Annotated in this window: 200 protein-coding genes, 4 tRNA genes, 6 pseudogenes and 1 riboswitch (2 of these 211 only partly in view); of the genes and pseudogenes, 124 read left to right on the top strand and 86 right to left on the bottom strand. The window is 60.4% G+C overall.

Annotated features, from left to right (window positions below; translation table 11 throughout):
- Positions 1–389 carry the 3' portion of a hypothetical protein gene (locus V8N38_RS16325; RefSeq protein WP_147840134.1) on the top strand. It extends 184 nt beyond the left edge of the window, so the window shows 389 of its 573 coding nt (coding positions 185–573); its start codon lies off the left edge, out of view; it ends in the stop codon at positions 387–389.
- A gap of 50 nt (positions 390–439) precedes the next feature.
- Here V8N38_RS16325 and V8N38_RS16320 read toward each other — a convergent pair whose 3' ends face one another.
- Positions 440–2,146, bottom strand: a complete 1,707-nt coding sequence (locus V8N38_RS16320; RefSeq protein WP_147840135.1) for a hemolysin — start codon at positions 2,144–2,146, stop codon at positions 440–442.
- A 690-nt stretch (positions 2,147–2,836) separates the two neighbouring features.
- Here V8N38_RS16320 and V8N38_RS16315 point away from each other — a divergent pair.
- Positions 2,837–3,211 (top strand): cell envelope integrity TolA C-terminal domain-containing protein, encoded by a 375-nt coding sequence (locus tag V8N38_RS16315; protein WP_071883825.1) that lies wholly within the window; start codon positions 2,837–2,839, stop codon positions 3,209–3,211.
- Between the two features lie 181 nt (positions 3,212–3,392).
- Here V8N38_RS16315 and V8N38_RS16310 read toward each other — a convergent pair whose 3' ends face one another.
- Positions 3,393–3,881, bottom strand: coding sequence for a GNAT family N-acetyltransferase (locus tag V8N38_RS16310; protein ID WP_060419081.1), 489 nt, complete (start codon positions 3,879–3,881; stop codon positions 3,393–3,395).
- Between the two features lie 237 nt (positions 3,882–4,118).
- The gene (locus V8N38_RS16305) at positions 4,119–5,018 is read right to left on the bottom strand and encodes a LysR family transcriptional regulator (RefSeq protein ID WP_004928662.1); all 900 of its coding nucleotides are present in this window, start codon (positions 5,016–5,018) and stop codon (positions 4,119–4,121) included.
- 227 nt (positions 5,019–5,245) lie between these two features.
- Between V8N38_RS16305 and V8N38_RS16300 the strand changes: the two genes are divergently transcribed.
- The 5 genes and pseudogenes from V8N38_RS16300 (at position 5,246) to V8N38_RS16280 (ending at position 9,151) form a co-directional block, all read left to right on the top strand.
- Positions 5,246–5,596, top strand: a complete 351-nt coding sequence (locus V8N38_RS16300) for a cyclophilin-like fold protein (protein WP_040171876.1) — start codon at positions 5,246–5,248, stop codon at positions 5,594–5,596.
- 117 nt (positions 5,597–5,713) lie between these two features.
- On the top strand, positions 5,714–6,931 hold the full coding sequence (locus tag V8N38_RS16295) for an MFS transporter (protein ID WP_074442806.1): 1,218 nt from the start codon (positions 5,714–5,716) through the stop codon (positions 6,929–6,931).
- Between the two features lie 16 nt (positions 6,932–6,947).
- Positions 6,948–7,076, top strand: a pseudogene (locus V8N38_RS16290) (NAD(P)-dependent alcohol dehydrogenase); the annotation flags it as partial.
- A gap of 34 nt (positions 7,077–7,110) precedes the next feature.
- Positions 7,111–8,139 (top strand): alpha/beta hydrolase, encoded by a 1,029-nt coding sequence (locus V8N38_RS16285; protein ID WP_004928673.1) that lies wholly within the window; start codon positions 7,111–7,113, stop codon positions 8,137–8,139.
- Between the two features lie 25 nt (positions 8,140–8,164).
- Positions 8,165–9,151 carry an aldo/keto reductase gene (locus V8N38_RS16280; protein ID WP_147840136.1) on the top strand — a complete coding sequence of 329 codons (987 nt, stop codon included), beginning with the start codon at positions 8,165–8,167 and terminating at the stop codon, positions 9,149–9,151.
- A gap of 195 nt (positions 9,152–9,346) precedes the next feature.
- Here V8N38_RS16280 and V8N38_RS16275 read toward each other — a convergent pair whose 3' ends face one another.
- Positions 9,347–10,267, bottom strand: coding sequence for an AraC family transcriptional regulator (locus V8N38_RS16275; RefSeq protein ID WP_147840137.1), 921 nt, complete (start codon positions 10,265–10,267; stop codon positions 9,347–9,349).
- A gap of 105 nt (positions 10,268–10,372) precedes the next feature.
- Here V8N38_RS16275 and V8N38_RS16270 point away from each other — a divergent pair, with 105 nt between their 5' ends.
- Positions 10,373–11,206 (top strand): oxidoreductase, encoded by an 834-nt coding sequence (locus tag V8N38_RS16270; protein WP_147840161.1) that lies wholly within the window; start codon positions 10,373–10,375, stop codon positions 11,204–11,206.
- A gap of 96 nt (positions 11,207–11,302) precedes the next feature.
- On the opposite strand, the gene V8N38_RS16265 is transcribed toward V8N38_RS16270, so the two are convergent.
- The 3 genes from V8N38_RS16265 to dpiA all read right to left on the bottom strand — a co-directional run bounded on the left by V8N38_RS16265 (position 11,303) and on the right by dpiA (position 15,371).
- Positions 11,303–11,378: transfer RNA gene (locus tag V8N38_RS16265), tRNA-Asn, on the bottom strand.
- Between the two features lie 114 nt (positions 11,379–11,492).
- Positions 11,493–14,582, bottom strand: coding sequence for a beta-galactosidase (locus tag V8N38_RS16260; RefSeq protein WP_147840138.1), 3,090 nt, complete (start codon positions 14,580–14,582; stop codon positions 11,493–11,495).
- Between the two features lie 102 nt (positions 14,583–14,684).
- Positions 14,685–15,371, bottom strand: coding sequence for a two-component response regulator DpiA (gene dpiA / locus V8N38_RS16255; RefSeq protein WP_021505854.1), 687 nt, complete (start codon positions 15,369–15,371; stop codon positions 14,685–14,687).
- Between the two features lie 313 nt (positions 15,372–15,684).
- On the opposite strand from dpiA, the gene citC reads away from it, so the two are divergent.
- From citC to dhbA, 11 genes are all read left to right on the top strand, one after another.
- Positions 15,685–16,755: a [citrate (pro-3S)-lyase] ligase gene (citC, locus tag V8N38_RS16250; RefSeq protein ID WP_004940809.1), complete on the top strand. Its 1,071-nt coding sequence runs from the start codon at positions 15,685–15,687 to the stop codon at positions 16,753–16,755.
- On the top strand, positions 16,755–17,063 hold the full coding sequence (citD, locus tag V8N38_RS16245) for a citrate lyase acyl carrier protein (RefSeq protein ID WP_019452464.1): 309 nt from the start codon (positions 16,755–16,757) through the stop codon (positions 17,061–17,063). Before citC ends, citD begins: the two co-directional genes overlap by 1 nt.
- Positions 17,047–17,967: a citrate (pro-3S)-lyase subunit beta gene (gene citE / locus V8N38_RS16240; protein WP_087763159.1), complete on the top strand. Its 921-nt coding sequence runs from the start codon at positions 17,047–17,049 to the stop codon at positions 17,965–17,967. The genes citD and citE overlap by 17 nt, the downstream gene beginning before the upstream one ends.
- On the top strand, positions 17,967–19,472 hold the full coding sequence (gene citF / locus V8N38_RS16235) for a citrate lyase subunit alpha (protein ID WP_033643714.1): 1,506 nt from the start codon (positions 17,967–17,969) through the stop codon (positions 19,470–19,472). Before citE ends, citF begins: the two co-directional genes overlap by 1 nt.
- A gap of 3 nt (positions 19,473–19,475) precedes the next feature.
- Positions 19,476–20,024 carry a citrate lyase holo-[acyl-carrier protein] synthase gene (gene citX / locus V8N38_RS16230; protein WP_033635185.1) on the top strand — a complete coding sequence of 183 codons (549 nt, stop codon included), beginning with the start codon at positions 19,476–19,478 and terminating at the stop codon, positions 20,022–20,024.
- Positions 20,005–20,889: a triphosphoribosyl-dephospho-CoA synthase CitG gene (gene citG / locus V8N38_RS16225; RefSeq protein ID WP_087763158.1), complete on the top strand. Its 885-nt coding sequence runs from the start codon at positions 20,005–20,007 to the stop codon at positions 20,887–20,889. The genes citX and citG overlap by 20 nt, the downstream gene beginning before the upstream one ends.
- Positions 20,890–20,914: 25 nt before the next feature.
- Positions 20,915–22,378 (top strand): anion permease, encoded by a 1,464-nt coding sequence (locus V8N38_RS16220; protein ID WP_004940821.1) that lies wholly within the window; start codon positions 20,915–20,917, stop codon positions 22,376–22,378.
- Positions 22,379–22,524: 146 nt separating this feature from the next.
- The gene (agp, locus tag V8N38_RS16215) at positions 22,525–23,754 is read left to right on the top strand and encodes a bifunctional glucose-1-phosphatase/inositol phosphatase (RefSeq protein ID WP_043147658.1); all 1,230 of its coding nucleotides are present in this window, start codon (positions 22,525–22,527) and stop codon (positions 23,752–23,754) included.
- A gap of 161 nt (positions 23,755–23,915) precedes the next feature.
- Positions 23,916–24,608 carry a 4'-phosphopantetheinyl transferase family protein gene (locus V8N38_RS16210; protein WP_147840139.1) on the top strand — a complete coding sequence of 231 codons (693 nt, stop codon included), beginning with the start codon at positions 23,916–23,918 and terminating at the stop codon, positions 24,606–24,608.
- Positions 24,609–24,797: 189 nt separating this feature from the next.
- Positions 24,798–25,988, top strand: coding sequence for an isochorismate synthase MenF (locus V8N38_RS16205; RefSeq protein ID WP_147840140.1), 1,191 nt, complete (start codon positions 24,798–24,800; stop codon positions 25,986–25,988).
- Positions 25,989–26,088: 100 nt separating this feature from the next.
- Positions 26,089–26,847 (top strand): 2,3-dihydro-2,3-dihydroxybenzoate dehydrogenase, encoded by a 759-nt coding sequence (dhbA, locus tag V8N38_RS16200; RefSeq protein ID WP_147840141.1) that lies wholly within the window; start codon positions 26,089–26,091, stop codon positions 26,845–26,847.
- 1 nt (position 26,848) lies between these two features.
- Here the strand turns inward: dhbA and rarD are convergent, their stop codons facing one another.
- The gene (gene rarD, locus V8N38_RS16195) at positions 26,849–27,727 is read right to left on the bottom strand and encodes an EamA family transporter RarD (RefSeq protein WP_087763156.1); all 879 of its coding nucleotides are present in this window, start codon (positions 27,725–27,727) and stop codon (positions 26,849–26,851) included.
- A 139-nt stretch (positions 27,728–27,866) separates the two neighbouring features.
- Here rarD and alkB point away from each other — a divergent pair, with 139 nt between their 5' ends.
- A complete protein-coding gene (gene alkB, locus V8N38_RS16190) occupies positions 27,867–28,514 on the top strand; it encodes a DNA oxidative demethylase AlkB (protein WP_019452474.1) in 648 nt (215 codons plus the stop codon).
- On the opposite strand, the gene V8N38_RS16185 is transcribed toward alkB, so the two are convergent.
- Positions 28,497–29,432, bottom strand: coding sequence for a LysR family transcriptional regulator (locus V8N38_RS16185; RefSeq protein ID WP_033647920.1), 936 nt, complete (start codon positions 29,430–29,432; stop codon positions 28,497–28,499). The genes alkB and V8N38_RS16185 overlap by 18 nt on opposite strands.
- A gap of 85 nt (positions 29,433–29,517) precedes the next feature.
- Between V8N38_RS16185 and V8N38_RS16180 the strand changes: the two genes are divergently transcribed.
- On the top strand, positions 29,518–30,147 hold the full coding sequence (locus V8N38_RS16180) for an alanyl-tRNA editing protein (protein WP_147840162.1): 630 nt from the start codon (positions 29,518–29,520) through the stop codon (positions 30,145–30,147).
- Between the two features lie 10 nt (positions 30,148–30,157).
- Here the strand turns inward: V8N38_RS16180 and V8N38_RS16175 are convergent, their stop codons facing one another.
- The gene (locus V8N38_RS16175; RefSeq protein ID WP_025303447.1) at positions 30,158–30,400 is read right to left on the bottom strand and encodes a hypothetical protein; all 243 of its coding nucleotides are present in this window, start codon (positions 30,398–30,400) and stop codon (positions 30,158–30,160) included.
- A gap of 303 nt (positions 30,401–30,703) precedes the next feature.
- Here V8N38_RS16175 and V8N38_RS16170 point away from each other — a divergent pair, with 303 nt between their 5' ends.
- Positions 30,704–31,612: a sugar glycosyltransferase gene (locus V8N38_RS16170; RefSeq protein ID WP_102984415.1), complete on the top strand. Its 909-nt coding sequence runs from the start codon at positions 30,704–30,706 to the stop codon at positions 31,610–31,612.
- On the top strand, positions 31,590–32,813 hold the full coding sequence (locus V8N38_RS16165) for an O-antigen ligase family protein (protein WP_060439553.1): 1,224 nt from the start codon (positions 31,590–31,592) through the stop codon (positions 32,811–32,813). Before V8N38_RS16170 ends, V8N38_RS16165 begins: the two co-directional genes overlap by 23 nt.
- On the opposite strand, the gene V8N38_RS16160 is transcribed toward V8N38_RS16165, so the two are convergent.
- A complete protein-coding gene (locus V8N38_RS16160) occupies positions 32,737–33,852 on the bottom strand; it encodes a glycosyltransferase family 9 protein (protein ID WP_087763152.1) in 1,116 nt (371 codons plus the stop codon). The genes V8N38_RS16165 and V8N38_RS16160 overlap by 77 nt on opposite strands.
- Before the next feature lie 143 nt (positions 33,853–33,995).
- Positions 33,996–34,630, bottom strand: a pseudogene (locus tag V8N38_RS16155) (flavodoxin family protein).
- Between the two features lie 115 nt (positions 34,631–34,745).
- On the opposite strand from V8N38_RS16155, the gene V8N38_RS16150 reads away from it, so the two are divergent.
- From V8N38_RS16150 to V8N38_RS16140, 3 genes are all read left to right on the top strand, one after another.
- Positions 34,746–35,642 carry a LysR substrate-binding domain-containing protein gene (locus V8N38_RS16150; RefSeq protein WP_147840142.1) on the top strand — a complete coding sequence of 299 codons (897 nt, stop codon included), beginning with the start codon at positions 34,746–34,748 and terminating at the stop codon, positions 35,640–35,642.
- A 69-nt stretch (positions 35,643–35,711) separates the two neighbouring features.
- Complete coding sequence (locus V8N38_RS16145; protein WP_033635168.1) at positions 35,712–36,299, top strand: nitroreductase family protein; 588 nt, start codon at positions 35,712–35,714, stop codon at positions 36,297–36,299.
- 130 nt (positions 36,300–36,429) lie between these two features.
- On the top strand, positions 36,430–36,723 hold the full coding sequence (locus V8N38_RS16140; RefSeq protein WP_038878018.1) for a DUF2623 family protein: 294 nt from the start codon (positions 36,430–36,432) through the stop codon (positions 36,721–36,723).
- A 13-nt stretch (positions 36,724–36,736) separates the two neighbouring features.
- Here V8N38_RS16140 and V8N38_RS16135 read toward each other — a convergent pair whose 3' ends face one another.
- Positions 36,737–37,306, bottom strand: coding sequence for a helix-turn-helix domain-containing protein (locus V8N38_RS16135; protein WP_060420404.1), 570 nt, complete (start codon positions 37,304–37,306; stop codon positions 36,737–36,739).
- A gap of 38 nt (positions 37,307–37,344) precedes the next feature.
- On the opposite strand from V8N38_RS16135, the gene V8N38_RS16130 reads away from it, so the two are divergent.
- Together V8N38_RS16130 and V8N38_RS16125 are read left to right on the top strand one after the other, a co-directional pair.
- On the top strand, positions 37,345–37,863 hold the full coding sequence (locus tag V8N38_RS16130) for a GNAT family N-acetyltransferase (RefSeq protein WP_147840143.1): 519 nt from the start codon (positions 37,345–37,347) through the stop codon (positions 37,861–37,863).
- Between the two features lie 17 nt (positions 37,864–37,880).
- Positions 37,881–38,321, top strand: a complete 441-nt coding sequence (locus V8N38_RS16125) for a DMT family transporter (protein ID WP_102985020.1) — start codon at positions 37,881–37,883, stop codon at positions 38,319–38,321.
- Positions 38,322–38,378: 57 nt separating this feature from the next.
- On the opposite strand, the gene V8N38_RS16120 is transcribed toward V8N38_RS16125, so the two are convergent.
- Positions 38,379–38,454: transfer RNA gene (locus tag V8N38_RS16120), tRNA-Asn, on the bottom strand.
- Positions 38,455–38,790: 336 nt separating this feature from the next.
- Between V8N38_RS16120 and nac the strand changes: the two genes are divergently transcribed.
- On the top strand, positions 38,791–39,714 hold the full coding sequence (nac, locus tag V8N38_RS16115) for a nitrogen assimilation transcriptional regulator NAC (protein ID WP_147840144.1): 924 nt from the start codon (positions 38,791–38,793) through the stop codon (positions 39,712–39,714).
- A 36-nt stretch (positions 39,715–39,750) separates the two neighbouring features.
- Here the strand turns inward: nac and V8N38_RS16110 are convergent, their stop codons facing one another.
- Together V8N38_RS16110 and opgB are read right to left on the bottom strand one after the other, a co-directional pair.
- Positions 39,751–41,214, bottom strand: a complete 1,464-nt coding sequence (locus tag V8N38_RS16110; protein ID WP_049198706.1) for an AMP nucleosidase — start codon at positions 41,212–41,214, stop codon at positions 39,751–39,753.
- 138 nt (positions 41,215–41,352) lie between these two features.
- The gene (opgB, locus tag V8N38_RS16105; RefSeq protein ID WP_147840145.1) at positions 41,353–43,656 is read right to left on the bottom strand and encodes a phosphatidylglycerol--membrane-oligosaccharide glycerophosphotransferase; all 2,304 of its coding nucleotides are present in this window, start codon (positions 43,654–43,656) and stop codon (positions 41,353–41,355) included.
- Between the two features lie 286 nt (positions 43,657–43,942).
- Between opgB and V8N38_RS16100 the strand changes: the two genes are divergently transcribed.
- The gene (locus V8N38_RS16100; protein WP_100396960.1) at positions 43,943–44,683 is read left to right on the top strand and encodes a transporter substrate-binding domain-containing protein; all 741 of its coding nucleotides are present in this window, start codon (positions 43,943–43,945) and stop codon (positions 44,681–44,683) included.
- On the opposite strand, the gene V8N38_RS16095 is transcribed toward V8N38_RS16100, so the two are convergent.
- Genes V8N38_RS16095 through tenA form a run of 4 tightly spaced genes read right to left on the bottom strand, consistent with a single transcriptional unit; the run spans position 44,684 to position 47,839 of the window.
- The gene (locus tag V8N38_RS16095; RefSeq protein WP_147840146.1) at positions 44,684–45,619 is read right to left on the bottom strand and encodes an ABC transporter substrate-binding protein; all 936 of its coding nucleotides are present in this window, start codon (positions 45,617–45,619) and stop codon (positions 44,684–44,686) included.
- Between the two features lie 35 nt (positions 45,620–45,654).
- Positions 45,655–46,422, bottom strand: a complete 768-nt coding sequence (locus V8N38_RS16090) for an ABC transporter permease (RefSeq protein WP_060439565.1) — start codon at positions 46,420–46,422, stop codon at positions 45,655–45,657.
- A complete protein-coding gene (locus tag V8N38_RS16085; protein ID WP_147840147.1) occupies positions 46,419–47,159 on the bottom strand; it encodes an ABC transporter ATP-binding protein in 741 nt (246 codons plus the stop codon). The genes V8N38_RS16090 and V8N38_RS16085 overlap by 4 nt, the downstream gene beginning before the upstream one ends.
- On the bottom strand, positions 47,156–47,839 hold the full coding sequence (tenA, locus tag V8N38_RS16080) for a thiaminase II (protein ID WP_060439568.1): 684 nt from the start codon (positions 47,837–47,839) through the stop codon (positions 47,156–47,158). Before tenA ends, V8N38_RS16085 begins: the two co-directional genes overlap by 4 nt.
- 62 nt (positions 47,840–47,901) lie before the next feature.
- A riboswitch (TPP riboswitch) is annotated at positions 47,902–48,004 on the bottom strand.
- A gap of 150 nt (positions 48,005–48,154) precedes the next feature.
- Here tenA and V8N38_RS16075 point away from each other — a divergent pair.
- From V8N38_RS16075 to gap, 4 genes are all read left to right on the top strand, one after another.
- Entirely contained in the window at positions 48,155–49,177 is a 1,023-nt protein-coding gene (locus V8N38_RS16075; protein WP_055313476.1) for an LLM class flavin-dependent oxidoreductase, read from the top strand.
- A gap of 13 nt (positions 49,178–49,190) precedes the next feature.
- Positions 49,191–49,925 carry an SDR family NAD(P)-dependent oxidoreductase gene (locus tag V8N38_RS16070; RefSeq protein WP_142110161.1) on the top strand — a complete coding sequence of 245 codons (735 nt, stop codon included), beginning with the start codon at positions 49,191–49,193 and terminating at the stop codon, positions 49,923–49,925.
- 126 nt (positions 49,926–50,051) lie between these two features.
- Positions 50,052–51,026, top strand: coding sequence for a GlxA family transcriptional regulator (locus V8N38_RS16065; RefSeq protein WP_147840148.1), 975 nt, complete (start codon positions 50,052–50,054; stop codon positions 51,024–51,026).
- A gap of 77 nt (positions 51,027–51,103) precedes the next feature.
- Positions 51,104–52,114, top strand: coding sequence for a type I glyceraldehyde-3-phosphate dehydrogenase (gap, locus tag V8N38_RS16060; protein ID WP_049234371.1), 1,011 nt, complete (start codon positions 51,104–51,106; stop codon positions 52,112–52,114).
- Between the two features lie 54 nt (positions 52,115–52,168).
- Here gap and V8N38_RS16055 read toward each other — a convergent pair.
- Both V8N38_RS16055 and mtfA read right to left on the bottom strand, forming a co-directional pair.
- Positions 52,169–52,244: transfer RNA gene (locus V8N38_RS16055), tRNA-Asn, on the bottom strand.
- Between the two features lie 99 nt (positions 52,245–52,343).
- Positions 52,344–53,144, bottom strand: coding sequence for a DgsA anti-repressor MtfA (mtfA, locus tag V8N38_RS16050; protein ID WP_038872331.1), 801 nt, complete (start codon positions 53,142–53,144; stop codon positions 52,344–52,346).
- A gap of 92 nt (positions 53,145–53,236) precedes the next feature.
- Between mtfA and V8N38_RS16045 the strand changes: the two genes are divergently transcribed.
- A tRNA-Ser gene (locus tag V8N38_RS16045) sits at positions 53,237–53,326 on the top strand.
- 159 nt (positions 53,327–53,485) lie between these two features.
- Here V8N38_RS16045 and V8N38_RS16040 read toward each other — a convergent pair.
- A complete protein-coding gene (locus V8N38_RS16040; protein WP_049240784.1) occupies positions 53,486–54,235 on the bottom strand; it encodes an AraC family transcriptional regulator in 750 nt (249 codons plus the stop codon).
- Between the two features lie 219 nt (positions 54,236–54,454).
- Here V8N38_RS16040 and V8N38_RS16035 point away from each other — a divergent pair, with 219 nt between their 5' ends.
- The 5 genes from V8N38_RS16035 (at position 54,455) to V8N38_RS16015 (ending at position 61,824) form a co-directional block, all read left to right on the top strand.
- Positions 54,455–56,545, top strand: coding sequence for a TonB-dependent siderophore receptor (locus V8N38_RS16035; RefSeq protein WP_244951327.1), 2,091 nt, complete (start codon positions 54,455–54,457; stop codon positions 56,543–56,545).
- 21 nt (positions 56,546–56,566) lie between these two features.
- Positions 56,567–57,406, top strand: coding sequence for an iron-siderophore ABC transporter substrate-binding protein (locus tag V8N38_RS16030; protein ID WP_244951325.1), 840 nt, complete (start codon positions 56,567–56,569; stop codon positions 57,404–57,406).
- On the top strand, positions 57,399–59,384 hold the full coding sequence (fhuB, locus tag V8N38_RS16025) for a Fe(3+)-hydroxamate ABC transporter permease FhuB (protein WP_147840151.1): 1,986 nt from the start codon (positions 57,399–57,401) through the stop codon (positions 59,382–59,384). The genes V8N38_RS16030 and fhuB overlap by 8 nt, the downstream gene beginning before the upstream one ends.
- A gap of 28 nt (positions 59,385–59,412) precedes the next feature.
- Positions 59,413–61,029, top strand: a complete 1,617-nt coding sequence (locus tag V8N38_RS16020; RefSeq protein ID WP_060420432.1) for a cyclic peptide export ABC transporter — start codon at positions 59,413–59,415, stop codon at positions 61,027–61,029.
- 162 nt (positions 61,030–61,191) lie between these two features.
- A complete protein-coding gene (locus V8N38_RS16015) occupies positions 61,192–61,824 on the top strand; it encodes a helix-turn-helix domain-containing protein (RefSeq protein ID WP_038872328.1) in 633 nt (210 codons plus the stop codon).
- A gap of 57 nt (positions 61,825–61,881) precedes the next feature.
- On the opposite strand, the gene V8N38_RS16010 is transcribed toward V8N38_RS16015, so the two are convergent.
- Complete coding sequence (locus V8N38_RS16010; protein ID WP_060439584.1) at positions 61,882–62,316, bottom strand: DoxX family protein; 435 nt, start codon at positions 62,314–62,316, stop codon at positions 61,882–61,884.
- Between the two features lie 1,675 nt (positions 62,317–63,991).
- Between V8N38_RS16010 and V8N38_RS16005 the strand changes: the two genes are divergently transcribed.
- The 18 genes from V8N38_RS16005 to V8N38_RS15920 all read left to right on the top strand — a co-directional run bounded on the left by V8N38_RS16005 (position 63,992) and on the right by V8N38_RS15920 (position 87,787).
- Entirely contained in the window at positions 63,992–64,957 is a 966-nt protein-coding gene (locus tag V8N38_RS16005; RefSeq protein WP_147840152.1) for an ImpA family type VI secretion system protein, read from the top strand.
- A 24-nt stretch (positions 64,958–64,981) separates the two neighbouring features.
- A complete protein-coding gene (gene tssB, locus V8N38_RS16000) occupies positions 64,982–65,539 on the top strand; it encodes a type VI secretion system contractile sheath small subunit (RefSeq protein WP_038872309.1) in 558 nt (185 codons plus the stop codon).
- The gene (gene tssC, locus V8N38_RS15995) at positions 65,536–67,062 is read left to right on the top strand and encodes a type VI secretion system contractile sheath large subunit (RefSeq protein WP_019456177.1); all 1,527 of its coding nucleotides are present in this window, start codon (positions 65,536–65,538) and stop codon (positions 67,060–67,062) included. Before tssB ends, tssC begins: the two co-directional genes overlap by 4 nt.
- 231 nt (positions 67,063–67,293) lie before the next feature.
- Complete coding sequence (locus V8N38_RS15990) at positions 67,294–67,818, top strand: Hcp family type VI secretion system effector (protein WP_004935369.1); 525 nt, start codon at positions 67,294–67,296, stop codon at positions 67,816–67,818.
- A gap of 81 nt (positions 67,819–67,899) precedes the next feature.
- Complete coding sequence (locus tag V8N38_RS15985; protein WP_038872306.1) at positions 67,900–68,346, top strand: type VI secretion system baseplate subunit TssE; 447 nt, start codon at positions 67,900–67,902, stop codon at positions 68,344–68,346.
- 11 nt (positions 68,347–68,357) lie between these two features.
- Positions 68,358–70,199 carry a type VI secretion system baseplate subunit TssF gene (gene tssF, locus V8N38_RS15980; protein WP_055317104.1) on the top strand — a complete coding sequence of 614 codons (1,842 nt, stop codon included), beginning with the start codon at positions 68,358–68,360 and terminating at the stop codon, positions 70,197–70,199.
- A complete protein-coding gene (gene tssG, locus V8N38_RS15975; protein WP_102984435.1) occupies positions 70,192–71,220 on the top strand; it encodes a type VI secretion system baseplate subunit TssG in 1,029 nt (342 codons plus the stop codon). The genes tssF (V8N38_RS15980) and tssG (V8N38_RS15975) overlap by 8 nt, the downstream gene beginning before the upstream one ends.
- 16 nt (positions 71,221–71,236) lie before the next feature.
- The gene (tssH, locus tag V8N38_RS15970) at positions 71,237–73,822 is read left to right on the top strand and encodes a type VI secretion system ATPase TssH (RefSeq protein ID WP_149506518.1); all 2,586 of its coding nucleotides are present in this window, start codon (positions 71,237–71,239) and stop codon (positions 73,820–73,822) included.
- A gap of 64 nt (positions 73,823–73,886) precedes the next feature.
- Positions 73,887–76,148 (top strand): type VI secretion system tip protein VgrG, encoded by a 2,262-nt coding sequence (gene vgrG, locus V8N38_RS15965; RefSeq protein ID WP_087763132.1) that lies wholly within the window; start codon positions 73,887–73,889, stop codon positions 76,146–76,148.
- A gap of 12 nt (positions 76,149–76,160) precedes the next feature.
- Positions 76,161–78,386 (top strand): DUF2169 domain-containing protein, encoded by a 2,226-nt coding sequence (locus tag V8N38_RS15960; protein ID WP_187181578.1) that lies wholly within the window; start codon positions 76,161–76,163, stop codon positions 78,384–78,386.
- A complete protein-coding gene (locus V8N38_RS15955) occupies positions 78,376–79,530 on the top strand; it encodes a pentapeptide repeat-containing protein (protein WP_244951337.1) in 1,155 nt (384 codons plus the stop codon). The genes V8N38_RS15960 and V8N38_RS15955 overlap by 11 nt, the downstream gene beginning before the upstream one ends.
- Positions 79,523–80,137, top strand: a complete 615-nt coding sequence (locus V8N38_RS15950; RefSeq protein ID WP_019456420.1) for a DUF3540 domain-containing protein — start codon at positions 79,523–79,525, stop codon at positions 80,135–80,137. The genes V8N38_RS15955 and V8N38_RS15950 overlap by 8 nt, the downstream gene beginning before the upstream one ends.
- A gap of 6 nt (positions 80,138–80,143) precedes the next feature.
- A complete protein-coding gene (locus tag V8N38_RS15945; RefSeq protein WP_038872288.1) occupies positions 80,144–80,509 on the top strand; it encodes a PAAR-like domain-containing protein in 366 nt (121 codons plus the stop codon).
- Between the two features lie 9 nt (positions 80,510–80,518).
- Positions 80,519–81,025 (top strand): type VI secretion lipoprotein TssJ, encoded by a 507-nt coding sequence (locus V8N38_RS15940; protein ID WP_060439596.1) that lies wholly within the window; start codon positions 80,519–80,521, stop codon positions 81,023–81,025.
- A 1-nt stretch (position 81,026) separates the two neighbouring features.
- Entirely contained in the window at positions 81,027–82,385 is a 1,359-nt protein-coding gene (gene tssK, locus V8N38_RS15935) for a type VI secretion system baseplate subunit TssK (protein WP_038872282.1), read from the top strand.
- Entirely contained in the window at positions 82,382–83,893 is a 1,512-nt protein-coding gene (gene icmH, locus V8N38_RS15930; protein ID WP_060439598.1) for a type IVB secretion system protein IcmH/DotU, read from the top strand. Before tssK ends, icmH begins: the two co-directional genes overlap by 4 nt.
- Positions 83,894–83,928: 35 nt before the next feature.
- Positions 83,929–87,408 carry a type VI secretion system membrane subunit TssM gene (gene tssM / locus V8N38_RS15925; RefSeq protein WP_060420450.1) on the top strand — a complete coding sequence of 1,160 codons (3,480 nt, stop codon included), beginning with the start codon at positions 83,929–83,931 and terminating at the stop codon, positions 87,406–87,408.
- Positions 87,409–87,433: 25 nt separating this feature from the next.
- A complete protein-coding gene (locus tag V8N38_RS15920) occupies positions 87,434–87,787 on the top strand; it encodes a DUF6277 family protein (protein WP_147839769.1) in 354 nt (117 codons plus the stop codon).
- Between the two features lie 263 nt (positions 87,788–88,050).
- On the opposite strand, the gene V8N38_RS15915 is transcribed toward V8N38_RS15920, so the two are convergent.
- Positions 88,051–88,278, bottom strand: coding sequence for a hypothetical protein (locus V8N38_RS15915; RefSeq protein WP_019453435.1), 228 nt, complete (start codon positions 88,276–88,278; stop codon positions 88,051–88,053).
- 238 nt (positions 88,279–88,516) lie between these two features.
- Here V8N38_RS15915 and V8N38_RS15910 point away from each other — a divergent pair, with 238 nt between their 5' ends.
- The 18 genes from V8N38_RS15910 to V8N38_RS15825 all read left to right on the top strand — a co-directional run bounded on the left by V8N38_RS15910 (position 88,517) and on the right by V8N38_RS15825 (position 111,931).
- Entirely contained in the window at positions 88,517–88,807 is a 291-nt protein-coding gene (locus tag V8N38_RS15910) for a hypothetical protein (protein WP_038872271.1), read from the top strand.
- Positions 88,808–89,517: 710 nt separating this feature from the next.
- Complete coding sequence (locus V8N38_RS15905) at positions 89,518–90,093, top strand: helix-turn-helix transcriptional regulator (protein ID WP_070914592.1); 576 nt, start codon at positions 89,518–89,520, stop codon at positions 90,091–90,093.
- Positions 90,094–90,199: 106 nt separating this feature from the next.
- Positions 90,200–91,069 (top strand): hypothetical protein, encoded by an 870-nt coding sequence (locus V8N38_RS15900; RefSeq protein WP_070914593.1) that lies wholly within the window; start codon positions 90,200–90,202, stop codon positions 91,067–91,069.
- A gap of 34 nt (positions 91,070–91,103) precedes the next feature.
- On the top strand, positions 91,104–96,890 hold the full coding sequence (locus V8N38_RS15895; RefSeq protein WP_147839770.1) for a non-ribosomal peptide synthetase: 5,787 nt from the start codon (positions 91,104–91,106) through the stop codon (positions 96,888–96,890).
- 1 nt (position 96,891) lies between these two features.
- Positions 96,892–97,719, top strand: coding sequence for a Cof-type HAD-IIB family hydrolase (locus tag V8N38_RS15890; protein ID WP_060420458.1), 828 nt, complete (start codon positions 96,892–96,894; stop codon positions 97,717–97,719).
- 105 nt (positions 97,720–97,824) lie between these two features.
- Positions 97,825–98,058 (top strand): hypothetical protein, encoded by a 234-nt coding sequence (locus tag V8N38_RS15885; RefSeq protein WP_038872255.1) that lies wholly within the window; start codon positions 97,825–97,827, stop codon positions 98,056–98,058.
- Positions 98,059–98,136: 78 nt separating this feature from the next.
- Positions 98,137–98,535 (top strand): hypothetical protein, encoded by a 399-nt coding sequence (locus V8N38_RS15880; RefSeq protein ID WP_060439610.1) that lies wholly within the window; start codon positions 98,137–98,139, stop codon positions 98,533–98,535.
- Between the two features lie 71 nt (positions 98,536–98,606).
- Entirely contained in the window at positions 98,607–100,085 is a 1,479-nt protein-coding gene (locus V8N38_RS15875) for a PhoPQ-activated protein PqaA family protein (protein WP_060420462.1), read from the top strand.
- 645 nt (positions 100,086–100,730) lie between these two features.
- Positions 100,731–101,270 carry a fimbrial protein gene (locus tag V8N38_RS15870; protein WP_038872246.1) on the top strand — a complete coding sequence of 180 codons (540 nt, stop codon included), beginning with the start codon at positions 100,731–100,733 and terminating at the stop codon, positions 101,268–101,270.
- 56 nt (positions 101,271–101,326) lie between these two features.
- On the top strand, positions 101,327–102,010 hold the full coding sequence (locus tag V8N38_RS15865; RefSeq protein ID WP_084827581.1) for a molecular chaperone: 684 nt from the start codon (positions 101,327–101,329) through the stop codon (positions 102,008–102,010).
- 55 nt (positions 102,011–102,065) lie between these two features.
- Complete coding sequence (locus tag V8N38_RS15860) at positions 102,066–104,648, top strand: fimbria/pilus outer membrane usher protein (protein WP_147839771.1); 2,583 nt, start codon at positions 102,066–102,068, stop codon at positions 104,646–104,648.
- A 43-nt stretch (positions 104,649–104,691) separates the two neighbouring features.
- Positions 104,692–105,633 carry a fimbrial protein gene (locus V8N38_RS15855; protein WP_060420468.1) on the top strand — a complete coding sequence of 314 codons (942 nt, stop codon included), beginning with the start codon at positions 104,692–104,694 and terminating at the stop codon, positions 105,631–105,633.
- 136 nt (positions 105,634–105,769) lie between these two features.
- Entirely contained in the window at positions 105,770–106,129 is a 360-nt protein-coding gene (locus tag V8N38_RS15850; protein WP_060420470.1) for a hypothetical protein, read from the top strand.
- A gap of 73 nt (positions 106,130–106,202) precedes the next feature.
- On the top strand, positions 106,203–107,498 hold the full coding sequence (locus V8N38_RS15845) for an HlyD family secretion protein (RefSeq protein ID WP_060439614.1): 1,296 nt from the start codon (positions 106,203–106,205) through the stop codon (positions 107,496–107,498).
- Positions 107,485–109,602: a peptidase domain-containing ABC transporter gene (locus tag V8N38_RS15840; RefSeq protein ID WP_102984441.1), complete on the top strand. Its 2,118-nt coding sequence runs from the start codon at positions 107,485–107,487 to the stop codon at positions 109,600–109,602. Before V8N38_RS15845 ends, V8N38_RS15840 begins: the two co-directional genes overlap by 14 nt.
- Positions 109,603–109,697: 95 nt before the next feature.
- Positions 109,698–109,898, top strand: a complete 201-nt coding sequence (locus V8N38_RS15835; RefSeq protein WP_016927170.1) for a hypothetical protein — start codon at positions 109,698–109,700, stop codon at positions 109,896–109,898.
- Between the two features lie 86 nt (positions 109,899–109,984).
- Positions 109,985–110,383 carry a type II secretion system pilot lipoprotein GspS gene (gspS, locus tag V8N38_RS15830; protein WP_060420474.1) on the top strand — a complete coding sequence of 133 codons (399 nt, stop codon included), beginning with the start codon at positions 109,985–109,987 and terminating at the stop codon, positions 110,381–110,383.
- Positions 110,384–110,497: 114 nt separating this feature from the next.
- Entirely contained in the window at positions 110,498–111,931 is a 1,434-nt protein-coding gene (locus tag V8N38_RS15825; protein ID WP_060439618.1) for an EmmdR/YeeO family multidrug/toxin efflux MATE transporter, read from the top strand.
- 56 nt (positions 111,932–111,987) lie between these two features.
- Here the strand turns inward: V8N38_RS15825 and V8N38_RS15820 are convergent, their stop codons facing one another.
- A complete protein-coding gene (locus V8N38_RS15820) occupies positions 111,988–112,251 on the bottom strand; it encodes a FaeA/PapI family transcriptional regulator (RefSeq protein ID WP_060420478.1) in 264 nt (87 codons plus the stop codon).
- 774 nt (positions 112,252–113,025) lie between these two features.
- Here V8N38_RS15820 and V8N38_RS15815 point away from each other — a divergent pair.
- The 10 genes from V8N38_RS15815 (at position 113,026) to V8N38_RS15770 (ending at position 121,396) form a co-directional block, all read left to right on the top strand.
- Positions 113,026–113,550 carry a fimbrial protein gene (locus V8N38_RS15815; RefSeq protein ID WP_060420481.1) on the top strand — a complete coding sequence of 175 codons (525 nt, stop codon included), beginning with the start codon at positions 113,026–113,028 and terminating at the stop codon, positions 113,548–113,550.
- Positions 113,551–113,678: 128 nt separating this feature from the next.
- Positions 113,679–114,182, top strand: a complete 504-nt coding sequence (locus V8N38_RS15810) for a fimbrial protein (protein ID WP_100396941.1) — start codon at positions 113,679–113,681, stop codon at positions 114,180–114,182.
- 56 nt (positions 114,183–114,238) lie between these two features.
- Positions 114,239–116,779, top strand: a complete 2,541-nt coding sequence (locus tag V8N38_RS15805) for an outer membrane usher protein (protein ID WP_060420486.1) — start codon at positions 114,239–114,241, stop codon at positions 116,777–116,779.
- A gap of 33 nt (positions 116,780–116,812) precedes the next feature.
- Positions 116,813–117,571, top strand: coding sequence for a fimbria/pilus periplasmic chaperone (locus V8N38_RS15800; protein ID WP_141959637.1), 759 nt, complete (start codon positions 116,813–116,815; stop codon positions 117,569–117,571).
- A 30-nt stretch (positions 117,572–117,601) separates the two neighbouring features.
- Positions 117,602–118,210: a fimbrial protein gene (locus tag V8N38_RS15795; RefSeq protein WP_147839772.1), complete on the top strand. Its 609-nt coding sequence runs from the start codon at positions 117,602–117,604 to the stop codon at positions 118,208–118,210.
- A gap of 9 nt (positions 118,211–118,219) precedes the next feature.
- Positions 118,220–118,711 carry a fimbrial protein gene (locus V8N38_RS15790; RefSeq protein WP_060439622.1) on the top strand — a complete coding sequence of 164 codons (492 nt, stop codon included), beginning with the start codon at positions 118,220–118,222 and terminating at the stop codon, positions 118,709–118,711.
- A 15-nt stretch (positions 118,712–118,726) separates the two neighbouring features.
- A complete protein-coding gene (locus V8N38_RS15785; RefSeq protein WP_147839773.1) occupies positions 118,727–119,218 on the top strand; it encodes a fimbrial protein in 492 nt (163 codons plus the stop codon).
- Between the two features lie 14 nt (positions 119,219–119,232).
- A complete protein-coding gene (locus tag V8N38_RS15780; protein ID WP_370592990.1) occupies positions 119,233–119,787 on the top strand; it encodes a fimbrial protein in 555 nt (184 codons plus the stop codon).
- Positions 119,788–119,826: 39 nt separating this feature from the next.
- A complete protein-coding gene (locus tag V8N38_RS15775; protein WP_087763122.1) occupies positions 119,827–120,669 on the top strand; it encodes an adhesin in 843 nt (280 codons plus the stop codon).
- Positions 120,670–120,790: 121 nt separating this feature from the next.
- Positions 120,791–121,396, top strand: coding sequence for a helix-turn-helix transcriptional regulator (locus V8N38_RS15770; RefSeq protein WP_100396938.1), 606 nt, complete (start codon positions 120,791–120,793; stop codon positions 121,394–121,396).
- Between the two features lie 44 nt (positions 121,397–121,440).
- Here V8N38_RS15770 and V8N38_RS15765 read toward each other — a convergent pair whose 3' ends face one another.
- The 4 genes from V8N38_RS15765 to pqqU all read right to left on the bottom strand — a co-directional run bounded on the left by V8N38_RS15765 (position 121,441) and on the right by pqqU (position 126,696).
- The gene (locus V8N38_RS15765) at positions 121,441–121,620 is read right to left on the bottom strand and encodes a hypothetical protein (RefSeq protein WP_038872213.1); all 180 of its coding nucleotides are present in this window, start codon (positions 121,618–121,620) and stop codon (positions 121,441–121,443) included.
- A complete protein-coding gene (locus tag V8N38_RS15760) occupies positions 121,617–121,802 on the bottom strand; it encodes a hypothetical protein (RefSeq protein ID WP_060420507.1) in 186 nt (61 codons plus the stop codon). The genes V8N38_RS15765 and V8N38_RS15760 overlap by 4 nt, the downstream gene beginning before the upstream one ends.
- Before the next feature lie 229 nt (positions 121,803–122,031).
- Complete coding sequence (locus tag V8N38_RS15755) at positions 122,032–124,404, bottom strand: glucose/quinate/shikimate family membrane-bound PQQ-dependent dehydrogenase (RefSeq protein WP_060420510.1); 2,373 nt, start codon at positions 124,402–124,404, stop codon at positions 122,032–122,034.
- Positions 124,405–124,551: 147 nt separating this feature from the next.
- Positions 124,552–126,696, bottom strand: a complete 2,145-nt coding sequence (pqqU, locus tag V8N38_RS15750) for a TonB-dependent receptor PqqU (RefSeq protein WP_060420512.1) — start codon at positions 126,694–126,696, stop codon at positions 124,552–124,554.
- Between the two features lie 527 nt (positions 126,697–127,223).
- On the opposite strand from pqqU, the gene V8N38_RS15745 reads away from it, so the two are divergent.
- Positions 127,224–137,240 carry a non-ribosomal peptide synthetase gene (locus tag V8N38_RS15745; protein ID WP_147839774.1) on the top strand — a complete coding sequence of 3,339 codons (10,017 nt, stop codon included), beginning with the start codon at positions 127,224–127,226 and terminating at the stop codon, positions 137,238–137,240.
- A gap of 130 nt (positions 137,241–137,370) precedes the next feature.
- A complete protein-coding gene (locus tag V8N38_RS15740; protein WP_147839775.1) occupies positions 137,371–138,360 on the top strand; it encodes an aldo/keto reductase in 990 nt (329 codons plus the stop codon).
- Here V8N38_RS15740 and V8N38_RS15735 read toward each other — a convergent pair.
- Positions 138,357–139,250 carry a LysR family transcriptional regulator gene (locus V8N38_RS15735; protein WP_070914715.1) on the bottom strand — a complete coding sequence of 298 codons (894 nt, stop codon included), beginning with the start codon at positions 139,248–139,250 and terminating at the stop codon, positions 138,357–138,359. The genes V8N38_RS15740 and V8N38_RS15735 overlap by 4 nt on opposite strands.
- 173 nt (positions 139,251–139,423) lie before the next feature.
- Between V8N38_RS15735 and V8N38_RS15730 the strand changes: the two genes are divergently transcribed.
- Positions 139,424–139,819: a cupin domain-containing protein gene (locus V8N38_RS15730; protein ID WP_147839776.1), complete on the top strand. Its 396-nt coding sequence runs from the start codon at positions 139,424–139,426 to the stop codon at positions 139,817–139,819.
- A gap of 37 nt (positions 139,820–139,856) precedes the next feature.
- On the opposite strand, the gene V8N38_RS15725 is transcribed toward V8N38_RS15730, so the two are convergent.
- The 5 genes from V8N38_RS15725 to V8N38_RS15705 all read right to left on the bottom strand — a co-directional run bounded on the left by V8N38_RS15725 (position 139,857) and on the right by V8N38_RS15705 (position 143,277).
- Positions 139,857–140,594, bottom strand: a complete 738-nt coding sequence (locus tag V8N38_RS15725; RefSeq protein ID WP_060420527.1) for a helix-turn-helix domain-containing protein — start codon at positions 140,592–140,594, stop codon at positions 139,857–139,859.
- A 160-nt stretch (positions 140,595–140,754) separates the two neighbouring features.
- Positions 140,755–141,330 (bottom strand): O-methyltransferase, encoded by a 576-nt coding sequence (locus tag V8N38_RS15720; RefSeq protein WP_147839777.1) that lies wholly within the window; start codon positions 141,328–141,330, stop codon positions 140,755–140,757.
- A 57-nt stretch (positions 141,331–141,387) separates the two neighbouring features.
- On the bottom strand, positions 141,388–142,422 hold the full coding sequence (locus V8N38_RS15715) for an alpha/beta hydrolase (RefSeq protein WP_100395598.1): 1,035 nt from the start codon (positions 142,420–142,422) through the stop codon (positions 141,388–141,390).
- 8 nt (positions 142,423–142,430) lie between these two features.
- Positions 142,431–142,985: a DJ-1/PfpI/YhbO family deglycase/protease gene (locus V8N38_RS15710; RefSeq protein WP_063990414.1), complete on the bottom strand. Its 555-nt coding sequence runs from the start codon at positions 142,983–142,985 to the stop codon at positions 142,431–142,433.
- Between the two features lie 121 nt (positions 142,986–143,106).
- Positions 143,107–143,277 carry a hypothetical protein gene (locus V8N38_RS15705; RefSeq protein WP_171523659.1) on the bottom strand — a complete coding sequence of 57 codons (171 nt, stop codon included), beginning with the start codon at positions 143,275–143,277 and terminating at the stop codon, positions 143,107–143,109.
- Between the two features lie 257 nt (positions 143,278–143,534).
- On the opposite strand from V8N38_RS15705, the gene V8N38_RS15700 reads away from it, so the two are divergent.
- The gene (locus tag V8N38_RS15700; RefSeq protein ID WP_100395599.1) at positions 143,535–144,350 is read left to right on the top strand and encodes a helix-turn-helix domain-containing protein; all 816 of its coding nucleotides are present in this window, start codon (positions 143,535–143,537) and stop codon (positions 144,348–144,350) included.
- 109 nt (positions 144,351–144,459) lie between these two features.
- Positions 144,460–145,320: a LysR family transcriptional regulator gene (locus V8N38_RS15695; protein WP_060420542.1), complete on the top strand. Its 861-nt coding sequence runs from the start codon at positions 144,460–144,462 to the stop codon at positions 145,318–145,320.
- A 165-nt stretch (positions 145,321–145,485) separates the two neighbouring features.
- Here the strand turns inward: V8N38_RS15695 and V8N38_RS15690 are convergent, their stop codons facing one another.
- The 4 genes from V8N38_RS15690 to gabD all read right to left on the bottom strand — a co-directional run bounded on the left by V8N38_RS15690 (position 145,486) and on the right by gabD (position 148,543).
- Complete coding sequence (locus tag V8N38_RS15690) at positions 145,486–145,929, bottom strand: cupin domain-containing protein (RefSeq protein WP_072265419.1); 444 nt, start codon at positions 145,927–145,929, stop codon at positions 145,486–145,488.
- A gap of 232 nt (positions 145,930–146,161) precedes the next feature.
- A complete protein-coding gene (locus tag V8N38_RS15685; RefSeq protein ID WP_187181550.1) occupies positions 146,162–146,530 on the bottom strand; it encodes a glyoxalase superfamily protein in 369 nt (122 codons plus the stop codon).
- Positions 146,531–146,552: 22 nt separating this feature from the next.
- Positions 146,553–146,966, bottom strand: a complete 414-nt coding sequence (locus V8N38_RS15680; protein WP_060439639.1) for a GyrI-like domain-containing protein — start codon at positions 146,964–146,966, stop codon at positions 146,553–146,555.
- 101 nt (positions 146,967–147,067) lie between these two features.
- Entirely contained in the window at positions 147,068–148,543 is a 1,476-nt protein-coding gene (gene gabD, locus V8N38_RS15675; RefSeq protein WP_147839778.1) for an NADP-dependent succinate-semialdehyde dehydrogenase, read from the bottom strand.
- Between the two features lie 211 nt (positions 148,544–148,754).
- Between gabD and V8N38_RS15670 the strand changes: the two genes are divergently transcribed.
- Positions 148,755–148,970, top strand: coding sequence for a glycogen synthesis protein (locus tag V8N38_RS15670; RefSeq protein ID WP_049201387.1), 216 nt, complete (start codon positions 148,755–148,757; stop codon positions 148,968–148,970).
- 38 nt (positions 148,971–149,008) lie between these two features.
- Here V8N38_RS15670 and V8N38_RS15665 read toward each other — a convergent pair.
- Both V8N38_RS15665 and V8N38_RS15660 read right to left on the bottom strand, forming a co-directional pair.
- Positions 149,009–149,928 (bottom strand): annotated as a pseudogene (locus tag V8N38_RS15665) (pyridoxamine 5'-phosphate oxidase family protein).
- A gap of 4 nt (positions 149,929–149,932) precedes the next feature.
- Positions 149,933–150,550, bottom strand: coding sequence for a glutathione S-transferase family protein (locus V8N38_RS15660; protein ID WP_060439647.1), 618 nt, complete (start codon positions 150,548–150,550; stop codon positions 149,933–149,935).
- Positions 150,551–150,648: 98 nt separating this feature from the next.
- Here V8N38_RS15660 and V8N38_RS15655 point away from each other — a divergent pair, with 98 nt between their 5' ends.
- From V8N38_RS15655 to V8N38_RS15635, 5 genes are all read left to right on the top strand, one after another.
- Entirely contained in the window at positions 150,649–151,560 is a 912-nt protein-coding gene (locus V8N38_RS15655; protein ID WP_047730355.1) for a LysR family transcriptional regulator, read from the top strand.
- A 147-nt stretch (positions 151,561–151,707) separates the two neighbouring features.
- Positions 151,708–152,505, top strand: coding sequence for an alpha/beta hydrolase (locus V8N38_RS15650; protein WP_147839779.1), 798 nt, complete (start codon positions 151,708–151,710; stop codon positions 152,503–152,505).
- A 1-nt stretch (position 152,506) separates the two neighbouring features.
- Positions 152,507–152,878 (top strand): RidA family protein, encoded by a 372-nt coding sequence (locus V8N38_RS15645; RefSeq protein WP_060420560.1) that lies wholly within the window; start codon positions 152,507–152,509, stop codon positions 152,876–152,878.
- Positions 152,879–152,935: 57 nt separating this feature from the next.
- A complete protein-coding gene (locus V8N38_RS15640; RefSeq protein ID WP_147839780.1) occupies positions 152,936–154,123 on the top strand; it encodes an aromatic amino acid transaminase in 1,188 nt (395 codons plus the stop codon).
- 20 nt (positions 154,124–154,143) lie between these two features.
- The gene (locus tag V8N38_RS15635; RefSeq protein ID WP_147839781.1) at positions 154,144–155,541 is read left to right on the top strand and encodes an amino acid permease; all 1,398 of its coding nucleotides are present in this window, start codon (positions 154,144–154,146) and stop codon (positions 155,539–155,541) included.
- A 37-nt stretch (positions 155,542–155,578) separates the two neighbouring features.
- Here the strand turns inward: V8N38_RS15635 and paaY are convergent, their stop codons facing one another.
- The 13 genes from paaY to paaA form a co-directional block, all read right to left on the bottom strand.
- Entirely contained in the window at positions 155,579–156,175 is a 597-nt protein-coding gene (paaY, locus tag V8N38_RS15630) for a phenylacetic acid degradation protein PaaY (protein ID WP_021505794.1), read from the bottom strand.
- Positions 156,176–156,187: 12 nt separating this feature from the next.
- Complete coding sequence (gene paaX, locus V8N38_RS15625; protein ID WP_060420571.1) at positions 156,188–157,126, bottom strand: phenylacetic acid degradation operon negative regulatory protein PaaX; 939 nt, start codon at positions 157,124–157,126, stop codon at positions 156,188–156,190.
- A 78-nt stretch (positions 157,127–157,204) separates the two neighbouring features.
- The gene (gene paaK / locus V8N38_RS15620; protein WP_049201370.1) at positions 157,205–158,512 is read right to left on the bottom strand and encodes a phenylacetate--CoA ligase PaaK; all 1,308 of its coding nucleotides are present in this window, start codon (positions 158,510–158,512) and stop codon (positions 157,205–157,207) included.
- Positions 158,513–158,527: 15 nt separating this feature from the next.
- Positions 158,528–159,733 carry a 3-oxoadipyl-CoA thiolase gene (gene pcaF, locus V8N38_RS15615; protein ID WP_087763113.1) on the bottom strand — a complete coding sequence of 402 codons (1,206 nt, stop codon included), beginning with the start codon at positions 159,731–159,733 and terminating at the stop codon, positions 158,528–158,530.
- Complete coding sequence (paaI, locus tag V8N38_RS15610) at positions 159,730–160,170, bottom strand: hydroxyphenylacetyl-CoA thioesterase PaaI (RefSeq protein WP_016927190.1); 441 nt, start codon at positions 160,168–160,170, stop codon at positions 159,730–159,732. Before paaI ends, pcaF begins: the two co-directional genes overlap by 4 nt.
- A complete protein-coding gene (locus V8N38_RS15605) occupies positions 160,167–161,696 on the bottom strand; it encodes a 3-hydroxyacyl-CoA dehydrogenase (RefSeq protein WP_147839782.1) in 1,530 nt (509 codons plus the stop codon). Before V8N38_RS15605 ends, paaI begins: the two co-directional genes overlap by 4 nt.
- Before the next feature lie 2 nt (positions 161,697–161,698).
- Positions 161,699–162,490: a 2-(1,2-epoxy-1,2-dihydrophenyl)acetyl-CoA isomerase PaaG gene (gene paaG / locus V8N38_RS15600; protein WP_060439665.1), complete on the bottom strand. Its 792-nt coding sequence runs from the start codon at positions 162,488–162,490 to the stop codon at positions 161,699–161,701.
- A gap of 3 nt (positions 162,491–162,493) precedes the next feature.
- Complete coding sequence (paaF, locus tag V8N38_RS15595; RefSeq protein WP_060439667.1) at positions 162,494–163,267, bottom strand: 2,3-dehydroadipyl-CoA hydratase PaaF; 774 nt, start codon at positions 163,265–163,267, stop codon at positions 162,494–162,496.
- Positions 163,268–163,275: 8 nt separating this feature from the next.
- A complete protein-coding gene (paaE, locus tag V8N38_RS15590) occupies positions 163,276–164,334 on the bottom strand; it encodes a 1,2-phenylacetyl-CoA epoxidase subunit PaaE (RefSeq protein ID WP_060420583.1) in 1,059 nt (352 codons plus the stop codon).
- A 13-nt stretch (positions 164,335–164,347) separates the two neighbouring features.
- Positions 164,348–164,845 carry a 1,2-phenylacetyl-CoA epoxidase subunit PaaD gene (paaD, locus tag V8N38_RS15585; RefSeq protein WP_033653577.1) on the bottom strand — a complete coding sequence of 166 codons (498 nt, stop codon included), beginning with the start codon at positions 164,843–164,845 and terminating at the stop codon, positions 164,348–164,350.
- Positions 164,846–164,854: 9 nt separating this feature from the next.
- Complete coding sequence (gene paaC, locus V8N38_RS15580; RefSeq protein ID WP_147839783.1) at positions 164,855–165,613, bottom strand: 1,2-phenylacetyl-CoA epoxidase subunit PaaC; 759 nt, start codon at positions 165,611–165,613, stop codon at positions 164,855–164,857.
- 8 nt (positions 165,614–165,621) lie between these two features.
- The gene (paaB, locus tag V8N38_RS15575) at positions 165,622–165,909 is read right to left on the bottom strand and encodes a 1,2-phenylacetyl-CoA epoxidase subunit PaaB (RefSeq protein WP_004935173.1); all 288 of its coding nucleotides are present in this window, start codon (positions 165,907–165,909) and stop codon (positions 165,622–165,624) included.
- 21 nt (positions 165,910–165,930) lie between these two features.
- On the bottom strand, positions 165,931–166,869 hold the full coding sequence (paaA, locus tag V8N38_RS15570) for a 1,2-phenylacetyl-CoA epoxidase subunit PaaA (RefSeq protein ID WP_033647856.1): 939 nt from the start codon (positions 166,867–166,869) through the stop codon (positions 165,931–165,933).
- A 317-nt stretch (positions 166,870–167,186) separates the two neighbouring features.
- On the opposite strand from paaA, the gene paaZ reads away from it, so the two are divergent.
- Complete coding sequence (gene paaZ, locus V8N38_RS15565) at positions 167,187–169,253, top strand: phenylacetic acid degradation bifunctional protein PaaZ (protein ID WP_147839784.1); 2,067 nt, start codon at positions 167,187–167,189, stop codon at positions 169,251–169,253.
- Positions 169,254–169,296: 43 nt separating this feature from the next.
- On the opposite strand, the gene V8N38_RS15560 is transcribed toward paaZ, so the two are convergent.
- Positions 169,297–170,190, bottom strand: a complete 894-nt coding sequence (locus tag V8N38_RS15560; protein ID WP_060420598.1) for a Kdo hydroxylase family protein — start codon at positions 170,188–170,190, stop codon at positions 169,297–169,299.
- A gap of 494 nt (positions 170,191–170,684) precedes the next feature.
- Positions 170,685–172,238: a sensor domain-containing diguanylate cyclase gene (locus V8N38_RS15555; RefSeq protein ID WP_147839785.1), complete on the bottom strand. Its 1,554-nt coding sequence runs from the start codon at positions 172,236–172,238 to the stop codon at positions 170,685–170,687.
- Between the two features lie 161 nt (positions 172,239–172,399).
- Between V8N38_RS15555 and V8N38_RS15550 the strand changes: the two genes are divergently transcribed.
- Complete coding sequence (locus V8N38_RS15550; RefSeq protein ID WP_060420604.1) at positions 172,400–172,594, top strand: hypothetical protein; 195 nt, start codon at positions 172,400–172,402, stop codon at positions 172,592–172,594.
- A gap of 15 nt (positions 172,595–172,609) precedes the next feature.
- On the opposite strand, the gene V8N38_RS15545 is transcribed toward V8N38_RS15550, so the two are convergent.
- Positions 172,610–173,029 (bottom strand): VOC family protein, encoded by a 420-nt coding sequence (locus tag V8N38_RS15545; RefSeq protein ID WP_047730371.1) that lies wholly within the window; start codon positions 173,027–173,029, stop codon positions 172,610–172,612.
- A gap of 177 nt (positions 173,030–173,206) precedes the next feature.
- Positions 173,207–174,127, bottom strand: coding sequence for a Kdo(2)-lipid IV(A) acyltransferase (locus V8N38_RS15540; protein ID WP_100395612.1), 921 nt, complete (start codon positions 174,125–174,127; stop codon positions 173,207–173,209).
- A gap of 627 nt (positions 174,128–174,754) precedes the next feature.
- On the opposite strand from V8N38_RS15540, the gene V8N38_RS15535 reads away from it, so the two are divergent.
- From V8N38_RS15535 to V8N38_RS15525, 3 genes are all read left to right on the top strand, one after another.
- Positions 174,755–174,952 carry a DUF883 family protein gene (locus tag V8N38_RS15535; RefSeq protein WP_147839786.1) on the top strand — a complete coding sequence of 66 codons (198 nt, stop codon included), beginning with the start codon at positions 174,755–174,757 and terminating at the stop codon, positions 174,950–174,952.
- Positions 174,953–174,966: 14 nt separating this feature from the next.
- Complete coding sequence (locus tag V8N38_RS15530) at positions 174,967–175,215, top strand: GlsB/YeaQ/YmgE family stress response membrane protein (protein WP_019453501.1); 249 nt, start codon at positions 174,967–174,969, stop codon at positions 175,213–175,215.
- Positions 175,216–175,310: 95 nt separating this feature from the next.
- Positions 175,311–175,703, top strand: coding sequence for a YidB family protein (locus V8N38_RS15525; RefSeq protein ID WP_049201337.1), 393 nt, complete (start codon positions 175,311–175,313; stop codon positions 175,701–175,703).
- Positions 175,704–175,706: 3 nt separating this feature from the next.
- Here V8N38_RS15525 and V8N38_RS15520 read toward each other — a convergent pair whose 3' ends face one another.
- Complete coding sequence (locus V8N38_RS15520; protein WP_060439675.1) at positions 175,707–176,639, bottom strand: LysR family transcriptional regulator; 933 nt, start codon at positions 176,637–176,639, stop codon at positions 175,707–175,709.
- 110 nt (positions 176,640–176,749) lie between these two features.
- Here V8N38_RS15520 and V8N38_RS15515 point away from each other — a divergent pair, with 110 nt between their 5' ends.
- The gene (locus V8N38_RS15515) at positions 176,750–177,802 is read left to right on the top strand and encodes an SDR family oxidoreductase (RefSeq protein ID WP_070914608.1); all 1,053 of its coding nucleotides are present in this window, start codon (positions 176,750–176,752) and stop codon (positions 177,800–177,802) included.
- A gap of 44 nt (positions 177,803–177,846) precedes the next feature.
- On the opposite strand, the gene V8N38_RS15510 is transcribed toward V8N38_RS15515, so the two are convergent.
- The 3 genes from V8N38_RS15510 to V8N38_RS15500 all read right to left on the bottom strand — a co-directional run bounded on the left by V8N38_RS15510 (position 177,847) and on the right by V8N38_RS15500 (position 180,105).
- A complete protein-coding gene (locus V8N38_RS15510) occupies positions 177,847–178,854 on the bottom strand; it encodes an NAD(P)H-quinone oxidoreductase (protein ID WP_087763106.1) in 1,008 nt (335 codons plus the stop codon).
- Between the two features lie 154 nt (positions 178,855–179,008).
- The gene (locus tag V8N38_RS15505; protein WP_004935132.1) at positions 179,009–179,218 is read right to left on the bottom strand and encodes a hypothetical protein; all 210 of its coding nucleotides are present in this window, start codon (positions 179,216–179,218) and stop codon (positions 179,009–179,011) included.
- A gap of 509 nt (positions 179,219–179,727) precedes the next feature.
- Positions 179,728–180,105 carry a hypothetical protein gene (locus V8N38_RS15500; RefSeq protein WP_060420619.1) on the bottom strand — a complete coding sequence of 126 codons (378 nt, stop codon included), beginning with the start codon at positions 180,103–180,105 and terminating at the stop codon, positions 179,728–179,730.
- A gap of 378 nt (positions 180,106–180,483) precedes the next feature.
- Here V8N38_RS15500 and cspE point away from each other — a divergent pair, with 378 nt between their 5' ends.
- Together cspE and dsrB are read left to right on the top strand one after the other, a co-directional pair.
- Complete coding sequence (cspE, locus tag V8N38_RS15495; protein WP_049201327.1) at positions 180,484–180,696, top strand: transcription antiterminator/RNA stability regulator CspE; 213 nt, start codon at positions 180,484–180,486, stop codon at positions 180,694–180,696.
- Positions 180,697–181,016: 320 nt separating this feature from the next.
- Entirely contained in the window at positions 181,017–181,217 is a 201-nt protein-coding gene (dsrB, locus tag V8N38_RS15490; RefSeq protein ID WP_038877309.1) for a protein DsrB, read from the top strand.
- A gap of 219 nt (positions 181,218–181,436) precedes the next feature.
- On the opposite strand, the gene rcsA is transcribed toward dsrB, so the two are convergent.
- Positions 181,437–182,066: a transcriptional regulator RcsA gene (rcsA, locus tag V8N38_RS15485; RefSeq protein WP_033635078.1), complete on the bottom strand. Its 630-nt coding sequence runs from the start codon at positions 182,064–182,066 to the stop codon at positions 181,437–181,439.
- Between the two features lie 794 nt (positions 182,067–182,860).
- Here rcsA and V8N38_RS15480 point away from each other — a divergent pair.
- Positions 182,861–183,502: a GNAT family N-acetyltransferase gene (locus V8N38_RS15480; RefSeq protein WP_147840038.1), complete on the top strand. Its 642-nt coding sequence runs from the start codon at positions 182,861–182,863 to the stop codon at positions 183,500–183,502.
- Between the two features lie 11 nt (positions 183,503–183,513).
- Here V8N38_RS15480 and V8N38_RS15475 read toward each other — a convergent pair whose 3' ends face one another.
- A complete protein-coding gene (locus V8N38_RS15475; protein WP_147839787.1) occupies positions 183,514–184,929 on the bottom strand; it encodes a pyridoxal phosphate-dependent decarboxylase family protein in 1,416 nt (471 codons plus the stop codon).
- 101 nt (positions 184,930–185,030) lie between these two features.
- Here V8N38_RS15475 and V8N38_RS15470 point away from each other — a divergent pair, with 101 nt between their 5' ends.
- Positions 185,031–185,906: a LysR substrate-binding domain-containing protein gene (locus V8N38_RS15470; protein WP_089186122.1), complete on the top strand. Its 876-nt coding sequence runs from the start codon at positions 185,031–185,033 to the stop codon at positions 185,904–185,906.
- On the opposite strand, the gene V8N38_RS15465 is transcribed toward V8N38_RS15470, so the two are convergent.
- Both V8N38_RS15465 and V8N38_RS15460 read right to left on the bottom strand, forming a co-directional pair.
- Positions 185,903–187,294, bottom strand: coding sequence for a CoA transferase (locus tag V8N38_RS15465; RefSeq protein WP_147839788.1), 1,392 nt, complete (start codon positions 187,292–187,294; stop codon positions 185,903–185,905). The genes V8N38_RS15470 and V8N38_RS15465 overlap by 4 nt on opposite strands.
- A gap of 61 nt (positions 187,295–187,355) precedes the next feature.
- A complete protein-coding gene (locus V8N38_RS15460) occupies positions 187,356–189,539 on the bottom strand; it encodes a glycoside hydrolase (RefSeq protein ID WP_100395618.1) in 2,184 nt (727 codons plus the stop codon).
- Between the two features lie 501 nt (positions 189,540–190,040).
- Between V8N38_RS15460 and V8N38_RS15455 the strand changes: the two genes are divergently transcribed.
- Both V8N38_RS15455 and mgtA read left to right on the top strand, forming a co-directional pair.
- The gene (locus tag V8N38_RS15455) at positions 190,041–190,739 is read left to right on the top strand and encodes an MgtC family protein (protein WP_025303346.1); all 699 of its coding nucleotides are present in this window, start codon (positions 190,041–190,043) and stop codon (positions 190,737–190,739) included.
- A gap of 243 nt (positions 190,740–190,982) precedes the next feature.
- The gene (mgtA, locus tag V8N38_RS15450) at positions 190,983–193,682 is read left to right on the top strand and encodes a magnesium-translocating P-type ATPase (RefSeq protein ID WP_038876668.1); all 2,700 of its coding nucleotides are present in this window, start codon (positions 190,983–190,985) and stop codon (positions 193,680–193,682) included.
- A gap of 48 nt (positions 193,683–193,730) precedes the next feature.
- Here mgtA and V8N38_RS15445 read toward each other — a convergent pair whose 3' ends face one another.
- The 8 genes from V8N38_RS15445 to V8N38_RS15410 form a co-directional block, all read right to left on the bottom strand.
- Complete coding sequence (locus V8N38_RS15445; RefSeq protein WP_060420642.1) at positions 193,731–194,504, bottom strand: DUF3307 domain-containing protein; 774 nt, start codon at positions 194,502–194,504, stop codon at positions 193,731–193,733.
- 2 nt (positions 194,505–194,506) lie between these two features.
- The gene (locus V8N38_RS15440) at positions 194,507–195,103 is read right to left on the bottom strand and encodes a hypothetical protein (RefSeq protein WP_087763101.1); all 597 of its coding nucleotides are present in this window, start codon (positions 195,101–195,103) and stop codon (positions 194,507–194,509) included.
- A 213-nt stretch (positions 195,104–195,316) separates the two neighbouring features.
- Complete coding sequence (locus tag V8N38_RS15435) at positions 195,317–195,496, bottom strand: hypothetical protein (protein WP_019453520.1); 180 nt, start codon at positions 195,494–195,496, stop codon at positions 195,317–195,319.
- A 95-nt stretch (positions 195,497–195,591) separates the two neighbouring features.
- A complete protein-coding gene (locus V8N38_RS15430; RefSeq protein WP_070914617.1) occupies positions 195,592–196,701 on the bottom strand; it encodes a YbdK family carboxylate-amine ligase in 1,110 nt (369 codons plus the stop codon).
- Positions 196,702–196,773: 72 nt separating this feature from the next.
- Positions 196,774–197,736 carry a Dyp-type peroxidase gene (locus V8N38_RS15425; RefSeq protein ID WP_047730421.1) on the bottom strand — a complete coding sequence of 321 codons (963 nt, stop codon included), beginning with the start codon at positions 197,734–197,736 and terminating at the stop codon, positions 196,774–196,776.
- Positions 197,737–197,770: 34 nt separating this feature from the next.
- Positions 197,771–198,688, bottom strand: a complete 918-nt coding sequence (locus V8N38_RS15420) for a bestrophin family protein (RefSeq protein ID WP_060420654.1) — start codon at positions 198,686–198,688, stop codon at positions 197,771–197,773.
- A gap of 57 nt (positions 198,689–198,745) precedes the next feature.
- Positions 198,746–199,588, bottom strand: coding sequence for a formate dehydrogenase accessory sulfurtransferase FdhD (fdhD, locus tag V8N38_RS15415; protein ID WP_060420657.1), 843 nt, complete (start codon positions 199,586–199,588; stop codon positions 198,746–198,748).
- Positions 199,589–199,710: 122 nt separating this feature from the next.
- Complete coding sequence (locus tag V8N38_RS15410) at positions 199,711–200,343, bottom strand: TetR/AcrR family transcriptional regulator (protein WP_060420660.1); 633 nt, start codon at positions 200,341–200,343, stop codon at positions 199,711–199,713.
- Positions 200,344–200,423: 80 nt separating this feature from the next.
- On the opposite strand from V8N38_RS15410, the gene V8N38_RS15405 reads away from it, so the two are divergent.
- From V8N38_RS15405 to V8N38_RS15395, 3 genes and pseudogenes are all read left to right on the top strand, one after another.
- Positions 200,424–201,374 (top strand): alpha/beta hydrolase, encoded by a 951-nt coding sequence (locus V8N38_RS15405; protein ID WP_147839789.1) that lies wholly within the window; start codon positions 200,424–200,426, stop codon positions 201,372–201,374.
- Positions 201,375–201,587: 213 nt separating this feature from the next.
- Positions 201,588–201,779 (top strand): annotated as a pseudogene (locus tag V8N38_RS15400) (DNA polymerase V); the annotation flags it as partial.
- A 213-nt stretch (positions 201,780–201,992) separates the two neighbouring features.
- The gene (locus V8N38_RS15395) at positions 201,993–202,364 is read left to right on the top strand and encodes a hypothetical protein (RefSeq protein ID WP_139159326.1); all 372 of its coding nucleotides are present in this window, start codon (positions 201,993–201,995) and stop codon (positions 202,362–202,364) included.
- 58 nt (positions 202,365–202,422) lie between these two features.
- Here the strand turns inward: V8N38_RS15395 and V8N38_RS15390 are convergent.
- Positions 202,423–202,629 (bottom strand): annotated as a pseudogene (locus V8N38_RS15390) (resolvase); the annotation flags it as partial.
- A gap of 37 nt (positions 202,630–202,666) precedes the next feature.
- On the opposite strand from V8N38_RS15390, the pseudogene V8N38_RS26080 reads away from it, so the two are divergent.
- The 7 genes and pseudogenes from V8N38_RS26080 to umuC form a co-directional block, all read left to right on the top strand.
- Positions 202,667–202,846: pseudogene (locus V8N38_RS26080) on the top strand (hypothetical protein); the annotation flags it as partial.
- Between the two features lie 188 nt (positions 202,847–203,034).
- Complete coding sequence (umuD, locus tag V8N38_RS15385) at positions 203,035–203,469, top strand: translesion error-prone DNA polymerase V autoproteolytic subunit (RefSeq protein WP_060451656.1); 435 nt, start codon at positions 203,035–203,037, stop codon at positions 203,467–203,469.
- Between the two features lie 95 nt (positions 203,470–203,564).
- Positions 203,565–206,102, top strand: a complete 2,538-nt coding sequence (locus V8N38_RS15380; RefSeq protein WP_370592993.1) for a TonB-dependent receptor — start codon at positions 203,565–203,567, stop codon at positions 206,100–206,102.
- Positions 206,103–206,269: 167 nt separating this feature from the next.
- Positions 206,270–206,782: a sigma-70 family RNA polymerase sigma factor gene (locus V8N38_RS15375; RefSeq protein WP_147839790.1), complete on the top strand. Its 513-nt coding sequence runs from the start codon at positions 206,270–206,272 to the stop codon at positions 206,780–206,782.
- Positions 206,783–206,799: 17 nt separating this feature from the next.
- The gene (locus V8N38_RS15370) at positions 206,800–207,717 is read left to right on the top strand and encodes a FecR domain-containing protein (protein WP_147839791.1); all 918 of its coding nucleotides are present in this window, start codon (positions 206,800–206,802) and stop codon (positions 207,715–207,717) included.
- Positions 207,718–207,966: 249 nt separating this feature from the next.
- A complete protein-coding gene (locus V8N38_RS15365) occupies positions 207,967–208,698 on the top strand; it encodes an energy transducer TonB (protein WP_188017222.1) in 732 nt (243 codons plus the stop codon).
- 180 nt (positions 208,699–208,878) lie between these two features.
- Positions 208,879–210,165 carry a translesion error-prone DNA polymerase V subunit UmuC gene (umuC, locus tag V8N38_RS15360; RefSeq protein ID WP_147839793.1) on the top strand — a complete coding sequence of 429 codons (1,287 nt, stop codon included), beginning with the start codon at positions 208,879–208,881 and terminating at the stop codon, positions 210,163–210,165.
- Between the two features lie 8 nt (positions 210,166–210,173).
- Here umuC and V8N38_RS15355 read toward each other — a convergent pair whose 3' ends face one another.
- The 5 genes from V8N38_RS15355 to V8N38_RS15335 all read right to left on the bottom strand — a co-directional run bounded on the left by V8N38_RS15355 (position 210,174) and on the right by V8N38_RS15335 (position 215,000).
- The gene (locus tag V8N38_RS15355) at positions 210,174–210,590 is read right to left on the bottom strand and encodes an RbsD/FucU domain-containing protein (protein ID WP_147839794.1); all 417 of its coding nucleotides are present in this window, start codon (positions 210,588–210,590) and stop codon (positions 210,174–210,176) included.
- A gap of 49 nt (positions 210,591–210,639) precedes the next feature.
- Entirely contained in the window at positions 210,640–211,401 is a 762-nt protein-coding gene (locus tag V8N38_RS15350; protein WP_070914621.1) for an SDR family NAD(P)-dependent oxidoreductase, read from the bottom strand.
- Between the two features lie 20 nt (positions 211,402–211,421).
- Positions 211,422–212,657 carry an MFS transporter gene (locus V8N38_RS15345; RefSeq protein WP_170310536.1) on the bottom strand — a complete coding sequence of 412 codons (1,236 nt, stop codon included), beginning with the start codon at positions 212,655–212,657 and terminating at the stop codon, positions 211,422–211,424.
- Between the two features lie 270 nt (positions 212,658–212,927).
- On the bottom strand, positions 212,928–213,965 hold the full coding sequence (locus tag V8N38_RS15340; RefSeq protein ID WP_060420687.1) for a LacI family DNA-binding transcriptional regulator: 1,038 nt from the start codon (positions 213,963–213,965) through the stop codon (positions 212,928–212,930).
- A gap of 159 nt (positions 213,966–214,124) precedes the next feature.
- The gene (locus tag V8N38_RS15335) at positions 214,125–215,000 is read right to left on the bottom strand and encodes a cupin domain-containing protein (RefSeq protein WP_060439696.1); all 876 of its coding nucleotides are present in this window, start codon (positions 214,998–215,000) and stop codon (positions 214,125–214,127) included.
- A gap of 137 nt (positions 215,001–215,137) precedes the next feature.
- On the opposite strand from V8N38_RS15335, the gene rclC reads away from it, so the two are divergent.
- From rclC to sbmC, 5 genes are all read left to right on the top strand, one after another.
- Positions 215,138–215,710 carry a reactive chlorine resistance membrane protein RclC gene (gene rclC / locus V8N38_RS15330; RefSeq protein ID WP_089186115.1) on the top strand — a complete coding sequence of 191 codons (573 nt, stop codon included), beginning with the start codon at positions 215,138–215,140 and terminating at the stop codon, positions 215,708–215,710.
- 68 nt (positions 215,711–215,778) lie between these two features.
- The gene (locus V8N38_RS15325; RefSeq protein ID WP_060420898.1) at positions 215,779–216,162 is read left to right on the top strand and encodes a DUF302 domain-containing protein; all 384 of its coding nucleotides are present in this window, start codon (positions 215,779–215,781) and stop codon (positions 216,160–216,162) included.
- 37 nt (positions 216,163–216,199) lie between these two features.
- The gene (gene rclA / locus V8N38_RS15320) at positions 216,200–217,537 is read left to right on the top strand and encodes a reactive chlorine resistance oxidoreductase RclA (protein ID WP_060439697.1); all 1,338 of its coding nucleotides are present in this window, start codon (positions 216,200–216,202) and stop codon (positions 217,535–217,537) included.
- Between the two features lie 147 nt (positions 217,538–217,684).
- Positions 217,685–218,527, top strand: a complete 843-nt coding sequence (kynA, locus tag V8N38_RS15315) for a tryptophan 2,3-dioxygenase (protein ID WP_025303311.1) — start codon at positions 217,685–217,687, stop codon at positions 218,525–218,527.
- Between the two features lie 23 nt (positions 218,528–218,550).
- The gene (sbmC, locus tag V8N38_RS15310) at positions 218,551–219,018 is read left to right on the top strand and encodes a DNA gyrase inhibitor SbmC (RefSeq protein WP_060420699.1); all 468 of its coding nucleotides are present in this window, start codon (positions 218,551–218,553) and stop codon (positions 219,016–219,018) included.
- Between the two features lie 197 nt (positions 219,019–219,215).
- Here the strand turns inward: sbmC and V8N38_RS15305 are convergent, their stop codons facing one another.
- The 5 genes from V8N38_RS15305 to tssF (V8N38_RS15285) all read right to left on the bottom strand — a co-directional run.
- A complete protein-coding gene (locus V8N38_RS15305; protein ID WP_141959563.1) occupies positions 219,216–221,144 on the bottom strand; it encodes a type VI secretion system Vgr family protein in 1,929 nt (642 codons plus the stop codon).
- A 143-nt stretch (positions 221,145–221,287) separates the two neighbouring features.
- On the bottom strand, positions 221,288–222,733 hold the full coding sequence (locus tag V8N38_RS15300) for a serine/threonine protein kinase (protein WP_147839795.1): 1,446 nt from the start codon (positions 222,731–222,733) through the stop codon (positions 221,288–221,290).
- Positions 222,734–222,782: 49 nt separating this feature from the next.
- Positions 222,783–225,437 (bottom strand): type VI secretion system ATPase TssH, encoded by a 2,655-nt coding sequence (tssH, locus tag V8N38_RS15295; RefSeq protein ID WP_070914627.1) that lies wholly within the window; start codon positions 225,435–225,437, stop codon positions 222,783–222,785.
- 56 nt (positions 225,438–225,493) lie between these two features.
- Positions 225,494–226,564 carry a type VI secretion system baseplate subunit TssG gene (gene tssG / locus V8N38_RS15290; protein WP_048234377.1) on the bottom strand — a complete coding sequence of 357 codons (1,071 nt, stop codon included), beginning with the start codon at positions 226,562–226,564 and terminating at the stop codon, positions 225,494–225,496.
- Positions 226,561–227,507: the 3' portion of a type VI secretion system baseplate subunit TssF gene (tssF, locus tag V8N38_RS15285; protein WP_060420717.1), read on the bottom strand. 940 nt of this gene lie beyond the right edge of the window; 947 of the gene's 1,887 nt are visible here — the last part of the coding sequence; the start codon falls outside the window, past its right edge — the gene reads right to left on this strand; it ends in the stop codon at positions 226,561–226,563. The genes tssG (V8N38_RS15290) and tssF (V8N38_RS15285) overlap by 4 nt, the downstream gene beginning before the upstream one ends.

Here is a 227,507-nt window from a genome sequence, read left to right as displayed (position 1 = left end):
CCGCGCTGGCCCGCTGGCAGCCGCTGCGGAAGCGGCCTGCGCTGGCTGTGCTCCGCTACGGTTTTTTGCTGGCGGCGGCGGGGTGGCTATTGACGCTGCTGATGCTGTTCGGCGGCCATGATTGGCCGGCCCTGCTGGCGGGCATCGCCCTCGGCGGCCTGGGGCAGGGCGTAGCCTACCGCACGGCGGTGGGGGAGAAAGCGGCGTTCGCCGTGGCGTGCAGGCTGGCGACGGTGGTGAGCATCGTGGCCGTGGTGGTTGCCGCGTTGCTGATTCAAACCTACGCCGCGCCGGGCGCGAGAGGAAGCTGTTTCGCGCTGGCGTTGCTGGTCGATCTGGCGCTGTTGGGGGCGTTGATGGCGCGGGTTGCGGAGCGGGATGGGGCCTGAGCCGTCGTGCTGAAGGAAAACAGCCCGCCGGTAAACCCGGCGGGCTTCGCTTAGGCGGCCGCGAGCTCTTGCGGCGTAACGGTTTGCAAGCCGACGAGCTGAATGGTCGGCTGCTCGAGCGTGATGCCGAAGTCGCCTTGTGCCCAATTGTAGATATTGACGACGTGCTGATTGAGCGCGCTTTCACCCTGCATGAATATCGACAGATCCTGCGTATGGGTTTGCGCGTTGTAGTTCAGCGAGAAGCTGCTGTTTGAGCCTTCGGTGCCGAAGGCCAGCAGGTGGTTATCGATAGACAGGGAAGAGGCCTGTAAAAAGCCCAGCTCGAAGCTGTCGTCGATGTAGATATTGTGGGTCTGCTTTACGGGAATATTCAGCAGGCTGTTGGGGAAGGGCACATCGTTGGACAGCATGCTCAGGTTCACGCCGAGATAATCCTGCGGCGCGCTCCCACCCGGCGCAGTGGTATAGCCGTGCTCGAAGCGAATCTCGCTGGAGCCTTTGCCCAGGTTGACCTCCAGACCGTTGGCCGGCGTCAGCACCCGATCGTTAAAGGTGACGTTATCCTTAAAGTCCGTCAGCTTTACCGCCTCGATGTTGTACAGCCCGTCCTTAAAGCCATACAGCCCGATGCCGTTTTTCTCGATCACCCCGCGCCCGCCATAGCTGCCCTGGGCGTCAAACTTCAGGTTTACCCCGTGCGACAGGCTGGAATAATCGACCGTATCATGGCCGCTGCCGCCGTCGATGACCGTCCAGCCGTAGTTGCCGGCGTTGTTTTGCCAGCCGCGCGGCACGCTGATGGTGTCGTCGCCGCTGCCGGTGTTAACGGCGATATTGCCGAACGCCAGCGTGAAATCGTCGTCATACAGCGTACCGACGCGGTACAGATTCGGCGTGGACAGCACGTCGGCAATGTCGTTGAAAATCGCCGAGCCGATATCCAGCTTGCCGGGAATGAGGCTGCCGCCGCCGGTCACGCTGCTGCCGTAGGATTCGGTGTAGAAATCACGCGCCGCTTCGGCGGCGAGGCGGATGGTCTCGTGGCCAATGCCGAGGGTGGTTAAATAGGTGGGCACTTCGCCCGCCAGCAGCGTTTCAACCACGTAGCTGAGGTTTTTCATCTGCATGGAGACCTGCGCCGCCGCAATCAAATCATAGGTGCCGCTTTCGACCTTAAAAGGCGAGGTGTCGTTGGTGGCCACCCATTCGGTAAAGAACGAGGTGTCGCCTAAATAAGAGAACAGCGTGGTGCCGGCCCAGGGTGAATAGTTGGGGGCGCCGGTCGAGGAAGCATCGGTGAACACCTCGGACGCCGCCGCTCCCGCGTCGATCAGGCCGACCTCGTGAATGTCCGGCACTTTGGCGCTGGTGGGCGGGGCATCCGGCAGCGGCGCGTTGGGATCGCTGCTCAGATCGACGCCAAACAGCGTCTTGGCGAAGTTCTTGGCGATGTTGTCGGAGGCATTTTGAATGCGCGTTTCCCAGTCATCGGGAACATGCCCGGTGCGCAGCTCATACTGCAGCTTGGTTTGGTCGCGAATGTAATGGGCAAACGCCCCCTGATTCGAGTTCACGCCATAGGCGCCTTTGATCCAGGTATACACCGCGATATCCACGCCCTGAATAGGTTGGTTGGCATGGTTGGGATCGGTGAGCGCATCGACGGAGGCGGCATACACGGCCGGCCAATCGCCGGCTTTGGCGGCCTCCCAAATCGCTTGCAGTTTTTCTCGGTCGGTAATGACGTAAGCCATATAAACACTCCTTGTTGCTGAGAGATTGCTGTGAAATTCAACATGATGAATGGAGGCGCGCGATGGAATAAACCGAAACCCGTACAGCCAGAAACGCGCATGCCGCGAGCCGCAGCGAACGATGGGCGGCAGGCGCCCATAGCGAAAGGATAGACGCTACTTGCCGAGTGCGAACAATTCGCTTATCGATTGTTTTTACAGGATTATTGCTGTAAATCGGCGGGTTAACCCGCGTATTGGCGTCAGGAAGGGATTTCCGTCAGCTGGGTTAGGAATCTTCTTAGATAAAAGAGTGGGTTTCGCTGGTGGGGGTTGGCCAAGCGTTGGCGTTATGGTGGTGGTTGTGGCTGCCGCTTTGCGGATTCACACCGACGGCAACGCAGGGGGGGGGTTCGCTCCAACGCTGCTGGGGCGTGGAATAGGGTGGGGAGATGCTGGCGTGGGGACTCTGGCGGTCGGCTTTGTGCCAGAAGCGGACGTATAAACTGCTTGTACTAATTATTAGGTAATAAATTGCAGTCTCTTCCCCGCTTCTACATATTCAGAAAGATCATTCGAAACATCTAGTTGATGTAGATAATTAGTGGTTGAAAGGTGCCAGGAATGACGGAAGAATAGGCCTATATTGCTGAGTTTAAATGGGTTGAGGGGCAAAAAGTGGGCTCGCCTGAAACAGTAAAGAAAATCGTTATGCTGGCCATTTTGGCTAGTCTTACTGCGGGTTGCGCACCGTTACATCCTTCCGGCTGTCATAAGACCACGGCAACGGGTAGTTGCAGTTCAGGACGTTGGGATGATCAGGATGAATGGGGCGTGCAAGCGAGGGCAATCAGGGCGGCAATAAATGCTGAACTTGATGAGCCGCAAAACTGGAAGGGGAAAAAATGCAGGTTGCATATTGAATTTGCTCAGGATGGCACGGCTTTAAACGTATCAACCAGCAATGGCAATACAGCCTATTGCGAAGCGATAAAGTCAGCAGCCCATAAAGCCAAATTTCCAGCCTTCAACAATCCAGAAGTCTATAGAGATTTTCAAAAATCGGGCTTCGATATGCGCGGTTAGCCCGATAATAGCCCTTTCAGTACCCGCTACTCGCTCAAAGCAGGCCCAATGACCACGTAGCCTGTCCGTTGCGTGCCAGAAACGGACATTGATGATGTGAAGATATATAGTGGTAGATTGCCTATCGATAGTTGATATTACCCGAGATTGTCTCCGAAAATTATGATTAACGGATTGCTGATCAGTCGGATCCTAGCAAAAGACTCATATCAAAACCAGTTATCCGAAAACCAAACTCTTTATATAATTTTAAAGCCCTTTGATTGTCCGGTGATACTCTGAGTTCCACCTCATATGCGCCCTGTTGAGTCAGCTCATTCAGGAATGCACGGATAAAATCCCGACCCATTCCCTTACCCTGAAATTCTGGGAGAAGCATTATATCTGACAAAAAGGCTGAGTTATCTTCCAGGCTGAACCACAGATATCCCGCAGCCTGACTGTCATGTTCATAAGTTCTAAAATGGTTATTTTGAGTATTGATACCCGCTGGCAAGGCTGCTTTAAATGATTTCGACGCCTCTATCTGGGCTTTTTTACGACTGTACCGATGATTTGCCATCAGGTCTTCAACATAGTCATTTAAAGAGAGGCCCCCCCAGAAGTGAAACTCGTCGTCATGCATGGGCCTATAAATTGATTTGGGGATTTTTGACTGTTTTGTTTTCAATTTACTGTCTCATTCTTAATAGCAACGTAACGCATACTTAGTACTACTCTACCGAATTATCCGCCGATTCAGCATGATAAAATTATATCATATAGCTTTGTCCACGGAACGTAATTTTGCTGACGCCTAAGTCTGCACTTCGCTCAAAGCAGACCCAATGACCACGTAGCCTGTCCGTTGCGTGCCTGAAGCGGACGTTCACGTCCTTTCTTGAAATATTGGCCCGATAATTCAGCGTTAAATTTTCCGGTTAATACGCAACGCATCCACAACGAGTGAAAACGCTGGGGAAGGCTGTTTACGGCTGGGATAATAAAGATAGTAGCCGGGAAAAGGACGGCACCATTCTTCAAGCACGCGGATCAGTTTTCCTTCCTGCAGATGTGTGCCGAACTCCTCTTCAGGTAAAAAGGCAATGCCTAGTCCGGCAAGAGCTGCGTCAACGACGTGTTCCGATGTATTAAACGTCATTTGCCCTTCAACCCGAACGTGAAATTTACCGTTTTCCTGCTCAAACTCCCAGGCGTAAATTTTCCCCGATTGAACCATGCGCTCATTAATACAGCAGTGTTGCATCAGATCGCGTGGCGTCTGAGGGGCGGCGCACCGGGCAAAATACTCAGGGGAAGCTACAGCCGCCATGCGCAGTTTCGGGCCAATGGGTACGGCTATCATATCTTTGTCGATAGTGTCTCCGAGCCGCACGCCGGCATCAAAACGATCCGCAACGATATCCCGGAACCCGTGGTTGGCATCAAACTCAATATGAATATCAGGATATTCGCGTAACAGTGGTGTCAGCTTTGGCAGCAGCGTGGTCTTCAGAACATTAGGTCCACATGTAATACGGACGGTCCCCGCAGGTTTATCACGCAGTGCCGTCAGCATGTCCAGCTCGGCTTCAATCTCATCAATACGATGGCCCACAGACTGCAGCAGTCGCTCCCCGGCAGCCGTCACTGACACACTGCGCGTGGTCCTTGTCAGCAGGCGGATTTGCATCCGTTCTTCCAGCCCGGAAATCGCCTGGCTCAGTGCGGGCTGGGTCACGCCGAGCTGGGCGGCAGCGCGCGTAAAGCTGCCTTCACGCGCCACGGTGACGAAAGAGAGTAAGTCGTTGAGATTGCGTCTGGCCATGCTCGTTTCCGGTCCATTTATAAATTTTACTTATAAGGGTATTAAGTATTCATTAGCTAGTTAACCCGCTGCATATTGGTAACAATAATGCGATGAAAAAGTCAACGCTAACCCTTATGCAAAACGCTTACTGCAGAACATCACTGCTGCTCCTTGCCGGCCTGCTTTTCGTCACGCAGTCCGCTATGGCGGGTGAGAACGACCGGGGAGTGGCGCAGGAGACGCTTATGAAAATTGAGATCATTGTGGAGGGAGAAACCGCCACCGCCACCCTCTTTGATACGCCGACAGGCCGGGACTTTGCGTCTTTGCTTCCCCTCAGCCTGACGCTGGAAGACTATGACGATATTGAGCGTATAAGCGACCTGCCGCGCAGGCTTTCCACGGTGCAGGCACCGGACGGCATGACGCCGGAAGCCGGAGATATCACTTACTACGCGCCCTGGGGCAACCTGGCGATTTTTGCCCGGGGCAGGGCTTACGCCCGTTCACTGATCCCGTTAGGGAAAGTGGATTCCGGACTGCCGGTCCTGCAGCGCCACGGACCTCTTGCGGTGCAGATCAGGGTCGCCAACTGACCCGCAGCACCTTCCGTACCGCGATTATCCCTCTTAACCCGTCCCCGTATGCCGTTTCAGCTCTTCCTGCAGCGCGGGGCACAGACTTCATGTTATCTACTGAAAAGAAATCCCTGAATGAGTAATAAGACAGACGAAAACAGAAAAAAAAACACCGGAAGCGGGAAACAGCCTGCGCACTGGAGTGGTGTCTTTGCCATGACGCTGTGCGTCTTCGCCCTGATCGCCTCCGAATTCATGCCGGTCAGCCTGCTGACACCGATGGCGCAGACCCTTCGTGTCACCGAAGGCATGGCCGGACAGGGCATCGCCATTTCCGGGGCATTTGCAGTGGTAACCAGCCTGTTTATTTCCGTGCTGGCAGGCACGCTTAACCGGAAAACGCTGCTGCTCGGCCTGACCTGCATTATGGCAATTTCCGGTGCTGTTATTGCGATGGCACCCAATTACCTGACCTATATGGCGGGCAGGGCCCTGATTGGCATTGTGGTCGGCGGGTTCTGGTCGATGTCGGCCGCGACGGCAATGCGTCTGGTCCCGGTGCATCGTGTTCCGCTGGCGCTGGCTATTTTCAACAGCGGCAATGCTTTGGCTACCGTCGTGGCTGCCCCTCTGGGCAGCTGGCTCGGATCGGTTGTTGGCTGGCGGGGCGCCTTCTTCTGCCTAGTGCCGGTCGCCATCATCGCGTTTGTTTGGCAATTACTCAGTCTGCCTTCCATGTCGGTCACCCGTCAGGCGGCGGCTTCCCGCAACGTTTTCACGCTGTTTCGTCGCCGGGTGGTCACGCTGGGCATGCTGGGTGTGGGGATCTTCTTTATGGGGCAATTCACGCTCTTTACCTACATTCGGCCTTTCCTTGAGACGGTGACGCGGGTGGATGCCGCAACGGTGACCCTGGTCCTGCTGGTTATTGGTGTCGCGGGTTTCATCGGCACTACGCTGATTGGCCGGGTGTTAAAACGCGGGTTCTACCCGACCCTGATGGCCATCCCGGTACTGATGGCCATCACCGCGCTGGCACTGATTGCCTTCGGCAGTCAGGTAGCCATCGTGACGGCGCTGCTTGGGCTGTGGGGGCTGATTTCCACTGCCGCACCGGTGGGATGGTGGGCATGGGTTCCACGTACCTTCCCTCAGAATGCCGAAGCGGGCGGCGGACTGATGGTGGCGATGGTGCAGCTGTCCATTGCTCTCGGTTCGACGGTGGGCGGCCTGCTTTTCGACCATCACGGCTACCAGAGCACCTTCCTGGCCAGCGCCGCGATGCTGATTATCGCAACCGTACTGATCTTTCTGACCTCGCGGGCAGACACTTCTGCCGCAGACCATTCATAAACCCAGGAGTAATGCCATGACAGTTAAAGCTTACGGTGCCCATGCGGGCACACTGCCGCTGGAGCCGATGGATATCACCCGTCGCGCCCCCGGTGCCCATGATGTGCAGATTAATATCGCGTACTGCGGCGTCTGTCATTCGGATAACGCCACCCTGGCTTAATGATAAGGAGACCATCATGAAAAAATTTACGTTAGCGCTGGGGCTGTTGATCAGTGCATTTGCTTCCTCTGCGGCGGATATGTCCCGTGGGGCCGATAATTTTTATAAAAGCGATAAGGTGACGCAGCAAAAAGTCACCTTTAAAAACCAGTATCAGATGGCCGTGGTCGGCAACCTGTTTATCCCGAAAAAGATGAACCAGAATACCCGACACCCGGCGATCGTCGTGGGTCACCCGATGGGAGCCGTTAAGGAACAGAGTTCGAATCTTTATGCGCAGAAGCTGGCGGAGCAGGGGTTTGTCACGCTGGCTATCGATCTCTCTTTCTGGGGCGAAAGCGAGGGCAAACCGGGGCACCTGATTTCACCGGAAATCTACACAGATGATTTCAGCGCGGCGGTTGATTATCTAAGCACACAGCCGTTTGTCGATCCGGATAGTATCGGTGTATTAGGTATCTGCGGCAGCGGAAGTTTTGTTATCAGTGCTGCCAAGATTGACCCGCGTATGAAAGCCATTGCCACCGTCAGCATGTATGACATGGGGGCTGCATTTCGCAACGGCCTCAACCATTCCCAGACGCCGGAACAACGAAAGGCCTTTATCCGGTCAGCCACAGAGCAGCGTTTAGCAGAGTTTCAGGGAGGCGAGACGGCCTACATTCCCGGTACCGTGAATACACTGGACGCTTCAACGCCGGATATTCAGCGTGAGTTTTTTGATTTCTACCGCACCGAACGCGGTGGTTACACCCCGAAGGGTGAGAAAGAAGCACTGACGACGAAACCGATGTTGAGCAGTATCGGCAAGTTTATGAACTTCTATCCGTTCAACGATATTGAAACCATTTCACCGCGTCCGATGCTGTTTATCACCGGCGATCGGGCTCACTCAAAAGAGTTCAGCGAGGATGCATTCAAACGCGCCGGTCAGCCTAAAGAGCTTTATGTCGTACCGGGCGCAGGGCATGTCGATCTCTATGATCGTACCGACGTGATCCCTTTTGACAAACTGACAGACTTTTTCCGTAAGAACCTGCAATAACACGTTCAGTTAAGGAGCATCTGACATGAACTATAAACATCTGGGTCGTACCGGTCTGCGGGTGAGCCGCATCGGTCTCGGTACCATGAATTTCGGTGAGCTGACGGATGAGCCGGCCAGCTTCAGGATCATGGATGAAGCCGTGGATGCGGGTATCAACTTTTTCGATACCGCCGACGTCTATGGCGGACCGCAGTCGCCGGATATGGCAAAGGGGTACGGGACATCCGAAGAGATCATCGGTAACTGGTTGGCGCGCAGTGGCCAGCGTGATCGAATCGTGCTGGCCACGAAAGTTTACCAGCCGATGGACACGGGCCCGAATGACAAATACCTGTCCGCTTACCATATTCGCCGGGCCTGTGAGGCCAGTCTGAAAAGACTGAAAACGGACCATATCGATCTCTACCAGATGCACCATATCGACCGGAACACCCCCTGGGAGGAGATCTGGCAGGCCATGGAACAGCTGATCCGTGAGGGTAAAATCAGCTACGTGGGCAGCAGTAACTTTGCCGGCTGGGATATTGCCACCGCACAGTGCACGGCTGATGCGCGCAACCTGCTGGGGCTGGCATCGGAACAGAGCCTTTACAACCTGACCCAGCGCACGGTTGAGCTTGAAGTCATTCCGGCACTGCGCCATTACGGCATTGGCCTGATCCCCTGGAGCCCGGTCGGGATGGGGATGCTGGGTGGCGTGCTGAAAAAAATTGCCGATGGCCGCCGGGCAACACCGCAGCTGCAGGCACAAATCAATCGCTTGCGGCCGCAACTGGAGGCCTGGGAAACGCTGTGTGATGAGCTGGGGGAGGTGCCCTCAGACGTCGCGTTGGCCTGGCTGTTGCAGAATCCCGTGGTTACCGCTGTGCTCAGTGGTCCGCGCACAGCTGAACAGCTTCGTCAGAATCTCAATGCCCTGACGTTGTCCCTTTCAGGCGATACGCTCAAAAGACTGGATACCATCTGGCCGGGACCGGGTGGGGAAGCCCCTGAAGCCTACGCATGGTAACCGTTATCCGTGTTAACAATTACCGGCCTTCGGGTCGGTAAGTACGTTATTTCAGTCAAATTTATTTATCACCTGAAGATGTTGTTCTTTGCTTTAATACTTTGATGTCCGCTCTCGCTCATAGTGGATTTTCTCCCCAAGTGCCGATCCGCCTGGCGCCAGAAGCGAACTATCGTTCGCCTGACCAAATAAGCCTCAGTGCGATGAAACAAATACCGAGGCAGGCTGCGCGGGCGGAATGGCGAAGTGATGCTGCATACGCTTTATCTCCTCTGCCGGTGGCAGGCCAAACAGACGCTTGAATTCGCGGTTAAATTGCGATGGGCTTTCATAGCCAACGGCGTAACTCGCGGCGGCGGCGGTGATTTGTTGGCGCACCATCAGCATCCGTGCCTGGTGCAGGCGTACCGATTTCACATACTGCATCGGCGGCATCTGCGTTATCGCCTTGAAATGGCTATGAAAGGTCGGCACGCTCATGCCGGCCCTCATCGCCAGCTGCGTCAGCGTTAACGGCTCCGCGTAAGCGGCATGGATGTGCTGCAACGCTTTACCGATTTTGCCAAACTGGCCCTGCAAGGCCAGCGCGGCACGCATTGCGTTGCCCTGTGCGCCTGTCAGCACGCGAAAATAAAGCTCACGCACCCGCGCCGGGCCGAGGATTGCCGCCTCAAGCGGGTTAGCCAGGACTTCAAGTAAGCGAAGTACGGCCATTTTTACCGCGCCGTCCATGGGGCTCGACATCATGCTTTGCGGCGCGACGGGAGGATGCGGGGCGCCATGCTGTTCAATCTGCAGCATCAGTTCCGCGGCAAGCTGAAAATCCAGATGCATATAAATCGCCAGCAGCGGATGTGCTGCCGACGCGTCGGTTTCCATCACAAATGGCACCGGCACCGAAACCGCCAGGTAGTGCTGCTCATCATATAAATAGGTCTGTTGACCGAAATAGCCGCGTTTGCTGCCCTGGCAGACGATCACGATCCCCGGATCGTAAAGCACCGGCGTTCTGGCAAGCGGGCGATCGGAGCGCAAAATTCGCACATCAGGCAGGGCAGTGAGGTTGTATCCCTCTTGCATCGCAAGTCTATTCATCAGGGCAATCATGTCGGACATCCCACCACCTCATAAAATCAGGCAAGAAAAAGAGAAGATACGGCCTAAAAATGCGGCAGAACAGAGAATACCATGCAACCTTCTTGGTTCATGGGAGTTCTTTTTATGGCATCTGCAAAAACGATTTTAATCACCGGCGTCAGCAGTGGCTTTGGCCAGGCGCTGGCGCGGGAAGCCCTCGCCGTAGGGCATCGGGTTGTAGGGACGGTGCGCAACAGCGGAGCACTGCAGGCTTTCGGCGCGCTCGATACGCAGCGCGCTTTTGGCTATCTGCTTGATGTCACGGACGTTGAGCGTATTGATGAGGTGGTTGGAAAGATTGAGTCCGCCGTCGGTCCGATAGATGTGCTGGTGAACAATGCCGGTTACGGCCACGAAGGCATTCTGGAAGAGTCCCCGCTTGCAGAGCTGCGCCGCCAGTTTGACGTCAATGTGTTTGGCGCGGTGGCGATGATCAAAGCCGTGCTGCCGGGCATGCGCCAGCGCCGTCGCGGCCACATTATCAATATCACCTCAATGGGCAGCTTCATTACCTTGCCCGGTATCAGCTATTACTGCGGCAGCAAATTTGCACTGGAAGGGATATCAGAAACCTTAAGTAAAGAGCTTGCCCCGTTCAACCTACATGTGACCGCCGTGGCGCCGGGCTCGTTTCGGACGGACTGGGCCGGGCGTTCAATGGTACGCAGCCCTCGCTGTCTCCCTGACTATGACGCGTTATTTGAACCTGTTCGTCAGGCGCGTCAGGAAAAAAGCGGCAAGCAACTGGGCGATCCCGTGAAGGCGGCTCACGCCATGCTGGCATTGATCGAGAGCCGGAATCCACCCACGCATCTGTTGTTAGGCAGTGACGCATTAAGTTTGGTGCGGCAAAAGCTCGAGGCGTTAGGCAAGGAAATTGAACAATGGGAGAAACTTACCCGTTCAACGGATGGCTGAACGGTTTCGGGTAGGGAGAGTGCAGGGGATCATCGATGATGATCTTCCAACAGCAAAAAGCCCGCTCAGGTTTCCCTGAGCGGGCTTCTCTAAATATGGCTCCTCTGACTGGACTCGAACCAGTGACATACGGATTAACAGTCCGCCGTTCTACCGACTGAACTACAGAGGAATCGTTTGAACGGGGCGAATAATAGCGAGGCGCCGTCGGCATGTCAAAGGCGGATTACACATTCTGTGACTGTTTGCTTACAGAATGCGCAACCCGTTGAGTTTTTTGGCAGATTTAGCTCTCGGGCGCCCGAAGCAGGCGCAGCTGATAGCGGTAAACGCCGGCGGTGAGCAGGTAATCCCGGTGCACGCTCGGGCTCCAGGAATCGTCGCCGCCCACCCCCATGTGGAAGCCGTCCAGATGCAGCCAGGTGCCCGCTTCCGGCTGCAGCAGGTGCTGGTGGCTGCAGGCCATCAGCTGTTGCAGGCCGTAGCGGCTGAGCGAGAAGTGGAAGCGGCCGTCGATGCGCCAGCCGCCGTAGCGCAGGCTGCGGGTGTCGCAGCGCAGGCCGTTCTCGCCGGGGAAAATATACGGCGTGTGCAGATCCTCCAGTGGCAGGCGCCAGCGCCCGTGCTGCGCGGCCAGGCGGCGATCCGGGTAGTTCTCGTGCGGGCCCAGGCCCAGCCATTCCGCCTGCGGTTGCACCGTCGCCAGTTGGCAGTGCAGGCCGATGCGCGCCGGCGGCGGCAGAGTATCGGCCACCTCGACCTCCACGCTCACGTTCACCGCGCCCAGCGCATCGAACAGCCACTGTTTGCGGCTAAGCAGCAAAATCTGTCCGTCCACGCCGAACTGGTGTTCGCTCACCACCCGCACGCCGTTTTGCAGCGCATCGGCCTGCAGCCGCGTGCAGCGTTCCTCCAGCCGGTACAGGCCCGCCAGCTTCCAGCGTTCGACCCAGGCGTTGGGATCGATATGGTCCGCCTCGCTGACGCCGATGTCGTTATCGATCGGCGCGCGCGCAAAGCCGTCGCGCAGCGGCGTCAGCAGCTGCGGCTGCTCATTCTGCCACCACTGCGTCAGGTGGCCGCTGCTGCGCTCGAAGCACCAGCGCTGGTCGCTGTGGGTGAGGGTCAGCCCCTGATCGTCTTCAATCAGCGTGGGCGGCACGCCCTGCGGCGGCGGCGGCGCGGGATGCAGCGCGCGCGGCACCCGCCACTGATCCCAGGCGCAGCGGTGGTGCGCTTCGGACCAGTCGGTGGCCTGCGGCTGCACCACCTCCACGTTCAGCCACAGCTCGCCGGGCTGGTGCAGCATCGGCAGGCGATCGAGCAGCGTGAAGCGAGCACTGCCCCGCGGCGGCAGCGCCAGATCGAAGCTGCCGCTGGCGCGCTCCACGCCGTCCAGCTCCAGCCGCCAGTTGAGCTGCTCGTTGTCGGTGTGGCGGAACAGGTAATCGCTGGTGACGGTCAGCGTCAGCGAGGCGGCGTCGAAGGCGAAGCGGAACAGCTGCTGCGCCCGCTGCGCTTCGAACAGCGCCGGGTGCGGGGTGCGATCCGCGAACACCAGCCCGTTCAGGCAGAACTGGCGATCGTTGGGGGTATCGCCGAAGTCGCCGCCGTAGGCCCAGTACTCTTCGCCCTGGGCGTCGCGCCTGATCAGCGCCTGATCGACCCAGTCCCAGACAAAGCCGCCCTGCAGGCGCGGATAGTGGTGGAACGCGCGCCAGTAACGCTCAAAGCCGCCGAAGCTGTTGCCCATCGCATGGGCGTATTCGCACAGGATCAGCGGCCGCTGTTCCTCCGGCAGGCCAATCCACTTGCCGAGCGCCCATTTGGGCACCGCCGGGAACGGCTGATCCTGATCCACCCGCGCATACATCGGGCAGATGATGTCGGTAGCGGCGGTGTCGGCGCCGCCGCCTTCATATTGCACCGGGCGGGTCGGATCCTGGCTTTTCACCCAGCGGTACAGCGCGTCGTGGTTCACGCCGTGGCCGGACTCGTTGCCCAGCGACCAGATAATGATGCAGGGGTGGTTGCGATCGCGCTGCACCATGCGGGTGACGCGCTCGCTCATCGCCGGCAGCCACAGCGGATCGTCAGCCAGGCGGTTCATCGGCTGCATGCCGTGGGTCTCGATATTGGCTTCGTCCACCACGTACAGCCCGTAACGGTCGCACAGCCGGTACCACAGCGGGTGGTTGGGATAGTGCGAGCAGCGCACCGCGTTGAAGTTGTGCTGCTTCATCAGCAGGATGTCGTGGCGCATCGTCGCCTCGTCCATCACCTGGCCGTGGCGCGGATGATGCTCGTGGCGGTTAACGCCGCGGATCAGCAGCGGCTGCCCGTTGAGCTTCAGCAACCCGCCGCTGATGTCCACCTGGCGGAAGCCGACGTCATAGGCCTCCACCTCGATAATCTCCCCCTCAGGTGAGAGCAGGGCGACGGTGGCGCGATACAGCGCGGGCGTTTCGGCGCTCCACAGCGCCGGGCGTTCTACCGGCAGGCGCAGCGTGACGCGATCGTTATAGGCGCCGCGCTCGTCCACGATCTCGCTGCCGAGCGGCTGGGTGCGTTCGGCCACCCGTGCGCCATCGCGCCACAGCTGAACCTGCACCTGCAGCGGGCCGGGCCGGCTGGCGCGCGCCGTCACCACCAGTTCGCCGCGGGTAAAGCGGTCATGCAGCGGCGTGGTGATGCGCACATCGCTCAGGTGCGCGGCGGGTTTGTGCAGTAGGCTGACGTCGCGGAAGATGCCGCTCATGCGCCACATGTCCTGATCTTCGAGATAGCTGCCGTCGCACCAGCGCAGCACCATCACCGCCAGCCGGTTTTCTCCCGGCTGCAGCCACGGGCTGAGATCGAACTCCGCCGGCAGGCGGCTGTCCTGCGAATAGCCCACCCAGTGGCCGTTGCACCACAAATAGAACGCCGAGTTGACGCCGTCGAAGATGACGCGCGTCTGGCCGGCGGCCAGCCAGGCCGGATCGACGTTGAAGGTGCGCGAGTAGCAGCCGGTTGGGTTGTCTTCCGGCACGCGCGGCGGATCGACCGGGAACGGGTAGCGCACGTTGGTATAGATCGGCGCATCGTAGCCGGCGAGCTGCCAGTTGCCCGGCACCGCCAGCGGGGCTGCGTCCGGTAAATCCTGCTGCAGCCAGACTTCCGGCGCCGCCTCTGGGCGCGGGAAATAGCTGAAGCGCCACTCGCCGTTCAGCGACTTGCGGCTGGCGCTGGGGGCATCGTCGCGCGCGTCTTCCACCGTGCGCCAGCTGGCGAACGGCGGGTGGGCGTCCAGCCGGCGGGAGTGGGTGCAGGCCGGGTTTTGCCAGTCACGGCGGGCGAGGATCTCGGTCAGGGAAGCAAGGGGCGCAGCGGGCATCGGCGATCGTCCAGTCGGCTAGGTGATGTTCACCAAGATGCTGACCGGCGCATAAAAAGTAAAGCGGTTACACGCAACCTTGCAAGGGCGATCAAATAACCGTTAATGCGGTTCGCCGGCGCGGTAGATCCGCTGCGGGCGGCCGACCTTGCCGTAAATGATCTCGGCGCGCAGCTGCTGCGCGGCGGTGCAAAACTCCAGATAACGGCGCGCGGTGGTGCGGCTGAGCCCCATTTTTTGCGCAACGCTTTCAGCGGTGTGGCGCGCGGCGGGTTCGGCAAACAGCGCGCGGACCTTGCCCAGCGTCAGCTCGTCGATGCCGGCGGGCAGCGCCGCCTGCTGTTCGCCGCGGGCGTAGGTGTTGAACATCTCGTCGATGCGGCGCTGGTTGAGGCGCGCTTTGTCCTTCAGCGCTTCGCGGCGCTGGCTGAAGCGCTGCAGGGTCTGGCTCAGCCGGTCATAGGCCAGCGGTTTGATCAGGTAGTCGAACACGCCGTAACGCAACGCCTCGGCCACGGTGGCCATGTCGCTGGCGGCGGTGATGAACACGATGCCGCCGCGATACCCGCTCAGCGTCAGTTCGCGCAGCAGGGTGATGCCCTGGCCGTCGGGCAGAAAGTTGTCCAGCAGGATCAGGTCCGGCTTGAAGCGCTCGGTCATGGCGCGCGCCTGCGCCAGGGTGCCGGCCAGCCAAATCTGGCGGCAGCCGCCGTTCTGGCGGATAAACTCCGCGTGCATTTCCGCCAGCGGCGTTTCGTCTTCAACGATCAGGATGTTCAGCCATTCCATAATGAAACCTACTATTGCAATCAAGATGCTAAATGAATGTAAGTAAATTGCGGCGCTAAATAAAGATTATCTCAATAATAAACACCATAAGATTAATTAAGCAAATAAAGAACATTAAATAACTTATTAACCGGAATCGGTTTGTGAAATAGGTCAATAATCGGCGTTTTTTTTCTGTTTACCATTGATTTATCGAACGCGAGACGGCGTTTATCTTCATGGTTTTTAAGGTTTTAATTATCCTTGTTGATGTTAATTAAAATGTCTTTTTGTATTTAACTTGTTGTTTGTCAGTTAACCCAGAGAGCGTGTTATGTTAGGCGATGCCGTATTTAATCGGGTAAAGCGATCGGATCATAAAGCGATTTCGGAAATAAGCGCCTTCTTGCGCAGTAACGATCTGAATATCGACACCACGGTTGAAATATTTATTACCGTTACCCAGCACGACAAATTGGTCGCCTGCGGCGGCATCGCCGACAATATTATCAAATGCGTCGCCATCAGCCCGCTGATGCGCGGCGAAGGGTTGGCGCTGGCGCTGGCGACCGAGCTGGTGAACCTGGCCTACGAGCGCCACCACACTCAGTTGTTTATCTACACCAAGGTGCAGAACGAGCCGCTGTTCCGCCAGTGCGGTTTCTACCCGATCGCCACCGTGCCGGGCATCGTGGTGCTGATGGAAAACAGCCCGTGCCGCCTGAAGCGCTACGCCGCCCAGCTGGCGAGCCAGCGCCGGCCGGGCGACACCATCGGCAGCATCGTGATGAACGCCAACCCCTTCACCCGCGGGCATCAGTATCTGGTGCGTCAGGCGGCCAAACGCTGCGACTGGCTGCACCTGTTTTTAGTGAAGGAAAACACCTCGCGCTTCAGCTATGAAGACCGCCGCCGGCTGGTGCTGGCCGGCACCGCCGATATCCCCAACCTCACGGTACACGAAGGCTCGCAGTACGTGATCTCGCGCGCCACCTTCCCCTGTTACTTCATCAAGGATCAGGGCGTGGCCGATGACTGTTACACCGAAATCGATCTGAAGATCTTCCGCCAGTATCTGGCGCCCGCGCTGGGCATTACCCACCGCTTCGTCGGCAACGAGCCGTTCTGCGCGGTGACCGCGAAATATAACCGCGACATGCGCTACTGGCTGGAAACGCCGGCGCTGCCCAGCCCGCCGATCGCGCTGGTGGAAATCGAGCGTTTGCAATATCAGGGCACGGCGATCTCCGCTTCCTGGGTGCGCAAGCTGCTGGCGGCGGGGGACTTCCACGCCGCCGCGCCGCTGGTGCCGCCGGACACCCTGTACTACCTGCAGGATCTGCAAACGCAGCGCCGGGCCAAGGCGGCCCCGCATCCTTTTGAGTCCGCACAATCAGGTGAATGATGAAAATTATCCGAGAAGCAATGGCCGGCACGCTGGAATCCAGCGATGTCATGGTGCGCATCGCGCCCGCCGAGGGGCCGCAGCACGATCTGTTGATCGCCAGCAGCGTGGAAAAACAGTTCGGCGCGGCGATCCGCCACACCCTGCTGGAGGTGCTGCAGCGCTATGAGGTGGAGCCGGTGCAGGTGATCGTCGACGACAAGGGGGCGCTGGACTGCGTGCTGCGCGCCCGGCTGGAAACCGCGCTGATGCGCGCCTGCGAGGGCGGCCAGCTGCCGTGGGAGGCGAAAGATGAAAACGCTGAATAAAACCCGGCTGCGCCGCAGCATGTTGTTCGTCCCCGGCGCCAACGCGGCGATGGTCAGCAACGCCTTTATCTACCAGGCCGATGCGCTGATGTTCGATCTGGAAGACTCGGTGATCCTGCGTGAAAAAGACGCGGCGCGCCGGCTGGTGTACCACGCGCTGCAGCACCCGCTGTACCAGGAGGTGGAAACCATCGTGCGCGTCAATGCGCTCGACTCCGCCTACGGCCTGGCAGACCTGCAGGCGGTGGTGCGCGGCGGCGCGGACATCGTGCGCCTGCCGAAGACCGACAGCGCGCAGGACGTTGTCGACATGGAGCGCGAGATTGCCGCCATCGAAGCGGCCTGCGGCCGGCCGGTCGGCAGCACCGGGCTGCTGGCGGCGATCGAATCGGCGCAGGGCATCACCAATGCGGTGGCGATCGCGCATGCTTCGCCGCGGCTTATCGGCATCGCGCTGGGGGCGGAAGACTACGTGCGCAACCTGCGCACCGAACGCTCGCCGGAGGGCATCGAGCTGCTGTTCGCTCGTTGTTCGCTGCTGCAGGCGGCGCGCGCCGCCGGCATTCAGGCGTTCGACACCGTCTATTCCGACGCCAATAACGAAGCCGGCTTCCTGCAGGAAGCGGCGCTGATCAAACAGCTCGGCTTCGACGGCAAATCGCTGATCAACCCGCGCCAGATTGAGCTGCTGCACAACCTGTACGCGCCGACCGCCAAAGAGGTGGCGCACGCGCAGCGGGTGGTGGACGCCGCCGAAGCGGCGGAGCGGGAAGGGCGCGGCGTGGTGTCGCTCAACGGAAAAATGGTCGACAGCCCGGTGATTGAACGCGCCCGGCTGGTGCTGGAGCGCGCCACGCTGTCCGGCTTACGGGAAGAACCGGCGCAGCACGGGGAGGAAGCATGATGAACCGCCAACAACGATTGATGACCTTCGCCAACCCGACGGATCTGCCGGGCTATCAGGACGTGTCCAAAGCCAATCTGCAGGCGCGCAAACCGCGCGATCTCAAGCTGTGCGACTCCTTGCAGGAAGCGGTGCGCCGCAGCGGGCTGCAGGACGGCATGACCATCTCCTTCCACCATGCGTTTCGCGGCGGCGATTTGACCCTCAATCAGGTGATGGAGACGCTGGCAGCGATGGGGTTCCGCAACCTGACGCTGGCGTCCAGCTCGCTGACCGACTGCCATGCGCCGCTGGTTGAGCATATCCGCCACGGTGTGGTGAGCCGCATTTACACCTCCGGGCTGCGCGGCCCGCTGGCGGACGCGGTTTCGCGCGGCCTGCTGGCGGAGCCGGTGCAAATTCACTCGCACGGCGGCCGGGTCAACCTGATCGAATCCGGCGAGCTGAAGATAGACGTGGCCTTCCTCGGCGTGCCGGCCTGCGATGAGTTCGGCAACGCCAACGGCTACAGCGGTGAAGCCTGCTGCGGCTCGCTCGGCTATGCGCGGGTGGACGCCGAGGCGGCGGGCACCGTGGTGCTGCTGACCGAGCAGCTGGTGCCGTATCCGCATCATCCCGCCAGCCTGGCGCAGGATCGGGTGGATCTGATCGTGCAGCTGGAACGGGTGGGCGACGCCGACAAGATCGGCGCTGACGCCACGCGCATGACCTCGAACCCGCGCGAGCTGCTGATCGCCCGCCGCGCCGCCGAGGTGATCGCCGGTTCCGGCTACTTCACCGAAGGCTTCTCGCTGCAAACCGGCACCGGCGGCGCCTCGCTGGCGGTGACCCGGTTCCTGGAGGACAAGATGCGCGCCCGCGGCATTCGCGCCGCGTTCGCCCTCGGCGGCATCACCTCGACCATGGTGGATCTGCACGAGAAAGGGCTGATCGGCAAGCTGCTGGACGTGCAGAGCTTCGATCGGGCGGCGGCGACTTCGCTGGCGCGCAACCCGCGCCATATCGAAATCAGCGCCAACCAGTACGCCAACTTCAGCTCCAAGGGCGCCTCTGTTGATCGGCTCGACGTGGTGGTGCTGAGCGCGCTGGAAATCGACACCGGCTTCAACGTTAACGTGCTGACCGGCTCCGACGGCGTGCTGCGCGGCGCGTCCGGCGGCCACTGCGACACCGCCGCCGCCGCGCGGCTGGCGATCATCGTTGCGCCGTTGGTGCGCGGGCGCATCCCGACGCTGGTGGAGCAGGTGACCACCTGCGTCACGCCGGGCTCCAGCATCGACATTCTGGTGACCGACCACGGCATCGCCGTCAACCCGGCGCGGCCGGAGCTGGCGCAGCGTCTGCGGGAGGCCGGCCTCGAGGTGGTGAGCATCGACTGGCTGCGCGCCCGCGCGCTGCAGCTGACCGGCGAACCGCAGCCGATCGCCTTTACCGACAAGGTGGTGGCGGTGGTGCGCTACCGCGACGGCTCGGTGATCGACGTGGTGCATCAGGTGGCGGAGTAAGCGATGGCCGCCGTCGATCCCCAACTGGCCGCCGAACGCGCGGTCAGCCTGCCGGAGTTGCTCACCAGCCGCGAATGCCGCCAGGCGCGGCAGCAGGCGTGGCTGGCGCAGCACGAGTGCACGCTGCTGGTGCTGACGCTGGTGGTGCCCGGCCCGGTGAAGGACAGCGCGCTGACGCGCGGCATCTTCAACCTGGGGTGGGCGGCGCTGCTGCGACTGTGCGCCGAACAGGGTTGGCCCAGCCCGCAGGCCGAGGCGCTGGCGCTCGCCACCGGTTGCGAAGGGTTTGTCGCGCTGCGCGCCGATGCCCAGCGGGTGAAGGACTGCGCCATGCAGCTGGAGGTGAGCCGCCCGATCGGCCGGCTGTGGGATATCGACGTGCTGGATACGCAGGGGCGCATTTTGTCGCGCCGCGACATCGGCCTACCGGAACGGCGCTGCCTGCTGTGCGGCCAACCGGCCAAGATCTGCGCCCGCCAGCGGCGGCACAGCAGCGAGCAGCTGCTGCATGAAATGGAAAGGATGTTCAACGATGCGATCTCTGCCGATTAACCTGCCCGCCCACCGTGCCGAACCGGCCTGCGATTTCGCCCGCGCCGCTTTCCGCGCGCTGCTGGTAGAAGTCAACCTCACGCCCAAGCCGGGGCTGGTGGATCGCCATAACACCGGCGCCCACCGCGACATGGATCTCGGGCACTTCTATCGCAGCGCCCGCGCCATCGGCGTGTGGCTGCCGCGCTTTATCCAACGCGGGCGCGAGGACGCCGCTTTGCCGGCAGAGCAGCAGCTGGCGCGGCTGCGGCCGCTCGGCCTGGCCTGCGAAAACCAGATGTTTCGCGCCACCGGCGGCATTAACACTCACAAGGGCAGCGTGTTCTCGCTCGGATTGCTGTGCACCGCCTTCGGCCGCCTGCAGCAGCATGGCCGCGCCATCGGCGCCGAAGCGCTGTGCGCCGAGGTGGCGGCGATGTGCCGGGGGCTGGTGGATCGCGAGCTGCGGCGCAACAACGCAGGGCAGACCGCCGGCCAGCGGCTGTTCGCCGCGCACGGGTTGAGCGGCGCACGCGGCGAGGCGGAGGCCGGTTTCCGGCTGGTCATTGACGGCGCGCTGCCGCTGTATCGGCAACGGCTGGCCGCCGATGGCGACGAACAGCGGGCGCTGCTGGACAGCCTGCTGTGGCTGATGGCCCACAACGACGACACCAACGTCGCCTCGCGCGGCGGCCTGCACGGGCTGCGCTGGCTGCGGCGCCGGGCGGCATTGCTGCTGGCGCAGGGCGGCTCGGCGGGGGAGGCGGGTCTGGCGCGCCTGCGGCGCTTCGATGCCGACTGCATCGCTCGCAACCTCAGCCCCGGCGGCAGCGCCGACCTGTTGATAGTGACCTGGCTGCTGGCGCAGCTGGGTGCCCAAGAATAATAACCAAGCCTTCAGGAGAGTCCCTATGTCCCAAACCCAGGAAAAGATCTGGAAAGCGATAGCGCCGCTGGCGGTGCTCGCGATCCTGTTATTGATACCGGTGCCCGACGGCATGCCGCCGCAGGCCTGGCACTACTTCGCCATCTTCGTGGCGATGATCGTCGGCATGATTCTGGAGCCGATCCCGGCCACCGCCATCAGCTTTATCGCAGTGACCGTCAGCGTGCTGAGCGCCAACTGGGTGCTGTTCGGCGCGCAGGAGCTGGCGGAGCCGGGCTTCAAGGCCGGTAAAGAGGCGCTGAAATGGGGGCTGGCGGGCTTCTCCAGCACCACCGTCTGGCTGGTGTTCGGCGCCTTTATCTTCGCGCTAGGCTACGAGGCCACCGGGCTGGGGCGGCGCATCGCGCTGTTCCTGGTGAAGTTCATGGGCAAGCGCACGCTGACGCTGGGCTATGCGGTGGTGATCATCGATATCCTGCTGGCGCCGTTTACGCCGTCCAACACCGCGCGCACCGGCGGCACGGTGTTCCCGGTGGTGAAAAACCTGCCGCCGCTGTTCGATTCCTTCCCCAACGATCCCTCCTCGCGCCGTATCGGCGGTTACCTGATGTGGATGATGGTGGTCGGCACCAGCATCAGCTCCTCGATGTTCGTCACCGGCGCCGCGCCGAACGTGCTGGGCATTGAGTTCGTCGGCAAGATCGCCGGGGTGCACATCAGCTGGATGCAGTGGTTCCTGGCGTTCCTGCCGGTCGGCCTGCTGCTGCTGATCATCGCGCCGCTGATCTCCTACTACCTGTACAAACCGGGCGTGACCCACAGCAGCGAAGTGGCCGCCTGGGCGGATACCGCGCTGGGGGAAATGGGCAAGCTGACGCGCAAGGAATACACCCTGATCGGCCTGGTGCTGCTCAGCCTGTGCCTGTGGGTGTTCGGCGGCAAAATGCTGGACGCTACTGCGGTGTGTCTGCTGGCGGTGTCGCTGATGCTGGCGCTGCACGTGGTGTCGTGGAAAGAGATCACCAAATATTCCAGCGCCTGGAACACGCTGGTTAACCTGGCGACGCTGGTGGTGATGGCCAACGGCCTGACGCGTTCCGGCTTTATCGACTGGTTCGCCCAGACCATGAGCACCCACCTGGACGGCTTCTCGCCGAACATGACGGTGGTGGCGCTGGTGCTGGTGTTCTACTTCGCCCACTACCTGTTCGCCAGCCTGTCGGCGCACACCGCCACCATGCTGCCGGTGATCCTGGCGGTCGGCAAAGGGTTGCCGGGCGTGCCGATGGAGCAGCTGTCGATGCTGCTGGTGCTGTCGATCGGTATCATGGGCGTGCTGACGCCGTACGCCACCGGCCCGGGGGTGATCATCTACGGCTGTGGCTACGTGAAGTCGAAAGACTACTGGCGCCTGGGCGGTATTCTCGGCGTGGTGTACATCGCCGCGCTGCTGCTGATCGGCTGGCCGATCATGAGCCTGTGGTACTGAGTTGAAGCCACGCGGCCACCGTCCGGTGGCCGCGGTTACGATCCTTTCCCGTGAACCCTGTCACACATTTGTCACACTAACCCCGCCATCATACTCAGGCAAACGCTAACACCTTAAAAATAATCATTTTCCGGGAGCCTCTGCGGATGAGAAAAAAAACCTTATTGCTGTGCCTGCCTTTGTTATTCACCGGGAACGCGCTGGCGGAAGCCGGCGGTTATCAGCTGGAACAGGTGCTGGTCATGAGCCGCCATAACCTGCGCGCGCCGCTGGCCAACAACGGCAGCGTGCTGGCGCAGTCTACGCCGAAGGCCTGGCCGGCCTGGGAAACGCCGGGCGGCCAGCTGACCACCAAGGGCGGGGTGCTGGAAGTGTATATGGGGCACTACTTCAACGCCTGGCTGAAGCAGACCGGCCTGTTGCCGAAAGAGGGTTGCCCGACCGCCGGCAGCGTGTACGTCTACGCCAACAGCCTGCAGCGCACGGTGGCCACCGCGCAGTTCTTCAGCAACGGCGCGTTCCCCGGCTGCGACGTCAGCGTGCACCATCAGGACAAGATGGGCGAGATGGATCCGACCTTCAACCCGATCATCACCGACACCAGCGAGGCCTTCAACCAGCAGGCGCTGGCGGCGATGAACGCCGCGCTGGGCTCGCTGAAGCTGGACGCCTCTTACCAACAGCTGGCGAAGATCATCGACTACAAGGATTCCGCCGCCTGCAAGACCGACAAACACTGTGACCTGACCAAAGAAGCCAGCGTGATGAGCGCGGTGCCGGGCAAAGAGCCGGGCGTCTCCGGCCCGCTGCGGGTGGGCAACTCGCTGGTGGACGCCTTTATGCTGCAGTATTACGAAGGTTTCCCGATGAAAGAGGTGGCCTGGGGCAAAATCGCCACCCCTCACCAGTGGCAGCAGCTGGCGCAGCTGAAAGACGGCTATCAGGACTCGCTGTTCACCTCGCCGGTGGTGGCGCAGAACGTCGCCAAGCCGCTGCTGACCTACATCAACAACGCGCTGCTCGGCGAGCGCAAACCGGACGCGCCGAAGCTGACGGTGCTGGTCGGCCACGATTCCAATATTGCCTCGCTGCTGTCGGCCATGCAGTTCCAGCCGTATCAGTTGCCGCAGCAATACGAGAAAACGCCGATCGGCGGCAAACTGGTGTTCCAGCGCTGGCGCGACGCGCAGAACGACCGTGAATTGCTGAAGATCGAGTACGTCTATCAGTCCACCGAACAGCTGCGCAAGGCGACGCCGCTGACGCTGCAAACCCCGCCGCAGCGGGTAACGCTGGCGCTGAAAGGCTGCCCGATCGACAAAGACGGCTTCTGCGCCTGGAGCGATTTCGAAAAGACCATGAAAGGCATCTTGTAATGCCCAGCCTCTCTCCCGCGCGCGGGGGAGAGGCCTCTCCCCATCCCGGCTAACGCGCCGCCACGCAGGCCTTAACGCCATTTATTTTGCCCAGGGTCATTGTTGCAGGCCGTTTCGGGGGCTAACATCATCAGCCTGCCTGCTTATCATGGATACCGCCGTTGCCCACTTTTATCCGCAGTATCGAATTTTTCACGCCGGACGGCTATCCAGGCCATGTGGCGCGCTGCCATTTTGCGCTGGCGGAGTATCGTGACGAGAGTTTTCCCGAGGCGGGCTTTGCGCTGCCGGATCATCTGGCGCGCGCGGTGCCGAAGCGCCGCGCGGAGTATCTGGCCGGGCGTGTTCTGGCGCGGCAGCTGTTGGCGCCGCTCGGTTTTGCCTATTTCACCCTGGCGCGCGGCGAAGATCGCGCGCCCCAGTGGCCGCCGGGCATCGCCGGGGCGCTGAGCCATAATTCGGATACCGCGCTGTGCGCCGTGCACCGCGAGAGCGGGCTGGGCGGCGTTGGGCTGGATGTGGAAACGCTGCTCTCCGACGTGCGGGCGGAGGAGCTGTGGGGGGCGATCGTTTCCCCGGCGGAGCGCGAGACGTTGTTGCGCGAGGCGCTGCCGTTCAACGAACTGCTGACGCTGACGTTTTCCGCCAAAGAGAGCCTGTTCAAGGCGCTTTATCCGCAGGTGCGCTGTTACTTCGATTTTCTCGATGCGCGCATGGTCGCCGTGGATACGCAGCGGCAGACGTTTGTATTAGCGCTGCTTAAGACGTTGACGCCAAATTGCTCCGCCGGCCGCCGGTTTAACGGGCGTTTTTGGCGTGAAGGTGACGACGTCACGACTTTTATTTTCTGTTAAAACACAATAATAACAGTGTGTTATTTCTTACTTTGCCGTAACGCGGATTTGCCGCAGCGGGCGGAAAGATTCATTCATCGGAGATTGACCCACGGTGGGGATCCGGTGTAATTTATCCTCCTTTTATGGCTAATGATAATTATTCGCATAAACATTATCATTGGTAAGGCGCAACAAAGGAGTGGTCTAGTGGCGACACTGACGACAGAAAACCAAACCTTCCCCGGGTTTGTGTACGCCGAACAATCGACCTTTTTGTACCGGTCCGAATTCCGTTCCCTCTCCGCCAGCGGCGTGTTCGAGCGTATCGAGACGCCGGCGTTCGGCGGCGAGCAGGAAGACAGCGCGCTGGCGCAGCATATCCGCCAGGCGCTGGCGCGCGCCAAAGCCGCCGGTCAGGAGACGCCGGTGGTGGTGGGCGCCATTCCGTTCGATACGCGCCGGCCTTCCAGCCTGTACGTGCCTGAAAACTGCCAGTTTGTCGCCAACGACAGCTTTACCCGCGCCGCGCGCCCTATGCTGCAACAGCCGCATCGCCTGGCCGCCTGTACCAGCATTCCGGACGAGCCGCGCTTCAAGCATGCGGTGGCGGAAGCGGTCAGCCGCTTTAAACAGGGCAAGCTGGACAAGGCGGTGCTGTCGCGCATCCTCGACATCGAGCTGGAGCAGCCGGTGGCGGGCCACCAGATCCTCAATAACCTGATGGTGCAGAACCCGACCGGTTATCACTTTTCCCTGCCGCTGGCCGATGGCGGCGTGCTGATCGGCGCCAGCCCGGAACTGCTGATCCGCAAGCAGGGCGGCGAGATCCACACCAATCCGCTGGCGGGCTCCGCGCGCCGTCAGGACGATCCGCAGCAGGATCGCCTCGGCAGCGAGCGCCTGATGCGCTCGACCAAAGACAAATACGAACACAAGCTGGTGATCGACGACATTCGCCGCCACCTGGCGCCATTGTGCGCCAGCCTGAGCGTGCCCAGCGGCCCGTCGCTGCTCAGCACCGGCACCATGTGGCACCTGTCCACCCGCATTCGCGGCGAGCTGCTGAACCCGAATCTCAACGTGATGCAGCTGGCCTGTCTGCTGCATCCGACGCCGGCGCTGTGCGGCTTCCCGACCGAGAGCGCCCGCCAACTGATCGCCGATCTGGAACCGCACGATCGCGGCCTGTTCAGCGGCATTGTCGGCTGGTGCGACGCCAACGGCGATGGCGAGTGGGCGATTGTCATCCGCAGCGGCCTGCTGCGCGGCAACCGGGTGCGGCTGTTCGCCGGCGCGGGCATCGTCGCCGCTTCGACACCGCAGTCCGAGTGGATGGAAACCGCCGCCAAACTGGGCACCATGCTCAACGCTTTCGGCCTGAACAGCGGCGCGCTGTAGGCCTCTTTGCGGCGCAGTGCGCGCCGCGTCATACGCTTTCGCAGGAGACAACGATGAACAACAACATGACCCGGCAGCTTGCCCGGATGGCGGTGTGCGCATGAGCATTCAGATGGATTTCACCGGCAAACGCGTGTGGGTGACCGGCGCGGCGCGCGGCATCGGCGAGCAGATCGCCCGGCATTTTTTGACGCAGGGCGCCGAGGTGGTGGGATTTGACCGCGAGTTCGCCAACCCGGATCTGCCTTACCCTTGCGTGACGCTGGACATCAGCCGGCCGGAGCAGGTGGAGGCGGTGTGCCGCCAACAGCTGGCGGAGAACCCGCGACTGGACGTGTTGATCAACGCCGCCGGCATTCTGCGCATGGGCAATACCGAAGATCTGAGCGTGGATGACTGGCATCAGTGCATCAACGTCAACGCCTCGGGGGCGTTTTACCTGTTCCGCGCCGTGCTGCCGCACTTCAAGGCGCAGCGCAGCGGGGCGATCGTCAGCATCGGCTCCAACGCCGCGCACGTGCCGCGCGCGCAGATGGCGGCCTACTGCGCCTCCAAGGCGGCGCTGACCAGCCTGAACCACTGTGTGGGGTTGGAGATGGCGCCGTTCGGCGTGCGCTGCAATCTGGTGTCGCCGGGCTCGACCGACACGCCGATGCAGCGCGGCATGTGGCAGACCGACGACGCGCAGCAACGCACCATCGCCGGCTTCCCCGAGATGTTCAAGCTGGGGATCCCGCTGGGCAAAATCGCCCGCCCGGATGAGATCGCCAACGCGGTGTTGTTCCTGGCCTCCGATTTGGCCAGCCACATCACCATGCAGGACATCGTGATCGACGGCGGCGCCACGCTGGCCGCCTGAGTCAGACCCGCTGGCGGCGCAGCAGGTGCTGCGCGCCTTCCGCCGCCAGCAGCAGCACCGCCAGCCAGATCGCCAGATAGGTCGGCCATTCGCTTTGGCCGATGCTTTCGCCGAGCAGCAGCGCGACGATCACCAGCAGCACCGGTTCCACATAGCTCAGCAGGCCGAACAGGCTGAACGGCAGCAGGCGGCTGGCGAGGATGTAGCACACCAGCGCCACGGCGCTGATGACGCCGAGCAGCGGAATGCGCCAATACAGCTCGGCATTGATCTGCAGCGCCGCTGCGCCGCCGTCGCCGAAGGCGAACCAGGCCGCCGCCGGCAGCATCAGCGCCAGCTCGCACCACAGCCCGCCGAGATTGTCGGTGCCGAAACGCCGCCGCAAAATAAAGTAGAGCGGATAGCCCAGTGCCACCACCAGCGTCGGCCACGAGACGCCGCCCGCCTGATACAGCTCATTGCCCACCCCTACCATGGCGCACGCCACCGCCAGCTTTTGCAGCAGCGACAGCCGATCGCGGTAGATCAAACGGCCCGCCAGCACCATGGTCAGCGGCAGCAAAAAATAGCCGAGCGACACGTCGAGCGCCTTGCCGTGCAGCGGCGCCCACAGGAACAGCCACAGCTGCACCCCCAGCAGCGCCGAGGTGAGCAGCAGGCCCAGCAGGCGCTGCGGCCGTTGGCCGAGCCAGGCCAGCGTGTCGCCCACTTTGCGCCAATCGCCGGACAGCGCCATAAACAGCGTCAGGAACGGCAGCGTCAGCAGCGTGCGCCAGCCGTAGACCTGCTCGCCGTTCAGCGGGGTGAGGGTAGAGGTGAAGTAATACATCGCGCCGAACAAGATGGAGGCGACGACCGAAAGAGTGATGCCCTTAATCACACGCATTCCTGGTGAGTGATTGATTTTATGGCGGCTACTGTAGAGAAATTTGCCGCCAACGACAATGGCGTTGCCGGGCGCTGGACAATCGGCGGCGGCGGGTTACAATGATTACTGTGTATTCATACAGGCTTTGGCGATGACAATCGATCTTTTTGAAGACGCGCTGCCGCCGCCGTGGCGCGAAGAGATCGCCCCCGGCGCGGTGGTGATGCACGGCTTCGTGCGCGATCACGGGCCGGAACTGCTGGCGGCGGTGCAGGGCGTCGTCGCCCAGGTGCCGTGGCGGCATTTGACCACCCCCGGCGGGCACGTGATGTCGGTGGCGATGAGCTGGTGCGGCAACGGCTGGACCAGCGACAGCCGCGGTTACCGCTATTCGGAACGCGACGCGCGCAGCGGTAAACGCTGGCCGGCCATTCCCCCCATCCTGATGGCGCTGGCGGACGAAGCCGCGCAGCAGGCGGGCTTCGGCCCCTTCGTGCCGGATTCTTGCCTGATGAACCGTTACGATCCGGGCAGCAAGCTGTCGCTGCATCAGGATAAAGACGAGCACGACTTCGGTGCGCCGATCGTCTCGGTGTCGCTCGGGCTGCCGGCGGTGTTTCAGTTCGGCGGGCTGCAACGCAGCGACCGGGCGCGGCGCATCCCCTTGGCGCACGGCGACGTGGTGGTATGGGGCGGCCCGGCGCGGCTCTGTTTTCACGGCATCCTGCCGGTCAAGGAAGGCTACCACTCGCTGGTGGGGCCGCACCGCATCAACATCACGCTACGCAAGGCGCTTTAGCTGTGGCTCCTGCGCCAGGCAGGCGACGAGATAGTCGATAAACACCCGCAGTTTGGGCGGCAGATACTGGTTAGGCGCGTAGAGTAACCACAGGCCGCCGTGATAGCTGCTGAGGAAATCCCATTCCGGCAACACCTGCACGATCTCGCCGTCGTCGAGCGCCTGGCGGGCGGTAAAATACGGCAGGCTGCCGATGCCGATATGCTGTTTCACCGCGTCCAGCCGCACGCCAGTGTGGTTGGCGGCGTAGCGGCCGCGCACGTTGACCGTCACCGTTTTGCCGCTGCGGCGGAACTTCCATTGCGCGTCGCTCGGCGTTTCGCCCAGATAGATGCAGCTGTGCGCCGCCAGATCGTGCGGGTGCTGCGGCGTGCCGTGCTGCGCCAGGTAGTGCGGCGTGGCGCACAGCAGATGGTCTATTCTCATCAACTGGCGGCCGATCAACCCGGGCGACGGGCGATCGGTGATGCGCAGCGCCAGATCGACCCGATCGTCGATCAAATCCATGTAGCGATCTTCCAGCCGCAGCCTCACGTCCACCTTCGGGTAGCGGCGCAGGAACTCCGGCATGTGCGGATGCAGCACGAAGCGGCCCACCGCCTTGGGCACGCTGACACTGACCAGCCCTTCGGGCTCCACGGCGCCGCGCCCGCCGATCGCCATGACCGCGTCGGCCGCCGCCAGCAGGGTGCGGCAGTGCGCAAACGCCTCTTCGCCGCTTTCGCTCAGCCGCAGTTTACGGGTGGTGCGGTGCAGCAGCTGCAGCGCCAGCGCCTGCTCGAGCTTCGCCACGCTGCGGCTGACGGCGGAAGGCGAGGTGCCCAGTTTACGGGCGGCGGCGGAAAAGCTGCCGCTCTCTACCACCTGAACGAAAACGGCCATTTCGGGCAACAGGGCGTAAGAAAGATTTGTGCTCATGACGCAAAGGTCCATTGTGATGGCGGCGGATTATCCCTCGATTATGACATGAATATAATGGCTCTTCGAACCGAGGAGAAAAATGATGACCGAACGACGTTATTACTACAGCGACGATGTACAGGGCCAGGCGCAGGTGTTGAGCTGCGCGCCGGCCGAGGCGGGCGCTTACGCCGTGGTGCTCGACGCCACGCTGTTCCACCCGCAGGGCGGCGGCCAGCCGTCCGACGTGGGGACGTTAGGCGGCGTCGCCGTGCTGCGGGTGCAGCAGCAAGGGGATACCGTGCTGCACTTTACCGCCGCGCCGCTGCCGCTCGGGCCGGTTACGATGCAAATCGATGAAGCGCAGCGCCGCCTGCACGCCCGCTGGCACTCCGGCGGACATCTGATCGGCTGGCTGGGAGAAACCCGAGGCTGGCGGCCGGTCAAGGCACATCATTGGCCGGGGGAAGGGCGCATCACGTTTACGCCAGGGCCGGATGCGCAGACGGTAGAAGCGGACTTTTTGCAGGCGGAGCTGGTGCGTTTGATCGCCGCCGATTTACCCCGCCGCCAACAGGCGGTGGAGGGGATGCGCCAGGTCGGCTTCGGCGAACTGCCCGCCTACGGCTGCGGCGGCACCCATGTCGCCACGCTGGCGGAGGTGGGGGCAATTGCGATCACCGGCGTAAAGATGAAGAAAGGGCAGCTGATCGTGCAGTATGAGCTGAGTTGAATAAGGGGCTTCAGCGCCCGGCCTGCCGCAGCTGGGTGCAGAACGCGCATTGGCATCCCGCTACCGGCACCGCCGCGCAGCTGCCGATGTTCACCGGCTGGGCGTCCATGGCGTGAAAGCCGTAAAACAGATTTTCGATGTTTTGTTCCGCCGCGCGCGCCTGTTCCGGGCGCGGTTCGGGCACTTTTGACTGAAACGCCGCGGCCTTGCCGGCCAGCAGGCTGAGAAACAGCAGCGACAGCTGGATTTTCATCGTCGTCTTCCTTTGGCTGAAGTTGTGATACGTTATAACAAAACCCCATCAATGCCAAGCGGCGGTGCCGCTGTCACTCACGTTATTTTTACGCGCTGCAACAGTTTCTCATTCAATTAACACTTCGACATAGCTCTTGTCGATACGCTGACTAATAATTCAAATTACAAAAATTGCCTCATTAAACGAATATTTAGATACTCGCTGTGCGGCCTGGCCAGTGCTGACACGTTTTAAATTCTGAGCATACAGAAAGATGCCTCTGTAGGTATCGTCACGCACTCTGGATAGGACATCGCCACCATGGGCTCTTTTTTTAAGCAGGTCTACCGCTATTCCCACGCGCGCCCTTATCGGCATAACGAAAACCTCTGGCCCTACGTGAAGATCGCGCGCGGCGAAGGCGGTGAAATCGCCGCCTTATGGTACAAGCACCGGCCGGTGCCGATCGTCCCGTTGAGCGAACTGCGCAGCAGCTGCCGGGGGGAGGTGCTGCTGACGGCTACCGGCCCGTCGGTGAAGGCGCTGCGCTTCGAAAATATTCCCGCGATGCCCGCCATCGGGGTCAACGGCGCCTATTTTCTGCATCGGCAGGTGGATTTTCGCTTCTACGTCATCGTGGACATGGGGTTTATCGACAGCCGCCCAGAGATCGTGCACGACGTCATTCAACGGCCTGAGCTGACGCTGTTCACCACCGTGCACGGCGTGGCGCGCATTCTCGATCGCTTTGGCCCGGCGGCGATCGGTTGCCGATTGGCGATCGTCGAAGACGCGGCCTGCAAGATTTACCGCCCCCGGATCGACAGCGGCGCGCTGTGGGAGCACTACTGCCGGGAAAACGGCGTGGTTTTTGCCGCCGAGAGCCGCATGCTCGGCTTTAGCCAGGATATCCGCTGCGGCATTTTCGATGCCGGCACCGTGGCCTATTGGGCGCTGCAAATTATCGCCTATCTCGGCTTCAAGCAGCTGTTTATCGCCGGGCTGGACATGAACAACTTCCACCAGCCGCGCTTTTACGAAACGGAGCAGGATCGGTTGCCCACGTTCCTGGCGGACAAGGTGGAGTCGCTGGTGATCCCCGCTTTTCGACACGCCGGCGCGATCATGAAAAAGCAGCAGATCGCGATAAAAAACCTCTCCCTGCACAGCGCTATCGGCAGCGATATCTTCGAGAAGGTGGACGGCAATGTTTACTTTCAGCAAGCCTGAGCGGTGTTATCGCTTCGGCAGCGCGCTGTTTTTAGCCTTCGCGTTTTTCAGCGCGATCTTTTGCGGGCAGACCCGCGTCAACAACCTGTTTCATTTGGCGGCGCTGCTATGGCTGGCCGCCGTATTCACCTGGCCGCCGCTGCGGCGGCAGCTGTGGGCCAATCGTCAGGCGCGCTGGGGCGGCGGGCTGGCGCTGATGTTTTTGCTTTATTATTCCCTCAGCGCGCTGTGGGGCGAGACGCCAGGCGACATGCCGTCGGCCCTGACCCACAGCGCCTATATCCTGCTCTACCTCGCCTGGCTGGTGACGCTGCTCGACGGTGAGCGGCGTCACCAACTGCAGTGGGCGATGCTGGCCGGCATGACGGCGCTGTGTCTGTATCTGACGCTGGTCGACGCCCCGTCGATTTATCATCTGCGAGAAACCACCGCCCGCAATCCGGGGCCGAGCAACGTGATCGATCTGGCCGGTTACGCCGCCATCGCCATTTTGTTGAGCCTGATGATTTTCCGCGATACCGGGCAAAAAGCGGCGCTGTGCTTTATCCCGCCGCTGCTGGCATTCATGGTGCTGACGCAAAGCCGCGGCCCGCTGATCGCACTGGCGCTCGCGGTGGTAGTGGCGATGCCTTATCGACACCGGCCGGGACGGTGGCTGTGGTTCCTGTTGCCCGGCGCGCTGGCTGTGGTTCTCGCCGTCGTTTACAGCGCGATCGGCGAAATGTTGCTGACGCGTTTTGGCGAGCTGTATCAACAGAGCTTTGTTCGCATCAGCATTTGGCGCCACAGCCTGGCGCTGATCGAACAGGCGCCGTTCTTCGGCTACGGCTTTGATAAGCAGCTTAACTTTCTCAATTACACCGGCGAGCTGAACCACACCACGCACAGCCTGTACCTCGGCGCGTTGCTGAAGGGCGGCTGCGTGGGTTTCCTGTTGCTGCTGGCGCTGCTGGGATATGGCGCGCGGCTCGCCATCGCACACTGGCGCGCAGGGCGGCGCTGGGAGGCGGGCCTGTTTCTGTTTATGCTGGTGTTCTACAGTTCGCAGGGCATGTTTGTGATCGCCAATCCGGCGGAGTTTTGGTACCTGTTTTGGCTGCCGCTGGCGCTGCTGCTGTCGCAGCCTAAACGGCGGCCGATCGGGACTGTGCAGACGACAGCGCCGCCAGCGTCTTCTCCCACACCTGTTCCGCCGCGATAATACTAAGCGGCTGGCGGCGCTCAGCGGCACTCAGCGCGGCGCTGTCAACCGGCACGTGCATCACCTGATGCCGTTCGCTGTCCTGATAGGGGCCGGTATGCCGCGGGTTAGCGGTGACGAACAGGCTGACGGTGGCGGTTTTCAACGCCACGGCGAGGTGAAGCGGCCCGGTATCGCCGGTTACCAGCACCTGCAGATTGGCGATCGTCGCCAGCAGTTGCGGCAACGTGGTCGCGCCGATATGGCTTACCACCCGCTGTTGCTGTTCCTCGCTCAAACCCGCCATAAATTCCCGCTCGAGGCTGCGCTCCGCCTTGCTGCCAATCAACGCGATCTGACAGTCGGGGGAGTGCGCCAGCAGCCGTTGCGCCAGCTCAACAAAGCGATCGACCGGCCAGCGGCGCAGCGTTTCGGAGGCGCCCATCTGAAAGCCGATCAGGATCTTGCCCGCCGGTTTCGCCAGCGCGGGAAAAGCGACCGGGATGAACATGTCAGGATTGTCGGTACGGCACCCCAATTGCCCCACCATATCCAGCTTGCGCTGAATCAAATGGCCGTCGCTGCTGTGGCTGACGCCGGTCAGCCAGCGCTCCATGCCGCTCGGTTTGTTGCCGTAAACGTCTTTGAACAGGTATTGGCAACCGGCGGCGATGGCGACCAGCACGTCGTAAGGCGCCTTCGAGTGCAGGATGACCGCCAGCTGTGGCCGGTTTTTTCGCAGGCGCCGGATAACGGCCAACATGTCTTTGGCCTTGTGGTCCCAGTAAATCACGTCATGAAAGCAGGGGCTGCCTTCGACCAGCTGCCGGTTTTTATGGCTGGAGACCAGCGTGATTTGCGCGCTGGGATAGCGTTCGCGCAGTGCGCGGATGGCGGGCGTATTGAACATCAGATCGCCGAGGGCGCTGGTGGAGAAAATCACGATGCGTTCAAAGGATTGCTGCGGATCGAAGCTCGCTGCGGGCCGGAAATTGCCCGCGATGCGGGTATAGAGACGTAAACCGGCGTTGGCCGCCGCTATTTTCCACTGTTTAGACATTGCAGTTCGCTTCCGCTTGAGATCGGCGGCCACCGTCTGGCGCCGCGTCGTATCATACAAGCGCGGCAACGGTGGGCCAATGGCCCGCAACAGATTGCGACAGATGCTAACGTTATGTTTGCAATTGCCGCCGCGCGCCGCGCTTACTCCTCCCAGACCTGCGTACTGCGCGGGCTGTCCATCTGATAATCCGAATAGGGGCGAGTGAAGAACTCGCGCCCCAGTTCGCGGGCGGCCTGCAGCGGATTGCGCGGATCGCGGGCGATCTCGCCGCGCTGGTTGCCGGCGCCGTGCACCACGCCGACGAACGCGGAATGGGTGTAGCGGCTGAACTCCTGGATCTGATGCACGATGCCCAGCGCCGCGCCGGGTAGGTCTCTTCCGACGCTACCGCCAGCCCGATACGCTTGCCGCTCATGCGCTGGTGCACCTGTTCCGCCTGAGGGTAGGCGTTGGAATAGAAGCTGAACGAGCGATCGAAAAAGGCTTTGGTTTGCGCCGACATGCCGTACCAGTAAATCGGCGTGCAGAATACCGCGCCATCGGCCGGCAGGAAGTGCTCCAGGAACAGCTCGGCGTAGCGATCGGCCGGCGGCGGCGTGTGGCGTTCATCGCTCAGAAAACCGCTCAGGTAATCATCGAGAAAATGCAGGCTGGCGGACGTGCCGGCTTCGGCGGCGCCCGCCAGGATCGCCTGCGCCAACGTGGCGCTGTTGCCGTCGCGGCGCGGGCTGCCGACCAACACCACCAGACGTTTAGATTGATGAGTTGTATTCATGTCATGTTCCTCGGTATGAAGTGGATTCAGCCCTACTCTAGAAACAAGTGCCGACGGGCGACAAATGACCGCTTTTCTGCCAGGATGATTTCAACTCATCTCAAGAGGCTTCGCCATGTTTGCCACGCTGCCCGTCAACGCATTACGCACCTTTGAATCCGCCGCTCGCCTGCGCAGCTTCAAGCTGGCGGCGGCCGAGCTGGCGGTGACGCCGACGGCGATTTCGCACCAGATCAAAGCGCTGGAACAGCAGTTGGGGTTTGCGCTGTTCGAGCGGGTGCCGCGCGGCGTGCGGCTGACGCCGAAAGGCGAAACGCTGTTTGCCGGGGTGCACGGCGCGCTGCTGGACATCGCCGCCACGCTCGAGGGCCTGCGGCCGCAGCCCAGCACCGGGTCGCTGTGCGTCTCGGTCACGCACTCTTTCGCGGCGCTGTGGCTGGTGCCGCGCCTGGGGCGTTTCTATCAGGCGTACCCGCACTATCTGGTGCGCCTGGAGGCCTGCGCCGAGGTGATCGATCTGCAGCAGGACGCCAGCGTGGACGTGGCGGTGCGTTACAGCCGCGCGCAGTATCCTGCGCTGCATCAGACGGCGCGGCTGGAGGAAAGCTTTGGCGTCTACGCCGCACCGGGGCTGGCCGCCGCCGAGCCGGAAAATCCGGTGCTGATCACCGTCAAGTGGGGGGATTCGGCGCTGTACGACAGCGGCTGGCGCGACTGGTGCCGGGCTGCCGGCGTAGACTGGTGGCAGCGCCATGCGGCAATGCGCAGCTACCATGAGGAGCATTACGCCCTGCAGGCGGCGGTGGCCGGGCAGGGGCTGGTGCTTGCCAGTTCGGTGATGGTGTCCGATATGGTGGACAACAGCCTGCTGGTGGCGTACCGGCCGGAGGTGCGCGTACCGGGCGCCGCCTACAGCGTGCTGTGCGCGCCGGGGCGCGAGCGGCATCCGCCGGTCAGGGCGTTTCTCGCCTGGCTGCAGCAGGAGCTGCCGCAGGGCAATGGCACGAAATAAAAGTTTTATCGTTCTAAGCTGTGGGAATATCAGCGAACTTTTGTTTTTACTTCACTGCGAGAACCTATCATGAGCCAGCCAAGAACCTCCGATTACCCGATTGATGCGCAATTTATCGAGCGCTGGTCGCCGCGCGCGATGGCCAACGACGCCATCGACGATCAAACGCTGCTGAGCTTTTTTGAAGCGGCGCGCTGGTCGCCATCGGCCTACAACATTCAGCCGTGGCGCTTTGCCTACAGTAAGCACGGTTCCGACAGCTGGGAGAACTACCTGGAATTCCTGATCGACTTCAACCGCGGCTGGGCGCAGCACGCTTCGGCGCTGGTGGTGATCGTCTCCAAAACCACCAGCCTGAACGGCGAACGGCTGGTGGACAACCCGACCCACGCGTTCGACACCGGCGCCGCCTGGGCCAGCCTGGCGCATCAGGCGCACCTGAAAGGCTGGTTGACCCACTGCATGAGCGGCATTCACCACGACAAGATTAAGGCGGCGCTGCAGCTGCCGGACGACTATGCGGTGCACGCCATGGTGGCGATCGGTAAACCGGGCGACAAGGCCCGCCTGCCGGATTTCCTGCAGGAAAAAGAGGCGCCGTCGGGCCGCCTGCCGCTGGGCAAGACCGTCAGCGAAGGGCTGAATTTCACGCTGTGATTTCCCGCTTTCCCTCAGGCCCGCTTGGCGGGCCTTTTTTATGCGGCGAGTAAAACTTAGGGAGTATGTTCTCGTTCGCTTGTTCGCTGTATATTTTGTTATATAGCGATTGCGTAATGAGGAGGAAACCGTGGGTGACCATTTTGGCAAAGGGCTGTTGGCGGGGCTAAAGGCGGAGAACCTGAAGCCGGAGACGGAGCTGTCGCGCTTTTGCTCCGACTACAAGCGCGGCTTTGTGCTCGGCTATGCGCATCATTTGGCGCAGCGCTGCGGCGACGAAAACCGGGCGGCGTTCGAAGCCGGGCAGCTGAGCCGCGCCTATGGCCTCGGCAGTGAGCCGATGAGCGAGTTCTTTTCCGGCGGCGACAGCCGGCTGGCGGAGAAGTTTTTCCGCGCCGGCTATAACCGGCCGACGCAGGGCTAGCGCGGGCGGGGCGTCAGGCGGCGCTCAGCACCGCCACCATATACACGCACGGTTGGTCGCTCTGGTTTTCAAAGCGGCAGTCCGCCGGCGGGCCGAGCTCCAGGCAGTCTCCCTCGGCCATGTCATGGCGCGCGTCACCTTCCACAAAGACCAACTCGCCGGATAAGACCCAGATCAGCTGGCGCTTGAAGGCATACACCGAAGCCGGCATCGGGATCGTCGCGCCGGCCGGCAGTTCGATACGCACCAGATCGAGCGGCAGATCGGTGCGCGGCGAAACGTGGCGCCGCACGTAGCCGCTCTCCGGATCGACCCAGATCGGTTGATCTTCCCGGCGCAGCAGCCGGCCTTCCTGCGTTTCCGCCCGGGCGATCAGCTTGGACATGCTGAGGCCGAACGCCCCCGCCAGCCTGCCCAGCAGCATCGCCGTCGGGCTGCTCTCGCCGCGCTCGATCTTATGAACCATCGCCCGTGAAACGCCCGCCTGCTCAGCCAGATCGGACAGCGACCAGTGGCGCGCCTCGCGTTCAATGCGAATGCGTGCGCCGATCAGCTGATTTAGATTGTCTAATTTAATATTCATATCGTAGTATTATAGTGGACAATTGGCCGGGGTAAACCATGATTATACGAAATGCGACGCTCAACGATAGCGCGGCGATTGCCGCCATCTATAACGACGCGGTGTTGAACAGCACCGCCATCTGGAATGAACAAACGGTGGATGCGGGCAATCGCGCGGCGTGGATCGGCGAACGGCAGGCGGCGGGCTACCCGGTGCTGGTGGCGGTGAACGGCGCGGACGAGGCGATCGGCTACGCGTCGTTCGGCGACTGGCGCGCCTGGGACGGCTATCGCCATACCGTAGAACACTCGGTGTATGTCCATCAGGCGCATCGTGGTGAAGGGATTGGCAAAGCGCTGTTGATCGCCCTGATCGCACGGGCGCGGGAGATCGGCAAGCACGTGATGGTGGCCGGCATCGAATCCGGCAATCAGGCCTCCATTCAGCTGCATCTGGCGCTCGGGTTCCGCGAGGTGGGGCGCATGGAGCAGGTGGGCGCCAAATTTGGCCAATGGCTGGATCTGACTTTCCTGCAGCTGACGCTGGACGAGCGGGCGGCGCCGCCGGCGCGCTGATCCCGGGAGGCAGGGCGATGAATATGCTATTGCTGCTGATCGCGGCGGGAATGGGGCTGGTGGTGCAGAATCTGCTGATGGTGCGCATTACCGAAAGCGTCTCGACCATCCTTATCACGCTGGTGATCAACTCCAGCGTCGGTTTGCTGCTGCTGGTGGGGCTGCTGCTGGCCAAAAACGGCCTCGACGCGGTGGCGGAAGTGACCGGCGCCGCCAGGTGGTGGATGCTGCTGCCGGGGCTGCTGGGATCGCTGTTCGTGTTTGCCGGTATCCTGGGCTACCAAAAACTGGGCGCGGCGGCCACCATCTCGATCCTGGTCGCCAGCCAGCTGTGCATGGGGCTGCTGGTGGACGTCTACCGCGCCGGCCCGGCGGCGCTGCGCGAGAATCTGCCGGCGCTGTTCGGCGCCCTGCTGCTGGTGGCGGGCGCCTATCTGGTGGCGAAACGCAGCTTTTGACGGCGGCTGAAATGCAAAAAGCCCGCTCGGGTTTCCCTGAGCGGGCTTCTCTAAATATGGCTCCTCTGACTGGACTCGAACCAGTGACATACGGATTAACAGTCCGCCGTTCTACCGACTGAACTACAGAGGAATCGTGTGAACGGGGCGAATAATAGCGGGGCGGTTGCGGCTTGTAAAGCGTGAAAACGCCCGATGCGTTCGTTTGCTGCAAGATTGCCCAACCTGCTGCTTTTTCTCGCTTTTGTCGCTTATCCCGCGCGCAGTGCCCCCGGATGGCCCGTTGTTCGGGCCGTTGCTTGCCTGTGGTGCAACGCCTGCCCTGCGTTGTGGCGCGCGCCGCCCGACGAACGGCCGTCGGCCGCCGTGTATCCCGCTTCCATGGCCGTTTACCGACTCTGGCCCGGATCTTGCTGCGGTGCCTGACCGGATTTCGGCATTCTCAATTTAGCGGCTCGCTGGAGGCACTATGAATTTCAGACGTCTGAAGTACTTCGTGAAAATCGTTGATATCGGCAGCCTGACCCAGGCGGCGGAGGTGTTGCACATCGCCCAGCCGGCGCTCAGCCAGCAGCTGGCGACGCTGGAGGGGGAGCTGAAACAACAGCTGCTGATCCGCACCAAGCGCGGCGTACAGCCGACCGAGGCCGGCAATATTCTCTATGCCCACGCGCAGACCATTCTGCGCCAGTGCGAGCAGGCGCAGAGCGCGGTCAACAGCGCCGGGCAGGCGATGAGCGGCCAGGTGTCTCTCGGGTTGGCGTCGGGCAGCACCGCGGCGCAGCTGGCGCTGCCGCTGTTGCAGAGCCTGCGCGATCAGCAGCCGGGCATCCTGCTTAGCCTGCATGAGAACAGCGGCGCGGCGCTGGCCGGGCAGGTGGCCAACCAGACGTTGGACATGGCGATGGTCTACGGCGCCAAGATGCCCGCCGGGCTGCACGCCATCGCACTGATGCGGGAAGATCTCTATCTGGTGGCGACGCGTGCGGTGCCGCATCCCGGCAACAGCGTCGAGCTGCTGGACGTGGCGCGGCTGAACCTGTTCTTGCCGCGCGAGGGCGATGCGGTGCGCAATCAGCTGGAAGAGGCGATGGCGCTGCGCAAGCTGGCTGTCAACGTGGTGGGGGAGATCGAATCCTCGGGCGCGCTGAGCGCCGCGATCGCCGGCGGGCTGGGGGCGACCGTGCTGCCGGAATCGGTGGCACGCGCGATGATCGGCCCGGCCAAGGCCTGGATGGCGCGCATCAATGCGCCGACGATGTCGGTGCCGCTGGCGCTGTGCATGTCGGGCCAACAGGCGCTGTCCGCCCCGGCGCTGCTGGTCAAAGACATTCTGCTGTCGATCGCCGGCGGCCGCAGCCAGGAGAAACGCGCGCTGGCGCTGGTGCGTTGAGGAAAAAACGGCCCGCCGCAGCGGGCCTGATAACCGTTATCGGAACGGCGGTTCGTTGAAGGTGCGCAGCTTGCGCGAGTGCAGGCGGTCGCCCTCGGCGCGCAGCAGATCGATGGCGCAGATGCCGATCTGCAGGTGCTCGGAGATCGCCCCTTCATAGAAGCGGTTGGCCTGGCCCGGCAGTTTTATTTCGCCGTGCAGCGGTTTGTCGGAGACGCACAGCAGCGTGCCGTACGGCACCCGGAAGCGGTAACCCTGAGCGGCGATGGTGGCGCTCTCCATGTCGACCGCCACCGCGCGGCTGAGGTTGAAGCGCCGCGCCGAAGCGGAATAGCGCAGCTCCCAGTTGCGGTCGTCGGTGGTGACCACGGTGCCGGTGCGCAGGCGCTGTTTGACCTCTTCGCCGGGCATGCCGCTGACCATCTTGGTGGCGTCGTACAGGGCGCGCTGCACCTCGGCGATGCTCGGGATCGGAATATCCGGCGGCAGCACCGCATCCAGCACGTGATCGTCGCGCAGATAGGCGTGGGCCAGCACATAGTCGCCGATCGACTGGCTTTCGCGCAGGCCGCCGCAGTGGCCGATCATCAGCCAGGCGCTCGGGCGCAGCACCGCCAGGTGATCGCAGATGGTTTTGGCGTTGGAGGGGCCGACGCCGATGTTGATCAGCGTGATGCCCTGGCCGGTGCGCGAAATCAGGTGATAGGCCGGCATCTGGTGGTTTTTCCACGCCAGATCGGACACCGCCTGTTCGGGCGCGCTGGTTTCCGGCGTGATGTAGGTGCCGCCGGCGCTGGAGAGCGCGATGTACGGGCTGGCCGGATCGGCGATTTGCGCGCAGGCCCAGCGCACGAACTCATCCACATAGCGGGTGTAGTTGGTGAACAGCACGAACGGCTGGAAGTGCTCCACCGGCGTGCCGGTGTAGTGCCGCAGCCGCGCCAGCGAGAAATCCGCGCGCAGCGCATCGAAATGCGACAGCGGGAAATGGTTGTCGGTGGTGTGGTACAGGCCGTCGGCGGTTTCGTCACCGATCTGCGCCAGCTCGGTGGTGGGGAAATGCTGCGCGATGCCGGCGCTCATCGAGCGATCGAGCGCCAGGCTGGAGCCGTCGATCACGTAAGGGAACGGGATCTCCTGCTGCGACGGCGCCACTTCGATATGGGCGGCGTAATCGTGCTCCAGCATCGCCAGCTGTTCGGCCAGATAGTGGCGGAACAGCTGCGGCCGGGTCACGGTGGTGCTGTAGCTGCCGGGATGGGTGAAGCGGCCGAAGGCGCGGGTTTTGCTCGGGCCGGATTGCTGCCCGTCCCAGCTGACGCGCAGTTCGGGATACACGAACAGCCCGGCGGCGCGCGCCTGCGCATCCGGCAGCGTGCCGTGGCTGATAAAGTCGCCGACCGCCTGACGCAGCGCGTCTACCGCGGCGTCATACAGGGCTTCCAGTTGATCGAGTGCCTGATCGGCGCTGAGGCCGCTGCGAGGTGGGGCATAGCTCATACTTTCTCCTTGGATGTCCCGGCTCTGTGGCGGGGTTGCGGCGTTTTACCGTCACAGGTTAGCCGAAGAAGGGCGTAAAAGCTTGGTCGAAATGACGGGCGCGGCAAAGAAAATACCGCGCCCGTGAAGGCGCGGGGATCAGGAGGCGGGGTCGGCCGCCTCGACCTTCAACGACACCAGGCCGATGCCCAGCTTCTTCGGCGTAAAGCCGCCGCTGGCGCTCTCTTTCGGCTCGGTGGGGGCCGGCGGGGTAATGCTGATCTTCTGCGCGCCGCGCGGGTTGTCGAAGCGCAGGGTGACGGTGCTGTCCTGTTCGCCGAGCGACACGAAGCGCTCTTCGTCGCCGACGCGCACCGAAATCGGTTCGCCGACGTTATTGCCGTAGGCGCGGGCGCGCAGCACCAGATCGAAGCGCTTCGGCAGCGGATCGACGTAATCGATGTCGACCGCCGGCGCCAGGTTGGCGTCGGACCAGCGGCCCCACTCCTCGACGCCGGAAACGCCGGTGATGGCCTTCACCTGCTCCGGCAGGCCGGGCAGCATGAACTCGATGCTGTCCGCCCGGTACTTCATCGCCGCGTCGTCCACCTGCAGGCGAGCAACGGCGTTTTGATAATCGGCGACGCTGTCCGCCGCCGGGGCGGTAAAGCTCACCTTGCCGCGGAAGCGTTCGCCGCTGGCCTGCACGATCTGCGGCGGTGAGGCCAGGGTGCCGGAGGCCACGCAGATGTCGGTGCTTAGCGCCAGCTGCGGCGCCCAGACCCGGCCGATCTCATAGCATTTATCGACCCAGACGAATTTTTCCCCCGCGCCCAGCCCGGCCAGCTGTTTGCGCAGCGGGGTGGAAAGGTAGACGTTGAACATCGGTTCGATGCGGTTATCGCCCACCCGCAGGATAAACGGCACTTTGTAGGTGACGCCGGAGAAGCTGAAGCTGCGCTGGCGCGTATCCACGCTGTAGTCGCTGATGCGGTTCGGCAGGCCCCACTGGTTGATCACCGCCGGTTTCCAGCCGTTGATCTTCTCTTCGATGTTCAGGAACACCGTAGACAGCGACGGCGCCGACAGGCTGCTGCGGCCGAGGCCGATGTAGTTGTCGCCGCCCATCACGTCCAGCACCGTGGCGCCGTTGTCCAGCGTGCTGCGCTTCTCGTTGCGCTGCTCCGCCAGCGGCCGGGTGCCGTCGATGATAAAGAACAGGTTGCGGCGCTTCTGTTTGGTCAGGATATCGTAGGCGGTGTTGTTCATCGCCAGATGATCGGAGGACACCACGATCACGGTATTGCTGAAATAGGGCGAGCGTTTGATCTTGCCGATCAGCGCGGCGATGTGTTGCTGGCTGCAGGCCACCGCGCTCAGCGAGCGGTTTTCCTTGTTCTGCCAGGCGTAACTCTTTTTGCTGCAGCCGGCGGAGATAAAGCCGTCTGGGTGATGGGTGTCGACGGTCAGGGTAAACAGCGAGAACGGTTGGCGCTGCCTGGACAGCTCGACGAACTTGCCGTACACCACGTCCAGCACGCTGTCGTCGTACCAGCCCCAGTCGTTTTTGTAGCTCGGATCGGCGACCTGTTCGCGCAGCTCTTTGAAGCCGTAAACGTGGTCGAAGCCGTGGGATTTCAGGAAGGTGTCTTTACCGGCGAACGCCAGCTCGGCGCCCTGATAGAAATAGTTGCTGTAGCCGGCGGCCTTCAGCACGTCGCCCAGGCAGACGTTCTCCGGGTAGAAGGTGGAGACCGCGCTGGAGGCGTTGCCGTCGAAGGGCGCGAACAGCGGAATGCCGCACTGCGAGGCGACCATGCCGGCGATGGTGTAACCAGTGCCCGGCAGCTGCTGGGTGTTGCTGAAATCGATGCTGTCCGTGCGCAGGGCGTTCAGCTCGTCGGCCAGGCCGGGAAACAGCTCGGTATCGAAGTAGGTGCGCTCCAGACTCTCGGCATAGATGTACACCAGGTTCGGCCGCTTGCCCTGTACGGTCTTTTTCGGCGCCTTGTAGTAGGTGGTGAAATCGGCGGTATCGCCGACGATCTGGCTCTTGACCAGCAGCGAGATGTCCTGAAACGCCGGGGTGGTGCCGACCGAGAACAGCGCCAGCAGCACGGCGACGACGCTGTAGGCCACGCTGCTGCCTTTGGCCTTGCGGCGCAGCAGGCTGCGGGCCAGCACCGCGAAGATAAGTCCCAACGCCGCCAGCAGGCCGATAAACGGCAGCACGTATTTGCTGATGCCCGCGCCTTTGAGGCTGCTGGTGACGGTGTAAATCACCGCGTCGGTGATGCCGTCGCCGGTGAAGTAGTTGCTGGCGATCAGGATGACGTTCAGCACCAGATAGCTGCCGAGCAGCGTCAGCAGAATGGCGAACCACCAGCGGTTGGCGGCGGCCCGGGTGCGATAAATCAAAATCGACGCCAAAAAGAGAACAAACGAAACGACTGCTAAAACCATCCGCCAAACCTTGTCTGATTGAAATAAAACCGTTGCTGCCCTGGTTTGCGCCGCCGAGCGTGCCGCGGCGCGAAAAGTGAAGGGTATAGCCTATTGCCGGCGGCGGAACAACGCGCGATCTCCCGCTACGGCCGACGAGCGGCGGCTATTGTACATTTTTATGACAATAGTGTGACGTTAATCACGCCGACGGCGGCCTCGGCGGCGAAAGCTTGCTGGTCGGAGGTTTCGCTCTACGCTTAATGAGCGCCACGACGGTGCGCCCATCAGCCATTCAGGAGGAAGTATGCAGACGATTCCCGCCGCGGTACTCGACGATCTGGCCCCGCAAGGCGTGTTGCGCGCGGCGATCAACTACGGCAATCCGGTGCTGGCACAGGCCGGGGCCGGTGGCAAACCGCAAGGCGCTTCGGTGGAGCTGGCCGCCGCGCTGGCCCAGGAACTGGGCGTGGCGCTCGAACTGGTCACCTATGACGCGGCGGGCAAGGTGTTCGCCGACCTGGACAGCGGCGCCTGGAACCTGGCGTTTATGGCCATCGAGCCGGTGCGCGCGGCGCAGATCGCCTTCAGCGAGCCCTACGTGATCATCGAGGGAACCTATCTGGTGGCGAACGACGCGCCTTACTTTGAGGTGGCGCAGCTCGACAGGCCGGAGGTGCGCATCGCGGTCGGCCAGGGGGCGGCGTACGATCTGTTTTTATCGCGCACGCTGCAGCAGGCGCAGCTGGTGCGGGCGGCAACCTCCGCCGAGGCGATCGCGCTGTTTTTCGAACGGGGGCTGGAGGCGGCGGCCGGCGTGCGCCAGCCGCTGTTGGCCGCTGCGGCCGCCCATCCCGGCTACCGGGTGCTGGAGGGGCACTTCACCGCCATCCGGCAGGCGATGGCGGTGCCGCGGCAAAAAACTCAGGGCGCCACCTACGTGAACGATTTTATCGAGCGCTGCAAGGCCAACGGGTTGGTGAAGGCGGCCTTGCAGCGCAGCGGCCAGGGCGAGGTGACGGTGGCGCCACCGGCCGCCTCGGCGTGATCAGTCCAGCTCCACCGCGTACTGTTCCACCGGCGTGATTTTCTTGATCAGCTTGTTGTCGAACAGGAACTGTTCGTAAGCCTGGTAGCGTGCCCGATCCAGCTTGGCCGGATCGCGGGCGAACAGCGGCAGGCTGGCTTGCCACGCCTGTTTGTTCAGCTCGGTATTCAGCTCCGGGTGCGCTTTGGCGAATGCCAGCCAGGTGTCCTGCGGGTGCGCATGCAGGTAGTCGCTGCCTTGCTTCAGCGCGGCGAGGAACTTGCGGATTTTCGGCTCGTTCACCGCATCGCGGTGGGCGACGATGATCAGCTCGTCGTAGGCCGGCACGCCGTAATCTTCGACGTTGAACACCACCGGCGTCTTGCCCTGCAGCTTCAGCTCCAGCGCTTCGATGTTGCGGTAGCCGCCGATCACCGCATCGACCTGGCCCGCCAGCAGGGCGCTGGTCAGCTGGAAGTTGACGTTGATAAGCTTGATGTCCTGCGGCCTGAGGTGCTCGTGTTCGACCATGGTGGCCAGCGTCGCCTGTTCGATGCCGCTGACCGAGTAACCCACTGTTTTGCCCTTGAGATCCGCCGGCGACGTGATGTTTTTATCCAGCGCGATCACCGTATTCAGCGGCGTGTTGATCAGCGTGCCGACGCGCATCAGCGGCAGGCCCTGATCGGCGAAGAAATGCAGCTGCGGCTGATAGGTGATGGCGAGGTCGGCCTGTTTGGCGGCCACCAGCCGCGGCGGCAGCGCCGGATCGGACGGCGGCACGATCTTGACGTCCAGCCCTTCGGCCTTGAAGGCGCCGATCTGCTCGGCCACCATAATCGGCGCGTGATCGGGGTTGATGTACCAGTCGAGCACCAGCGTCAGCTTTTCGGCCGCGCCGGCCTGGCCGGTGATGGCTGCGCCGAGCAGCAGCCCGCAAACGGTTTGTTTGATCATGGTCGTTCCTTTATCCCTGGTTATGGTTGCAATCATCAGTCGTTTTCCGGCGCCCAGGCGATCAGGCGCCGCAGCAGCGCATCCACCGCAGCCCACAGCAGCACGGTCATCAGCACCAAAATAAACAGCGCGGCGAAGCAGACGTCGGTCTGCATGCGCGCGTTGGCGTTCAGCATCACGTAGCCCAGCCCTTCGGCCGAGCCGACCCATTCGCCGATGATGGCGCCGATCGGCGCGACGGCGGCGGCCATGCGCAGGCCGGAGCCGAAGGCCGGCAGCGCCGCCATCAGCCGCACGTGCCGCAGCTGCGCCCAGCGCGAAGCGCGCATCGTGCGCGCCAGATCGAGATAGTCGTTGTTGACCCGGCGCAGCCCGTCGAAAAAGGCCGATACCACCGGGAAGAAAATCACCAGCACCGCCATCGCCACCTTGGCGCTCATGCCGAAGCCGAACCACAGCACCAGCAGCGGCGCCAGGGCGAACACCGGTATCGCCTGGCTGGTGAGCACCAGCGGCATCAGCCAGCGTTGCAGGCGCGGCGAGAAGATCATGCACAGCGCCAGCGCCGCGCCGAGCAGCACACCCAGCGCCAGCCCGCTGACGATCTCCGAAGCGGTGACCAGCGTGTGCCAGGCGAGGTAGCCGCGCCCGTCCCACAGCGCCTGCGCCACCGCGCTCGGCGTGGGCAGCAGAAAGGCCGGAATGCCGCTTTGCGCCGCCAGCCACCACAGCAGCAGCAGGCCGGCAAACACCGTCAGCCCACGCCGCAGGCGGGTAAGCCCACGCTCTTTGGCAATCTTCATTGCGCGGCCCTCACCAGCTGTTGCAGCAGCTCGGCCTGGCTTTTCAGCAGGTCGGCGTCATCCGGCGCGCGCGGCGGTTGCCCGCTGATGCGGTGGGTATCGTCGAGGCCCAGCGGCCAGGGCGACAGCACCAGCAGCCGGTGGCTCAGGCGGCAGGCCTCCATCGGATCGTGGGTGATCAGCAGCACGGTGTTTTGCGCCAGCAGTTCGGCGGCCAGGCTCTGGATCTCGGCGCGGGTAATGGCGTCCAGCGCGGAAAAGGGTTCGTCCATCAGCACGATCGGCTGGCGTTCGTAGAGAGTGCGGGCGATGGCGGCGCGCTGGCGCATGCCGCCGGACAGCGCGGCGGGCAGGCTGCGGCCATGCGCGGCCAGGCCCACGCGCTCCAGCAGATGCGCCACCCACGCTCGATCCGTCACTTCGCCGCGCAGCCGCGAGCCGAGGGCGACGTTCTCCTCGACGGTCAGCCACGGGTAGAGCAGGTCTTTTTGCCCCATGTAGGCGATGCGCCCGGCGATCGGCAAACCGTCGCTGCCGGTCACCGTGCCCGAGGTCGCCCGTTCCAGGCCGGCGATGATCTTCAGCAGGCTGGTTTTGCCGGCGCCGCTGGCGCCGAGCAGGGCGACGAAGCTGCCGCCGACGATGTCGAAGCTCAGCCGGTCGAAGACGATTTGCTGACCGAAACGCAGGCTGAGATCCCGCACCTGGATGCCGGGCGGGAGAAGCGGGGAGGTCATGAGGCGTTCAGCCCCATCTGCCAAAATGCCGATTCCAACTGGGTGGCGGTGGTAAAAATCTGCGCCAGCTCGGTGAGGCGACCTGGTGCGCCGCGCTGGTGGCCGACGGTCTCGAGCAGCTCGATGGCAGCGCGCACGCCGGCCAGATAGCCCTCGTCACCGTAGTTGCGGATCCAGGAGGCGTAAGGATTGCCCTCCATTTTGGTGGCGGGGTCGTGCAGCAGCCGCAGGCCGATTTCGGCATAGCCGGCCACGCAGGGCAGCAGGCCGGCCAGCAGATCGAGGGCGTCGCCGGCATGGCCGATATCCAGCACGTAACGGGTGTAGTTCATGGTCTCCGCCGCTTCCGGCTGGGCGGCGATTTGCGCTTCGCTCAGCCCCCATTCGGCGCAGTAGGCGACGTGCAGCGGCAGTTCGGCGACGATGCCGTTGAGCGACGCCGTGGCGGCGCGCATCTCCGGCAGGGTGCGCAGCTTGCTGACCAGCAGCGCGTAGGCGCGGGCGAAGTGCAGCAGGAACAGGTAGTCCTGGGTCAGGTAGCGGCGAAAAGCGCGTTCGGGCAAGGTGCCGGCGGCCAGCTGCTGCAGAAACGGGTGATCGACGTAGTCCTGCCAGTGGCTGCCGGCTTGTTGGCGCAGCCGGCCGTAAAGACCGCTTTCGAACAGGGTGGTGATGGACATGGGACCTCCTTGAGTCAGTGGAGATCCGGGCACGCTGGGGTATGAACAGGCAACGGGTGAGAGCGTTGTTGCCTAACCGTCCCTTCGCTGGCATGACCCAGATCAGGTTCAAAGGGTTCGGCTTGCGCCATCTCAGCCCGTAACAGGACACCCCTCGGAGCTGCTTGTTATACGACATTTGTTTTTTGATTACAATCGCCGGGCGGCGCAGCGGCAATCGGTTCGTTTAGTGCGATCGGGGGCGATTTTGCTGGCGCAGAGCGCGCGATTTTTGTCACTGTAGGCCGATGATTTTGCCTTTGAGGACGATTCCCGATGAAAAAGATTGGTTTTCTCTCGTTTGGCCACTGGTCGCCTTCCGCCCAGTCCGGCACCCGTTCCGCAGCGGATGCGCTGCTGCAGTCCATCGATCTGGCGGTTGCCGCCGAAGATCTGGGGGCGGACGGCGCCTATTTTCGCGTACACCACTTTGCACGCCAGCTGGGGTCGCCGTTCCCGCTGCTGGCCGCCATCGGCGCCAAAACCCAACGCATCGAGATCGGCACCGGCGTGATCGACATGCGTTATGAAAATCCGCTGTACATGGTGGAAGACGCCGGCGCGGCGGATCTGATCGCCGGCGGGCGGCTGCAGCTCGGCATCAGCCGCGGCTCGCCGGAGCAGGTGATCGACGGCTGGCGCTATTTCGGCTATGCCCCGGCCGATGGCGAGAGCGACGCGGACATGGCCCGCCGCCATACCGAAGTGTTCCTGGAAGCGCTGCGCGGCGAAGGGTTCGCCGAGCCCAATCCACAGCCGATGTTCCCGAATCCGCCCGGGCTGCTGCGGCCGGAGCCGTTTTCCGCCGGGCTGCGCGATCGCATCTGGTGGGGCGCCGGTTCGAACGCCACCGCCGTCTGGGCGGCGAAGCTGGGTATGCACCTGCAAAGCTCGACGCTCAAGAACGACGAGACCGGCGAACCCTTCCACATCCAGCAGGCCAAGCAGATCCGCGCCTACCGCGCCGCCTGGCAAGAGGCCGGCCACGCGCATGAGCCGCGGGTTTCCGTGAGCCGCAGCATCTTCGCGCTGGTGGATCAGCGGGATCGCAACTACTTCGGCGGCGGTGGCAAGGAGGGCGATCAGCTCGGATATATCGACGCGCAGACCCGGGCGATCTTCGGCCGCAGCTATGCCGCCGAGCCGGACGTGTTGATCGAGCAGCTGGCGCAGGACGAGGCCATCGCCGAAGCGGATACGCTGCTGCTGACCGTGCCTAACCAGCTGGGCGTGGATTACAACGCCCACGTGATCGAATCGATTTTAACCCATGTCGCGCCGGCGCTCGGCTGGCGCTAAACGGAGGAGTGACATGTCACGCATTTTCATTACCGGTTCGGTAGACGGGCTGGGCCGCGCCGCCGCGCAAACGCTGTTGGACGAAGGGCATCAGGTGATTTTGCATGCGCGTGAGCCCGGCCGTTTGGACGCGGTGCGCGATCTGCTGGATCGCGGTGCGCAGGCGGCGATCGGCGATCTGTCCGATGTGCAGCAGATCCGGCAGCTTGCCGAGCAGGTCAATCGCCTCGGCCGCCCGGACGCGGTGATCCACAACGCCGGTATGTTTACCGGGCCGCAGGTGATGCCGGTGAACGTGATTGCGCCTTACCTGCTGACGGCCCTGATCGAACGCCCCAAGCGTATCGTCTACCTGAGCAGCAGCATGCACTTTGACGGCGTGCCGGAACTGAACGGCGTAGACTGGCTCGGCGGCGCTGCGGGCTCCTATTCGGACAGCAAGCTGTTCGTCACCGCGCTGGCCGCCGCCGTGGCGCGCCTGTGGCCTGACGTGATCAGCAGCGCGGTCGATCCCGGCTGGGTGCCGACCAAAATGGGCGGCGCGGATGCGCCCGACGATCTGGCGCTGGGGCATGTGACGCAGGCGTGGTTGGTGACCAGCGATGAGCCGCAGGTCCTGGCGTCCGGCGGCTATTGGCACCATCAGCAACGGTTCGATCCCCACGCGGCGGTGCACGACGAGGCGTTTCAAACGGCGCTGCTGGCGCAGTTGGCGCGCGCCGGCGGGGTGAACCTGCCGCAGGCTTGAGGGCAGTGCTTTGTTGGCCCGTCGGCGCTTGCCTGCGGGCTTTTTTATGCCCGCAGGGTGAACCGGCGAGGCTTTTCTTATACAGTGGCTGTCTGACCTGTTTTGCTCGTTCTTCTTATTATCGCCATGCATACATTCCTGATTATCGTCCCTGAAGGGGGCATGCTGTTCGAAGCGGCGGGCATCGCCGATATCCTGATGCAGGCTAACCGTTTGAGCCCTGCCGAGGCGCCGCTGTATCAGATCGCGGTCGCCACCACGCAATCCCATCGGGTGGTCCACGGCCTGTCCGGGCTGAGCCTGTTGGCCGACCATCGCCTGGCGGATCTCGATCCGGCCCTGCCGCGCGATACCGTCATTGTTGCCGGCAAGGGGGCGACCGAAGAAGAGGGCACCCTGGTGGCGGATTGGCTGCGCCGCGCGGCCCCGCAGGCGCGCCGTATTGCTTCCGTTTGCGGCGGGGCTCTGCTGCTGGCCGAGGCCGGATTGCTGGACGGGCGGCGGGCGACCACTCACTGGCGGCTGGCGGAAACGCTGCAGGCGCGCTTCCCGCGGGTGCAGGTCGAGAACGGCCCGATCTACGTGCAGGACGGTCCGATTTGGACCTCCGGCGGCGTCAGCTCCGGCTTCGACCTGACGTTGGCGCTGGTGGAGGACGACTACGGCTTCGTGCAGGCGCGCGAAGTGGCGCAGGATCTGGTGATGTTTCTGCGCCGCCCCGGCGGGCAGGCGCAGTTCAGCCGCTACCCGCTCAACCAGGCCAAATCGCCGGGCCCGATCCGCGACCTGCAATCCTGGATCCTGGAAAACCTCGCCGACGATCTCAGCGTCGATCGGTTGGCCGAACGCGTGGCGATGAGCCCGCGCAACTTTACCCGGGTGTTCACCCGCGAGACGGGCATTTCTCCCGCCAAATTCGTCGAAGAAGGGCGGTTGCATACCGCCAGGCAGCGCCTCGAGCAGAGTGCGGAGGGCATCGAACAGATCGCGCTGGCCACCGGTTTCGGCAACGGCCTTAACCTGCGGCGGGTGTTTGAGCGCAAACTGCAGCTGACCCCGAGCGAATACCGCGAACGCTTCCACGCGCGCAATTTGGCGTAAATTGATCGGTAAACGTCATTTACGCCGCCTCGTGGCAGGGCTAGATTTGAGGCAAAGCCCAAAACGAGGAGAGCATCATGGTGAAAGTAGGCATTAACGGCTTCGGCAGGATCGGGCGCAACGTGCTGCGCGCGGCGCTGGGGCGCAGCGATTTTGAAGTGGTGGCGATCAACGATCTGACGGACAGCAAGACGCTGGCGCATCTGCTGAAATACGACACGCTTTCCGGCACGCTGGCGGCCAGGGTGGAAGCCGGCGACAACCAGCTGCTGCTGGACGGCCGGCCGATTCAGGTGTTTTCGCAGCGCGATCCCGCCGAGATCCCGTGGAGCAGCGTGGGCGTGGACGTGGTGATCGAAGCGACGGGCTTCTTTACCGAGAAAGCCAAGGCGGAAGTGCACATCACGCACGGCGGCGCCAAGCGGGTGATTATCTCGGCGCCGGCCAAGAACGACGACATCACCATCGTCATGGGGGTTAACGACCAGCTCTACGATCCGGCGCTGCATAAAGTGGTCAGCAACGGCAGCTGCACCACCAACGGGCTGGCACCCGCCGCGCAGGTGCTGCATCAGGCCTTCGGCATCGAATACGGGCTGATGAACACCACCCACGCCTATACCAACAGCCAGGCGCTGCACGATCAGCCGGAAAAAGATCTGCGCGGCGCGCGGGCGGCGGCAGAGTCTATCGTGCCTTACTCCAGCGGCGCGGCCAAGGCGCTCGGCAAGGTGATCCCGGATCTCGACGGCCGCCTGACCGGTTACTCGCTGCGGGTGCCGGTGCCGGTCGTCTCGATCGTCGATCTGACGGTGACGCTGAAACGCCCGGCGACGGTGGAGGAAATCAACGCCGCTTTCCGCGCGGCGGCGGCGTCCGGCCCGCTGAAAGGAATTTTGGGGTACAGCGATGAACCGCTGGTGTCGAGCGACTATCGGGGCGACGCGCGTTCATCGATTATCGATGGTTTGTCTACGCTGGTCATCGGCGGCAACCTGGTGAAAGTGCTCGCCTGGTATGACAACGAATGGGGGTTCTCCAATCGGTTGGTCGATCTGGCGCTGCTGATGGAAAAGCGCGGGCTGTAAATGCCCCATAGCAAAAAGCCCGCTTAAGTTTCCTTAAGCGGGCTTCTCTAAATATGGCTCCTCTGACTGGACTCGAACCAGTGACATACGGATTAACAGTCCGCCGTTCTACCGACTGAACTACAGAGGAATCGTGTGAACGGGGCGCATGATATCCAGCGGCCCCGGGTGTGTCAACGCTAAATTGCCTTGAGTGGTGCGACTGCTCGGTATCTGAGCAATGCGTCCATCAATCAGCCCATTGCGCGTCGTTCTCCGCCTGGCTGCGCAGCAGGCGCGCCAGCGGATCCTGGCGGTAGAAGCGGCAAAAGTGCTGATACAGCGCCGGGAAGCGTTCGGCCAGCAGCTCGGGGGCGCTGAAGAAATACTCCGACAGCACGGCGAAGCACTCGGCCGCATCGGTGGCGGCGTAGGCATCCATGCTGGCGGCCTCTTCACCGACCATGTCTATCTCGTCCTGCAGGCTTTCCATCGCGGCGTGCAGATCGTGCTCCCAGGCGGCCACCTCGCGCAGCGGGATCGGCGGCACGCCGGTAGCGACGCCGCCGTTGCGCATATCCAGTTTGTGCACCGCTTCGTGGATCACCAGATTGAAACCGGAAAGATCGAAAGAGTCCTGCACGTCTTGCCAGTTGAGCACGATCGGCCCCTGTTCCCAGCTTTGGCCGGACTGCACTACCGGCCCCGAGTGCACCAGGCCAATTTCGTCCTGCCATTCGTCTTCCACCACGAACGGAGTGGGATAGAGCAGAATTTCGTTGAAGCCGTCGAGGCACTCCGCGCCGAGTTCCAGCACCGGCAGGGCGAACAGCAGGGCGATGCGCGCCTGCATTTGCGAGGTGAGCTGCAGCCCCTGCAGCGGCACGATGCGCTTTTGCTGCAAGATCTGCCCGGCAACGGCCACCAGCCGCTGCTGCTCCTGCTCATTCAGCGGCGAGAGCAGCGGGATCGCCAACGCGTCCTGCCACTGGGCCTGAGTGTCTGCCTGGGGTTGAGAGGGTTGAGTCGCTTTCCACGGCCATTTAATCATCAGGTTGCTCGTAAACTCATCACTTGAACGTTCAGCGGTATGCTAATGCTGTAAAAATGCCGTAAAAGCGGGCATGATAGCAAGCGTTGTTAGGAGAGATGCCGGAGCGGCTGAACGGACCAGTCTCGAAAACTGGAGTAGGGGCAACTCTACCGGGGGTTCAAATCCCCCTCTCTCCGCCACTATTCAATCACTTACGAATAAACCTTTCAACGATCCCCATCACAGATAGCGCTGGCCTGGCGCCAAATCACTGAACGACAATCCACTGCCTGCCGTTGATTTTCAGCGTGTATTCGCGCGCCATATTGGCATTCCGTCATCTGAAGCTTGCCCGACTTTCACGCTTCCAGCGCGCTGTGAATATAGCGTTGCGGCGATACGCCCAGTTTTTTGCGAAACATGGCGATGAACGCGCTAGGGCTGGCGTAACCCAGTTCGTGGGCCAGTTGACCCACGGCTACGCCGCGCGCCAGATTGCATACCGCCTCCAGCAGGCGAATTTGCTGGCGCCATTCGGAAAAGCTCAGCGCGGTCTCTTCGCGAAACAGCCTCGCCAGGGTGCGTTCGCTGGCGCCGACCTTTTTCCCCCACCAGGCGAGCGTTTCGCCATGGCCCAATTCGCGGCACAAAGCATCGCATACCTGGCGCAGGCGCCGGTCGCTCGGCAGGGTCACGTGACACAGTTGGCCTGTCTGCATGCGTTGAAACTCATCGCTCAGCAGATTTTGAATGAGCGTAAGCCGTTCGGCGGAAATGGCGTTTTCAAGCCCGGCGGCAATCAGGGGATGTAGCAGGGGAGTGGCGCTCAACCCCTGGGGGCGTGCGCCATAGCGACGAGAAAAGGGCGGCGTAAAATAGATGTTGTGCGTCACGACGTCATTGATGGCTTCCAAACCGTGCGGTGTGCCGCTGGGGAGCCAAATGGCGCGGCCCGGCGAGAGCAGCCAGATATGCTGCGCGGTGGCGATTTTCGCCACGCCGCGCAGCGGCAAAATCAGCTGCCCCTGCTCATGCTGATGGACGGGCTCTTGGCTGCCGGGGCTGTAGCGCAGTTGACGCAGGCCTTCAATACCGTGATGGGATGTCATGTTTACCTGCCTCTGTCCGGTTCTCACCATTTGTGCCTATTGCTGCGATAACGGACAACGTTTGTCCGTCTGGCGACATCCTGACTGTCGGTAGCGCCATTCTGCCATGAACGGGCTTCTCTTTTAAAGTTGAATAATTATCATTTCCATCAAATTCTACTAACAGTCGGAAAGGCGAAGAGACAGATGGGCAAATTTTTCAGGGAAAAACCGTTGAAAGTGCTGGTATATACGATAATCGCAGGCTATAGCGGGCAAGCCTTTACCGCGGATGGCGGGCAGAATACCACAAAAGAAGAGACGCTGGTGGTGAGCGCGGCGGCGTCTCAGGATCAGGATGACGAGAGCACGCTGGTGGCGCACGGCGCCGCCTCCGCGACGAAGTCAAACCAGCCGATTAGCCGCACTTCACAGAGCATCTCTGTGGTGACGCAAGCAGAGATTGAAGCGCAAGCGGCGAAAAACGTCCCGCAGGCGCTGCGCTATGTTTCCGGCGTCAACTCGGAGAGCGCCGGACCGGATACCCGTTTCGACACCATCATCGTGCGCGGTTTTGAAGCCGACGAATACCTTGATGGCCTGCGGCTGCCGCGCGAAGCGTGGTGGAGCCGTCCGGCGTGGGATCCGTTCCTGCTGTCGCGCATCGAAGTGGTCAAAGGCCCTTCCTCGGTACTGTATGGCCAGGCGAATCCCGGCGGGATCGTCAACCTGGTCAGCAAAACGCCGCAGGCGACCCCGTCCGGTGAGGTGTATGTCAGCGCGGGCAACGAAAACCAGTTTGGCGCCGGCGTAGACGCCACCGGGCCGCTGAACGATAACGGCACGCTGTTGGGGCGTGTGGCGGGGACCTTTTTTGATACCGAAACCCAGGTCGATCATACCCGCTATCAGCATTATGACATCGCGCCGTCGCTGACGTGGCAGCCGGATGCGCACACCAGCCTGACGATTATTTCGCAGCTGCGCAAAGATCCGGACAGCGGATTCTACAACCAGATGCCGCTTTCCGGCACCTTGACGCCCAACCCGTACGGCCACATCTCGACCCGTTTTTACGGCGGCCAACCGGGCTTCGACAAGTACGAACGCCAGCAGGGCAGCATCGGTTACCAGTTACGGCACGATTTCAACGATACGGTGACTTTCCGCCAGAATCTGCGTTACCTCAGCAGCACCGGCGACTATCTGATGGTCTATCCATGGGGTGTGCATGCGGATGCGCCGCTCATCGATCGCTATTCGATGAACCTGAAGGAGAGCATGACCAACTTCGCGGTGGATAACCAAGCTGAATTCCACTTTGATACCGGTCGGGTGAAACATACGCTGCTGACCGGGATCGACCGGATGCATACCTCGGTGCGCAGCCAGTCGGGCTACGGCGACGCCAGCCCGATTAACTTCCTCAACCCGGACTATAGCGTGCCGGTGGCCATACCGCCGCTCGATAGCAGTACGCACAATACGCTCGATCAAACCGGGCTCTATCTCCAGGACCAACTCGAACTGGGGAGCTGGATCCTGAACCTGGCCGGCCGTTACGACGCGGCGAAAACCAAAAGTATCGATCTGCTGAACGACGCTCGTACCGAGCGCAATGACTATGCAACGACCGGGCGCGCCGGACTGCTGTACCACTTCGATAACGGATTGGCGCCTTACATCAGCTATTCCACTTCGTTTGTGCCGAGCAGCAGCAATGACTTTTACGGCCACGCCTTTAAACCGACCGAAGGCAAGCAGACGGAAGTGGGGTTGAAATACGATCCGGTCGGGCTGGATGCCTTGTTTACCCTGGCGTTGTACGACCTGCGGGAAACCAACGTGGCGACCGCCGATCCCGATCACCCGAACTTCAGCGTGCAGACCGGCGAAGTGCGCTCGCGCGGAGTTGAGTTTGATGGCCGCATCAATATCACGCCGGCGTGGTCGGTGCTGGCATCGTACAACCTGACCGATCCGAAAGTGCTGAGTGCCAACGACGATACGCAGGGCAAGCGTCCGGTGGGCATTGCGCGCAATACCGCCAAGCTCTGGAGCCAGTATGCCTTTGACGGCGCGCTTGACGGTGTGACGCTGGGCGGCGGCGTGCGCTATGTCGGCACCAGCTACGCCACCACGGACAACAGCCTGAAGGTGCCGGCGGCCACGGTCTACGATGCGCGCGTCGGCTATCAGTGGCGCCAATGGCAGCTGGCGCTGAATGCCGCCAATCTCGGCAACAAAACCTATCTGGCTTCCTGCTCCAACAATGGCTGCGAGTATGCGCTGAAACGCCAGTACATCGCGACCCTCAGCTATAAGTGGTGACCGATGCTGTCGCGACGCAGGTTGTTGACCGCTCTCCTGTTGGCCCCGCTTTACGCGCGGGCTGACGCCGGCCGGCCGCCGCAAAAGCTGGCCGTGTTGGATTGGGGACTGACGGAAATTCTGTTGGCGCTGGGGGTGACTCCGGCGGGCGTCTCGGCGCCGGATTGGTATCGCAAGCTGATCCCGACGCCTGCGCTGCCTGCGTCGGCGTTGGATCTCGGCCTGCTGTTTCAGCCCAATCTGGAAACGCTGTACGCACTGCGGCCGGACGCGATTGTCATCACGCCGCAGCATGCGTTGTTGAAGCCGGCGCTTGAACGTATCGCGCCGACGATCGCGCTGCCGGCTCATGGGCTGGCGGAACTCATCATCGCCGCCCGGCAATTGGGCGAACGGCTTCAGCGGCAGCCTCAGGCCGCGCAGATATTGGCCAGCCTGAACGGCAAGCTGAGCCGCGCCTCGCTGCTGGCGCGGCAGGTTGAACGTCCGGCGCTACTCGCCGCCCCGGTAGATGCGCTGCACCTGCGGGTCTACACCGCAGGCAGTCTTCCCGGCGACGTATTGGCCGCCTGCGGGCTGCGCAACGGATGGCATGGCGGCGCGGGAGCGGAAGGCAGCGTGTTGGTGGAGCTGACCCGCATTGCCGATCTGAATGCGCGGCTGATGCTGTTGACGCCTGACGATCAGCGGGAGTCGGTGTCTCAATGGCGCCAAAGCCCGCTGTGGCAACGTCTGCCGCTGACCGCAGCGCACAACCTGAACCTGATAGAAGAAAACATCAGCGATGCCGGCGCCCTGATAACCGCCGGGCGCTTTGCCGATATTTTTACCGCGATGATGATGAGGTGGCGTGATGCATGAATCTTTTTCCCGCCGCCTTTCCTGGGGGGTAATCGCCGCGTTGTGGCTGACGTCGTTGCCGTTGGCGCTGACCGATATTCATCGGCAGGGCGGCATTGTCGCGTTGTTCTCCGAGCATAATCTCGATCCGGCGGCCATTATCCTGCATAGCATGTGGTTGCCGCGTCAGGGTATGGCGATGGTGGGGGGCGCTACGCTGGGGCTGTGCGGCTGGTTAATGCAGCGTGCGCTGCGCAATCCCTTGGCGGAGCCGATGACGCTCGGCATGACCGCCGGAGCGACGTTGGCGATGGGGCTGGCATCGTTGTGGCTGCCGTCGCTGCTGGTCGGCGCGCGCACCGCCGTGGTGATTGTCGGTGAGATTGCGGCGCTCGCGTGCGTGCTGGCGCTCAGCTGGCGTCAGCGCATGTCGCCGCTGGCGATGGTGCAGGCGGGCATCATGATCAATTTGTGGTGCGGGGCACTGACTTTGCTGATCGCCATTATCAACGATCGCTTTTTACTTCAGGTACTGATGTGGGGAGGCGGTTCGCTGGCGGTGGAAAACGGGCAAATTCTGCTGCGGATGTTGCCGTGGCTCGCCGTCTGCGTAGTGGGCCTGTTGTTCTTGCTGCGCCCGCTTGAACTGCTGCAACTGCCGGAAACCGTGGTCAGCAGCCTCGGTGCATCGCCGGTGCGCATCCGCGCCGCCGCGGTGCTGCTGGCGCTGACCATGAGCGCACTCATCATTAACGCCGTCGGCGTCATCGGGTTTTTGGGGCTCGCAGCGCCCCACCTGGCGCGCTTTGGCGGCGCGCGAACATCCCGGCAAATGGTGCTGCATACGGCGCTCATCGGTGCGGGCCTGCTGTGGCTGACCGATCTTTGCGTCTCTCGCGTGTCGTTGGAGAGCGGTCAGCTGCTGCCCGTCGGCATGCTGACCGCCCTTACCGGCGGCCCGTTGCTGATGCTGCTGGCGCGTTTTGCACGGCAGCAAAGCATCGATCTTGCACCGCCGTTGCCGGTGTCGCAGACCTCGCATCAACGACGGTTCATCTGGTTGTCGGCCGGCATTCTGGCTGCGGGGGTCGTGGTCTCCTTATGTTTCGGCCATGGATTGCAGCATTGGCACTGGGCGGAAAGAGGGGAGCTGGCGAACCTGCTGCCATTGCGATTGCCACGACTGCTGGCGGCGGTGAGCGCCGGTGCGCTGCTGGCGGGGGCCGGCGTGTTGATGCAGCGGGTGAGCGGGAACCCGCTCGCCAGCCCGGAAGTGCTGGGTATCGGCGGTGGCGCGGCCATGGGGGTTACGGCCTTCGTGTTTTTGCTTCCCGCTGGCGGCAGTGGCTGGCTGTTGGCGAGTAGCCTGGGGGGCGCGCTGATAAGCCTGTTGCTGACGTTGTGGAACAGCCGTCGAAGCGACTTTAATCCGCAGCGGGTATTGCTCAATGGTTTGGCGCTGAATGCACTATGCCAGGCCGCGGTCAGCATCGTGATGCTCAACAATCTTGCCGCAAGTGCGGTGTTGTTGCCGCTGATGACGGGCAGTACCTATTACGTCGGCGCGTCGTTGGCCCAAGGTGTGTTTGTCATCACGCTGGTTCTCCTGGCGCTGATGCCGCTGTTCCGCCGCTGGTTGGTGCTGTTGCCGATGGGCAACGTCGCCGGCGCGCTCGGGGTGCCACTGCCGCGCGCACGTTTCAGCGTGTTGGCGATGGCGGCAGTCATGACCGGGCTGGCGACGTTGCTGGTCGGCCCTGTGTCTTTCATCGGCCTGCTGGGGCCGCATCTGGCGCGCAAGATGGGCGCGAAAGGGCCGCTGATGCAGCTCTATACTGCCGCGCTGTTGTCATCCGCCATCATGACCGTTGCCGACTGGCTGGGGCGCAATGCGCTCTACCCGCGCCAGCTGCCGGTCGGGTTGGTGGCGTCGCTGATCGGCGTCCCCCTGCTGGTATGGCCGTTAATTCGCAATAAGACATTCCAGTCAAAACCATAAAAAGTGTGAGTATGAGCAAGGAATTTGCATGTCGGTATTAATGATGTTGTTTCGTATGGTGCGCGGTTGGCTACTGCTCGCCGTGGTCGCCGGTGTCGTCAGCGGGCTGTGCAATGCCTCTTTGCTGGCGATGATCAATCACGGTCTGACGCAATCCAATGAGGCTTCATGGCTGAGTCCGGGAGGCGATTTTGCGTTACTGACGCTGTTGATGCTGGCGGCGCGCGTGGTTTCTCAAACCACGTTTATGGCGCTGGGACAAAAGGTGAAGGCGCGCTTGCGCAGCGAACTGGTGCAAGACGTCAGCGAAACGCGCTGGCTGCTGTTGGAGAAAGCGGGAATGGCAAGAACGCTGTCCGTGCTGACACAGGATCTCGATACGCTGGTGGTGTTTTTCGTCAACCTGCCCAATCTGCTGATTTTCGGCGCCGTTATCGTTGGCTGCCTGATTTACCTTGGCAGCCTGTCATTGAGCGTACTGGCGCTGGCATTGGCGGTGATTGTCTGCGGCAGCTTGGGCTACCGCGCCGCGCACGGCCCCGCGATGCGTTTGTTGCGCCGATCGCGTCAGCGGGAAGATACGCTGATTCAGCAATGCAAAAAATTGTTTGACGGCGCGAGGGAGTTTCGGCTTAACGCGGTGCGTCGCCGTCAATTCGTCAGCGGTGAACTGGCGCAAAATATTGACGCGGTTCGCCGGGAGAGAACCCGCGGTTATGTGTTGTACGGTTTGGCGAGCAGTTGGGGAAGCGCGTTGTTTTTCGCTTTCATCGGCCTGGTGTTGTTCAGCTTGCGCGACGGGCTGGCTTTGGACGAGCGGGCGCTTACCGGCTATATCATGGTGTTTCTGTATATGATTGTGCCGGTCGAAGGGCTGTTATCCGCGCTGCCCACCCTGGCCGGTGCGCGGGTGGCCATGCAGCGGGTACAGTCGCTGCGCGCGCAACTCAGGCCCGAAGTTCCACAGCGCCATTTTACGCCCCCTCCTTTTGCTTCGTTGGCGTTGGATAATGTCCGTTACCAATATCAGAACGAAGAAGGGGAGCATTTCACCCTTGGCCCGCTGAATATGCACATTGCGCCCGGTGAACTCATTTTTATCGTCGGTGGCAATGGCAGCGGCAAGACGACGTTGGCGAATCTGCTGGTGGGAATTTATCCTCCCGATAACGGCGCGATTTTGCTTAACGGTGAGCCGGTCAGCGACGATCTTCTGGAAATATACCGTCGGCATTTTTCGGTGGTGTTCAACGACTTCTTTCTTTTTGACGATGTGGCGTTCGTCACTGAGCGCACGCCAAAGCAGGTCGAACATCTGCTGCGCCTGCTGAAGTTAAGCCATAAAGTCAGTTTTGCCCACGGCCGTTTTTCAACAATCGCGCTCTCTCAAGGGCAGAGAAAACGGCTGGCTTTACTGCAGGCGTGGTTGGAAGAGCGCCCGGTTTATCTGTTTGATGAGTGGGCCGCCGATCAGGATCCGGAGTTTAAGGCGGTGTTTTATCTTGAACTCTTGCCGATGCTGAAGGCCGAAGGCAAAACGGTCATCGCGATTACTCACGACGATCGCTATTTCTACCTGGCGGATCGCATCATCAAGCTGGAATCGGGGCTGGTGGTCCCATCGACGCATGGCGTGCCGTCATGATGCACATTGCTTTCACCCAGCACGATATTGGGCTTTTTTCCCTCATGCTTGATGATTCGCCCCGGCTGTCCTCTGCACAGTGAACGCGGTGATAGTGTACTGTTGCCCGCGGGTAAGGTAATTTGCTGATGGCAATGATGACTGACGCGGGGGCTAACGGGCATGAACGAGAAAATCGACTATCACATCGAGAAATACCATTTCGCGCCGCTGGATGAGGCCCCCAGACTCGCGCACCAGTGGAGCGAGGTGCTGAACGAGTGCCGCGAGACGCAGGCCGGAGCGGAGGAGCGTCTGCGCATTGCGCTGCTCAACGTGGATTATGTGACCAGTTTCGAACTGCCTTTCCGGTTATTGCTGGTGCGGGCGCCGCAGCTGATCGCCGGAATACGTGAGGAGCTGCCGCTCAGCCAGAAGAATGTGGTGTTCAACGGCAAGCGTTTCGGCTGCGTCTACAGCCTGAAAAGCGATTTGAGCGGCGTGCCGGAGGCCTTTCAGTACAGCCTGTCGACCCGCATTCACCGCCGGGCGGCATCGGGCGTGGACGCGCTGCCATACCGGGAAATCGCCAAGGCGCTCAAGGCGCCGCGTGAGCGGCTCAGGTTGGCGCTCGAGCAAGGGCTGCCGGTAACGGCGCTGGACGGATTGTTCTGGTTCGGCATCCAGCGCATTGCCGCCGAGGTGCGCAGGCTAAGAAAAACCGGCATGGCGATCGTGACGGCGGAAACGGAGATCTTCGACACCCTGACCGGCACCACGCGTAAGGTCCCGGTGTACCGCCTGGCCGAGAGTTAATTGTCGTTTCCGCACAGAGGAGGTTCGAATCAGGAACCTCCTTAATCATGGTACCGCTTACCGATAGGCTTCATTGCGCGCAATCGTGTATTTGCCGCTGCCCAGCAGCAGGATGGCAAGCCCGCCCATAAAGAACACCAGTTCGTTTTCAATGCCCCAGGCGCCGACGTCGGTAACGGTGAACACCTTGCCAGTGCCCACCATCAAAAACGCCACTACCAGCGTAAAGGCGTAAACCAGCGCGGCGGGGCGGGTGAACAGCCCCAAAATGATCAGTATCGGCGCCAGGATCTCGCCCACGTACACGCCATAGGCGATGAAGGCGGGCAGCCCCTGTTCCTGCAGCGCGCCGGCGATCCAGCCGACGCCATGCTGAATTTTCGCTACGCCGTGAAACAGCATCAGCCCGCCGAAGGTCAATCTGAGCGCCAACTTGCCGGCGTCCGGGCGATCAAAAAGACGAGTGAATGCCGCATTCAGTGATTTAACCATGGCCTTTTCTCCTGAATAGGAATGATTTTCAATCAATGTACCAGTCAGGTGAATGCGAAAGATGTCCTGGATCAGTAAAACGGTGGGCTTCGCGCCGACTTTTCGCGTGAGGTGGAGGGATAGTTGAAAGGCGCGGCTCTCTCAGGGAGTGCACGTTCAAGGGGGCAGGGGAGGTTACGTTCCACTTTTTCACCCGCAATAACATTCTCACACCGGCTGAACGTAGGGTAAAAAAAGTCTCTGGGCCGTTTTCATGCGTTACCTGGTTATGCCGCCGCACATTCTCTTTATGTCTGTTTTTACCCCCGGAGTCGCGACGGCGTCACTGTGTGAGGATGGCGGCAACATAAAGATCAATAAGGTTTTTTTCCTTAATAATAATCGACGACTCGCGTGTGATATAACCCTATAGGGTTAATCTTGTTTTTATTTTGTACTGCTAACTAATTAGCGGTTCTTTTTCGCCATCTTATTGGGAATTATCTTGCTTATTTTGTTTTGCGAAAGTTGATCCTGTGGGAAGGAATGTTGCCCGTTGCATTTATTTCCGATTTTTTCCTTGTTTTTTGATGTGAATTCAACGGTGAAGAGATTCCGACTGATTTTATGAGTGGCATTATGATCGGCTGTAAACTTTGGTGAACTATTTTTATCAGACTAAAAATAATAGAAATACTGATTTTTCAAGCTATTGAATTGTTTAATAATTGTATATTATTTTGTTAATTTTTTATTAAAAAAATAATATTTTTCCTTGATATTGGTTTTGGCTTTGCTAGTATCAAATTAGTGGTCTTATCAGTTAGGAAAACATCCCTTGAGCATGGAGTGGATCGCTGGCCATAACGAGGTTATCGCCGTCACAAGATTGAAGTGGTTATTTTGCCGGCAGGTGAAATGATATTATTCATACCACTTTATCGAACCCAGCGATTTTTTAGATGCTGACTCAGTGCTGGCCTGGCGTAAAAGAATAGGTCGGTGAATGGGGGATGAATCTTAAGTTAATCTGATCATTACCCTGGGTTAACTATAAAAAATGTGCTTTATCAACCCAGCTGTTTGCGCGCCAATACCGTGTTAGGTGCGCCACGGCGGAATGTTAACTCAGAACCTAAGCTTTAAAATTAATAATCAAAACTCTCGCCAAATTGTTTATTTTCACACCAGGTTTCGCATTTGTAAGTACTGAGTGCTGGAAATGAAAGTCACACTGTCATCGTGTTCTCATGATCATTGCGTGCTACCCGATCGCAAGAAACGAATGACTGTCATGCTTGTATGAAAAAATTTCACTATTTACCATAGTTACCATTTGATTGTTAAATTATTTGTATTCTGAGGTTTTATTGGAATTATCCTACCAACGGAGAAACGTTGTTTTTAGGGCATTTTTTGATTTTTTTCCTATTATTAGCTTGCATAATTATTGCTTGTAACTTATTGATTTTAAAATCAAAAAATAAATATGTAAATGTAAAATAGTTTAAACCGATCACTGCGTTTTTATTGATAGGTTTAATCTATTATTGTTGTTAATATTAATACATCTAAACAATTTGCGGGCTTGGTGACGACTAATTACGCTAAAAGGACTCTGGGAAAGACTGGCGAATGTAAAAGCCCATTTTTATAGGCTTTATGTTTGTAGTGCTGATGAAAAGGATATCAGGCCATGAATGAAGTCATCTCAACAGCAGTTAACGGCGTCGAATTTGACCCTCGATACAGTGAAATTGAATTCACGTTATCGGAATTTGACAGCCAAACCGATCCGCTGAATGCCGTGGATAATGCACGCGACATCAATTGGCATGCTATTCGCGAGCAATCTGCCGCCTTACTTGAACAGTGCTTCGATTTACATGTCGTGCTGTGGTTTATGCGCGCTAACCTTCATATCGATGGTTTTTCGGCTGTCTATCAAGGCATCACGGCTATCGACGGCAAATATGCCGAAGAGGGAAGCACCATTTTCCCTCAGGCCGATATGGAGCCGGCGACGGACAGCTTCCATGCGGCCGCGTTAGGCTGGCTCGCCACCTCGTCCTGCCTGCACGAAATCAAAAACAGCAAGATCTTCCCCGATACGCCGTTAACCACCGATGAACTGCTCAATATGCGAATGGACGAGCAGGAAGGCAAAAGCCTGCATTTTTCGGAAGTGGTGAAGGTGTTGGGGCAGGCTGACAGCTATTTTGCCGGCAGAAATATGCCGTCATTAAAAGAACAGCTGTCGCAGGGAATCGACGCCTTGGAGCGCGTGGAAAACTACGCCAACCTGCAGGCTGAAGATTACCGTCTGGACTGCCGCCAGGTACGCGACTATTTAGCGCTCTTCAGCCGCCAACTGCTCTCTCTCGAACAGCAGGAATTGCCGGAGGAGATCGGCGCTGCGCCGGCCGACGCGGAAGCGGCGGAGGCGCCGGCCACCCTGCCTGGCAAATATATCCGTTCCCGGCAGGATGTCATCTTGCTGTTGGACCAGGTTTTGGACTATTTCCAAAACTATGAGCCCAGCCATCCGGCCCCCATTCTTATTCGACGTTCACAAAAAATGATCGGTATGGACTTCGCGACGATTGTTGAGGAGCTTTTGCCGGAATCTCTGGCCTCGTTAAATCAATTGTCCGGGAAGTAATTTTTCTCACAAAGGAGTTTTCCAATGGCTAAGGACTCAAGCTCTCAGAAATTTATCGGTAAAAATAACGCGCCCCGCGTGCAAATTGAATATGACGTAGAGCTCTACGGTTCACAAAAGAAAGTAGAGTTACCTTTTGTCACGGGGGTCATGTCCGATCTCTCTGGGCATCGGAAAAAACCTTTGCTGCCGATCGAAGAGCGAAAATTCCTGACGTTCGATCAGGACAATTTCAACGATCGCATGCGGGCCATTAAACCTCGTCTTCAATTTTACGTGGAGAATACCTTGAGTGAGGATGATGCGCTGCTGGACGTGGAATTAGAGTTTGAATCGATGGAGGATTTTTCGCCCGGCGCCATCGCCAAACGGGTTCCGCAGATGCAACGCCTGCTGGAGGCCCGCGAACATCTCACGGAACTGATCACGTATATGGATGGCAAATCCAGCGCGGAAGAGGTGGTGAAGAATCTGCTGGAGAAGCCCGATTTTCTGCATCGTTTGGTGACGGATGCACGTAAAACGGTCGCGGATGCGGAACAGGATGTGCAGGATTCCGGGAATAAAGGAGATGAGGAATGAGAGCGAGGCAACGACGCTATTCAGCTAAGCAGCAGGCAACGGCAGTCGCTGAAGTTGAAACGCAGGAAACGGAAAACGAGCTTGACGGTCTGCTCAAGCGTTCGTTCCGGCCCAGAACGAACGAGGCCTCAGAAGCGGTTCGTCGGGCCATCGGCACGCTGTCCGAATATGCCAACCAGGGCAAGGTCAAGGTCAGCCAGGATGTCGTATTGACCATTGAATCGCTGATCGCCCAGATCGACGAGCAGCTTTCGCAGCAGATGAACAATATCTTGCACCATAAGGAGTTCCAGAAGCTGGAGTCCGCCTGGCAAGGTCTGAGTTATCTGGTCGACAATACCAACGTCAGCGAAACGCTGAAGATTCGGGTATTGAACATCAGTCAGGATGAGCTGACGCGCAATCTGCGGCGCTACCGAGGATCGGCCTGGGATCAAAGCCCGGTGTTCAAACAAATTTATGAACAAGAGTATGGCCAGTTTGGTGGCGAGCCGTTCGGCTGCATCATCGGCGATTTTGAGTTCGATCACAGCCCGATGAGCGTGACGCTGCTGACGGAGCTGGCGAAAATTTCCGCCGCCTCGCACTGTCCGTTTATTTCCGCCGCTTCGCCGTCGCTGCTGCAGATGAGCAAGTGGAACGAATTGGGCAACCCGCGGGATATCGGCAAGATTTTCACCACGCCGGAATACGCTTCCTGGCGCCGCCTGCGCGAAAGCAACGATTCGCGTTATCTGGTGCTGACCATGCCGCGTTTCCTGTCGCGTTTGCCTTACGGTGCGAAGACCAACCCGATCGAAGAGTTCGCTTTCGAGGAGGCCGTCAGGCCGGATATGGATGATGATTTCTCCTGGGCCAACTCGGCGTATGCGATGGGCGTCAACATCAACCGCGCCTTCCATGAGTACGGCTGGTGTTCGAAAATCCGCGGCATCGAATCCGGCGGCTCGGTGGAGGAACTGCCCGCCTACGCGTTCCCTTCCGATGAGGGCGGTTATGAGCTGACGTGCCCGACGGAGGTCGCCATTTCCGATCGGCGCGAGCAAGAGCTGTCAGACGCCGGGTTCTTGCCTTTGGTGTATCGCAAACATTCTGATTTCGCCGCCTTTATCGGTTCTTGCACCATGCATGCCCCGGCGAAATATGAAGATCCGGATGCGACGGCCAACGCCAAGCTTTCCTCCCGGCTGCCGTACATTTTTGCCACGTGCCGCTTTGCACACTATTTGAAATGCATCGTACGCGACAAAATCGGTTCTTTCCGTTCCAGAGACGATATGCAGCTGTGGCTGAATGACTGGCTGATGAATTACGTGGATGGCGATCCTTCCGTGTCGACGGAAGCGACGAAAGCGCGTCGTCCCTTGGCCGCCGCCGAAGTTCGCGTTGAGGATGTTGAAGACGATCCGGGTTATTACCGCGCACATTTCTATTTGCGCCCGCATTACCAGTTGGAAGGCATGACCGTGTCCTTGCGATTGGTATCAAAACTTCCGTCAGCCAAAAAAGATGGGAGCAGATAAGTCACGGCTGGTCATTGGTTTGGATATTGCCGACGTTAATTATTAAATGGCGTGGGTGAGAATTGATATTTCATTGAAATTTAGCGGCGTTATTCTCTGCGCCATGGCTATTTATTAATGGCTAATGGGTTCCCATTGTCGCTATTTCAATGATTGCGTAGGCAATATAACGACTTATCTGAGTAGACATTTCAATTAACGTAGTAGGACCTATCAGTCAAGGAGACAAAAATGAGCACTAAAGCTTTAGTAGACTATTTTTTGAAGATTGAAGGTGTTGACGGTGAATCCCCTGACCAAACTTATCCGGGATGGATTCAGCTGCAAGCCTGGCAATGGGCGGAGGAAAATGCCGGGCGCTGGGGATTCGGCAGCGGCGGTGGTTCCGGCAAAGTCGAAATGAAAGACTTTGAATTCCGTATGGTAAGCAATAAGGCTTCGCCGAAGCTGTTTCTGATGTGCGCCACCGGCGAGCATATTCCTCAGGCAAAACTTGTTTGCCGTAAATCAGGCCAGGGTCAGCAAGACTTTATTGCCGTGACCTTCAGTAACTGCCTGGTTTCCTCATTCAAGACCGTGGGTAATATGCCGCTGAACTCCACCATCGGTACTGAAATCGATACCGTGCTGCCCACCGATGTTATCAAGCTGAATTTCGCACGTATCGAAGTTGAGTACAAAGAGCAAAACAACGATGGCTCCATGGGTGCGGTGATTAAGACGGGGTATGACCTCAAGCTTAACGCCCGCATCTGATCATTGATGTCGTAACACTTATTGCAGGCCGTCTGCCCGCAGATCTTGCGGGCAGACACACTCATTACCGCGAGGTGTTAAATGAAAGCGTCATTACCCATGCTATTCGATAAGCTCAGCGTGAGAAGTCAAAGCGGCAGCGCCGATAATTGGCGGCGCGTCCTGGTGCGCGATATCGAATTCTTATTGAATGACGCATCGCGCAGCGCAGATTTAAAACTTCACGATTATGCGCACAGCGAAAGCTCGGTATTGAATTATGGCCTGCCGTCGCTGAGCCAACGAATACCGATTAATACCGATCCGCTAACGCTGGCGAGACATATACAAAGAATCATTACGTCTTTTGAGCCACGGCTGGATCCGAAAACGATTCGCGTGGTGCCGGTAGTGAATGAGCGTCAATCGTATGTATTGGCGATCTTATTCGATATCTATGGCACCTGCTCATTACCGGGTGACGAAATGCTGGTGAATTTGCGCATAGCTCTTGATTATTCCTGTGGCGCCGTACACGTATTTGATTAATAGAGGTGACTATGTTCAGTGAGCGTTTTCTCCAATTATATAATGATGAGCTGCGTTATTTTCGCGAGGCCGGCCGTCAGTTCGCCTCTTCGCATCCCCAGGTCGCTCAGCATTTAGGCATGCATATCGACGGCGTGCTGGATCCTTTCGTCGAGCGCCTGTTGGAGGGCTCTGCTTTTCTTTGCACCCGCATCCAGGAAAAGCTGAACAACGAGCAGCCAGAATTCGCCTTGCAAATGCTTTCGCGCCTGGCGCCCTTGTGGTACACGCCGGTTCCCGCGATCGCCACCGTCGCGATTAAGCCCGATCTCTCTTTTCCCCAGTGGCATAGCCAGGTCGACCTGCCGCGCGGGAGCCGAATGACCCTGAACGATATCTCGCTGAACAACAAACCCGCCACGTTCACCACGGCGCGGCATATTAAAGTGCAGCCCGTTGAGATTGCGCTGGCGGAATGCGAAATCCTGCCGCCTCACCATTTGCCCGACGGCGCCGCCAGGCATATGCAAGACTGTTCGGCCTACGTCAGAATCGGCCTGACCACGCACGGCGTGTTGCCCGTCTCGGAACTGGATCTCGAGCCGTTGCACCTGACGTTGGCGGAAGATACGGTGCGGGCCAACCAGCTGATGGCCGCGCTGCTTAATCGCACCTTGCGCATCGTGCTATGGGCGAAAAACGACGATCGGCCGGTCATCAAAGTCTTGCAACCGGAAAGCCTGCGTCTGGGCGGCGTCGGCGACGAAGAGGCGCTGTTGCCCACCGCGGTGGGGGAATTGCCCGGCAACCGCCTGATGCGCGAGTACTTTGCGGCGCCGAGCCGCTTCTTCAGCCTGGAGCTGCATGGCGTGCGGGACTTTCTGCGCCAATGTGAACGCGTCCATGAATTCGAGATTTTGTTCGCGCTTGAGCAACGCCCGCTAACGCTGATCGGTCGCGTCAACGCCAGGGATTTTCATCTTTTCGCGACCCCGGTCATCAACCTGTATCGTCGCCATTGCTCGCCGGTGCTGCTGACGGGAGAGCGCACGGAGCATCAGCTGGTGGTCGATCGTTTGAACACCTCGCTGTATGAGATTCATAGCGTCAAACAGGTGAAGGGCATGCTGCCCGACGGCAACCCGGTGATTTTCTCTTCGCTGCAGGCCGACGTGCACTACGACTGCGAGCGGGAGCCGGCCGGCTATACGTTGCACCGCCGCCGGGAACCGTCGCCATCCAAATACAACAACCCGCACCTGCCCAACGAAGATACCTTTATCGCCATTTCGCCGGGCAAAAGCGGCATCGACATCGATGACATCACGTCGCTCAGCGTCGAGGCGCTGGTCTGCGAACGGCATCTGGTGCCTGCGCACCTGCAGCAACCGCATTTTCAGCTGGAAACGGCGATGCCGATCCACCAGGTGGAGATCGTCCGCTATCCGAGCAACCCTGTCGCGGTGCCTAACATCAGCCAGGCGTGGCAAGCGATCCAGATGCTGGCCTCCAATCCTTTGCGCCATGCGCGCCCTGACGTGCAGGATTGCTCGGCGCTGTTGCGCGACTGGCTGTCGTTGTTCTGCCATCAGGATGACTCCAGCCAGCGCAAACGCATCGCCAGCATCAAAAACGCCTGGGTGGAGCACCACTTCGAACGCAATCAGGGGCCGGGGCCGCTGGCCTGGATCCGCGGGGCCGAGATCGCCGTCAACCTAAGCGCCAACCATCATGCCGATCACGGTGCCTATCTGTTCGGCAAAATATTGCACCACGCGCTGAGCCAATACGGCGACCTGAACCAAACGTTGAGCATGAAGCTGTTGCTGGATGGGGAAACCCACGCCGACTGGGGGGCGCTCTACTATGGCTGATATGTCGCTGATGCGCGAAACGGCGCTGTCGTTGGAACAGGCGCCGGCGCCGGGGGCCCAAGGCGAAAGCGTGGGCCAGGCCGAAATCCGCGGGCTGTCCAATCGGCAGGATTTCTTCGAGCTGTTGCGGCGCATCGAGCGTGCGCAGCCGGATGCGCCGCGGCTCGGCGTCTCCAACGATCGCAGCCGCGAAAGGCTCTGCATCACCCAGCCGGCGGATATGGGTTTCGCCTCGCGTGAAATCGCCTCCATCGTACAACGCCCTACGCAGGTGCTGATTCAGGCGCGGCATTTCGGCATGTTCGCCCCTTACGGCCCGCTGCCGATCCATGTGACCGAGCACGCGCGCACCGAAGTCATCGCCAGGCGCAATCAGGCGTTCCAGCAGTTCGTCGGCATCGTCAGCCAGCGCTTCGCCGTACTGCATTACCGGGCCTGGGCGCAGCTGAAGGCGATGATCGGGCATGACCATGACGATGACAAAAACCCGTTTTTGCATCATCTGCGGCAGACGGTGGGCGTCGACACCACGTTGGCCGTGAACCCGCATATCCAGCGCCTGCGCGAAGCCTACCCCGGCATTTATCTGCCGGGCCGCCGCTCGCTGCGCCAGCTTAACAAGATGCTGGCGGCCTACTTCGCGGTTCCCATCGAAATTACGCCGCGCTACGCCAAATGGATCGACGACGGCAAAAAAAACGGCAGCCAAAAGCTGGGCAAGCTGGGGAGCACGCGCATCGGTAGCCGCTTTTTCGATGCCCAGTACGGCGCGCATATTCAAATCGGGCCGCTGGGGGCCCCGCATTATCAGCAGTATCAGCGCGGCAGCCGGCGGTTGCAGGCGCTGGTGAGCATCTGCCATGACTTCACGAGCCATCAGCTGATGTTGGACGTCAGCCTGCTGATCGCCACGGAGCCGAGCATGGCGGCGCAGCTGGGCGGCAAGTCGCTGAGTAAAGACAGCTGGCTGAAACCTAAGACAGGGACGTTTAGGCAGCTGGTTTATCAATCAACAACTTAATATAAGGAAATTTAAGGTGTATCAACGAGAACGTCTTTTTTCGCGATTGGGCCACTTTGCTTATCAGTCCTTCGTTGAAGCCACCAAGCTGTGCCGGACCTTCAGGCACGAATACGTGGAGCTTGAACACTGGCTGAAAGTCCTGGTGGACAAAGAACGCGGCGACTTGCCGCTGATCCTGGCGCACTACGCGATCAATATTCAGCGCGTAAGCGATGCGTTGGATCGCATTCTCCATACCTTGCCAAACCGGACGAATGCGGTGGTGGATCTGTCGACGCAGTTGGAAACGGTGGTGGAAAGAGGGCTGCTGATGAGCCAGCTCGCCGAAACGCCGTCCGGCGGCGTGCGCACCATCCATATCCTGGTCGGCATTCTGCAGGATCCCACGCTGCAGCGCAGCCTGTACCGGCTGAGCGAAGAGTTTAAAAAACTGCCGATCCCACAGCTGTTCGACGACTACCCGGCGATTCTGGCCGAGTCTGTCGAACAGGAGGAGGAGGAAGAAGAAAGCTACGGCGCGCTCGGCGAGGCGCCGGATGCGCCCGAGACGGTCGAGATACTCGATAAATGGTGTGCGGACCTGACTCGTCAGGCGCGCGACGGTGAAATCGACCCGGTGATTGGCCGCGAAGCGGAGCTGCGCCAGGTGATCGACATTTTGCTGCGTCGTCGGCAGAACAACCCGATTTTGGTGGGCGAAGCCGGGGTCGGCAAAACGGCGGTGGCGGAAGCGCTGGCCTGCAAGATAGCCCAAGGGCAGGTGCCGCCGCTGCTGCAGGGCGCCCGGCTGCTGTCTTTGGATCTGGGGCGCATGCAGGCCGGGGCGAGCATGCGCGGCGAATTCGAATCGCGCCTGAAAGCGCTGATCGACGCCATCGCGCATTCGGCCGTGCCGGTGATTTTGTTCTGCGACGAGGCGCATACGCTGGTGGGCGCCGGCGGGCAGGCCGGCACCGGCGACGCCGTCAACCTGTTGAAACCGATGCTGGCCAGGGGCGCGCTGCGCATGGTGGCGGCGACCACCTGGTCGGAATACAAACAGTTCATCGAGCCGGATGCCGCGCTGACGCGCCGTTTCCAGTACGTGCTGGTTTCAGAGCCGGACGAAGAGAATGCGGTGAACATGATGCGCGCCATCGCCCCGCATTTTGCGCAGCACCACAGCGTCAAGATCCGCGAGTCGGCGCTGCAGGCGGCGGTGCATTTATCGCTGCGCCATCTGCCGTCGCGGCAGCTGCCGGACAAGGCCATCAGCCTGCTGGACACCGCCTGCGCGCGGGTGGCGCTGAGCCAGCATGCGCAGCCTGAAAAAATCGAGTCGCTCGAGGCCGGGCTGGCGGTGAAGCGTACCGAAATGCACGGCCTGCAGGAAGAAAGCAAATTCGACGATCTGGCGCTCACCCGCATCAGCGAATTGCAGCAGACGCTCAGCGAGCTGGAAGGAGAGCTGGATGCGCTGCGTCAGCGGCAGGCGCAGGAGCAGCAGGCGGTCACCACCTTGCTCGATGCAGAGCAGCAGTCGCCGGATCGTTTGCCGCAGCTGGCCACCGAGTTGGGCGAGCTGCAGGACGGCGGTCTGCCGCTGGTGTATCCGTGGGTGGACGATCGCGTCGTGGCGGAGGTGTTGTCGGATTGGACCGGCATCCCCACCGGCCGCATGCTGCAAAGCGATCTGGACAATGCGCTCAACCTCAACCAACTGCTGAGTCGCCAGATTTTCGGCCAGCAGACGGCGATCGACGAAATCGCGCAGGCGGTGAGGATCTCCCGCGCCGGCATCCAGGCGCACGATCGGCCGTTGGGCGTTTTCATGCTGTCCGGCCCGAGCGGCGTCGGCAAAACGGAGACCGCGTTCGCCCTGGCGGAGGCGATGTACGGCGGCGCGCATAACCTGATCGTCTTCAATATGAGCGAGTTTCAAGAGTCGCACACCGTCTCCACGCTGAAGGGGGCGCCGCCGGGCTATGTCGGCTATGGCAAGGGCGGCAAATTGACGGAGGCGGTGCGGCGCAAACCCTATTCCATCGTGCTGCTCGACGAATTCGACAAGGCGCATCCCGATATCCATGAAGCGTTCTATCAAGTCTTCGACAAGGGCGTGATGGAGGACGGCGAGGGCCGCATGATCAGCTTCCGCCAGTGCTTTATTTTGATGACCAGCAACATCGGCGCCGGCGAAATAGAAGCGACGCTGGCGGAAACGCCGGAGCTGAAAACTGAGGCGTTGCGCCCGATGCTGCACGACGTCCTGGCGCGCTTTTTCCCGGCGGCGCTGTTGGCGCGCATGAACGTCATTCCTTACGTGCCGCTTTCCACCGAAGCGATAACCCATATCGCCACCAAACAGATTTCACGTTTACAGCAGCGTTTGCACAAAGAAGTGGGCGTGTCGCTGGTGCTGGAGGGCGACATCCCAGGCTGGATCGCCAAACGCATCAGCGCCCATCCATCGCGCGGAAGAGCGGTCGAGTCGCTGCTGCAGCAGGCGATCTTGCCGCCGATCAGCAATGAAGTGCTGCAGCGCAAACGGACGGGACAGGAACTGCAGAATATCCAACTCATGGTCGAGAACGATAGCTTAAGTGTTTATTTCGACTGATTTTTAATTTACCGCCGGCCCGCAAACGCGGGGCGGGGTTCGATATCGGATCAGAGAGGTTGTTATGCCTTTAATCGAAATTGATAACCCGGTGTTAGCCGAATTAAATGCGTTTCCACTCAGCTTCACCACCCAAGAAGGGTTGTCGAGCAACTCGCAATATTCGCTCGAATTCGAATGCGAACAGGCGGACGTGGATTATGAATCCTTGCTGGGTGAAGGGATCCGCATCCAGATTGAAAGGCCGGATTTCGGCTCGCGGCCTTTCTATGCTTACGTGATCGGCGCGTCCGATGCGGGGCAGCATCAGGATAAGTTCGTGTACAAACTGGAGCTGAGCACCTGGCTGTGGTTTTTGATGCAGAACCGCAACAGCCGTATTTTCCAGGATCTGAACGTGCTCGACATCATCGAGCAAATCTTCTCTCGCTATGGCTTTGCCGACTACCGTCTGGATATTCAAGGCACCTATCCGACGCGTGAGTATTGCGTGCAATTTTCCGAAACGGATTTTGCGTTTATCAGCCGCCTGCTGGAAGACGAAGGCATCTGGTATTACTTCGATCACGCCGAGGATAAGCACACGCTGGTGATCACCGACCGGCAGGATTTCGACGATCTGGATTTCGGTTACGCCGTGTTGCCGTTCATGCCGGACAGCGAAGAAAACCGCGCCATCCGCGAAGGGATCCAGCGCATCCAGCGTTCCCGCAAAGTGCGTCCGAATGAAATCGTGCTGCGTGACTTCGACTTCCAGAACCCGCGCAAGAACCTGCAAACCAAGGTGGAAGAGAGCCGCCTCGGCCTGCAGAACACGCCGCTGGAGTGGTACGACTACGCGGCGGGCTATGTGGATACTGAACGCGGCGAGAATCTGGCGCGTTTGCGCCTGGAAGAAATGCAAAGCGACGGCCACCTGCTGTTTGGCGAGAGCAACGCCGTCGGGTTGATGGCCGGCAAGGACTTCTCCTTGATTTTGCACCCGGACGCCAACCGCAACCGCCGCTTCAAACTGACCCGCTGCGACTATGTGTTCGTGCAAGATGGCCCCGACAGCAGCAGCGACGGCCGCAACGTGACCTGCCGTTTCAACGCGTTGAACGACGACGTGGCGTTCCGCCCGCTGCGCGAGACGCCCAAGCCGCAGATGCCGGGCATCCAGAGCGCCACCGTGGTCGGCGCGCCCAATTCCGAAGTGCATACCGACAAGTTTGCGCGCATTCGCGTGCACTTCCACTGGGATCGCTACAAAACCACCGAGGAAGACAGCTCGTGCTGGATCCGCGTGGTGCAGGCCTGGGCGGGGAAAGGCTGGGGCGTGATCGCCATGCCGCGCGTCGGCCAGGAAGTGTTGGTGACCTATGTCGACGGCGATCTCGATCGCCCGATGGTGACAGGTATCGTTTATAACGGCGATAACCCGCCGCCTTATCAACTGCCTGAATACATCAACTACTCGGGGATGGTGTCGCGCTCGCTGCGCTTCGGCAAACCGCAGCATGCCAGCCAGCTGACCTTCGACGACAACCGCAACAACGAACGCGTCATGCTGCACGCCGAACGCGATCTGCAAACCACGGTCGAGCGCAACCAGGCCACCGAGGTGGGGATGGACAAGTTCGACATCATCCGCCGCACCTTTACGGACTGGTTCACCAACCACGTTTCTTACAAGGATTACGTCTTCAGCATCACCGGGTTTGACGCGTCGATTAAGGGCGTCAGCGCCTCGATGACCGGCGTCAGCCTCACCGCCACCGGCGTCAGCACCTCGTTCACCGGCGTCAGTACCTCGTTCACCGGCGTCAGCACCTCGTTTACCGGCGTCAGCACGTCGTTCACCGGGTTGAGCACGTCATTTACCGGGCAGAGCACCAGCTGCACCGGCGTCTCCAACTCGATGACCGGCGAAAGCAACTCCTTTACCAGCATCAGCAACAGCATGACCGGCGAAAGCAACAGCTACACCACGGTCAGTACCAGCCAGACCGGCAGCAGCACCAGCTTTACCGGCGTGAGCGTGAGCACCACCGGCTCATCGACCAGCACCACCGGCTGCAGTATCAGCACCACCGGTTCCTCGACCAGCACCACCGGCTGCAGCATCAGCACCACCGGCAGCAGCGTGAGCACCACCGGCAGCAGCGTCGGCACCACCGGCAGCAGCGTCAGCAGCACCGGCAGCAGCGTCAGCAATACCGGCAGCAGCGTCAGCAATACCGGCAGCAGCACCAGCACGACGGGGGTGTCCATCAGCTACACCGGCGCGTCACTGTCCGAGACCGGCGTCGATTTGAAAAAAGTCGGGATGCAAAGCAAAAACTAACGAGGCGCGGCAATGAGAATCATACGGCCACAGCAATTGGTAGTGATTAAAGGGGGTTACCAGATCGGCGCAGACAGCCGGCTCGGCATCAGCGTCGTGGCCGGATGCTACCTGTCCCGACCGGAACACTTCGTGAACGAGGCCGAAATCTGGGAGGCGTGGAAGCGTGCGCCGCTCAGTCTGCCGGTGTTGGACGTTGCTGAGCCGAAGCCGTTCGCCGAATACCTGATCGCCGGCCATGCCGGCGTCGGGCAGCCGGTAAAAACGTTGGACGTCAGCGCCGACATCGGTGGGCTTAAGCGCCGTTGGCGGGTGGAGGGCGAAGGGCGACGCGGCGCGATGGGGGCGGAACCTTTCCTCAGCGTGCCGCTGGACCACACCTCGGCCTGGGGCGGTAAAGACAGCAAGGAGAACCCGGTGGGGCGCGGTTGCAATGATGGGCTGCGGCCGCTGCTGATGACCTTGTCCGCCGAAGGTTCCGCACAGGAGCGTTCCCCGCTGGCGGCGCCGGCGCCGGTGCCACACGAGTTTTCGCTGCGCAAGGCGCATATCGATAAGGTGGCGGGCCAGATCGCGAGCAAAGCCTATCTGGAGAAGGCGTTTCCCGGGTTGCCGGCCGATATCGATCGGCGCTATTACCAGATGGCGCCGCCGGCGCAGTGGCTGCCGGAAGCGGCGTGGCCGGATAGGGTGCCCTTCGAACTGCAGGGCGTCGGCGCGCAGAGCCAGGCGATTCGCGGCGAGCTGCCGGCGGTGCGCGGGCGGGCATTCATACGCCGCCACGATAGCGAAGGCCTCGAGGAAATCGAACTGCAGCGAAAAACGCTGTGGTTCCTGCCCGACAGCGACATGGCGCTGATTATTTTCACCGGCAATGCGCCGCTGACGCATCTTCTGGACGAGTCCATCGAGTCCCTGATGCTGGCGTTGGATCGTTGCGACGCGCCGCGCCCGTTCGATTATTTCCGGCAGGTGCACCATAAACGCAGCGACGACGACGCTTCGCCCTTCGAGTTCCTGTTCGATCCGGATCTGATGCCGGCGGAGATGGGGTTGAACGTCATCCAGGCGGCGTCGGATCACCCCAGCGATCTGCGTTACGATCCGTCGCCCACGTCTTTGGGCGACTCCGCCGTTTTCTATCAACGCATTCGCGAGGCGATTGCCTTGCACCAGCAACAGACGGCGGCGGAGCCCGCCCCCGTGACGTTGCCCGATTTGCCGGATCTGCCTGCCGAAGAGGGTAACGACGCGTTTTTCCCCGCTAGCGCGACCGTGGAAGGGAAAACCTTCACCGGATTGCGCAGCCCTGCGCTGTCGGACAAGCATTTTCTGCAATGCCGTTTTGAGCGCTGCGATTTTTCACAGGCCGTTCTGGAGAACTGCACCTTCGAAAACTGCGTTTTTGATGCGGTCAACCTGACGCAGGCGGCGCTGCGCCGGATCCGCATGGTGTCGTGCACCCTGCAAAAGCCGCTGATGGCGGAAAGCGTATGGCAGGAGGCGGTCCTCGAAAAAGTGACGCTGGAAGAGCCGCAGGGGCAAGGCATGCGGGCCGAGGGCGTGAAGCTCGATTACTGCGTCTTCGAGCGGGGGGATTTCACCGCGAGCCGCTTTGAGCGCGGGGCGATTGGCAACGGCATGTTTAACGGCTCGACGCTGATCCGCGCGCAATTCCTGCAAGGGGAGCTGGACGCCTGCGTCTTCAACCGCTGCCTGGCCGAGGGGGCGGTGGCGCTGGATATGGCGTTAACCAAGAACTCGTTCCTCGGCGGCAATTGGCGCGGCGTGCGCTTCGAACGTTGCCGAATCGAGAGCATGACGGCGGGGATGCAGGTGAATTTCTCCCACGGCGTGTTCAGCGACTGCGGCTTCACCAAAGTGGGGCTGAAAGCGGCGCGTATGGAGAGGTGTCAGCTGCAGTACAGCGTTTTCACCGAATGCAATTTCGACGAGGCCGACCTGACGGCTTGCGCGATCGTCGGCTGCGACCTGGCCGGCGTGCGGTTTAAAGACAGCGTGCTGGCGCACGCCCGCTGGCAAAACAGCAGCGCCCAGCAAGCCATGTTTTATAACGCCGATTTGCGCGATGCGGGATTTGAGCAGTGCAACCTGGCGGCGGCGAATCTGGCGATGACCTGGCAGGACGCCGGCACCCGTTTCAGCGGGTGTTTGCTGGAGCGGGCGTGCTGGGTGCCGCGCAGAATTATTCAGGGGGACTATGCGCATGAAAACTGAAAGCCGCGTGATTCAGCAGGCCCTGCCTGACACCGAGGTGATTGAGCTGGAGATCGCTCAGGCGGTGTCGCAGACGCCGCCCCTGCCGCGAACCTTCAAAAAGCGGCGCTTCCACGATCGCGAGCTGAAAGGGCTGACGCTGAGCGACTGTTCTTTCATCGACTGCCATTTCGAGCGCGTCACGTTTGAAGGATGCGATTTGCGGGCGGTGCGCTTTGAGGGCTGCACCCTGAACCAGGTCAACGTGGTCGGCGGCAGCTTGCTGCGCCTGTCGTTCAACGAATGCCGGTTTGACAACCTGACGCTGCAACGGGGGCTGCTGTGCAATCTGGCGTGCAACGACACCACGCTGCGTGGGTGCTACATCGGCGACTGTCTGCTGGACGACTGCAGTTTGATCCAGTGCGAGGTCAACGGGGCGGAAGTCGAGCGCAGCAGCCTGGGGCACCTGGCCGTGCAGTCCAGCATCCTGACCAACATGATGTTCCAACAGGACATCATTCAGGACGCCAACTGGTATGCCTGTCAACTCACGCAGTGCCTGTGGCAGGCATCGACCCTCGAACGCCACATCATGGGGAGCTGCCGGCTGGAGAAATGCAGCTGGCAGACGATCGAGGGGCAGGCGCGCATCTGGTTCACCTGCCGCCTGTCGGGCTGCAACCTGGCCCAGCTGCGGCTGCAGGGCGCCAGCTTTCACCGCAGCGAGCTGGAAGGGTGCTCGTTCGCCGACAGCGATCTGACGTCGGCGATCTTTGCCGAAGTGCAGGCGCTGCGCTGCGATTTCGAGCGCGCGACGCTGACCCTGGCGCAGGCGCAGAAGGCCCGGTTCAGCGAATGCGCGATGAACGGCGCCCACTGGGGGCGCGCCAGGCTGACGCAGGCGGAGTTCAGGGCGTGCGATCTGGCGCTGGCCAACATGGAACAGGCCGAGATGCGGGAGGCGAACCTGATGGAACAGCCGTTGACCGCCGCCCAGCAACAGAGCGCCCGCCTGCATGGGGCGAAGCGTCATCGCGCCGAAAATGTGCCGCTTACCGCCGATCCGTTCTTGAGTGCGATCGACGCCTGGTATGCGCATCAACAACCGGGACCGCGGCAACCGTCGTATCAACGGCCAACAGGAGTAAGCAGATATGTATAAGTCCAGAAGAGAGCATCAGAAGGTCTATGCCAACGCCAGGGTGACGCCTTTGCAGTTGGTGCGCAGCGCTCCGCTTGCCGAACAAGGGGGGCGCAAGGTGGTGACGCTGGCGGCCGACGCCAATGGCGGCCTGTATGTCGATGGCATGCGCGCCCACTGCCTGGCGGTCGCCACCAGCTGCCTGGTTCAGCCGCTGGCGGGCGATCGCGTTTGCGTCATCGTCGACGGCGACAAATTGGTCATTACCGAGATCCTGTCGCGCCAACAGGCGCACGCCGTCATGACGCTGGACAGCCGCAGCGCCAACTTGCGCATCGTGGCGCCGGAGATCGAACTGCAGGGCGGCAAGCGGCTGACGTTGCGCAGCCCGCACTTTACGCTGCTGACGCGCAGTAGCCGCTGGGTCGCCGAAACGCTGCACCAAATCTCTCAACGCCTGTTTGTGCGCAGCAAGCACGCAAGCCGGCGGGTGGAGGAAACCGACGAGGTGCTGGCGAAGCACATCATTCAGGATGCCCGGCAATCCCTCGTCATCAACAGTGAAATTGGTTCCCTGAAGTCTTCGGCGGTGCTGAAGATCGACGGCGGCCAGATACATATGGGGTAAGTCATCATGACCGCAGCCAACAACAACACGGCCGGGATCAGCTTCGCCGGCTGTGACCCGATGATCCCGGCGCCGGGCCCGAATACCGCGCCCAACAATACCGGCATACCGAACGTGCCTAACTATTTCCTTTGCGGCGGCAATGAACAGAACATCGGCAGCATTCGCGTGGCCACCGTCGATTCGGGCGGGGTGATCGGCGCCGCCTCGGGGACGCATTCGGCGCAGATGCAGCCGATGCAGGGGTCGGGGAAGTATTTCACCGGCGGCATGCCGGTCACGCGGTTAGGTGATTCCAGCACGACGAACAACAACAACATGGTCGCCACTCAGGTCGCGCCGAGCCAGACCAAATGTTTCGTTAATGCATAGGAGTTCAGCATGGTGAAAACGCTCCGGGGGATCGCGGCAGGGGGACTGTTGGCGGTGGGGATGCTGAGCGGGTGCAGCTGGTTTTCTCACGACGAGGCTGCCGATGCGGGGCGTCGATTGCGGTTTATCGATGTCGAGGTGACCGCCAACGACAACGTGAACCCGAATGCGGCCGGGGAGGCGCAGCCGGTCAAGGTGTGCGTCATCGAAACCAATCGCTCGGGGTGGATGCCCGAGGGGATTGGCGATGGCGCCCCTTGCCGCGAGACGGCACCGTCGGAAGGGGCGCTGAGCCGGCACCAGAGCATTTTGCAACCGAGGGAGACGCTGCGTTATCGCTTCGAGGTGCCGGCGGGGCAAGAGCGATGGGTCGTCGTGGGGGCGGAATTTCAGCAAATCAGCGGGGTATTGCCGCTCGCCGAGCAAAAATCGCCCGCGCAGGCTGATTCGCAAATGAAGGTGATGGTGGGGATGACGTCACTCAGCATAGTGACTAACGACAAAATGGATGAATGACATGTTACCTAAACAACGCGTCGCCTGGGTAGAAGGCATGTTGATGGAACCGCAGCATTTCCAGCAGCAGGAACGTTTTTTCGAGCACTTGATTGAAGCGCGCTTGCGCAGCGTCGAAACCTTTACCTGGGGGTTCCTGACGCTGGAAATCGACAACGGGCTATTGGAGCAGGGCAAGTTTGCGCTGAAGAAAGCCAAGGGCGTTTTCCCCGACGGCACGGCGTTCAGCATGCCTGAGGATATTCCGCTGCCGCCACCGCTGGTGCTGGGAGAGGGCTGCCAGGGGAAAGTGGTGTGCCTGTCCGTGCTGATGGACATTGCCGGCAATGCCCAGATCGATCTTATCCAGGATGAGCGGAAAAGCAGCCGTTTTCGCACCATGGACGCCGACGTGCCGGATCGCAACCACGGTGTCAGCCTGGAGGGAACGCCGCGCGTGTGCACGATGCAGCTGGGGAGTCTGGTGACGCGGCTAAGTCTGGAAGATGCGGTCAGCAGCGCGGAAAGCGTGCTGCCGGTCGGCTTCGTGCGCGAACTCACCAGCGATCGTCGGGTGCTGCTGGATGAGCGCGCCCTGCCGCCGATGTTGGACTTCCGCGCCATCGGCTGGCTGCCCGCGTTCACCACCGAATTGCTTGGGCTGATCAGCCAGCGTCTGGAGTCGGTGTTCCGCCCGGACGTGCACATGACGATCGGCGGGCTGTCCGAGCTGTTGGAACTGCTGCTGCTGCAAACCCTGAGCGAGTTCAATTTGCGCATCAGCCAACTGTTGGCCAGCCCGCAGGTGCATCCAGAAACCCTGTTCGACACGTTGTTGAGTCTGCTGGGGCGGCTCAGCATCATTCCCGGCGGCGAGCGGCTCTGGGACCGGGCCGACTTGGTGTATCTGCACGATGAGCCGCACAACTGCTATTTCCAGCTGTTCGCCTCGATTCGCCGCGCGCTGTCGCTGGTGATCGAAGCGCCGGCGGTGGCGCTGCCGTTTATCGATCGCGGCGACAGCATCTACCTGTGCCCGAACGACTCGCAGCTGCGGCTGGAAAAACTGGTGTTTGCCGTCAGCTGCGGTTTGTCCATCGAGCATCTGCGCTCGTACTTCCCCGCGCAGGTCAAGCTGGGGCCGGTCGAGAAAATCATTCAGCTGATCGATCTCCAATTACCGGGCGCTCGCTTGCTGCCGATGGCTTCGCCGCCGCGGCACATACCGTATTACCCGAACAGCATCTACTTCGAGGTGGATCATGCCGACCCGATTTACAAGGAAATGATGGGCGGCTCGGCGATGGCGCTCAGCATCGTGGGTGATTTCCCGGACCTGCGTTTTGACGTCTGGGGATTAAGGCAAGGGAGGGTGGGATGAACGAATTCGAGAGGAAAATCCGCGAGGCGATGGCGGTAACGCGCAACAACGCGACCCCGCGTCTCCCCACGTCCGGCACGGTGGGCAAAACCACGGCGGAAATCGCCGCGCTGTCCTTCGGCGCGCGGGCGCTGGCCGCCAAGCTGCGGCCGGGAAGCGCCGGCGTGGCGGCGCCCCCCGAACATCCGGCGTATGAAGCGGAAACCGCCGTCCCGGAAAGCGTCGAACCCGCGCCTGGCGATCGCCAGGCCGATGCGGCGCCGACCTCGAGCGGGCTGTTTGGCCGCGCCGCGCTGAGCAAGCCCGGCGTAATGATGGGCCACTGGGACAACCCGCTGATCGCCGCCGCCATTCCGGTATTGCTGCAGGTGGAGCGGGTGCGCGATCAGAAACAGCTGAACCCGGCGGCGGTGCGTGCGCAGATCGTGCGGGAGATCCAACAATTCCAGCAGACGTTGCTGGCGGATCACGTTGCGCCGGGCGATGTGGACAAGCTGGCCTATCTGCTGTGTTCCTACGTGGACGAGTGCTGCATGAGCACGCTGGAGTCCGGGGAACTGAACCTCAGCCTGCTGGTGGAGTTTTATCGCGACGCCTGGGGCGGGGAAAAATGCTTCGAGCACCTGCAAGAGTATCTGGCCGCCTCGCCGCGCAACAAGGAGATCCTGGCGTTTTACGATCTGATCCTGTCGCTGGGGTTTGAGGGGCAGTTCCACGTGATGGAGCGCGGCGCGGTGCTGTTGGCCGACGTGCGCAATCGCCTTGACGGTTATCTGTACAGCCAGAATCCGACGCAGACGCTGGCCGATGCCGAACCGAGCAAAGTGGTGCGCAAGGCCACCCGTATCACGCCGCTCAAACTGCTGTGCTACGGCCTGGCGATAGCGCTGCTGGCGTATGCCTCGGCCGCCTGGTATCTGCATGACCAGTCCCGCGCGCTGCGCAACGCCATTCTGGCCTGGACGCCGCCGCAGCCGCGCAAAATCAACATTATGGAGACGCTGCCGCAGCCGCTGCCGCAAATCCTCAGCGAAGGGTGGCTGGAGGTGCGCGCCGATCCGCGCGGCTGGCTGTTGATCTTCACCTCCGACGGCGCCTTTGCCACCGGGCAGTCGAAGCTGTCGGAAGAGTTTAAAAAGAAACGCAATATTGAGCGTCTGGGGGAAGCGCTGGCGCCGTGGCCAGGCGATCTGGAGGTGATCGGGCATACCGACAACAAACCGTATCGCAACACCTCCAACAACTCCAACCTGAAATTGTCGGAAGCCCGCGCGCAGACGGTGGCCGACAAGCTGCGGGAATCATTGGCCAACAGTAAATACAACCGCACCGTGACGTCGGTCGGCAAGGGCGATCAGGAGCCGCTGGACGACAACGCGACGGAAGAAGGGCGCCGCCGCAACCGCCGGGTGGACATCCTTTGGAAAATCGGCGAGAGGGAGATGGCTTCACCGTCTGCCACGTTGAATCAGGCAGGGGTAGCCGCCGAGGTCCCCGAGGATAACTAAGACATCCGTCGGCGTAGAGATAATAAGGAAATTATATGATACGTAGATCATTCATATTGGTGATTGCCTTGCTGCTGTGTGCGGTGGTGTGGTGGATTGGGCCGCTGATCGCCATCGGCACCTACCGGCCGCTGCTGTCGGTCTGGGTCAGAGGCATCATCATCGCCCTGATCCTGTGCTGGGCGCTGTGGCCGTTCGTGGCGACGTTTTTATCCTGGGTGTTCCGCCACGCGCGGGCGCCGGCCCCGGCTAAAAGAAAAACCGCGCAGCGAGATCGCGTGACCTCGCGTTTTTACGACGCCTTGCGCACCTTGCAATACGTCGGCACGTCGAAGCAGCGCACCCCCTGGCAGCGTTTCAAATACCGCCTGGCGCGCCGTTATATCAGTGAAAAGCCCTGGTTCCTCGTCATTGGGCCGCCGGGCAGCGGCAAAACCTCGCTGATCGGCGAAAGCGGCGAACGTTTCTTGCTGGCTGAACACTATGGCCTGCAGCAGACCGTGGACGTCGGGCCGACCCAGGATTGCAACTGGTGGCTGGCGGAGAACTCGGTGTATGTGGACACCTCCGGTGAATGGCTGCAGCTGAACGGCCTTGGCGAAGACGGCGCCAGGGCGCGCGATACCCTGTTCAAACTGATCCGGCGCCACCGCCGCCATCCGGGCATCGACGGCATCATGCTGTGCCTGGATGCACGCTGGCTGCTGCATGCCTCGCTGACGGAAAGAAAATCCGTCGCCGATGCGCTGCGCGTGCGCCTGCTGGAAATGGCCTCATGGTTCCGCTGCGAGCTGCCGGTCTATCTTACCATCAGCCACCTCGATCAACTGGTCGGCGGCGAGACCTTCCTGTCGATGCTGGGCGACGACCTGTTGCAAAAAGGGATGGGGTTCAGCCTGAACCGGGCCGAACAGGGCGAAACCCCGTTCGAGCAGTATGAAGATCTCTACCGGGAGATGGTGGCGCGCGTCAGCCATCACGTGCTCGAACTGCTGCACGATGCGCCGGACGGCCAGAACCGCCAACAGCTGCTGTTCTTCACCGAGTCGTTGGGATCGCTGGGCAACCCGCTGTATTCGCTGCTGGAGCAGATTTTCCCGCAAACGCCGGTGGGCTACGCCTGCCATTTGCAACAGGTATGGCTGGGCAGCACCATCGCCTTGCCGCCGCAGGGCGCGATTTATAACGCGGAAGCGGCGGATATCTATGAAGCCCGTCCCACCGGGCGCATTTACCACCCAGAGCTGAATTACGCCAGGCAGGAGCGCGGGGTGCTGCAGCAGTCTTCTCACGCCAGGCCGCTCGGCAGCCGCATGAGTTCCCTGGGCCGCTATGTGCTGGTGCTGGTGCTGCTGGCGGTCTCTTTTAACCTGCTGGCGATGCGTTACCTGTGGGAGAGCGATTACATCTCTTACATTGCGGCGCGCTTTGACGAAACGAAGCGCATCGTGCGCGAAATACCGGTCACGAACCGCGTCAGCGACGATGTCATCTCCGCCTATGAGCAGCTGGGATACATGAACGCGCAGCTGGGCGGTGAGGTTTCGCCGGTGCCGAATCCCTATTTCGAGCACAAGCTGATCAACAGCGCGGCGCAAAAGACCTACCAACGCCATTTGCTGCAGATCTTCTGGCCGGCGGTGGAAAACTATATCGCGGACGAACTCAAGAATGACGTTTCGGCGTCCAACAAGGACGTCTACGGCACGCTGAAAGTGTATCTGATGATGGGCGAACCCTCGCACCGTTCTGCCGAGGCGCTGGTCGACTGGTTCATGACGCGCTGGGATAGCTTTATGCCGCAGGGCTACACCGACATGAACAAAGGCATTTTCGCTTACCACCTGCGGGAAATGTTCTCTCTGCCGAATGCGCCGGTCATGAAAATGAACGGTGACCTGCTGCGCCTGGCGCGGGTGAAAGCGATGAATATTCCGATGCAGGTCAGGGTGGTGCGCCGCATCGAAGAGAAACCGCTACCGGCGGCGATCAACGACATTTCATTGGCCGACGCCGCGGGGCCGAACGTGTCATTGATGCTGCGCCGCAAGAGCCAGGCGACGGTCACCGATACCGCCGTGCCGGGGTTCTATACCCGCGCCAGCTACCGCGATGTCTTCCTGGCACAGCTCGATGACGCCGCCAAAGACATGATCGAAGAAGAGTCCTGGGTGCTGCGCGACAGCGCGGAAGGGAAAAACGCGGTGAACTCGCTGGCTTCGGCGCAGAAGCTGGCCGACGAGGCGAGGAAGCTTTACCTCATCGAGTATGCGGACAAATGGGATGCCTTCATGCGCGACGTGCGAGCCCGGCCGGTCAACGGGCTGGAGGATGCGGCGATATTGGCGCGCCAGCTGTCCGATCCTTCATCCCCGCTGGCCAACCTGGTGCGTTTTGCCGCGCGTGAAACCAGCATGACCGGCACCAACCAGGGCGATGCGGCGAGCTGGTTCGATCGCCAGCGCAATCGTATTGAACAGCAGCGGCGTGACATTCTCGGCGAGATTTCCGGCGAACGCGCGCGTTTTCGTCTCACGCCGGAACGCGCGGTGGAAGACCGTTTTGAGCTGCTTCGCCGCCTGGGGTATCAGCTGTTGCAGACCACCAACGCCAGCAACGATCCGCTGAGCCGCAGTTTCGAAGCGCTGTACAGCCAGCTGACCACGCTCTCCACCTCATTGCGCGGTGGCCAGGTGGTGCCCGCCGGCGGCACGCTGAAGCGGCTGCAGCTGGATGCGGCGCGTCAGCCGGAACCGGTGCGCAGCGTCATGATGGATCTGTTGCAGGTCGGCGACAGCCAAACGATCCAGCAGAGCCAGAAGAACCTGAGCAAAGGGGCTTCGTCGTTGGCTTCCGGGCTGTGCAAGGGCAGCATCAGCGGGCGCTATCCGTTCTCGCGCAACGCCAGAGCGGAGGTCGGCATCGAGGACTTCTCGCGCATGTTTGGGCAGAACGGCGCCATGCAGCAGTTCTTCGATGAAAACCTGGCCGCTTACGTGGATGTCAACGCGCAGAAATGGAATGCCAAACCGGGGTCTGAGGGGATCGTCAATGCGAGCACGCTCGGCGCATTTGAAAATGCCCGTTTGATTCGCGACACCTTCTTCACCGCCGGCGACAAACTCTCGTTTTCCATGTTCATCAGGCCGCTGTCCCTGACGCCGACCATCACGGAAGCGACCCTGGACATCGATGGGCAGGTGATTAACTACAGCCATGGTTTTAGCCAACCCACGCGTATCGACTGGCCCGGCCCGAAAGGCGGCAGCTATGTTCGGCTGACCTTCCGCACCGGCACCGGTCAGATCCAGGTCGCCAGTTTCGACGGGCCCTGGGCCCTGTTCCGGATGTTCGACGCCAGCAATCCCGTGCCGCTTTCCAGCGACAGGCGAGAGCTGACGATGTCGATGTCTTCGGTGGTGGGCGTGCTCAAACTGGAACTGCGCTCGACGATGAAAGATTTCCCACTTTGGTCACGGGCGTTGCGAGGATTCTCGTGCCCGAAAGCGATGTAAACACAACCGTAAAGAGGTGATAAACATGTTAGATCCAGCCAAAATTTTAGAAACCATGAAGGCCGGCGGCAATTTGGGCACCAACTCCCAATCGTCGCTGAGCCAGCCGTTTATGCAAGGCGTCAGCAATATTCAAATGTCGGGGCCGGATGCGGCCAAGTCGGTCATGAGTAACGTGACAAAATCTTGCGATGATATGTTCGGCAATATGAAGGGCATTTTTAATGGGCTGCAGTCGAATGTGAGCGCACACCAAAAAATGCAAACGGGCGAACAGCCGAAAGATTTTAATGTTTCTATGGACGATCTTCGCCCGGCGATTGCGAAAGGGTTCCCGCACGAAATGGCGGACTTCTTTTCCAAAGTGCCGAAACTGTAATCTGCAACTCGGTGGGTAATTTACCGGGGGGCCGAAATGCCCCCTGGTATTCACAAGGAGAGGTGAGATGATCAACGAATGGATGTTAAAAAATGCCAACAAACGCATGGGCTTTTTTATTGTGGTGATCCCCAGCCTGTTTTTTTGGATGATGCTTTTTCTGACCTTTTATCTTTTTTGATTCTTTGAAGTAAAAAAAAGCACCTGCTAAGGTGCTTAAAGTGAAACGAATTAAAAAAATAGGAAGGGATGAAAATGCGTTATTACAGTTTTGAAATGATCTGCAATCCGCTGGAGATCAGCGCATCGACGGCCAGACCAATACCTTTACCGATGGTGCCGACAACGGTTTTGGCATCCGGGTTAACACCGGCAATCGCGGAAATGGTATCAATACCGGTTCCCACTGCACTGCCAATCAGTGTCCCTACGTCACCAAAAAAACCAGCACCGTTCACTTGTTCAATTTCAATTGCGGATAGTTCTTTCATGATTGAAACTCCTTTTTCAGTTAGCCCTTTACTTCAGGCAATTTCATTATTGCAAATCAGGTCTTTTTTTCAACAGAAGTATTACTATTTTTTATACTATTCTGTTGTCTGTTATTTTAATTTCGTATCGTTAGAGTATATATTGCCGAAGCCTGATTTTCGTCTCCCCCGTTCGTGCTGAATGAGGGATACCGGTTTTTATTTTCAATCTGAATGACCTATATCTGAAGGGGAATTTATGAAGGTTTTGACGACACCGGAAAGACCTTTCCGCTATGAAGATCTGGCGGAAAAAATTGTCACCGAGGCCAGAAGCCGCTTGGGCTGCGCCGCTCTGCGGTTTTTAGACTGCCTGATCCAGGGGTATGGCCCGCCGGTGATTGTCTTTGATATCTATAATAATCACGGTAAGTTGCAAACGGTGAAACTGATTCTCCCCATCGGAAGTCATAAGCAGTTAAAAAAAGATCACCTCGGGCTGATCGCCTGCCTGGAGGCTAAAAAACTGGTGAGGTTAAAAAAGATATAAACAATGTTCCGCGTCGGCAAGGCCGATTGCGTTCTTCTTGTTTTTCGTCACACCGCTGAATAATCTCTGTCCCTGCCTGGATTCTCTTATATCCGTGGACGATGCGTTCGCCTTTTTCAACCCATCAACCCATCAACGCATTTTTTTGGAATCACTTATCGTCATAAAGTGTAGCTTTTCTTTATGCATTTTTTTTACAATAGGATTAATATGGTTATAGAGGGTTTTTTAATATGGCCAGCCAGGATGACGGCACATCTCGAGATAAAGCATTATCCCGCCTTTCTTCTAAGTAAAGTCCTAATACATAATCGGATGCTCTTAACAATCAATACAGAGCCGTGTTATGTTCTATATTATGTTTTTTTTCGATATTTATCTGGATATATTGCGCTCTTGGAGTAAAATTAACTTATCAGAGAAAATTCTTGGCACCGTATCACGGATGGCAATGATGCACTATAAATATAACTTACGGTAACCCATTACCTTGTAAAACGCGGTACTTCCCCGCGTCTTGCTTTTGTGTGCTCTCCAGGGCTGATGAGTTTATATCATTATATATAAAATACACTTTTTGCGAGGCGAAGACGTTTCCGCATCGCATATAACGCTTTTTTATTAAAAAGCATCTCAAAACTAAAAAATAATCACAGCAATCATATTGCAGTAAGGAGAGTGGGCAAGCGTAGTCAAAGGGAGGTTTGTTAATGGAGCGCGTCAATATTGCTATCGTCGATCAAAATCAATTTTTCAAGCTTGGGTTGGGGCTCGCCTTGCAAGAGGGTTTTCTCCAGAATGGTGTCAAGGCCAAGATCACGGGAGAGGAACGGGCCAACATTATATTCCGGGCACCGGATAAGCGGGTGTCCATCAATTTTTGCCATACCCAGCTTTTGCAGGGCAATTTTTCTTCTATTCCGCTCTATTTTTCAATACTGGAGCATAAAACGATTTTTCCAAAAATCCATTGCAATCTAGAGGCCGGAAGCATTACGCGCAAAGACGGTGTGGCGGCGATCGTGGATAAGGTCATGTTTTGCTATCGCAAGAAAAACAGTTTGGTTTCAAGCTATTGCCCACGTTGCCGCACCCAGTTGACCTTTAGCGAAGGGAAGGTGTGCCGTCTGATTCATCTGGGATACTCGCAAAATCAAACTGCGATGTTGCTCGGCATCAGCCCGAAAACGGTCAGCATTCATAAACGCTCTGCGATGAGAAAACTGAATATCGATAACAATATTGAATTCTTGCGCTGGTTAAAAATGCACAGCGACTCTTGTTAATGGAGAGGGGGAAAGTGACGATCTGATTCGGTATTTTTACCGGCGCAGGCGGCGATCGTTCATGGTTGCCGCCTGGCATGGAATAGGTTTTATAGGGAGATAAAACATGGCTGATTTTGTAAGGGAAACGGTTTCCAAAAATCATTTCAAATTATTGCAGGATCTTTATGGCAGAGATCTGGGCGGGGAACGTTTCCTGCACTGGAAGCATCTGCTCGATCCGCATTGTGGCGCGCCAAGGGAGAAGACGGGCATATTTTACAAGGATCGGGAACGTTATCTCGGGATGTTCGTTTCCAGCTTTTATCCCTTTAAGATCAACGGTGTTAATGTCAATGTCAATATGCTTGGCGATCTTGGTATCCATCGTCAGGTAAAGTCCGCCACCGTACTGAAAGATTTTTTCCTGCAGGCCAGACGGTCGGACGTGGCGGCGGATATTTGCTTTTCCGATGACAGGAAGATCCGGGTTTACGAAAAAATATTTAGAAAGTATTTAACAACCAATACCCAAATCTATCCTTATGTCGAATTAACCTTAAAGCCTGACAAGTTTATGGCATTTCGTTTTGCTGAAAGTGGGCTCGCACAGCAGGCAAGCTTCATCAATAATTTAGGGCGGGAAAAAGATCGCCGCGCCTTTGAGTATATTGAAAAACACCCCCTGTACCATAAAATTCATTATATCAACAAAGGCAGCCACTACGCCGTGATTGGCTGTTCTCATGAATGTGCCGAACTCTTGGATATTTCCAACCCTTCCAGGGAGTGTTTTTCCTGGGCCATCGGTGTGTGTCGGCATCTGCATAGCCGTTGCAAGGTAATGATCCCCCTCGCTTTTTATAAGTCGGTTTGTGCTCAGGCGGCGGAGGTCATTTCAGAAAAACGCATCAACATGCTTATCGGCTATTACTCACAAAAGATAAGCGATCTGATGCCGAAAGAGGTTTGGGTATGCCGCATGGATCGCCGTTAAGCAGGGCTTGTGTCTTCTAAATGGAGTGTTTGTCATGGAAGAAATTCCTGTATCACCCTACTCAAAAGTTTTTATCGATGAATATGATCGCCATCCTGAAGGCTGCAATTACAACGTATTGGTGCTGCAGCGAATTGAGGGCGCGCTGGATCCCATCCGGTTGCAAGCCGCGCTGAATGCGCTGGTGCAAGATCATGTTCTGCTGAACAGCCATATTCATGAACAGGATGGCGAGCTGTATTGGCGCCGCAATGACGCAATCCATCCGTTGCAGCATTACACGGACCGCACGCTGCTGACGCAAGTGATTCGCCGGCCCTTCGATATTTACCGCGGGCCGCTTTATCGCTGGGCGCTATTCGCCGAGGGAGAGCGGCGCTATACCTTGGCGTTGGTCGGCCACCATCTGGTGATTGACGGCGCCTCTTCCGACGAGTTTTTCTCCCTGGTGAGCCAGTACTATCGCCAACAGCGGCTGGCGACGCGCGTCGAGGCGGCCGAGATCGCCGCCGTTAACCGGCAACTGCAGCAGGAGGTGAAGCAACTGGCCGCCGATGGGGCGCTGGCGCATTGGCGCGCCGAAGCGGAAAGTTTGGGCGCGCTCGAGGTGCCGTTTGAGCGAAGCGGCGCCGGCCGTGAAGACGAAGCGGGCGAGCTGCGCTTCCACTTTCCCAAAGCGCAATGGAAAGCGCTGAAACAGGCCTCGGGGATTCGGCGAGTGAATGATTTCCTGGCGCTGCTGGTGCTGTGGGGCATCTTGATGGCGCGCAGCGGCAATCAGGAAACGGTCTACATCAGCTATCCGGTGTCGATAAAGAAGGGGCAAAAATTTGCGCTCGGCGGCCATGTGAACACCAGCGTGTTGCCCCTCTCTTTGCGTGACGGCGCGAGTTTTTCCGACGTTTATCGACGGGCGCTGGCATTTATTACCGCCGCGCCGCCGCAGTCGCGCCAACGTTTTAACCAGCTGCCCACGCAAGAGGTGGTGCGGGCGTTGGGGATCCGCGCGTTACCGATCTCCTTTGCCCAAACCAACTTGCGCGATGCGGCATTGCCGCTGGCCGATTGCGCCACCTGGCCGCTATTCGAAGCCAATCACGATATGGCCAGCGCGGCGCTCTCGCTGGAATACGAAGACCGGGCCGATATTGATGCGTTGCAGTTCCGGTTGCGCTTTCGCCAGGGCATGTTTGACGAGGAAGACATGCGCGACTGCGCGGCGCATTTTACTCGCCTGATGCAACAGGCGATGAGCGCGCCTGACGCCCCGTTAAGCCACATGGCCTTCTATCCCACCGCCGACAGGTCGCCGCCGGATAATGAGAGTCTCCCGCTGCCAGGGGAGACTCTCAGCGCCCGTTTTGAAGCGATCGCGCAACGCTACCCGGAAAACATCGCGCTGGAGTATGAGGGGCTGCGCGTCAGCTACCGTGAGTTGAACGGCATGGCGAACAGCCTGGCGCGCGAGATCGTGCTTCGCTATGCGTCGTTGACCGGGGCTGAGCCCCAGGCGGACTCGCCGATCGCCTTGTACAGCGAAAAAAGCCTGGAAATGGTCGTGGCGCTGCTGGCGGTGCTGAAAACCGGCGCGGCCTATGTGCCGATCTCCTGCCATTATCCCCAGGCGCGTATTCGGCATATTCTTGAGGAAACGCGGGCGGCCTTGGTGATTGCCGGGCCCTCTATGCAGACGGCGGCGGAAGCGTTGGCCGCGATGATGCCGCATCCCCAGGCCGTGCTGACACTGGGCGATCTGAGCCGCCTGCCGCATGAACGGCATAATCTGCCGGTGGTCACCGCCGCCGAACGGCTTGGCGCGATCATTTATACCTCGGGGTCGACGGGAGTGCCGAAAGGCGTGATGCTCGAGCAGCAGGCGATGTGCGGGTTGGCGACCGCGTCCGGCATCGCGATTACGCCCGAAGATGTCTTGTTGTTCCTGTCCAGCCCGGCGTTTGACGCGGCGACGTTCGAAGTGTGGGGCGCCTTGCTCAACGGCGCCAAACTGGTGGTCATCCGCGACACGGAAGATATCGCCGGCGATGTGCCGCAGCTGGAAGCGCTGCTGCGTCGGCAGCAGGTGTCGATTCTTTGGGCCACGCGCAGCTTGTTCGATCATCTCTACCTCAGCAACCCCGATCTGTTTGCCGGGCTGCGCTATCTGCTGGTGGGCGGGGAGGCGCTGACCGCCACGCTGATGCAGCGCCTGGTGCGGCAACCCCACCGTCCGCAGTGGGTCATCAATGGCTATGGCCCCACCGAATGCACCACGTTCACCACGATGTACGCTATCGCTCAGGACGAAGCGCGCAGCAGCATTCCCATCGGCAGGGCGATACCGGGGCGTGAGCTCTACGTGCTGGATCGCTGGCGGCAACCGCTGCCGCCGGGCTTGGCCGGCGAGTTGTATATCGGCGGTTCGGCGCTGGCGCGCGGTTATCTCAACCAGCCGCAGCAAACCCAGGCGAGTTTCATCGAGTTGCACGGCCGGCGCTTATACAAAACCGGCGATCGGGTGCGTTGGCTGCGCGACGGCAATCTGGAATATCTCGGCAGAAATGATTGCCAGGTGAAAATTCGCGGATTCAGGATTGAACTCAGCGAGATAGAAAATGCGATCAATGCCCTGGAGGGCGTCGAGAAAGGCGTAGTGGTGGATGTCGTCCATCGGGAGAGCAAGCGCCTTGCCGCCTATTTGCTGATGGCGCGGGGCGTGGCCTGGGATCCTGCCGAATTACGCTCCCGGCTTGAGCGCAGTTTGCCGGATTATATGGTGCCGTCCAGCTATGTCGAGATTGACGAGATACCGCTGACGGTTAACGGCAAGTTGGATCGCTCGGCCTTGCCCGCGCCGCAATTCGCGCAAAGCGGGCGTTATGCCGCGCCGGAGAACCCGCTGGAGGCGCTGATTTGTTCCCTGTGGTCGAACATTCTTGGCGTGGAGACCGTGGGCATCGACGACGACTTTTTCCGATTGGGCGGCGATTCGATCCAAAGCATTGTGTTCACCAGCGAATTGAGCAAGTCGGGTTACCACAGCAACTCGCGTGCGGTGTTCGAAACCAGAAATGCGCGGGCTCTGGCCCAGCGCATTCTGCGGCAGCAAGACGCGGTTACCGCGCTCAACGAACAGGGTGAACTGCAGGGCGAATTCGAGCTGCTGCCGATTCAACGCTGGTACCGTGAGCTGGCGCCGAATCGCAGCGCCTTCTTCAACCAGACTTTTTTGGTGCGGGTACCGCCGATGTCCGCCGAACAGGTCGCCGATCTGGTGGCTGCGCTGGCGGATCAGCATGACATGCTGCGCGCGCGTTTTAGCGTCGACGACGCCGGCGTCATCGTGTCGCAGCGCTACCTGTCAGCGGCCGACGGCGGCCCTTCATGGGGCTACTATGACTTGGCGCTTTGTCGCCAAAGCCGCGCCGAGCTGCTGCGTCAATGGCAATCGGGGTTTGATCCGGCGGCAGGGCCGATATGCCGCTTCGTTTACATCTTTGACAGCCGCGCCCCCGGCTACGCGCTGATGTTCTGCGCGTTTCATCATCTGATCGTCGATGTGGTTTCCTGGCGCGTCATCGTCAGCGATCTGCAGCGGTTGCATCAGGGGGAATCGCTGCCGGCAAAAGGCACCAGCTACCGCCAATGGGGAGAACGGTTAAGGCAATACGCGGCAACCCGGCAAGACCAATGCGCTTACTGGCTGGCGATGATCGCCGGGCAGCCCGATTACGCCACGCTCAGCGGCGTGGCGCAGGCCCCTGAATTTTGCCGCTTCGAGTGCGATGTGGCGTTGACCGCGCTGCTGATGGACGGTTGCCACCAGGCCTACAACACCTCGGTGCGCGAAGTGCTGTTAGCGGCCCTGGCGCCGGTGTTGCAGGCATGGCACGGCAGTGCGGACAGTTATCTCACGCTGGAACACCATGGCCGCGATATCAATGACGATAAGATCCGGCTTGAGGGCACTGTCGGCTGGTTCACCGCCTTGATGCCCTTGCGCATCACCGCGCACGAGTGCCAAAAAACCACGCTGCGCGCCATCAAGGACAGGCTGAGAAAGATGCCTGACCACGGTATCGGTTATTCGGCGCTGAAATACGCTTCAGCGCCGGGCGATGAGGTGCCGGCTTGCCTGCGGCGCCACCGCCTGCCGGCCATTTCGTTCAATTATCTCGGCGCGTTCAACGAGCAGGCCGACGACGCGTTATGGGCCTTGATCGACCAAACGGCGGATTTGGAAAATGGCGCGATGCCGGTCAGCGGCAACGTATTGGATCTGGTGCTTTATGTTCACGACGATCGGCTAAGCATCGTCATGTCAGGTTTGCTGCCGCATGAAACGCTGTCGCGGATCGGGTCGCACTATGTCGACAGCCTGTCGGCGCTGGTCGAGTACTGCTGCCACGAAGCCGGCAACGGCGTTTGTCTCGCCAGCCCGGGCGACTTCCCCCATGCCGACGTCAGCCTCGCCGAATTGGATCGCTGGCAGCAAAAGCATCGCCTCGCCGCCGTTTTCGAAGCCACGGTAACCCAGCGAGAGTTGATGTATTTCAACCGACTCAACCGCGAGTATCAGATCGACCAGGCGGTTTATGAGATCGCGGGGCCGTTGCAGCCCGAGGTGTTGAATCAGGCATGGGCGCTGGCGCTGCAGCGGTTTGAAATGCTGCGCGCCGGATTTGACGATCAAACCCGCCGCGGCCGGCCCAACGTCTTTATCTGCGAGACGCTGCAGGCGCCGATCGCGATGGACGATTGGTCGGATGCCGCGCCAGCCTCTCTGGAGGAACGGATGGAGGCGCTGCTGGCCCGGGAGAGGGAGACCGCGTTTGAGCTGGATGCGCCGCCGTTGATTCGCTGGCGCCTCATCAGGTTGCATGCGGACGAGCACTATCTGGTGCAGACCTTTAACCACATTCTGTTTGATGGATGGTCGCTGGGGGTCTTGTTCGGCCAGTGGTTCAACGATTACCTCGCCCTGTTGGCGGGCAGGGTGCCGGCGCTGGAGATTAACCGATTCGAGCCTTTTGCCGCCCATGTGCGCACGCACGGCAATGATCCTGAGGCGCGGGCCTTCTGGGCAGACTATTTGCGGGATGCGCCGGTCAATCAACGCTTGCCGCTGACTGCCGCACCGCAGCTCGTACCGCAGGGGCGCCGGATGCGTCAGCATGGCGACGAATTCTCCAGCGCGCAGATGGCGCGCCTCACCGCGTTTTGTCGGCGGCAGGGGATCACGGTCAACCAACTGACGCAGCTGGCCTGGATGCTGGCGCTGGCCGAGGCGCTGGCTTGCGATGATATCGCCATCGGCACGACCATGAGCGAGCGCCCGGCCGACATTGAGCAGGTGCAGACGCTGTTTGGCCTGTGTGTCGCAAGCCCGGTGCTGCGGCTGCGGGCGATTCGCCGCCGCCCCCTTTATGAGCTGCTGGATGACATCGCGGATTCACAAACCTTCCGGCAGAAATACGCCTTTTCCGAACTGAATCGATACGACGAGAATTGGGTGCCCACCTCGCCGTTCGGCAGCCTGTTCGTGTTCGAAAACATGCCGAAACCGGCGATGGATCCACGGCTGCCGTTTCAGTGCCGCGTGATGGATATCGTCAGCGGCAGCAATCACCAAACGGTGCTGTGCCTGTTCCCCGAGGCGGAACGGCTCGCCATTTCACTGTTTTATGATTCCCACGAGATCGCTCGGGAAAACATCGTCGAATTGGGCCGACGTTTTCTGATTATTGCGCTCGCGATCGCCAATCTCCCGCCTGACAGCGACATCTGCGCTGAGGACGGAATTATCCAGGCTGAGGAGGCATGATATGTGGCTGGCAGTCGACGGCAAAATAAAGTACCGGGCGATCGTGAGCGATCTTGACGGCACCTTGCTCGATCCGTCCGGGAATTTATCCGATGTGACGGTGGAAACGCTCAACATTTTACAGCGTCGGGGGTTGGAAATCGTCATTGCAACGGGGCGCTGCGATGCGGATGCGCGCGGGATCGTGGATGGGCTGGGGTTCTCGCCGGTGATCGTTTCTTGCAACGGCGCGATGGTCAACATCGAAGGGCAGGCGGTGGCGGATAGAAGCTATTTTTTGCCCGCAGAGCTGCAAACCGGGCTGATCGATTTTTTATTCGCCAGCCCGTTCCACGTGACCCTGTTCACCCGAGAGGGCTGGATGATGGCCGAAGAGAATCCGCATTTTTCTGACTACGTCAAAACGTCGGGCGTGGCCTGCCGCTATGTCGAGCCTGAGGCCATGAAGCGGCAGCGGATATTGAAGGTACTGGTGCATGGGGACGCGGCGCCGATCGAGACGCTCTTTGACCAGGTCAACCAGGCCTTCGGCAAAACGCTGTCCATCTGTAAGTCCTCCACGGAAACGATAGACATCATGGATAAGCATATTTCCAAGGCCAGAAGCGTGGCCGACTATTTGAATTCCAAACAGATAGCGATGCGCGATTGCCTCTCTTTCGGCGATGCGATGAACGATCTGGACATGCTGCGCTGGGCCGGAACGGGCGTGGTCATGGGCAATGCCATGAGCGAATTGAAACGCGCTCTGCCGTTGAATCCGGTGGCGTTGCCCAATAGCCGCAATGGCGTTGCAGACTATCTCTGTCGTGAATTCGGTCTGTTCTGACGTTTTCACCGGGCGAGGTTTATTGGCAGACAAAAGGAGGTGAACGAACAGTGAGGGTTTCATTTTCTCAAAACGGAACACTTAGATTAATGCAAAGGAGCGAGTATGAAAGAACTGACTGAAGCAGAAGTTATGGCGGTATCCGGCGCGGGCATCGCTTCCGACGCCGGCAAAATCCTGGGTACGGGTATTGGCGCCATCGTGGATGCCGGCACCGGTCTTTTCGGTATCCATGCGGATGCGTCAAACGCCGGCGCAAAACTCGGTGAAGGCATTGGCGCCGTCATCGATGCCGGGATTAGCGCGTTCTCGCAGTTGTTTGGCCGCAAATCCTCTTGAGCCTCTAATGAAAAGTGCCCGCAAGGGCACTTTTAAATCAACCGCGAGCGCGGTGCAGGGAACGGGGCGGGAGGATGAATGGCAAATAAAATCATGCTGATTATGGTTATCAATCTTTTTGTGGCGGTGGCATTGGCGGTGTTTAACGTCATCTATATCCAAAAGAAGATGGATATCCGCTACCCCAGTGACGCCACCCCCTTTCAGGTCGCGGAGAAAGCGCAGGCCAGAATCCTGTCCATGAGACAGACCGCGGTGTTTTTAAACAACAATCCCGTGGTGGCGTTTACGTTGGAAATTACTGCCAAGCGCAGGCAGTTCACCCTGACGGATCATCGCGAGGTCGTGCTCTATGTCGCCATGAGTCGTTATCAGGAGAACCGCATCTATAGCGTGCTGGTGGGCGAAAACGAGAACGATGTGATGTTCGAAAAAGACAGCTTCGGCTACCCGATATTATTTCATCACGCCTCGTGAGGCTGTTGATGCCCGTTTGCCGCCGCGCCGGCCTGCGAGGGCGGGGCAACGCCAACTATCGTGGGGGAAAAATGTTAAAGATCTCCGCTTATATTACCTTGATTTGGCTGGCTTTGGCCGTCTGCCGGTACGCCGCGGCCAAGGAGGAAGACACCTGCTTCGCCGATGAGCACCCAGCATTACAGACGGTGATCCCTTGCTATAACCAGCAACTGGCCACGCTGCCCCTGTCATTTTCGTTAAAAAGCGTGGAGAGCGGCCAACACACGGAAATTCGTCATTATCGGCTGATGTCGCAATCCTGGGCGCCGCAAGACGCGATCCGGCCGACGCAGTGGTGGCACGACGTGGACATTTATATTCCCAACGGGGCATTCACCGGTAAAGCGTTGCTGGTGATGAGCGAAGACTGCGCGTGCAGCGCCGCCGGCCCGGGAACGTCGGGCAATCAAAAGCCGGCGTTTTCCGCTGAGGCGCTGGCGGCGCAGAGCAAAACGGTGGTGGTGGTGGTCAATCGGCTGCCTTACCCGTACCTGGAATACCAAAATGAGGGACGGCGCCGTTCAGGGGCGGATAGCCGGGCGAGGGGATGGCGATTGTTCCTGGATGATGCCGATGAATATTTGATGATGCCGCTGCATATCCCGATGACGGCGGCGCTGTCGCAAACCATGACGCTGGCGCAACGCGAATTGCGCCAGTGGGGGATAGACAAATTTATCGTCGCGGGCGTGTCTGAGGGGGGAACCACGGCCATGCTGACGGCGCTTTCAGATGAGCGCATCGATGCCGTGGCCGCCATTTTCCCTGAGGGGATCGCGGCGCGGCAGGTGATGAAGCATACCTATCGCACGTATGGCGGGCGTTGGCCTTTGGCGTTTCATCCTTATTACCAACTGGGCATCGATCGGCGCATAGAGACCCCGGCGTTTGACAAGCTGATGCAGATTGAAGATCCCATCGAATATCCCCCTCTGGCCGAACGCGGGCGGCCTCCGGCGCCGAAGTATTTCATCGTCGCCGGCGGCGACGAACGCTATCCGCCCGACAGCACGCGGTTTTATTTGAATAAGCTGCCGGGGGAGGTCTCGATGCGAGCCATCGCCGGCGACGAGCGCACGGTCCCCGAACGCGCCGTTCTGGCCTTGGTCAACCGTCGTCAGCGTGATATTGCGCTACCGACGATCGAGGTGCAGAGCAACGCCTCAGAGACGGCGCTGCGCACGCTCCGCTTTTCCGAGCCGCCGATCAGGGTGTTGCGCTGGACTGCGCATAACCGCACGGCCCGAGATTTTCGCTACTCGTGCGGCGTGCGTTATACCTCGGCGCCGCTGGAGGCGAACCGCGGTGAATTTCGGCTGAACGCCCCTGCACAGGGTTGGGAGGCCACCTTTATCGAAGCCGAGTTTAGCGACGGGTATATCGCGACCTCGCCGGTCTTTATCACCCCTGACGATCGCTACCCGATCGCCGCACCGGCGGGCGATGGCCTGGCGTGTGAAACCTTACCGGGTCGAGGGCTGGGGGAGGATTATCGCCATGACGATTAATCCCACTGAAAATAAGACGGAAAAGCGTTTACTGTGAATTGAACGTCAAGAGAACGCGGCTACATCGCTGAATTAACCTGCGTCAGAAGGGAACCGTTGATGATCGGCGGCGCCCTTTCTGCAGCATGATTACGCTGATTTATTGTCGGCGTTTTCTTATTTAAGAGAAAACTTCCCTTCATATTTCACCTCTTCTGAACGCTTAATCGTTATTGCCCTATCCGGTTTCGCCGTCGACGCGCCGCAGCCCCTTAGCAAGAATCAAAAAACTCTCCAGTCATTGGCTCCCGCGCGGCGTCTTTCATTTTTGTGACAACTCATCCTTACGCACATTCATTGAAGAGGAAATGAGTGGTTTATCTTGTGGATGGTGTATGAAGCATGCTGATAAACCTTTCCTTTTCGGCCAGAGGAATGAATCAAGAAACGCTTTTTTTTTGGTTTTTTTAAAATAAAAATAAGAATGATGCCAATTCGATTCGGGGTAATTATCTTTTCTCATCTTTACATTGATTTTATGTTTTGCTAAAGAGGGAAAGCCAAGCATAATTAACTGTGAAAGGGGCGGAGCTCCTATTCGCCTTATCACGGATTAGCCGTGATAGGGATATTTTTAAGTTTGTCCAATCAAAAGGAGAAGTACCCATGATGGAAAAAAAAGTGATTATGTTGGCATTGGTTGCGGCGAGTTTTTCGAGTGCTTTGCCGGCCCTGGCGGCAGACGGGCAGGTTAATTTTACCGGGAATATTGTTGATGCCGCGTGCAAGGTCACAAATGACTTGAGTAATCCATTAAATGTTGTTCTGGGCGATGTGGCCCGAACGGCATTTGCGGGGGGCAAGGGATCCACTTCCTCGGCGACTAAATTTACGCTGGAAGTGACGGATTGTCCGGATACGGTAAAAAGCGCCACCGTTAAGTTCGACGGCGCGGCCGATAATGGTGACAACAACGTATTGCAGCTGACCCAGGAAACGGATGTCGCCACGGGCGTTGGCATCCAGCTGTCTGATATTTCTAATAATGTTCTTCCGCTTTACACGGCCTCAACGGCCTATCCGCTGGCTTCCGGCAGCGGCGTGAAAAACAATCTTGATTTTACCGCGCGTTATATTTCCACGCTTGCAGATGTGACTGCCGGTAAAGCCAATAGCGTCGCGACCTTCACGCTGAATTACAACTGATAATATTTTCTTGCCCGCTGGTTTCCAGCGGGCCGTATTACCTCGGAGATAATATTATGCGGTTTAATTGCTGCAGTGCCCTAATGGGATTCATTTTATTATTATTTTTTTCTACGGCGCAGGCCGGTGTGGTTGTCGGTGGAACGCGAGTGATTTTTAACGGTGAAAAAAAAGAAGCCTCAATCAGCGTCGACAACCCGGACAACGAACCTTATTTAATCCAGTCCTGGCTGGATAATCAACAGAGCGGCGTGGATAAGATAGCCTTTATCATTACGCCGCCTTTATTTCGTCTGGATGGGCATCAGGAGAATATGCTGCGCATCGTCCGCGTCGGCGATGACTTGCCGAAGGATAAAGAGAGCCTGTATTGGATGAATATAAAGTCCATTCCTTCGACAGAACACACGGGTAAGTCGAACACGTTGCAAATCGCGGTAAAAACGCGCCTCAAACTGATTTATCGCCCTGCGGCGCTGCTCAAACAGGTTCCCGAGGATGTGACTCAACGGTTGACGTGGCAGCGCGTCGGCAAGGAATTAAAACTCACCAACCCCACGCCGTATTATATGAATTTTCATTATGTTCGCATCGGCGGGCGCGAAATGAAAGAGGTGACTTATATCGCGCCGATGAGTAGTGAAATGTTTTCATTGCCGGTTTCTGGCGCGTCGTCGGTCAGTTGGAAATTAATTAACGACTACGGCGGCACCGGCAAGGAGCATCAGTCAGGTATTTAACCGCCAGGGGATGGGCGGCAGAAGGGAATAACGAATTCAATAATGGAGCTAATGAATGATAACTCGTCAGCGTAGAGCAGCGAAGCGGGATGCTTGGCTGAAGCGCATCGTCTTATTCACGGCAACCACGGCGGTATGCGGCAACATGGCCAACCCCGCCTTTTCCCGTGACTATTTCAATCCGGCGTTGCTGGAAACGGGGCGTTCGGGCCAACAGCCTGTTGACCTGTCGGTGTTTGAAAACGGCAACCAAGTGCCCGGCAAGTATCGGGTGGATATTTGGGTGAATGACATGCTGATGGAGACGCGTGATGTTCGGTTTGTTATCAAGCCCGGCGGCGACGATAAAGCCGGCCTGCAGCCTTGCCTGACGGGGGAGGATTTACAACGGCTCGGCGTGAAGATCGAGCGGTTTCCCGCATTGAACCGCGCGGAAGAGTGCGCGAATTTGGCCGCCATCCCGCAGGCCTCGGCGCAATTTCAATTTAACCGCCAGCGGCTGGTGCTGAGCATTCCCCAGGCGGCGTTGGAAAATCGGGTGCGTGGCTATGTACCGCCCGAACTGTGGGACGAAGGGATGCCGGCGATGCTGCTTAATTACGGTTTCACCGGCAGCAACAGCAAGGGGCGCGATCGTTTTACCCAGAGCGCAAGCAGCTACTACCTCAACCTGCGGCCGGGGTTCAATCTGGGGGCCTGGCGGGTGCGGAATTACACCACCTGGAGCTACAACAGCGGCGGTGGCGGGCGGCAGTCGGAAGATCGCTGGGACACCGTCTATACCTACGCCCAGCGCAATATCATCAGCCTGAAGAGCTTGCTCACGCTCGGTGAAAGCAGCACTCCGTCCGATGTGTTTGACAGCGTGTCGTTTCGCGGCGCGCAGCTGGCCTCCGATGACGACATGTTGCCGGAAAGCCTGCGCGGCTATGCGCCGGTGGTGCGCGGCATTGCGCGCAGCAACGCGCAGGTGGTCATTCGCCAAAACGGTTATGTCATCTACCAGAGTTATGTCGCGCCGGGCGCGTTCGAGATTTCTGACATGTATCCGACCGGCGGCAGCGGCGATTTGGACGTGACGATCAAAGAGGCGGACGGCAGCGAACAGCATATGACCGTGCCTTTTGCCAGCTTGCCGGTATTGCAACGCGAAGGGCGCCTGAAATACGCGCTGACGTCCGGCCAATATCGCACTTACGATCACAGCGTGGAGAAAAAGGTTTTCTCGCAGGGCAGCCTGATTTACGGCTTGCCGGCCGGCTTTACCCTCTATGGCGGCGGGCAATTCGCCGGCCCGTATCAATCCTTGGCCTTGGGGGTGGGTAAAAACCTGGGCGAGTTCGGCGCCCTGTCGGTGGACGCGACTCAGGCCTGGGCGAAACAGGAACATCAGCCGAAAAGCGACGGCCAGTCGTGGCGCGTGCGCTACAGCAAAAACATCGTAGCGACCGGCACGAACTTCGCCATTGCCGGCTACCGCTATTCGACCAGCGGCTATTATGGGCTGCAGGAAGTGCTGGACACCTACCGCAGCGGCAACCGCTACGCCCTGACAGACCGCCGTAAAAACCGCGCCGAGATTACGCTCAACCAGAATTTATGGGAGGGGGCGGGTTCGCTTTCCCTCAGCGCGGTCAGCGAAGATTACTGGAATTCCGAGCGCAACATGCAATCGCTGAGCGCGGGTTACAACAATAGCTGGAATGGCATCAGTTACGGTTTTAACTACAGCTACAACCGTAATTCACAGGCTATTTACGGTGACTCAGACCGGGGACAACGGCGTATTTACGATCGCGACCAACTGTTTGCCTTCAATATCAGCGTGCCGTTGGAGAAATGGCTGAGCAACACCTACGCCACCTATAGCCTCAATACCAGCCAAAAAGGCAATACCAGCCATACGGCGGGGCTCAACGGCACGGCGCTGGCCGGCAACAACCTCAACTGGAGCGTACAGGAAGGGTATGGCAATCAGGGCCAGGGCAACAGCGGCAATGCCAACCTTGACTGGCGTGCCACCTACGGCGAACTCGTCGCGGGATACGCTTACGATCGCAGCCAACAGCGCGTCAACTATGGCGTAAAAGGGGGCGTGATTGCCCACGAAGACGGCGTCACCTTCGGCCAGCCCTTTGGCGAGACGGCCGCCCTGGTGACGGCGGCCGGCGCCAGCGATGTGGCGGTCGGTAACCAGGTCGGGGTGAAAACCGATTGGCGCGGCTATGCCATCGTTCCTTATGCCACCCCTTATCGCAACAACTCGATTCGTCTTGATGTGGAGAGTTTGCCGGATGATGTCGATCTCGCGCTGACCAACCAGTCGGTCACGCCTACCCGCGGCGCGGTAAGCCGGGCGAATTTCAAGGCGCACGTCGGCAAAAGGATCCTGATGAGAGTCACGGATCCACATGGGGTGCCTCTCCCTCTGGGGGCCAGCGTCCGCGATGCGGATCATTCGGCGCAGCCGTTCCTGATTGGTGGGGATGGGTTGGTTTATCTGTCCGGCATGGCGGAACAAGGTCGACTCATCGTGCAGTGGGGGCGAAATGCCGAGCATCAGTGCCGCATCAGCTATCAACTGCCGGCGGAGAAACCCGCTGCAGGGATCCAAACCCTCAATGGCGTTTGCCAATAGATCTCGCTCCGTATCCATCATGACTTGTTAAGTGAGAGTGAAAATGAACGTTTTTATCAGGATATTCGGTTACGGCGCTCTGCTATGGCTGGCGACGCTAACGACGGTGGCGTATGCCGGCACCTGTACCACCAACGCGAAAACCATCCGCATGGGGTTGCTGACGCTGGCCGTGGATCCGCGTATTGAAATCGGCGAACAGTTGGCTGTCCGTACGGAAAACAGCATCAGCGGCACGACGTTTTCTTTTCTTTGCTCGGGCTCGGTGGCCTATCGCTCCCTGTCGCCGCTGACGCCGAGTGCGCTGCCCGGCGTGTTTGAAACGGGCATCGACGGCGTAGGCGTGACGATTTCGGACCTGTGGCAGAGCAATAAGAACGTGCCTTTCAATACGGCGATTTCGCCCAACCTGCTGACGCCGTGGATCAACCGCAATGATGTCAGGCTGACGTTTATCAAAACCGGCCCGATTAAAACCGGCGGTGATATGGGGGGGAAGATTATCGCCAGATATTATCTGGACTCGACCTCGGTATTGGACTTGAGCATTTCCGGCATGAAGGTCATTCAGAAAAGCTGCCTGGTGGATTTGAATTATAAAAATCAAACGGTGGACTTAGGCAGCCCAAAACGCAGCGAATTTAATGGGGTCGGCAGCAGCGCGGTGTCTTCCGAACGTAACTTCTTCGTGGTCCTGCAATGCCAGGAAGACAATATTCCGGTACAGGTGACGTTTGAAGCGGCCGGAAATTCGCCGGGCGTAGGCATGATCGCTATTGCCGACGGTTCTGATGCGGCAAAGGGCGTTGCCGTGGAGGTCCTGGACGAGAACCGTAATCCGCTCACGTTTTCCCGGCCGATTAACTATCACACCGCTGCCGAAAAAGAGATCAGAATTCCCTTAATGGCGCGTTATAAGCAGACGGGGGACATTAGCCCCGGGCAGGCCGATGCCGTCATGACATTCACCATTACGCAGAATTAAGGGAGCCGCATCAAAAATATAATGCCGTCTTTTCCCGCGGCATTATTGGTGGCATCCGGCGCTGCAGGCCGATGCCAATGCAATGACAACACGCATGTATGGCTGTGTTTGTCCGTTTAAATATGGAGATTAACCAATGAAAGAACTGTCTGTTATCGAAATGAATGAAGTGTCAGGCGCCTATTCCTGGGATATGAGCAATGGGCTGGCCGGCCTGATTGGCAGCGCCGTCACCAATGCCGCGGAAGCCGTTTCGTCCGTTGCTTTGGGCGCCGCGGTCGGCAGCATGGCGGGCGCCGTCATCGGCGGTAAGCACGGCGGCGACGGCGGTGGTCTGCTGGGCGTCGGCTCCATTGGCCAGGGCGTTGGCATGGTCGCTGCGGGTATTCTGGGTGGCGTGGCCAGCGGCGTGGCCGCGGCCGTTGTTGGCTGGGATACCACCCTGGAATACTCCAAAAAAGGCCTCGATGGGCTGATTAACGGCACCATCAGCTAAATCAATATTGCTGTCCAAGGCCGCAGCGCTCGCGCTGCGGCTGTCTCCCGGTCAGGCATGCGCAGGTCTTCCTATGAGTGATAATAAGAGCAGAAATATTTTCCGCCAGGAGGCGGTCAATTATCAACGTCAAAGATGGACCGGCAGAGCGCTGCTGATTTCCGGCGCGTCCAGCTCTGTGATTGCCGTGACGTGCCTCGTTTTTATTCTTATTTTGGCGAGCGCGCTCTATTTTTGTGAATATACGCGCAGGGTGGATGTCGAGGGGGAGGTGATCAGCATTCCGCATTCGACGAACGTTTTTTCTTCCCAATATGGCTATGTGAATCGGTCTTTCCACCAGGCCGGTGATGTGGTGGAAAAAGACGAGCCGCTGTATATCATCGATGTTTCCAGAAGCACGGCCTCGGGTAATGTCAGCCATATTGCCGCGGGTGAAATCAACAAGCAGATCGGCAATCTGGATTCGATCATCAGCAAGCTGAAAAAAAACAAAGACGCGATGCTGGAGAACCTGAGAAAACAGATCGACAGCTATGAGATAGCGTATAAAGAAACGGAAAAACTTAACCTCAGTGCCAGAGACGGCATGGAAAAAATGAGGGAGAGTTTGAAAAACTATGAGCATTACCTGACGAAAGGGCTGATTACCAAGGATCAGCTGAATTATCAGCGTTCGCTCTTTCAGCAACAGCAGAGTTCCTATCAGGCGCTCAACAGCCAAAAGATTCAGCAGAATATCCAGCTGTCGCAGCTGCGCAGCGATCTGCTGATTCGCGCCGCCGATTACGACAATCAAATATCGCAAAGCGAATCGCAACGCAGCGAGCTGCAACGCCAATTGGCGGAATCCAACGCCGGCGACCAGGTGATTATCAAGGCGCCGCTGAAGGGGAAAATCGAGTCGCTGAGCGTGACCGCCGGGCAGGTGGTCGAGAGCGGCAGCAGCCTGGCGCAGATCAAGCCGATTGAGAACATCAAATATTATCTGGTGTTGTGGCTGCCGAATAACAGTTTGCCCTACGTGAAAATCGGCGATGGCATCAACATTCGCTACGAGGCTTTTCCCTCGGACAAGTTCGGCCAGTTTCCGGGGCGCATTGAATCCATCTCTTCGGTTCCGGCTTCTCCGCAGGAGATGGCGGAATACAGCAGCGGCAATAAAAGGGAGCGAAACGCCTACTACAAAGTGTTGGCGTCCATCAGCGACACGCAATTCAGCGACAAAGGGAAATATCTGGAGATCAGCAGTGGGCTGCAGGCCAGGGTGATTGTGTTCCTGGATAAGAAACCGCTTTATCAATGGGCGGTCGCGCCTTTGTATGACATAAAAAACAGCGTGGTGGGGAGAGTCGATGAAGGATCATAATCTTTTTGAACGGATCAACGAAAAGTTAACGTTCTCTCTGCGTAAACGGGTGCCGAGCATCTTGCAGTCGGAGTCATCGGAGTGCGGCCTGGCCTGCCTCGCGATGATCTCTTCTTATTACGGATTTAATGTGGATATGCTGAGCCTGCGGCAGCGATTCGGCATTTCCACCCAGGGCGCGACCCTGGGCACCCTGTCACAAATCGCGGCGCAAATTCAGCTGAAGACGCGGGCCTTGTCGCTGGACATCGATGAAATCAATCAGCTGAAAACGCCCTGCGTATTGCATTGGAACATGAACCATTTCGTGGTGCTGGTTAAGGTTCAGCGCGCGGGCTTTGTGATTCACGACCCTGCCTTCGGGCGCCGAGTGATTGGCCTGCAAGAGATGTCGAACCATTTTACCGGCATTGCGCTGGAGCTGTGGCCCGACAAGGCTTTTCAGCAAGAGACCTTAAAGACCCGTTTACGCCTGCTGGATTTGATGAAAAATATCGAGGGGCTGCCGGGAACGCTGCTCAAGATTTTTGCCTTATCGCTCGTCATCGAGTCGGTCAACCTGCTGCTGCCCGTGGGGACCCAGCTCGTGACCGACCATGTCATTCAGGCGCATGACTACAGCTTGCTGACGGTCATCTGTTTGGGGTTGATCTTCTTCACCCTGTTTCGCGCCGTGGTCAGCATCGCCAGGGCCTGGATTTCCATCGTGCTGGGGACGCTGACCGATATCCAGTGGAAGACGACGCTGTTCGAACATTTGCTGAAGCTGCCGCTGGACTTTTTCGAGAAACGGCACCTGGGGGATATCCAATCGCGGTTTTCCTCACTGGATGCGATCAGAACCACCTTTACCAATAATATCGTCGGCGGGATCATCGACGGCATCATGACGGTCGGTTTGTTCGTGATGATGATGGTCTATGGCGGCTGGCTGGTCTGGGTGGTGTCAGGCTTCACCCTGGTCTACATCCTCATCAGGATGATGACCTACCGCACCTACCGCCAATTCTCGGAGGAACAAATCGTCAAGGCGGCCAAGGCCAACTCGCATTTCATGGAGACGCTGTACGGTATTTCCACGGTCAAAGCGCTGGGCATCAAGGAAACGCGCTCCAGCTATTGGCTCAATTTGAATGTCGATGCCGCCAATACCAATATCAAAATCACCCGTTTCAATATGATGTTCGGCGGGATCAATACCTTTATCACCACGCTCGATCAGGTGGCGATACTTTGGCTCGGCGCCATGATGGTCATCGACAATACGATGACGCTCGGCATGTTCATGGCGTTCAACGCCTATCGCGGCCAGTTCTCGCAGCGGGCTTCCAGCCTGATCGATTTGGCGATCGGCCTGCGCATGCTGTCGCTGCACAATGAGAGGATATCCGACATCGTCTTTACCGATGCGGAGGCGGAGTCCGCGCCGCGGCAGGTCTTCGAACCGGGCAAGGGGGTTGCCGTTGAGGTTAAAAACCTCACCTATCAATATGACGCGCTGTCCCGGCCGATCTTTAAAGACCTGGATATCCGCATTGCCGCCGGCGAGAGCGTCGCCATCGTCGGGGCGTCAGGCGTGGGGAAAACCACCTTGCTGAAGGTCATGTGCGGCTTGCTCAACCCAACCTCGGGAGAGATCCTGGCCGACATGATGGATATCCATAAAATCGGCGTGAATAACTACCGCAATGCGATCGCCTGCGTGTTGCAGGACGACCGGTTATTCTCCGGCTCGATCGCGGAAAACATCAGCGGCTTCGAGGTCAACGCCAATAAAGAGTGGATTGTGGCCTGTGCGATGCACAGCAACATTCACGAGGAAATCATGCAGATGCCGATGGGTTACGAAACCCTGATCGGAGAGCTGGGGAACGGCATCTCCGGCGGGCAAAAGCAACGTTTGTTTATTGCACGCGCCCTCTACCGGCGACCAAGCGTGCTGTTTATGGATGAAGCGACCAGCCATCTGGACGTTGAGAATGAATTGGCGATCAATCGGGCGATATCTTCGCTGAATATCACGCGCGTGATTGTCGCCCACAGAAAATCGACGATCGACTCGGCGGATAGGGTGGTGGCGCTGGGGGCCGCGAGCGGGGGCTAACGCTCGCCCGGCAACCCAGGCTGTTCCCGCGGCCAAAATCGCGGTAAAATGCAGCAGTTGACCTTATCGCACGCCATCAGGCCGCCGTACTCGCTATGAAAATGCGCAAACCGCGCCGTCCGCCCGGGCGGTGGATCTATTACATCCTGCATGAAGACATGCTGTGGCCCTGCCCGGTCAAATGGGAGTGGGAGAGCGGCTATAACGCCTGGCTGCCGTTTTACTATTCCCCCACGCTGGAGTTCGTCGCCGGCAACCCCGCCCGCGCCACCAAGGTCAGCAGCGGTCGGCGTTAAGCGGGCAGCGCGTGCTGCTCGCCTTGCCGCCCGGCATCCGCTCACCTAAGATCATTGCATCACCCACAGGTTTTCCGGGAGCTCCCATGTCTACTCTGTTTCGCACTTCTCTTTGCGGCGCGGTGGCGTTGCTGCTGCTGGCGGGCTGTCAGCAAACGGCGCATAAACCGACGCCGCCGCTGCAGGCGCAGTTGGATCACATCGCTTCGATGCTGGCCGGCGGGCACTTCCTGCGCGTGGACTGCGGGCGCAGCGATGTGCCGGACGATGTCAAATTGCAACGCACCGCGATGCGAGCGGCGCAGCATCGCGGCTGGGATACGCAGGCGGCAGGGTATCGGCAGCTGCCGGCGCTCACCCAGGCGCGCTACCTGACTCTGCAGCAGGACAATCAGCTGCTGACGGACAAATGCACCACGCTCAGCCGCAGCACCGCACGCTTTATCGCGGCGGCGCAGGCCGATCAGGAAGACTACATGGAGTAGCGCGACGGTGTGCCTTTCGGGCGCTCGTCGCGGGCGCCCAAAAATTCTTTGCAGGATAACGATTTATCGCTCATCATTTGAAATGATGTTTCACTTTTATCCATCGAGCCCACCTTGAACCTGTATGCCGCCCTGCGTCAGCGCGTGGAAAATACGCCCTGGTACGCCAAACGGAAAAGCTACCGCGTGCTGTTCTGGCGCGAAATCACGCCGCTGGCGGTGCCCATTTTTCTGGAGAACGCCTGCGTTCTGTTGATGGGGGTGCTGAGCACCTTTCTGGTGAGCTGGCTTGGTAAAGAGGCGATGGCCGGGGTGGGGCTGGCGGACAGCTTCAACATGGTGATCATCGCCTTTTTCGCCGCGGTGGATCTCGGCACCACCGTGGTGGTGGCCTTCAGCCTCGGCAAGCGCGATCGTCGGCGCGCGCGCGCGGCGGCGCGTCAGTCCCTGGTCTTGATGACCGGCGTGGCGCTGCTGTTGGCGGCAGGCATTCATCTGGCGGGCGAACCGATCATCGATGTGATCGCCGGGGCGGCCTCGCCGGAGGTGAAGGCGCTGGCGCTCTCTTACCTGCAGACCACGGTGTGGAGCTACCCGGCGGCGGCGATTGCGCTGATTGGCAGCGGCGCATTGCGCGGCGCGGGCAACACCAAGATCCCGCTGCTGATCAACGGCGGCATGAATATCCTCAATATCATCATCAGCAGCATTCTGATTTACGGCATGCTCGGCTGGCACGGGCTGGGCTTCGTCGGCGCCGGGCTGGGGCTGACGATTTCCCGCTATATCGGTGCCATCGCCATTCTCTATGTGCTGGCGATCGGTTTTAACCCGGCGCTGCACATCACGCTGAAAAGCTATTTCACGCCGCTGAAGATGAGCATCCTGTGGGAAGTGCTGGGGATCGGCATTCCCGCCAGCGTCGAATCGGTGCTGTTCAACGGCGGCAAGCTGCTGACGCAGATGTTCGTCGCCGGCATGGGCACCAACGTGATCGCCGGCAACTTCATCGCTTTTTCTATCGCTTCGCTGATCAACTTGCCGGGCAACGCGCTGGGCTCTGCCTCGACCATCATCGTGGGGCGGCGGCTCGGTAAAGGCGAGATCGGCCAGGCGGAGCGGCAGCTGCGCCATATTTTCTGGCTGTCGACCCTCGGGCTGACCGCCATCGCCTGGGGCACGGCGCCGCTGGCCGGCGTCTTTGCCGCGTTCTATACCTCGCAGGATGACGTAAAAACGGTAGTGAAAACCCTCATCTGGCTCAACGCCGCCTTTATGCCGATCTGGGCCGCTTCCTGGGTGTTGCCCGCCGGGCTGAAAGGCGCGCGCGACGCCCGCTTCGCCATGTGGGTGACGATGCTGGGCATGTGGGGCTGCCGCGTGGTGGCCGGCTATGTGCTGGGCATTGAACTGGGCATGGGCGTGGTGGGCGTCTGGCTGGGGATGTTTCTCGATTGGGCGGTGCGCGGCGCTTTGTTTTACTGGCGCATGGTCAGCGGGCGCTGGCTGTGGAAATATCCGCGGGTCAGGCGCACGGACGCCGGATAGTCTCGTCCGTGCGAAGCCTGCCGGTAGCCTGGGGGACACCGGCAGGAAAAGCGCGTTCAGAGGGAAGGGTACCAGCGCAACGACTTATTGACCGGCCCCGGCGTGACCAACACTTTGCCCCTGCCGGCCAGATTCAACAGCAGGTTGCGCGCCTGATAGATGGTGATGTCGTTAGACTCGGCCAGTTGGCGAGTGGTGGGCCACTCGCCGGGGGGCGGGGGGGCCGCACCGTTGGCCACAGGGCAGAGGCGGTGCAGCGTGGTTAATAAATGCTGCTGCAGGTTTTGTAATTCTTGTTGTTTTGGCGTGCGTTTTATCATGTCAGCCTCCCTTAAGCCTTAGCCGAGTTTTGATATAACGGTAAGCGTCTCCCGGACAATAATGCTCTGTTCCGGCAATACCCTTCTTGAACCGGTCGCGAACGCCTGCCTGAACCCGATATTTCCGTTGCGATAATCCCGCGGCACTCACCGATCAGAAGGGGTAACGGGGTGGCTAAATGCTCAGCCTGCTGTATGTAATGGCTGTAATTCATATCTTTTCTCCATTATTTACTGCCCGGTGCCGGTTTTTACCGGACCGAATTGATAAGCCTCCCTTTCCTTTTCCGGATCATTATAACGCAAATAGAAAAAAGGCGATCAATAATGTCGCGTGATATATATTTTACGAGATAATTGACTGACGTTGTTAATTTTACGATCTGTTGTTTCGCAAAAATATATTTGCCCTGTGGTTTTTGGGCTTATATCTCGTATTTATTGCTTTTGCCGGAAATGACTTTTCAAATTGTCGCGGTTTTTGTAACAATATTCGGGCCAAGACAAGCGAATAAGTTAAATCTTAGTGTAATTTTCATGATGGGTAGTAAATTTTGTGGAAATTTAAAGATTTGATTTTTTTCTTTCTCGTCAGCGTGAGTTTTGCTGAATACCTAAAATGGGTAATGATGAAATAAAATACGCGATTTAATTATCGTGAGGGTTTGCTTTGTCTGCGGATAATACCGTTTTCATTCTGGATTATATAAATAACTGTTAAAGGAACGGGAGCGATCCTGCGCTTTTTACATAAATTAAAGGAATAAGTGAATTATGAAACTGAACAAAATCATGCTGGCAGCGGCTCTGGCGTTTGGCGTTTCTTCTCTGGCGCATGCCGGCGATCAGGGGCATGGCAAAGTGACGTTTACCGGTTCCATTATTGATGCGCCTTGCTCCATTTCTCCTGAGACCGTGGACCAGACCGTGGATATGGGCCAGGTTTCCAACGTTGCGTTGAAAAATGGCGGCAAATCGGCGCCACGCCAGTTCGATATCAAACTGGAACAGTGCGACAACTCGACGCTGAAAACCGTCACGACCACCTTCGAAGGCAAAGCCTCTGCCGCCAACAAGGATCTGCTGGGCATCGTCGGCACCGCCAGCGGCGCCAGCATCGCCATCACCGACACCGCCAGCAATCCGATCAAGCTGGGCACCGCCACGGCTCCGCATAACCTGGGTGCCGGTACCAACACGCTGCGCTTTGCGGCTTACCTGCAGGGCGACGGCGCTTCCGCCAGCGTGGTTCCAGGTGATTTCACCGCCGTAGCCGACTTCAAGCTGGCTTACCAGTAAGCCTGCGCCATTGGCGTGACTTTTTGCATGCGGGGGTTCCCCGCATGCATTTTTCCAAGATGGAAGGGCAGTTGTCAGGAGGTTCAGTGCGCCGATTTATTCACCCTTTAGTGTCTCCTTGCATATTGATGGCCACGCTGATGAGCCCGGCCGTGTCGGCGGCGCCCAGCTCTCAAGGCTGGGGGCGCGTAAATATGCAAGGAGCCATTATTGATACCGCTTGCGCGATCGCCGCCGGCAGCCGCGAACAGACTATCGATATGGCCGTAATGCCGACGGGAAATATGATGCGTGACGGTTTGGGCAATACACATGCCTTCACCATTGAATTAATCAACTGCACGCTTGAGCGCCCGAAGCCGAATTTACCGGACTGGCGGCAGTTTCAGGTGGTTTTCGACGGTGATGCCGAGGGCGATTTATTCGGCGTGCACGGCGAAGCGAAAGGCATCGCGCTGCAAATATCCGATGGCCTGGGGAATATTGCCGCGCCAGGTCGGCCGTTGCCGCTTGGCGATATAACGCCAGGCAGCATGTCGCTTAATTATTCCATAAAGCTGGTTGCCAATAATCAACCGATGCGTGCAGGGAATTATTTTTCCGCCGTGCGTTTTAAGCTGGATTATTACTGAGCGCTGCGATTGCGGCGAGCCGCAACGCCAGAATTATACGATATAAGGTTAGGGATATGATGTTGTCGCCTGCTGGGAAGCTATTTCGTTTTCAGGTGCTGGGGTTATGTATCACGCTGGCGCTGGGAAGTTCATCAACGTGGGTATATGCCGAAGACGGTATTCAGTTTAATGCCGACATTTTGGACGTGAACGATCGCAAAAATATCGACCTAAGCCAATTTTCCCGCAGTGGATACATTATGCCGGGAAGTTACAGCATGGTGGTTCATCTCAATAAAAGCGAGTTACCCGAGCAGAAAATCCCTTTTTATCCGCCGGACAACGAACCTGACGGCAGCCGCGCCTGCGTCGGCAAAGCGCTGGTCGATCAGCTGGGGCTGAAATCGGCGGCGATGCAAACGCTCACCTGGTGGCATCAGGGAGAGTGTCTGGATGAGTCCAGCCTGAAAGGGATGGTGTCGCGCGGCGATCTGGCGACGGGTGCGCTGTATTTAAGCGTGCCGCAGGCCTACCTGGAATACAGCTCGGAAGACTGGGATCCGCCGTCGCGTTGGGATGAAGGCATTCCGGGCCTGCTGTTCGATTACAACGTCAACGCCCAGAGCCGGCAGCAGCAGCAGGGCGGCACGCGGGGGTACAGCGTCAGCGGCAACGGCACCGCCGGCGCCAACCTCGGCGCCTGGCGCCTGCGCGCCGACTGGCAGGGGCAGGTGAACCATCAGACCGGCAGCGGGCAATCGACCGACAAACGGTTGGACTGGAGCCGTTACTACGCCTATAGGGCCGTTTCCGCGCTGCGCTCGCGCCTGACGTTGGGTGAGGATTATCTGGATTCGGGCATTTTCGACAGCTTCCGCTTCTCCGGCGTGAGCCTGGTGTCGGATGACAACATGCTGCCGCCTAACCTGCGCGGCTATGCGCCTGAGGTGGTCGGGGTCGCCAAGACCAACGCCAAGGTGACGATCAGCCAGCAGGGGCGGGTGATCTATGAAACTCAGGTGGCGGCGGGGCCGTTTCGCATTCAGGACATCAACGACGCCATCAGCGGCGAGCTGGACGTGCGGGTGGAGGAACAGGATGGCAGCGTGCAGGCGTTCAAGGTCAACACCGCCAGTATTCCGTACCTGACGCGCCCCGGCTCGTGGCGCTTCAAGCTGGCCGCCGGCAAACCTTCGGACTGGCAACACCATTCGCGCGGGCCGCTGTTCGGCACCGGCGAGTTCTCCTGGGGCGTCAGCAACGGGTGGTCGCTGTATGGCGGGGCGCTGCTGGGCGGCGACTATAACGCGCTGTCGCTGGGGATAGGCCGCGATCTGATGATGTTCGGCGCGCTGTCGTTCGACGCCACCCAGTCGCGGGCGCGGTTGCCGCAGCGGGATGAGACGCTGAGCGGCGGCTCTTATCGCGTGAGTTATTCGAAAACCTTCGACGAGCTGGACAGTCAGGTCACCTTCGCAGGCTATCGCTTCTCGGAGGAGGACTTCATGAGCATGGGCGAATACCTCGATGCGCGCTATTACGGCAGCCGGGTCGGCAACAACAAGGAGATGTACACCATCACCTTCAACAAGCAGTTCCGCGACTGGGGGCTGAGCAGCTATCTCAACTACAGCCACCAGACCTATTGGGATCGTCCGTCCAACGATCGTTACAACCTGACGCTGTCGCGCTATTTCGATCTCGGCGAGATAAAAAACCTGAATCTGTCGCTGTCGGCCTACCGCAACCGCTACAACGAAACCAACGACGACGGCGTGTACCTGTCGCTGTCGATGCCGTGGGGCAACGGCGCCACGCTCAGCTACAACAGCACGGTGAACCGCAACGACAACACGAACCGGGTGGGGTACTACCAGCGAGTCGATGAGCACAACAACTATCAGCTGAGTGCCGGCAGCTCGCGCCGCGGCGCCAACCTGAGCGGCTACTACAACCACGAGGGCGATGCGGCGCGCCTGAGCGCCAACGCCAGCTATCAGGAAGGACGCTACAGCGCCGTGGGGCTGTCCGCGCAGGGCGGCATGACGCTGACGCCGGAAGGCGGCGCGTTGCACCGCGTCGGCATGATTGGCGGCACGCGCCTGCTGCTGGACACCAACGGCGTGGCCGGGGTGCCGGTGCGCGGCTACGGCAGCACCGTCAGCACCAACCGCTTCGGCAAGGCGGTGGTGGCGGACGTCAACAGCTACTACCGCAACAAGGCCAGCATCGATCTGGACAAGCTGGGCGACAACGCCGAAGCCACCCGCTCGGTGGTACAGGCCACCCTGACCGAAGGCGCGATCGGCTACCGTCAGTTTGACGTCATCGCCGGCGAGAAGGCAATGGCGATCGTCAAACTGGCGGACGGCAGCACGCCGCCGTTCGGCGCCACGGTGCTGAACGCCCGTAAACAAGAAACCGGCATCGTCAACGACGGCGGCAGCGTCTACCTGAGCGGCATCAACGCCGGCGAGATCATGACGCTTCACTGGAGCGGCGCGGCGCAGTGTCAGGTGCAGCTGCCTGCCACGCTGCCGGCCGACATGCTCACGCGTACGCTGCTGCTGCCTTGCCGGCCGATCGCCGCGGCGCCGGCGGAGCCGGTTGAATAAATTCATCATCCTGAATTTGGAGTTATCGACAACATGCAAACTTTTTCTCTGAAAACCACGGCGGCGCTCGTGCTGCTGGGCGCCACGGTGTCGCAGCACGCGCAGGCGGCGATCGCGCTCGACCGCACCCGGGTGATCTTCGACGGCGGCCAGAACTCGGTCAGCCTCAATCTCAGCAACCAGAACAAACAGCTGCCGTACCTGGCGCAGGGCTGGCTGGAGGACGAGCAGGGCAACAAGATCCAGAGCCCGCTGGTGGTGTTGCCGCCGGTGCAGCGCATCGAGCCGGGCAAACCGAGCCAGATCAAGATCCAGGCGCTGCCGGCGGCCAAACAGCTGCCGCAGGACCGCGAGACGCTGTACTACTTCAACCTGCGCGAGATCCCGCCGAAGAGCAACAAGCCCAATACGCTGCAGATCGCGCTGCAGACGCGCATCAAGCTGTTCTACCGCCCGGCGGCTATCGTGCCGAGCCGTACCGACATGGCGACGCCGTGGCAGGAGCAGTTGACGCTGACACGGCAAGGAGAGCGCTACCAGGTCAATAACCCGACGCCGTACTACATCACCATCGTCGATGCGGGCAGCAAAAAGGGCGGCGAGGGCGTGAAGGGGTTTGAGCCTTTCATGATCGCGCCGAAAAGCCAGGCGAGCCTGACCGTCGGCGCTGCGGCGCTGGGCGGCAGCCCGGTGCTGACCTACATCAACGATTACGGCGGCCGGCCGCAGCTGATCTTCAACTGCAGCGGCACGAGCTGCAAGGTGGTGCCGGAGAAACGGACGGCTTCATAACCCGCGCTGTGAGCCATTCAGGGGTAAAGGATGAAACGAGAACGGAAAAAAATCGGCGCAGGCGCGTTGCTGCTGGCGCTCAGTCTGGGCGTGATAGCGATGCCGCCAGCGCAGGCCGACGAGGTGGACAACTGGCAGGTAGAGGGCGCCAATGGCGTGCTGCAGGTGTATGGCGCGCTGACGGAGAGCGCCTGCCGGTTGGAGATGACCAGCGCGCGGCAGGACATCTGGCTGGGTGAGACCGGCACCGCACGGTTGCGGCAGGTCGGCGATCGCGGGCAGCCGGTGGCGTTCGAGCTGCGCTTGCAGGATTGTCTGCGCACCCCGGGCGGCCAGCGTGATGCGCGCACCGGCGCGTTGACCTGGGCGCTGAATCAGCCGGCGGTGACGGTCAGCTTCGGCTCGACGGCGGACAGCGACAACCCGCAGCTGGTGAAAGCGCAGGGTACCTCCGGGCTGGGGCTGCGCCTGCTGGACGGCCGCGGCCGCGACGTTCGTCTGGGCAGCCGCGGGCAACCGCTGCTGTTGACGCCGGGGCAAGATGCATTGAGCTACAGCGTGACGCCGGAGCGAACCGCGGCGCCGCTGATGGCCGGCGCGTATCGGGCGACGGTGGATTTTAGGCTGAGTTATGACTGAGGCGAGGCGATGGCACAGAAGATAACGCGTTGCCGGGCAGCGTTCTGGCTGGCGGGGATACTGGCGCTGGGCCAACTGCCGGCGCAGGCGACCACGGTGAACGTGCGGGTCACCGTGCTTTCGCCCCCCTGCATCATCAACGGCGGGCGCCCGATTGAGGTGGACTTTGGCGATGAGGTGATGACCACCCGCATCGACGGCGCCAATTATCGGCGGGCGGTGAATTACACGCTGACGTGCAGCGGGCAGAGCAGCAACGGGCTCAAGCTGCAGGTGCAGGGGGCGGCGAGCGGTTTCGACGGCCAGCTGCTGCGCACCAGCAAGGACGGGCTAGGTATTGCGCTGCTGAACGGCGGCCGCCGCTGGCCGGTCAATCAATGGCTGAGCTTTACCTATCCGGCCGCGCCGACGCTTGAGGCGGTGCCGGTGAAATCGGCTTCCGCCAGGCTGACGGCGGGCGAGTTCACCGCCGGCGCCACCATGAAGGTGGATTACCAGTAACGCGGGAGCGAGAGCATGAAACAACGTTTTACGGCGAGCGTGCTGCTGTGCGCCGCGATGGCGTGCCCTTTCGCCTGGGCGGAAAAAACGGTCGACATGCAGTTTCGCGGCACGCTGATCGCGCCGCCGCCCTGCACCCTTAACGACGACGGGATCATCGACGTGGACTTCGGCGATCGCGTCGGCATCAACAAGGTTGATGGCGTGAACTACCGACAAACCATCGGCTACCGCATTCGCTGCGAACCGGGGATCGGCAAATGGGACATGTTGCTGAGCCTGACCGGCACCGCCGCGACGTTCGACGAAGCGGCGGTGCAAACCAATCGGCGCGCTCTGGGGATCCGCATTTACCAGAACGCCCAACCGTTCAAAGTGGGCAGCGCACTGCCCGTCGATCCCGCCAAACCGCCGGTGCTGGAAGCGGTGCCGGTCGGCAAACCGGGCGAAGCTTTGACGGAAGGCGCATTCGAGGCCGCGGCGACGCTGCGGGCCGACTACCAATGAACAAGGAGGCGCGCGTGAAGACAATACAAGCCCGCCGCCGGCCAGGCGGCCACGGAGCCATCGGTCTGCTGTTGCTGACGCTGGGCGTGAACGGCGCGGCGCACGCGGTGGACAACCTGCGCATGCACGGAGCGCTGGTGGCGGAGCCTTGCGTCATCCAGCCGGGCGACGAAGACATCGAGCTGGATTTCGGCACGCTGGTCGACAAATACCTGTACCTGAACCAGCGCACGCAGGGGCAACCGTTCGAGCTGCGGCTGACGGAGTGCGATCTCAGCCTGGGCAAGACGGTCTCGATCACCTTCAAAGGCACGGAGAATGCGCAGCTGCCGGGGCTTCTGGCACTGGCGGCGAGCAGCCAGGCGCGCGGGATCGCCATCGGCATGGAGACGCCGCAGGGGCAGCCGTTACCGCTCAACAGCGCCGGCGGCAAGTACCCGTTGCAGAACGGCAGCACGGTTATCGGCGTACAGGCTTATGTGCGCGGCGAACCGGAAGCGATCGCGAAGCGAGCTATCGGTCGCGGCGCTTTCAGCGCCATTGCGACTTTCAGTCTGGATTACCAATGAGCGCCGGGCTCCGGCACCACAGAATAAGGATATGACGCGATGCAGCGTGTTCACTTCAGATGGATGTACTTACTGTTTGGCCTGCTGCCGGGGCTGTGCTCGGCGCAAATATACTCGTACGTGACCAAGAGCACCGGCTCCCCCAGCAACGCGTCCTATGAATTTGTGCTCGAAAGCTGGGATACGGACGATTCGTCGCCCAATCCCTGTTACCAGCAAAGTATGTGCGCGGTGGGGATCAACCACCGCCACACCAGTGCCAATACCGGCGGCAGTACGGCGGTGACACCGTCGACCTCTATCGTCGGCTCAGGGCGCTACCCACAGATCACCCAATTGAGGACGATGGGCGAACTCAGCCGCTTCTACCAAAACATCTATCCGTTGCCGATTGTCGGCGCGACTTCTCATGTGGGGGACGCTATCACTCAGGAGTGTGTCGGGCTGTTTTATACCACCAGTTCCTCTTCCGTTGTTCAGGGGGCCAGTGCGAGATTGATGCCGAGCAGCGTTTGCGGCATCGCGCCACCGCCGGTCGGGGTGTGCGGCATCGATGAGCAACAGCTCGATCTGAACCACGGGGTGTTGCCGGATACCGAACTGGTGGGCAACACGGCGCGTGGCAGCCTGCGCGTGGTTTGCTCGCAGAAGATGAACATCGTCATGTATATCCGTGTCGGCAGCAATGGCCGCCTGGATCTGGGGAACTCCGGCGTTTACAGCACGCTGCGCATCAATGGCGCTCTGGGCAACCTGGGTTACCAGTTCACTTCTGATACACGCGGCGTCACGGTGCCGATCACTTCCACGCTCGGCGTGACCGGAACGGTCAAGGCCGGCGATTACTCGGGGCAATCGGTCGCCATTCTGGCGCTGCCGTAGCCGCATTACCCCCGCCGCGCGCCGGCGCGATGCCGCGTTATGCCGTTGAGTCGCCCGCCGTCGGGGGGATGACTCACGCTCGGCGGCGGCCGGAAAGGATTATTTTAAAGGGAGCGTGCCGATGGAAAGCACCATCACTCTGGCGTTTATCGATAATGACCGTTTCTTTATTGAAGGATTGCAGCGGCTGCTGCTGGCGTATTTCTCGCGCCGTGGCATGCGGGTTCAGCTGCTGGACGCCGCACAGGCGCATCGGGCGGATATGGTGTTCCAGTCCGTGGAGCGAGACTGGCAGGCGCGTTTCTGCCTGCGTTCAGTGAGCGGCTGCCGACCGATCAACTTTGCGCTGCGTGAGCCGGGCGATATTCGCTGGCGCGATAAGCCGCGCTGCATCAGCGAAACGGGGGTGATCTTCCGCAATGACTCGCCGGACAGCGTAGTCAGACAGCTGGACCTGGCGCTGGCGGCACGGGCGCAAAGTGGGGCAGCGCACCGCTGCCATTGGTGCGAACGGCAGCGCATTACCCGCCGTGAGCAGGACGTGATGCGCTATCTGGCCTGTGAATTACCGCAGACCACCATTGCGCGCAACCTGCACCTGAGCGTGAAAACCGTCAGCAACCACAAACAGGCGGCGATGAGAAAACTGGGTTTCAAACGCAACGCGGATCTCTACCACTGGCTGCGAATGGGCGGGTTGAAAACCGTAGAGCGGCCGCGAGGGTGACGGCGCGGCTCAGGCGCCAGACCTACGCCTGAGCCGCTGCGGCGTCAATACAGCAGGGTCATCGCGCTGAAGAACAACAGCGTCAACGCGATGATGATGACGTTTTGCGTGGCTTTGCGCACCAGCTTGCCGGCGCTCAGACGGCTGTCGATGACGTAGAGCAGCGGCACCATCAGTAGCACGTAGGCAAACATCAGCATGGCGGTAAAAGGCTGCACATTCATTCCGGCGGCTCCTGTGGGTCATCTTGGCCGATCAGGTGCACCAGCACGGCCTCTGTTTGATGGGGAAGCCCGACAAAGGGCGAATGGACGGGGTGAGCCGGCTCGAACGGCAGGCCGGCGCGCCGCGTCTTCACCGCCGCTTGCAGGATCTTCTTTTGGTGTCTTTGCGTGTGGTCGACCATGCGCCTCCGAATAGGGCCGCCCGCAGGCGGCCGACTGCCATATTGCCCATTAAGGTGGAGAAGGATTGCGGGCCACTGCCGGGGCCACGTACTCATAATATTGCGAATGATAATTATTATCAATAATGAAAATGAAAAAATTAAGGGTATTGCGGGCGGCGCATCAGGCGGGGCGTAAAAAGAAAAAGCACGCCTTGCGGCGTGCTTTGCAGGGTATTACCGGTGGCGGTTACTTCTGATCGGGCAGCGCGTAAGCGACCACATAGTCGCCCAGCTTGGTGCCGAAGGAACCGTGGCCGCCGGCGTAGATCAGGACGTACTGCTTACCGTTGACCTCATAGGTCATCGGCGTCGCCTGGCCGCCGGCCGGCAAGCGCGCTTCCCACAGTTTCTCACCGTTGGTCACGCTGAAGGCGCGCAGGTAGTTGTCTGCGGTGGCGCCGATGAAGAACACGTTACCGGCGGTGGTCACCGGGCCGCCCAGCATCGGCATGCCCATTTTGAACGGCAGTGGCAGCGGGGAGCTGTCGCGCACGGTGCCGATGCGTTTTTTCCACACGATGTCGTTGGTTTTCAGATCAACGGCGGAAATGTAACCCCAGGCCGGCTGTTTGCACGGCAGGCCGAACGGTGACAGGAACGGATTCAGCGTGACGCCGAACGGCACGCCATACTGCGGCTGGATACCGGTTTCGGTACCGCTGCCGCCCTTGTCGCCTTCCGGCGGCTCAATCGGGTTGCCTGGGCCGCGTGGGATCAGTTTGGAGACGAACGGCAGCGCGATTGGGTTGGCGATGGCGATTTCGCGATCGGTATCGACGGCCAGGCCGCCCCACTCGAACATGCCGAGGTTACCCGGGAACACCAGCGTGCCCTGCTCGGAAGGCGGGGTGAAGGTGCCTTCATAACGCAGGCTGTGGAACATCACGCGGCAGACCAGCTGGTCATAGATGGTCGCGCCCCACATGTCTGCACCGGTCAGTTTCTTCTCAGGGCGGAAGGTCAGCTCGGAGAACGGCTGGGTCGGTGACAGGCGATCGCCTTTGGCCGGCCCCTGCGGTACCGGTTTCTCCGGCGCCGGCACCACCAGTTCGCCGTTGGTGCGGTTCAGCACGAAGATGTTGCCGGTTTTGGTCGGCACATAGATGACCGGCACTTTTTTACCGCTCTTGTCGGTAATGTCCGCCAGGGTCGGCTGCGCCGGCACGTCCATGTCCCACAGGTCATGGTGGACCGTCTGATAGAACCAGGCCAGCTTGCCGGTGGAGGCGTTCAGCGCCAACAGGCCGCTGGCGTAGCGCTCCATTTCCGGGGTGCGGTTGCCGCCCCAGATGTCCGGCGTGGCGACGCCCATCGGCAGATAGACGATATCCAGCTTGGCGTCATAAGCGGCCGGTGCCCAGGAGTTCGGCGAGTTCGGCACGAAGTGATGCTCGTCCGCCGGGATGGCGTTCGGATCTTTCGCGCCCGGATCGAAGGCCCACAGCAGCTTGCCGCTGTTGACGTCGAAGCCGCGGATCACGCCGGAAGGCTCGCGGGTGGAGTAGTTGTCGGTCACGGCGCCGGCGACGACGATCACTTTATCGGTGATCACCGGCGGCGAAGTCGGCTCGTAGTGGCCCGGCGTCGCATACGGCATGTTGCTCTGCAGGTTCAGTTCGCCGTTGTTGGCGAAGTCCGGGCACGGTTTGCCGGTTTCGGCGTCCAGCGCGAACAGGCGGCCGTCGTTGACCGGCAGAATGATACGGCGTGCGCACATCGCCGGTGCGGCGTTGCCGGCAGCGTCTGCGGCGGCAGCGGTTTCGTGGTAAGACACGCCACGGCAGGTGATGTGCTGGAAGGTCGGGTTGTACTTCAGCTGCGGATCAAACTTCCATTTTTCTTTACCGGTGGCGGCATCCAGCGCAAACAGCTTCTGGTGCGGCGTACACATGTAAAGGGTATCGCGGATCTTGATCGGCGTGACTTCGTTGGTGATCTCACCCGGATCGTTGGCGGTCTTCAGATCGCCGGTCTGGAAACGCCAAACCTCTTGCAGTTGGCCAACGTTTTTGTCGTTGATCTGGCTCAGCGGCGAGTAACGGGTGCCTTCTTGGGTGCGGCCATAGGCCGGCCAGTCGGCGCCGGTGGTGTCTTTAGGCTGCACCTGCGCGGCGTCGAGGGTGCCGTTGATCTCTTGCGGATCGTTGAACACGGCATAGGCCAGCGCAATGACGGTGATGACCAGCGCGGCGCTCAGCGCACCGTAGGCGAACTTGCCGTTGGCCACCAGCTTACGGTAGATAAACGGCAGCACCAGCCACAGGCCGAAGAAGAAGGTGACGTCCAGACGCGGCGTCAACGCCCAGAAGTCCGGGCCGACTTCCCACAGGGCCCAAACGGTGGTGCCCAACAGGAACACGGCGTACAGCAGCAGCGCGGTGGCGCGGCGGCGGAACAGCAGCCAAGAGGTCGCCAGCAGCACCAGCCCGGCGATGATGTAATACAGCGAACCGCCCAACTTGGCCAGCCAAATGCCGCCGCCGAGCAGATAAAGCCCGCTCAGGGCGGCAAACAGCGCCGTTATGACGATAAGCGGCGATAGTGACGCTTTATTTTGCATAGCAATACCCTTACCAAAAATGAAAGTCCCCGATTTAGAGATTAAGCCAAATCGGAAAAAACACGCGGTTTCTCCCTAATATTTCAGCGGGAAGCCGCTAGGGTGACGTAAAACCCATCCCGTCTTTTAACCTTAAGGTGCTTTGCCTTATTCAAAGCGGTAAGACAAGGTGGCGCCGCCACCCCAGTTGCGACCCGGCGCCGGCTCGAAATAGCGGCCGTTGCCTTCGTTGACGATCACCGAACCGACGTAACGGCGATCGAACACGTTATCTACCCGGCTGAACACGTCCAGCGCCCAGCGGTTCCAGGTAAAGCGATAGCCGGCGTTTACGCCGGCCACGGTGTAAGAGGGGGCCTGCGCGCTGTTGGCGTCGTTGGCCTGAATGTCGCTCATGTAGCGCAGCTCCGCGCCGGCGTGCCAGCCTTCCGGCGGCGCAAAGGCCAGCGAAGCGTAGCCCATGTTGCGCGCGATGCCCGGCAGGCGATTGCCGGCGGGAATGGTCTGGGCCGGGGTACAAACGGCTTTGCCGCACATATCGCTGCGGTAGGTGGCGTCCAGCAGCGTCCAGGCCATATGCAGGCGCCAGTCCAGCGCAAACTCTTGATCCAGCGCCAGCTCCAGGCCGCGCCGCCGGGTTTTGCCGGCGTTGGCATAGCTGGTGCGTCCGCCGCTGCTTTCCGCTACCACCAGCTCGTTATCGGTATCGGTCTGGAACAGGGCCGCGCTCACCAGGCCGTTGCCGAGGCGCAGTTTGCTGCCCAGTTCGACGGTATCGCTGGTGGAAGGCTGTAGGCCGATGTTGAGGCCTGACTGGCCGTCGGGACGGTAGGAGAGCTCGTTGATGGTGGGGGTTTCAAAGCCGCGGCCGGCGGAGAGATAAACGTTCCACGCCGGATTGATCTTGTAGTTGAGCGAGCCCATCGGCAGCCACTGGTGGTAGCGTTTGCTGCCGCTGTCGTCGCCGTTGCGCGGCGTGATGTAGTAGTCGGTCGAGTCGAAGCTGACCGTGCTGTAGCGCAGGCCGGCGTCCAGCGTCCAGTGCGGCGTCAGTTGCCAGGAGGTTTGCAGGTAAGGATCCAGGTTCCAGATGCGGTTCTTCTCGTTGCGCCGCTGGTCGCCTTTCTCGCCGTAGTCCACTGTGCCGTCTCGCAGAATAAAGTTTTCGAACCCCTGGCGGCGTTCGGTCATGGTTTCATAATCCAGACCGCCGATCAGTGTTACCGGTAACGATGCGAGAGTATCCTCATGCTTCCAGCGAGTGTCAATGCCCTGATATTTTCTTTCCAGCACGATCACCCCGCCGGCGTGGGTGGGGTTGAGCTGCGGCCCCATCGGGATTGATTGGTATTGCGTGGTGTGGCGCTCGCCGTGGTAGGCGGTCAGGGTCAGTTCATCGCGCTCGCTCATCTGGCGTTGATAGCGCAGGCCGGCCTGGGTCTGGTCGAGCGATTTGCGGGTGTTGTATTGATCCGCGCGCGGCGCCTGGCGCGGGTTGGCCTTCCATTCCGCCTCGGTCAGGCCGCCCGGATCGCCGGCGTCAATCGAGACGCTGTTGAACATCAGCGTCAGGGTGCTGACGTCGTCCAGCCGCACGCCGAGCTTGCCGTTGCCGAGGTTTTTCCGCGCGGCGCTGTGATCGCGGTAGCCCTGGGTGGTAAAGCGGGTGCCGGAGATGGCGTAGTTGACGTCGCCGGCCTGGGTACCGTCGCCGGTGGCGCCGGTCGCTTTCACCCCGTAGCGCCAGGTGTTGTCGCTGCCGAAATAGCCGCCGGCTTCCAGCGTCGGCGGCTGGGTGCCGGTTATCGTATCAACATTGATAACCCCGCCCGAGGCGTTGCCGTACAGCGCGGAATAAGGGCCGCGCAGCACCTCGATGCGTTCGACGGAATTGATGTCGATATTGGAGGTTTGCCCCTGGCCGTCGGGCATGGTGGCGGGAATGCCGTCGACGTACATGCGCACCCCGCGCACGCCGAACATCGAACGGCTGCCGAACCCGCGTATCGACATCTGCAGATCCTGCGCATAGTTTTGCCGATTTTGGATCTGCAGGCCCGGCACGCTGCCGAGGTTTTCCGACAGGTTAATCTGCGGCGCGGCGTTGCGCAGGGTTTCGCCGTCGATCACGCTGACGGAGACCGGCGACCCCAGCTCGGTCAATCCGGTGGGTTGCGCCATCACCACCAGGGTGTCGCTGTCTTTTTGCTCCGCCGCCAGGGCCGAGCCGATACAGATCGGCTGCAGCAATAACAGGGTTGCCGGGGTCAAGGCGGGACGTTTTTTATTCATCAGATAATTCTGCCAATAATGCTGAAAGAGTTGCCCGCAAAGGGGCGAAAATAGCCATTTTTGACTCCCTGTACTGGCATTCAATGGGAAGGAAACTGCATCCTGCAAAGAGTATAGGATATTCCGACATCGTGCGCTTTGGAATAGCGCAGCAGAAAGCGGTGTGTTTTTAATTAAGAAAATTCTCTATTCAATAGTGATTTGCCGGGCGTTTTTAAATTACCCTCACTTATCTTAAATATAATCCTATTTGTTTTTTTAATTTGTTTGTTTCATTTATTTTATTAATGAATGCAATGTGGTTAATCCATTGATGGAAAATCAAAATCAATCCTAATTAATTGTTTTTTATGATGTTTATTTATTTGTATTTTTGTGGCTTTATTTTTTATAAAAATAAAATAATATTCGCACTTATGTTTTTAGTTTTTCAGCTAACAGCTCAATCGCATAACGGCCACGCTATTTATTTAATGCATAAGTAGTGGTTGATATATTTTTGGAATATATTAAAAGGGAATTGCTTTATGAACGTGCTCATCGCTTCACCTTATACCCACACGTTTTGGAATGAGTACGTGCTCAATCCACACTCCTGCGAGTACAACCTGGTGCTGGATCAGACGATTGAGGGAGAGCTGGACGTCGGACGATTGCGCGCGGCGATCGACGGGGTTTGCCGGGACTATATTCTGTTTCACCACGTTTTGGATGACAGTTCCTCGCCACTGCGCTGGGTAAAGACGGCGAAAAAAATTGCGTTGGAAACGCTCGATGCCGATTGTGATATCGGTAAGTTAATCAACACGCCGTTCGATCTCCGGGAAGGGCCGCTGTGCCGCTTCTACCTGATTGAGCTGGCCCCTCAGCGCTATAACCTGATCATTGTCGTTCATCACATCCTGATCGACGGCCTGTCGGGGCAGGAGTTCTACAGCGCCGTTTCCGCCTATTACAATCGCGGCGCGGCGGTGGCGCCGCCGCAGGCGGATGAAACGGACATCTGCACATTGTACGAGCGTTATGAGGCGGATGTCGCGACGTTGAAGCACGAGTTCGGCTCTGCGTCATTCTGGGGCAGCCTGCTGGCTGAATGCGCTCCGCGCGTGGCGTTGCCTTATCTTCCCGGCGCAGCCCCCGAAGCGCCTGGCGCCGGTGAAGTGCGCTTTAGGTTACCGTTCGCCGAGTGGCAGGCGCTGAAATCCGGCGTCAGGTATGCCAATCCTTTCCTGATATTCAAAACGCTGTGGGCGTTGCTGATCGCCCGGCAATCCGCGCAGGAAACGGTGCATATCGGTTATCCCGTCGCGCCGGAGGGCGGCGAGGCGCTGTTCTTCGGCGCACAGGTCAATACCGCCGTGTTCCCCTTGACCCTCGCCCCGGGGGCCACGTTCAATCAGCTGTACCGCGCGACGCTGGCCTACAGCAAAGCGCTCAAGGCGGCAGGCAAGCTGCGGCACAGCCAGTTGCCGGTTTATGACATGCTGAGCCTCAGCCCGGTGCGTCAGCTGAACGTCAACTTTACCCAGGCTTACCTGAAAGATGCGCCGCTGGCGCTCGACGGTTGTTGCATCGGCGTCAATCATCGCTTCAACGTCGATTTGGCCGGTTCGGAACTGCTGCTGGAGTATCAGCCTACCGAGCAGGCCTTTGAGTTTCGCCTGCGCTACCGCCCCGATCTGTTCGACGCGACCCAAATGACGGAGATGGCGGAGCAGTATCTCTGGCTGTTGCAGCGCGCGTTAACCGAACCGGACGCGCCGATTGCCGCTTGGCCACAGCTGACGGCGCAGCAGGTTTTACGCTGCCGCGACGGCTGGGAGAGCGGGCCGGCAACGGCCGATGCGGAAGCGACGCTGCTCGAGGGCGTGGCCAGACAGGCGCGCCGTCACCCGGAGCGCATCGCCGTGACCGATGCCAAAGGATCGCTCAGCTACCGCCAGCTGGCGCAGCGCAGCGATCGTCTGGCGCTGCGGCTGCGGGCGGAGTATCAACGGCTGTGCGGCGTGGCCATGCCGCCGGAGACGCTGATCCCGCTGTATCTGCAGCGCAGCGCGGAGGCGGTGGTGGCGATGCTGGCCATCATGAAGGCGGGCGGTGCCTATGTGCCGCTGGATCCCGCCGCGCCGGCGCAGCGGCTGGATTATATCCTGCAAGAGGTCAACAGCCCGATCGTCTTGACCGAAAACGCGTTGCAGGCTGCGGCGCAGCGATTGGCGCCGGGCACCCTTTGCCTGTCGGCAGATGAACCGCTCGCCGACGCGGATGCCGCAGCCTTGCCGAGTGTGGACGCCCGGCAGTTGGCCTACGTGATTTACACCTCCGGCACTTCCGGGCGGCCAAAAGGCACGCTGTGCGAACACCGGGGCGCGGCCAATATGGTGCGGGGCCACACGCAGCGTTTGTTGTGCAATGAGCCGGATGCGCTCAACTGCCTGCAGTTCGCGTCGCTGGCGTTTGACGCGCACGTCTTCGAAGTGTTCGTGGCCCTGGACAACGGCTACCGGCTGTTCATCGCGAGCGAAGCGCAGCGGCGGGATCCGGCGCAGTTGTGCGAACAGATGGCGGTCTGGGGCATCGAGGCCTGCTTCCTGCCGCCGGCGCTGCTTGGCACCTTGCCTGAACTTCCGGCTTCGGTGCGCTATCTCGCGACCGGCGGTGAGGCGACCGCGCAGGAAGCGCTCGACCATTACCTGGCCAGCGGCATGCAGGTCGCCAACATGTATGGCCCGACCGAAGCCTCGGTCAGCGCCAGCCTGAATATCTATCGCCGCAACGGCGCGCGCAATATCGGCCACGCTATCGCCAATATGCGTTGTTATGTGATTGACGAGAAAGATAATTTGTTACCGTTGGGCGTAGAAGGCGAGCTGTGCCTGGCCGGCGTGGGGTTGGCGCGGGGATACCTGAACCTGCCGGCGCTGACGGCGTCCACGTTCGTCGCCAACCCATTTGAACTGCGGGAACCGTACCGGCGCCTGTATCGCACCGGTGACAGAGTGCGGCGCTTGGCCGACGGCGGTCTGGAGTACCTCGGGCGGCACGATCAGCAAATCAAGATCAACGGCTATCGCATCGAATTGGGCGAAATAGAAATGCAGCTGCGTGCGCTGCCTGAGGTGGCCGAGGCGGTGGTGAGTCTGCGTCCCGGCACTACGGACCAGCTGGCGGCCTGGTATGTGCCGCAAGCTGGCGCGGAGCCGGAGGCCGGCGACATCTTGCAACGCCTGGCGGCGCAGCTGCCGCACTACATGTTGCCTTCGGCGATGCGGGCGCTGGCGGCGCTGCCGCTGACGGTGAGCCGCAAGGTCGATTACCGGGCATTGCCGGAACCGCTGCCGGTCGAGCCGCAAACGGCGTTTCGCCGGCCGGGCACGCCGCTGGAGACCCGTCTGTCGGCGCTGTTCAACCGGCTGCTGGGGGGCGATGTTGGCGTGGAGGACAACTTCTTCCGCCTCGGCGGCAACTCCATTATGGCCATCAGGCTGTGCCACGAAGTGAATAAACTGCCGGGGGCAAAGATCTCGGTACTGACGTTGAATCAGCATCCGACGGTGGCCGCATTGAGCGAGCACATCGCCGCCCAACGGCAGGCGCCGCCGGATGAGCTGCCGATCCTCTCCGGCGGGCTGCGGGAGGCGCCGCTGTCGCTTCAGCAGTCGCGGCTGTGGTTTGTTCAGCAACTGTCGGTGAATGCCACGCATTATCTGTCGCCGGTGCTGCTGCGGCTGCCGCCGGATGTCGATGACGAACGCTTTGCGGCGTGTCTGCAGGCGATCGTCGAGCGCCACCAGATCTTGCGCAGCCTGATCCGCCAGAATGACCGGGGCGAAGCCAGTCAGTGGGTCAGCGACACCGTGCTGCCGGTACCTTTGCTGACGCTGAGTGCCGATGAATTTGACGCTGCGCTGGCGCAAGCCTGCAGCCAGCCGATGGATTTGACGCGCGAGCTGCCGCTGCGCGCCACGCGCTACCGTTACCGCGATGCGGCGGAGCGGGAAACGACCGTTTGCCTGTTGGTGTTCCATCACATCGTCTTTGACGGCTGGTCGCTTGAGGTGCTGTTGCAGGAATTGGACGCGCGCTATCGCGGGACGTGGCGTGAGGCGACAGAGCCGGCGTTGCAATACCTCGACTATGCGTGCTGGCAACAAGCGCCGGAAAATGTGCAGCGCCGGGCGGACGAATTGGCCTTTTGGCGGCAAGCACTGGCAGGTTGCCAGCAACTCGATCTGCCGTTGGACTTTTTGCGGCCGGCGGTCTTCGACGAGCGCGGTGACAACAGCGAAGTGCCGTTGCCGGCGGCGCTGGTGAAGGCGCTGGATGCGCTGGCGCGCAGAGAGGGGGTGACGCTGCATGCGGTGATGCTGGCGGGGTTCATGCTGCTGTTGTCCCGCTACAGCGGCCAGAACGATGTCATGGTCGGTACGCCGCTGGCGAACCGCCACCGCCCCGAACTGGAGAATCTGATTGGGTTCTTCGTCAATACGCTGCCTTTACGCCAGCGACTCGATCCGCGTCATCGCGTCGCCGAGTTTGTGCGGCAGGTGGCGGCCACGACGCTGCAGGCGCAGCAGCATCAGACGCTGTCGCTGGAAGCGCTGGTGGACGATCTGGCGCTGCCGCGCGATTTTTCTCGCCATCCGCTGTTCCAGGTCATGTTCGCGCTGGAGAGCGAGGGCGGCGCGCAGGCGCGCCCGGACTGGCTGTCGGTGGTCGATCTGAGCGCTTATGAGCGCACCGCCAAGTTCGACCTGACGCTCACGCTGACGCCGCAGGGCGAGCAGATGCGTGCGCGCTTCAACTTCGCTTCGGCGTTGTTCAGCAAGGCGTCGATGGATCGGCTGGCCGGTTACTATCTCGCCGTATTGCAGCAGATGGCTCACCACGACGACTGGCCGCTGGAAAACATCCGCTTGCAACCGCAAAGCCAGGCGCTACCGGCCGGATCCCCCTTCGGCTATGCGTTTGAACGCAGCCTGCAACAGGATTTCGTGCAGCATGCGCGGCGCAGTCCGCAGGCGGTGGCGGTTGTCGACGAGCAGGGGGAGATGACTTACGGTGAGCTGCACGAGGCGGCGTTGACGCTGGCCACTCAACTGCGCGTGCAAGGACGGGTGACCGGCGACGCCATCGCCGTCATCGCCGACAAAGGGCGCCGGCAGCCGGTAGCCCTGCTGGCGGCGCTGATGTGCGGTAAGGCGTTCTTGCCGATGGAGGCGGCATGGCCACCGCAGCGGCGGCTGAAAGTGATGGCGCAGGCCGGCATCAATACGCTGCTCAGCGATGCGCCCTGGGCCTGCGCCGAGATCAACCTGATCGAACTGAATGCCGCAGGGCTGGCGGCGCAGCTGCCGCTGCCGGAACAGCGCCTGCCGGCGCTGGATGCAGGGCCTGACAGCCTGGCCTATATCATTTTCACCTCAGGATCGACCGGCACACCGAAGGGCGTGGCGATCGAACATCGCAGCGCGGTGAACATGCTGGAGGGCGTGCGGCGGTATTTCGGCCTCAACGAGCGGGATCGCAGCCTGGCCCTCAGCGCGTTGAGCTTCGATCTGGCGATCTTCGACATTTTCAGCCCGCTGAGCGCCGGCGGTGCGGTCGTGATGCCGGCCGAGCGGGACAGGAGCAATCCGCAGGCCTGGTATCAATTGATGATGGCACATCGGGTGACGCAATGGCTGAGCGCACCGGCGCTGATGGAGCTGTTGCTGGATTATGTGAACGGCGCGGGGTTAACGGCAGGGCCGGCACCGGCGCTGCGGGCGGTGATGGTGGGGGGCGACTGGATCGCCACCTCGCTGCCGGAACGCTGCCTGGCCTGGGCGCCGCACGGCCGTTTTTGCAGCGCCGGCGGCGCGACGGAGGCGGCGATCTTCACCATGCTGTACGAGGTCCCGCGCGGTCAGAACATTCGGTCGGTCAGCATTCCTTACGGCAAACCGTTGCCGCACCAGCGTTGCTATATCCTGGACGCCGGGCGACGGCCCGCCGCGCCGGGGGTGCGAGGGGAAATCTATCTGGCGGGTGAGGGCCTGGCGCGCGGGTATTACGGCGATCCGCAACGCACCGCCGAGAGTTTTTTCTGGCATGACGAGCTGCAGGAGCGGGTGTACCGCACCGGCGACGCGGGCCGATGGCTGGAGGATGGCAACGTGGAGTTCATGGGGCGCCTCGATCAGCAGATCAAGCTGAACGGCTATCGCATCGAGCTGGGGGAGATAGAACATGCGGTGCTCGCCTATCCGGGCGTGACCGCCTGTTGCTGCGTGCTCGTCACGCAACCGCAGCCCTGCCTGGCCGCGTACTACGTTGCCGATGAGACGATCGCCCCCCAGGCGCTGGCTCAGCACTTGAGCAGCCAACTGCCTCCGTACATGGTGCCGCAGGCGCTGATGCAGCTGGCGCAGCTGCCGCTGACCGAAAACGGCAAGATAGCCCGACAGGCCTTGCCGCAGCCGGAAAGGGCGGTGCGTGAGTTCGTCGCGGCGCAGGGCGAATGGGAGAACGCCTGTCTGGCGGTGTGGCGCGATTTGCTGCAGCGGCAGGATATCGGCGTGGAGGACAACTTCTTCTCGCTGGGGGGCAACTCTCTTCTGGCTATTCAGGCCTGTTATCAGATCGGCCGGCGGCTGGCGCGTGAGATAACGCTGAGCGAGCTGGGGCGGTTCCCGACGATCCGTTCGCTGTGTCGCGTGTTGCAGCAACAGGAGCAGGGCGCCGCGCCGGTGTCGATCCCGCCGCTGCGGCAACGCGAGTATCCGCTCTCTTCTTCACAGCTGCAGCTGTGGTTTATCGAGAATCTGAACGGCGGCGGCAATCTTTACCATGTGCCGATGCTGTTCCGTCTCGGCGACGAGGTGTGTCTGGCGGCTTACGAGCGCAGTTTACAGGCGGTCGTCGCCCGGCATCAGGTTTTACACAGCCTGATTGTCCAGATGCCATCCCAAAGCGCCGTATCCCGAGCCTGTGAACTGACGCTTTCGCTGGAGCGCGTGACGTTGGAGGCGGCGCACTGGCCGGACAGGCTGCGGCAGGATATCGACCGGCCGTTCGCGCTGGGGGCGGAATTGCCGATCAGGGCGGCCGTTTACCGGGTGGCGCAGCCGGATGGCGGGTGGGTGAATTACAGCCTGATTCTGGTGCATCACCTGGCGTTTGACGGCTGGTCGCAGCCGGTGCTGCTGCAGGAGCTGGACGTGCTGTATCAGGCGCAGCGGCAAGGGCGAGAGGCCGGGCTGGCGGCGTTGCCGTTGCACTATGGCGACTATGCCGTCTGGCAGCGGCGCTGGCTGGATTCCGTTCAGGCGGATGAGGCGAAAGCCTATTGGCGCCAAGCCCTGGCGGGGTGGCAGGCGCTGGAAATGCCGCTCGATTTCGTGCGGCCGGCTCGCTTCGATCATCGTGGCGCCAACCACGTCATCGCGCTGCCGGAGGCGCTGGTGGCGCAGGCGGCGCAGTTCGCCCGGCAGCAGGGCGTCACGCCGTTTGCGCTGTATCTTGCGGCCTTTAATTTGCTGCTCGGTTACTTCAGCGGCCAGCAAGACATTCTGGTCGGTACGCCGGTTGCCAACCGACCGGCGGCAGAGACCCGCTCAGCGATCGGATTCTTCGTCAACACGCTGCCGCTGCGCTCGCAAATAGACGATGCGGCGTCGCTGAACGATTATGTGCATCGCGTCTTTGACGGCGTGCTGCAGGCGCAGCGGTATCAGAATTTGCCGTTGGATCAGCTGATCGAACTGCTGCAGGTGCCGCGCGATCTGTCGCGCCATCCGCTGTTCCAGGCGCTGTTCGCGCTGGAGGAGGCGGGGGCCGCGCCGGCCTGGCTGGCGCCGCAGGATCTGCTGGCGCACTACCAGGCGGCCAAATTCGATTTGACGCTGAGCATCCAGTCGGCACCGCAGGGCGGGCGGGCGATCTTCAACTATGCCACCGCCTTGTTTGCACCGGCTACGCTGGCGCTGCTGGGGGAGTATTATCTGACGATCCTCACGCAGATCGTCAATCACGGGGAGCAGCGCGTCAGCCAGTTGGCGCTGATCTCGGAGAGTGAAATGGCGCGGCAGCGCGCCTTCCATCAATCCTGTCCACCGGCCTACGATTTCGAACGCGCCATCCATCATGACTTCATCCGTCAGGCCGAGCGCGAGCCGCAGCGGGTGGCAATCGTCGATGAATGGGGCGAGCTGAGCTACGGTGAGCTGTATCGGCGGGCGCTGACGCTGTCGTTGCAGCTGCGTGAGCACGCGGACATGCGCGCCGAGACCATCGCAGTGATGGTGGACAAAGGGCGGGCGCAAATCATTGCGGTGCTGGCGATTCTGATGGCCGGCAAGACCTATTTGCCGCTGGACGGCGCCTGGCCGGAACGCCGCCGCCTGGATATCGTCGCGCAGTCGCAGACCCGGGTGATTCTGAGCAGCCGGGAGTGGGGGGCCAGCGGTGAGGCCAGGCTGTTGACGATCGATCCGCAGGGGGCCGTCATGGAGTTGCCGCCGGCTCCGCCGGGCGAGGCTATTTTGCCGGCACCTTCCGCGCTGGCCTATGTGATCTTCACCTCCGGCTCTACCGGCGCGCCGAAAGGGGTGGCGATAGAACATCGCGGCGCGGTGAACAGCATCATCGATACGTTGCACCAGCTGGAACTCGGCGCGGACGATCGCGGGTTGGCGCTCAGCGCGTTGAGTTTCGACATTTCGGTGTTCGATATTTTCGGCCTGCTGTCGGTGGGGGGCGCCATAGTGATGCCGTCCGAAACCGAACGCTACCAGCCTGAGGCCTGGCATCGGCTGTTGATGACCCAGGGCGTAACCTTCTGGAATTCCGCGCCTTCAGTGATGACGCTGCTGGTGGAGCAGTTGGAGTCCGCCGCGTCGCAGGCGCAGTGGCCGCAGCTGCGCAATGTGGTGCTGGTGGGCGAGGTGATCTCCCGCCAACTGCCGGCGCGTATTCGCCAATGGCGGCCAGGGTGCCGGATCGTCAGCGCCGGGGGCGCGACCGAGAGCTCCATTTGGTCGATCCTGTACGACATCCCGGAAACGCCGATCCTGGCGCCCAGCGTGCCTTACGGCCAGGCGATGGCGCATCAGCGCTTTTACGTGCTGGATCGCCATCAGCGCGTACTGCCGCCTTGCTTGCCGGGAGAGCAATACATCGGTGGGGCCGGCGTGGCGCGCGGCTATTACCGCAATCCGTCGCTGACCGAAGAGAAGTTCATCTACCATCCGGAACTGGGGGAGCGGCTTTATCGCACCGGCGACGCCGGCCGCTATTTGCCGGACGGCAACCTGGAGTTCCTCGGCCGTATGGATTTTCAGGTGAAAATCAACGGCTACCGCGTTGAGCTGGGAGAGGTCGAGCAATGTGCGCTGGCGTTCGGCGCGATCAGATCCTGCTGCGCGGTCGTGCTGTCGGAGGCGCATCGGCAGCGCCTGGCGCTGTATTACGTCAGCGAGGCGCCGCTGGATGAATCGGCGCTGCTGGCCTTTATGAGCGGGCAACTGCCGTTGTACATGCTGCCTGCGGCGCTGATGCGGCTGGACGCTCTGCCATATAACTCCAGCGGCAAACTGGATCGCAAGGCGTTGCCTGCGCCGGCGGCGAGCGAAGCGCAGGCCTATGTCGCTCCCGCGAACGAGCTGGAACAGCAGCTGTGCGCGCTGTGGCAGGCGGCGCTGCAGTGCGGGCAGGTCGGCATGACGGACGATTTCTTCCTGCTGGGCGGCACCTCGATCAAGGCCATTTCCCTGTGTGTCGGCATGGGGGAACTGATGGCCGCGCCGGTGCCGGTGGTGCAGCTGTTGCAAAGCCGCACCCTGAAAAACCTGCTGGCCGCCAACGAACGCCGCCTGGTCTTGCCGCTTAACCGTTGGGCAGAGGGCGCGCCCGTCGTATGGATGATCCACCCGGCGCTGGTGGGGGCGGAAGCGTTTCACGCTTTCGCTCAGCCGTTGCAGGGGCGATTCAACTGTTACGGCGTCGACAACCATAACCTTTACCATCAACCGGCCATCGACTCGCTCGGCGATCTGGCCGAACGGTATCTGAACGACATGATCGCCGCCGGCCTGCTGCAAGGCGCCGGGCCGGTGCGCATTCTCGGTTGGTCGCTGGGGGGCATCATTGCGCTGGAGATTGCCGCCCGCCTGGAAGCGCGCGGCTACCGTAACGTGCAACTGTATCTGCTGGACAGCTTCTACCGGCAGGCCACGGCGGAGTTGCCTTTGGAGCAGCTGTTGCCGGCGTTGGGCATCGAGGGCGAGGCGGCGACACGCGCCATGGCCGCAGGGCAGGCGGAGCGACGGCTGTCTGAGGGGAGTCTGAGCCGCAGGCTGCAAACCACGAAGGTGACGTTGTTCAAGGCGATGGAGGGTAACCCGCAGTTGCCGGAAGCGGTCACGGCGCCGCTGCTGGCGGTGGAAGATAATGGGCTTGGCGCCGCCTGCGAGCGGCTGCAGGTCATCCCGCTGGCTTGTCATCACCACAACATCCTGCTGTGTGAGGCGGAGATCGGGCAAGCGCTTAACGAGAGTCTCTGATTCATGAGCCTGGCTCATAAGCCCAAGCGTATTTCGCCCCATAGTCATGGCGGCGGTTGCGTTTTACAGTCATCACACCGGAGCGGCTCCGCGCCAGGCGGGGCCGGTATCAATCAGCGGGAGAGTGAAGATGCAAACACGCAAGTTGGGGCGCGAAGGGCTGGAAGTATCGGCGTTGGGGTTGGGCTGCATGGGGCTGAGTTTTGGCTACGGCCCGGCCACCGACAAACGGCAGGCGATCGAACTGATCCGCGCCGCGGTTGACGAGGGGGTGACGCTCTTCGATACCGCCGAGATTTATGGTCCGTTCACGAACGAGGAACTGCTGGGCGAAGCGCTGGCGCCGGTGCGCGATCGGGTCGTCATCGCCACCAAATTCGGTTTCGATCTGCCGCAGCCGGCGGGGCAACAGGTGTTGAACAGCCGTCCGGAGCATATTCGCCGGGCGGTGGAGGGTTCGCTGAAGCGCTTGCGGATAGAGACGATCGATTTGTTGTATCAGCACCGCGTCGATCCCGAGGTGCCTATCGAGGAGGTGGCCGGTACGGTGCAGCAACTGATTCGCGAAGGGAAAGTAAAGTATTTCGGCCTGTCGGAAGCCGGTGCGCAAACCATTCGGCGAGCTCACGCGGTGCAGCCGGTCACGGCGCTGCAAAGCGAATATTCGCTGTGGTGGCGCGAGCCGGAGCGTGAAATCTTGCCGACGCTGGCAGAACTGGGCATCGGTCTGGTGCCGTTCAGCCCGCTCGGCAAGGGCTTTCTCACCGGCGCCATTACCGAGAACACCTCTTTCGACAGCGGCGATTTTCGCAACGTGGTGCCGCGCTTCAGCGCCGAGGCGCGCCGGGCCAACCAGGCGCTGGTGGATGTGCTGGGGCAGATAGCGCAGCGCAAGGGCGTGACGCCGGCGCAGATCGCTCTGGCCTGGCTGCTGGCGCAGCAACCGTGGATCGTGCCGATCCCGGGAACCACCAAGCGTCACCGGCTGGAAGAAAACCTCGCGGCGGCGGCGGTCGCGTTGGCGGCGGACGAACTGGGCGAGATTGAGCGCGCGCTCTCCGCTATCGACGTGATCGGCGATCGCTACCCGGCGCATCTGCAGAAAAACGTCGGGCGTTAAGCCCCGCGCCGCAGCGCCTCAATCAGCAGCGCAAAGGCGGTGGTGTGCTGCCTGCGGCTCGGATAATAGAGGTAATAGCCGGGAAACGGCGGGCACCAGTCGTCCAGCGCCATCTGCAACCGGCCGTCGGCCAGCGGCTCGGCGACGGTATCTTCCGGCACGAAGGCGATGCCGAGGCCGAGCTGCGCGGCGTCGATCCGCTGGCGCAGGCTGTTGAAGGTCAGTTGCCCCTCCACCCGCACTTTGATCTCCCGGCCATCGCGGGAAAATTCCCAGGCGTACAGCCCGCCGAGGGTGGGGAGCCGCATATTGATGCAGCGATGGTTTTGCAGCGCTTGCGGCGTGGCAGGGAGGCCGTAACGGGAGAAATAGTCAGGGGAGGCGACGGGCACCATGCGCATGTCCGGCCCGATGCGCACCGCGACCATGTCCTTCGCCACCTGTTCTCCCAGCCGGATGCCGGCGTCGAAACGCCCGGCGACGATGTCGGTCAGGCTGTTGTCGACGGTGATTTCCACGTTGATATCCGGGTAATCGACGAGAAAAGTGCGCAGCACCGGCCACAGCACCGCATCCACCGCGTGTTCGCCGGCGGTGATGCGGATGTTGCCGGCGGGCCGATCGCGCATTTCACCCAGCGCGTTCAGCTCGCTTTCAATCTCCGCCAAGCGCGGGCCAATGCTGTTGAGCAGCCGCTCACCGGCTTCGGTGGGGGCGACGCTGCGGGTGGTGCGCGTGAGCAAACGCAGCGCCAGGCGCTCTTCCAGCCCGCGAATGGCGTGGCTGAGCGCCGATTGGGAAACCCCAAGCTGCGCCGCCGCTTTGGTGAAGCTGCGCTCCCTGGCCACCATCAGGAAAGCGATCAGATCGTTAAAGTTTTCTTTCAACATACCGGCACCGAAGAGGAAGGTGAGCGCACTGTCGCGCGTAGATTTATGAATTGAGCTCATAGCTCCTTGCGCATTTTACCCGCTAGTCGCCGGAAAAGCATGGCGCTATCTTGGCATCACTGACTCATGACGATCAGCACCGGCGGTGAGAGCCGGCGCGGAGGACACGACAGATGAAAATACAACGCAGCGGTTCGATCCCATCACAGCGCGGTTCGGCAGAATATTTTACCGGGCAGGTACGCATCGACGCGCCGTTCGCCGGTGACGCGCCGGCCAGGGTGGGCGGCGCGACCGTCACCTTTGAACCCGGCGCCCGCACGGCCTGGCATACCCATCCGCTCGGCCAGACGCTGATCGTCACCCAGGGGCGCGGGTGGATCCAAATGTGGGGCGAGACCACGCAGGAAATGCACCCCGGCGATATCGTCTGGATCCCGGCAGGCGTCAAACACTGGCACGGCGCGACGCCGGACACCGCCATGACCCATATCGCCATCGCCGAAGCGGTGGACGGCAGCCCGGTGACCTGGCTGGAGGCGGTCAGCGAGACGGAGTACCGGCAATAGCCCGATGGCGAGACTGAATCGATGTTGCGGCGATGATTTACCCCAGCCTGATGATCGGGATCAGATAATCGCAGCGAAAAGTGCCGGGATCGCTCGTTGTCGCCTGTTCAGCATAAACCAGTTTGAGATCTGAACCTTCCCTGCGACTTAACCTGTTGAGGGGCAGAATTGAGTCATACAACGAGAGGACGAAATCGAGTAGCTTATTGTGGGGCCCGGCGTAACGGAACACGGCATATCTTCCCGGTGTTACAGCGGATTTTTCGCTGCAGAAGCATGACAACATCATCCGTATATGAGGTGCGTCGAGTGCCGGAGGATGAACGCGCCATGGAATCGAGGAATAACGCCTGGCCAGGTCGCTTAGGCGCCGGTGGGTAAGGTACATAAATTCAGTTTGCGGCACTATGCCGCTGTCGATTTGCAATGGGGGATGCAGCGTGCTCATGTCCCATTTTTCGTGCTGGCGGTAACGGCTGGGGGAGAGGCCGAACTGCCGCGTGAAAGCACGAGTGAAAGCTTGCTGACTGTCGAATCCGTATCGCTTGGCGATATTATAGATAGAGTTACGGGTTAAGCGCAGCGCCAGTGCGGCTTTTGACAGTCGGCGAACGCGAATGTAATGCCCTAAATCTTTGCCGGTGACTTTCTTGAACTCTCGCTGCAGGTGCCATTTGGAATAACCACTGCGCTGAGAAACAGCATTCAGCGTCAGGTCACTCTGCAGGCTGGATTCGAGCCACTCCAGCATTTTATGAATAATAACTTTTTGCATGAAATTATCCTTGTCAGTGAATTCAACGATGCCGCTCTGGCAAGAGTGTCAGTGGGGGAAATAGGGAATGATGCGAATAGAACGCCGCGGCGTTTAGCTAGACGAGGCGGATGATTTTGTCCGGGCGAGTTCTGCTACAGGCAATTTCCGCGTGTGATCTTCATCCGGAGCGTTTTCTGAAGATGCGCGTGTTGGCTTGCTCGATAGGCGGCAGTTCGCGCCAGATTTCGGCAGAAGTCAAAAACGCCATGACTTTGGCATCGTTGCAGAGAGATAAATTGGAACAGGCCAGAACGCCCTGCGATGCGAGACGATGATGTATCTTCTTGAGCAACGTGATTTCCGGTGCAAAACCGTCGAAGAAGGCAAAATCGTATTCTGTGTCTAACGTATCGATGACGGTGTTGAAATCGCCGTGGTGCACAGTTATCCGCGATGAAAGGCTAAGCCAGGCGGTATTGTGTCGGGCAAGTTCAACGTTCACGTCATCTTTATCTATAGTGTCGATCGCTGCCTGAGGAGCTGCGAGCGCCATAACGCATGAGGTAAAGCCGATGGCCGTGCCTAACTCCAGTATCCTGGTGGGGCACAGATTGCTAACGGTGTCGTAGAGTCCGACAGCGTCTTCGAATACGTATGACCAGTTGCCGCGTTTACGCTGTAATCTTTTGGTTTCCTGATAAAGGGTGGCCAGCGGCGCCAGCGTTTCCTGGTTTGTTTTGCGTGGGTGGGACATGGTGAAATCCTGCTCGTGGGGGCGTCCGCTCGATAACGGCGAACGCCTGATGTGGAATTAAAACTTGTTAAAGAAATTGGCGACGTGCGGTACTGCTGCATCAACGGTGAGCGGATCCTGATAGAACTGGAGTTGGTTTCTGCCGCCAAACCAGACCAGCTGTTTATTGCTGCTGCCAATGCTGTCAAACAGCTGTCGCGGGATTTGTTCTCCGCTCGCGGCGCGTTCACTATGGATCATTAGCACGGGTTTTTGCAGATCGGCGATCGCTTTACTGCTGTCTCGTGCCCAGATCCCCGCTTCGCTCATGCGAGTCATTTTATTCTCCCAGCGGCCACGGTGGTTGGCCAGAACGTCATGCTGCGCCCAGGGAGCGTAGAAATTGTATATGGCTTCCGCAGTCAGATAAGCCGATTTATCTTCTGTGCTGACCACCGGGATGTATTCTACTTCACCGGCTTTCTCAAAGCGTTCACGGGCCTTAAGCGCCATGCCAACGCGATTGTCGATCGCCTCTTGCGACTGAAGGTAGAGCATCCAGGTTGCCGGCACTAAATACTGCCCTGCGATCAGGGCAGTGGCGCGGATTAACGGATTGGAATTGACCGCATCAATGGTCCAGTTAACGCCTTGGCACAGCCCAAGCGCGTAAATGCTTTCTTCATCCACACTGTCCAACTGCGAAAGATAAGCAACCGCTGCGTTCAAATCTTCGGTTTTATTGGCGCCCCAGTCATAGCCGCGCGGTTCACCTGACGATTCGCCAAAACCGCGAGGATCAAAGGTCAGTACGGTAAAACCGTGTTTGACCAAGCGGCTGGCGTATTGCAACGGTGCCTGTTCCTTCACGTAACTGATCGGCCCCATCACGGCGATTGCGGGGGTGCGGTAAGCTGATTTTGCCGGTGAAAAGAGATTGCCGACAATTTCCACCCCTTGGCTATCAAAGGTGATGCGTTCAACAACATAATCAGTGACCTGCAGACGAGCATTCTCATCCCAGTCCTGGGTTTTAAATTCACCCACGTTGTTTCTGGTAAGAAAACCGGGTTCGGAACCGGCATGTTGCGCTTTGAATGCTTCATTCATCATTGTGTTCCTTATAAGCCTAATTCTTTTGCGATTGCCAGGGAGAAAGGTTCCAGGTCCCCTGGGTTTCTTGAGGTGATCAATACCCAGCCATTTTCGTCCGAACGGACCACGGGAGCGTCGCTCCAGCGGGCGCCGGCATTGGTCAGGTCTTTCTTCATCGTATGGTAGGACGTCAGTTTTTTGCCCGCCAGGCGGTCGGCTTCGACCAGCAGCCAGGGGGCATGACAAACCGCCGCTACGGGTTTGCCGGCGGTGATAAATTCGTTGACCAACCTGATGGCGTGCGTGTCGATACGAATATTATCGGCGTTGACCGTCCCGCCCGGGATGACTAATGCATCGAAATCAGCGGTTTTAATTTCATCGCTGAGCAGTCGATCGGCATTAACAATTTCGTCTTTATCGGTATCGTTGACAAAAGTCTGCACGCGTAAGCTTTCCGCCGCCGCGTGCACAACCTCTGCACCTTTAGCGGCAAGGCGACGTAATGGGATAAGCAGTTCATCTTTTTCCACACCGATGTTATAGGTAATGAAAAGGATTCGTTTATTTAACGTAGACATACAGATTTCCTTCAAACATGAGGGCCATGGGGATAATAGCAACGCAAAATTGCGCCCAACCAGTCTCTGGCAGAGCCACCTTGTTACAAGTATGAAGAGATGAATGGTATGGTTATGTTTATCAGCAGGTTATAACAACATCTGATTGATGTTGTTTGTTTAATATTTTGCTGAAGCATTGCTCTTGCCGTTTCACTTCCAATATAAACTCATCCGGAGTCAGTTTATGATTGATTCCCGCTAAATAGGCTAGCGCCAGCTCTTTGGCCGTGTAATGATTAAATTGATACATGATCATCTCCAAGGGGTATAAATGTGTTCTTGTTAAAGCAGTGGGTGACATAACTTTACCGTTTTACTCGTTGTCCAAACAGTCTCTGACAGTACCAGTTTGTTATAATTGTTTCCAAGCGAGAGCGGGCGTTCTGCTTCGGCGATATGACAGAAAATAAAAATGGCGGGAGAGGTCATGAGGTGTTATTAATTAATAATGAATAACGTTATTTTACGCCCCCTGATAACGTCGGACCCAACGAAACAGGATGTTGTATGAATATGTTGATCGAGCAGATTCGCAGTTTTTTTTACAGCCGAAGATGTCGCTTGAAACCCACTGATTTTGGTATTTTGGATGATGGAAAGAATAGACGAGTCAAAGGATTACGCAGAGAGGAGTTGGCCGAGCAGGCGGGGTTGAGCGTAGAATATTATACCAAGTTGGAGCAGGGGCGAGTGAGCAACCCTTCGTTGCAGACGCTGTCCGTTCTGGCGGATGTACTCAGGTTAGACGCGTCGGAACGGCAATATTTGTACTTGTTGTTTAACCGAGAGCGGCCTCTTTCCTCTGCGGAAATATATTCTGACGCAGCAACGCTGCAGTTTTATATTGAGTCCTTTGTGTTGACGCCTGCCTATTTTCTGGATGTACGGCTTGACATCATAAGTCCGAATTTTTTGGCCAGAAAGCTGATTACCGGCACAGATGAAAGTGTACATGAATTGAATCTGGCGCGAGTGGTTTTTCTGGATGATGAGGCAAAGAACCGCTACGCCACCTGGCGTGAGAAGGCTGAAGATACGGCGGCTATGTTGCGTTTTGCGATAGCTCTTTTCCCGCAGGACACGTATCTTTTTGAACTGCATGCGGAGCTTTATGAACGAAGCGATCTGTTTCGCCTGCTCTGGAATCAGCATCGCGTCCTGGAAAAAACCAACGGGTATCGGCCGTTGTTTTATCCGGATGGCACACGGCTTGAAACTTCGTACGAGACTTTTACGCTTAACCAAAATCCTTTATTGCGCCTGGTCGTCTATTTTCCTAATGATATGGCGACTCGCGAACGCCTTGCTGCCTTGCAACAATAGCGTTGTCTGGTTTTTTATCGATTAGAGGCGGCTGGTCTTATGAGGGTTTTATTTTAAATGCAGATTATTAGTCTGTTTTATAGTAAGAAGAAAGGAATCAAGCGATAAAATGAAGTTACATCAATTAAGCTTATTCTGTGCAATTGTCGAAAATGGAACCATTGCCGCTGCGGCCAAGAAGCTGAATTGTGTTCCGTCCAATATCACTATTCGGTTGAAACAACTTGAAGAGCAGTTGGGGGCGAAGCTATTCAATCGAGAAAAGAACCGATTATTGATAACGCCACAGGGGCGCATACTTTACCGCAGTGCTAAAGACTTATTGTTGCGTGCTGTCAATATTGAACATTTATTCAATAGAAATACTGCAGCGAACGGTGTTTTTCTTGTCGGCGCTCTGGAGGGGGTGCTGTCCTCTCACATGCCTTCATACATCGTCAATCATCGAATGAAATACCCCAATATAGAATTGCATATCAGGTCTGATAACTCTCTTAATCTGGAGCGAGAGTTACTCGAAGGGGCACTCGATCTCATCATTACCGATGGTCCCATAGAGCATCCGTTGCTTTCCAGCACGTTGGCGTTTAGGGAGCGATTAATGTTGATTGTGCCCCCGTCCTTGCCGGCAACCATCGATCTTGGCTTTCTGGAAACACTGGATCTTTATACATTTAGAAAAAGCTGTAGCTATCGACACCTGATTGAATACCTACTTTCGAGTAAAAAAATCAAACCTAATATGATATTGGAGATGGAGTCGTATGATGTTATCACCGCCTGCGTAAGTGCCGGTTTGGGGTTCTCCTTGGTACCGGAAAGTATTTTAGAAAAGTGCTTTCCAACTCAGAGTAAAATACAGGCCATGGAGATTCCTGAGCTTGAAAGGAATGATTTATTTTTTGTATGGAGAAAGAGTGATGACGCATCAATACTGGTCTCTGACTTTGTATCAGGTGCGTTCTGCTAGACCTTATTCTTAATGCCATTATATCGGTGAGTGAGGGGGGCGTTTGGCGGGACAGCCCTTCTAAAGCTGGGGCTGTCCATACAAGATATTTTAACTAACAGGGTATTTAATCCAAAGTGGCATTGGATATCTAAATTGAAAAAGCATACGGCTCAGTTTCAGTTATCAATACTCATCCACTTCGCCTGGCTCTGATGTAAATGTCGGAACACCCTTAACTGCAGAATAAGTCAATATCAGCACTGTCTCGGTATTCCCACTGATACCACGATGTACGCCTCCGACCGTTTCAGGAAAGGCCTCACCGGTTTTAAACGTTTGTTTTTTACCAGAGTCTCTGTCTTCGATAGTAAGCTGACCTTTTAAAACATAACCTGCGTTTGGATAGGGGTGTGTATGCCAGGGAAGCGCCGTGTTGGCAGGAATCGTCATTCTGATGACTCTTAGATCAGGTTGGCCGGATGGGTAACTTTTGTAGGGTGTGCCATCCCAGGCTGACGTACTTTCCACCAGCTGCTCTACTTTAGCAGAAGCCGTCTTTTGATCTTTGGAAAATGCGGAAACGGACGTTAGAAGGACTATTGTGGATATTAAAATGTGACTTTTCATAGTGCACTCCGGCAATGTTTAAGGGAGATCACGATGTTGTTATAACGAGGTGCTTACATCGGATGGGGAATTTATAGCAAAGCCCATTTCCTGCCGAAAGTAACTTTTTTTAAGCACAGCGGTGAATATTTTTGACTAAATGAATGTGATGAGCGCTTTTCAATTTTACGAGATTGAAAATAGTATTCTCATCCGGTAGATCGGTAAAATGGACTCATGAACGTTATCACATTCATTCTGATCCACTCTGCTCGCAAAACCGCAGGCGGTTGCCGAACGGATCGGTCAGGTTCAGCTCTTTGCCCCAGTCGACAACCTCCAACCCCGGCCGGGCATAGCGGTAGTTTTTGGCCGTGAGCTCCCGGTGCAGCGCGTCGATATCGTGCACCGGGATGAAAATAGCGGCGCCGGGCGTGCTGTCGCCATAGTGTTCGCTCAGGTGCAGCGTCAATCCGGCGCGGGTCACCTGCATGTACAGCGGCAGATCTTCGCTGAAACGGTGCTCCCACTCCAGCGTGAAACCGAGAAAGTCCAGATAAAACTCTTTGGCCTTGTCGACCGCAAAAATGCGCAGGATCGGAATGGCAGGCGAGAAGGTGATCATCGTCGATCTCACTGTTACGTTAGCGGCAGCCGATATGGATATCGACCGCCTCGGGGCCGGTATAGGCTTCGAAGTCGGTCAGGAAGCGGCGTTCGATTTCCGGGTGTTGCTCGAAGTAGGCCCAGATGGCTTGCCAGCCTGCGATAACCGCCGCCGGCATGGCGCCACGGGCCTGGAACACCAGATAGCGGCCGGGTTGGATGTGCAAACCGCTCTCTGCCGCGCTGCCGGCGGTGACGTCAAACGGCCCGCCGGCGTCGGAGGCGTAGTTGGAGTAGACCCCATAGACCGGCGTGGCGGGCGAGGTGGCGAAAAAGTCTGACCACAGCGCCGGGATTTTTGCCGTCTCGGGCCGGGTTTCGTCCTGATTGGTGGTTCTGACCGTTTGGCCGGCGACGTAAAAGCCGGGCAGCTGTATCACGAGAGGTTGCATACTGGAAATTCCTTTTAACCGTTCGAACGAGAGGCCTAAAGGTAGCAAAGGCTTCCCGGATCCGCCAGACAGGGCCCCCGCAGACGCGGAGGCCGATCGCATCAAGCGCCCAAACCGCCAAGGCACAGGTATTTGATCTCGAGATAGTCCTCGATGCCGTATTTTGAGCCTTCGCGGCCCAAACCGGAGTACTTCATGCCGCCGAACGGCGCCACCTCGGTGGAAATCAGCCCTTCGTTGATGCCGACGATGCCGTACTCCAGCGCTTCGGCCACGCGCATCACCCGGCCGATGTCGCGGCTGTAGAAGTAAGCGGCCAGGCCGAACGGCGTGTCGTTGGCCAGTTCGATGGCTTCCGCTTCCTGGTTGAAGCGGATCAGGGGCGCCACCGGGCCGAACGTCTCCTCGCGGAAGATTTTCGCCGTGCGCGGTACGTCGGTCAGGATGGTCGGGGTGAAGAAATTGCCGCCCAGCGCGTCAGGCTTGCCGCCCAGCAGCACCGAGGCACCGTGCTCGACGGCGTCGGCGATATGCTCGCGCACTTTCTCCACCGCGTCCGGGTTAATCAAGGGGCCGATGGTGACGCCGTCATCCAGGCCGTTGCCAACTTTCAGCTTGGCGACGGCGGCTTTCAGTATGGCGGCGAAGGCGTCGTACACGCCGTCCTGCACCAGAAAACGGTTGGTGCAGACGCAGGTCTGGCCGGCGTTGCGGTATTTCGAGGCGACCGCGCCGGCCACGGCGGCGTCCAGATCGGCGTCGTCGAACACGATAAACGGCGCGTTGCCGCCCAGCTCCATACTGGTTTTCTTGATGGTGGGCGCACACTGGGCCAGTAGCTGCGCGCCGACTTCGGTGCTGCCGGTGAAGGAGAGTTTACGCACGTCCGGGTTGGCGGTGAGCTCGCCGCCGATGCCTTTACTGGGGCCGGTGATCACGTTGCACACCCCGGCGGGCAGCCCGGCGCGCTCCGCCAGCACGGCGATCGCCAGCGCCGAGAACGGGGTCTGGCTGGCGGGACGGATCACCCCGGTACAGCCCGCCGCCCAGCCGGGGCCGGCTTTGCGGGTGATCATCGCCGCCGGGAAGTTCCACGGAGTGATGGCGGCGAACACGCCTATCGGCTCTTTCTGCACGATGATGCGGCGGCCCGCCTGAGGCTGCGGAATGGTGTCGCCGTAGACCCGCTTGCCTTCCTCGGCGAACCATTCGATAAAGGAGGCGGCATAGGCGATCTCACCGCGGCTTTCGGCCAGCGGTTTGCCCTGTTCCGCCGTCATGATGCGCGCCAGATCCTCCTGATTTTCCATCATCAGCTTAAACAGCCGCCGCAGTTTGCCGGCGCGTTCTTTGGCGGTCAGCGCACGCCAGGCGGGCAGCGCCTTCTTGGCGGCGGCGATGGCGCGCGTGGTTTCTTCGGCACCGAAGGCCGGCACATGGCCAACCAGCTCGCCGTTGGCGGGGTTATGGATGGCGATCGCGTGGCCTGCTTTGGCCGGCAACCATTGCCCGTCGATGTAATTGGCCTCGCGGAACAGCGTGGGGTCCTTGAGGGTAGCGCTGATGCTGGTGCTCATTGGTCTCTTCCTTTGCTGAGTTCAACAGAATGGTCTATCCCATACGGCTACCCTTTACCCTAGCAAACTTTGCCGTCGCCGTTTGCCAGCGTGGCGACAAGATGAGCGTTTTCTTCATGCGCACCTTCTGTACAAAAAATATCCGCCGCCGGGCCGATACTGAAAGAGCAGGCATATGACCCTTTTCGATGTGATTAAAAGGAGTGTGCGAATGATGAAATCAGTGGACAGACATCTCGCGGCCTACGGCAGCGAAATGGATTTTTTGGCGTCGAGTATCGCCCTGATGGAATGGCAAGGGCGGCAGATTGACGCCGGGCAGGTGGCCGGCAATATGTCGGAACAGCAAAGCCGCCTGTTCTTTGCGCGGTTGAGTTATTTTCGTCAGCTTTATCAGGCCGCAGCGGCGGCCGAACACAGCCTGTAATTTCCCGATTCAGCCCCGCCGCAGCGGGGCTTTTCATTTCAGCGGTGCCACACTCCGGTCGCCAGCGTCGCCGGTGAATACTCCAGATCGCGTCCCCGCCACGGCAGCGCCGCCGCAAAACGCCAGGCGCGGTGAACGTCAAACCGCCAATAGCGTTCCGCCCCTTCAACGCCGGGATCCCCTTGCGCCTGCCAGAGGATCTGCGTTTTTCCTTGCAGGTGCAGCACGTCGCCGCGATCGAAATCGATGAACAGCAGCGCCGCCCGCGGTTCGGCCAGCAGGTTGCCCAACGTATTCATATAGCGGTTGCCGCGAAAGTCCGGCATCCACAGCGTGTCGCCTTCCAGATGGATAAAGCCGGGGCGCCCGCCGCGATGGGAAATATCGACGCCGCCCTGCGTCAGTTCCAGGTGCGCACCGCTGGCGACGAAGCTGGTGTCTGCGGTGCGGATCAGCGCCTGCGCCGCCGCATCGAGCGACGCTAAATGCTCAACCGGCTGTGGCCGGCTCTCCACCGGGTAGAGTTCGCGGCGCTGAATGTACTGCGGGCAGTTGCCGAAGCTTTGGTGAACGACGATCTCCACCCGGTTTTTGTCGGTGCGGCCGACGGTGCCGTTGGCGCGGTTGCGCCGCCGGTTGCTGAAGTCGAGCCCGAGCGCGCCGACCGGTTTGCCGGGCAGTAACAGCGCCTGGGCGGGATCGTCGCTGCGGCGCGGCGCGGCGCGCTGATGCGCAGGTGCGTGTCGTCCGGCGTGCGTAAAAATCCGGGCGGGCCGCTGAACAGGGTGGCGATGGGCCAGTCCTGGTCGTCCAGCGTGGCGACGAACAGGTAGGGCAGTGCGGCAAAAAACGCACGGTGCTGATCTGGCATCGCGGGGTAGATGCCTCCGCCTACGCGATCGAAACCGGCCAGCGTCTGCGCGCGCAGCTCATCGGGGTGGAACCGTTGCGGGATCATGGCGTCAGCTCGCCGCCGGTGCCGGCAGGGCCGGCATGGCGAAGAAGCCAGGAAGCGCCGCGATGCTCGCCACCCAACGCCGTATGGCGGGGTAAGGCGCCAGCGAAATGCCGCCTTCGGCCGCGACCGCCACATAGCTGTAGCAGGCCAAATCGGCGATGGTCGCCTGTTCACTGGCCAGATAGCCGCGCTCGCTCAGGTGCTGTTCCATCTGCGGCAGAAAACGATCGCTGATTGCCCGCGCCGCCTGATAATCCTCCGGCACCGCGAACTGGGCGATCAATCGGCAGGAGGCCGGGCCGTAGCGGACTTCGCCGGCGGCTTTGGAAAGCCAGGCCTGCACCCGCGCCGCCGCCGCCGGCTGTTCAGGCAGCCAGTGGCTGTCCGGCGCATAGCGTTTCGCCAGATAAACCAGAATGGCGTTGCTGTCGGCCAGCGTCAGATCGCCGTCCTGCAAGACCGGGATCTGGCCAAACGGGTTGAGCCGGCGAAAGGCCGCGCTCTGCCGCACGTCCGCCGAGGCCTCTACCCATTCATAGGGCAGCGCCAGCATGCGCAGCAGCAACGCCACGCGGTGAACGTGGCCGGAAAGCGGGGTGCCGTAGAGGGTGATGGTGGACATGGCGTTTCTCCTCAGTGTTTTTTTTCAGCATACTCTTGCGGTGAATGAGCGGAATCCGGCAATGTGGAAATTGATAATTTCACTTATCGGAAGAGTCTATGGATCGGTTAGACGAGTTGGCCATCTTCGTGGCGGTGGTGCAGCAGGGCAGCCTGGCGGCCGCCGGGCGCAAACTGCGGCGCTCGGCGCCGGCGATCACCCGGGCGATCGCCGCGCTGGAACAGCGGTTCGGCACCCGGCTGGTGGAGCGCACCACCCGGCGGCTGGCGCCCACCGAGGCGGGCGTGCGGTTGCTGGAGCGCGCGCAACAGCTGCTGCAGGATTATCAGGCGGTGGTGCAGGATACCGCCGAAGCGCAGCTGAGCGGCTTGCTGCGCGTCACTTCGCCGGTGCAGTTCGGCCGCCGCTACGTGGCGCCGGTGGTGATGGCGTTTCTCGATGACTACCCGCAGATGCAGATCGAAATGGTGTTGAACGATCGCAATCTCGATCTGATTGACGAAGGGCTGGATATCGCGGTGCGCATCGGCCATCTGCAGGACTCTTCGCGCGTGGCACGGCGGCTGGGGCAGGTCAGCCGGGTGACGGTCGCCAGCCCGGCTTACCTGGCGCGCTGCGGCGAGCCGCGCTCACCGGCGCAGCTGGCGGAGCATGCCACCATCGTCGGCACTCAGCGGCCGTCGCTGCGTGAATGGCGCTTCGGCCCGCAGGAAAACGGCGAGCGGGTGCGCTTGGCCCCCCGACTGTTGCTCAACGATGTGGAAGCGCAGCTGCTGGCGGTGCGCGCCGGCAAGGGCATCGCCCGGCTGCTCTCGTATCAGGTAGCGGACGATGTGGCCGCCGGTACGCTGGTGCGGCTGCTGGCGGACCATGAACCGTTGCCGATGCCGGTGCAGCTGGTGGCGCAGCAGGCGCAGCGCATGCCGCTGAAGGTGCGTGCCTTTTGGGATTATGCGTTTGAGCGGCTAAGCGCATTGCCGCAAATTCAGCCGGACGGGCGGGGAAAATAAGCGCAAAAAGTTTCATGGGTTAAACTTTTTCGCTGCCGGTGTTGTTTTATTTTACCGGGCGCGCATTGCTGATAGACCCGTCTTGACAATAATGTTGCCGGTGCTAATAGTTAATTCATATTTTAAATAATAAACGAAGTTTAATATATGAAACTACTTGCGGGGAGCTATGACAACGGCGCTGCGGTGGATAATGAAGACGCTATTTTGGCTTCATTTCAGACCCGCAGCGCGGCTATTTATCATCAGACAAAACATGAAAAGAATATTGCGTATGGCGAAAGCGAACGCGAGACGATGGATTGGCTCTATTCTGCAAAGCAGCACCAGGGGACGTTAATTTTTATTCACGGCGGCTATTGGCAATTCTGCGATAAGGCGGATTTCGCCTTTATCGCCGCCGGGCCGTTGGCGTTGGGTTTTGACGTGGTGCTGGTGGAATATGCGCTGGCGCCGGCGGTTAATCTTGACGCTATTTGTCGCCAGGTGGGGGCGGCGCTTGATGCTATTCAGCGCCGTCTGCCGCCGCACTATGCCCATCCGGTGCATCTGTGCGGCCATTCCGCCGGCGGGCATCTGGCGGCGTTTTGGCAGCAGCATGCGTTGGTGGAGGCGGTCTTTCCCATCAGCGGCCTGTTCGAACTGGCGCCGCTGCAAGAGAGCTATGTCAATCGGGCGCTGCAGCTGACCGAGCGGCAGATTGAAACGCTAAGCCCGGCGCGCCACCCGCCGGCGCGCAGTAAGCCGCTCACGCTGTATTACGGCGCAGCTGAGCTGCCGGAGTTGATCGGTCAGTCGCAACACTATCACGCGGCGCTGCGCCAACGCGGGTTGCCGGCCGAACTGGTCGCGGTGCCCGGCGCCAATCATTTCACCATTCTGGATGCGTTGTTCGCCGCCGACGGCGCGCTGCTTCGCCAACTTGACCACCACGGGAACCACTGACATGCGCGAGATCGTAGAGACCGGGCTGCCGGACATCGGCCAGCCTTTTTCCTGGGCCACCCGGGGCGGCGGCATGCTGTTTACCGCCCACGGCCCGGTGCGGGCGGACGGCAGCATCGAGACCGGCGCGCCGGAGCAACAGATTGCGTTAACCTTCGATAACCTGGCGCAGACGTTGAAGGCGGCGGGCAGCCACAGCGATAAGGTACTGCAGGTGATCGTTTATCTTACCGACGTCAACGACGTTAAATTGCTCGATGATATTTACCGGAAATACTTTAATTATCCTTATCCCAATCGTTCCACGGTTATTGTCGAAAAACTGGTGGTGCCGGGAATGAAAATAGAAATCACCGTCAGCGCCATCGCCTGATTTAATTTTTATTAAGTCTGTCTTCATATTAATTCAATAACGAGTTAAGGATGCGTCATGTTTAAACAGATTGCACCTTCTGCAGCCGATCCTATTATGTCGCTGATGGAAGCCTATTTGCAGGACCCCAATCCGAAAAAAGTGAATTTAGGCATTGGACTCTATTACGACCGGCAGGGGAATATTCCGCTGATGCAGGCGGTGGAGGCCGCCGAGCAGCGGTTGCTGGCGCTGCGTCGCCCGCACGGTTATCCGCCGATCGAAGGTTCGCCGCAGTTCGCTCGCCAGGTGCAGGCGCTGCTGTTCGGCGAGCAACAGGCGGTCGAGATCGCCACGGTGCAGACCGTCGGCGGCTCCGGTGCGCTAAAGTTGGCGGCGGATTTTTTGCGCCACTTTCTGGCGCGCGGTGACATTTGGGTGTCCGATCCCACCTGGGCCAATCACTGGGCGATATTTGAAGGCGCCGGGCTGCGGGTGAATACCTATCCCTACTTTGACGAAGCGGCGGGCGGCCTGCGTTTCGCCGCCATGCTCGACGCGCTGGACAGCCTGCCGCCCGGCAGCGTAGTCCTGTTGCATCCTTGCTGCCATAACCCTACCGGCACCGATCTGACGGCGGAGCAGTGGCGCGCCACGCTCGCCGTGCTGCAGCGGCGTCACCTGCTGCCGCTGTTCGATCTCGCCTATCAGGGCTTCGGCGACGGGCTGGAGGAGGACTGCTTGGCGTTGCGCGAAGCGCTGAAAACCGATCTGCCGTTTTTGGTCTGCAACTCGTTTTCCAAAAACGTGGCGCTGTACGGCCAGCGGCTGGGCGCGCTGTCGGTGCGCTGCGCCGATGCGGAAAACGCCGCTAACGTCAAAGGCGCGTTAAAAACGCTGATCCGCCGCAGCTACTCCTGCCCGCCGACGCACGGCAGCCAGATCGTGGAAACCCTGCTCGGCGACGCCGAACTCGGTGAGCTTTGGCGCAATGAGCTGGCGGAAATGCGCGTGCGCATCAAGCAGATGCGTGAGCAGCTGGCCGCCGGCCTGGCGCGGGGAGGTTCTTCGCTGGATCACCGGCGCATACGCGATCAGCGCGGCATGTTCAGCTATACCGGCCTGAACGAAGCGCAGCTGCAGACCCTGCGGCAGCGCTATGCCATCTATCTGGTTTCGCCCGGCCGCATGTGCCTGCCGGGGCTCAACCCCGGCAATATCGACTACGTGACCGCCGCCATTCTCGACGTCACCCGTACCGCCTAACTTCGCTCGGGAACACAGCCATGCCACAGATGAATGATTTTGAGCATATCGCCCGCCGTCAGGGCGGGTTGAACAAGCATCTTACCGCCGGGCAGATGTCGATGCTGGCGATCGGCGGCGCCATCGGCACCGGGCTGTTTCTCGGCAGCGCCTACGCCATTCAGATGGCGGGGCCGTCGGTATTGCTGAGCTACCTGATCGGCGGCGTTATTGCGCTGCTGTTGATGGGCAGCCTGGCGGAAATGACCTCCGAACACCCGACGCCCGGTTCGTTCGGCGACTATGCCGAATTCTACCTCGGCCCGCTGTTCGGTTTTCTGGTGCGCTATTCCTACTGGTCTTGCGTGGTGCTGGCGGTGGGCACCGAAGTCACCGCCATCGGCATGTACATGCAGTTCTGGTTCCCGGCGACGCCGACCTGGCCGTGGGTGCTGCTGTTCTCGGCGGCGGTAATCATCGTCAACGTGATCGGCGTGAAGTCGTTCGGCCAGGTGGAATACGCGCTGTCCACCGTCAAAGTGACGGCGATCGTGGCGTTCATTCTGATCGGCATCGGCATTCTGGCGTTCTCGGGCAACCCGGCCTACGGCCTGCGCAACCTGACCGCCGGCGGCTTTATGCCGTTTGGCATCAAGGGCATGTGGTTCGCGGTGATCGTGTCCATCTTCAGCTACCTGAGCATTGAAATGATCGCGGTGGCCGCCGGCGAGGCGAAAAATCCGGTGATTGCGGTGAAGGCAGCGTTCAAGGGCACCATCGTGCGGCTGTTCATCTTCTACATGCTGTCGATCGCCCTGATGCTGGCCATCGTGCCCTGGCGGCAGTCCGGCACCGGCGAAAGCCCGTTCCTGATGGCGATGAACGTGATCCATCTGCCCGCTGCCGCCGGTATTTTCAACTTTATCGTGCTGGTGGCGGCGCTGTCGGCGATGAACAGCCAGCTGTATATCACCACCCGCATGATGTTCTCGCTGTCGCGCGCCGGGCAGGCGCCGGCGGCGTTGGGGCGCGTCAGCCGGCGTGGCATTCCGGTCAATGCGCTGGCGATGTCGTGCATCGGCATCGTGGTGTCTATCGTGCTGAGCCTGGTGGCACCGGAAACGTCGTTCGCCGCCATGATGTCTATTTCGGTGTATGGCGCCTGCTTTACCTGGCTGATGATTTTCGTCACCCACCTGTTCTTCCGCCGCCGGCATCGGCAGACCCACCTGAAGTTCCGCATGTGGGGGTTCCCGTATACCACCTTGCTGGGTGCCGGGCTGATGGCGGCGCTGATGATCTCGACGGCGTTTACCGAATTCTTCCGCATGACGCTGTGGTTCGGTATTCCGTTCACCTTGCTGCTGGTGGTGGCTTATCACGTCCAGAGCCGCCGCGCGGCCGTGCCGTCGCCGTTCAAGGCGCCGGAGGTGGAGTAATAAGGGAAGGGGCTGAGGCGTTCCTCAGCCCCGGGGATTACAGCTGGCTTTTCGGGATCAGGTGGTCGCCGAAGCTCAGGCGTTGGCGGCCCGGTTCGATTTCGGTCAGCGGCGCCACTTCGTGCAGCGAGGATTTGCAGCGCTGTACCAGATCCTGATACTCGCGGGTGCCTGCGATCTTCCAGGCCAATTCCTGTTCGGTCAGATCGCGCAGCACGCGCGCCGGGCTGCCGACCACCAGCTTGTTGGCTTCGATCACCGCCGCGGCTTTGACGAACGCCATCGCGCCGACGATGGTGTTCTCGCCGATTTCCGCGCCGTCCATCACCACCGCGTTCATGCCCACCATCGCATTGCGGCGAATGCGGCAGCCGTGCAGGATGGCGCCGTGGCCGATATGGCCGTCTTCTTCCACCACCGTGTCCTGCTGCGGGAAGCCGTGCATCACGCAGTTATCCTGAATGTTGGCGCCGTCGCAGATCACCAGGCGGCCAAAATCGCCGCGCAGGCTGGCATTCGGGCCGATGTATACGTGCTTGCCGACGATCACGTCGCCGATCAGCACCGCCGTCGGGTGCACGTAACTGCTGGGGTCGACGACCGGCGTCAGGCCGTCAATCTGATACACAGGCATAGCGTGAGTTCCTTAAAATGTAGGGTCGCGCGGCAGGCCGCCGAAGCGCCGATAGTAGCCGGCGGCCGGCGCGGGCAGGGCGCCGATGGTGGTTTCCGCCAGCGCGCTGACATATTCCGTTGCGGCGCGATCGACCTGTTGATAAAGATTGATGCACAGGTTGCGGGCGATCTGGCCCTCCCACTGCGCGGGCAGCAGCGCGTCCGGCAGCAGCGGATCTTTCAACACCACGCGACGGAAGAAGTGAATCAATAATAGCTTAATCTGGAAACAGCGCAGCGGCGTCAGCGCCGACGGGTCGACTTCGCGCAGCAGCGCCATCAGCGGCCGGAAGGAGACGATAAACTCGTGATAGCCGGCCGCCACCTCGTTTAGCGACCAGCAGTCGGCCACCAAGTTCTGCAGGGTTTGCTCGGAGCGGTTATAGGGATAATCGGCGCGGAAGTAAATCACCTGCTCGCTGGCGTTCAGCTCGCCGAGCAGTGCCGTCACGTCGGTTTGCGCATGGGTGGGGGCGGCCATCAGGTTGCTGGCGATTTGCCCGAACCCGAGCCAGCCCAGCTCTTTTTTCAGCCGCGCGCGCTCGTTTTTTTCGGCGCTTTCCAGCAGCAACAGCTCCCACTTGCCGTCCCAGGCGGGCTGCTCGCGCAGATAGATTTTCGATTCGGCGTGGCGGAACTGGCGCATCCCTTGCTCGGTCACGCGGTAGAAGCTGCGGCGGCCTATTTTTTCCACCGCCAGCCAACCCTCTTTCTGCAGGCGGAACACCGAGGTGCGCACGAAGCGATCGCCGAAGCCGAAGGCCTCCAGCAGCGCGCTCAGGCTGCCGAGCCACACTTCGCCGCCGCGGTGGCTGAGCGCGTCGCCGTACAGCGAAATGATCAGCGAGGTGCCGCTGATCGGCTGCGCGTCGACGGCATGGCGAATGAACTCATCCAGTTTATGTTCCATATTTTTCCATGGGTTAGCCTTCGATGAGCCATAACATTACCATAATTTAAGGCGGCGTCATCCGTGACGCCGTGCGCCTCAGCGCGGCCGCAAATCGACCACGCGCTGCGCTTTGCCTTCCGAGCGCGGAATATCGCCGCAGTTGGCGATGCTGACGTCGGTGCTGACGCCCACGATCGATTTGATGTGGTGGCGTAGCTGGTGGCAGATGTCGCAACGCTGCTGGTGGCTGAGGCTGAGCGCCGACTCCTTGAGCTCGACACGCACCGCCAGCGTGTCCAGGTGCCCGCTGCGGCTGACCTGCAGCTGGTAGTGCGGCGACAGCTGCTCGAACTGCATGATCTGCTCTTCCACCTGCGACGGGAAGACGTTGACGCCGCGGATGATCAGCATGTCGTCGGAGCGGCCGGTGATCTTGCCCATGCGGCGCATTTGGCGCGCGTCGCCCGGCAGCAGCCGGGTGAGATCGCGGGTGCGGTAGCGGATCACCGGTAGCGCTTCTTTGGTCAGGGTGGTGAACACCAGTTCGCCGTGTTCGCCGTCCGGCAGAGCAATGCCGGTTTCCGGGCAGATGATCTCCGGCAGGAAGTGGTCTTCCCAAATGGTAGGGCCGCCGCCGCTCTCCAGACACTCCATCGCCACGCCCGGCCCCATCACTTCCGACAGGCCGTAAATATCCAGCGCCTTGATGCCCATGCGGGTTTCGATCTCGTGGCGCAGGGCTTCGGTCCAGGGTTCAGCACCGAACACGCCGAGCCGCAGCGAGCAGCCGCGCGCGTCGCCGCCCATCTTGCGCTCCAGCTCGTCGATCAGCGTCAGGCAATAGGACGGCGTCACCATGATGATGTCGGGTTTGAAATCGAGGATCAGCTGCGCCTGGCGTTCCGTCTGGCCGCCGGACATCGGGATCACCGTCGCGCCGAGCCGCTCTGCGCCGTAGTGTGCGCCCAGGCCGCCGGTGAACAGGCCGTAACCGTAGGCGACGTGCACCTTGTCTTTGGCGGTGGCGCCGCCGGCGCGCAGACAGCGGGCGACGATATCGGCCCAGTTATCGATGTCGCGCTGGGTGTAACCCACCACCGTCGGGCGGCCGGTGGTGCCCGAGGAGGCGTGGATGCGCACCACCTGTTCCATCGGCACCGCGAAGGTGTCGAACGGGTAGTTGTCGCGCAGATCCTGCTTGGTGGTGTAGGGGAAGCGCGCCAGATCGCTCAGCTGTTTGAGATCGTCGGGGTGCACGCCGGCCTGGTCAAATTTGCGTTTGTACATCGGCACATTGTCGTAGGCGTGGTGCAGCGTCCACTTCAGACGCGTCAGCTGCAACGCTTCAATCTCATCGCGCGAGGCGAATTCGATCGTTTCGAGGGGCTGTGGATTTATTGTCATGGTTAGCCTCAGGGGTCAGACACGCTCAATGATCATGGCGATGCCTTGGCCGACGCCGATGCACATGGTGCAAAGCGCGTAGCGGCCGGCTCGCCGTTCCAGTTCAAACAGGGCGGCCAGCGCCAGGCGCGCGCCGCTCATGCCCAGCGGATGCCCCAGGGCGATCGCGCCGCCGTTGGGGTTGACCTGCGGGGCATCGTCCGGCAGGCCAAGCTGGCGCATCACTGCCAACGCCTGGGCGGCGAACGCTTCGTTCAGTTCGATAACGTCCATCTGCGCCAGGCTCAGCCCGGCGATTTCCAGCACCTTGCGGGTGGCCGGCAGCGGGCCGATGCCCATCAGCCGCGGCTCCACGCCGCAGGTGGCGGTGGCAACGATGCGCGCGCGCGGCGTCAGCCCCTGGCGCGCCGCCATCGCTTCGGAGGCGACGATCAGGGCCGCCGCACCGTCGTTCAGGCCCGAGGCGTTGCCGGCGGTGACGCTGCCGGGCTGACGAAACGGGGTTTTCAGCGCCTGCAGCTGATCAAAGGTGGTGTCGGGGCGCGGGTGTTCATCCTGGCTGAACAGCGTCACCGCGCCTTTTTTGCCGGTGAGGCTGACCGGGGCTATCTCCTGCGCCAGGTGGCCCTGCGCCTGCGCCCGGGCGGCGCGCTGCTGGCTGCGCAGCGCAAAGGCGTCCTGATCGGCACGGCTGATGTTGAACTGCGCCGCGACGTTTTCGGCGGTCTCCGGCATTGAATCAATGCCGAACTCGGCCTGCATCCGCGGATTGACGAAGCGCCAGCCGAGGGTGGTGTCGTACAGCTGCGCCTGGCGGCTGAAGGCACTGTCTGCCTTGCCCATCACCAGCGGCGCGCGGGTCATCGATTCCGCGCCGCCCGCCAGCAACAGCCCGGCGTCACCGGCCTTGATGCTGCGCGCCGCCATCGCCAGCGCATCCAGGCCCGAACCGCACAGGCGGTTCACCGTGGTGCCGGACACGCCGACCGGCACGCCGGCCAGCAGCAGCGCCATGCGTGCCAGGTTGCGGTTGTCTTCCCCGGCCTGGTTGGCGCAGCCGAGGATCACGTCGTCCAGCTGCGCCCAATCTACCTGCGGATGGCGTTCCAACAGCACGCGCAGCGGCAGGGCGGCGAGGTCGTCGGCGCGCACCTGGGCCAGCGCTCCGCCATAGCGGCCGATCGGGGTACGCACGCCGTCGCAGATAAATGCCTGATTCATGCCTGATCTCCTAAAATGCTGTGGCCGAGGCGGTGCGCGCGGCCGCGGAACCAGGCGACGGTTTTGCCCAGTTGGTTAACGATTTCGACGTCATACAGCCCGGTGGCTTTGCCCTGATGGCGCACCGCCGCGCTGGCGGTGAGGCGATCGCCGGCCAGCGCCGGGCGGACGAAGTCGATGCTGCAGCCGGAGGCCACCGCCGCCAGCCCCTGGCTGTTGCAGGCGTAGGCGAAGGCGGTGTCCGCCAGGCTGAACAGCTGGCCGCCGTGGCAGGTCTGGTGACCGTTGAGCATCTGCGGGCCGACGGTCATGCTGACCTGAGCGTACCCGGCGTCGACGGCATCGATGTGCATCCCCATCGCCTGAGCGCAGGTATCTTGTTGGAACATCTGTTCGGCGCAGCGCTGAGCCAGCGCGCGCGGCGTATTGGCGTTCATCGTTCGGCTCCTGGGAAAGAGGCGGGGGAAGCGTAGCGGCGCAGCAGCGGCATCGGGCGATAGCGCGCTTCGCCGTAATAGCGTTGCAGATTTTCCAGCGTTGCCAGAATGTGGCGCCAGCCGAGCGCGGCGCCCCAGGCCAGCGGGCCGCGCGGATAGTTGACGCCGCGCAGCATCGCCAGATCGGTATCTTCGGCGCTGGCGACGCCTTTGTTCACCACGTCGAGCGCTTCGTTGGCCAGCATGGCCAGGGTGCGCATCGTCAGCAGGCCGGGGTAATCCGGCAACGGAATGACCTGCTTGCCGAGGGACTGCAGCAGGCGAATCGCTTTGGCATTGTGTTGCGCATCGTTTTGCGCCGCGCAGCTGATGGCGATGGCGGAGGCGTGCGCATAGTCGGCACAGAGATCGAACAGCACCACGGGCGTTCCACGTTCGTCGGCCAGTTGGCCGGCGGTTTTACCATTGGTTAACATCAGTGTAACGTCGTCGATCGTGACGTGTGGGCTGGTCTGGCCAGGTTGTTTGATCGCCCCCGCATTTTCGCTTAACAGCTGCGCCAAATCGGCCAGCGAAGACCAGTCGCCGTGCAGCGTAACGCGTTGCGGCAGTGCGGCCTGCGCCGGTGGCGCAAAGGTGATCGCGGCGGCGGATCGCGGGGCGTCGTAGCGGTAGAAACCGCGGCCGGATTTACGGCCGAGGTGCCCGGCGGCCACCAACTCCTGCTGCACCAGTGAGGGCGTGAAGCGCGGATCCTGATAGAAGGCCTGATACACCGATTCGGTCACGGCGTAATTGACGTCCTGGCCGATCAGATCGGTCAATTGCAGCGGGCCCATGGCGAAGCCGCCGGCGTCGCGCAATACCGTATCCAGCGTGGCGGCGTCGGCCACCTGTTCCTCCAGCGCGCGCAGGGTTTCGGCATAGAACGGCCGCGCCACGCGGTTGACGATAAATCCCGGCGTCGAGCGGCACACGACGCTCTGCTTACCCCAGCGCTGTGCCAGGGCCTGCAGCGCGGCGAGGGTCTCGGCGCCGGTCTCCAGGCCGCTGACGATCTCCACCAGCTTCATCAGCGGCGCCGGGTTGAAGAAGTGCAGCCCGGCCATGCGGGCCGGGTGTTGCAGTGCCCCGGCGATGGCGGTGATCGACAGCGAAGAGGTATTGCTGGCGAACAGCGTCGTGGGTGCGCAGAGCGCCTCCAGATCGCGGAACAGGCCCTGTTTGATCGCCAAATTTTCCGCCACCGCTTCAATCACCAGCGTGCAGTCGGCCAGCTGCTCGAGCGAGTCGGCGCATTCGAGGCGCGCCAGCAGGGCTTCGGTGGGCGCGGCGTCGGCCTTGCCGTCGTCGACCCGCTGGCGCAGGCGGCGAGCGAGATCGTCGATCGCGCGCTGGGCGGCGGCGGGCGCGATATCGAACAGCCGCACCGGGTGGCCGGCGGCGGCGGCCACCTGGGCTATGCCGATACCCATGGTGCCGGCGCCGATCACCGCCACCTGGCCGTTAAGAAGGGGCGCGTTCATGGCTATTTCCCGCTGAAGTTTGGCGTGCGTTTGGCAAAGAACGCGCTGACGCCTTCGCGATAGTCGTCGCTGCGGCCGCCCAGGCGCTGCAGATCGCGCTCCAGATCGAGCTGCTGATCGAGGCTGTTGGTGGCCGAGCTGTAGAGGGCTTTCTTGATCAGCCCCAGACCGTAGGTCGGCTGGGTGGCCAGATGGCGCGCCAGCGTTTGCGTGCGGTCGGCCAATTCATCCGCCGGCACTACCTGCCAGATCATGCCCCACGCCAGCGCCTGTTGGGCGCTGATTTTGTCACCCAGCATGGCCATGCCCATCGCGCGGGCGTGGCCGGCCAGCCGCGGCAGGAGCCAGCTGCCGCCGGAGTCAGGCACCAGCCCCAGACGGCAGAAAGACTGAATGAAGCTGGCATTGTCGGCGGCGATGACGATATCGCACGCCAGGGCCAGCGCGGCGCCGGCGCCGGCCGCCACGCCGTTGACCGCGCACACCACCGGCTTCGGCAGGGCGGTCAGGCGACGGATCAGGGGGTTGTAGAAACGTTCGACCGACAGGCCGAGATCCGGCGCCTGTTGATCGGCGCTGACGTTGCGATCGTTGAGATCCTGCCCGGCGCAGAAACCGCGCCCGGCGCCGGCGATCAGCAGGCAGCGCACGCTGTCGTCGCGCTCGGCTTGCGTCAGCGCTTCACTCAGCTGGCGATGCATCTCGTCGTTAAAGCTGTTGAGCCGATCCGGCCGGTTAAGGGTCAGCGTCAACACGCCGGCGTCGAGATGGCTGAGAATCAATGCGTTATCCATAAATCAGCGCCCCTGATAGTTTGGCGTACGTTTTTCGAAAAAGGCGGCGATGCCTTCGCGGCGATCGTCGGTGGCGGCCAGGGTGACGAACTGCTGACGCTCCATCGTCAGCCCCTGGCTAAGGCCGATTTCCTCGGCCTGTTTCAGCGCCTGTTTGGCGGCGCGCAGCGCCAGCGGCGCCTGACGGCTGATGCGATCGGCAATCTGCTGCGTGCGTTCCAGCGTCAGGGCATCGACGCACACTTCGCTGATAAGGCCGGCCTGCAACGCGGTGCAGGCGTCGATGGGCTCGCCGGTCAGCACCATCTGGCTGGCGCGCGACTTGCCGACGCAGCGGATCAGACGCTGGGTGCCCCCGGCGCCCGGCATCAGGCCGAGGGTGATCTCCGGCAGGCCGAAGCGGGCGCTTTCGCCGCCGATGACGATGTCGCAGGCCAGCGCCAGCTCGCAGCCGGCGCCCAGGGCATAACCGTTCACCGCCGCCAGCAGGGGCTTGCTGAACTGCGCCAGCCGCTGCCACAGCTGCGGACGGCGATCCGCCAGCGCGGCCGGCAGATCCTGCTGTTGCAGTTCGCGCAGATCGGCGCCGGCGGCGAAGAAGCGCGCCGCACCGGCGATCACTACGGCGCCCACGCCGCTGTCGGCGTCGGCCTGCTCCAGGCGAGCAACCAGCTGTTCCAGGCACGGCGTGCTCAGGGCGTTGCGCGCCTCCGGGCGATGCAGCGTCAGCGTGACCACGCGGTGCTGCTGCTGATGCAAAATAAAGGGGGTGTCCATCGCGGCTCCTAGACGTCGAAGTCCAATACCACGCCGTCGCCTTTCGGCCACGACTGGCAGCTCAATACGTAGCCTGCCGCCAGCTGATCCGGCTCCAGGCTGTAGTTGACGCCCATCTCCACCTGGCCGGCCTTCAGACGGCATTTGCAGGTGGCGCATACGCCGCCTTTGCAGGCGTAGGGCAGGTCGGCGCCCTGGCGCAGCGCGGCGTCGAGAATGCTGTCGTCCTGTTCGCCGACCTCGATATCCAACCGGCGGCCGTCGAGCAGGATCGCCACCCGGGTGGCGTTGCGATCGCCGCTGCTTCGCGGGCGGACGACCAGGCCGCTGGTGTTGAAGCGTTCGCTGTGGATGTGGTTGGCCGGGACGCCGGCCTGTTCCAGCACGGTTTGTGCGTCGTCCATCATCGATTCCGGCCCGCAGATAAAGGCGTGGTCATAGTCGCGGAAATCCAGCAGCGCGCCGCCGATCGCCGTCAGGCGTTCACGGTCGATGCGGCCGCTGAGCAGCGGGCTGTCGAGACTTTCCTGGCTGAACAGATACAGCTGCTGAAAACGCTGCGGGTAGCGGTTTTTCAGATCCGACAGCGCCTCTTTGAACATCATCGAACGGCTGTTGCGGTTGCCGTAGATCAGGGTGAAGCTGCTGCCCGGTTCGAGCAGCAGCGTCGCCTTGATGATCGACAGCATCGGCGTGATGCCTGAGCCGGCGGCGATCGCCAGGTAGTTGCCGTGGCGCTCTGCCTGCGGCTGGTAGCCGAAGCGCCCCTGAGGCACCATCACCTCCAGCGCGTCGCCGACCTTCAGCATGCGGTTGACGAAGCCGGAGAAGCGCCCCTGGTCAATCGCCTTCACGCCGATCTGCAGCAGGCCTTCCTGCGGCGAACTGCAGATGGAGTAGCAACGCCGCAGCTCTTCGCCGTTGACCAACGCCTTGAGCGTCAGGTGCTGGCCGGGGGTATAGCGGTATTGGTTTTGCAGCTCTTCGGGCACCCGCAGGGTGATGGCTACGGCGTCCGGCGTTTCGCGCTCGATGGCGGCGACGTTCAGGCGATGAAAGACCGTCATGGTGTCAGCGCTCCTATATGCATTTGAAATAATCGAACGGTTCCCGGCAGTCGCAGCAGCGGTACAGCGCTTTACAGGCGGTGGAGCCGAACTCGCTGATCTTCTCGCTGTGGGTGCTGCCGCAGCGCGGGCAGGCTACCGGGCCGTGGGCGTGCGGCCGATCGCAGGTGTGCCCCTGCGGGGGCGCTACGCCGTATTGCCGCAGCCGCTCGCGGGCGTCGGCGTTCATCCAGTCGGTGGTCCAGGCCGGGCTGAGGCGAATGTCCACCTGCACCGGGCTGAAGCCGGCGGCCGCCAGCCGCTGCTCGATGGCGTTGAGCAAAAATTCGGTGGCCGGGCAGCCGGAATAGGTTGGGGTGAAGGTCACGCGCCAGCCCGCGCCGTCGCGCGCTACGTCGCGCACCATGCCCAAATCGGTGATCGACAGCACCGGCAGTTCGGGATCGCTGATCTGCTGCAGGCAGTGCCAAATCTGCGGGATTTCGGCGGGTTGCAAACGGGTGACGTTCATCGTGGCCTCCTACCATTGACCGTTTGGATAGGCGCGCTGCAGGAACTGCATTTCCGCCAGCAGCGGGCCGAGGTGTTCGCTGTGCCGGCCTTGCTTGCCGCCGTGCCGGAACGCCTGCTCGGCAGGCAGCGCCAGCGTCGCCTGGCGCAGCGTCTCTTCCACCTGCGCTTGCCAGGGGGCCTGCAGTTCGCGCGGATCGACGGCGATGCCTTGTTCTGCCAGTTCCAGCTCCAGCGCGTCGGCGTGGAACAGCTCGGCGGTGAACCGCCACAGGTTATCCAGCGATTGCTGGATCTTGCGGTGGCTGACGTCGGTGCCGTCAGCCAGGCGGATCATCCAGCCGTGGCTGAAGCGCAGGTGATAATCGGCCTCCTTCAACGATTTGGCGGCGATGGCGGCGATCTGCACATCGAGGCTGCGGCTCAGCGCCTGGTGCAGCTGTACGTGGTAGGCATCGAGCAGGAACTGACGCACCAGCGTGTCGTTGAAACCGCCGTTCGGCTGCTCCGCCAACAGCAGGTTATGAAACTGGCGCTCGTCGCGGCCGAAGGCCAGGCTGTCTTCGCTGCAGGGCGGGCCGGCCAGTTCGGCGGCGTAACCCAGAAAGTTGCGCGCCTGGCCGAGCAGATCGAGCCCGATGTTGGCCAACGCCAGATCGATTTCCAGCTCGGGCGCGTGGCCGCACCAGGCGCACAGGCGCTGGGCGAGGATCAGAGGCGTGTCGCCCTGGCGGAGCAAATAGCTGATGCGCGGATCGTTAACCGTCATGGTCGCCTCTACATGTTCTTGATGCCGTCGGGAATGGTGTAAAACGTCGGATGACGGTAGATCTTATCTTCGGACGGATCGAAGAACGCGCCGCGATCTTCCGGCTGCGAGGCGATCAGATGGCGCGACTGCACCACCCAGATCGAGCAGCCTTCGTTGCGGCGCGTATAGGCGTCGCGGGCATTTTCCAGCGCCATTTGGTCGTCGGCGGCGTGCAGGCTGCCGACGTGGCGATGCGCCAGCCCTTGTTTGCTGCGGATAAACACTTCATACAGCGGCCATTCAACGTGGCTCATGATCTCGTTTCCTTATGTTGGCTATGCGGCGGAGGCGGCGTTTTTCGCGGCGTGGGCCATGGCGCCGTCGCGTACCCAGGCGCCGTCTTCCCAGGCGCGGCGTTTGGCCTGCAGGCGTTCGTGGTTGCATTGGCCGCGCCCTTTGATCACCTCATGCAGTTCGCTCCAGTCGATCTCGCCGAAGCGATAGTGGCCGGCGGCCTCGTCCCAGGTAAGGCTCGGGTCCGGCGCCGTCATGCCCAGCGCCTCAAGCTGCGGCACGGTGTTGTCGACGAATTTCTGCCGCAGCTCATCGTTGCTGTGGCGTTTGATTTTCCACGCCATGCTCTGGGCGCTGTGGGGGGAGTCGGCGTCGCTCGGGCCGAACATCATCAGCACCGGCCACCAGAAGCGATCGATAGCGTCCTGCAACATGGCGCGCTGCGTGTCGCTGCCGTTGGCCATCGCCATCACCGCCTCGTAGCCCTGGCGTTGGTGGAAGCTTTCCTCTTTGCAGATTTTCACCATCGCCCGCGCATAGGGGCCGTAGGACGCGCGGCACAGCGCCACCTGGTTGACGATGGCGGCGCCGTCGACCAGCCAGCCGATCACGCCGATATCCGCCCAGTTGAGCGTGGGGTAATTGAAGATAGAGGAGTACTTCATCTTGCCGTCGAGCATCTTTTGGTAGATGTCCTGGCGCGAACAGCCGAGGGTCTCGGCGGCGCTGTAGAGGTACAGACCGTGGCCGGCTTCGTCCTGCACCTTGGCCAGCAGCACCGCCTTGCGGCGCAGCGTGGGGGCGCGCGTCAGCCAGTTGGCTTCCGGCAGCATGCCGATGACTTCCGAGTGGGCGTGTTGGCCAATCTGCCGAATCAGGTTCTGACGGTAGGCGTCCGGCATCCAGTCTTTGGCCTCAATGGCGATGTCCGCCGCGATCTTGTCGTCGAAATGCTGCTGATACTGTGCGTCAGTTGTCATGCTTGCCTCTTGGTGATTCGTATTTTTCACATTAAACATAAAAATGTGAATCACTTTAACTAACCATAAGGCTACAAACTGATAACAAAAAGATCAAACGTAATTCATGTGGTTTTGCGAGGTTAATCACAAGGTGATTTGTTATTTTGTTGATTTTATTTGATAAATAAAGTGATTAATTCCTTGTTTATGGCAGGTCAAATGCCCTGAAAGCGCCTTTTGTTTTCTTTTTGTTAAAATTTGGTTTGGCGCGGACTGGTATTTATGTGATACGTAATTAAGCTATAGGATGAAAATTTATGAATTTCGGAGGGCACATGCAGCAGTTACACAGTTATCTTTCTGGCGCCTGGGTGTACGGGCAGGGAGAGGGGCGCGAGATCCGCCACGCCGTGACCGGCGAGGCGCTGTACCAGGTTTGCTCCGACGGCCTGCCGTTGGCGGCGAGCCTGAGCTATGCGCGCAGCCACGGCGGCCCGGCGCTGGCGAACATGACATTCCAGCAGCGCGCCCAGATGCTGAAAGCGGTGGCGAAACACCTGTTGGCGCACAAAGAGGCGCTGTATCAGATTTCCTATCAAACCGGCGCGACGCGCAGCGACGGCTGGGTTGATATTGAGGGCGGTATCGCCACGCTGTTCGCCTATGCCGGCATGGCCGGCCGCGATCTGCCGGACGATACCCTGTGGCCGGAAGACGAGCTGATCCCATTGTCGAAACAGGCGCAGTTCGCCGCCCGCCACGTGCTGACCTCGCGCTCCGGTGTGGCGCTGCACATCAACGCCTTCAACTTCCCGTGCTGGGGCATGCTGGAAAAACTGGCGCCGACCTGGCTGGCGGGCATGCCGGCCATTATCAAGCCGGCCACCGCTACCGCGCAGCTGACGCAGGCGATGGTCAGGCTGATCGTCGACAGCGGGCTGGTGCCGGAAGGGGCGCTGCAGCTGGTTTGCGGCGGCGTCGGCGACATGTTTGCGCACCTGGATTACCAGGATGCGGTGACTTTCACCGGTTCGGCGCAGACCGGACAGCGGCTGCGGGCACACCCGCGCCTGCTGGAGAAATCGATCGCGTTCACCATGGAGGCGGATTCGCTCAACTGCTGCGTGCTGGCGGAAGACGTGACGCCGGAGATGCCCGAGTTTGCGCTGTTCATCAAAGAAGTGTGCCGTGAAATGACCGCCAAGGCGGGGCAGAAATGCACCGCGATCCGCCGCATCATCGTGCCGGCGGCACAGGTGGCGGCTGTGCGTCAGGCCTTGTTGCAGCGCCTGGCGGGGGTGACGGTAGGCGACCCGCAGCTGGAGCAGGTGCGCATGGGGGCGTTGGTCAGCCACGAGCAGCGTGATGATGTGCAAAGCAAGGTGGATTTCCTGCTGCGCAACGGCTGCGAACCGCTCTGTGGCGCGGCGCTGGATAAGCTGGAGGTTCTGGGCGACGGTGTGCGCGGCGGGGCGTTTTATCCGCCAACCCTGCTGTATTGCGCCGATCCGCTCACCCATCAGGCGGTGCACGGCACTGAGGCCTTCGGCCCGGTGGCGACGCTGATGCCGTATGCGGATACCGAGCAGGCGATCGCGTTGGCGTTGCTGGGGCAGGGCAGCCTGGCGGGATCGCTGGTGACTGCCGATCCGGCATTGGCCAAGCGCTTCATTCGCGCGGCGGCCTGCGCCCACGGCCGCATGTTGATTTTGGATGAGCAGGCGGCGGCGGAGTCCACCGGCCACGGTTCGCCGTTGCCGATGCTGGTGCACGGCGGCCCGGGGCGCGCCGGCGGCGGTGAAGAGCTGGGCGGGCTGCGCGCGGTGAAGCACTATATGCAGCGCACGGCGATCCAGGGCAGCCCGGCGATGCTGGCGGCCATCGGCGGCGAATGGGTGCGCGGCGCGCCGGTCGTCGAGCATCCGGTGCATCCGTTCCGGAAATACTTCGAGCAGCTGCAGCTGGGCGACAGCCTGTTGACCGCGCGCCGCACCGTGACCGAAGCGGATATCGTCAACTTCGCCTGCCTGAGCGGCGACCATTTCTACGCGCACATGGACAAGATCGGCGCCGCCGACTCGCTGTTCGGCGAACGGGTGGCGCACGGTTACTTTGTGGTGTCCGCCGCGGCCGGGCTGTTTGTTGACGCCGCCGTCGGGCCGGTGATCGCCAACTACGGCATGGAGAATCTGCGCTTTATCGAGCCGGTGAAGATCGGCGATACCATTCAGGTGCGGTTGACCTGCAAAAAGAAAATCCGCAAGCCGCAGAAAACCGCCGAAGATCGCCCGCACGGCGTAGTGGTGTGGGATGTGCAGGTGTTGAATCAGGAACAGCAGCCGGTGGCGCTGTACAGCATTCTGACGCTGGTGGCGCGCCAACAGGGGGATTTCGAGGCGTGATGCGCGTTTGCCGCCGCCGTTAACGCCGACGGCGGCAAATCAGTCAGATCAACGGCTGGCCGCGCAGCTGTTCCAACACTTTCAGCGGTGAACGTTGCGGATCCTGCATTTTATTCACCGGCAGCAGGAAGGTCTGTTCCAGCATAAACTGGCCGCCCATCGCGGCGTGCGGCGTTTGGTCCGAGAAGCAAATCCAGCTGCTGCCCGGCGGGAACGCCAGCGCCAGCTGTGGGCCACGCTGCTGATAATCGCCATCGGCCTTCATGGCGTCATGCAACTGCAGCATCAGGTGGTCATAATGGCTGCGGCGGGTTTTGGTGATGCGCACCTGGTGCTGCAGCCAGCTGCTTAACGCAGAATAGCGGGCCAGACGCGGCATAAAGCGTTCAGCCAGCTCAGGGAACGGCTCGCCGACCCGCCATTGGCGATGTTCACCGTGCGGATTGATGTTGGTGAAAATGCGCAGAATGCGTTCGCCGTAGTTCGGGCGCGACGGGAAAGCGTCGACGTGCAGCCGGCTGTCGTCTTTGCGCCAGGAGCTATTGGCGCGCCAGGCGGAGACCGGATGCAAACGCAGGCTGCCGGTTGGGTGGTGCAGCGCCTCCTGATACTCGGGCAACAGCCCGGCGATCAGCTGACGGCACGACTGGTAATAGCGCTCCAGCAGTTGCTGAACCTGCTGCCGGCGTTCCGCGACGGCGACGCCGGTCAGCTTGCCGGACAGCGGCTGATAGCTGATGTTCTTGCGCTTCGGATCGACCAACGCCGGATCCAGCAGCGGCATTTCCTGCTCAGACAGGGTGAAGGCCAGCTCGGGCAGAAACAGCACCTTGCCCTGTTCCAGTTCGCTGACCGCGCTGGAGGCTTCTTGCGCCGCCCATTGTCGCAACGGCAGCGTCAGAACGGCCCGTTCACGCGTAATATCGCCAGTAGGCATGAGATCTCCTTGCAAATCTATATCGCTTTATTCCCGTCTTTCAGGTTGCCGCGTGGTTGGCTGCACTGGCTTGCGCAGTGGCTGGCTGGAGCGGCGCCAGAAATTTTTGCGCCGGTCGCCCAATTGCAACGTGAAATTTGCGGGTTCTATTATGGATGTATCAGCAGGGCGCAGTGCGCCGAAGCGTGCGATGGCTTCCTGATATAGAGAATAGTCCTGATAAGAGTATCACCGGCAACGCCAATAAATAGTAAACGGGGGCTAAACGGGGCCTGGCGTAGGCACGAATAATCAAAAATGGCACGAATGGGTTGTTGAATGGCGCAATTCTTATCTTATTGAATTATATTGTAAATTAATATCCTGCTTATTTATTGGCGTTATTTCATTCAGAGAGCGGGGCGAGTCGGTGAAATAATGTTGCGGAGGGAAACTATTTCATTTTTGCCGGGTGAATAAATCGGGCCGCCAAATTTTGGTGACCCGATGATTGCTTAAGCGCCGTAAATGCAGTTTTTGCCTTTTTTCTTGGCCTGATACAGCGCGCTGTCCGCCTCATTGATAAAGCTGATCGGCGTATCGTTGTACATATGCGGCACTTTGGCGCAGATGCCGATGCTGATGGTGACCATGCCGTGCGGGTTGCCCTGATGCGGAATTTTCAGATCGCGCACCGCCTGGATGACGCGTTCGGCGAAAATCAGCGCACCCTGCACGTCGGTATCCGGCAGGATAATCCCCATCTCTTCGCCGCCGTAGCGCGCCAGAATGTCGTTGCTGCGGCACGCCAGCCCCTTCAGCGTTTGGCCGATTTGCTGCAGGCACTGGTCGCCGGCGACGTGGCCATAGCTGTCGTTGTACTGCTTGAAGTAGTCGATATCCAGCATCAGCAGCGCCACGCTGCGGTAATTGCGCGAAGCCCGCGCCAGCTCGTTCTTCAGCGCGATATCAAACTGGCGGCGATTGGCCAGACCGGTCAGGCCGTCCAGCAGCGCCAACTCTTCGAGCATCTGGTTGATGCTGGTCAGCTGATCGCGGGTGCGCATCAGCTCGGCTTCGGTTTGCATGCTGTGCTTGATTTGCCGCAGCAGCACCATGCCCATCGCCAACAGGATCATCAGCAGAGAGAGGCCGCCGGCGGCAAACAGGCCGGCGTCGGTGCGCCAGTCCGCCAGCGCGTCGCGCTTCGACAGCCCGGCGGCGATCACCAGCGGAAAGCGATTGACCCGCGAATAGCCGTAGATGCGCTCCACTTTGTCGTACAGCGAGGTGATGGTGGCGTTGCCGAACTCCGAATGCGGTAAAATTTCGCTGAACAACACGCCCTTGGCGATGTTTTTACCGATCGAGGCCGCTGAGTAAGGGCGACGGTAAAGGATGGTGCCGTCCGCCAGCAGCAGGTTCAACGAGGCGTCGGTGTTGAGGGCGAAGCTGTCGTAAAACTGGCGGAAATAATCGACGTACAGCGTCGCCAGCACCACGCCGCCAAAGCTGCCATCCGGGTTGTTGAAGCGCCGTGATACGGGGATGATCAGATCGCCGCTAGTGCGGCTGCGGATCACCTTGCCGATGTACAGACCGCCGCCGTCGCGGTTTTGATGGTATTTGAAGTAATCACGATCGGCGTTGTTGGCGTTCTTGATGAACTTGCCCGAGGAGGTCGCCAGCCAGCGGCCGCGCGCATCGTAGATAAACAGCCCATGCAGCTGCGGCAGATTGCCGACCTGCGTCTGCATGACGCGCTGCAGCCGCGTCAGCTGCGATGGGCCCAGCCCGTCGTTCTGGAGACGTTCGGTCAGATCGAGCAGATTGCCGTCCACCTGCATGAAGGTATCGTCGGCGTGCTGCGCCAGGGAGCGGGCGAGGTTGGCGGATTCATGCTCGGCGCTGCGCAGATCGCGCTGGTGCGCGTTCCAGATTTGCCAGCTGTTAAAGAGGATCAGCGTGGCGGCAACGATGATGACAAACACGCCGGCCTGAAATAATAATGGGGAGCTTTTAACGCTGCGCGGCGGCACGGCATCCTGTATGGGTTGCTGCTGAGTCATGTCACCCTTGTGGTTTGATTACTATTCAATTTGAGTTAAGAGCAATCCTATATTTTATGCATAAATGCGCCAGACCTCTAGCCCTTAACGAGGCGATACGGAGAAAGGCATGCCGCAATCTGCCTCTGCGGCGGTGCGGACAAGACGGAGTGGGAGAGTCAATGTCGGATTACATCATTATCGCTTTACTGACGCTGGCGGTGTATTACCCCCTTACGCTGGGGGCGCTGGCGGTGATGATGTTCTTTGCCTGGCGTCGGCGCCGGTCGCCCTATTGGCGGTTGGGGTTGGTGCTGTTGACGCTGCTGTTCGTGCTGTTCGCCAAGGCGGCGTATGACTGGCACCGCTATAGCTAGCGGCGCCATGGCGGGTTATTCGACGTTGATCATCCAGTTGACGCCAAATTTATCGGTCAGCATGCCGAAGCCTTTGGCCCAAAAGGTGGCTTGGTAAGGCATCGTCACCTGGCCGCCCTGCGCCAGATTATCGAACAGCTTGCGCCCTTGCTCCGCATCGCTGGGGTTCAGCGACAGCGAGAAGCCTTTATGGGAAGCGCCGCCGCTGTCGTCCTGCGGGCAGCCGTCGGAGGCCATCAGCACGCCGTCGCCGATCAGCAGGCGCGCATGCATGATCGCCTCCGGGTTGACGTCCTGTGGCCCGCCTTGCCGAGCCTCTTCGGGCATATCTTTGTAACGCATGACCATTTCAATTTTGGCATTCAACTGCTGCACGTAGAAGTTAATCGCTTGCTCACAGTTACCGCTGAAAAACAGATAGGGTTGTACCAGCATGACATTGACCTCGGTTGTGGCCCGACAGGCAACGACCGGCCCACGGGCAGGAAGAAATGGTTGCTGGCGGCAATGATTGCCGTCGGTGACTTATTAGTGTAGTTCCCTTGGCGAAGAATGCTTGTGCGAGGCGAGCGCGCCTTCGCCAGCGGTGTGGCGGGCGAAGGCGCGAGGGCGTTAATACAGCGAAGGTTCGCCGGGCGGACGGGTTTTAAACCGGCGGTGCAGCCACATGTACTGATCGGGTGCCAGCAGCACCTGTTCTTCCACCACGCGGTTCATCATGGTCGCCGCGCGCGTTTCATCGTCCAGCGGGAAGTCCTTCAGCGGCGGCTGTACGATCAGCTCATAGCCCTGCGCATGCGGCAGCCGGCGCGGCACGAAAGGCACGATCGACGGCCGCCCCATGCGCGCCAGGATAAAGGTACCGGTTGTCGTGGCGGCGTTTTCAACGGCGAAGAACGGCGCGAACACGCTGCTTTGCGGACCGTAATCGTGATCCGGCGCGTACCACAGGATTTCCCCCTGTTTCAGGTTGCGGATCATGCCTTTGATATCTTTACGATCGATCATGAACTTATTCGAGCGCAGCCGGCCGCGGGTCTGGACCCACTCCATCAGCTTGTTGTTATGCGGGCGATGCACGCCGATACCGGGATTTTGCATGCCGAAAATGCGCGCGCCCAGTTCCAGCGTCAGGAAATGCAGGCCGATCAGCAGAACGCCTTTGCCGTCCTGGCGTGCCAGCTGCATGTTTTCCATGCCGCTCACCTTGAACCAGCGGGCGATGCGCCAGTCGGGCCAGAACCAGGCCATGCCGACTTCGAACAGGCCCATGCCGACGGACTCAAAATTTTTGACGATCAGCGCCTCGCGCTCGGCGGCGGGCATTGCGGGGAAGCAGAGTGCTAAATTGCGGCGCGCTATTTTTACCCGGCGTTTCATCAGGCGCATGGCTATTCTTCCAAGGCCGTGTCCAAGCCGATATATGAGCGGGTAGGGCAGTAACACCAAGAGATAGAGCATTCCTAGCCCTATCCACAGCAACCAATAACGAGGGCGCAAGAATTCGCGCTCAAAGCGTTGGTTTGAAAGCATTTTTCCTGTTCTTCCTTTTCTTTCCCAATGGGACCTTAACCCAAATTGTTATACGGCGAATGATAGAACATTTGGTGCTAAATAGGGTTTTCCATTAATGCTTTTTTTTGCGCTTTATTTAGCAACGCACGGATAACGGGGCAAGTTAGGATTTTTACCGAGGAAAAGGAGGATATTTACCGCTATTTCAACCGGCTGACGCAATTGAAAAATAAAGACACAATTAAGCGCATCGCAAAAGTGACAACCGCTATGTAACCTTAAAGAAACAGTAACGCGGCGGAACCGTCCCAAACGGCGGCCAGCGCGTACAGCAGTGCGAGAATCAGGATGAACGGGGCATTGAACATGGGCGTTTCCTCCCGGAGATTTGTTTAAAGTTTAGTCTGTCGAGATGACAGCAGGATGAAATTAGATCGTTTTTTGTACGGTGAAATTCAGACGGACGGAAATGGGTAAACCGCTGATTTTTTACTATAGTCATAGTGTGAAGTTGTGCGTTTGTCGCCGTACGCCCTGCATTGAGCGGCAGCGGGCAGATTGCCCGGAGCAAGATCGCGGGGCGGGCGGTGCCGGGCGTGAAACATGTGACGCAATTCTCAGAGGATTGGTCTGTAAGGATTTGACATGTCATATGAAAATGACGATCTAAACGGTGTTGAGCAACCGAGCGACTACGTGAAAACCACCGCCTGCGAAGTGCGCAGCGGTGTAAAAGCGGCGCTCGAGCAATCATGTGGCTGCATCAAGGATAATCCTTGGGCGGGGATAGGCGCCGGCGCCGTCGTGGGCCTGGTAATAGGATTTCTGTTAGGCAAAAGGTAATAGGGAGAGTAAAGATGGGCATCATTTCCTGGATCATTTTTGGTTTAATCGCCGGTATCCTGGCCAAATGGATTATGCCGGGCAAAGACGGCGGCGGGTTTATTATGACCGTGGTACTGGGGGTCGTGGGCGCCGTGGTCGGCGGCTATATCAGCACCTTCTTCGGTATGGGTCGCGTTGACGGCTTTAACCTGGGCAGCTTTGTGGTGGCGGTAATCGGTGCCCTGGTGGTGCTTTTTGTCTACAGGAAGATCAAAGGCTAAGCAGCCGTTGCTCAACAGGGTCGCCGCGGCGGCCCTTTTTCGTGAAATCAATCCGGCGGTGCGGCGCGGGCCGTATCGGCTGAAAGGGGAATATCATGGGTCTGTTCGATAGCGTATTGGGTAACATTCTGGGCGGCGGCGCCAACGGTGGCAAAGGCATCGATTACATCGCCATTATGCAGTGGGTTGAGCAACAAGGTGGCCTGCAGGCCATTTTGGACAAGTTTCGTCAGGGGCAGTTCGGCGATATCGTCGGCTCCTGGCTCGGCAATGGCGAAAACCAACCGATTACCGGCGATCACGTACAGCAGGCGTTGGGTAGCGATGCGATTAATCAGCTGGCTGAAAAGCTGGGTGTCGATCCGGCTCAGGCCTCCAGCACCATTGCACAGTTCTTGCCAACGGTCGCGGATGCCGCTTCGCCAAATGGCGAAGTGCAGCAAGACAGCAACGAACTGGGCGACATGGTCGGCAAACTGTTCAAATAAGGCTTATGCTCCCGGCGTCTGGCCGGGGGCATTCACTCCGCTAATTCCCTCGATCGCCGTCAACGCCTGTTGCAGATGCGCCACCCAGGCGCGCACTTTCTCCGGAATAAATCGTAATGCGGGATAGACCGCGTGCAGCGCCATGGGCGGATAGCGGTATTCCGGCAATACGGGCACCAGCGCCCCTGTCGCCAGCTGCTCGCCGATCAGCGGCCGCTGAGCGCCGCCGATACCAAGCCCCGCCTCGATGGCCGTCAGCAGCGATAGCGTATTGTTGGCGCGGAACGTGGGCCGCAGCGCCACTATCTCGGGGCCGTGCGGGCCGATCAGGGTGAGCGTATCCCCGTCGTTCAATCCGCTGTAGCGAATGTGCGCATGTTTTGCCAGCTCCGCCGGCGAGCGTGGCGCGCCATGCTCTGCCAGATACGCCGGTGACGCTACCAGCAGGCGTTGCAGTTCGCCCAGCCGTTTCGCCACCATGCCGGGCGCGTGCAGTTCGCCGAAGCGTAGCGCCACGTCGATGCCTTCGCCGATCACGTCGGCGCGACGATCGTCCAGCAGCAGCTCGATGGTGAGGTCCGGATGGCGCTGCTGGAAAGCGATGGCCAGCGGCGTGACGTGCCGCTGGCCGAATCCGGTCGGTGCGTGAAGGCGCAGGTTGCCCTGCAGCCGGTGGCGCTGGCCGTGCAGCGCCTCTTCCGCTTCGTCGACCGCCGCCAGAATCGCTTTGAGGCGTTGATAATAACCGCTGCCGGCCTCGGTCAGGGAGACTGCCCGGGTGCTGCGAAACAGCAGCTGCGCCCCCAGCTCCTGCTCCAGACCGGCGATTTGCTGACTGACCGCCGGCTGCGTCAAGCGCAGATCGCGAGCGGCGGCCGACAGGCTGCCCAGCTCCGCCACCCGCACAAAGGTTTTCATTGCGTTCAGCTTGTCCATGTCGATCTTGTCTATAGATTTTTCTTATAAGTGTTAGTGGAAAGCCTCTTCTACCGCAAGTATCACTAATCAATAACACTCAGGGTATCGACAACCCGAGGAGTGACAAGATGAACGCAAAGCGACAGGCGTTAGTGATCGGCGCCAATGGCGTAATAGGGCGCCGATTGATTGAGGAGCTGACCGGCCAGGGCTGGCAAGTGGTGGGCGTCTCGCGCCGGGGTGGGGAACCGGCGCCTGGTGTGCGCCACCTGCAGGTGGACCTGCTGGATGCGGAGGCAACGCGCGACGCGCTGCGGCCGCTGAGCGCGATTAGCCACGTCTTCTATGCCGCCTATCAGGATGCGCCGGATTGGGCGGGCCTGGTGGCGCCCAATCTGCAGATGTTGCAACACGTCGTCGAGGGGCTGGAGCCGATCGCGCCGGCGCTGGAGCATATCAGCCTGATGCAGGGCTACAAGGTGTATGGCGCCCATTTGGGGCCGTTTAAAACACCGGCGCGCGAAAGCGACGCCGGGCATATGCCGCCGGAGTTTAACGTGGCGCAACAGCAGTATCTGACGCAGCGTCAGGCCGGCAAACGTTGGCACTGGAGCGCCATTCGCCCGAGCGTGGTGGGGGGCTTCTCCCTCGGCAATCCGATGAACCTGGCGTTAAGCATCGCGGTTTACGCGTCGATCAGTAAAGCGCTTGGGCTGCCGTTGCGTTTCCCCGGCAAACCGGGCGCTTACCACAGCCTGCTGGAAATGACCGATGCCGGGCTGTTGGCGCGCGCCACGCTCTGGGCGGCGACCGAACCGGCGGCGGCCAATCAGGCGTTTAATATCAACAATGGCGATCTGTTTCGCTGGAGCGAGATGTGGCCAAAAATCGCCGCTTACTTCGGGCTGGAATGCGCGCCGCCGCTGCCGATGCCGTTGGAGAGCATGATGGCGGACAAAGCGATGCTGTGGCGAGAGTTGGTGCAACGGCACCAATTGACCGAACCGGACTATCGCGCGGTGGCCGGCTGGCGTTTCGCCGACTTCGTCTTTTCCTGGGACTATGACATGTTCGCGGACGGCAGCAAGGCGCGGCGTTTCGGTTTCGATCAGTTTGTCGAAACCGAAGCCATGTTTTTCTCGCTGTTCGATGAGTTCCGCCGCCGCGGCATCATTCCCTGAGCGCGGCATCGGTTTACCCGCAGCGCAGGCTGCGGGGAACGGTTTCAGAACGTCAACATGATCTTGCCGATGTGCTCGCTGGACTCCATCAGCGCATGCGCGGCGGCGGCCTGCTCGAGCGGGAAGGTTCTAAAAATTTGCGGCTTCAGCACGCCGCGCTCCAGCAGCGGCCAAACCTTCTCGTGCAGATCGGCGGCAATCTGCGCTTTGTCCGCGACGCTGCGTGAGCGCAGCGTTGAACCGGTATGGGTCAGGCGTTTCAACAGCAGCGGCATCAGATTGAGCTCTTTTACCACGCCATTTTGCGTGCCGATTTGTACGATGCGGCCTTCCATCGCCGCGGCCTGATAGTTCTTGGCCACATAGTCGCCGGCGATCAGATCGACGATCACATCGGCGCCTTTGCCGTCGGTGGCGTCTTTGGTGCGTGCGACAAAATCTTCGCTGCGGTAGTTAATCGCCACGTCGGCGCCCAGCGCCAGGCTGGCCTGGCGCTTCTCTTCGGAGCCAACGGTGGTGATCACCTGCGCGCAGAAGGCTTTTGCCAGCATGGTGGCGACCGTGCCGATGCCGGAGGTGCCACCGTGGATCAACACGGTTTCGCCGGCTTTGAGGTGGCCGCGCTGGAACACGTTGACCCAGACGGTAAAGAAGGTTTCCGGCAGCGCGGCGGCCTCGGTCAGGCTCAGGCCCGCCGGCACCGGCAGCGCATTGCTTTCATGCACGGTGCAGTATTCGGCATAGCCGCCGCCGGCGATGAGGGCGCAAACCCGATCGCCGAGCGCGAAGTGGGTCACGCCTTCACCGATGGCGACGACTTCGCCGGCGATTTCCAGGCCGGGGATATCCGAAGCGCCGGGCGGTGGCGCATAGTTCCCCTGACGCTGCAGCACGTCGGGGCGGTTAACGCCGGCGGCGGCGATTTTCACCAGGAGTTCGCCCGCTTGCGGGACGGGCACCGGGCGTTCGGTGACGACCAGAACCTCGGGAGCACCCGGTTGGCTGATCTCAATGGCTTTCATCGTGCCGGGCTGCGCTGCATTTGTTGACATGCTCATTCTCCTCATCGTGGCGGACGTGGTTATCCAGGCGGAACGCCCGCAATAAAGTCTGCTGTTAGCTTAGCGAAATCGAATGAGGTGCGCGTGGTCGAATAGAGCGGTTTTGTGAGGAAGGGAGGACGCCGCCGCGATGGGCGGCTGGATATCAATCGTTAGGGGGGATGCGGAACCCTTTTAACGAGACGATAAAGTGTTCTTTCCCTTTGGAGATCTTGGCGCCTTTATCGCACCACAGGCTGGCAAGCTGGAAGAAGTCATCGCTGCCGATATCGTAGGCCAGTTCGATTTTCTTGGCTGTGCCGGCGCGGATGAGCTTTTCTGCTTCCTGATGGTTTGCAGCTTTAATTATGGTCATGGGCGAAATCCTTGGTGTTAAGCCAGAGCGGATAATCGCGAATCATCATATGGCCATAGTGTGACATTTTTGTGATGAAAACATGACGGTCCACGAAGGCGCGGCGTGCGGCGTGCCGCGCCTTCGCGGTGTAAACACGTTATCGATTACCGATCGTGTGGGCGAACGAATGTACTTTTCTTCTGAGATTTGAAGTGTTTATAGAGCGAATAGCCCGCAATGCCGGCCAAGGCAGCCAAGAGGGCAAGGGATCCTGTGGCCATGAACATCACCTCCGAATAAGAATGGCAAGGAGGCGTATTTGTGACATTCATCACTTTACGGGGCAATGAGAGCAATCTGTAATCGGGAAACGGGCATGAGGGAGGAGCAAAAAAAAGCGCCTATAGGGAGGCGCATAAAGATTTGCAACACAGCTTGTTGTGTTCAACACCAGGAGGAGTGGTGAACTGGCGCTATTTTATGCAGCGGTGAGGGCGGCTGATATAGGTATTACTCCGAAAGCGCCGCTACCACTCATAGCCCAACTGAATGTTGTAATCGGGATCCTGATTGGTGGAGTAAGGATCGGATTGGCGGCGGCGATCGGTTTTCTTCACCGGGCCTTCATAGGCGGGATAAGGTTTGGCGCGCGGCTTGCTGCAGCCTGGATGATCGCATTCGATATCGACGCGAAAACCGTTCTTGTCGCGTGCCTCTGCCCAGGTAATCGGCGGTTTCGCCGCCTTGGGGGTCGGCCCCGGCGGAGCCACCGGTTTTGGGGGCGGGGAAACGCTGGGCTCTGGGGGCTGATAATTCAGCTCCAGCGCGCCCAGCGGGGCGCTGCAAGCGGCAAAGGCCAGCAGGGCGGTAACGCTGGCGGCCGGTAATGTGAGCCATCTCGGCATGGTGAATCTCCCTGAATGATTTCTTTGTGCAACTATAAAACAGCGTAACGATAATTACTATCATTTGTCTTGACCGGTAAGGAGAAGACGCGCGGCGATAGCGTCGACAAACAGGGTCAAATCCTGTGCGTTTAGCCGAGGTAAACGGCACGACGAGGCGAAAAGAGTTGCTATTGCCGCCCGCTCGTGAGTTAATGCTTACCGGCCTGTGGTACAGACCTATTTATGCACGACATTTTGAGTAAAGTAGTTCAAATTAAAAGCGTTATCCCGGATAGCCCTTCTCTGACGAATTTCCTTTCCAGTGCCTCCATAAGTAACTGATGACCGGCTATATCGCCCATAGCGGCTTACATTTATTATTGAAGGAAGATAGACATGTCTAACCTGATCAAAGGTCAAGTGAAGTGGTTCAACGAAGCTAAAGGTTTTGGTTTCATCACCCCAGCAGACGGCAGCAAAGATGTATTCGTACACTTCTCTGCTATCCAGGATCAAGGCTTCAAGACCCTGGCTGAAGGCCAGAACGTACAGTTCTCTATCGAGAACGGTGCGAAAGGTCCATCTGCGGCTAACGTTACCGCTATCTAATTGGCGTCTACCGCTGATTGAAAAAAACCCGCTGCGGCGGGTTTTTTTATGCCTGCAATTCGGCGGTGCGCAAAAAAAAGCCCGCAAGTCTGCGGGCAAAAGTTCCTTGTTACTTCTTCATTTGCGAGCGCTTCTCTGGGGGGGAAACGCCTGAAGACAGGCTACGCGAGGCCGGCTTAAGATTCTGCGGCCAAACCGTTAAGAAAGTGAAAATCCGGGCGGCGGCTACGCTGAGAGCGAGGCCGGATTGGTGCGGGGCGGTGTCCTTCCCCCTGGGTTTTGTCATACACTGATGCCAATCGCAAATGATGGGGAACGGTATGCAGGTTAACGATCGAGTGACGGTAAAAACAGACGGCGGCCCGCGGCGCGAGGGCGTCATTCTGGCCGTAGAGGTATTCAACGAAGGGACTATGTATCTGGTTTCTCTTGAAGACTATCCGGCGGGCGTATGGTTTTTTAATGAAATCGACAGCCGTGACGGGACGTTTGTGGAGCCATGTCGCGAGCATGGGCAGTAACGTCGGTTAATCTCATTAATTTGCTAATGAAATTGTCCATTTTGAGATTATTTCATTACGGTAAGATTTTTTTTATCGCCGGCAAAAAAATACCCGCTGCGCTAGCGGGGGGATAGCGCAGCAGGTATTCTTTTGGTGGTTCCAGTATCCGATATCCCGGTGACTTTATCCCCGGATATTTAACGGTCGACAAAACAGAGTGGGGGCATTCTCTGCGGCTCAACGGCTATTGACAAATATTCCACTGGTCAGCGTATCGGTCAAACGAACAACGTGGTAAATGATCTGCTTGTTGTGCGTCTTTATTTTCCGCTTGATGTTTCCCTTGTGGGAGGAGACCGTTTTGGCCTTTATTTGCATCTGGTCTGATATCTGGATGGTGCCTTGACCGGACATCCACATGCGTAACATGTTCGATTCGGTCTGGCTCAGCGTTACCGGCGTTTGGTCCAGAGAGGACTTCTCCGCCCGTAGGGACGTTCTCTCGAGATAGTGACTAAGTAGCTGATTCATAGTCTCTGGTTTGATGGATTTTGACGATATGATGACGTTCTTGCGAACATATAAATAATCGTCGAAATGTACATTGGTAATAGCCATGAAGATGAAGAATAACGTATCCGGGTGCAGTGAAATCACCCGTTTTATTCGCTCGGTGGCGTTTGCTTCGTGGATGAAGCAGTCCTCGTTAATAAACACCAGGCTCGGATTCAACTTGCTGCATTTTTCATGCAGGCTGTCAATATCCTCGATGGCATTAATATGGCGTTTTTTCACGCCATGCGAAGTCAGATAGTCGGTTAATCCCAATCTGGTATAGCTACATGAATCCATGATGATCGTTGGCATATCGCACCCCCACTTAAATCCGTTTTACTGCGGTAATATGAGAAAAAGCCTGAAAAGCCGAAAGGCAAAATGGAGCAATAATTCAGTGTAGCCAGTGTTCTATCAATAAACACGACGGCACTCAATGATATTTTCATACTAAACTTATTAATCACATGAATCTATAAGTTTGGCTTAAGTCAGCGAGATTTGCTGCCCGCTCGGCGTTGACGCGATCGGCCTGACTTGCGCTTGGCGCCCGCGCTTGCTGACATTGCTTGCCGAGATTCTGTTCATCATGTCACGAAACAAAATTTTAGTTTGCTAGGAAAAGTCTTAAAAAAAATTCATGTGTTGGCTTTTTGAAGTTTTTCAGTGCGTTTTTTGAGCGCTTAAAAAGTGTTCTTTTGGTTTCTTTGTTTTTTTAACGATAAAAATCATTAAGTTGAATCATACCCTTCCTCACCTGTTAATGATAATCACTTCTTTTTTTATCATAACAACCAACAAAAGTTAACGTTGTGGCTGAAATGTGTAGCTTAATTGTTGCTATAAATCACCGTTTTACAATGAGTTATCTGGATATTTATTTTGATTGAAATAATTTTGGTGAATATTTAACAGTGATTGAGTTGTTTTTCTAAACTATCATCCTGTTGCCCGCGCCAGCGGGGCGGGGGGCAGGTCGGAGTTGTCTCCGGCCCGCGTTGGTTTTAACTTGCCTTTCCACCTTTCAAAAGCAGGATGTCGCAGTGAGACAGAATCAGTATGGGCAGCCAATAGGCGATGCCCTTCCTCATTGGCAGCCGGCAGGCCTGCCCGGGCACAGGTTGCTGCAAGGGCGGTTTTGCCGCCTTGAACCCCTTAGCCTTGAGCGCTGGGGGGATGAGCTCTATCGGGCTTACCAAACCGCCGAGGACGACCGAGACTGGACCTATCTGTTTTGGGAACGGCCGCAGACGTGCGAGGATTTTCAGCGTTACCTCCAGGCTCAGGCGTCCAGCGCTGACAGGAACACGATGGTAGTGGTCGATCAGGCGAACGGGCGCGCCGTGGGCACCTGCGCTTTTTTGCGCATCGATCCCGGCAACGGCGTGGCCGAACTGGGCACCATCAACTGGTCGCCGCTGATGAGGCGCAGCGCGCTGGGCAGCGAGGCGATTTTCCTGATGCTGCGGCATCTGTTTGACGATCTTGGCTATCGGCGCTGCGAATGGAAGTGCGATAGCCTCAATTTGCCTTCGCGCCAGGCCGCCGAGCGTTTGGGGTTCCGGTACGAAGGCACTTTCCGCCAGGCGGTTGTCGTCAAAGGGCGCACGCGCGACACCGATTGGCTGTCGATCATCGACGCGGAATGGCCGGCGCGACACGCCGCCTTTGCCGCCTGGCTGTCGCCGGATAACATCAGCGATGACGGGCGGCAAGCGCGGCGTTTGCAGGCCTTCCAACTCGAATAGCGCCGCGCGCCTTAGGCCGTCTCTGGCAGACAGTGGCGCAGCGAGTCCAGCGCCAGCCGGATGTCCCGTTCCTCCGTCATCCAGTTGACCAGCGCGGCGCGGATCCCCGGCTGATGGCTATAGGTCGTTGGGGTGCAACGCACCACGCCGTGCCGGTTAAGGCGCTCGAGAAAGCGATCGCGCGCCGCTTCGCTGTCGCCCTGCGGGCGGCTGAGCGCGAAGCACACCACGTTCAAATTCACCGGCGCCAGCAAATGGAAACCGTCGTCGGCCGCTAACGCCGCGCCCAGCGCCTGCGCCAATCGGACGTTGCGCTCGACGATATCCCGTATGCCGCTGCGGCCATAGGCTTTCAGCGTCAGCCAGAGCGGCAGGGCGCGAAAGCGCCGCGAATTTTCCGGCGTCAAATGCAGATAGTTGTCCGGCCGCGGCGTCGGCGCTTCCAGGTAGGCCGAATGGTTCTGAAATACCTGCATCTGCAGATCCAGGTGGCGGGTAAATTGGATCGCGCTGTCATAAGGCACGTTCAGCCATTTGTGCGCATCGACGGTGATGGAGTCCGCCTGTTGCCAGCCTGCGAGTCGTGGTGCATACAGCGGCGAACAGGCCGCCACGCCCCCGAAGGCTGCATCGACATGCAGCCAAAACGGATAACGCTCCCGCAGCGCCAGCAGACGCGGCAGATCGTCGAAGGCGACGGTGTTGACCGTGCCGGCGCTGGCCAGCACCAACGTGGGGCGGCCAGCGCCGGCGGCGAGCTGCCGCTCCAGCGCCGCCATATCCATGGCCTCAGACTCCGGCAGGCTGGCGACGGTCGTCAGCGCGTCGCGGCCGATGCCGAGCATGCTGAGCGCCTTTACGCTGCTGGCGTGCGGATTGGCCGCCAGCACCCGGATGGGCCCCAGCGCCGCCAGGCCCCGTTGGGCAATATCCACGCCGTGCTGTTGGCCCAGCCACTGCCGGCCAATGGCCAGCCCGGCGAAATTGGCCATGGTGGCACCGCTGACCAGGCTGCCGCTGAACGCTTCCGGCAGGCCCAGCAGGGATTTCAACTGCGTCACGGCGGCCAGTTCGATCGCCGCGGCGATCGTATCATGGCTGAGCTGGCTATTTTGGTCTGTCACGCTAACCAGCCAGTCCGCCGCGACCGCCGCCGGGGTGCCACCGCCGGTGACGAAGCCGAAATAACGCGGGCCGGCGCTGGCGGAAATGCCCGCCTGATAACGCTGCCAAAAGTCATCCAGCGCCGCCAGGGCGCCTTCACCGTTTTCCGCCAGCCGATCGTCACCGGGTTGCAGCTGCTGTTGCGCGAGCGGTGGGCAGACCGATCGCTGCTGCAGCCCGGCCAGAAAATCTTCCGCCAACTGGCGGGTGTGGTCGAGGATCTGCGGAAACTGTGTAAGATCCTGTTGTAAACGTGGGTGCATGGCGGCTCCGAAGCATCAGGGATAGATGGCATAAACATAGAACAGTTGCCTGCGGGCCAAAATCGATGAAAAATAACCTTTTTGGATAATCCGGCTAACCAGTGATGAGTGAACGCCTTCCCCTGCATGTCTTGCCGACCTTCGTTATCGCCGCCAGGTTGGAGAATTTGCGCGCCACGGCGCAGCAGGTGCATTTAACGCATGGTGCGGTCAGCCAGCAAATCCAGCTGCTGGAGCAGGCGGTCGGCTATTCGCTGTTTGAACGGCGCGGGCGCGGTGTGCGTCTGAATGCGGCCGGGAAAGAGATGCTGGCGGCGGTAGAGCCGGCGCTGCAGGCGCTGCAGCAGGGCGTTGCCCGCGCCCGGCGCGCCGCGGCAAGCCAGACGCTGCGTATCAGCGTGCTGCCGTCTTTTGCCCATTACTGGCTGTTGCCGCGCCTGCCGGCCTTCCATGAAGCCTGCGCCGATATTGCGCTGGATATCGATGCATCGCTGACATTGCAGGATCTGTCGCAGCGCGGATTCGATGCGGCGATCCGCATCGGTAACGGTCAGTGGGCGGGACTGCAGGCACAGCGCATCGCGTCGGGCGATGTGCTGCCGGTCGCCTCGCCGGACATGGCGCGGCAATGGGGAACGGCATTCGAGAACGGCGGCGATGTTCCCTTGCTGGAGCACGACGTCAGCCCCTGGCGCGCCTGGTTCAATACGCAAGGGCGCTCGCTGTGCGGGCGGCAACAGGCGTTGTTCAACGATGCCGGATTGTTGATTCGCGCGGCCGAGCAGGGGTTTGGCATCGCGCTGGCGAAAAAGTTGCTGGTGCAGGATGCGATCGCCGCCGGGAGGCTGGTGGCGCTGGCCGCGCCCTGTCGCCTGAGCGATGACGACGTTTATCTGGTGTGGCCGCAGACCGCCGGGTTGACGCCGGCGGTCTTGCGGTTGCTGCAGTGGCTGCAGCAACAGTTGGCGGCTATTTAACGGCGCAGCCAAGCCGGCTGCGAGGTGCCGAGCGCGGTCGCCGGCAGCGCCCATTGCAGCGCCGTGCCCTGCAGGCTTAACGGGGCGCGCAGACGTTGTGCGGCGCCCCAGTCGGTCAGTTCCGTTTCCGGGTTTTCGTCGGCGGGGCCGGCCGGCGTCAGGGCTTGCGGCCGATAATGCGCCGGATAGGGATGCGCCAGCAGCAGTTGCGCCGTGCGCGCCAGCGACAGCCTTGCGTGGTAGCCGGTGCCGCGGCTCAGGCGCTGCGCCATACCGGTCAGCACCGCCGCCGCCATCAAATAGCCGGTGGCGTGGTCCAGAGCCTGTACCGGCAGCGGCAGCGGCACCGGCAAACTGGCGCTGCGCCAAACCATGCCCGCCTCCGCCAACCCGCAGCTCATCTGCACCAGGCTGTCAAAACCGCGCCGGGTGCGCCACGGCCCGCTCCAGCCGTAGGCATTCAGACAGACGTCGATCAGGCCCGGCGCCAGCGCGCGTCTTTCCTCCGTGCCATAGCCCAACTTCTCCAGCGCCCCGGCACGGTAGCCATGTACGATCACGTCGGTGTTTCTCAGCAGATGTTCAAACGTATGGCGATCGTGCGCATTGGTCAGGTTGAGGCGCGCGCTGCGCTTGCCCAGCATCACCTCGTGCTCGACGCCGGGCTCATCCCAACCGTAAGGATCGATGCGCAGCACGTCGGCACCCAAACCGGCGAGAAAACGGGTGGCGATCGGCCCGGCGAGAATGCGCGTCAGATCCAGCACCCGCACGCCGTGCAGCGGCCGGGCGATGGGCAGCTCCCAACCCGGCGGCGGCGCTTCCGGCTGCAGCGAGGTGTGGATCAAGGGTTCGAGCGCCACGCTCTTGCCCTGAATATGTTGCCGCCACGCGGCCGCCGAGCGCATTTGGGCCGCACAGCCGCCGGCTTCGATCACTGCCTGCTCCAGCTCGCTCTTTTTCCAGCTCAGCACGCGCGCCGCCAGCGTGCCTTTGTCCGATGCAGGGCCCAGCACCTGTTCCACCGCCCGCCGATGGTGCGGCGCATTGGTATGCAGGCGTATCCAGCCGTCTGCTGTCTCGTAGTCGCCGGCCAGGGCGTCCCAGACCGCAGGCAGCGTCCAACCCAGAGGACGCAGCGTCCAGCCAAACCAGAGCGAGGCCAGGCGTTGATCGACCCAGACCTGCGGCGCTTCGGTTGCCTTGCGGCGAAGCAATTCGGCGCAGGCCAAACCGGCGGCGCTCCAGGCGGCGGTAGCCAATTCGGTGACGGGAAAAGCCGAAGGCAATGCACCGGTACCGCTTACGGTTAACCGGTCGCAGGGCGCCGGGCGTTGCTCCAGGCTTTGCCAAATCTCGTCGAGCAGAGTGTGGATCAGAGGCGTCATCGGCCACTCCTTGCGGGTCGTCGGAAATATAGCCTAGCGTAGCCCACCGCCGGCGACCTTGCTAAGGCGCAACGTCGAACGTGCGGCCGTCGGCCAGTTGGGCGCGCAGGCTGTGGGCCGCTACGCCGGCGAACGGCTGCTCGCTGAAGTTGGCGGTCAGCGTCGACCCGTCGCTAAACGTCGTCTGTTGCACCCAGCCGTCCCGATCGAGCCAGCGGAAGTCGGTCAGCGCTTTGTCCCACAGGGCCTGATGCAGCGGCCGGAAGGCGGCGTCGGCGCGTTTGATCGCCGGCAGGCGGGCCGCCAGGGTGGCGCGGCTCAGATGGAACATCGGCGCAGTGTTGTACAGCTGGCTGAGCAGACTGCGGGTGGTCTGAACGTCGCTGAACTTCAGATTGTCGTAATTCCAGTGGTGGCTGCTGACGATCGCATCGTGGAAAACGGCCTGGTACAGCGGCAGGCGGTAACGCGGATCGAATTCGACGGTGCGGTAGGGCTGTTTCACCTTGGCGGGGCGGAAGAAAAACGCCGGTTGGGCGTTGGGCCACCAGGCGCCGAGATAATAGGGCGAGGATTTATCCTGATTCATCTGTTTATCGCCCCAGCCGAATCCCCAGGTTTCCATGCCGTGGGCGAACATCAGGCTGCGAGCGGTCACCGCATTGCCGTCCTCCGAGCCGAGCGGCAGCTTAAGGGTGGCACTGAACCAGGCCAGCCTGGCGTTGCGCGCTTCGGCCATTTGCGCCGCGCCGGTCGGGTGGTCGGGCTGATAGTCGTCGGAGACCATGCCGGTGCCGTCCACGTCGAGAAACAGGCTGTTCAACCCGGCCAGTTGCACCAACTCGCGCATGCGCTGTTGAGAATAGGGCAGGACGCAGCCCGGATTGAGGTAGTAACCCTGTTTGCCGAAGCCGGGTTTCTTGCTGCCGTCGGCGCGCACGATGGCGCAGGTTTCCCGCAGCGTCGTCGGCAGTTGCGCGGTGAGCCAGCTGTCGTTCACGCCGCGTGGAATGGCGGTATCGTAGGAGTCGTAGCTGGCGATCAGATAGCCGGCCGCTTTGGCGGCGGTTACCGCCTGCGGGTGCAGGAAGGCGGCGGTCCAGTTATCGGTGCCCAACCACAGGCGCGGCAAACCCGCCTGGCGCAGCGCATCGATCACCGGTTTGGCCAGCCCTTGCCCCCAACGGTCCACCGGGGTTAACCAACGCCCCAGCTCTCGCTGTGCCCGCTCCCGCACCGCAGCGGCCTGGCGCTGCTGTGCCTGCAGAAAATCGGCGTCATCCGGCGTGGCGTCCAGCGGAATTTGCGCCGTCAACGCCTGGTTGATGCCGTCGATCAGGGGCTGTTGCTGCCAGCCCTCCGGTGTTTTGCCCGCCAGCTGCAGCAGGAGCTTTCTGCTCTCGGCATCCATTTGTTGCCGCAGCCCGGCGGCGGCCGGAGAGGCAAGGTAGTGCAGCAACCCCGGCCAATCTTTGACGTCTTCCGCCGCCAGCAGTTTGTCGCCCCACAGGTAGACATGGGTGGCACCGATCAGCTTTTCGCCTTCGGGCGCCTGCTTTATCTTCTCGCGCAGGCTGCTGAACTGGCCGCTTTGTTGCAAATAGTCGCGATAGCGGCGGGCGCCGGACAGCGGGGTGTCACCGACGTGCAGCAGCACCTCGAATGCCTGCTGTTGGTTGAAGCGGTTGAACTGATGCCCGGCGCGCATCTCCAGCTTTTCCTGCGCGGCGGCGAAGGTGACCCGGTTGCTGAACGGCGTCAACATCAGCCAGCTGTAGACCTTGCCCTGGTATTGCTGGCTCCACAGCGGCAGCTTCAGATCCCAGTTGGTATCCAGCGGCGTCATTTCCGCCGTCAGGTAATGGCGCCAGACCGCGTCGTCGAGCGGAATGCGGCTGCCTTCGCCGATCGGCAGCAACAGCGTTTCCGCCTGCGGCGGCAGGCGGTACCAGTTCAGAAGCTGTGGCCGGTCGCTGCTGAAGCTCAGGCGCAGATCGCCGTCCTCCAGCCTGGCGCTAACCTTGACCGCGCTCTGTGGCCAGCGCCAGCTGGCGCGTTGTGGCGACGCAGTGAGATCCGCCACCGGTTGCGCGGGCTGCGCCAGATTGACCGGCACAGCGCCGGCGGCAACGCGCAGCGTGGCGGGATCGAGTTCAAACTGCGCGTCGCCTTGCTGCAGCAGCAGGGCATCTGCGGGAAAGCTGACGAGCAGCGCGAGCGCGAGCGGAGAAAGCCGGTGTTTCATCGGGGGCGTCCTTGAAAGATGAAGGGGGACAGTTTACCGATAAGCGCACTGGCGCCCAACGTTGTCGCTGCCTATTTGTGACATCGAAATATGATCGCGGTATTCCAGTTTATTTTTCGTTTAATAAATTAGCCTTTACTTCATTACCTGACGTCACTATACTCAGCCAAAATTTCGGTGGAGAAACCCAATTGGACAGTTGTAGTTGTAATAAAACAAATAAGGCAAGCTGACCAATTCTCTTCTGATTTGTTGCTTGCCGTTATCGGCGGGCAGCACCCCTCTCCAGTTATTCCTGAGCTGTGCATACCCGAATAAAAAACGTGTCCTGAGGCCTGGCGGTTTCAGGTGAATTGAGTTGGACGTTATTATGGTATTCTGCAGCCACAGCCTTTTCCCTCCAGGCACAGCACGCTGATTCGCTGATTTATTTTCGGCGCGACTTTGCGTGTGCTAAACAGCACATGATTTTATCTCCTGCGGTTAATTAAGGGGACAGTCATGGCTATGACTCCTTTCGTTTTAAATTTATTGCTGGCAATGTGCCTGGGCGCGGTGATTGGCGCCGAGCGCCAGTGGCGCCAACGTATGGCCGGCCTGCGCACCAATGCGCTGGTAGCGACCGGCGCGGCGGTCTTTATTCTCAGCTCCATGTCCACCGATCCGGCCAGCGCCGGCCGCGTGGCCGCGCAGATTGTCTCGGGTATCGGCTTTCTCGGCGCCGGCGTTATCATGCGGGAAGGGCTGAACATTCGCGGCCTCAACACCGCCGCCACGCTGTGGTGTTCGGCGGGGATCGGCGTCCTGTGCGGCCTGGGCCAGCATTGGGATGCGGTGGTCGCCACGCTGGTGATCCTGTGCGCCAATATCCTGCTGCGCGAAGCCGCGCAGCGCATCAACCTGCAGCCGCACCAGCAGGCGACCGATCTGGAACTGTGCTATCGCATTCAGGTGACCTGCGGCGAACAGGATGAAATTCTGGTGCGCACCCTGATTCTTCAGGCGCTGAACGGCGTCGCCTTGCGGCTGCAGTCCTTGCGCAGCGCCGATATTTCCAGCCCGGGGCAATTGGAAGTGTGCGCGGAAATTACCGCTACGCCGGCTGCGCAAAAAGAAATTGAGGGTATTGTCTGCCGCGTCAGCCTGGAAAAAAGCGTGAGTGCCGTTCGCTGGCGCGTCGCGTCTGAATTACCGGTCTGATTAATTATATAAATATTTACTAACTTGATTATATGTTCAGGTTTATTCAGGCACGCCTGAATAACGCGGAACATTAAGGAGGCGTTATGGACGATGACCCCGGAAGGGAAATGATTTCTGCGTGGCTGACAGGGTAATCACGCTATTCAGTCACGCTAATTAAAAAATTCCACTCTGCGCAGAGTCACCTGTTTATCGGGCGGGATATCCCTGTGCGCAGAACGAAAATAAGAGAATAGCGTTATGACTCAGATTAATGAAAGAACGCGTCGCCGTGATAAAGACGCGGTGACCTACGCCATTGCGCAAGAGGCGACCAACAGCATCGCCCAAACGCTGGCGAACCTTAAGTGCAACCGCAACGGCTTGACCCAGGACGACGCCGATGAGCGGTTGGAGCAGTTCGGCGCCAACCAGGTCGCCCACGACAAGGCGCCGCATGCTTTGATTCAGCTGATCAAGGCCTTTAACAACCCGTTTATCTTCGTGCTGATGGTGCTGGCTGCGATCAGTTTCTTTACCGATTATTGGCTGCCGCGCCAGAGCGGTGAAGAAACTGAACTCACCGGCGTTATTATCATTCTGACCATGGTCACGTTGAGCGGGCTGCTGCGTTTTTGGCAGGAATACCGCACCAACAAAGCGGCGGAAGCGCTGAAGTCGATGGTGCGCACCACCGCCACGGTGCTGCGTCGCAGCAGCTACAGCGCGCATCCGCTGACGCTGGAAGTGCCAATCCGCGAACTGGTGCCGGGGGATATCATTCAGCTCTCCGCCGGTGACATGGTGCCGGCCGACGTGCGTCTTATCGCCTCGCGCGATCTGTTCATCAGCCAGGCGATTTTGACCGGCGAAGCGATCCCCATCGAGAAATACGATGCGATGGGCAACGTGGCGCAGAAGTCGAGCGACGGGGAGGTATCCAGCGAGAACGCGCTGCTTGAGCTCTCCAATATCTGCCTGATGGGCACCAACGTCGCCAGCGGCACCGCCACGGCGGTGGTGGTGGCGACCGGCGGACGCACTTACTTCGGCTCGCTGGCCAAGTCGATCGTCGGTTCGCGGGCGCAAACCGCGTTCGATCGCGGGGTGAACAGCGTCAGCTGGTTGCTGATTCGCTTCATGCTGGTGATGGTGCCGGTGGTGTTGCTGATCAACGGCTTCACCAAAGGCGACTGGAGCGAGGCGGCGCTGTTCGCACTGGCGGTGGCGGTTGGTCTGACGCCGGAAATGCTGCCGATGATCGTCAGCTCCAACCTGGCGAAAGGGGCGATCGCCATGTCGCGCCGCAAGGTGGTGGTGAAGCGCCTGAACGCCATTCAGAACTTCGGCGCCATGGACGTGCTCTGCACCGACAAGACCGGCACCCTGACCCAGGACCGTATCATTCTCGAGCACCACATCGACGTCACGGGCGCCAGGGATAACGAGGTGCTGCACCTGGCCTGGCTGAACAGCTTCCATCAGAGCGGCATGAAGAACCTGATGGACCAGGCGGTGATCCGCTTCGGGCGCGGCAAACCGGGGATCGAAGCCCTGGGCCGTTTCAGCAAGGTGGATGAGCTGCCGTTCGACTTCGTGCGCCGCCGGCTGTCGATCGTGGTGGCGGACGAAAATGGCAAGCAGCAGCTGATCTGTAAGGGTGCGGTAGAGGAGATGCTGGAGATCGCCACTCACGTGCGTGAAGGCGACAAGACGCTGGAACTGGACGACGCGCGCCGTGCGGCGCTGCAGGCGCTGGCCCGCGAGTATAACGAAGACGGCTTCCGCGTGCTGGTGCTGGCGACGCGCGAGCTGGATGCGCAACGCCCGGCCGACCCGCTGAGCGTGGCCGACGAGCGCGACATGGTGGTGCAAGGGCTGCTGACCTTCCTCGATCCGCCGAAGGAGAGCGCGCAGCAGGCGATCGCCGCGCTGCAGGAAAACGGCGTGACGGTTAAGGTGCTGACCGGCGACAACCCGGTGATCACCTGCAAGATTTGCCGCGACGTTGGGCTGGAACCGGGTGAACCGCTCTCCGGGCTGCGAATTGAACAGATGGATGACGAAGAACTGGCGCGCGAAGTGGAGCAGCGCACGGTCTTCACCAAGCTGACGCCGCTGCAAAAATCGCGGGTGCTGAAAATGCTGCAGGCCAACGGCCATACCGTCGGCTTCCTCGGCGACGGCATCAACGATGCACCGGCGCTGCGCGACGCCGACGTCGGCATTTCGGTCGACACTGGCACCGATATCGCCAAGGAGTCGGCGGACATCATCCTGTTGGAAAAGAACCTGATGGTGCTGGAAGAGGGGGTGATCAAAGGGCGCGAGACCTTCGGCAATATCATCAAGTACCTGAACATGACCGCCAGCTCCAACTTCGGCAACGTGTTCTCGGTGCTGGTGGCCAGCGCCTTCATCCCGTTCCTGCCGATGCTGGCGATCCACCTGTTGATTCAAAACCTGATGTACGACATTTCTCAGCTGTCGCTGCCGTGGGACAAGATGGATAAAGAGTTCCTGCGCAAGCCGCGCAAGTGGGACTCCAAAAACATCGGGCGCTTTATGCTGTGGATTGGGCCGACCTCGTCAATCTTCGATATCACGACGTATGCGCTGATGTGGTACGTGTTCGCCGCCAACAGCGTGGAACACCAGGCGCTGTTCCAGTCCGGCTGGTTCATTGAGGGGCTGCTGTCGCAAACGCTGGTGGTGCATATGCTGCGCACCCAGAAGATCCCGTTCATTCAGAGCACCGCGGCGCTGCCGGTGTTGCTGACCACCGGGTTGGTGATGGCGCTCGGCATCTACATTCCGTTCTCGCCGCTCGGTGCCCTGGTTGGCCTGCAGCCGCTGCCGTGGGAATACTTCCCGTGGTTGGCCGCTACGCTGGTCAGCTACTGCGTGGTCGCGCAGTTGATGAAGCGTTTCTATATCCGCCGCTTCGGCGAGTGGCTCTAAGCCGCCTCGGCGTTCACTTCGGGGGCGAAATTCTTCGCCCCCGCACCCCTACAGCAGTTTGTTGACCAGCAGGCCGAGCATGATGGTCAGCGTGAAGGAAAACAGCGTGCCGAGCAGCACATACTCGGTGCGCATCTTATCGTCGCTCTGGCGCAGATCGCCGAAACGAAAGATAGATTTGGCCGCCAGCAAAAAACCGATCGCCGGGATTTGCCCCAGCAACACAAAGGTCAGGATCAGCGTTCTCTCCAGATAGCCAATCTGTTTGCCCGCGCGCAGCAGCGAGTCGTTGTCGGCCTTGGCCGAAGGCGGCATTTGCGGCGTCCAGCGCGCCAGCAGCTGCCCGATCAGCAGGCTCATCGGCAGATAAATCAGACTGTAGGCCACCAGCACCAGGCCGGTTTGCCAACGCCCCAGTTGCCGCCCCAGCGCAGCGAGCAGTTCACCGGCGTTCGGCGTCAGCCCCAGCCACAGCAAGGCGATCACCGCCAGATGCAATCCCTGATCGAGCAGGAAACTGCGGGCCGGGCTCAGGCGGCTCATCGCGGTGACTTTCAGCAGATCGATCAGGTAGTGGCTGACGGCGATGACCAGCAGGCTGGCCAGCACCTGAAATGAGGAAAGCCCGCCGTGCAGCAGGCCGAAACCGGCCACCACCCAGGCGGCCAGCACCCCGTGCAGCAACGCGTGCAACACCAGAAAACGTGAACGTGCGCGATGTTGGATTTTATCTTCCACCCAACTCAGCGGCTGCAGCGGAAAATCCGCCAGCAGATGGACGAGCAACAGCCAGGCCAGCAAGGGCGCATAGGTCAGATCCATAGTCAGACGATCCTGTTAATGGCGTGAATAAACCGCATGATTTCCTCGTAGGCCGCGCGTTTCAGCGCGGCGGAGACCGTGGAGGCGGCTTTCTGCAGCTGGTCCGCCACGGCGGCGCCGCTGTCGGCGAACATTCTCGCCTGAACGATGCGCGCTTCGGCCTGTGACAGGCGGCCAATCACATGATCTAACATCGGCAGCAGATCGCTGACAATGGCGTTTGTCCGATCGTTGTCGGTTTTCAGAGCCAGCCGGCAATTTTTTGCCATGGCGTCCAGCGCGCTGCCGGAATTGATAAAGGCGCTGCCGTAACCGGTGGCGTCGGGCCGTTGGCTGCCCAGCCCGATGGCGATGCGCGCATCCCAGTGCGTGGCACCCATCGCCCGCAGCGCGAGGCGAATGTACACCGCCAGCAGCAGCCCGTCCTCCGGGGCGGCCTGCGCCTGGAAGGCATCGCCGCGAAAGATTTCCACCTGATGCAGCCGCCCGTCGCGCCGTAGCCGGTCGAGCAGGCTATGCAGCCCATTGAGGTAGTTGACGGTGTCTGACCGGCGAGAATCGACCAGATCGCCGCTGATAACGCTGATTGGCGTCGGCATGGCGTGTTCCGTTGTTTGCAGAGGGATGACTATAAATTCGCACCTGGATACGAATATGTCAATAATTCGCCTGTGGATACGAATTTATCAGGTTTTCGCCTGTGAAGACGAAATGAAGCAGAGTGGGGAGTGGGGGATGAACGGCCGGGAATGCGCGGGCCTGTCAGGCTCGCCACCGGCGGCGTAGGGGGAAAGTGGCCGGCGACCGGCCGTTCAGAAGCTTTTAACCAGCACCTCACGCGGCATTTCGCTGCCGTGTTTCAGCAGGTGCTCAAACGAACGTTCGCTGCTTTTCAGCTGTTGCAAAAACTCTTGCGGCGACAGATCGTGTTTTTTGCCGCTCATGTAAGCCAGCGCCAGTTCTTTTGCCTGATAGCGGGAGAAGTTGTACATGGTGTCCTCGATACGGTGAATGTCAGTGCTCACGATTGTAGCGAAAGAGCACATAATGAACAGTGGCTTTAGCGTATGGAATCGATAGCTGAAACTTAACTTGCCGGCTGCAACAGCTCGTCGCACAGGCGCTTGATCACCTGAGCCTGCGGCAGGCCGTTGTGCAACATCTGACGGATATGCTCCGAATCGCTGATGCCCTGGCGGACATGGCGCTCGACCGCCTGCAGCACGGCCCGATCCTCCTGCCGTTCGGCGCAATCGCTCAGCGCTTCGAGCGTGTGCAGGATGTGGGCGGTCAGGCTGCTGCGGCGCAGCGTCGCGGGATCGACGTATTCGGCGGCGAAACCGCTGCGATAGGCGTTGATCTTGTTGTAATGGGTGAAGGCATCGTATTCCGGCGCGATCGGCGTCCGGCGCCGCAACAGAAAATCAGCCAGCAGACGGCAGTAACCGACCAGCAGCACGGCGTGCGCGAGGCGCAGCGGCGTATCGCAGATGCGGATCTCCACCGTACCCAGCTCCGGTTTCGGCCGCGCATCCCAGTAAATATCCTTGACGCTTTCAATCACGCCGGCGGCGTTCAGCCGTTCGTAGTAAGCGTTGAATTCGCGCCAGCTGTAGATGTGTTCCAGGCATCCGTAGTTGGGGAAGGAATTCTGGGCGCTGAAACGGGAGCTGGCAAAGTGCGTGTCGACGCCCTGATACAGCGGCGACGAAGCGCTGAGCGCGATCAGCTGCGGAAAATAGGGCGTCAGCGCATGGCACAGGTACATTGCCTCGTCCCCGTCGTTGACGCCGAGGTGAATGTGTTGGCCGAACACGCAGGCCAGCTTGGAGAGATAGCCAAAGCGGCTGGCCAACTGCCTGTAGCGCGCGCTGTCGCTGATGACCTGTTTGCGCCAGTCGTTGCTGAGATGGCGGCCGCCGCCGCAGACGTCGCAGCCCAGGCGCTGTGCGCTGCGCCGGACGGTATCCGTCAGGGTGCGCAGCTCGGCGTGCAGCTCATCGAGATCGCGATGCACCGAACTGTTCAGCTCCACCATCGATTTGGTGAGCTCATGTTTGACGCGCCGGCGATCGCCGACCGCGCTGACTACCCGATCGGCCCGATCGGTGAGATCGTAGCGCTCGTCATCGACCAGCTGCAGCTCTATTTCGGTGCCGATGGAGAGCCTTTCCGAACGTTTGAATGTGAGCGGCATGGTGCCTCCCCCCAATACGCAACGTTCATTCAGTATAAGTCGCGGGGGGAGGCTTTGCCGCAGAAGGAGGGCTTAATGCAGTTCGGCGCCGCTGCGGTCGGCCAGCGCTTCCAGCAGCGGAGCGGAAGGCACGAAGAACAGGGTGCCGGTCACCGCGTGGCTAAAATCGAGCAGCCGATCGTAGTTGCCGGCCGGGCGGCCGATAAACATGTTTTCCAGCATCTGCTCGATCGGCTGCGGGGAGCGCGCATAGCCGATAAAGTAGGTGCCGAATTCGCGCAGGCCGGGGCGGCCGAACGGCATGTTGTCGCGCAGAATTTTCACCTCGTTGCCTTGCTCGTCGGTGATGGTGGTCAGCGAACTGTGCGATGACGACGGTTTGACCGCTTCATCCAGCTCGATGTTGGACTGCTTATGGCGGCCGATGATCTTCTCCTGCGTTTCCACGCTAAGCGAGTTCCAGCCCTGCATATCATGCAGGTATTTTTGCACCAGCACATAGCTGCCGCCGCTGAACGCCGCGTCTTCGTCGCCGATCACCGTGTAGTCGAAGGCTTCGTGCCCCTCCGGGTTCTCCGTACCGTCGACGAAGCCGATCATGGCGCGCTGATCGAAGTAACGGAAGCCGTGCACCTCTTCAATGACCGTCACGGCGTCGCCGAGCTTGCCGACCAGCTGCGAGGCCAGTTCGAAACACAGATCCATTTCATCGGCGCGGATATGCAGCAGGATATCGCCGGGCGTGGCGACGGCGACGCGTTCCCCGCTGCCGATCGGGCTGAACGGATGCAGCTGGCGAGGGCGCGGCGCGCCAAACAGCGTATCCCAGGCTTCGGAGCCGAAGCCGCAGACGCAGGTGAGGTTGCCCGCCGGCGCGCGTTTGCCGACCGAGCGCACCACGGCGGCGATGTCGCCGCACCAGGCGCGCACCGCCGCCAGATGGGCGGGAACGGGCGACAGGGTGGCGACGATGAAGATGGCATGGCGCGTCACCGGCGTGAATACGGCTTGCGGCGGGTGGTTATTTGCATTCATTGCATTCGGCTCCAGTGTGTTCGGGTGAAATAGGTCAAATCAAATTAAAGTGCTCGTCGGGTTTCATCGGCGGCGGCAGCGGGCTTTGGTCGTTCATTTCCAGCAGGTTACGCTCGATGGTGTTGCAGATGGCGTTTAACGGCAGATGGTTGGCCGATACGCCGAACGGATCCTCCAGCTCTTCGGCCAGTGAGTCCCAGGATAAGAAGGTATAGGAAATGAACACCGAAACAAACGGTGTCATGTAATGCAGGTCGGTCACCAGGGCAAAAGGCAACAGGCTGCAGAACAGGTAAACGGTGCGCTGCAGGATCAGGGTATAGGCGAACGGCACCGGCGTGCTGGCGAGCCGTTCGCAGCCGCCGAGGGCATGGGACAGTTCGCTCAGCTTGTTGTCGAGCAGCTCGAAGGTGATGTCGCTCAGCAGCCCCTGGCGGCGCAGCTTGCCGATCTCCTGGCCCAGCATCAGCAGGATGCGGTTGGTCGGCATCGGGCTGGCGATCACTTCCGCCAGCTCTTTGCTGGTGAGGTTGTGGTACAGATCGGCGGTCGGATCGGTGGCGCGCAGCTGATGCTTCAGGCTCCAGCTGAAGGCGATCAGCAGCTTGGCGACCTTCTGATGCACCGCCGGTTCGTCCGGCAGCAGGCTTTTGATCTGGCGCAGCAGGGATCGCTCGGTAATCAGCAGCGAGCCCCACAGGTTGCGCGCTTCGACAAAGCGGCTGTAGCCGGCGTTATTGCGAAAGCCGAGAAAAATGGCGATGGCGATACCCAGCAGGCTGAACGGCGCGATGGTTAAATGTACGCCGAGCTGCTCGTACCATTGATAGCTGATCACCGCCACTATCGACATCAGTACGTTCAGCGACAGACGAAAGGTGATCTTTGACAGCACGGAACCGTGCCAGGCGAACAGGCGAATAAACCAGTTCTGGTTCGGGCGAATGATCATGACGTGGGGCTTCCTGGTGTTCTGCTATTGAGAATAGTCGATTCTTGTCCGGCGGCGTTAGGCCGCCGGCGTCGATTGCCAGAGCCGCTGCGGATGCGTATAGACGGTAGCGCGCCCCGGCTTGCTGAAGCCCACCAGCGTCAGGTTGCTGCGCTCGGCCACCTCGACCGCCAGGCGGGTGGCGGCGGAAACGGCGAACAGGATCTCGACGCCGCACATGGCGGATTTTTGCACCATTTCATAGCTGGCGCGGCTCGACACCAGCGCCGCCCCCTGTAGCCACGCCTGTTGGCTGCGGTAGCCCAGCAGTTTGTCGAGCGCCACGTGGCGGCCGACGTCTTCACACCCGCCGCTGAGTGCGCCGTCCGGCTGGATCCAGGCCGCCGCGTGGGTGCAGCCGGTCAGTTTCCCCACCGTTTGCACCTCCTGCAGCTGCGCCAACGCCCGGTCGAGCAGGGCCAAATCGAAGCGTTGCGTGAAGGGCAGCGGCGCGATGGGTTGGGCGACCTCCTGCAGCTGCTCCACCCCGCAGACACCGCAGCCGGTGCGGCCGGCCAGGCTGCGGCGCTTCTCTTTCAGCTGCATAAAGCGGCGGCTCGAGAGTTCCACATGCACTTCAATGCCGTTGCAGGCCGGCTGTTGGCGAATGTCGTAGATATCGTCGGGGGAGGCAATGATGCCTTCGGACAGCGAAAAACCGATGGCGAAGGCCGCCAGATCTTTCGGCGTCGCCATCATCACCACGTGGGAAATGCCGTTGTACACCAGGGCGACCGGCACTTCTTCCGCCAGCCAATCCTGTTGCGCCTGAGCCAGATCGTTGCGCTGCCAGACCGCGTGGCGCGACAGGCAGGCCGAATCGGCATCGCCGGGTTCGTCGAGAATCAAATGCTTGTTCATGATGGTTTCGCGGCGCCGGCGGATACTGCGCCGGCGTCAGAGTAGAGTCTGATGAGTGATACTGGATTTTATCATAGATGGCGCCCTTGAACAGGGCGAAACGGGGCACCTCTGCCATTGCTTTACGGCGCGGTGCGCCACTGGCCTAGATAGGCGATGACCGCCCGCGTCGCTTCGCGGCAAATGGCCGCAGAGACGGTGCCTTCCCGCGCGTAACCATATTTCATGCAGGCAAACGCCAATTCTATGGCGATCAGAACGACGTCGGGCTCCGACGGCAGCGTCTCGAGTTCGGGCAGGTCTCGCACTTTTGCCCGGAACATCTCGCCGATCGTCAGGTTTTTGGCGGCGTGAGCCTGGTTTTCGGGTTCGGCGAACGCACCGCGCAGCAGCAAGACGCTCGCCGCAGGATGGGCATTGTAGTAGCGGGCCGTGGCCAACACGGCGGCATCCACCCAATCCTGCAAGCTGCCGGCGGTCTCGAGCCCCGACGCGCGCAGCGCCTGCGTCAGTTGCTCCATATGGGTCTGAGCCAGATGCGAAAACAGCGCGTACTTGTCCGGGAAGAACGGGTAAATTGCGGCGCGCGGCACTTCGGCCGCTTCCGCCAGGGCGGGAATGGAGGTTTTTTCCGGCCCAAGGGTGGCGAGCATCTGTTCGGCGGCGCTCAGCACTTTGGCCATGCGCGCCGCTGCGCGTTCCTGAACTGGCACGCGCGCATTTTTTTTTACTTGCGGCATCGCTTTTTCCGACATAAGTTGTATTTTATTAATCCGACATTTGTTGGATTATACGGATTTTCATCCCGGCAACCAAGTATCACGAGAGGTTTCGTATGGGTAATTACGCCAATCAATCTCACTGGCAGGACATTCAGCGATTCCTGCCGGAAAGCTTCCGGCTGCAGCCGGGGGAAGAACCGACAGAGACGTGGTGGCCCTGGCGGCAGTATCGCATCCATCTCGATTGCTACCGTCGCCCCGAGGCGCCGGTGAAGGTGATCCTGTTTCATGGCGTCGGTACCAACGGCCGGCAGATGTCGACCATCCTGGGGGCGCCGCTGGCGCACCGGGGAATAGAGACGATCGCCGTAGACATGCCGGGATATGGCATGACGCAGACGGGCGGGCAACGGCGGCGCGTGCGCTACGACGACTGGGTGCAGATTGGCAGCGATCTGATCGACGCGGAACGGGCGAGGGATGCGCGCCCCATTGTGCTGTACGGCCTGAGCGCCGGTGGGATGAAGACCTATCATGTGGCAGCGCTGAACCGGCAGGTGAAAGGCATTGTCGGCATGACGTTTCTCGATCAGCGTGAACAACAGGTGCGCGACGAGACGGCGTTGAATCGAATGATGAGCCGCCTGGGCATTCCCCTGGCGCGGCTGGTGGCCGCTACGCCGCTGGCCGGGATGGCGATGCCGATGGCATTGGCGAGCAAGATGCATGCGCTGGTCAATGACAAGGCGGCGCTTAAGGCATGTCTGGCGGACGACACGTCGGCGGGGGCCTGGGTGACGATGCGCTTTTTAGCCTCGTACGCGGCGTACGCGCCTGCCATTGAGCCGGAAGATTTCGACGTTTGCCCGATCCTGCTGACGCAGCCGGCGCAGGATCGCTGGACGCCGTTGCACCTGAGCGAACTGTTCCTCCGCCGCGTTCGACGGGTACCAGTGAGCACCGTGATGCTCGAGAACGCCGGGCATTATCCCCTCGAGCAACCGGGCCTCGATCAGATGGTTGAAGCGGTATACCGTTTTTGCATCGCCGCAGCGGCGCAGTAGGGCGATAGCGCATCCTCCGAAGGCGCCGCCAGGTTATCCACAGTTTTGGTGGATAACGTGTGTGCAAGGGGCGGTGAAACGCTTAGCAGGCGTAAAAAAAAATCGCTCAGAAAATTATTATATTACGCGGGAAAGCGCGATCCGCAGGGGGATAGGGGGTTGCACGCGTTCGCATTTTGTTTATGTCTTACTGTGTAAATATACAGTTTGGTTATGATTATGCTGAGCAATTCAAGGTTGTATGCTTTTTCACCAGGTGACCCCCTGACGTTACCGCTGTTTGCCGATCGCGTGGCCTGCGGCTTTCCTTCCCCGGCGCAGGACTATGTCGAGAGCAGGCTGGATATCGGCAAGCTGCTGGTGCGGCACCCCAACGCCACCTACTTCGTGCGCGCCAGCGGCGAGATGGAGCGTGCAGGATGGATCAGGCACTACCGACAGATTAAGAAACTGAGCATCCGAGAAACAGCAGACGCGACAGGCTACAGTACTTCCCAAGTTTGTCGCATTCAGGCCTTCTATAAAGAAGTTGAGACTGATTAAAAAGCAGCCTTAATGTACAATAATTTTCGATATCCAAACTGACCCCATGAACAATCAATGAGTTAGAGGTAAAAGATGATTTCATACAAAGAAACCATACCTGCTCTTGTCATATTCGCTTTATCTAATGCTGTGGCATATGCGAATGATTTCGACAAATCAAACGAAGCGATGGCAATTTCAGCAATAGGTTTTTCTGGCTCAAATGCTCGTGTTGCACATGATGTTTGTGGGGCAACCAATGAGAAAATTGATAAATATAAAAAACAAATAAAAGACTCATTAACTAGAACATTAAAGTATGAACAGTCAGGATTCGATACGCATTGGGATAATGGTTGGAAAAATGCTGATTTTTTGGTTAAGTCATTAAGTAATGATGAAGCCTATAAAAAAGAATATTGCCGAGAGGTTTTAGATGGAATTAATAATCCTGAAATGAATTAAGGATTATTCCTTATTCGGGGTTCTACGCCGGAACTCCAGATTTTTCCGTCCGCTAAAATTATCCCCGGTTGAGCAGCTTTATACCGTCAGCTCGCAGTGGACCATCAGGGGAAATGTGGCGGTACAGCGTTTGTCGGGTTATCCCAAGCTCCTGGCATAACGTACTGACTTTCGTCTCTGGCCGTCCCATTGATGCCATTGCCAGTCGCAATTTTATTGGCGTCATTTTGTAAGGCCGTCCGCCGTTCCTCCCGTGAGGCAAGGCCTGCCGCTGTTCTTTGCGGCGCTGTACGCAGCAGAGACCGACGGCCGCGCGCGACTGGCTCGACACCCGCTTAGTCCCGCCCTCTGGTCAAATGCAGGCTGACGTGTACAGCCTGCAGGCAGAGGATTTCGTCTGGCAACCGGTATCGCCCGCCGTCGGCGCCGTTCGCAATGACAATCCCTCATTCATCCTGCCCATCGATACGCCAACGGTCTGAGTGCCGCATTATCCACAGTTTTGGTGGGTGTCATGTGTGTAAACACACGCGAAGAACGCCAAAAGCTGCAGGAAAAATCACTCAGAAAATTATTATATTACGCGGGAAAGCGCGATCCGCAGGGGGATAGGGGGTTGCACGCGTTCGCGTTTTGTTTATGCTTAACTGTATAAATATACAGTTTGGTTATGATTATGCTGAGCAATTCAAGGTTGTATGCTTTTTTACCAGGTGAACCCCTGACGTTACCGCTGTTTGCCGATCGCGTGGCCTGCGGCTTTCCTTCCCCGGCGCAGGACTATGTCGAGAGCAGGCTGGATATCGGCAAGCTGCTGGTACGGCACCCCAACGCCACCTATTTCGTGCGCGCCAGCGGCGAGTCGATGATCGACGGCAATATCCAGGATGGCGATCTGCTGATCGTCGACAGCGCCCTGACGCCGGAGCACGGCAATATCGTGATCGCCGCGGTGGACGGGGAATTCACCGTCAAAAAGCTGCAGCGCCACCCCGACGTGCGGCTGTTGCCGATGAATCCCGCCTACGCGCCGATCGTGTTCGACGATGAGGCGCAGCTGGAGATCTTCGGCGTGGTGACCTTTATCGTCTACGCGGCGCGGTGACTTCGGTCCTTTTTTTCATTTTTTTCTGCCCGATCTTTTCGTTGGCGTGACCTCTCTACTGAGTTTCCAGTTCAATACACTCAGGGGAATCCTTCATGGCCATAAAAAACAAGAACGGCGCAGGGCGTACGTTCACATCAGCCAAACGCATGACCGGGAAACGCGTCGCTATCGGGATAGGATGCGCACTATCGGGCATGCTCACCTCCGCGATGGCGGCGCCCGGTGCGTCGGCACCACCCTCGGCGGTTGAACAGCCCGCTATCCTTTCCTTCGCCATTCCCGCCGGTGATCTGGCGCCCGCCTTGCAGACGGCGGCCGCTAAGGCCGGCGTGATAGTGATTTTCACGCCCGAACAGACGCGTGGAAAAAGCACCGCGGGCCTGCAGGGACATTATCGCCTCACCGACGCGTTCAATACGCTGTTGGCGGGCAGCGGATTGCGCGCTCAGCAAACCGCACAGGGATATCGGTTGGTCGACGCCGGGCCGGTTCAGCCGTTGACGATACCGGAACTGTCGGTGGTCGGCGGTTTGTCCGACAGCGTCGCCGCCGGCCGTTCGGTACTGGATAAAGAAGACATCGAACGCGTACAGGCCGATAACATCGCCAGTTTGCTTGATCGCTTGCCCGGCGTAGGGATGGCGGGATCGCCGCGCCCGGGCGGCCAAAGCCTGAATATCTGGGGCATGGGCGACATGGAAGATGTGAAGGTGGTGCTGGACGGCGCGCCGAAGGGATTTGAGAAATATCGGCAGGGTTCGGTATTCATCGAACCCGAACTGCTGAAAAAGGTTGAGGTCGATAAGGGGCCGCACAATCTGTTGAACGGCAATGGCGGCTTTGGCGGGACCATTACGCTGGAGACCAAAGATGCCGGGGATATGCTGCTGCCGGGCGAAGATTTTGGCGGCTTGCTGAAGTACAGCTACCACACCAACGATCGCCAGGGCATTTACAGCGGCGCGTTGTACGGCCGTACGCCGGAAGGATTTGCCGACGGTTTGATCTACATGAGCAAGCGTGACGGCGGCAACCTGAAGCGGCCGGACGGCACGCGCTTTGCCTATTCCGCCAACGATCAGGCTTCCTATCTGTTAAAAACCAATATTTATCTGAGCGAGGCGCAAACGCTGACGCTGTCGGCAATGCGCTCCGATTCCGATGGCTGGCAGCCTTTTGCCGCCAAGCGGGACGATATCGCCGCGCCCAGCCAGGCGGATATCGATAAATATGGCCGGGAAGAAGCGTGGCGCCGCATTCTGGTGTATCGCGACCAGACAGACACCAATTACTCGGTGAAATGGAATCTGGCGCCGGAAGCGCAGCCGTTGCTGAATCTGACGCTGTCTTACGCCTATTCGAAGACAGAGCAGCATGACAAGCGGCCGGATTCCGCTTCAAAGTTCAGCTATCTCGGTACGCTGGGCAATGAAAGCTGGGTGAACTATACCGATCGGCAGTTTGACGTCAGCAATGAAAGCCGTTTCGCCAGCGGGCCGCTGGAGCACAAGCTGTTGCTCGGCGCGCGTTGGCATAAACATCAGCGCGATACCCTGATGTATTACCCATCACAGGTGAAAAACGCCAGTTACAACTACGGCTATTTCCAGCCGTATTACATGCCGGCGGGCGAACAGGAAACCCGCAGCGTTTATCTGCAGGATGCGGTCAGCTTCGGCAGCCTGACCGTGACGCCGGGCGTGCGTTACGATCACGTGACCAACACCGGGCAACCGAACCGAGCTCCGCGCTATAACGACAGCGATCCGCTCGTGGGCCATGATTACAGCAGCGTGACCTATACCGGCTGGTCGCCGCATTTGGGCGTGATGTGGAAAGCGACGTCGAATCTGTCCCTGTTTGCCGACGTCAGCCGCACCTGGCGCGCTCCGGTGATCGACGAACAGTACGAAGTGCAATACGCCGCTTCCAGCGTGCCCGGCACCAGCCGCGGCCTGCAGGTGGAACGCATGACGGGCGTTCGTCTCGGCGCGGTGCTGGACTTCAACGATGTGTTGATGGCGCGGGACAGTCTGCAGATCCGCACTACGCTGTTCCGCAATCGCGGCAAGGACGAGATTTTCTATCGTCGCGGCGTAGTGTGCGACGCCGCACGGCACGGTGGCCAATGTGGGCAACCGTTGTCGAACTATCGCAACTTGCCGGGCTATACCATTGAGGGCGTGGAGCTCGAATCGTTTTATGACAGCGAAAGCCTGTTCGGCAGCCTGTCGTTCTCCTCGATTCGCGGCAAACGCGACGCTTCACCACGCGATCCGTGGGGCAGCGAAACCTGGATTGCCGAAATTCCACCCGTTACGGCACACGCGATGCTGGGCATGAAAGTGCCGCAGTGGGACATGGCCTTCGGCTGGACCGGCGATTTTGTGCGTAAACAGGATCGTTCACCGGCCGACGGCGATCCGATGGCCGTTGTCTGGGCGCTGCCGAAAACCTCGGGTTATGCATTGCACGGCCTGTTCGCCTCGTGGCAGCCCAGCGGTTTGCAGGGCTTCGAAGCTCGCGTCGCGGTGGACAACCTGTTCAACCGTGATTATTACCCTTACCTGGGCGAATCGGTGTCCGGCGTAGGGCGCAACATCAAGTTTAGCGTTAGTCAACGTTTCTGAATATCCTGCTGACAGGGGCCATTTCGGCCCCTTTTCACGTTTTCTCTCCCGTATTTCCCTACTTTTTCGCCGTTTATAAATCATCAGCAATCGCTTGACACAGAAGTTACATTTTTAAAATAATAATGATTATCATTTTCAATCTCATTATCAATCGGTGTTGTTGAATGGCGAGGAAAGAGGCCGCGGCAGCCAACGGGTTTGCTCAACAGCTTTACCTTGAGCACCACAGTTGGCTATGCCATTGGCTGAGACAGAAGGTCGGGTGCGCGCATCACGCCGAAGACCTGGCGCAGGATACGTTCATCAGTATTTTACTGAGCCCGCAGTTGCTTGCCATTCGGCAACCACGCCCCTTCCTGGCGACCGTGGCGCGCCGGCTGGTGGCGAATTATTACCGGCGTAAAACAATCGAAGAGAGCTATCTGCAGGCCTTGAGCGAGCTGCCGGCGATCGAGGAACCCTCGCCGGAAGTCCGTCAACAAACCCTCGAAATGCTCGAACAGTTGGATCAGGCGTTGGACGGATTGCCGGCGCACGTCCGTGAGGCCTTCCTGTTGGCGCACCTGCAGGGCATGCGTTATTGCGACATCGCTGAACGTTTGCGGGTGTCGAGCAGCTCGGTGAAACAATATCTGCAGCGTGCCAATTTGCACTGTTTCTTTGCATTGGCGGCGTAACGACAAGTGCGGAACCCATGATGGAATCGGATATCGATCGGCAGAGCGCGCGTGAGGCCGCCGCCTGGTTAACCCAGCTGATGTCGGAAGAGGCAAGCGACGCGGATAGGGAAAACTGGCGGCGTTGGTATCAGGCGAAACCGGAAAATGAACGCGCCTGGCGGCATATCGCCGCGTTTTCATCCCGTTTTTCTCTGCTTAACGGGGCGGCGGCGCAGCGTAGTCTGTCGCAGTTGCCAAACCCACAGCGCCGTCGGTTGCTGAGAAGCCTGGCGGCCATCGGCGTGGTGGGGTCGGTTGGCATCGGTTCTGGCGCGCTGCCATGGCGCCCCTGGCTGGCGGATTACCGCACGGCGGTGGGGGAGCAGCAAACCGTCGCGTTGGCGGATGGCGCGCAGTTGATGCTGAACACGCAAACGGCGGTCAACGTCAGCCGTCAGCAGGCCGCATTGCTGGAAGGCGAAATGATGGTGAATCTGCCGCCGGAAAGCAGCGCGTTGACGGTGAGGCTGCCGCAGGGCGAGATCGTGGCGCAGGCTGCTCGCTTCAGCGTTCGCCTGTGGGAAACCTACAGTGATATCGCCGTTTATCTTGGCCGAGTCACGATCCTTTCGCCGGCGCATCGGAACGCGGTGCTCAACGCCGGTCAGGGCGGCAGATTAAGCCGGCAAGGCATTGGCGATCCGTATCGCGTGACGCAAGAGCCCGGTTGGCGGCAAGGCATGCTGTTGGCCGACAACATGCGGTTGGACGACTTCCTGATGGAGCTGGGGCGTTATCGTCAGGGCGTTATTCGCTGCCGGCCGGAGGTCGCCGGCCTGCGGCTCTCCGGCGCGTTTCCGCTGGCTGACCCCGAGCGCGTCATTGCGGCTCTGCCCGGTGCGCTGCCGGTTAGGATAAATATGCTGTCAAAATACTTCATCACCGTATCCTAAAGTTTTTTACTCTGCCATTTGTATTTTTCCTTCTTGATTGGCCTGTTTTTTCTCTTTCCCTGCCCGGTACCGCGTGCCTAAACGACTTTTCTGACATGCCCCGACCGTCGTGACCGTTGCGTACGTTGGTCGGTTTCACGCTTAACCTGAGTATCGTTTTCCATGTTGAATCACAACGTATTACCTGCCGATTTATCTTTACCGCCTACAGGCGGGCGATTGCGCTGGGCTACCGCCAATGTGTTGGCGTTGGGTCTGCATGGTGCGTTGTTGCTTGGCCTTGGTTATCACCTGGCGCCACCGTTGCTGCCCGCGGCGCAACCGATGGTGTTGATGATGGTTGCCGAGCAGGCGGAATCGACCCCCAACGCAGAGCCGATGCCGACCGGCGTGCGCCAGGTGCAGGCGGTGGCGCAACGGCAGGCCAATCGGGAACCGGAGGCGGCGATGCCTCCGCTGATTCATGCGCCGCGTGCGACGGAGCGGCAGAGCAAGGCTAAAGGACAACGGAACGATCCCATCAGACCGAAAACGGAACCGCCGCGCCCAAGGCAGGAGGAACAGGAAAAAATAGCGTCTGCAAGCTCAATAGCATCAAGCACCAGCGCGCCGCCGTCTCTGGATGGAAAGCGTGTTGCCGCGCCGCAAACCAGCGTGGCGTCGCAGCCGAGTCAGGATGCCTCGGTCTGGAGCGGCCTGCTGTTGGCGCATTTGAGCCGTTTCAAACGCTACCCGGCTCTGGCGGTACGCCAGCAGCGCCAGGGTATTGTTCAGTTTGCCGTGACGTTGGATCGACAGGGGAACGTGCTGGGTGTGAAGCTATTGCGATCGAGTGGGGTTGCTTCGCTCGACCGGGAGGCGCTTCAGTTACCGCAGCGCGCTTCTCCACTGCCCGCACCCGGCAACGAGATCGCAGCGGGGCAGGCGGAATTCAGCGTGACCATTCCGATTCGTTTCGATCTGCGTGAAGTTCGCCATTAATGAAAAACTCGGCTCTAGGTAAACGGAGGCTGAGTTAAAAGCCAAAGCGCATCAAACGGATAGCAGCGATGGGGTGGTTTCTACTTGATCGTCGCCAGAAAAATACAAATACTGTATGTATGAACAGTAATCTGGTGCCGTTATGAATAACAACCCACTGACGATGAAAGGTCGGCAACCATGTTCGCCCTGGTAGACGTCAACAGCTTCTATGCCTCCTGCGAGACCATCTTTCGGCCCGATCTGCGCGGGCGGCCGGTGATCGTGCTGTCCAACAACGACGGCTGCGTGATCGCCCGCAGCGCCGAGGCGAAGGCGCTGGGCGTGCCGATGGGCGCGCCTTATTTCAAAATCAAAGAGGAGATGCGCCGCTGCAACGTCGCGGTGTTCTCCTCCAACTACGCGCTGTACGCCGACATGTCCCGCCGGGTGATGGACACGCTGGAAGAGATGGCGCCGGCGGTGGAGATCTACTCGCTGGACGAAGCCTTTCTGCGGCTGGACGGCGTGGCGCATTGCGAAGCGCTGGAGCCGTTCGGCCAGCGGGTGCGCGATCGCATCCGGCGCGAGCTGCATTTGACTGTCGGGGTCGGCATTGCGCCGAGCAAAACGCTGGCCAAGCTGGCCAACTTCGCCGCCAAGAAATGGCGCGGCACCGGCGGCGTGGTGGATTTATCCGATCCGGCGCGCCAGCGCAGGCTGCTGGCGTTGATCCCGGTGGAAGAGGTGTGGGGCGTGGGCCGCCGCCTGACTCGCCAGCTGCAGGCGATGGGCATTCATACCGCGCTGCAGCTGGCGGACTGCGATACCCGGCTGGCGCGTAAAACCTTCAGCGTGGTGCTGGAGCGCACGATACGCGAGCTGCGCGGCGAATCGTGCCTGCGGTGGGAAGATGAGGCGGCCGCCAAAGAGCAGATCATCTGCTCCCGTTCGTTCGGCCAGCGGCTGACGCACTACCCGCACATGCGCGAGGCGATCTGCAGCTATGCCGAACGCGCCGCCGAAAAGCTGCGGCAGGAAAAGCGCTACTGCCGCAACGTGTCGGTGTTTATCAAAACCAGCCCGCATTCGGCGGGCGAGGGGTATTACAGCAATATGGGCACCGCCCGGCTGCAAACGCCGAGCAACGACAGCCGCGACATCATCGCCATGGCGGTGCGTGCGCTGGAAAGCATCTGGCAGGAAGGGCGACGTTACCTGAAGGGCGGCGTGGTGCTGGGGGACTTCAGCGCCGCCGCCATGGCGCAGATCGATCTGTTCGATGACTGCCCGCCGCGCCGCAACAGCGAGCGGCTGATGGCGACCCTCGATCGCCTGAATCAGGAGGGGCGTGGGCGCGTATGGTTCGCCGGGCAGGGGATCGTCAAGCCGTGGCAAATGAAGCGTGACATGCTGTCGCCGGCCTACACCACTCGCTTGGCGGACATTCCGGTGGTGCGGCTGGGGACGTTTTCAGACGAAAAATAATTCGCGTGTCACACCACCGGCGCCACCGTCAGCAGCAGGTTGGCGAAGCGGCGCTGTTCGCCGGAGGCGATCACCAGCAGCGTCCGATCCGATTTGACCGCCGCATAAAAATCCTCACGCGGCAGGTGCTCTAACGGGCACTGCGCCGGCAGCAGCTGCCGGTATTCGGCTTCGATGGTGTTGGTGAAGTCCGGCGGGCAGGCCATCAGCGCCGCGCTTTCCACGTTGATGCAGGCCAGCAGTTTTTCCAGGATTGGCGGGGCGGCGAGCGTGCCGGGCGCCAGGTTCAGATAGACCACGGTGGCGTCTTTCGGCGCGTGGGTCACGCAGGCGTAGTTGCCGTCGGCGATCAGCACCTGAGTTTTATGCCCGCATTGCGCCAGCGCGGCGAGCAGCGGCGGGTGGGTGATGGCGGATTTGATCATAAAGCGATTCCTGAATGAAAGGGCGGCAGCCGTGCCGCCCGCGGTTGAACTACATGCGGTAGATGCCGCCGTTGATGTCGAGGGTGGCACCCGAAATGAAGCCGTCGTATTCCGCTGCCAGGAAGGCGATGGCGCGCGCTACGTCGTCCGGCGTGCCTGCACGGCCCAGCGGAATGGCGCGAACGGTTTCCTCCGCCGATTCTTGGGTGGTGTGGCGATTATGGAAGCGGGTGCCGAGGATCAGGCCGGGCGCCACCGCGTTCACCCGGATGCCGTATTCACCCAGCTCCGCTGCCAACGAGCGCGTCCAGGTGAGCACCGCACCCTTGGTGGCGGAATAGACCAGCGAGCCGGAGTGCCCGCCGGCGCGGCCGGCCTGCGAGGCCAGGTTGACGATACTGGCGCCGTTTGCCGCCTTCAGGAACGGCAGCGCGCTCTGGGTCACGTTCAGCATGGTGGTCATGTTCACGTCGATTACGGTTTGCCAAAAGGCGCGCTCGATCTCGCCCAGCCATTTGCGCCCGACGATGCCGCCGACGTTATTGACCAGAATGTCGATGCCGCCGAGAAACTCGGCGCCGGCCGAGACGCAGCGCAGCGTTTCGTCGGTATCGATGAGATCGGCGTAGCCGTAAGCGGCCTTTTGCCCCAATGAATGGGCCAGCGCCACCAGCGCTTTGGGGCCGCTTTCGTCGCTGTGATAGTGAAAATAGATGTCGCAACCGGCCTTGATCAGCCGCTCTGCGGTGGCGCGGCCGATGCCCTGTTCCGCCCCGGTGATAAAGACCTTTTTGCCTGCAAGATCGCCCATGATTGACTCCTTATTGTTCGTTAAGCATTGATGACGCCTTCACGCTGTTTCGCGCAGTAGAAAATGCAGATCAACCCGGTGGCCAGCAGGCACGAGGCCAGGAAAAACAGCCCCGGCGCGCTGCTGCCGGTCAGATCGTTCAATACGCCCACCGCATAAGGCGCGACGAAGCCGCCGATATTGCCGATGCAGCTGACCACCGCGAGCCCGGCGGCCGCGGCCGCGCCGGTGGAAATGTTGGCGGGCATGGATAAAAACGGTGGTACGGCGGTGTAGATGCCGATGGCGGCGATGCACAGGAACGACAGCGCGACGAGCGGATCGTATTTAAAAAATGTCACCGCCCCCATCAGGCCGATAGCGGCGACCACCATGCTGAGGCCGGCGAACACGCCAAGCTTTTTGGTTTTGCTGGCCCACAGGCTCCACGGGTACACCAGCAGCGCGGCCAGCCCGTAGGGAATGAGCGCCAGCAGGCTAACGCGGAAGATATCGCTGCCGGAAAGGGCGGTAATAATCGACGGCAGCCAGGTGCCGAAGCCATAAATGCCGCACACCATGCCGAAGTTGAGCAGTGCGTAGAGCAGGTATTTCTTGTTTTTAATCCCTTTCAGGAAGTCGCCCAGCGTGATTTTAGAACCGGATTTGGAGCGGCCGGCGTTGCTCATCAGCCAGGCCTTTTCCTCCACGTTCAGATAGCCGACGTCCTTGGGCGAGTTCTTGATCAGGAACGGGATCAGCAGGCCGATGACGATCGGCGGCAGCCCTTCGAGGATAAACAGCAGCTGCCAGGGAGCGAACCCGAACCAATCATGCTGAATATTGAGAATAAAGCCGGAAATCGGCGAGCCGACGGCGTTGGACAGCGGCTGGACGATGATGAACATGCCGAGAATTTTGGTGCGGTATTTTTCCGGGAAGAACACCGTGAAGTAATACACCACCGAGGGAAAGAATCCGGCTTCGCACACGCCCAGCATAAAACGGCAGATATACAGCTCCAGCGGCGTGCGTACAAAGCCGAGCAGGGTCGCGAAGATGCCCCAGGAAATTAATATTCTGGCGAACCAGATGCGCGGGCCGAATTTAATGGTGCCGGCGTTGCTGGGTATTTCAAACAGAAAATACCCGATAAAGAAAATCCCGGAGGCGAAGCCGAAGGCCGAGGCGGTCAGGCCCAGGTTATCTTCCAGCGCTTTGGCGGCGTAGGCCATGTTATTGCGATCGAGAAAGGCCAGGAAATACAATAAAATCATGAGGGGGACAATATGCAGCGTCAATTTCTTGATAGCGCTGCGTTCAATATCCTGCGGCTTGCTTATTTTCATTTTGATATTTCCAATGTGGTTAATCGGAATAATAGAGGCCCGGCCCATAACCCTGAGCTGAACGTTAAATAACGGCACGACGCTGATTCATTGAGGCGCGGGCATCCCTTAAGCGCGACGGCCTTTTCCTTTGTTTTTGGCTGACACCGATCCGGACGATGCCGCTGCGCATCGCCTGGGAAGACGCTGTTATTTCAGTTAGCCGGCGGCTTTGACCGAGCGCCGGCTGATGACCGTCGGCGGGAAGAGAAACTCGCCGGGCGGTTGCGCATCATTGTTGATGCGGCCGATCAGGCGCTCGACCATCAGCTGCGCCATCTCCGCCAGCGGCGGCCTGACGGACGTCAGCCCCGGTTCGGCCAGGCCGGCCAGCGCGATATTATCGATGCCGATCACCGAGATGTCTGCGGGTACCTGGACGCCGGCGGCGCGCACCCCCACCATCAGCCCGATGCCCAGCGCATCGTTAATCGCCACGATACCGTCCGGGCGCGGCGTCAGCGCGAGCACGCGCGGCGCCAGCGTCAGCCCCAATTCAAACATTTCCGTGTCGCCGTAGGCGCTGTTGGCTTTGCCTTCGATCACCCGTTGGCGTTCGCTCAGGCTGTGCCCCAGCGCACTCAGAAAACCGTCGATTTTGTGGCTGCGCCCGACGGTGAGCGTCGCTTCGGTGGCGAACACGATGTGTCGGCAACCGCGTTCGAGCAGGTGCTGCGCGGCCAGGCGCCCGGCGGCGACATTGTCCATCGAGACGCTGTCGAACAGCGGGGTATCGATGGCTGCCCGTTCGGGAAACGGATTGTCGTAGCTGACGATCTTCATGCCCCGCTCGGCGGCCCGAACAAAATGGGTCTGGCGAATGTCGCTCGCCGCCACGATGATGCCGCGCACGCCATGCAGGAACATATCGTCGATAAACGCGGCCTCTTCCTGTTCCTGGCGGTACGCGTTGCCGAGCAAGACGCGGTAGCGGTGAGCCCGCGCGGCACCGTCGATCGCATGCGCCAGCGCCGAAAAGCTCGGGTTGACGATCGACGGCAGCAGCAGGCCGATGATCTTGGCCTGCGGTGCGGGCACCGCCGCCGCCCGGGCCGGCCGGTATCCCAGGGTCGCCATCGCTTGTTCGATGCGCTCACGGGTCTGCGCGCTCATCTGGTGGCTGCGGTTATTCAGCAGGTTCGACACGCTGCTGATGGACACGCCGGCCAACCGTGCGACATCACGAATATTTGCCATTTGCCGATACCTTGCTGCCTGCCGTTAGCCTGCAATCTATAAGGGAAGCCGGCCGCAGGCAAGCCACAACCGGGGCACCGCGCGCATGGGATCGCGCATTTGTGAGAATCGTCAGGCGGCGGCCACGTTGTTTACTAAACAGTAAGGCGGGGCGGGAGGTTATGCCGAGATGGGGCACATGTCCGGCGGTGTCTCGGCGGCCTGCTGGCGGAATTTTCCCGGCGTCAGGCCGAAGTGGCGGGTGAAGGCTTTATGCAGCGCCACCTCCGACGAGTAGCCGGCCTGTTCGGCGATACGGCTCAGCGGCAACGCCTGGCGCGCCAGCAGCCGGGCCGCCAGCTGCATGCGGATGGCGGTGAGGGCCTGCAGCGGCGTTTGCTGCGTGACCTGACGAAAGACGCGGGCGAAGTTGGCGCGCGACATATGGGCCCGTTCGCTCAGTTCCACCAGCGTCCAGGGGTGTTGCGGGCGGCGCAGCATCTGTTCAACCACGTTGCCCAACTGCGGATGCAGCAACGCGGCGACCAGATTGCCGCTCTGATTCGGCTGGGCCAGCCAGGCGCGGATCGCCAGCGCGAACAGCAGCGCCATGGTCTGGCTGACAATGGCGTTGTGCCCCTGGCCCTGTTGGCTGAACTCATCGCTCAGCAGCTGGCCGGTCGCCTGCAGCAGCGCCAGCTGCCCCTGTTGGCGGCTGTTGAACAGCAAACATTCCGGCAGGCTCGCCAGCAGCGGCGATGCGCTGTGCGGCAAGATTTGCACGCCGCACAGCAGGTGCGTGGCGCTGTCGGCCCCCTCCGGCAGCAGGCGATGGGCGGAGTTGTGCGGCAAGAACAGCAGGCTGCCTTGCTCCAGCGGTACCGGGCGGCCGCCGGGGATCTCCAGCCGACAGCTGCCCGCCAGCACCATGTGCCAGCGGATCTGACTCCACTCCCCGGCGGCATGCGGCGAGCGCCACTCGCCGCTGAAATGGCAATCACGCGCCACGTAACCGCGCATGTCGTTAAGCATCAACAGTTGGCTGAGCGGATCCATTTTGAGACTCCTGGCTAAGAAGCTGATTGTTTCGGCAATGGGCCGGCGTAATGCGAAGCACTAAGATCGGTTCGATAGTGCAGCGATGCGGAGGGCGCCGCTGCGATGCATGAGTTATCAATGACATGGAGCCGGTAATGAAAATACTATTCTTTCTGAGCAAGGGCGACAAGCTGGGATTAACGCTGATTCGCCTCAGCATCGCCATCGTCTTCTTATGGATTGGCCTGCTCAAATTCATCCCTTACGAAGCGGACAGCATCACGCCGTTCGTCGCCAACAGCCCGCTGATGTCGTTTTTCTATGACATGCCGCAGGACTATCAGGCGCACCTGACGCACGAAGGCGAACTGAACCTCGCCGCCCGCGCCTGGCAGCAGGCTAACAATACCTATGGCTTCTCCAACGGCCTGGGCGTGGTGGAGGTGGCGATCGCGCTGCTGGTGCTCGCCAACCCGTTCTCCAAATGGCTGGGGCTGTTGGGCGGCATGCTCTCCTTTTGCACGCCGCTGGTGACGCTGACCTTTTTGATCACCACCCCGGAGGCCTGGGTGCCCGCGCTGGGCGATGCGCATCACGGCTTCCCTTATCTCTCCGGCGCCGGGCGCCTGGTGCTGAAGGACACGCTGATGCTGGCGGGTGCGGTGATGATCATGGCGGATTCGGCGCGCAGTGTGCTCGAGAAACAGTGGCGGGGGAAGGTCGCATGAGCGTCATGAACCGGGCCGTGGCCGGCAGCCTGATGCTGCTGGCCTGTTCTGCAGTGGCGGAGGGGACAATGGGGCAAGAAACCCGAACGGTAGAGAGCGCCTACGCTTATCAGGAAACGCGTCAGCGCATTATCAGCACGGCCGAGCAGAAGGGCGTGACGCTGTTTGCCGAGTTCGATCACGCGAGAGCGGCGCGTGAGCATCATCTGACGATGCCGCCCACCACGGTGCTGGTGCTGGGCAACCCGCTGGCGGGCACGCCGCTGATGCTGGCGCGGCCGGCGTTGGCGCTGGATCTGCCGTTCAGGGTGCTGATTGCGCAAGACGAGCGGGGCAAAACGCAGGTCAGCTACCACCCGGCGGAAAGTCTGAAACGGAGCGCCGGGGCCGACGAACGACAGATCGCGGCGCTGAGGCCGCTGGAGCGGTTAGTTGAGGCCGCAATACGCTGATAGAACGGCGATAAACATCACGAGACGAGGCGACACAATGTACGATTATCAGGCGATTATCATCGGTTTTGGCAAGGCCGGCAAAACGCTGGCGGCCTTTCTGGCCGGGCAGGGATGGCGCGTGGCGATGGTGGAGGCGTCGGCGCAGATGTATGGCGGCACCTGCATCAACATCGGCTGCATCCCGACCAAAACGCTGGTGCACGATGCCGAGCTTCACGGGCCGGGCGAACAGGCGTTCAGCCAGGCGATGGCGCGCAAGCGGCAGGTGACCGGTCTGCTGCGGGAGAAAAACTACCAAAACCTGGCGGGGCTTGAACCGGTCACGGTGATCGACGGACGGGCGGAGTTTATCGATCCGCACCGCATCAGCGTGCAGGGTGCGGCGGGAACGCAGGTGCTGAGCGGCGAGCGCATCTTCATCAACACCGGGGCCGTCAGCCGCTGGCCGGCGATCGACGGGTTGGATCGTTCGCAGCGGAGTTACGACAGCACCGGCCTGCTGCAGTTGACGCAGCGGCCCGCGCGGTTGGGCATTATCGGCGGCGGTTATATCGGGCTGGAGTTCGCTTCGATGTTCGCGCAGTTCGGCAGCGCCGTAACGGTATTCGAAGAGGCGGGCGCGTTGCTCGGCCGGGAAGACCGCGATATGGCGCAGGCGATACAGCAAATCCTGAGCGACGCCGGGGTGAGCTTCACGTTTAACGCCGGCGTGAAGCAGGTGCGCGATGTGGAAGGGGGCGTTGAGGTGGTGCATCAGGGCGGCGTGCAGTCGTTCGATGCGCTGCTGGTGGCGGCCGGGCGCGTGCCGAACACCGCCGGTTTGCAGCTGGCGCGCGCCGGCGTTGAGACGGATGAGCGTGGGGCCGTGCGGGTGGATGCGCAGCTGCGCAGCAGCGTGCCGCATATCTGGGCGCTGGGGGACGTCAACGGCGGGCCGCAGTTTACCTATATCTCGCTGGACGATTTCCGCATTGTGCGCGACAGCCTGTTCGGCGCGGGTAAACGCAGCACGGCCGATCGCGGCGCAGTGCCTTACTCGGTGTTCATCACACCCAGCTTCTCGCGCATCGGCCTCAGCGAAGATCAGGCCCGGCAGCAGGGGCGCGACATTAAGGTCGCCACGCTGCCGGCGGCGGCGATCCCGCGCGCCCGCGTGTTGGGCGACACGCGCGGCCTGCTGAAGGCGGTGGTCGATGCGCAGACCGGCCAGATCCTCGGCGTGGCGCTGCTGTGCCGCGATGCCCACGAGATGATCAACATCGTCAAAACGGCGATGGACGCCGGGCTGCCCTATACCCGGCTGCGCGATCAGCTGTTTACCCATCCGACCATGAGCGAGTCGCTCAACGATCTGTTTGGGTTGATAGGGTAAAGCGGGGCGAGAGGGGCGGCGCAGATGAGTGAGATCTGCGAAGCACCTCTCGTTTATCGCCCTTCGGGGCGGCGGGTTCTGTACTATTGTTTTCTCTTTGCGGCACGTTCCAGGCCGATGGGGCGCTGGGCGCAACGGAGATCACAGATGAACAAACGGGAATTAGAAAGCGCGATTGTCACCGATTTTTCCAAACGCATGAGCTACGGCGACTACCTGTGCCTGGACTCGCTGCTGGACTGCCAGCACCCGCTCTCCAACCCGCCGCATCATGACGAAATGCTGTTCGTGATACAGCACCAAACCTCCGAACTGTGGATGAAGCTGATGCTGCACGAGCTGCAAGCGGCGGTGCGGCTGGTGCAGCAGGACAAACTCAGCCACTGCTTCAAAATCCTTGCGCGCGTCAAACAGATCCAGCGGCTGCTGTTCGAACAGTGGGCGGTGCTGGAAACGCTGACGCCGTCGGAATACGTCGAGTTTCGCGACGTGCTGGGCAGCTCGTCGGGCTTCCAGTCGCATCAATACCGCTCGATCGAGTTCCTGCTCGGCAACAAGAATGCGGCGATGCTGGCGGTGTTCAGCAGCGATGCGGAAAAACACGCGGCGCTGAAGGCGATCCTCGAAGCGCCGAGCCTGTACGACGAATACTTGCTGTACCTGGCGCGCCACGGCCTGCCGATCCCGCAGGAGTGCCTCGAGCGCGACTGGACGCAGCCCTACCAGCGCAACCCGGATCTGCTGCCGGCGTTCAAAGTGATCTACGACAACCCGCAAACCTACTGGGAAGCCTATGAAATGGCGGAGAAGCTGGTGGATATCGAAGAGAGCTTCCACCTGTGGCGCTTCCGCCATATGAAAACGGTGGAGCGGATCATCGGCTTTAAGTCGGGCACCGGCGGTTCCAGCGGCGTCAGCTTCCTGAAAAAGGCGTTGGACCTGACCTTTTTCCCCGAGTTGCTGGACGTGCGCACCGAAATTGGCGCCTGAAATAATGTGGGAGGATAAGGGCGATGAGCGTGAGGATTATCGATAAGGCGGCGGAGAAGGTGGTGGGGGTCAGAGTCGTGGGGCCGTATCCGCAGACGATCCCGCAGGGCTCGCAGCAACTGCTGGCATGGCGGCAGCGCCACGGCGTGCCGTTCGGCAAATGGCTGGTACTGTATTGGGACGATCCGGCGGAAGTGGCGCCGGAAAAGCTGCGTGCCGACGTAGTGATAAGCGTGGCGGACGATTTTGCGCTGCCGGCGGGCAGCGAGGGCGTGACCGTGCAGACGCTGCCCGCCGGGCAGTATGCGGTTTACCACGTGCGCATCAGCGATGGCGACTTCGAGCGGGTGTGGGGCGAGTTCTATCAGAAGCTGCTGCCGGCCAGCGGCTACCAGCCGGTTGAGGGGGTGAGCTACGAACACTATCTCAACGACTGCGAAGCCGACGGCTATTTCGACCTCGATATTTACCAGACGGTGAAGAAGTGGTGAGGGTGGGGTGATGCGCAGAAAGGCTGAATCGATGAACGGTACAGATTCAGCCCGTTGTTTTGGCTCAACGTCGGTGACTTTGCCGCCAGCTCATTCACCTCGTTGCCAAAAGGGGTTACAGCGGCAGCCGGTTTAGCCGGCGCCGCTGCCTCCGCCCGAGAGGCTGCGTTAACCGGCTTTCCCGGCGTACCACTTGGCTACTCTTTAGGGAACAGCTGATCGACGGCGCTCTGGATCGCCGCCTGATGGCCGCCGCCCGGTGCGGCGGTGCGAGCGGCGCCGCCGGGCTGGTTGAGATCCAGCTGGCCGCCGGTATTGATCTCTCCGTCCTCTTTCACCGTGATATTGAAGCTGGTGCCGGTGATGTTGATTTGGCCGTTCGCCAGCAGCTCGATCGCGCTTTCGCCGCATTCCAGCCGCAGCGATTCGCCGGAGCCGAGGGTAAAGGCGTTAACCACGGCGTCGCTGCGGGTTTTGCCGGTCAGCGCGGAGGCATCGCCTTTGACGCCGGTGGCCTGATTGAGCACCACCCGTTTGATCTGGTTGCCGCCCACCAGGTGGGTGTGGTCGTTATCGATGGTGTGGCTCTCATCGTTTTTGACCTGGGTGTCCATGTTGCGTTCCGCCTGGATCCACACCTGTTCGGCGCCGGCCTTGTCTTCGAAGCGCAGGGCGTTGGCGTTGTCGGCGGTGCCGTCCTTGGTGCGGCTCATAAAGCCCATCTGGGTGGCGGCGGCCGGCAGCGCCCACGGCGGCATGCTGGCTTCGTTATAAACGCGCCCGGTAACGATCGGCCGATCCGGATCGCCGTTGATAAAGTCCACCACCACTTCGTCGTTGACGCGCGGGATCTGCACGCCGCCGTAGCCCTGACCGGCCCAGGCGCTGGAGACGCGCACCCAGCAAGAGCTGCCGTCGTCCTTCGGCCCGAAGCGGTCCCAGTGGAATTTCACCTTGATGCGGCCGTATTTGTCGGTCCAAATTGATTCGCCGGCCGGGCCGACCACTCGGGCGGTCTGCGGCCCGTGGGTTTTCGGCCAGGTGGCCTGCTGCGGCGGGTGCCAGGGCACGTCCGCCGGCAGCACGACGAAGTCGATACGGTGTTCGCTGCTTTGATCGTCGCCGCTGGCATAGCGGTTCTCTTTCAGATGGTAGTTGGCCTGCAGCGTCAGGTACTCGCGATTGTCGTCGGCGTGCGGGGCGTTATACAGCGTAAAGGTGCTGCCGGGAGCGATGCCCAGCGCGGTGGCGGTGCCCCGGATCTGCTGATGTTCGGCCTGCCAGGCTTCCTGGCGCACGCGGGCGTAGAACTCCCCCTGCTGATGCTCGGTGTAGCGGCCCGGCCAGTCGTAGACGTCAATCTGCCCCGGCGTCGGCGAGACCGGGTTTTGCCGCGCCTGGAACAGCCAGGCGTTCGGCTTGCGGAAATCGTAGTCGTCCAGGCTGTAGATGCCCGGCGTGACGCGATCGGACAACGTCCACTGGCTGATGCCTTCCTCGCTGGTGCTGCCACCGGACGGCGTCAGGTGATAGGGGATCATCTCGTAGCCGGGATAGGGCTGGTGGTGGTGGGGCGCATCCCCGAGCACCAGCGTGTGTTTGCCCATCTCGTGTTTGAAATAGTAATAGATGCCCTCCAGCTCCATCAGGCGGCTGATGAAGTTGAAGCTGCTTTCGTTGTACTGCACGCAGTAGCCCCACAGGCGATAGTCGCCGGTCAGCTGATCTTCCAGCTGCACGTTGTGCTCCGCCAACAGGGTCTTGACGATCTGCGGCACCGTCTGTTCCTGGAAGATGCGGAAGTTGCGATCCTTGGTCATCGGCCACAGATCCGGCTGCACGTGCAGGCTATACACCGCGTAGCGGGTGCCGCCGATCTCTTCGCTGCTGACGGCGATGGCGGTGATCTTGCCGTTCAGGTAGCGCGGGGCGCTGAGAAAGCCCTGAGTCGGGATCTCCAGCGTCAGCGGTTGGCCGAGCAGCGCTTTGCGATCGAGCCGCGCGTCGGTGCTCAGCAATTCAATAGAGAAGTCGAAAGGGGTGGAAAGCGCTTCGATGCCGTCCAGTGAGCGGAACAGCAGCTGCTCCTGGCCCAGCGGCGTGTGCGCAATAATGCGATCCAACATGAGAACGTCCTCTGTGATTGACGTCGTGTTCTGCTTACCCCAGCGTTGCAGCGGCCTTGCCGCGCGGCCAATGAGGGTGGGCAGCGGTGCGTCAGTCTCATGAAATAGGTGAAACCCCGCCGCGGCGGGGCTTCAGAACGGAATTAACCGGCGGTGGCCGGATTGACCAGCCAGGTGCCGGCGGTGTCGATACTGAGTTGCTGCCGGCGGAGCCGATCGTTGTGGCGGATCTCCAGCTGATAACGGCCCGGCGCCAGATTCAGGCTGGCGAAGCCGTTTTCACCCGGCGTTACCTGCTGCGGCTTGCCGTCGAGGCTGACCTGTTCGCCCGGCTGCAGTTTGAAGTACACCAGCGCCACCGGCTGCGGTGGCGGCGCCGCCTTTTCTGGTTCCACCGGCGCAGATGGCGCGGTTTGCGGCGCGCTCGGCTGCTCCGTCAGGGTTTTCTGCGCCGGTGACGCCTCGGTATTTTGCGCTACGGCCTGGGTATCGTCCTTGCCGCCGCTCAGCCAGGCGACGGTGCCGATCACCAGCAGTGCCGCGACGCCGGCGCCGGCCATCATCGGCCGCGAGAATCGGGTGCTGCGCGCGGTAACGGCGCCGGCGGCTGCGGCTGCAGCGGCCGGGTTGGCGGCGACCAGCAGGTTCTCCGGCGCGGCGGCCGGCGTGCTGATGATTTCGTTTTCATCGGCGATCGGCAGATGCAACAGCTCGGCCATTTCATCGATGGTCTGCGGGCGGTCTTCCGGCTTCAGCGCCAGCGCGCGGTCGACGGTGCGCAACAGCTCCGGCGAGTAACCGGCGGGGCGACGCTCGGCTAGCGGCTGATAGCTGTCTTCGATGCTGCGCACCACGCTGACCGGCGGCGGCGAACCGACGATCAGCGTGTGCAGCACGGCGCCCAGCGCGTAGATATCGGTCCAGGGTCCCTGTTCGCCGTCGCTGTTCTCGGTGTACTGCTCGATCGGTGCGAAGCCCGGCTTCAGCATGATCTCCGTTTCGTCCGACAGGTTGCCGATCTCTTTGCGCGCCGACCCGAAGTCCAGCAGCACCGGCAGCTGGCTCTCCTGAATTTGGATGTTATCCAGCGAGATGTCGCGGTGCAGGTAACCTTCCTGATGGATGGTGTTGATGGCGCTGAACAGCGGCGGCAGCAGCCGACGGATCCACGCCTCGTCGATTTTCTCCGGCTGCTGCGCCTGCAGGTTCTTCAGCGTGGTGCCGCTGTAGAACTGGGTGCCCATGTAGGCGGTGCCGTTCTCTTCCCAGAAGCGCAGCACGTGCAGCAGGCCGGGGTGCGAGAAGCGGGCCAGCAGGCGCGCCTCCTGAATAAAGCTGTTCAGCCCGGCCTGGAAGGTTTTGCCGAAGCGCTCGCCGCGCAGCCCGATGCTGAGATCGTCGTTGCGTTTCGCCAGCGAGGTCGGCATGTATTCTTTGATGGCGATGGTGCGTTCCAGTTGGTGATCGTAGGCGCGGTAGACGATGCCGAAGCCGCCTTCGCCGATCGCTTCCTGGATCTCGAATTCGTTGAACCGATAGCCGCTCGGCAGGCTGTTCGAATTCGGTTTGGTTATCCCGGTTCCCGACATAGTGATGACTCTCTGTGTTCAAAGGGCCGCCGTCTCGGCGGCCGCGGCGTTATGCCTGAAATTGACAAATGAATTCGTGGTTCTGCAGCGCGATATGCAGCTGGCGATAGCGCTGGTCGTTGGCGCTGCCGGTCAGCAGGGTGTGGCTGATCTGCGGCAGCAGGGTGTTGGTCAGGATGGCGTCGACCATGCGGCCGCCGGACTCCACCTCGGTGCAGCGGCTGACGATCTGCTCGATGACCGCGTCGTCGAAGGTGCAGACGATGTCGTGATTCTCCGCCAGGCGACGCTGGATGCGCCCCAGCTGCAGGCGCACGATGTTGCCCAGCGTGGCGTCGGTCAGCGGGTAATACGGCACCACCAGCAGGCGGCCGAGCAAGGCGGCCGGGAACACCGACAGCAGCGGCTGGCGCAGCGCGCCGCTCAGCGCTTCCGGCTCCGGTAGCAGCTCCGGATCGCTGCACAGCCCGGCGATCAGCTCGGTGCCGACGTTGGAGGTCAGGATGATGATGGTGTTGCGGAAATCGATATGGCGGCCTTCGCCGTCCTCCATCCAGCCCTTGTCGAACACCTGGAAGAAGATTTCATGCACGTCCGGGTGCGCCTTCTCGATTTCGTCCAACAGCACCACGCTGTATGGGCGGCGGCGCACCGCCTCGGTCAGCACGCCGCCTTCGCCGTAGCCGACATAGCCGGGAGGCGCGCCTTTCAGCGTCGAAACGGTGTGCGACTCCTGGAATTCGCTCATGTTGATGGTGATGACGTTCTGCTCGCCGCCGTACAGGGTTTCCGCCAGCGCCAGCGCGGTTTCGGTCTTGCCGACGCCGGACGGCCCGGCCAGCAGGAACACCCCGACCGGCTTGTTCGGATCGTCCAGCCGCGCCCGTGAGGTGCGCACCCGGCGGGCGATCAGATCCAGCGCATGGCGTTGGCCTATCACGCGCTGGTTCAGGGTGTCGGAGAGTTGCAGCACCGCCTCAATCTCGTTTTTCACCATGCGGCCCAGCGGGATGCCGGTCCAGTCGGCCACTACCGCCGCCACGACGTTGGCGTCGACCGCGGCGAAGATCAGCGGCGCCTCGCCCTGCAGCGCGCTCAGCTGCTGCTGCAGTTCGCCCAGCTGGGCGCGCAGCGCGTCGGCGTCAGGGCGTGCCTGCGTCTCTTCTTCAGTAGACTCTTCTTCCTGCCGGTGCAGCTGGGCGCGCAGTGTGATGATCTCTTGGATCAGCGCCAGCTCCTGCTGCCAGCGGTCGGTCAACTGTTCCAACTCTTGGCGCAGCGCGGTCAGCTGGGCTTCAATCTCCTGCGGGCGCAGGGGATCGCCGATGCCCACCTTGGCCTCGCGGCGGGCGATATCCAACTCTATCTGCAGCGCATCGATGCGGTGGCGGCAGTCTTCGACCTGGGCAGGCTCGGCGTGTTGGCTGACCGCCACGCGCGCGCAGGCGGTATCCAGCAGCGCCACCGCCTTGTCCGGCAGCTGGCGGGCCGGAATATAGCGATGCGACAGCCGCACCGCGGCGTCTACCGCTTCATCCAGCAACAGCACGCGGTGGTGTTGCTCCAGCGGGCTGACGGTGCTGCGCAGCATCAGCAGCGCCTTGTCTTCGCTTGGCTCGTGTACCTGCACCACCTGGAAACGGCGGGTGAGCGCCGGATCCTTCTCGATGTATTTCTTGTATTCCGACCAGGTGGTGGCACCGAGGGTGCGCAGCTGGCCGCGCGCCAGCGCCGGTTTCAGCAGGTTGGCGGCGTCGCCGGTGCCCTGGGCGCCGCCGGCGCCGATCAGGGTGTGAATTTCGTCGATAAACAGGATGATCGGCGTCGGGCTGGACTGCACTTCGTCGATCACCGCCTGCAGCCGTTTTTCAAACTCGCCTTTGACGCCGGCGCCGGCCTGCAGCATGCCGATGTCCAGCAGGCACAGCTTCACGTCGCGCAGCTGCGGCGGCACGTCGCCGGCCACGATGCGCAGCGCCAGGCCCTCCACCACCGCGGTTTTCCCGACACCGGCCTCGCCGGTCAGCAGCGGGTTGTTCTGGCGGCGGCGCATCAGGATATCGATGATTTGCCGGATCTCTTCGTCGCGGCCGGCCACCGGATCGATCTCGCCGTTGCGCGCTTTGGCGGTCAGGTCCTGAGCATACTGCGCCAGCACGCTTTCACCGCTGCGCGGCGCGCCGGATACGTTCTCGGCGCTGCTTTCCGCCGGCGCATCCTGGGCGTTTTCCGCCGAGTGAGCGGTGATGGCGGCGAACTGCTCCATCAACAGATCGGCGTTGATGCGCTCGAACTGCGGGGAAATGGCCTTCAGCAGATGGCGCAGGCTGTAGGTTTTCAGGATGCCGAGCAGCAGGTGGCCGCCGCGAATGCGTGCTGCGCCGAATTTCAATGAGCCATAGACCCAGGCGCGTTCTACCGCGCTGTCGATGTGCTCGGACAGATCGGAGATGGCGCTGGCGCCGCGCGGCAGGCGATCGAGCGCCTCGACGATGTCGCGCGCCAGCTGCGCCTCGTCCAGCGCGAAGTGGCGGACGATCTGCTGCAGATCGCCGTCCGGCGATTGCATCAGCTGATGCAGCCAGTGCGCCAGTTCGACGTAGGGGTTACCGCGCAGCTTGCAAAACGCCGTCGCACTTTCCAGAGAGGTGAATAACAGGCTATCCAGTTTGCCAAATAATACCGAGCGGCTGATTTCAGACATGGTTTTCCTCAGGTCTCAGAGTGGCCTGGCGCCGCAGGGCGCCGGCCGAAATAGGGTCAGAACGGATTTTCCAGCGGTTCAGGGCTGAAGATCAGATCGTCGAGATCGCGTTGCCGCCGATCGTCGGCCAGCCAGCTGCTCAGGCCCAATCGTTGCGCGCCGCCGAGCTGGAGGCCGTGCGCCTGTTCCTTTGCCAGGATCAGACGGACTTCCCAGACGAACTCGATGCCCAGGTATTGGCGCACCCAGTCGCGCAGCTGCCGGCACAGGTCGGCGCCGGGCAGGAAGCGGTCATAGTCCCGCTGCGGCATCGGCCCCAGCTCGATGCGGAATTTGTGCTGAATATCGCGCACCGCGATGCCGAGAAAGGCCGACTCGCCGAGCCGCGGCGCACCGCGCCCGGCCTTGAGCCGCGCCTGCTCGCGCGGTTCCACCCGCAGCCAGTGCGGCACGTTTTCGACGATGCGCACCGGCACCTTGAAATACTGCTGCAAAATCTTGCTCAGGCCTTCCGGATCGCGGCTGTGGCGAATCAGATGACCGGCCATAAAATGTTTGGCGTGGGCGTTGATGCTGTCGCGTTCCTGCTGCGCCGGCTGGCCGATGCCGATCAGACTCGACAGGTATTCGTCGAAGCGCCGGTTGTCCGGGCGATCCAGCGACACCGTCGGCTGCGCGTCGGCCCAGGCGCGGTAAAACAGCAGCGTCAGCCGGTGATGGAACAGATTGGTGAACGCCAGCAGGGTGGTGTCCTGATGGTGGTACACCCGTTCGCGCACGTATTCGGTCAGGTGCAGCGGCAGCGGCCCGTTGGGGCCGAACAGGCCGAAGCTGAAGATCGAGACGTCGTGCAGCGGGCTGTTGGCGCGCGGCGCCACCTGCGCCAGCGTGGAGGGCGCGAACGACAGCGACGGCTCCTGGCCCAGGCGCAGCATCTCGTGACGCGGCAGCGGCGCGCGCCCCAGCAGGTAGGGTTGGCCGCCCTGGGCGTCGATACGGCGCAGCAGCTGAAACAGATCGTGCTTGTAAGGCGCGCTGCGCAGCCGCGGCCAGAAGTCGTCCGGCAGGCGATACAGCGCGTTGATCTGCGGCGGCGCCAGTTCGGTGGCAATCATCTCCGCGCTCATATCAGCGTCCTTTTGCCCATGCGCGCCTGCCAGTGGGCGATTTCGCCGCGCTGCTGGCTGGAGAGCGTCATCTCGGTGAAGGTGTTCATCGCCACCAGGCGCGAGAACAGGCGCTCCAGCACGCTGCCGAGCAGGTAAGGGCTGTTGCCGGAGAACGCCTGCTCATCGACCGTCAGATCGATGGCGATGCCGCGTGCGAACACGATGGGGCCCGGCTCCGGCACTCGCCGATAGACCGGCCGCAGGTTGCAGTGGCGCACGCCCTGGATCTGTTTGGCGATCGCCGGTTCGCTCAGGTTGCCGTACAGCCCCATCAGCTGGCGCAGGCTGGCGGCGCCCTGTTCCGGATCGCCGTCCATCATGCTGAGGTAGTTCAGCTGCAGCTGGCTGATCAGCCGCCAGGTGATCATGCCTTCGGCCAGCGCCGGGCGCGGCGGAGTGGGGCCTTTGCGCAGCGAGACCTGCTTGATCGGGATCGAGTCGGGCATCACGAAGTTGCCCTGATCCTGTTGCAGCAGCATCAACGGCAGGTCGCGGCTGGTGCACAGCACGTCGGCGGTGAGGTATTTCAGATCGCTGTGCCACGGCGATTGCCGCTCGTCCACCAGCGACACGAACACTTCCGAACCGGCATAGCCGGTGCGGGTGCCGTAGCGGCGGGCGTGCTCCGACAGCGTGCGCTGTTCGCGCCGCAGCGAGAAGTAGGCGCCATAGTTGCCGTCGTCCGCGCTCAGGGTGCTGTAAAACGGCCGAAACTCTTGCTCGTAGCGTTTTTCGCTGGCGCTGCCGCCGAGCCGCTGCACCGAGAATACTTCGTAATCCAGCGGCCGGATATTGTCGACCACCAGATGGTATTCGTGGTTTTTTTCGTTGATCGCGATGCGTTCGGCGACCTTCGGAAACAGGTTGATCACCGGCGTGCAGTGCAGCGCCAAATGGGCGG

Source organism: Serratia nevei (assembly GCF_037948395.1).
Classification (GTDB): Bacteria; Pseudomonadota; Gammaproteobacteria; order Enterobacterales; family Enterobacteriaceae; genus Serratia; species Serratia nevei.
This window is presented reverse-complemented; position numbering and strand designations above follow the sequence as displayed.

Bases quoted from the DNA above. Each gene is read 5' to 3' on its own strand.
- V8N38_RS15530 (WP_019453501.1), top strand. From the start codon at position 174,967: ATGGGCATCATTTCCTGGATCATTTTTGGTTTAATCGCCGGTATCCTG.
- V8N38_RS15955 (WP_244951337.1), top strand. From the start codon at position 78,376: ATGAAAACTGAAAGCCGCGTGATTCAGCAGGCCCTGCCTGACACCGAG.
- citG (WP_087763158.1), top strand. From the start codon at position 20,005: ATGCGATCTCTGCCGATTAACCTGCCCGCCCACCGTGCCGAACCGGCC.
- V8N38_RS15745 (WP_147839774.1), top strand. From the start codon at position 127,224: ATGAACGTGCTCATCGCTTCACCTTATACCCACACGTTTTGGAATGAG.
- V8N38_RS16170 (WP_102984415.1), top strand. From the start codon at position 30,704: ATGGGCTCTTTTTTTAAGCAGGTCTACCGCTATTCCCACGCGCGCCCT.
- V8N38_RS15770 (WP_100396938.1), top strand. From the start codon at position 120,791: ATGGAAAGCACCATCACTCTGGCGTTTATCGATAATGACCGTTTCTTT.
- paaD (WP_033653577.1), bottom strand. From the start codon at position 164,845: ATGAACGTCACCCGTTTGCAACCCGCCGAAATCCCGCAGATTTGGCAC.
- V8N38_RS16065 (WP_147840148.1), top strand. From the start codon at position 50,052: ATGCATACATTCCTGATTATCGTCCCTGAAGGGGGCATGCTGTTCGAA.
- V8N38_RS15640 (WP_147839780.1), top strand. From the start codon at position 152,936: ATGTTTAAACAGATTGCACCTTCTGCAGCCGATCCTATTATGTCGCTG.
- V8N38_RS15915 (WP_019453435.1), bottom strand. From the start codon at position 88,278: ATGAAAGAACTATCCGCAATTGAAATTGAACAAGTGAACGGTGCTGGT.
- V8N38_RS15715 (WP_100395598.1), bottom strand. From the start codon at position 142,422: ATGATGAATGAAGCATTCAAAGCGCAACATGCCGGTTCCGAACCCGGT.
- V8N38_RS16110 (WP_049198706.1), bottom strand. From the start codon at position 41,214: ATGAGCTATGCCCCACCTCGCAGCGGCCTCAGCGCCGATCAGGCACTC.
- tssG (WP_102984435.1), top strand. From the start codon at position 70,192: ATGGCTGATATGTCGCTGATGCGCGAAACGGCGCTGTCGTTGGAACAG.
- V8N38_RS16095 (WP_147840146.1), bottom strand. From the start codon at position 45,619: ATGATCAAACAAACCGTTTGCGGGCTGCTGCTCGGCGCAGCCATCACC.
- V8N38_RS15475 (WP_147839787.1), bottom strand. From the start codon at position 184,929: ATGCACCCACGTTTACAACAGGATCTTACACAGTTTCCGCAGATCCTC.
- V8N38_RS16090 (WP_060439565.1), bottom strand. From the start codon at position 46,422: ATGAAGATTGCCAAAGAGCGTGGGCTTACCCGCCTGCGGCGTGGGCTG.
- V8N38_RS15735 (WP_070914715.1), bottom strand. From the start codon at position 139,250: ATGTTGAAAGAAAACTTTAACGATCTGATCGCTTTCCTGATGGTGGCC.
- V8N38_RS15690 (WP_072265419.1), bottom strand. From the start codon at position 145,929: ATGAAAAGTCACATTTTAATATCCACAATAGTCCTTCTAACGTCCGTT.
- paaX (WP_060420571.1), bottom strand. From the start codon at position 157,126: ATGGAACATAAACTGGATGAGTTCATTCGCCATGCCGTCGACGCGCAG.
- V8N38_RS15810 (WP_100396941.1), top strand. From the start codon at position 113,679: ATGGCCACGCTGATGAGCCCGGCCGTGTCGGCGGCGCCCAGCTCTCAA.
- paaE (WP_060420583.1), bottom strand. From the start codon at position 164,334: ATGACGGTCTTTCATCGCCTGAACGTCGCCGCCATCGAGCGCGAAACG.
- paaF (WP_060439667.1), bottom strand. From the start codon at position 163,267: ATGGACACCCCCTTTATTTTGCATCAGCAGCAGCACCGCGTGGTCACG.
- V8N38_RS15805 (WP_060420486.1), top strand. From the start codon at position 114,239: ATGATGTTGTCGCCTGCTGGGAAGCTATTTCGTTTTCAGGTGCTGGGG.
- V8N38_RS15370 (WP_147839791.1), top strand. From the start codon at position 206,800: ATGATGGAATCGGATATCGATCGGCAGAGCGCGCGTGAGGCCGCCGCC.
- V8N38_RS15755 (WP_060420510.1), bottom strand. From the start codon at position 124,404: ATGCAAAATAAAGCGTCACTATCGCCGCTTATCGTCATAACGGCGCTG.
- opgB (WP_147840145.1), bottom strand. From the start codon at position 43,656: ATGGTTTTAGCAGTCGTTTCGTTTGTTCTCTTTTTGGCGTCGATTTTG.
- V8N38_RS15355 (WP_147839794.1), bottom strand. From the start codon at position 210,590: ATGATCAAATCCGCCATCACCCACCCGCCGCTGCTCGCCGCGCTGGCG.
- V8N38_RS15520 (WP_060439675.1), bottom strand. From the start codon at position 176,639: ATGGACAAGCTGAACGCAATGAAAACCTTTGTGCGGGTGGCGGAGCTG.
- V8N38_RS15515 (WP_070914608.1), top strand. From the start codon at position 176,750: ATGAACGCAAAGCGACAGGCGTTAGTGATCGGCGCCAATGGCGTAATA.
- V8N38_RS15410 (WP_060420660.1), bottom strand. From the start codon at position 200,343: ATGTCGGAAAAAGCGATGCCGCAAGTAAAAAAAAATGCGCGCGTGCCA.
- V8N38_RS15425 (WP_047730421.1), bottom strand. From the start codon at position 197,736: ATGAATGCAAATAACCACCCGCCGCAAGCCGTATTCACGCCGGTGACG.
- V8N38_RS15835 (WP_016927170.1), top strand. From the start codon at position 109,698: ATGAAAATGCGCAAACCGCGCCGTCCGCCCGGGCGGTGGATCTATTAC.
- V8N38_RS15300 (WP_147839795.1), bottom strand. From the start codon at position 222,733: ATGTCGGGAACCGGGATAACCAAACCGAATTCGAACAGCCTGCCGAGC.
- V8N38_RS15525 (WP_049201337.1), top strand. From the start codon at position 175,311: ATGGGTCTGTTCGATAGCGTATTGGGTAACATTCTGGGCGGCGGCGCC.
- V8N38_RS15375 (WP_147839790.1), top strand. From the start codon at position 206,270: ATGGCGAGGAAAGAGGCCGCGGCAGCCAACGGGTTTGCTCAACAGCTT.
- V8N38_RS15945 (WP_038872288.1), top strand. From the start codon at position 80,144: ATGACCGCAGCCAACAACAACACGGCCGGGATCAGCTTCGCCGGCTGT.
- alkB (WP_019452474.1), top strand. From the start codon at position 27,867: ATGACAATCGATCTTTTTGAAGACGCGCTGCCGCCGCCGTGGCGCGAA.
- V8N38_RS15325 (WP_060420898.1), top strand. From the start codon at position 215,779: ATGGGGCAAGAAACCCGAACGGTAGAGAGCGCCTACGCTTATCAGGAA.
- V8N38_RS15545 (WP_047730371.1), bottom strand. From the start codon at position 173,029: ATGCTGGTACAACCCTATCTGTTTTTCAGCGGTAACTGTGAGCAAGCG.
- V8N38_RS16005 (WP_147840152.1), top strand. From the start codon at position 63,992: ATGAATGAAGTCATCTCAACAGCAGTTAACGGCGTCGAATTTGACCCT.
- dhbA (WP_147840141.1), top strand. From the start codon at position 26,089: ATGAGCATTCAGATGGATTTCACCGGCAAACGCGTGTGGGTGACCGGC.
- V8N38_RS15335 (WP_060439696.1), bottom strand. From the start codon at position 215,000: ATGGATCCGCTCAGCCAACTGTTGATGCTTAACGACATGCGCGGTTAC.
- V8N38_RS15605 (WP_147839782.1), bottom strand. From the start codon at position 161,696: ATGAACGCGCCCCTTCTTAACGGCCAGGTGGCGGTGATCGGCGCCGGC.
- umuC (WP_147839793.1), top strand. From the start codon at position 208,879: ATGTTCGCCCTGGTAGACGTCAACAGCTTCTATGCCTCCTGCGAGACC.
- tssG (WP_048234377.1), bottom strand. From the start codon at position 226,564: ATGAGCGCGGAGATGATTGCCACCGAACTGGCGCCGCCGCAGATCAAC.
- nac (WP_147840144.1), top strand. From the start codon at position 38,791: ATGAATTTCAGACGTCTGAAGTACTTCGTGAAAATCGTTGATATCGGC.
- tssM (WP_060420450.1), top strand. From the start codon at position 83,929: ATGATACGTAGATCATTCATATTGGTGATTGCCTTGCTGCTGTGTGCG.
- V8N38_RS15460 (WP_100395618.1), bottom strand. From the start codon at position 189,539: ATGAAACACCGGCTTTCTCCGCTCGCGCTCGCGCTGCTCGTCAGCTTT.
- V8N38_RS15850 (WP_060420470.1), top strand. From the start codon at position 105,770: ATGAAAGAACTGTCTGTTATCGAAATGAATGAAGTGTCAGGCGCCTAT.
- V8N38_RS16135 (WP_060420404.1), bottom strand. From the start codon at position 37,306: ATGAATATTAAATTAGACAATCTAAATCAGCTGATCGGCGCACGCATT.
- V8N38_RS15985 (WP_038872306.1), top strand. From the start codon at position 67,900: ATGAAAGCGTCATTACCCATGCTATTCGATAAGCTCAGCGTGAGAAGT.
- citF (WP_033643714.1), top strand. From the start codon at position 17,967: ATGAACCGCCAACAACGATTGATGACCTTCGCCAACCCGACGGATCTG.
- V8N38_RS16145 (WP_033635168.1), top strand. From the start codon at position 35,712: ATGAGCCAGCCAAGAACCTCCGATTACCCGATTGATGCGCAATTTATC.
- V8N38_RS15535 (WP_147839786.1), top strand. From the start codon at position 174,755: ATGTCATATGAAAATGACGATCTAAACGGTGTTGAGCAACCGAGCGAC.
- V8N38_RS15705 (WP_171523659.1), bottom strand. From the start codon at position 143,277: ATGTATCAATTTAATCATTACACGGCCAAAGAGCTGGCGCTAGCCTAT.
- V8N38_RS15435 (WP_019453520.1), bottom strand. From the start codon at position 195,496: ATGTACAACTTCTCCCGCTATCAGGCAAAAGAACTGGCGCTGGCTTAC.
- V8N38_RS16150 (WP_147840142.1), top strand. From the start codon at position 34,746: ATGTTTGCCACGCTGCCCGTCAACGCATTACGCACCTTTGAATCCGCC.
- V8N38_RS15815 (WP_060420481.1), top strand. From the start codon at position 113,026: ATGAAACTGAACAAAATCATGCTGGCAGCGGCTCTGGCGTTTGGCGTT.
- rclC (WP_089186115.1), top strand. From the start codon at position 215,138: ATGAAAATACTATTCTTTCTGAGCAAGGGCGACAAGCTGGGATTAACG.
- V8N38_RS15840 (WP_102984441.1), top strand. From the start codon at position 107,485: ATGAAGGATCATAATCTTTTTGAACGGATCAACGAAAAGTTAACGTTC.
- V8N38_RS16260 (WP_147840138.1), bottom strand. From the start codon at position 14,582: ATGCCCGCTGCGCCCCTTGCTTCCCTGACCGAGATCCTCGCCCGCCGT.
- V8N38_RS16100 (WP_100396960.1), top strand. From the start codon at position 43,943: ATGCAGACGATTCCCGCCGCGGTACTCGACGATCTGGCCCCGCAAGGC.
- V8N38_RS15550 (WP_060420604.1), top strand. From the start codon at position 172,400: ATGTCGGATTACATCATTATCGCTTTACTGACGCTGGCGGTGTATTAC.
- dsrB (WP_038877309.1), top strand. From the start codon at position 181,017: ATGCAGGTTAACGATCGAGTGACGGTAAAAACAGACGGCGGCCCGCGG.
- V8N38_RS15795 (WP_147839772.1), top strand. From the start codon at position 117,602: ATGAAACGAGAACGGAAAAAAATCGGCGCAGGCGCGTTGCTGCTGGCG.
- V8N38_RS15725 (WP_060420527.1), bottom strand. From the start codon at position 140,594: ATGCAAAAAGTTATTATTCATAAAATGCTGGAGTGGCTCGAATCCAGC.
- mtfA (WP_038872331.1), bottom strand. From the start codon at position 53,144: ATGATTAAATGGCCGTGGAAAGCGACTCAACCCTCTCAACCCCAGGCA.
- V8N38_RS15900 (WP_070914593.1), top strand. From the start codon at position 90,200: ATGGCTGATTTTGTAAGGGAAACGGTTTCCAAAAATCATTTCAAATTA.
- V8N38_RS15445 (WP_060420642.1), bottom strand. From the start codon at position 194,504: ATGGATCTGACCTATGCGCCCTTGCTGGCCTGGCTGTTGCTCGTCCAT.
- V8N38_RS16305 (WP_004928662.1), bottom strand. From the start codon at position 5,018: ATGGCCAGACGCAATCTCAACGACTTACTCTCTTTCGTCACCGTGGCG.
- V8N38_RS15540 (WP_100395612.1), bottom strand. From the start codon at position 174,127: ATGCTTTCAAACCAACGCTTTGAGCGCGAATTCTTGCGCCCTCGTTAT.
- V8N38_RS15950 (WP_019456420.1), top strand. From the start codon at position 79,523: ATGTATAAGTCCAGAAGAGAGCATCAGAAGGTCTATGCCAACGCCAGG.
- V8N38_RS16040 (WP_049240784.1), bottom strand. From the start codon at position 54,235: ATGACATCCCATCACGGTATTGAAGGCCTGCGTCAACTGCGCTACAGC.
- V8N38_RS15720 (WP_147839777.1), bottom strand. From the start codon at position 141,330: ATGTCCCACCCACGCAAAACAAACCAGGAAACGCTGGCGCCGCTGGCC.
- kynA (WP_025303311.1), top strand. From the start codon at position 217,685: ATGAACAAACGGGAATTAGAAAGCGCGATTGTCACCGATTTTTCCAAA.
- paaK (WP_049201370.1), bottom strand. From the start codon at position 158,512: ATGACAATAAATCCACAGCCCCTCGAAACGATCGAATTCGCCTCGCGC.
- V8N38_RS16315 (WP_071883825.1), top strand. From the start codon at position 2,837: ATGCTGGCCATTTTGGCTAGTCTTACTGCGGGTTGCGCACCGTTACAT.
- V8N38_RS15695 (WP_060420542.1), top strand. From the start codon at position 144,460: ATGAAGTTACATCAATTAAGCTTATTCTGTGCAATTGTCGAAAATGGA.
- V8N38_RS15555 (WP_147839785.1), bottom strand. From the start codon at position 172,238: ATGACTCAGCAGCAACCCATACAGGATGCCGTGCCGCCGCGCAGCGTT.
- citX (WP_033635185.1), top strand. From the start codon at position 19,476: ATGGCCGCCGTCGATCCCCAACTGGCCGCCGAACGCGCGGTCAGCCTG.
- V8N38_RS15920 (WP_147839769.1), top strand. From the start codon at position 87,434: ATGTTAGATCCAGCCAAAATTTTAGAAACCATGAAGGCCGGCGGCAAT.
- rcsA (WP_033635078.1), bottom strand. From the start codon at position 182,066: ATGCCAACGATCATCATGGATTCATGTAGCTATACCAGATTGGGATTA.
- V8N38_RS15760 (WP_060420507.1), bottom strand. From the start codon at position 121,802: ATGGTCGACCACACGCAAAGACACCAAAAGAAGATCCTGCAAGCGGCG.
- V8N38_RS15860 (WP_147839771.1), top strand. From the start codon at position 102,066: ATGATAACTCGTCAGCGTAGAGCAGCGAAGCGGGATGCTTGGCTGAAG.
- V8N38_RS15645 (WP_060420560.1), top strand. From the start codon at position 152,507: ATGCGCGAGATCGTAGAGACCGGGCTGCCGGACATCGGCCAGCCTTTT.
- V8N38_RS15865 (WP_084827581.1), top strand. From the start codon at position 101,327: ATGCGGTTTAATTGCTGCAGTGCCCTAATGGGATTCATTTTATTATTA.
- umuD (WP_060451656.1), top strand. From the start codon at position 203,035: ATGATTATGCTGAGCAATTCAAGGTTGTATGCTTTTTTACCAGGTGAA.
- V8N38_RS15455 (WP_025303346.1), top strand. From the start codon at position 190,041: ATGGCTATGACTCCTTTCGTTTTAAATTTATTGCTGGCAATGTGCCTG.
- V8N38_RS16220 (WP_004940821.1), top strand. From the start codon at position 20,915: ATGTCCCAAACCCAGGAAAAGATCTGGAAAGCGATAGCGCCGCTGGCG.
- V8N38_RS15345 (WP_170310536.1), bottom strand. From the start codon at position 212,657: ATGATTTTATTGTATTTCCTGGCCTTTCTCGATCGCAATAACATGGCC.
- V8N38_RS16130 (WP_147840143.1), top strand. From the start codon at position 37,345: ATGATTATACGAAATGCGACGCTCAACGATAGCGCGGCGATTGCCGCC.
- fhuB (WP_147840151.1), top strand. From the start codon at position 57,399: ATGCATGAATCTTTTTCCCGCCGCCTTTCCTGGGGGGTAATCGCCGCG.
- cspE (WP_049201327.1), top strand. From the start codon at position 180,484: ATGTCTAACCTGATCAAAGGTCAAGTGAAGTGGTTCAACGAAGCTAAA.
- V8N38_RS16270 (WP_147840161.1), top strand. From the start codon at position 10,373: ATGGCATCTGCAAAAACGATTTTAATCACCGGCGTCAGCAGTGGCTTT.
- V8N38_RS15510 (WP_087763106.1), bottom strand. From the start codon at position 178,854: ATGTCAACAAATGCAGCGCAGCCCGGCACGATGAAAGCCATTGAGATC.
- V8N38_RS15775 (WP_087763122.1), top strand. From the start codon at position 119,827: ATGCAGCGTGTTCACTTCAGATGGATGTACTTACTGTTTGGCCTGCTG.
- V8N38_RS15505 (WP_004935132.1), bottom strand. From the start codon at position 179,218: ATGACCATAATTAAAGCTGCAAACCATCAGGAAGCAGAAAAGCTCATC.
- V8N38_RS15660 (WP_060439647.1), bottom strand. From the start codon at position 150,550: ATGTCCACCATCACCCTCTACGGCACCCCGCTTTCCGGCCACGTTCAC.
- dpiA (WP_021505854.1), bottom strand. From the start codon at position 15,371: ATGGAATGGCTGAACATCCTGATCGTTGAAGACGAAACGCCGCTGGCG.
- V8N38_RS15465 (WP_147839788.1), bottom strand. From the start codon at position 187,294: ATGACGCCTCTGATCCACACTCTGCTCGACGAGATTTGGCAAAGCCTG.
- V8N38_RS15500 (WP_060420619.1), bottom strand. From the start codon at position 180,105: ATGCCGAGATGGCTCACATTACCGGCCGCCAGCGTTACCGCCCTGCTG.
- paaB (WP_004935173.1), bottom strand. From the start codon at position 165,909: ATGAGCCACGTTGAATGGCCGCTGTATGAAGTGTTTATCCGCAGCAAA.
- V8N38_RS15740 (WP_147839775.1), top strand. From the start codon at position 137,371: ATGCAAACACGCAAGTTGGGGCGCGAAGGGCTGGAAGTATCGGCGTTG.
- tssF (WP_055317104.1), top strand. From the start codon at position 68,358: ATGTTCAGTGAGCGTTTTCTCCAATTATATAATGATGAGCTGCGTTAT.
- fdhD (WP_060420657.1), bottom strand. From the start codon at position 199,588: ATGAACAAGCATTTGATTCTCGACGAACCCGGCGATGCCGATTCGGCC.
- V8N38_RS16180 (WP_147840162.1), top strand. From the start codon at position 29,518: ATGACCGAACGACGTTATTACTACAGCGACGATGTACAGGGCCAGGCG.
- V8N38_RS15895 (WP_147839770.1), top strand. From the start codon at position 91,104: ATGGAAGAAATTCCTGTATCACCCTACTCAAAAGTTTTTATCGATGAA.
- vgrG (WP_087763132.1), top strand. From the start codon at position 73,887: ATGCCTTTAATCGAAATTGATAACCCGGTGTTAGCCGAATTAAATGCG.
- agp (WP_043147658.1), top strand. From the start codon at position 22,525: ATGAGAAAAAAAACCTTATTGCTGTGCCTGCCTTTGTTATTCACCGGG.
- rclA (WP_060439697.1), top strand. From the start codon at position 216,200: ATGTACGATTATCAGGCGATTATCATCGGTTTTGGCAAGGCCGGCAAA.
- V8N38_RS15650 (WP_147839779.1), top strand. From the start codon at position 151,708: ATGAAACTACTTGCGGGGAGCTATGACAACGGCGCTGCGGTGGATAAT.
- icmH (WP_060439598.1), top strand. From the start codon at position 82,382: ATGAACGAATTCGAGAGGAAAATCCGCGAGGCGATGGCGGTAACGCGC.
- citE (WP_087763159.1), top strand. From the start codon at position 17,047: ATGAAAACGCTGAATAAAACCCGGCTGCGCCGCAGCATGTTGTTCGTC.
- tssC (WP_019456177.1), top strand. From the start codon at position 65,536: ATGAGAGCGAGGCAACGACGCTATTCAGCTAAGCAGCAGGCAACGGCA.
- V8N38_RS15730 (WP_147839776.1), top strand. From the start codon at position 139,424: ATGAAAATACAACGCAGCGGTTCGATCCCATCACAGCGCGGTTCGGCA.
- V8N38_RS15785 (WP_147839773.1), top strand. From the start codon at position 118,727: ATGAAACAACGTTTTACGGCGAGCGTGCTGCTGTGCGCCGCGATGGCG.
- V8N38_RS15305 (WP_141959563.1), bottom strand. From the start codon at position 221,144: ATGTTGGATCGCATTATTGCGCACACGCCGCTGGGCCAGGAGCAGCTG.
- V8N38_RS16010 (WP_060439584.1), bottom strand. From the start codon at position 62,316: ATGGTTAAATCACTGAATGCGGCATTCACTCGTCTTTTTGATCGCCCG.
- mgtA (WP_038876668.1), top strand. From the start codon at position 190,983: ATGACTCAGATTAATGAAAGAACGCGTCGCCGTGATAAAGACGCGGTG.
- gabD (WP_147839778.1), bottom strand. From the start codon at position 148,543: ATGAGCACCAGCATCAGCGCTACCCTCAAGGACCCCACGCTGTTCCGC.
- V8N38_RS16295 (WP_074442806.1), top strand. From the start codon at position 5,714: ATGAGTAATAAGACAGACGAAAACAGAAAAAAAAACACCGGAAGCGGG.
- V8N38_RS15680 (WP_060439639.1), bottom strand. From the start codon at position 146,966: ATGCAACCTCTCGTGATACAGCTGCCCGGCTTTTACGTCGCCGGCCAA.
- V8N38_RS16125 (WP_102985020.1), top strand. From the start codon at position 37,881: ATGAATATGCTATTGCTGCTGATCGCGGCGGGAATGGGGCTGGTGGTG.
- V8N38_RS15875 (WP_060420462.1), top strand. From the start codon at position 98,607: ATGTTAAAGATCTCCGCTTATATTACCTTGATTTGGCTGGCTTTGGCC.
- V8N38_RS16070 (WP_142110161.1), top strand. From the start codon at position 49,191: ATGTCACGCATTTTCATTACCGGTTCGGTAGACGGGCTGGGCCGCGCC.
- V8N38_RS15880 (WP_060439610.1), top strand. From the start codon at position 98,137: ATGGCAAATAAAATCATGCTGATTATGGTTATCAATCTTTTTGTGGCG.
- tssK (WP_038872282.1), top strand. From the start codon at position 81,027: ATGTTACCTAAACAACGCGTCGCCTGGGTAGAAGGCATGTTGATGGAA.
- V8N38_RS16160 (WP_087763152.1), bottom strand. From the start codon at position 33,852: ATGTCTAAACAGTGGAAAATAGCGGCGGCCAACGCCGGTTTACGTCTC.
- V8N38_RS16320 (WP_147840135.1), bottom strand. From the start codon at position 2,146: ATGGCTTACGTCATTACCGACCGAGAAAAACTGCAAGCGATTTGGGAG.
- V8N38_RS15655 (WP_047730355.1), top strand. From the start codon at position 150,649: ATGGATCGGTTAGACGAGTTGGCCATCTTCGTGGCGGTGGTGCAGCAG.
- V8N38_RS15560 (WP_060420598.1), bottom strand. From the start codon at position 170,190: ATGCCTACTGGCGATATTACGCGTGAACGGGCCGTTCTGACGCTGCCG.
- pcaF (WP_087763113.1), bottom strand. From the start codon at position 159,733: ATGAATCAGGCATTTATCTGCGACGGCGTGCGTACCCCGATCGGCCGC.
- tssB (WP_038872309.1), top strand. From the start codon at position 64,982: ATGGCTAAGGACTCAAGCTCTCAGAAATTTATCGGTAAAAATAACGCG.
- V8N38_RS15990 (WP_004935369.1), top strand. From the start codon at position 67,294: ATGAGCACTAAAGCTTTAGTAGACTATTTTTTGAAGATTGAAGGTGTT.
- V8N38_RS15855 (WP_060420468.1), top strand. From the start codon at position 104,692: ATGAACGTTTTTATCAGGATATTCGGTTACGGCGCTCTGCTATGGCTG.
- V8N38_RS15890 (WP_060420458.1), top strand. From the start codon at position 96,892: ATGTGGCTGGCAGTCGACGGCAAAATAAAGTACCGGGCGATCGTGAGC.
- paaI (WP_016927190.1), bottom strand. From the start codon at position 160,170: ATGAACGCCAATACGCCGCGCGCGCTGGCTCAGCGCTGCGCCGAACAG.
- gspS (WP_060420474.1), top strand. From the start codon at position 109,985: ATGTCTACTCTGTTTCGCACTTCTCTTTGCGGCGCGGTGGCGTTGCTG.
- V8N38_RS15845 (WP_060439614.1), top strand. From the start codon at position 106,203: ATGAGTGATAATAAGAGCAGAAATATTTTCCGCCAGGAGGCGGTCAAT.
- V8N38_RS15395 (WP_139159326.1), top strand. From the start codon at position 201,993: ATGATTTCATACAAAGAAACCATACCTGCTCTTGTCATATTCGCTTTA.
- V8N38_RS15635 (WP_147839781.1), top strand. From the start codon at position 154,144: ATGCCACAGATGAATGATTTTGAGCATATCGCCCGCCGTCAGGGCGGG.
- V8N38_RS15870 (WP_038872246.1), top strand. From the start codon at position 100,731: ATGATGGAAAAAAAAGTGATTATGTTGGCATTGGTTGCGGCGAGTTTT.
- V8N38_RS15710 (WP_063990414.1), bottom strand. From the start codon at position 142,985: ATGTCTACGTTAAATAAACGAATCCTTTTCATTACCTATAACATCGGT.
- V8N38_RS15790 (WP_060439622.1), top strand. From the start codon at position 118,220: ATGGCACAGAAGATAACGCGTTGCCGGGCAGCGTTCTGGCTGGCGGGG.
- V8N38_RS16175 (WP_025303447.1), bottom strand. From the start codon at position 30,400: ATGAAAATCCAGCTGTCGCTGCTGTTTCTCAGCCTGCTGGCCGGCAAG.
- citD (WP_019452464.1), top strand. From the start codon at position 16,755: ATGAAAATTATCCGAGAAGCAATGGCCGGCACGCTGGAATCCAGCGAT.
- V8N38_RS16275 (WP_147840137.1), bottom strand. From the start codon at position 10,267: ATGTCCGACATGATTGCCCTGATGAATAGACTTGCGATGCAAGAGGGA.
- V8N38_RS15885 (WP_038872255.1), top strand. From the start codon at position 97,825: ATGAAAGAACTGACTGAAGCAGAAGTTATGGCGGTATCCGGCGCGGGC.
- V8N38_RS15670 (WP_049201387.1), top strand. From the start codon at position 148,755: ATGATGAAATCAGTGGACAGACATCTCGCGGCCTACGGCAGCGAAATG.
- V8N38_RS16280 (WP_147840136.1), top strand. From the start codon at position 8,165: ATGAACTATAAACATCTGGGTCGTACCGGTCTGCGGGTGAGCCGCATC.
- V8N38_RS16300 (WP_040171876.1), top strand. From the start codon at position 5,246: ATGAAAATTGAGATCATTGTGGAGGGAGAAACCGCCACCGCCACCCTC.
- sbmC (WP_060420699.1), top strand. From the start codon at position 218,551: ATGAGCGTGAGGATTATCGATAAGGCGGCGGAGAAGGTGGTGGGGGTC.
- V8N38_RS15800 (WP_141959637.1), top strand. From the start codon at position 116,813: ATGCAAACTTTTTCTCTGAAAACCACGGCGGCGCTCGTGCTGCTGGGC.
- V8N38_RS15405 (WP_147839789.1), top strand. From the start codon at position 200,424: ATGGGTAATTACGCCAATCAATCTCACTGGCAGGACATTCAGCGATTC.
- paaA (WP_033647856.1), bottom strand. From the start codon at position 166,869: ATGACAACTGACGCACAGTATCAGCAGCATTTCGACGACAAGATCGCG.
- gap (WP_049234371.1), top strand. From the start codon at position 51,104: ATGGTGAAAGTAGGCATTAACGGCTTCGGCAGGATCGGGCGCAACGTG.
- V8N38_RS16015 (WP_038872328.1), top strand. From the start codon at position 61,192: ATGAACGAGAAAATCGACTATCACATCGAGAAATACCATTTCGCGCCG.
- V8N38_RS15700 (WP_100395599.1), top strand. From the start codon at position 143,535: ATGAATATGTTGATCGAGCAGATTCGCAGTTTTTTTTACAGCCGAAGA.
- V8N38_RS16285 (WP_004928673.1), top strand. From the start codon at position 7,111: ATGAAAAAATTTACGTTAGCGCTGGGGCTGTTGATCAGTGCATTTGCT.
- V8N38_RS15420 (WP_060420654.1), bottom strand. From the start codon at position 198,688: ATGATCATTCGCCCGAACCAGAACTGGTTTATTCGCCTGTTCGCCTGG.
- V8N38_RS15440 (WP_087763101.1), bottom strand. From the start codon at position 195,103: ATGCCGACGCCAATCAGCGTTATCAGCGGCGATCTGGTCGATTCTCGC.
- V8N38_RS16085 (WP_147840147.1), bottom strand. From the start codon at position 47,159: ATGACCTCCCCGCTTCTCCCGCCCGGCATCCAGGTGCGGGATCTCAGC.
- tenA (WP_060439568.1), bottom strand. From the start codon at position 47,839: ATGTCCATCACCACCCTGTTCGAAAGCGGTCTTTACGGCCGGCTGCGC.
- V8N38_RS15960 (WP_187181578.1), top strand. From the start codon at position 76,161: ATGAGAATCATACGGCCACAGCAATTGGTAGTGATTAAAGGGGGTTAC.
- citC (WP_004940809.1), top strand. From the start codon at position 15,685: ATGTTAGGCGATGCCGTATTTAATCGGGTAAAGCGATCGGATCATAAA.
- V8N38_RS16020 (WP_060420432.1), top strand. From the start codon at position 59,413: ATGTCGGTATTAATGATGTTGTTTCGTATGGTGCGCGGTTGGCTACTG.
- V8N38_RS15765 (WP_038872213.1), bottom strand. From the start codon at position 121,620: ATGAATGTGCAGCCTTTTACCGCCATGCTGATGTTTGCCTACGTGCTA.
- V8N38_RS15350 (WP_070914621.1), bottom strand. From the start codon at position 211,401: ATGGGCGATCTTGCAGGCAAAAAGGTCTTTATCACCGGGGCGGAACAG.
- V8N38_RS15430 (WP_070914617.1), bottom strand. From the start codon at position 196,701: ATGCCGCTCACATTCAAACGTTCGGAAAGGCTCTCCATCGGCACCGAA.
- paaG (WP_060439665.1), bottom strand. From the start codon at position 162,490: ATGGATAACGCATTGATTCTCAGCCATCTCGACGCCGGCGTGTTGACG.
- V8N38_RS15380 (WP_370592993.1), top strand. From the start codon at position 203,565: ATGGCCATAAAAAACAAGAACGGCGCAGGGCGTACGTTCACATCAGCC.
- paaZ (WP_147839784.1), top strand. From the start codon at position 167,187: ATGCAGCAGTTACACAGTTATCTTTCTGGCGCCTGGGTGTACGGGCAG.
- V8N38_RS15940 (WP_060439596.1), top strand. From the start codon at position 80,519: ATGGTGAAAACGCTCCGGGGGATCGCGGCAGGGGGACTGTTGGCGGTG.
- V8N38_RS15910 (WP_038872271.1), top strand. From the start codon at position 88,517: ATGAAGGTTTTGACGACACCGGAAAGACCTTTCCGCTATGAAGATCTG.
- tssH (WP_070914627.1), bottom strand. From the start codon at position 225,437: ATGTCTGAAATCAGCCGCTCGGTATTATTTGGCAAACTGGATAGCCTG.
- V8N38_RS16165 (WP_060439553.1), top strand. From the start codon at position 31,590: ATGTTTACTTTCAGCAAGCCTGAGCGGTGTTATCGCTTCGGCAGCGCG.
- pqqU (WP_060420512.1), bottom strand. From the start codon at position 126,696: ATGAATAAAAAACGTCCCGCCTTGACCCCGGCAACCCTGTTATTGCTG.
- V8N38_RS15340 (WP_060420687.1), bottom strand. From the start codon at position 213,965: ATGGCAAATATTCGTGATGTCGCACGGTTGGCCGGCGTGTCCATCAGC.
- paaC (WP_147839783.1), bottom strand. From the start codon at position 165,613: ATGACGGTTAACGATCCGCGCATCAGCTATTTGCTCCGCCAGGGCGAC.
- V8N38_RS15820 (WP_060420478.1), bottom strand. From the start codon at position 112,251: ATGATAAAACGCACGCCAAAACAACAAGAATTACAAAACCTGCAGCAG.
- V8N38_RS16185 (WP_033647920.1), bottom strand. From the start codon at position 29,432: ATGAGCACAAATCTTTCTTACGCCCTGTTGCCCGAAATGGCCGTTTTC.
- V8N38_RS15905 (WP_070914592.1), top strand. From the start codon at position 89,518: ATGGAGCGCGTCAATATTGCTATCGTCGATCAAAATCAATTTTTCAAG.
- V8N38_RS16075 (WP_055313476.1), top strand. From the start codon at position 48,155: ATGAAAAAGATTGGTTTTCTCTCGTTTGGCCACTGGTCGCCTTCCGCC.
- paaY (WP_021505794.1), bottom strand. From the start codon at position 156,175: ATGCCTGTGTATCAGATTGACGGCCTGACGCCGGTCGTCGACCCCAGC.